Source organism: Paenibacillus silagei (assembly GCF_017874735.1).
Taxonomy (GTDB): Bacteria; Bacillota; Bacilli; order Paenibacillales; family Paenibacillaceae; genus Paenibacillus_AQ; species Paenibacillus_AQ silagei.
The window spans coordinates 1-230,686 of the sequence record NZ_JAGGLV010000007.1; the positions used below are offsets into that span (position 1 = coordinate 1).

Below are 230,686 nucleotides of genomic sequence, written 5' to 3' on the forward strand. Positions count from 1 at the left end.
GAGGACGGAACGATTGTGAAAAAGCGGCAGCGGTCGCCTTGGTCTCCGGATTTTCACCGCTAAGGGGAATGAAAAAAATCTGGAGACCACAGCGACCCAAACAACGGTCCGTTCGCGCAGCGTCCACCCAAGTGCTCACGTTGATCCTACTCCAAAATAAAGAGCTGTCCCAAGCAGCCATTTCATGGCTTTTGGGACAGCCCTTTCTACAAATATAAGAATTTATCTGTTTCACACGATAACTTATCCTTCTATTTCTCGCTGAAACGGTACCGTCCTTTACAAGGACGGCAAAGCCGTTTCCACTTGTTGGCTCAACCCTCTTTTGTATGTAGGTAGCCTCTTAGCGTGCGCGGGTGCCAGCATTTCTGTTGTTGCGTACCTGTCTGACCGTAGTCACAGACTTCACCACTTCCTCCTTGGCCGGACGATTGGTCTCCCGTGAGATGCTGAGCATGATCCCCATGCAGAGCATGGTGACAAGCAGCGAGGAGCCGCCGTAGCTGATAAAGGGCAGTGTAACCCCTGTAAGCGGAATGGTATTGGTCACACCGCCGATATTGATGAAGGCCTGAATGGCGATGAGCCCCATGATTCCGATGCCGACCAGGGTGCCGAAGGGATCGGTACACCGCAGTGAAATCAGAATCCCTCTCCAGATAAAATACAGATAGAGCAGCAGGAACAAGGCTGTTCCCACGAAGCCGAGCTCCTCACCGATGACGGAAAATATAAAGTCAGTGTAAGGATAAGGAAGGTAGTGAAGCTTTTGGATGCTCTTACCAAACCCGGAGCCTTGTGTTCCGCCTTCGCCTAGGGCGATAAGGGATTGCATGATATGATAGCCGGTGCCCGAGGCATCTTTCGCCGGATCAAGGAAGGCTTCAATACGGCCCTGACGGTAATCCTGCTTAATCTCAGCCTTCTCGGTGTGCGGCGACAGGGAGTCAATGGCGGTCTTGGCTCCCCAGACGAGAGCCACGCCCAGAATCAGTAGGCCAATCGAGCCCATAATGTGCTTCATACTGGCGCCGCCTGCATAGATGATCAGTCCGCTGGTTGCGACAAGAATCATACAGGAGCCTAGATCCGGCTGGAGCATAATCAGTCCGGCTACGATGCCTACGATGATCATGACCGGGATGTACCCTGTCCGTAAATCGCGCAGCCGCTCACCTTTTTTGGTAATCAGGGCGGCCAGATACAGGATGATGGAGAGCTTGGCCAGCTCGGTAGGCTGAATCCCAAGGGTTCCGATGCTCATCCAGCTCTTGGCGCCGTTAATCCCCTCGGTGGTGGCTACGAACAGCAGTAGTACAAGTGTAATCACGAAGATCGGGGCATACCATTTCTTGAATTTGCTGTAGTGGATATTCATGACGACGAACATGATGAAGCTGCCCAGCACAGCCCAGATCAGTTGTTTTTTGACGAAGAAAAATGCATTGTTGCTGTATTTCTCACTGGCAAGGGTTAAGCTGGAACTGGAGCTGAACACCATCAGCAGGCCGAAGCCCACGAACAGCAGGGTGAGAATAAGCAGCTGGAAATCGGGCGTTCCTCTTTTGGGCGGGCGGGCTTTGGAGGCCGTCTTTCCCTTCGCGGCACTCAAACTTCCAGCAGCGCTTTCAATTCATTGATATGCTTCCGGGCTACCTCAAGCACCGGCTGAGGCACCGGGGATTCATATTCCAGCCCGTGGGGGAATGTGGCCTTGCCCAGATAGACGGCTTCAATCGCCAGCACCGCATCTGACTTCTCCAGCTTCCCCTCCACAGCACGGGTATTAATGCGCAGGAAGTATTCGCCGCCGTCCTTGCGGTCTTCTATCTTGCAGTCATAAGTCGCGCGGTAGTATTCCCATTGCCATCTGATGAATCCTGCCCTTGCTGCACTCTCGTCGAGATAAAGAAGGTCGCTCTTCAGTCCTTCGAGGCCCGTGTTCTCAAATATCATAGCGCACAACTCCCCTTAATGAAGTATAATGATTCATTTGTAATTAAAATTTGTTATTGTTCTTCCTCATGATAGTCTGTTTCCCGGGGTTGTGCAAGGTAGAACAGGCTGATTAATACCCACTTTTTTGCGTTTCTGCTACAATAAAAGAAAGTTGGCAGGCTGCGGAGCGGACAGAGCTTAAGGGCTTGCCCCGAAGGCTTATCCGCAGGATGCTGTCAGAGAAGGGAATGGAGAGTTATGGAGAGGTTAGAGATCGGGGAACTGCTCCCGGAAATGATCAAATGGCGCCGCCATCTGCACCGTCATCCGGAGCTGTCCTATCAGGAGAAGGAGACCTCCGCTTATGTCGGGGCAAGGCTCACGGAGCTCGGGATTGAGGTCCGGCGGAGTGCAGCAGGCTACGGATTGACAGGCATACTTAAGGGCCGAGAGACTGGCAGAACGGTAGTCCTGCGTGCAGATATGGACGCGCTGAGTATTACGGAGGAGAGCGGCCGGGAATATGCTTCCCAGCATCCCGGGGTTATGCATGCCTGCGGGCATGACGGGCATACCGCCATGCTGCTGGCTGCGGCGGCGTATTACAGCTCCCGCCGGGAGGAACTGAGGGGGGAGATCCGCTTTCTGTTCCAGCCGGCGGAAGAGGTCTGTCCCGGCGGTGCAGTGGACATGATTGCGGAAGGCGTGCTTGCGGGTGCGGATGCTGTCTACGGGCTGCATCTGTGGACGCCGTTCCCGCTCGGGACGGTAGGCAGTGCGCCGGGGCCGCTGATGGCTTCGGCCGATGAGTTCTTCATTGATCTGACCGGCCGGGGCGGACACGGCGGCATGCCCCACCGCACAGCAGACAGCATTGTGGCCGGTGCGGCACTGGTTACCGGGCTGCAGACGATTGTCAGCCGCAACGTTGATCCGCTGCGTCCTGCTGTGGTCAGCGTGGGAACGATGCAAGGCGGTTCCGCCCAGAATATCATTGCCGAGCGCTGCCGGATTACCGGGACAGTGCGGGCATTTGATGAAGAGACACGTCATCTGATCCGCCGCCGCATTGAAGAGTTGGCGGCGTCCATAGCCGCAGCCTATGGGACGGAGGCGAAGGTGGACTATCTAATGGGGTACCCGCCGCTGGTGAATGACATTGCTGAGTATGAACGCTTCGCCCGTGTTGCCCCTGAGGCGCTGGGTACAGATGCCCAAGTGATGCTGATGGAGAAGATTATGCCGGCGGAGGACTTTTCCTATTATGTTCAGGAGATTCCCGGCTGCTTCATCTTCGTCGGTGCGGGCAATGCGGCCAAGGATGCTGTCTATCCGCACCATCACAGCAAATTTGATTTCGATGAGGATGCTATGCTCTATGGCGTGAAGCTGCTGGTCGCTATGGCCGATTCCTGTCTGAATGAGTCCTTATCCGTATAAATGTTACCGCTCCAGGAAAAACTACTCTCAAATGCCATGGTAACGTGGACAGGAGGGTTCATTCTTGAAGACAGTCAAAGAAGTGATGACCGCGCAGCCGGTGCCGGTGACTCTGCTGGACAATATCTATGAGGCTGCGAAGCCGCTCCATGAAATCTCACAGCGGCAGCAGCTGCATTAATAGAATGACGAGTGGCTCATATCCGTTTGGCGGAGGTGGGCTTTTTCGTTGTAGGGACAAATGTGAACCACTATAGCACACAAGGAGGGAATAGGATGAGCGGAGCAGAGGCGGGGCCATGCATCACACGGAATGACCGGACAATTCTGCTGGAATGCGGACATCCGGGATTTGAGGAGGCGCGGACGATTCTAAGCGGATTTGCCGAGCTTGTCAAAAGTCCTCCAGCCTACCACACTTACCGGATCACACCGTTGTCCCTATGGAACGCCGCAGCCGGGGGACAAACAGCGGCAGAGGTCATTGAAGGACTGCGCAGGCTGTCCAGGTGGGGCATTCCTTCCGAGGTCGAAGGGGAGATGGTGCTGTTGATGTCCCGTTACGGAAGCTTGCATCTGCACGCGGATGAGAGTGATCCGCAGCTTGTTACGTTAACCGCTGACCGGGCGAGCCGGCTGGATGAACTGGATGACTCTCAGAAGCTGAAGGAGCTGGGCCTGCGCCGGACCGGGGAGCTGCATAGCCATTGTCCGAAGATGAACCGGGGTCTGCTGAAGCAGGAGTTAACCAGACTTGGTTATCCGGTTCTTGACTATGCCGGGTACCGGGACGGGCAGATGCTGAAGATGGCCTGGCGGGAAACTCTAAGGGAAACGGGTGAAGAGAGCAGCGCCGAATTCAGGCTCCGGGATTATCAACTGGAGGCTGTCCGAAAGTTCCAGGGAACCGGCGGACATGGCGGCAGCGGTGTGGTCGTGCTGCCCTGCGGGGCAGGCAAAACAGTTGTCGGCCTTGCGGTGCTGGAGCAGCTGCAGTGCGAGACACTGATCCTTACTTCAAGCACGACTTCAGTAGAACAGTGGCGCGGGGAGCTGCTGCTGCGGACCACGCTGAGTGCAGATGAGGTCGGGGAATACACGGGAGAGCACCGGGAGGTGCGGCCGGTAACTGTTACAACCTATCAAATGCTGACCCACAGGCGCTCCAAGGGAGGAGCGTTTGTCCACATGAATCTGTTCCATGAGCGAAACTGGGGGTTGATTATCTATGACGAGGTCCATCTGCTTCCGGCACCTGTCTTCCGGGCGACCGCAGATATTCAGGCTACGCGGCGGCTGGGGCTGACAGCAACGCTGGTCCGGGAGGACGGGCGGGAGGGGGATGTGTTCTCCCTGATCGGCCCGAGATGCTACGACCTGCCCTGGAAGGTGCTGGAGCGGCAGGGATGGATTGCAGCTGTCGATTGCATCGAGGTCATCGTTCCGATGAACCAGAAGCTGCGGCAGCAATATATGTATGCCGGTGCGAAGGAGCAGTTCCGGCTGGCGGCAGGTAATAAGGCTAAGGCGCAGGCCGCAGCGCAGATTGCTGCGGCGCATCCCGCAGCGTCGATTCTGGTGATCGGGCAGTACCTCGACCAGCTCGAGCAGCTGGAGCTGGAGCTGGCGGCCCCTCTGATCACGGGCAAGACTCCGCAGAAGGAGCGGAATGCGCTCTACGCTGCGTTTAATGATGGCAAGCTGCCGGTGCTGATTGTCTCCAAGGTTGCGAACTTTGCTGTGAATCTGCCGGATGCCTCGGTAGCAATTGAGGTATCCGGCGCCTTCGGCTCCCGGCAGGAGGAGGCTCAGCGGCTGGGCCGCATCCTTCGTCCGAAGCCGGGGGATAACCGGGCGTATTTCTACACGCTGGTCACGGGAGACAGCCGGGAGCAGGACTTCGCCCTGCGCCGCCGGATGTTCCTGACAGAGCAAGGCTACGAATACGGGGTCCGGATGCTGGACCCGGCGGAAGGAGCTGTTCTCTGATGGAACTGGAACCGGCAGATGATATCGGCAAGCTGTCTGCGGATGCTTGTGAAGTGCTGCTGCGGATAGCGGCAGAGCATGCGGCTTCGCCATGTACAGCGGATTCTGCAGAGCGGCTGCGGCCTGAATTCCTGTGTAGAGCCGAGCAGTTGCTGGCCCTGGAGGAACTGCTTCACACCGGGATGCTGGAGCTGCGTCAGAAGGTGTGGGGGGAGCGGCTGTATCAGATTCCGCAGCAGCAGTATCCCTTGATCCTGCGGAGCTTCTGGACGGGCTGCCCGCAGGTGCAGGTGGAGGGGGCAGTCCGGGTGGAGCATGCAGCGTGTTCAGAACTGGCAGGGGAGCTATTTCAGGGACTGCTGTTCATAGCCCAGGAAGGCCTGCCTCTGACATCTAAGGGAGTGATACATAAGAAGCAGCTTGGCCGGTTAGCCGGAAGGTTGTCCATACCGGAGGAGTCTCTGGCCCTCCTTGAGTCCTCGGCCGGTCACCAGAGCTATGCGCTGCCGGTTACATTAATCATTGATCTGCTGAGCGTATTGGGGCTGATTACCCGCGATAACAGCGGGTATGGAGTAGACAGACCGATGCTGCAACGCTGGCTGGCTCTTACCGCACAAGAGATGACGGATACGCTCTACACCTTGGTAATCAGCCGCTACGGTGCTCCGCTGCCTGAAGAGCAGCATTTCAGACATTTGCTCTCGGCAGCAGAGTTTAAGACGGACGAGTGGTTTGCGGTAGAGCCTGTTCTAAGCTGGATGAGACAGAATGGTCTAGCCGGGGAGCAGTCTGTGCCAGGGGCAGCAGGGACAGGCTCAGACTCAGGGCTTAAGCAGGCGTCACTTGCCTGGATTCGCCTTCTGGCCGCCTTCGGCTGGTGTGAGCTGGGGTCTTCAGCAGAAGGAGCGGAGTGCTTCCGCTGGAAGGCAAGGAAGCCGCAGCTGACCAGACATAGTCTAGGAATAACCCCGCAGCATCAAGAGGGTGCAGAAGAAGCGGACACTAACCCGGAAACAGCCAGCAGCAGTCCAAGCATAGCCTCACACAGCCAAGCAATCCTGGACAGCGCCGCCGAAGCTCAAGATACCGTCCTCAGCCCGCAGAGACCCGTAGCAGCTGAAGCCGCATGTAGCCCGCTGCCGCAGGCATCGGCTTCCGCGTCCCCCGGCTTCATTGTTCAGCCGGATTTCGAGGTGCTGGTACCACCGGAGGTCGCTTATACGGTCCGCTGGACCTTGGCCGGGTGTGCGGAGCTGCTGCATCACGAGGATCTCTGGAGCTTCCGGCTGACCCGTGAGCGGCTGGAAGCCGCGGCGGACCAAGGGTTCGCCCCGGGTGAAGTGATCTCCTGGCTGAACGCCCATGCCGCCGGAGGATTGCCGGAGCAGGTCATACTGGCGCTACGGCAGTGGGCCAGAGCGATCGGGCGGACCGAACTGGCGGAGGTTCTTCTGCTGTCCTGCGCCGGAGAGCAGGAGGGCGAGATAATCGCCGCCCATCCCCGGCTGCAGGACATCGTTACCCGCATCGGCCCGCTCCACTTCATTGTCCGGCCGGAGGCTGCCGGGCAGCTGCGCAAAGAGCTTGCAGCCGCCGGTCTGGCGCCGTCCGTAAGGGCCGGGGACCTGAACGGGGCTGCGGGCCAGCAGCAGCTGTTCGAGCTGTCTGGGCCGGACGATCCAGCGCTGCGCTACGAGCTCCCTGCCGCAGCCGGGGAACGGGGCCTGCTGGGAACGGGACCGTCCCCGAAGCTCCTGCCGCTGGACAGGGGAGGCCGCCTGATGCTGGAGCTGCCGGGTGAGGAGGCCGTGCCGCAGATGTGGTTCAATCAGTGGAGGCAGTATCATGTCACTACAGCGCAAAAGGTAATGGAGCAGGCCCTAAGCTGGGGAATCAAGGTCCGGCTCTCCTACGGGGGCAAGGCGGCGGATTTCATTCCTGAACGGATCAGCGGACGCCCATGGAAGGTACGGGGCATTCTGCTGCTCCCGGGAACGGAGACGGCAGAGGAGACGGAGCTTGCAGCGGAGGACTGGCAGGAAATTCAGCTGCTGCATCCGCTTAAGCACAGAAATTCTTCTTCTGCTGAGGCGGGCGGATATGTTATGATAAGGTAGTCTATCGCTGCGGTAGAACATTAAATGCAGAAAAGAGTTGAAGTTCATGAGCGTAGCGGAATTAAATACGGTCGATATGGCTGAAGTGCTGACATACGCCTATGAATTAGGCGATATGATTAATCAATCCGCAGAAGTGTCGGATTACCTATACTGGAAGGGACAGGTAGATAACCATCCCCAAATCCAGGCCATGATCAAGCGGCTGCAAGGCAAGAAGGAGCTGTTTGACGAGACACAGCGGTTTGGTCATTTTCACCCGAACTATCACTCGGCCAAGGATGAGGTTGAGGCTGTAGAGCGGGAGCTGGAGCAGTTCGAAGCGGTGATCCGCTTCAAGAATGCGGAGAAGACGCTGGATGATATTCTTCATTCCATGTCTGAGGCGATCGCATTCTCGGTCTCGGACAGTATTAAGGTTCCCAGCAATGATCCGTCCCCCAAAGGCGGATGCGGCAGCGGCGGCAAATGCTCCTGCGGATAAGCTGACCCGTGAGGAGATAGAGAAAGAGAGGCGGATGAGCTTATGTTTGCGGAACGGACAGGTTATATTGTATGGGTTAGCGACGTCAAGGCGGCGCGCAACCTGGAGAAGTACGGCACATTGCACTACGTTTCCCGTAAAATGCACTATGCGGTAATGTACGTCAATGCGGAGCGCGCCGAGGAAGTTATGAAGAATGTCCGCAGACTTTCTTATGTGCGCAAGATTGAGCGTTCGTACCGCAATGAACTGAAGACGGAATATACCAGCAACGGACCGGACAAGTCCAAGTACTACGGTCTGTAGTTCAGGGATAAGGGTTATTTAGACAGACGCCGCTGGCGTCTGTTTTTTTAGAGGGGGACCACCAATGAACAAAGAGGAACAGGTCTTAACCGCTTTCCGGGAATTATTCAATAAGATGAGCTGGCTGAACAAGTCGAAGATGGAGATCAGTCTTAAGGGTAATAAACCCTCTGAGGTGCACTGTATTGAATACATCGGACGACATGCAGACGTCAACGTGACCAAGCTTGCAGAGGCCTTGTACATGACCAGAGGGGCGATCAGCAAGATTACACGGAAGCTCCTACACAAGGGGCTTATCGAGAGCTACCAGAAGCCGGACAATCAGAAGGAAATCTATTTCAGGCTAACCGGTCAAGGGGAGGCTGTGTATCAGATCCATGACGAATTGCACCGTGAGTTCCGGGAGCGGGACAGACCCGTGTTTGAGCAGGTGACCGATAGCCAGTATGCCGGTATGCTCAGCTTCATGGAGAGGTACAATAGGCATTTGGATGAAGAGATTAAGAAGCAGGAGCTGGAGCTGGAGAACAGCATGGAAGAAGATTAATTTCCCCTCTATACTTCAGCAGAATATTACAGGCAGAGTTACTTTCACCCGGCAGGGTGTTTTTTTATGCTCAATAATTTGTTTCCTTGGAATCAAAAATGTGCTAGGATGATATTGTTTCTTAGGAAACAAATCATGAACTCTAAGGAGAGAAGATACATGTCCACATCCAAACCAGCTGACAATCAAGATCAACCTTCAGAACCAAAAGTAGATAAGCACGCGCTTATATTCGGTCTAATTTCAGTATTTTTATGCGGAATAGGCTTCAGTATCATAGCTCCGGTGGTTCCATTCCTCGTCCAGCCTTACATTAGCGATCCCGGAAAACAAGCGGTGATGATTACCCTGCTGACCTCAGTGTATGCGGCCTGCCTGTTCTGTTCGGCGCCTGTGCTGGGTGCGCTGAGTGATAAATACGGACGACGTCTGCTGCTTCTGCTATGCTTGCTGGGTTCTGCTGCCGGTTACTTCATATTTGGCCTTGGAGGGGCTTTATGGGTGCTGTTCGCCGGGCGGATCATTGAAGGGATTACAGGCGGGAGCATCGGTACAATCTTCGCTTATTTTGCAGACATTCTTCCGCCGGAGCAACGGACCAAGTACTTTGGCTGGGTGAGCGCGGTGGTAGGGGCCGGTACTATTATTGGTCCGTCGATGGGCGGGCTGCTGGCCAAGTTCGGGTATTCGGTGCCCATGTATGCTGGAGCAGCGGTAACATTACTGAATGTGGGTTATGGCTTCCTGTTCATGCCCGAGAGTCTGGAGAAAAGTAAGAGATTGAAGGTAATCCCCTTAGTCAGGCTGAATCCCTTCTCGCAGCTTGCGAACCTGCTGACCATGAAGAACCTCAATAGACTGTTTGTCTCCGCCTTCCTGCTGTGGATACCGAATGGCTCATTCCAGGCTATTTTTTCACAGTTCACGTTGGATAATTTCAGCTGGAAGCCGGTGATCATCGGATTGATGTTCTCTATCATGGGCTTGCAGGATATTCTGTCCCAAGGATTCATTATGCCGAAGCTCCTGAAAAGATACAGTGACCGGCAAATCGCCCTCCTCGGAATGGTCTCGGAAATTGTTGGATATGTCCTGTTTGCGTTGTCGGCCTTGTTCGCCTTTTATCCCCTTTTTATCGCAGGGATGTTTATCTTCGGCTTCGGCGATTCGGTCTTCGGGCCCTCGTTCAACGGAATGCTGTCCAAATCTGCCGCAGCGGGCGAGCAGGGACGGGTTCAAGGGGGCAGCCAATCGATTCAGGCGCTGGCGAGAATGATCGGGCCGCTGGTTGGCGGACAGCTCTATGTATCGCTTGGACCGGCTGCACCGGCATTCATGGGGGTGATCCTCATTGGAGCGGCGATCCCTGTGCTGTATACGATTAACCGGGCAGGAGCATTGTCGAAATAGGTCGTTAGTGTGAAAAAAGGTGCGCAGAAGGCAATGCCTGGGCCCGAAGTTTATCCCTGCTTAATAATTCCAATCTATGCTGAAGAGAAGTTATTGAATTCACGAAGACAAGCATACGGGGGATTAGATGAATAAGACAGGGACCCTTGGCTATGCGCTCGGGAGACCGGCTCATCGGCCTGAGCGTGGAGCGCTTCCGTCTCCGGTGCTCCAGTATCCAGTCAAGGGAGGGTGTAAGCATGTTTCTGCAGATCGGTGAAATCGCTGAACAAATCCCGGACATTTCGATTCATCACAAATGCGGGTTTGTGGACCAGATTTTCAAAAGCAATCCCCAGCTCCAAGGCGTAGCCGTCACGGAAAACGGGCGCACCGCCGGATTGATTATGAGGATCAGCTTTTATCAGAAAATAGGTACGCTGTATGGGTATACGCTCTATATGGGCAGACCTGTGGAACTGGTGATGGACAAAAATCCGCTGGTGGTGGACTATAACACGCCCATTATCGAGGTAAGCAGGCAGGCGATGTCGAGGCAGGATGAGAATCTGTACGACTATGTGATCGTGACTCATGAGAAGGCCCTGTTCGGAGCGGTTAGCGTACGGGATCTGCTGCTTAACTTCGCGGAGATTCAGGCGGTGGCCGCCAGCTTCCTGAATCCGTTAACAGGGCTCCCGGGGAATATCAGCATTACTGAGTGGATGGTGAAGACGCTGCTGCAGGATGAATTCAGTGTGCTCTACATCGATCTTGACCATTTCAAGGCGTACAACGACACCTACGGTTTCAAGGAAGGCGACCGTATGATTCAGGCCACTGCAGAGCTGCTAAAGCATGAGGCACTGCGGATGAACGGATTCCTGGGGCATATCGGCGGGGATGATTTTATTATTTTTATCAGCGATTATCACTACGAGGAATGCTGCAGAAGCATCATCGCGGCGTTCGATACGGCAGTTAAGGATTTCTATCATGCCGGACATCTGGCCCAGAAATACGTGCTGACCGAGAGCCGTTCGGGACAACTGGAGGAGATCCCGCTGGTCGCGATCTCGATTGCCGTGGTTACGAACCGCAGCCGCCGGTTTGCTTCCATTGAGGAGCTGTCGGTAGAGGCGGCCCGCTTCAAAAAAAGCTGCAAAATGATCAGAGGCAGCAGCTATGTCGATGACAGCGATATCAGTATGCACCGGACGGGCAGCTGAGGTTTCGCCATGTAACTCTCCCGGGATGGCGGTATGCTTGAACAACGGCCGTCAATGCGGTAAGATTGACAACAATAAGAGCATGCCAAGACCCTTTTTACGTGGAGTGTGATGACTATGCAGGGCAAGGGGATGGACTGGTGGGGGGTGCACGAACCCTTCCATATCATGCTGAATAACTACGGGATTGCCGACATCGTGCTGACCCGGCATGCCAAGAGCCGTTATGCGGACCGGGTAGCTGCTGAGGACAGCGGAAATGTGGAGGTGACCGCCTGGATCTGGCAGGCCCTGAAGCAGAACCGGCTGAGGCCTTACTCGAACAGTGATTATAATGCCTATCTGATCGATAATGATACGGTGATCGTGGTTGATTTCAGGCAGCTTGAGGGCGTCACGGCCCTCTCCGGAGAGCCGCTGTATGTCATGGTAATCGTATCTTTTCTGGGCAAAATATCGGTTACTCCGCAGCTCCGGGATCTCAAGCGATACTATTCCTGGCTGCGACATTCCCGGCGCATGAAGCTGTCCAAGAAACGCCGCAGGCGCAAGTAGGATACTTGAAACGAGGGAGGCATGCGGCTTAGGGCTGCGTGCCTTTTTGCTTGAAGACTGAAATTAGCGAAGGAGTCAGTAACGTATGAATTTTCATCAGCTTCATATTTTCTATACCGTGTCCGAACGGGGCAGCTTCTCGGCGGCGGCGCAGACTCTGCATATGACCCAGCCTGCGGTGACGATGCAGATTCAGGCGCTTGAGGATTATTTCGGAACCAAGCTGTTCGACCGTTCCACCAAAAAAATCATACTCACCGAGGCCGGCCTGACGCTGATGCCGTTCGCGGTGCGCAGCATGCAACTGATGCGTGAGACGGATCAGGCGATGTCGGCCTTCACCCACATGCTGGAGGGCCGCCTGATGCTCGGAGCCAGCCTGACCATCGGTGAATATGTGCTTCCCCGCCTGCTGGGGCCTTTCGGCAAGGAATATCCGAATATCTCGATTATGATGAAGGTGATGAACACTTCACAGATTATGGATGAGATTCACAAGCATCAGCTGAATTTCGGGCTGATTGAAGCGCCGGTCTCCCACCCGGACATGGTGATTGAGCCGGTAATGGGCGATGAGCTGAAGCTGATCGTGCCCCATGAGCATCCGCTGGCCGGTCAGGCGGAAGTGACGCTGGCGCAGGCGCTCGCCTATCCATTCGTGCTGCGCGAACGCGGCTCGGGCACACGGCGGGTGATGGAGGAGCAGCTTGAGGCTAACGGGCTTGACCCTGCAGCGATGCAGATTGTGATGGAGCTGGGCAGTACCGGGGCGGTGAAGTCGGCGGTAGAGGCAGGGCTGGGGATTACAATTATCTCGACCTCCTCGGTCAAGCATGAAGTAGCGCTCGGCCTGCTGAAGATTGTCAATCTGACGGATGCCTCCTTCAAACGGCAATTCTACGCTATTCATCTGAAATCGACCTTGCTGCCGATCTCGGCGGTAACCTTCCTAAGCTTCCTGCGCCAGCATACCGGCGGACAGTAACGGATATGCATAGCTAGCTGCGTGTAGCTGCATGAAAGCATGTAAACTTACTTGAAAGAACGGAGGAATTCCATGACAGACCCTACAAGTCATAGCGGACATTCAGAGGCGGAGTTAGCTACAGCGGGTCTTGCTGATACAGCCGGCAGATGCGACCTGCACACCCATACCCAGGCCTCGGACGGCATGCAGCCGCCGGCAGAGAATGTGCGGCTTGGTTACGAGGCTGGATTGGCAGCGCTAGCCATTACCGATCATGATACGGTCAGCGGAGTAGCGGAAGCACTGGAAGCAGGCAAGCGGTACGGGATTACTGTAGTTCCCGGTGTAGAGATCAGCACACGGCAGAGCGGCAAGGAGATCCATGTCCTCGGTTACTATATCGACATAGAACAGGAACTGCTGTTGTCCCGCCTGGAGGAGCAGCGGGGTATCCGGCTCGGGCGTAATGAGGCAATTCTTGAGAAGCTACGCGGACTGGGCATTGCGATCACCCTGGAGCAGGTAGTGTCAGGGCTTGGCCGGGAGCTGAAGCCTGATGAGAGCATAGGCCGCCCGCACATCGCGGATGAGCTGGTGCGGCTGGGCGCAGCCGTGGATATGCGGGATGCTTTTGACAAGTATCTGGGTGAAGGGGCGGCGGCCTATGTCTCGCCTCCGCGCATTACCCCGGAGACGGCCTGCCAGTGGATTCGTGAAGCAGGAGGTGCAGCGGTGTTGGCCCATCCGGGAATCTACGGGGATGACGCACTGGTGCGCAGAATCGTGGAGGAATGTGATTTGGACGGCATCGAGGTGTATCATTCCGATCATGGCCCGGCAGAGCATGAGCGCTACCTTGCACTGGCTGAGGAATTCGGCCTGCGGGTAACCGGCGGCTCGGATTTCCATGGTGCGCGGCAGGGCGTTGTTTTCCACGGGGATCTCGGCAGTGTGAGTGTACCTGCCGCTGTGCTGGAGCAGCTTAAGGCTGCCAGAGGCTGACTGTAGGACACAGCAAAGAGCGCAGGATACAAAAACACAAAACGCCAGACACAAGACACAAGACACAAGACACAAGATACTAAAAACCTCCGACCCTTAGCGCAGGCGCTACAGGACGGAGGTTTTTTGGTAGGAGCAATCCTTACTGTTAGTAAAGCGCATGATTAGTAAGAGGAAACCACCTACTATTGTGTTTGGTTTTCCGCATACATTGGGCCCGTGCGCCTTGAGCGAACCCAATGTATGCTGTTTTCCGCATACATTTGGCCCCGTGCGCCTTGAGCGAACCCAATGTATGCTGTTTTCCACATACATTGGGCCCCGTGCGCCTTTAGTGAGCCGAATGTATGCTGTTTTCCACATACATTGGGCCCCGTGCGCCTTTCGCGAACCCATTGTATGCTGTTTTCCACATACATTGGGCCCGAGCGCCTTTCGCGAACCCATTGTATGCTGTTTTCCGCATACATTTGGCCCGTGCGCCTTGAGCGAGGCTGATGTATGCTGTTTTCCACATACATTGGGCCCGTGCGCCTTGAGCGAACTCAATGTATGCTGTTTTCCGCATACATTTGGCCCGTGCGCCTTTCGCGAACCCAATGTATGCTGTTTTCCACATACATTTGGCCCACGCGCCTTTCGCGAGCCGATTGTATGCTGTTTTCCACATACATATGGCCCACGCGCCTTTCGCGAGCCAGATGTATGCTGTTTTCCACATACATTTGGCCCCGCGCGCCTTGAGTGAGCCAGATGTATGCTGTTTTCCACATACATTTGGCCCGCGCGCCTTGAGCGAACTCAATGTATGCTGTTTTCCACATACATATGGCCCCGTGCGCCTTGAGCGAACCCAATGTATGCTGTTTTCCACATACATTTGGCCCCGTGCGCCTTTAGTGAGCCGAATGTATGCTGTTTTCCACATACATTGGGCCCCGTGCGCCTTTCGCGAACCCATTGTATGCTGTTTTCCACATACATTGGGCCCGAGCGCCTTTCGCGAACCCATTGTATGCTGTTTTCCGCATACATTTGGCCCGTGCGCCTTTCGCGAGCCAGATGTATGCTGTTTTCCACATACATTTGGCCCGTGCGCCTTGAGCGAGGCTGATGTATGCTGATTTCCACATACATTTGGCCCGCGCGCCTTGAGCGAACTCAATGTATGCTGTTTTCCGCATACATTGGGCCCCGTGCGCCTTTCGCGAGCCAGATGTATGCTGTTTTCCACAAACATTGGGCCCGTGCGCCTTTCGCGAGCCAGATGTATGCTGTTTTCCACATACATTGGGCCCCGCGCGCCTTTCGCGAGCCTGATGTATGCTGTTTTCCGCATACATTGGGCCCACGCGCCTTGAACGAACCAAATGTATGCTGTTTTCCGCATACATTTGGCCCGAGCGCCTTTCGCGAACCCATTGTATGCTGTTTTCCACATACATTTGGCCCACGCGCCTTGAGCGAGCCAGATGTATGCTGTTTTCCGCATACATTGGGCCCACGCGCCTTGAGCGAACTCATTGCTGTTCGGTTTTTCGCTTAACTCCGCAGCACATTCGGGAGCTGCTTGATCCGCTCTTCATCGGGCGTGACGAAGAGTGTCCGCTGATGATCGTAGATGACGAAGCCCGGCTTGGCTCCGCTCGGCTTGCGCACGTAACGGATGAGCGTACAGTCCACCGGCACACTGCTGGATTGCTTGGCCTGGCTGTAATAGGCGGCGAGCTGAGCAGCTTCCTCCAGGGTGGCATCGCCGAATTCCTCACTGCGGATCACCACATGCGAGCCGGGAATATCCTTGGTATGCAGCCAGGTATCGTTCGGAGCAGCGAGGCGGTTGGTGACATACTCGTTTTGCAGATTGTTTTTGCCGACATAGATGTCAACCCCTTCAGAGGAAGTGAATACCTGCAGCGTAGGTCTGGCAGCCTTCTTTTTCTTCTTGCCTTTTTTGCTGCGGTCGCGGAGATAGCCTTGGCTGACCAGCTCCTCGCGGATCTCCTCAATGTCATTCAGTGAGGCATGGGCTAATTGCTGGAGCAGCAGTTCCATATAGGCAATCTCTTCGTGTGTCTTCTTGACCTGCTCGCCGATCACCCGCAGGCTGTTCTTGTACTTGTTATATTTTTTGAAATACCGCTGTGCATTGTCTGTAGGGCTTAGCAGCGGGTCGAGCGGAACGGTAATCTCCGCCTGATTCTCATCATAGTAGTTTACTAGCTTTGCTTCTTTGTCGCCTTTGTTCACGGTGTGCAGGGAAGCGAACAGCAGCTCGCCCCAGATCCGGAACTGGTCTGCATCCTCGGCTTCGTTCAGATCCTTTTGCAGGTTGGCCAGCTTCTTGATGTTCTTACTGCGCTCGTTGCTGAGGAAGCGGATCAGGTCGCTAACCCGCTGCTTAACCGTGTCCTTCTCCGCCTTGTCCCCGTAATAATCCTCCAGGCACAAGCTTATGGAGCTGTAATGCTTCACATTCCCGCTCATGAGCTTCAGCGGAATGGCCGAGAATACCGGCTTGCCCTTGGCATTCCAACCGGTGACTGGAGCGAATTCCAGCTTGCTGACCGGCTCCATGACGGAATGGAAGGCTTCCCAGAGCTGTTCGGGCTTATCCATCCCGCTGCTGAAATCCTCAGCTTCTCCGCCTATCTCCTTGTACCGGTGGAGGATCTCTCCGGCGATCAGCGGACTCAGGCCGCTGAAGGCGTGGACCAGCCAGCCGGCCGGATCGGCTGAAGGGGCCGGGCCGCCGGAGCCGTCAGCCTGCGGTGCCTCAAGTGAGGCCAGCAGTCCGGCGATCTCGCCCTCGATCATATCCTCCTCCGGCTCCTGAGGATGCTCGGCGGCGTAGCGGGCCGCTTCCTCTGCCGAGGCTATCAGGGTAAGGAAGTCCGGCTGGCTGATCTGCAGCGGATTCAGCTTATGCTGCTGCGGCGGCTGGGTATAAGCCGCTCCCGGCATAACGACCCGGTAGCTGCTGATTGACGGGGTGACATGATGAATGCCGTCGATAATCGTCCCCGTGGCCAGCTCGGTCAGAATGATGTTGCTGTGGCGTCCCATCAGCTCGATGATGATTTTTTTGGCGGAGACATCCCCCAGCTCATCCCGTGTTCTGATGGTGATATGAATAATTCGTTCAAGCCCCACCTGGGTAATGCTCTCGATGGTGCCGCCTTCACAATGCTTGCGCATCAGCATGCAGAACATCGGCGCTTCCGCCGGGTTGATGCTGCTTCTCTCGGTCAGGTGCAGCCGGGGGTAGGTCGGGTTCGCCGACAGCAGCAGCTTGCCGCCGCCGCCCGCACCGCGCAGGGTGAAGATGAGGTCATGTGTGCTGGGTTGATATATTTTGCCGACGCGTGCACCGATGAAGGGCTGAAGCTCATGCACGATCGCTTGGGTAACAATGCCGTCTAATGCCATGATAAGGTTCTCCTGTCGCCTGATAATAAAGTACTCCCTCTATGATGCCATACTTTTACCGGTTCGCGCAAAAGGAGAAACCTAGATGCGGTGATATTTTGGGACGACCATGAATACACTTGGACATGAACAGGTGGAAAAGCTGTGCGCCGCCGGAAGTCAAGAAACGACCGGGAGGGGAAAGATTAGTTATGGAACAAAAAAGCTGGCACCGGCTCGGTGCAGAGGAGCTGCAGGAGATGTTCGGCGTTCAGCCGGGAACGGGGCTAAGCGCCGAGGACGCCGCCGCAAGACGCAAAGAGAGCGGGTACAATGAGCTGTCTGAGGGCAAAAGGGTATCACCTTTTACGCTGCTGCTCAATCAGTTCAAGGATTTCATGGTACTGGTGCTGATGGGGGCGACTCTGGTATCCGGCCTGCTCGGCGAATACTTAGACGCCATTACGATTATCGCGATTATTCTGCTTAACGGGGTACTCGGATTCGTGCAGGAGTTCCGCGCCGAGCGTTCGTTAAGAGCACTGAAGCAGCTCTCCGCGCCTACGGCCAAAGTGATGCGCGGCGGGAAGCAGGAGGTGCTTCCCGCCAGAATGCTGGTCCCCGGAGATATCGTCCTGCTGGAGAGCGGGGACCGGATACCGGCAGATGTCCGCTGGCTGCAGTGCAGCAGCATCTATGCCGAAGAGTCGGCGCTGACAGGGGAGTCGCTGCCGGTCTCCAAGCATGCCTCGGCGATCTATGCTGAAGACATCCCGCTGGGCGATCAGAAGAATATCGGCTTCACGGGTACGATGGTGACCCGGGGAACCGGCCGGGCTATGGTCATCCGCACCGGTATGGCTACCGAGATGGGCAAGATTGCCGATCTGATCCAGAACACCGAATCCCAGGAGACCCCGCTGCAGCACCGTCTGGAGCAGCTCGGCAAGATTCTGATCTACGTCTCACTGGGGCTGACCATTGTTGTGGTCCTGGCAGGAATTATGCATGGTCAGCCGGCAACGGCGATGTTCCTGGCCGGGGTGAGTCTGGCGGTGGCAGCTATTCCCGAAGGACTTCCGGCCATTGTGACGATTGCGCTTGCGCTGGGTGTCCAGCGGATGATCAAGCGCAAAGCGATTGTCCGCAAGCTGCCTTCGGTAGAGACGCTGGGCTGCGCCTCCGTCATCTGCTCGGATAAGACAGGAACCCTGACGCAGAACAAAATGACAGTCACCCAGCTCTGGAACGCCGGACGGACCCTTGAGGTATCAGGGGAAGGTTATGCTCCGGTAGGCAGTGTGCTCCAGAAAGGCCGGCCCGTTGATCTTAAGAATGACCAGAGTCTCCGGCGCATGCTTCAGGTGGGTGCATTATGCAGCAACGCAGAGATTTATGAGAGCTTCCCCGACACGCGCAGCAAAAAGAAAGGCAAAGGTGCAGAGGCCGATAAAGGGGCAAACGCTCAGCCGGTCTGGGAACTGAAGGGCGATCCTACTGAAGGTGCGCTGGTCGCTTTGTCTGCCAAGATGGGACTAACTGCCCAAACGCTTGCTGTAACCTATACCCGGGAGACGGAGTTTCCGTTCGATTCTGAACGCAAGCTGATGTCGGTGGTTGTAAATCACCCCGGCGGCCGGATGATCTGCACCAAAGGCGCACCCGATGTGCTCCTGAATTGCTGCACGTATATGCTGTGGGAGGGCGGAGTCGTGCCCTGCACGCCGACCTTGCGCCAGAAGGTGCTGGATGCCAATGAACAGATGGCTTCCGGCGCACTGCGTGTGCTGGGGATGGCTTACCGCGATCTGCGGAGCGGAGAAACGGCCGGCAGCGAGAAGGAAGCGGAGAGCCAGCTTGTCTTCGTGGGTCTGGCCGGGATGATCGATCCGCCGCGCAAGGAAGTGCGCGATGCGATCAGTGTGACCCGCCGGGCAGGCATCAAGACAGTCATGATTACCGGCGACCATGGGACGACCGCAGAGGCGATTGCCCATCAGCTCGGCATTCTGCAGCGCGGCGGCAGGGTTCTGACTGGTAGCGAGCTTACCCGGATGGACGATGATGCGCTTGATAAGGTATCGGACAATGTCTTCGTCTACGCCCGGGTATCTCCGGAGCATAAGCTGCGGATCGTCAAGTCGCTGCAGCGCCACGGCCATGTCGTAGCGATGACTGGCGATGGAGTAAACGATGCGCCTGCAATTAAGGCCGCCGATATTGGGATCTCAATGGGAATCACCGGTACGGATGTGACGAAGGAGGCTTCGGCCCTGGTCCTCGGGGACGATAACTTCTCAACCATCGTGGCCGCCATTGAAGAGGGACGGAATATCTATGAGAATATCCGCAAGTTCATCCGGTATCTGCTGGCCTCGAATGTCGGCGAGATTCTAACCATGTTCTTCGCCATGATGCTCGGGCTGCCGCTGCCGCTGGTTCCGATCCAGATTCTATGGGTCAATCTGGTTACAGACGGCTTACCTGCAATGGCGCTGGGCGTAGACCAGCCGGAGAAGGATCTGATGGAGCACAAGCCACGCGGTGCAAAAGAAAACATCTTTGCCCGGCGGCTGGGCTGGAAGATTGTCAGCCGCGGGCTGCTGATCGGACTCTGTACCCTGGCCGCCTTCTGGCTGACGCTGCGGATTGATCCAGGCAGCGCGCAGCAATTGATCCGCGCGCAGTCGGTTGCTTTTGCCACCCTTGTGATGGCACAGCTCATTCATGTGTTCGACTGCCGCAGCTCGCGCTCGGTCTTCTACCGGAATCCGTTCCAGAACAAATATCTGGTCCTGGCTGTCCTGTCCTCTGTCCTCTTAATGCTGGCTGTAATGTACCTCCCTGTGCTTCAGCCGGTGTTCAAGACCGTTCCGCTCAGCTTCCGTGAATGGTGCCTGGTGCTGGTGATGTCCGGAATCCCGACCTTCCTGATGGGAGCGGGCAGCGTCTGGGGCGGCAAGAAGAACCGCAGCCGCAGCGGTGGACGCCAGATGATAAAAAGTACAAAGTTTTCAGCATAAAATCAATAGCCTCACTCCACTCCTATAAGGTATGCTGGTTTCACTGAGAAGCTTGGTTTATGATGAACCAGGAATGTGGAAACAGCTGATCTTACTTATAGGAGTGGACCTGACAATGGAATTTACTAAAATGCACGGTTTGGGCAATGATTTTATTATCGTATTCGGCGAGGATGAGCTGCCGGGCAATGCCCCGGAGCTGGCAGTTAAGCTGTGCAACCGGTTCTTCGGCATCGGCGCAGACGGACTGGTGTACATTCTCCCTTCGCAGCGCGGCGACTACATGATGCGTATCATGAACTCCGATGGCTCTGAGGCTGAGCAATGCGGTAATGCGATCCGCTGTGTATCCAAATATGTATATGAGCATGGTCTGGTGGAATCGGAGCAGATTGTCATTGAGACGATTGGCGCCGGAGAACAGAAGGTCTCTCTGAAGGTGAAGGACGGGATCGTGGAGAGCGTAACGGTGGATATGGGTGAGCCGATCCTGTCCGGACCGCAGATTCCTGTAGCGATCGACGCGGAGCCTGTGCTGGACCAGCCGGTTGAAGTAGACGGCACAGCGTTCAGATTCACCGCAGTCTCCATGGGGAATCCGCATGCAGTCATTTATGTGGATGATGCAGTATCGTTCGATCTCGCTACCTGGGGACCGAAGCTGGAGGTTCACCCGCTCTTCCCGCGTAAGGTCAACGTGGAGTTCGCCACCGTAGTGAACCGCGGCCACGTGGACATGCGCGTCTGGGAGCGTGGTGCAGGTCCCACTCTGGCCTGCGGAACAGGCGCCTGTGCGACGCTGGTCTCCTCCGTGCTGAACGGAGTGACGGACCGCTCGGCGGTCATCAGCCTGAAGGGCGGTGACTTGTTCATCGAATGGAACGAGGAAGACAATCATGTCTATATGACCGGCCCTGCCCAGGTGGTATATACCGGTTCAGTGGATATCTGATATTTGATTCCCATATAACCACTTGCAATCCCCTGCATGTCAGATGCAGGGGTTTTTTTATGTAATTCTGAGCCGGTATGGAACTGGAGTATGAACTGGAGTATGAAATGAAAGCCGAATAATGGCAGGCATATCCGCGAATAATAGAACTCTGCATAGAATCAGGGAGGAGGAGCGGAGATGAAGTCAGGGTCCAACCGAAAAGCACAGAATGCGGGAGCAGATTCTGCACCGCGACCGGGACAGCCGCAGGGCAGCGTTCCCTTGGGCCTCGCGGATACAGTCGCCCAAAGTCTGCTCCACATTCAGACGGAGCTTGGCGGCAGTCCAGATCTCCAGATCCGCAGAATCCAGATCGGGGGAGAACGCCGCCTGGAAGCGGCCGCTGTTCATCTGAGCGGACTGGCGGACCCTGCGGCAGTGAATGAATTCGTACTCGGTTCACTGCTGAATCATACGGAGGAGCTGTTCCTTGACAGAACGGATGGCGGTGCTGATAGCCGCGGGGAAGAAGCTTCACTTCCGCAGCAGATACTTAGCCGTGCAATGGAGACAGGTGAGGCGCTGCTCCAGGAGGAATGGAAGGAGATCATGCTTGCTATTCTCTCCGGGGACACTGCGATTCTGCTGGAGGGCTGCCGGGCAGCGATTCTGTGCGGGACCAGGGGCGGGGAGCAGCGGGCGGTCAGTGAGCCAACCTCCCAGCTCGTGGTACGGGGGCCGAAGGACGGGTTCGTCGAGTCAGTGGCCACGAACATCGCCCTGATCCGCCGCAGAATCAAATCGGCCAAGCTGCACCTGGAGGTCTTGAAGCTCGGCTCGGAGACCCATACCCATGTGGCGATGATGTACATGAAGGGGATTGCGGGGGAGGATCTGATCCGTGAAGCCAGAGACCGTCTGAATAAGATTGCCTTAAATGAGATTCTGGAATCCGGTTACATTGAGGAATTAATTCAGGACAAGTCGTTCACACCGTTTCCGACCATCTACAACACGGAACGGCCGGATGTGGCTGCGGGCAATCTGCTCGAAGGCCGGGTGGTTATTATTGTGGACGGTACGCCGTTTGTGCTGATTCTTCCGGCGGTGTTTACGCAGTTTTTTCAATCTGCCGAGGATTATTCCCAGCGGTTCGACATTGCCATTTTGATGCGGCTGGTACGTTATTTGAGCTTCCTCGTTCTGATTCTGGGTCCTTCTGTCTACCTTGCGCTGACCACCTATCATTATGAGATGATTCCGACGACGCTGCTGATCAATCTGCTCTCCCAGCGGGAGAATGTACCCTTCCCGGCCTTTGTGGAGCTGCTCTTGATGGAGACGGCATTTGAGATTCTGCGTGAAGCCGGGGTGCGCATGCCGCGTGCCATCGGGCAGACGGTCTCTGTGGTCGGTGCGCTTATCCTGGGCACGGCAGTGGTAGAGGCCGGAATTATTACGCCCATCATGGTGATCGTAGTGGCGCTAACCGGGATCGCCAGCTTTGCCCTACCGGCTTACAACATGGCCATTGCCGGGAGAATTATCCGGTTTGCTTTTCTGATCATGGCCAGTATATTCGGCTTCTATGGAATTACTCTGGGCCTGATCCTGCTGGTGGCACATATGAGCAGCCTAAGATCCTTCGGTGTTCCTTATCTCTTCCCCTTCGTGCCGCTCTCCATTAAAGGGCATAAGGACACACTGTTCAGAATGCCGCTCTGGCTGAACGGCGCGGACAAGCCGCCGGCACAAATGCGCGAGGAAATGCCGGACTACATGCTGCTAACGACTGGTCATGAAGAGCAGCTCCCCCCGTTAATCCGCAAGAATTGCAGGACTGAGGAGGAGAACCGTGAGGAATAGAATCTTCGGCGGCATAGGTGTACTGTTTGTCCTTCCAATGCTGCTGCTTACCGGCTGCTGGGACAGTGTTGAACTCAACCGTCGGGCAATTGTCTCAGGGGTAGCGATCGACAGGGGTGACTCTGAGGCTGAGCGGTACAAGCTGTCCTTTCAGGTCATTGTGGCTGAAGAAATCTCCGGGGAGAAGAGCAGAGGCATATCGCCGGTTGCGCTGTATACAGGAACCGGCCGCACCATGTTTGAAGCGCTTGCGGATGCTTCCCGCCAGACGGCACGCTTTCTCTCGCTGGGACATGTACGGGTTCTGGTGATCTCTGAGAAGTTCGCCCGCGCAGGCATCAAGGACCTTCTGGATGTGCTGGAGCGGGAGAGCGATACCCGGCTGAACAGCCTGATCTTCATCTCCAAGGGACAGCCTGCGCGTGAGATCATGTCCACGATGACCGTGTTCAGCAAAATCCCGGCCAATGATCTGGTAGAGAAGCTGGAGACCACCTCCAAGCAGTTCGGCTATAACTTCCGGATGGCCGTGGATGATGTGATCCGGGGCATTCAGATCAGAGGAGGCGGCCCGGTCATCAACGGCGTATTCACCAGAGGAGAGTGGACTCCAGCCTCAGGCAGCAATGACAGCCTGAAGAGTATCGAACCCCGGTCGATCCTGAGAGTCTCCTCGCTTGCGGCGTTCAAGGATGACAAGCTGAAGGGCTGGCTAACGGGTGACGCTGCACTAGGTACCGTTCTTTTGCATAATCGGATCAAAGAGTTCCCGGTTCTGCTCAAGCAGCAGGAGGGCGGTTATTTCTCCTTCAACATCTATCAGTCCCAGGTATCGCTTGCGGTCGAGTCGTCTGACCCGGAGCATCCTGTCTTTACGGTCAAAATCACGCAGCAGGCTGCGCTCAAGGAAGCTCCGCATCCTCTCGATCTTACCTCGCCTAAAGTGCTGGAAGAGCTGTCAGACCGGCTTATAAAAGAAAGCGTGAAGCATATCCAAGCAGCTGTAAGCACCGCCAAAGAATTGGGCAGCGATTATCTCGGCTTTGGACGGGCATTGCAGCGGAAGGACCCGCGCGGCTGGAAGAAGGTCAGGGACCATTGGGAGGACGTATTCGCAGACTGTGAGATCCGGTTCGATGCGGATGTGGTCATCCGGCATACGGATATGCGCAGCAACTCTTTTCAGATTCATTAAGTCTGCCGGTAAGGTAACCGGGTGGGGAGGACCACAGAATATGGGTAAGGTCAAAATCGGACTCGTCGAATTCTTCAGCCTGACGGTGCTGTTCGAGCTGGGCACGGCGCTGGTGGTTAATCTGGGAATGGGGGCAGGCCGGGATGCCTGGCTCTCGATCCTGCTCGGCTGCGCGGCGGGGCTGATGATGTTCACGGGATACGCCTATCTGTACCGCAAGCATCCGAACCAGCCTTTTACAGCCTATACACGGCAAATTCTCGGAAAATATATCGGGGCACCGGTAGGGCTGGTGTACATTATTCTCTACATCAACCTGGCCGCCCGGGATCTGCGCGACGGCAGCACCATGCTCGCTATGGCCACCATGCACAACACGCCGCTGTTCATCCTAAGTGCGCTGATGCTGCTCTCGGGAGCTTATGTGCTGCATAAGGGGGTGGAGGTGCTGAGCAGAACGTCCATGGTATTTGCGTTTGTCGTTCTGGGGATCGGCCTGTTCGGGACAGTGATGCTGATTCTCTCCGGTACGATCAATCTGCACAGACTGTTGCCTGTACTGGAGAATGGGTTCCAGCCCGTGCTTCGCTCGGTGATTCATCAGAATTATATGTTTCCGTTCGGGGAGATGGTGTGCTTCACGATGCTGATGCCGTATTTGTCCAGTGTCAAAAAAGGACCGTGGATCATCGCCGCCGCCATGGTGTTCTCCGCGCTGCTGCTCAGCTTCACAATGGCGTTGAATGTTTCGGTTCTGGGTGCTGACATTGTAGAGCGTTCGCCGCTCCCGCTGATGCCGACGATCAGCAAGATCTCCATTTCGGATATCATCCAGCGGGTGGATATTTTTGTGGTTATGGTGCTAATCATCGGGGTGTTTTTCAAAATGGCTGTCTTCTTCGCTGCCGCGCTTATCGGAATTTCGGACCTCTTCAAGATACCGTACCGGAAAATGCTCTATCCCTGTGCGCTGATTATCCTCTTCACCTCGATGCTGGATGCGCGAAGCTTCATTGAACATCTGGATGAGGGCGGGACCCTGCTGTACAGGGTGTATCCCTATTTAATGATAGTCGTTCCGGCGCTGCTGGTAATAGTAACGGCGGTCCGCGATCATTTCTCCGCCCCCCGGCCGGGTTGACGGCCGCTAACCCAATAGATGACATCAGGTACGATAAGGAGCAGCACCAGTACAGCCGCAGTTAGCTTCTCCGAGGTAGTATAGAGCAGATAATTCAGTATATAGCGGATATTCTCCGTCCCGTAGCCGAACATCCAGTCCAGCAGGTACAGGTACAGCAGCGAGAGCGCCGACAGCAGGAGGATTACGGCATATTTGCGCAGCAGCAGCCTTCTTATTTGCTTCTTCATTCCTACATTCTCCTTCTGCCAAGATTATGCGTAGTATGAATCAATTGCCGGACCGGCATACAAGAATTATGGACACCCGTCTCTTTTGTCTGCTAAAGCTTATCATCCATCCCGATTTATGTTACATTAGTATGAAACTAATGTTGTCAGTAAGGGGAGGTTCTTGCGGTGAAGCCGGATTTGCGCTCTGCATGGGAGAATAACGTGTTGGTCGGAGACGGAGCGATGGGAACCTTTTTGTATCAAAAGGGTTTCCCTGTCGGCATCTCCTACGAGGAATTGAATCTGACCTCACCGGAGGTCATTGAGGATGTGCACCGGAGCTACATCAATGCAGGTGCTGTTCTGCTGGAGAGTAATACCTACTCCGCGAACTACGACAAGCTGTCCAAGTTCGGACTGGAGGCCAAGGTGGCGGACATCAACCGTGCGGGGGTCCGCATTGCCCGCCGGGCTGCCGGCGAGAACGGTTATGTAGTCGGAGCCATCGGCTCGATCCGCGCCGGTAAACGGGCGAATCTGTCCTCCTCCGAGCTGAAGAAGTTCTTCTCGCAGCAGATTGCCGCGCTTCTGGAGGAAGCGCCGGACGGGATCATGCTGGAGACCTTCTATGATGTCGAGGAGCTTCATCTGGCGCTGAAGGCTGTGCGCAAGCTCAGCACGCTGCCGGTGATCTGTCAGCTGGCTGTGGACGATTCGGCGCGGACGCTGGACGGTTTAACCCTGCCGGAAGCGTTCCATATTCTGCAGCAGGACGGAGCCGATGTGATCGGCTTCAATTGCAACACCGGACCGAACGGGATCAAGCGTGCGCTGGGTACGCTGCAGGGCAAGCTGGCGCTGCCGGTGTCGATCTATCCGAATGCGGGCGTAGCCGATTATGTAGACGGCCAGTACCGCTACGGGGCCTCGCCGGAGTATTTCGGCCAGATGGCTCCGGTGTTCGCGGATATGGGCAGCCGGATTATCGGGGGCTGCTGCGGGACCACCCCTAAGCATATCGCGGAAATCTCCGCTGCGCTGAAGGGCTATGTGGTGGAGCCGCTGCCTGAGCCCGCTGCCTTCAGTGCGCCTGAGAGAATTGCGGTGCAGGAGCATCTGGCGGATGACGGGGGACAGGGAGGCGGCGAACCGACGCTTGTCGATCTGGTCAAGGAACGCCACACCGTTATCGTAGAGCTTGACCCTCCGCGCGATCTGGACATCGCGAAGTTCATGAAGGGCGCAGAGGCGCTGCGCCGGGCCGGAGCCGATGCGCTGACGCTGGCCGATAATTCGCTTGCTGTCACCCGGATGAGCAATATGGCGCTGGGGCATCTGGTGCAGGCCCGCACAGGCCTGCGGCCGCTGGTGCATATTGCCTGCCGTGACCGCAATCTGATTGGCACCCAGTCGCATCTGATGGGCTTCGACGCGCTGGGGATTGACCATGTGCTGGCCGTGACCGGAGATCCTGCCCGGTTCGGGGATCTGCCCGGCTCAAGCTCGATCTATGACCTGACTTCATTTGAAATTATACGTATGATTAAGCAGCTCAATGACGGCGTGGCCTTCTCCGGCAAGCCGCTCAAGCAGAACGCGAAGTTCGTCATCGGCGCAGCGTTCAATCCCAATGTCAAGCATCTGGACAAAGCGGTCGAGCGCCTGGAGAAGAAGATTGCCTCGGGTGCGGATTATATTATGACTCAGCCTGTGTATGATCCTGAATTGATTGCCCGGATTGCCAAGGCTACTGAGCACCTGGATATTCCGATCTTCATCGGCATTATGCCGCTGGCCAGCGGACGCAATGCAGAGTATCTGCATAATGAGGTTCCCGGCATTCAGCTCTCCGCCGAGGTCCGCAGCCGGATGGCCGGACTCGAAGGCGAAGCGGGACGGGCCGAAGGGGTTCTGATCGCCAAGGAGCTGCTCGATGCGGCTATTGCACATTTTAACGGAATCTATTTGATTACGCCGTTTATGTTCTATGATATGAGCGTGCAGCTGCTGGAGTATATTTGGGAGAAGCAGGGACGTAAGTTATCCCCCTTGTTTCGCTAGTAATAATCAATTACAATAGTGTAATGGATGTGATTCCGTTGTCATATAGTATGACCGGATACGGTCAGTCAGCCCTGGAATACGGCGGACACAAGATAACGTTCGAGGTCAAATCGGTGAATAACCGGTACTGCGAAGTTGTGCTGCGGTTGCCCAGGGAATGGACGGGGTATGAGGATAGGCTGCGCAGAATGGTTCAGGCTCATATCAGACGGGGACGGGTAGATGTTATTATTAATAGAGAACTCACCGACGGGGCGGCTGACACGCATGTGCTGGACCGCCGCAGGGTGAGCTCCTATCTTGATGCAGCGGAGGTACTGGTCCGGGAGTATGGCTTCAAGGGAGAGTTGTCCCTGCGGGATATCCTTGCTATGCCCGGTGTAATGGAACCGAAGGAAGAGACGGCTGTTGCTGACTCCTCCGGAGAACTTGCAGATCTTCTGGAGCAGGGTCTCCAGCTTGGTCTGGAGGCCCTGCTGGAGATGCGCGGACGGGAAGGCTCCTATTTGGCGGCCGATCTGACGCACAGACTTGACCGTCTGGAAGAGCTGCATGCCGGAATCAGCAGATATGCGCCTCTGGTTGTGGAGGAGCAGCGCGAGAAGCTGCGGCAACGGCTTAACCTGCTGAATGACGGGAGCTTCCCCTGGGATGAGCATAAATTCGGCATGGAGATGGCTATTTTCGCCGACCGCTGCAATATAGATGAGGAGCTGACCCGGCTTCACAGCCATTTCGGCCAGTGCCGGGCCTTGCTGCTGGGCAGCGAGCCTGCCGGACGTAAGCTTGATTTTCTCATCCAGGAGATGAACAGGGAGACCAACACAATAGGGTCGAAATGCAGTCATCTGGCGGTTGTAAATCTGACGCTTGATATGAAGGCGGAGCTCGAGAAGATTCGGGAGCAGGCGGCGAACCTGGAATGACAGGAACCAGGGAGCAAGCTATGATGTTACTTATGGGGGGAACAACCGGAACATGGCAATCAAATTAATTAACATCGGCTTTGGGAATATCGTGTCAGCGAACCGCATTATTTCCATTGTCAGCCCGGAATCGGCACCGATTAAGAGAATTATCCAGGAGGCCAGAGACAGGCATATGCTGATCGATGCCACCTACGGGAGGCGGACGCGGGCTGTCATTATTACCGACAGCGACCATGTGATTCTCTCGGCTGTACAGCCTGAGACGGTAGCTCACCGCCTATCCAGCAAAGACGACGATAACGACGAATAACAACAATTGGAGTGTACTATGTCAAAAGGATTGCTGATTATACTATCCGGCCCTTCCGGTGTCGGCAAAGGTACGGTATGCACAGCGCTGCGGCCGAAGATGCCTGAACTCGTCTATTCCGTTTCTGCCACCACACGCTCTCCGCGTGCAGGTGAAGAGAACGGAGTCAATTATTTTTTCAAATCCAGAGAGCAGTTCGCCGATATGATTGAAGGCGACAAGCTGCTGGAATATGCGGAGTACGTAGGCAATTATTACGGTACTCCGCGTGACTTTGTAGAGAGAACACTTGAGAGCGGAAGAGATATTATTCTGGAGATCGAGGTTCAGGGAGCTCTCAAGGTCAAAGAGAAATTTCCCGAAGGGATCTTTGTATTCCTTCTTCCCCCGTCCATGGACGAGTTGAAGGACCGTATTCGCGGACGCGGAACAGAGCATCCTGATGTAATCAGCCACCGCATGTCTGTGGCTGAAGACGAGATCGGTTTGATCCGGCATTATGATTATGCCGTGGTGAATGATGAGATTGATCTGGCCTGCAAGCGAATAGAAAGCATTATTATCGCCGAACATTGTAAGGTGCGATGAACAAGTTCTACAGGATTGGTCCATATTTACAGTAAAAGATGAAGAGGTGCCTTACATGCTATATCCATCCATTGACGAACTGGTGACTAAGGTCGACAGCAAGTATTCCCTGGTAGTCGCTTCAGCCCGCCGGGCCAGAGCACTCCGTGAAGGCGGCAAGACCGATATCGTTGCGCCTAAATCGCATAAGTATGTCGGTGTTGCACTTGAAGAAATCTATGAAGACCGCATTATAGTAACGCGCGGCGAGGAATAGTCCACTGAAATGGTGCCGTCCCTTGAATAAGGGCGGCGCAGCCGTTTCTGAACGCTTAAGCTGCACAATGAAGTGATAATGGCCCGTACCGGGCTGTTCCTGACAACCGGAAGGTTGTTATTTTTTTCTCTATATATAAAGAAAATTTGAAGCGCAGGCTTCTTTTAGCGTAAATATGACATAACGAAGCCGTAAATATGAAGATTTTCATTTCTTCTTTTCATAGCTGGATATAGAATGGGTGCAGATTGAGGAACGGAGGGAGATCAGATTGAAGAGCTTACAAGGGAAGTCGATTATACTCGGAATTACCGGCGGAATTGCTGCGTATAAGGCCGCGGCGCTGACCAGCAAGCTTACCCAGAAGGGCGCCGAGGTGCATGTCATTATGACAGCATCGGCCAAGCAGTTCATTACGGAGCTGACGCTCCAGTCATTGTCGAAGCAGCGGGTGTACAGTGATACGTTCCAGGAGCGGGACCCGTCTTCTATTTCACATATTGATCTGGCTGACGCTGCCGACCTGGTCCTGATTGCGCCGGCTACGGCCAACATTATCGCCAAAATGGCCCATGGGCTGGCAGACGACATGCTGTCCACCACGCTGCTTGCTACAACAGCGCCTATTATGGTAGCTCCGGCGATGAATGTCCATATGTATCAGCATCCGGCGGTCCTCAGCAATATGGATACCCTCTATAACCGGGGTGTTCAGTTTATTGAGCCCGGTGAAGGGCTGCTGGCCTGCGGGTATGTGGGCAAGGGACGGCTGGAGGAGCCGGAAGAGATCGTGAAGGTGGTTGAGAACTTTTTTGTACTGCAGAAGGAGAAGACCTCCGGACCGCTTGCCGGCAAAAAAGTGGTAATTACCGCAGGAGGCACGGTAGAACGTATTGATCTTGTCCGTTATATCTCCAATGATTCCTCGGGTAAAATGGGCTTCGCGCTCGCGCGCGCCGCGCGCGCCATGGGTGCTGCGGTGACGCTGATTGCCGCGCGTACCGATGAGGCGCCGCCCCGTGATGCCGGTATCGATCTGATCCGCGTCCAGTCAGCACAGGAGATGCACGATGCAGTCATGGCCCGCTGGAGTCATTGCGATATTCTTGTGAAAGCAGCGGCGGTTGCGGATTACCGTCCACGCGAGAGCAGTGACTCGAAGATTAAGAAGAGCGGCAGCACCATGACGCTTGAGCTGGTGAAGACGACTGATATTCTGGAGAGCCTGGGCAGAATCAAGGACAAGCAGTTCCTGATCGGCTTTGCCGCCGAGACCGGAAATGCCGAGGTCTATGCCAAGGACAAGCTGGTCCGCAAGAACCTCGATCTGATTGTAGCCAATGATGTGGCCATGGAGGGCGCGGGATTCGGTACGGATACCAACATCGTCAAAGTGTATGATGCCGAAGGCCTGGTGCTTGATCTTCCGCTGGCTTCCAAGGATGAGGTGGCGCGCCGGATTCTGCGGCTGGCGGCTGAGCGTGTTGCCGGAGCCTTAATATAATGGATATTGCCAAGGTCATTGTCGATGTTCCTGTACGCAGCACCGACCGGCCGTTTGACTATATTATCCCGGATGCTCTGAAGCTGTGGATTGAAGTGGGCAGCAGAGTCGCTGTTCCGTTCGGCCCCCGTACGGTCCAGGGGTTCGTAGTGTCCCTGGAATCAGGGGAGACCGGCAGTGTCTCCCGGATGAAGCCGATTGTAGAAGTACTGGATCTGCTTCCTCCCCTATCGCCGGAGCTGGTTGAGCTGGCCGACTGGATGAGCCAAAGATACGCCTGCAGACGGATCTCCGCACTGCAGGCGATGCTTCCGACTGCCCTGAAGGGCAAAGCGGAGCGTTTGATCTCGCTTGGAGATACAGAGGAAACGTCCAGCGCCCCCGCAGATGAGTTGTTTCCGCTCTTTCTTGAGGCGGACAACGAAGAACAGCAGATCATTGACTTCGTTAGGCGTCACAGCGAAGTATCCATGAAGCTGCTGACCCGTACCTTCCCCGAGGCTGCGGAGACGATTAAGTTCATGGTGCGGCGCGGAGTCCTGGCAGAGAGCCAGTCGATCAAGGATAAGATGGGCAAAAAGAAGCTCAAGGCCGTTGACCTGGCTATTGGCTTGTCAGCAGCCCGGGAGTCGCTCTCCAGCTTCCCCGCGCGTTCAGCGCGCCAGAAGGAAGTGCTTTCCTACCTGATTGATATGGAAGCCATGCTGCCGATGCCGCTCAAGGATATTCTGGCGATCCTTCAGGTCACTGCGGGCACGCTCAAGACGCTTGCGGACAAAGGCTATATAGAGATCAGCGAAATCGAAGTCTACCGTGATCCCTACCGGGGACGGGACTTCAAGCCAAGCACACCGCTTCCGCTGACAGCGGAGCAGGAGAGGGTCTATGAGCGGATTGTGGGTACTGTCGAGCAGCAGACGCATGAAGTCTTCCTGCTGCACGGGGTGACCGGCAGCGGGAAGACGGAAATCTATCTCCAGACGATCCAGCGCTGTATCGAGCAGGGTCGGCAGGCAGTGGTGCTGGTGCCTGAGATTGCGCTGACACCGCAGATGGTGGAACGGTTCAAGGGCCGGTTCGGCAGCGGGGTGGCGGTGATGCACAGCCGCCTGTCTGTCGGCGAACGTTATGACGAGTGGCGCAAGATCCGCGAAGGTAAGGCGATGGTTGCGGTCGGAGCACGCTCAGCCGTGTTCGCCCCGTTCGCCAATCTGGGCCTGATTATCATGGATGAAGAGCATGAAGGCTCTTATAAGCAGGAGGAGAATCCGAAATATCATGCCCGTGATGTGGCTGTCCGCAGGGCAGAGCAGGGCGGGGCCGTGGTAATTCTGGGCTCTGCAACACCTTCACTGGAGAGCTATCATGCCGCCAGATCGCAGAGTGACATCCACTTCTCGCCGATTCTGCTGGAGATGCCGAGCCGCGCACTGGGCAACGAGCTGCCGAAGGTGGCTGTCGTTGACATGCGTGAGGAGCTGAAGGAAGGTAACCGCTCCATGTTCAGCCGCAGTCTGCATGCCGCTCTGGTGAGCAGGCTGGAGCGTGGCGAACAGACAGTGCTGCTGCTCAACCGCAGAGGCTTCTCGACCTTCGTCATGTGCCGGAGCTGCGGCTACGTTGCCGGCTGCCCGGAATGCGATATCTCGCTGACCTATCACAGCCGAAGCGATAATCTGCGCTGCCATTACTGCGGGCATGCAGAACCTGCACCCAAGGTATGCCCGGAATGTGGCAGTGAGCATATCCGCTTCTTCGGGACAGGGACGCAACGGGTAGAAGAAGAGCTGGGCAAGCTGTTCCCCGGTATCCGGGTTATACGTATGGATGTGGACACGACCACGGAGAAAGGCTCGCATGAGAAGCTCCTGAACCAGTTCAGGGACAAGAAGGCCGATGTGCTGCTGGGCACACAGATGGTCGCCAAAGGACTTGACTTCCCCGATGTAACGCTGGTTGGGGTCATTACTGCGGATTCTGCACTCAATCTGCCTGATTTCCGGGCGGCGGAGAAGACCTTTCAGCTCTTGACGCAGGTTGCCGGCCGCGCGGGCCGGCATCAGCTCCCCGGCGAGGTGGTGGTCCAGTCGTATACACCGGAGCATTATTCGATTATCCATGCCAGCGGGCATGATTACCGTTCATTCGTCCGGGATGAGCTGAAGCACCGCAAAGAGCTGCATTACCCGCCCTATTGCCGTCTGATTCTGGTCACCCTGTCGCATGAGCAGCTTCCGCTGCTGCTGAAGCTTGCGGAGAATTATGCGCTCAGCATTCAGGGCAAAGCCAGACAGCTGCGCTGGTACGGCAGTCTGGACAAGCTCTCCTCGGATGCGCTGGATCTGCTGGGACCGGTGGCCTCGCCGCTGCCCCGGCTGAAGGGGCGTTACCGGTTCCAGTGTATTATCAAATGGCGCGGTGCGATTGACGCCATTGCGCTGGCCCGACAGGTGGCGGAGGAGCTGGAGGATTCTGTCCGCGATAAGGGGCTGCAGATCAGCATCGATGTCGATCCGCAGATGTTGATGTAATTCTCGGGCGTGTTACAATGGTAAGGCGGTTTTGCCCTGCCGTTTCGGCGAGAAATAGAAGGATAATGTATAGCGTGAAAAATATACATTCTTATATTTGAACAAGGATGGTGTTAGTGTAAATGGCAATCAGGCTGATTGTGAAAGAACCGGATGAAGTATTGCACAAAAAAGCGAAGACGGTAACCACCGTTACCCCCAATGTACAAAAATTGCTCGATGATATGGCAGATACGATGTATGACGCGGAAGGCGTAGGTCTCGCAGCCCCGCAGGTAGGAATTCTGAAACGGCTGATTGTAATCGATGCCGATGAGGAGCATGGATTGATCAAGCTGATCAATCCCGAGATTCTCAGTATGGACGGGGAGCAATTCGGACCCGAAGGCTGCCTGAGTATTCCCGGCCTGAACGGGGATGTCCGCCGTGCAGAGACAGTAACTGTACGCGGCCTGAACCGCGAGGGCGAGGAAGTGACCATTACCGGAAGCGGCCTGCTAGCCCGGGCTTTTCAGCATGAGATCGACCACCTGAATGGCGTGCTGTTCACAGACATTGCTGAGAAGGTCTATGAATACACAGCAGAACGCAGTGAAACTGAGGAGTGAATGAAATGAGAATAGTGTTCATGGGAACACCGGCCTTTGCAGTCCCCTCCCTGCGGATGCTGCTGGAAGAAGGCTATGAGGTAGTGGCTGTGGTGACTCAGCCGGACCGGCCGCAAGGCCGCAAGAAGACGCTGGCCCCTTCCCCGGTGAAGGCGGCTGCTCTGGAGCTGGGACTGCCTGTTCTTCAGCCCGAACGGCTGCGCCGCCCTGAATCGGTGGCTGAGCTGGCTGCCTATGAGCCGGATCTGATTGTTACCGCCGCTTATGGACAGATTCTTCCGAAGAGCGTTCTGGAGCTGCCGGCGAACGGATGTGTGAATGTTCATGGCTCGCTGCTGCCCAAGTACCGGGGCGGTGCTCCGATACAGCGCTGTATCATGAACGGCGAGAAGGTGACCGGTGTGACACTGATGTATATGGCGGAAGGATTGGACACCGGAGATATGATCTCGCGGGTGGAGGTAGAGATAGAGGATGAGGATACTTCAGGCACGCTGTTCGAGAAGCTAAGCGTGGCCGGACGGGAGCTCCTCAAGGCAGAGATGCCGCGACTGGCAGCCGGCCGTGTAGAAGCTGCCGTGCAGGATGACAGTGAAGCAACCTATGCGCCGAATCTAAACCGGGAAGATGAACGGATCGACTGGAGCCGGGGCTCGCTGGAGCTATACAACCAGATTCGCGGCCTGGTGCCGTTCTCGGGTGCGTTCACCCTGTGGAACGGCGAGACCTTCAAGGCATGGGCAGCGGTGAAGCCGCAGGCGGAGGAACAGCCGGGCGGTAGCGCGGCTCCGGGCACTGTGCTGTCCGTGAGCGAACGCGGCGTTGAGGTGAAGACGGGTGACGGGACGCTTCGGCTTACAAGCGTCCAGCCTGCCGGCAAAAAAGCCATGAGCGCAGCCGACTTCAGCCGTGGTGCAACCCTCGCACCCGGCACGGTGCTCGGTTGAGCGCGGGCGGTAAGGGAGGCGGCGGACAACGTCTGCATACTTCCGGCAATCAGCCTACGGCCTCCGGCACAAAGCCTGCCTCGGGCAGAACCGGCGGAGCGGGCCGGAATCGGCCGGGCGGCAAGCCTGCTGCGCCAGCTTCTGCGCGTGAGGTTGCTCTTGATATTCTGGTGCGCGTAGAGCAACAGGGTGCTTACAGCAACCTGCTGCTGGGAAGCACCCTCCAGAAAGCGGACCTCAGCCGGGAGGATACGGGACTTGCTACAGAGCTGGTGTACGGAACCCTATCACGGATGATTACCCTCGATTATGTCCTCAGCAGCTTCGTCAGCAAAGGGATGGCCAAGCTGCAGCCCTGGGTACGGAGCCTGCTGCGGTTAAGTCTGTACCAGATCATGTATCTGGACCGTGTGCCTTCGCATGCAGCCGTTAACGAGGCTGTGAATATCTCCAAGAGACGCGGCCATCAGGGCATCTCGGGAATGGTCAATGGCGTGCTGCGCAGTGTGCTGCGGGCCGGAGATCTGCCGGTCTTGCCTGAGGGGCTGAGCCGGGAAGAGCGGATCTCCATCCTGCACTCCCATCCTCTGTGGATGGTGCAGCGCTGGTCGGCGGAATACGGCCCGGATACGGCAGAAGCCATGTGTGCGGCGAATAATGAGCCGCCTGCAGTCAGTGTCCGTGTCAATACAACAATGATTAGCCGGGAGGCCATGCTGGCAGAACTGCTTGAAGCTGGTCTGGATGCCGCAGAATCGAAGGTGAGTCCTGCCGGGCTGGTTATCAGAGGCGGCGGCAATCTGGCCTTGACCTCCTGGTACCGGGACGGTTATCTGTCCGTTCAGGATGAGAGCTCGATGCTGGTAGCCGAGGTTGTCGCTCCCGAAGCCGGAATGAAGGTGCTGGACTGCTGCGCAGCCCCCGGCGGCAAAAGTGCCCACATGGGCGAGCTGATGAAGGACGAAGGCTCCATATTGGCTAATGACCTGCATGAGCATAAAGCGGGGCTGATTGCCGAGCAGGCAGCACGCCTCGGCCTGGAATGCATTACCACCGCAAGCGGGGATGCCCTGGAGCTGGGTGCAGCCCTCCAGCCGGAATCCTATGACCGGATTCTGCTGGACGCTCCTTGCTCAGGGCTTGGGGTCATCCGCCGCAAGCCTGACTTGAAATGGCGCAAGCAGCCGGAGGATATTGCAAGCGTAGCTGCGTTGCAGCTTGAGCTGCTGCAATCGGTCTCCGGGCTGCTGAAGCCGGGAGGCGTGCTGGTCTACAGCACTTGTACTACCGAGCAGGCGGAGAACAGCCGGGTTGTCGCTGCTTTCCTGGAGCGCAATCCCGGCTTCGCGCAGGTCAGCTTCAAGTCAGCCGTCTGGGAGCGGCTGGAGGGAACCGCGCTTGCTGCTGGTGACGGCATGCAGCTGCTCCCGCATCATTATGGCAGCGACGGCTTCTATATTGCCCGGCTGGAGCGACTCTTGTAATATAGTGATTGTGCTTCAGGACTACAGCTTCCCGCCCGCAGATTCCTCCGCGCGGCGGGCTTTTCTTTTACCGGTTCTGAGTTTTGTGTTAAAATAGGAAGAATGAGAAACAATACGCATATAATTTATGAAAGCACAGGTGCAAAAATACAATGAAACCTTTAATATATGATTTTTCTTTAGAAGAGTTGCAGCAATGGGCCAAGGACAATGGAGAGCCTGCTTTTCGCGGCGGGCAGATCTTTGACTGGCTGTATGTGAAGCGGGTCAATGACTTCGAATCCATGAGCAACCTCTCCAAGGCACTCAGAGCCAAGCTGGTTGATCAGTTCAGTATTTCGGCACTCACCGAGATTACGAAGCTGGAGTCCAAGGATGGCACCGTGAAATTCCTGTTCGGTCTGCATGATGATCATGCGATTGAGACAGTTATTATGAAGCATAATTACGGCAACAGCGTGTGTGTGACCACCCAGGTAGGCTGCCGGATCGGCTGTACCTTCTGTGCATCTACCCTTGGCGGTCTCAAGCGGGATCTGACTGCAGGGGAGATCGTTGCCCAGGTTGTCCGTTCCCAGCAGATTCTTGATGCGCGCGGCGAACGTGTAAGCAGCATTGTCATTATGGGGACAGGCGAACCCTTCGAGAACTATGATGCAACCATGAGATTCCTGCGTCTGATGATCCATGAGAAGGGCCTGAATATTGGCCAGCGCCATATCACCGTATCCACCAGCGGAATTGTGCCGAACATCTACAAATTCGCCGATGAAGATACACAGATTAATCTGGCGATCTCGATTCACGCTCCTAATGATACGCTCCGTTCCAAGCTGATGCCGGTGAACCGCCGTTATCCGTTCGACGATGTAATCGAGTCCCTGCGCTACTATCAGGCTAAGACAGGCCGCCGGATCAGCTTCGAGTATGCCTTGATCGGCGGCGTGAATGATCAGAAGGAGCATGCAGAGGAGCTGGCGGGTGTGCTCAAGACTATGCTCTGCCATGTGAATCTGATTCCGGTCAATCATGTGCCTGAGCGCAAGTATGTCCGGACTTCCCGCAATGATATCTTTGAATTTCAGCGTATACTGGCCGATCATGGCGTGAATGTTACCATCCGCCGTGAGCAAGGCCATGATATTGCGGCCGCATGCGGACAGCTGCGCGCCAAACATATGGAGTTGGGGTGAGGATATTTGATCAGGACAGTTCAAGCCAGCGACATTGGCCGGGTACGTACCGTCAATGAGGATTCAGTCTGGATCGGCGCTACGCGCCACGGTTATACCCTCGGCATTATTGCCGACGGGATGGGGGGGCATCTGGCTGGCGATACCGCGAGCAGGCTTGCACTTGAGACGGTCAGGGGTATTCTGGACCAGCTGGAGCCTGATCTCCCGGAGGCAGAGCTGAAGGAAGCGCTGACTACCGCCATCATGGAAGCCAATAACACAGTTCACAGAGAAGCTCAGAGCGATGAGAAGCTCCATAATATGGGGACCACCATCGTTGCTGCACTGCTGAAAGGGTCGGCAGGCTATATCGGCCATATCGGAGACAGCAGGGCTTATCTGATCCGGGACGGTGAAGCCAGGCAGCTAACCGAGGACCATACGCTGGTGAATGAGCTGTTCAGGAACGGCCAGATCAGTCTGGAGGAGCTGGATAATCATCCGCGCCGCAATGTGCTTACCAGGGCGCTGGGGACGGATACAGTGGTATCCGCGGATCTGGCATATGTTACGCTTGCAATTGGTGAGCTCCTGCTGCTGTGCAGTGATGGACTCAGCAATTATGTCAGTCTGGAGCATCTGGGCAAGGTAGCCGGAATTAATGAAATATCTCTGGAAGAAAGAGCAGAGCGATTACTTCAACTGGCATTGCTTGCGGGCGGCAGCGATAATATAAGCGTTGCTATGCTGGAACACCAAGGAGAGGCCGCAGTGCCCGAGACAAAGGAGTGGGAAAGATGATCGGTCACGAATTGGGCGGCCGTTACCAAGTCATCGAACGGATCGGCGGAGGAGGCATGGCGCTTGTCTATAGAGCCCATGATATTCTGCTTAACCGGAATGTTGCTATCAAAGTACTGCGCAATCAATTTGTGCATGATGAGGAATTCATCCGCCGGTTTCGGCGGGAGGCGCAATCAGCTGCATCATTATCTCATCCCAACGTAGTCAGCATATACGATGTCGGCCAGGAAGATGAAGTCCATTATATCGTTATGGAATATATTGAAGGCAAGAACCTGAATGAGATTATCAAAGAGCGGGCACCGATGCAAGTGGATGAATCCGTGCGGATTGCCTCGCAGATTTGTGATGCGCTGGATCATGCGCATATGAACCAGATTATTCACCGCGATATTAAGCCTCATAATATTCTGATTGGACGTAACGGGCGGGTTAAGGTTACCGACTTCGGGATCGCCCGGGCGGTTACGTCCACTACGATTACCCAGACGGGGTCTGTGGTCGGTTCCGTGCATTATTTCTCGCCGGAGCATGCCAAGGGCGTAACTACAGGCGAGAAGTCGGACCTCTACTCCCTGGGCATCGTACTGTATCAGATGCTTACGGGTGTATTGCCTTTCTTAGGGGAGAGTCCGATCAGCGTGGCGCTGAAGCATCTGCAGGAGGAATTCGAGGAGCCGCGACTGCTGAATCCGCTGATTCCGCAAAGCGTGGAGAATGTAATCCTGAAGTCGATGCGCAAGAACCCGGAGGAGCGCTACCAGTCGGCCAAGCAAATGCTGCAGGATCTGGAGACCTGTCTGCTGCCTGAACGGCGCAGCGAAGCCAAGATGCTGTTCCAGGACGATGATGATGAGGACAGAACACGCATCATTCCGGCGATCAAGCCGCTGCAGCGCGGGCTTAGCAGCCGTGGCGGCGGAGAGGAGCGAATCCGCAGTATGGAGGAAGCTCCGCCGCCTGCTGCTGTGAAGCGCAAGAGCCGTGCAGCGCTGTGGATCAGCCTTACGCTGGTCGTGTTAATCGCCATGACCGGAATTGTATGGTATGTCAATTCCAAGCTGTCGGTCGATGAAGTCTCGGTGCCTGCGGTGACGGGGAAGACCTTCCAGGAGGCCAAGGCTGAGCTTGAGGCTGTCGGGCTGTTTGCCGAGGAGCCTGCGCTGGTTGAGTATAATCCTAATTTCGAAGAGAATATTGTCTGGAAGCAGAACAAGACCAATACGATGGTCAAAGAAGGAACTCATATTATTCTGACGGTAAGTTCCGCCAAGGTTCTTCCCAAGCTTAAGGATGTCTCTAGCCTGAGTTATGACGATGCCGTCAAGGAGTTGATTGCCCTTGGTATTGCCCAGGATAGAATTGCAACACCAGATGAACGCTATAGTGAAGAGTTTGCCAAAGGTAAGGTCATTAGCTCTGAGCCTGCTGCAGGCTCAGAGTATGATCCTGAGACGGTAACTATCAAGCTAATCGTGAGCAAAGGTAAAGAAAGCACCCAAATGCCGGATCTCATCGGGAAGACGGAGAAGGAAGCCAAGGCTGCGCTGGAGAGTGTAGGTCTAGTGCTGGACGCGGTCAAGGAAGAGCCAAGCTTCATCCACGAGAAGGGCAAGGTAACGAAGCAATGGGCCTATGAGCCGGGGGATCTGGTTCCTCCAGGTGAGAAGATCACGATCTATATCAGCACAGGATATCCTCCGGAAGCTCTGGAATTTACGTTCAATGTGCCGGTAGCACCGGCTGCGGAAGGCAAGAAGAGCAAGATCCGTATCGTGTTTGCCGATGCGCGTAACGGAGGCGAGAACCAGGAGTGGGGCACGCGCACGATTGGCAAAAGCCAGACCCTATCCGTGAACATGCTGCTTGCCCCTAATAAAGACGGCATGGTATCTGTATACCGGGACGGGGAGTTCCTGGAGACTTATCCGATCACTTATGTCGATGTCAAAAATAACACGGTGCAGCAGCCTGAACCGCCTCCGGTGGAGACACAGACGCCTGCACCGACAGTTGCTCCTACCGAGCCTGTTCAGCCTACTGAGACTCCGGCTCCCGAGCCGACAGCAGAGCCGGCGATTATTCCGCCGGACACTGGAGAAGGAGAGGTGACGGGCGAGACGGACCAGACGGGTTATGTTCCGGGTAACGGACAGAATAACAATGAGCTGGCTTCCGCCCTCAGCAAGGGCAACAGTAAGGGAAAAGCTAACGGTAAGGGCTCTGACAACAAGCCAGGCAAAGATAAAGGCAATAAATAATAGAACAGAGATAAGCTTCAGCCGGGCTGCCGGGAATACGGGCAGGGCTGAAGCAGCGAAATGACCCGGGGTTCTACACACTTGGGTCATTTGCGTAAATATCAGGAGAGGAAGGCTCAGCATGTATGCCTGAAGGAATCATAATCAAAGCGTTAAGCGGATATTACTATGTTAAGCCGCTCAAGGATGAACAGATTGTAACTGAGGAAGAGGCGGTACAGTGCCGGGGGCGCGGCATTCTGAAGAAGAAAGGAATTGCGCCGCTGGTCGGTGACCGGGTAATCTATGTGCTGACCGAGAACGGGGAGGGCATGGTAGATGAGCTGCTTCCCCGTGAATCGGAGCTGATCCGCCCGCAGGTGGCTAACGTGAAGCTCGCGGTGCTGCTGTTCTCCGTGCGGGAGCCGGATATGAATCTTAATCTGCTGGACAAGTTCCTGGTTCATATCGAGCATTCCGGCCTGGAGACGCTGATTGTGCTCACGAAGCAGGATCTGGCCGATGATGAAGGGCAGGCTACGGAAGCTGTCAAAGCGCTATATGAGCAGATTGGTTACGAGGTCATGGTCACAAGCTCGCTGAACGGATCAGGTGCGGATGAGCTGCGTCAGCGTCTGGCCGGTATCATCAGCGTCTTCTCGGGACAGTCGGGCGTAGGGAAGTCCACACTGCTCAACCGCCTTGTACCGGGCCTGGCGCTGGAGACAGGAGAGATCAGCCTCCGTCTCGGGCGCGGACGGCACACCACACGCCATGTAGAGCTGATGGATATAGGTAATGGAGGATTTGTGGCCGACACTCCGGGCTTCAGCCAGCTGGATTTCCTGGAGCTGGGAGTGGATGAGCTGTCCGTGTGCTTCCGGGAGTTCGCCTCTTATGCGGAGAACTGCAAATTCCGCGGCTGCAGCCATCTGCACGAACCGGGCTGCAAGGTGATAGAAGCCTGGAAGTCCGGGGATATTGCAGACAGCCGTTACGAGCATTACAAGCTGTTCTTTAATGAAATGAAAGATAAAAAGCGGAGGTACTAAACTTATGGTAAAAATTGCTCCTTCCATATTGTCAGCAGATTTCGCAGCGCTGGGCGCAGAGGTGGCCGAAGCGGAAGCCAGCGGTGCGGACTGGATTCATGTAGATGTGATGGACGGACATTTTGTGCCGAATATTACGCTGGGTCCCACGATTGTGTCCGCGGTGAGATCCCATACTTCTTTACCTCTGGATGTACATTTAATGATTGAGAACCCGGAACGCTATATCGCTGATTTTGCGGCAGCGGGCGCTTCTGTGATTACGGTACACGCCGAAGCCTGCGTGCATCTGCATCGTGTAATCCATCAGATCAAGGAGCTCGGCCTGATGGCAGGGGTGGCCATTAATCCGGCTACGCCGGCTGCTGCGGTGCGTGAGGTCCTGGAGGATGTGGATATGGTGCTTGTAATGACCGTCAATCCGGGCTTCGGCGGGCAGGCCTTCATTCCGCGCACACTGCATAAGATTACGCAGCTCCGGGAGTGGGCTGAAGAGATCCATCACAAGGGTCTGCTTATCGAGGTAGACGGCGGAGTAGCCGAAGCTACGGCACCACTTGTTGCTGAAGCGGGGGCGGATGTGCTTGTGGCAGGTAATGCAGTGTTCGGCCGCAGCGACCGCGCAGGAGCGATCAAGGCCATTCGAGAGGCGGCGGACAGCGCTGTCCGGCAATAGGTGATGACGCCCATTTACTATTGAACGAATTGACCCTCAATCTGCTGCATTCGCATACGGAAGGTATAGGCCAAGTTGTGGTCGCATAAATATGGTTACATGAGCAGAAATCTCATGTAGCCTTTTTTGCGGAGGTCTGCAATCGATGGTATATTTTTCATCTAGACAGGATAGTCTCCTACTGCACGGCATGAATTGATGGGAGGGTTAATTATGAAATTTTATACGTTCAAGCTGCCAAGATTTTTGGGAGGTTTTGTTAAAGCGATTTTGAACACGTTTCAGAAGAGTTAGGTTAAAGAAGACAAGTAAATATGAAAAAAAGCACCTTACGAATGTAAAGGGTGCTTTTTGCTACAAATATAATATCTCTTCTATTCTCGCTGAAACGGATACCGTCTGTGTAAGAACGGCATGTCCGTTTCTACTTGGTATGAGATATCGCCAGGCCCGGTAATGATCGGAAACTAGACGCGTTCAACTTTACCGGATTTCAAAGCACGGGTGCTGACGTACACGCGTTTCGGTTTGCCGTTCACCAAGATACGAACCTTCTGAACGTTAACTCCCCAAGAGCGACGGTTGCGGTTGTTAGCGTGAGACACGTGGTTACCGCTGCCCGGTTTCTTGCCTGTTACTGTACATGTGCGGGACATAGATTACACCTCCTTGTTACTTACACCTGCGTAAAACAATACTTGAATATCATATCACAGCAAAAATTGCTTCGTCAACCGATTCAAAAACATTTATTTCTGCAGACTCTTATAGTACAATATAAATTAGTGCATTATGTCCAGTTGATCATCGAATTGATTAGGCATGAAGTTAGGAAGGGGAATTCTCATTGAGTAAGCGTTCTATAAACGGGACAGATTTTACCGCAATGGTACTAGCCGGTGCGGAAATGCTGCAGCAGCATGCCGAGCATGTCAATTCATTGAATGTGTTTCCGGTGCCGGATGGCGATACGGGCACGAACATGAATCTGACTATGACCGCAGGCGCGAACGAATTGAAGAGAAACAACACAGCCTCTGTCGGTCAATGTGCGGGAGTGCTGTCGAAGGGACTATTGATGGGCGCGCGGGGGAACTCCGGCGTTATTTTGTCACAGCTGTTCAGAGGTCTTGGACGTTATGCGGCCCAATATGATGAGCTTAACACACAGCAGTTCGCTGCAGCACTGCAGACCGGGGTAGATACCGCCTATAAGGCAGTGGTGAAGCCGGTTGAAGGCACCATTCTTACGGTTGCCAAGGAAGCTGCAAGACATGCAGTGTATTATGCACGCCGCACAACGGATATTATCGAGCTGATGACCGAAGTTCTGGCCAAAGCCAAGGAAGCCTTGGCGCATACACCTGAGCTGCTGCCTGTGCTGAAGCAAGTGGGCGTGGTGGATTCGGGTGGCCAGGGTCTGGTCTACATCTATGAAGGCTTCCACCAGCATCTGACCAGCGGAGCAGTCTCAGCACCTGTACAGACTCCTGTGCAAGGACAAGCTGCGGCCCCTGTAGCTGTGCCGGCGCCTGTGCTATCCAAACGTGAGCATGCGTTGTCCTCCGTACAATCTTCCGCGCAATCACAGCTCCATACGGAAGACATTGAATTTTTATATGATATGGAATTTTTCATTAACCGTCAGCTTGGCGCATCCGTGAAAGCGGATTTTGATGAGGAAGCTTTTCGGAAAGCGTTATCAGTTAACGGGGATTCAATCATCGTCATCTCGGATGATGAGACAATCAAGGTGCATGTGCATTCCAAGACTCCCGGAGAGGTGCTTAACCTGGCGCTCGTCCACGGGGAGATTACCCAGATTCACATCCTTAACATGCGTGAGCAGCACCGCGATCTGTTGACTGCCGGCATGGACATCGCACCGATGCCGGATGTCTTCGCCGATATCCCGGAAGAGAAGGCCAGCGTGCCGGCGCCGGCGGTTCCTCCTGCAGATGATCTGGCGCCGTACGGCTTCATTGCGGTCTCCTCAGGAGACGGAATCTCGGATATCTTCCGCAGTCTGGGTGTGGATGCGATCCTGGCCGGCGGCCAGACGATGAATCCCAGCACAGAGGATTTCGTGAATGCGATCTCTTCCATTTCGGCCAAGCATATCTACATTCTGCCGAATAACTCCAATATCGTCCTGGCTGCGCAGCAGGCCAAGGAGCTGCTGGAGGGCGAACGTGAGATTACAGTGATTCCAAGCAAGAGTATCCCCCAGGGGATCTCGGCTGCCTTTGCCTTCCAGGAAGAGGATGCGGTTGATACCAACACCAGCAATATGCTGGAGGCGATTGCCCAGGTCAAATCCGGACAGATTACCAATGCTGTACGGGATACCGTTATGGAGAATCTGGAGATCAAATCCGGTCAGTATATCGGCATCGAGAGCTCCAAGATTGTTGCAGCTGCCGATGATTTGCTTACGGTCAGCAAGCAGCTGCTGTCAAGCATGCTGGTGAATGGTGACGAGATCGTTACTGTGCTGACCGGTGCAGACACTGAGGCGGATATTACGGTTGCCCTCGGCAGCTGGCTGGAAGAGACGTACCCGCAGGTTGAGGTAGAGATTCATGAAGGCGGACAGCCGCTGTACTATTATCTTTTCTCAGTTGAGCCGTAGAATCTCTTAAATGAGTGGCGCAGCCAAATCATAGCATGGGGAGGAACATTATGAATCGTACCGTAATCGTTACCGACAGCACCTCCGATATCCCGCCTGCTCTGGCGGAGCAGTACGGCATTGAAGTCGTTCCGCTGACGCTGATGTTCGGCGAAGAGGCATTCCGGGATAATGTGGATATGACTCCGGAACAGTTCTACGAGCGTCTTCCCCGCTCGCCGCAATTGCCGACCACTTCGCAGCCGTCTCCTGTAGAATATATGAATGTGTACCGCCGTATACAGGAGCAGCATCCGGGCAGCTCAATCCTGTCCTTCCACATCTCCTCCGGCTTAAGCGGCACCTACCAGTCTGCTGTCATGGCCAAATCCATGCTGGAAGAGGAGGGAGAAGCTATCACCGTGGTAGATAGCCTCTCCGCCTCATACGGCTTCGGGTTCATGGTCGTGGAAGCCGCCCGGCTGGCGGAGCAGGGGCATGCTCCTGCGGAGATTCTGGCGAAGGTGGAGAGTCTGCGCCAATCCCGCAAGCTGTATTTTCTCGTGGATACCCTGGAATATCTGCAAAAGGGCGGCAGAATCGGCAAGGCATCGGCCATCCTGGGTACGCTGCTCAATATCAAGCCGATCCTGTCCATTGATGCGGAAGGCATTATCTATGCGGTAGAGAAGGTCAGGGGACGCAAGAAGGCAGTTGCCCGCATGATCGAGCTGTTCAAGGCAGATCTGCCGGGTGTGAATACAATACATGTGGCCGTGGGTCATACAGCTGAACCGGCTTCCGGCGAAGAGTTCCTGCGGGAATTAGCCGGACATTTCACCTTGAAAGAGAAGGTTCTGACCAATGTCGGCCCTGTCGTGGGCAGCCATGTCGGGAACGGAACCTTAGCCGTATTCATCTGGCCCGCCTAAGTATAGGGGATGAACATGGTGCTTACTTTGGATTCAATTCAAGTGAAACAAATAACTGGCGTGAGCGCTCAAAAGCAAAGTGAGCTTCACGCCTTTGGCGTCTTTACAGTGAAGGACTTGCTGGAGTATTACCCTTTCCGGTATGAGGATTTCCGTCCGAAATCTCTCAGTGAGGTCAAACACGGCGATAAGGCAACCGTGGTAGCCAAGGTCATCGGTATTCCGGTACTCCAGCGCTTCGGAGGCAAGTCCCGCATGAGCTGCAAGATGGTGGCGGAGCCGTGGATGTTCACTGCTACGTGGTTCAACCAGCATTATGCGCGTGAACAACTGACGGTCGGCCGTGAAGTGGTGCTGACGGGGAAGTGGGACCAGAAGCGCAATCAGATTACGGTGACCAACTATGAATTCCCGGACCGCGGGGAAGGCAAGACAGGGACGCTGCAGCCGGTATACTCCGTCGGGGGCAAAATTACACAGTCCTGGATTCGCAGAATTATCGGCCAGGCTCTACAGCAGTACGGGGACCTGATCCCGGAGATTCTGCCGCACAGCATTATGCGCAAATATGACTTCATGTCACGCAAGCGGGCCATTGCCACGATCCATCAGCCGGAGGATACGCGCGAGGGCCAGCAGGGAAGGCGCCGGATGGTGTATGAGGAGCTGTTTCTGTTCCAGCTCAAGGTACAAGCCTTCCGCGTGCTGAACCGTGGCCGGATGGATGGTGTAGTTCATACGGTGGACAATGCAACAGTAAGGCAATTCGTGCGCAGCCTGCCGTTTGAGCTGACCGATGCCCAGAAGCATGTAGAGCTGGAGATTCTGCAGGATATGCGTTCAGGGCATTGCATGAACCGGCTGCTTCAAGGCGATGTGGGCTCCGGCAAAACTGTACTCGCGGCCATAGCGCTCTACGCGACTGTAAGATCCGGATTTCAGGGTGCGCTGATGGTCCCGACTGAAATCCTGGCAGAGCAGCATATGCGCTCGCTCACGAGGATGTTCGAACCGTTCGGCATCACCGTGGGCTTGCTGACCGGGAGCGTATCCGGCCGCAAACGGAAGGACCTGCTGGCCTCTCTACAGATGGGTATGCTGGATGTGGTTGTCGGAACCCATGCGCTGATTCAGGAGGATGTCTTTTTCCGCAGCCTGGGGCTTGTGGTTACGGATGAGCAGCACCGCTTCGGGGTGAACCAGCGCAGTGTTCTGCGGCGCAAGGGGTACAACCCGGATGTGCTGACGATGACCGCTACTCCGATTCCGCGGACGCTGGCGATCACCGTCTTTGGCGATATGGATGTGTCTACGCTGTCCGAACGGCCGAAGGGGCGTGTGCCGATCACCACCTACTGGGTGAAGCCGGATCTGATGGAGCGGGTGATGAACCTGATCAGCCGCGAGATCGGGCAGGGGCGGCAAGCTTACCTGATCTGTCCGCTGATTGAGGAGTCGGAGAAGCTGGATGTGCAAAATGCGATTGATCTGCATGTGCAGATGTCGCAGGCTTTTCCGGACTATAAGGTGGGCTTGCTTCACGGGAGAATGACGCCGTCTGAGAAGGATGAAGTAATGCGGAGCTTCTACAGTAACGAACTGCAGCTTCTGGTGTCTACAACGGTCGTAGAGGTCGGTGTCGATGTCCCGAATGCTACGCTGATGATCATCATGGATGCTGACCGCTTCGGGCTATCTCAGCTGCATCAGCTGCGCGGCCGGGTCGGCAGAGGGGAGCATGCTTCCTACTGTGTGCTGATGGCTGATCCGAAGTCGGAGATCGGGCGTGAACGGATGACCGCGATGACAGATACGGATGACGGATTCGAGGTATCACGACGGGATCTGGAGCTGCGGGGACCGGGGGATTTCTTCGGGACGAAGCAGAGCGGCCTGCCGGAATTCCGGCTGGCGGATATGACCGCTGACTTCGAGACGCTGGAGCTGGCGCGCGATGATGCCGCTGAGCTGCTGCGGGAGGCTTCATTCTGGACCTCTGCGGATGTTGCGCCGCTGCGCGGGTATTTGCAGCAGGAACAAATTTTCCAGGGGGATTTAATTGACTGAACAGGCACATCCGGGCACCTGCCTTCATATACTGTGAATGATTGGATATGACAGGAGGTGCTGTACTTGGGTTATCAGCAATATGGAATCAGTCCGCAGCTGGTGGATCGCATCAAGCTGAAAATGAAGAATCCGGCGGTCAAGGAGCGCGTCAAGAATATGATTACCGGCATCTCCAAACAGGAGCTGCAGGATACAGCAGTCGTGCGCAAGCTGGTGCGTAATGCCTCGTCGGTGATGCATGAGAAGCTGACGAACGCACAGGAAGAGCAAATTGTGAAATTCGTCATTGCCCAAAAGATTGATCCGAACAATACGTTTCACTTAATCCGCTTATGGGGGATGTTCCGCTGACAAATAGCGGGCTTCAGGAAGCTCCGATAGGCTTGTAATCCAAAAAGCGTTCCCGTAAGTAACATACGGGAACGCTTTTTACTTGTTCTTCGCCATCCTTGAAGGCTATTCGGCTTAGCCCGGCGGCTTATTGCGGAAAAGCGCTGAGATGCGGTTGTTCCGCGCGGCATTGATCACAATCTTACTATCCTGATCACAGTCATGCACGATAGAGGCGAGCTGTTCTTCCTCCAGCCTGCTTGCCAGGCAGAAGACCGTACCAGGCTCGCCCTCCGGTCCTGTGGATCTTACGAGCTTCACCTCGCGGTCCAGCGACTGCTGGAGCTTGCGGCGGATCTCCTCGCATTTGCTGCTGGTAATAAAGACCGCCTGCGTGAGCGAGAGGTCCCTTAAGGAGAACCGCAGCGCTTCAAAGGCAAGCAGATACGCAATGATACTGTACATCGCCTGATCCCAGCCGAATAATGATCCGCCGTAGAGCAGGATGAGCATATTGAACAGCATAATCGGCATTTCAGCCGATTTGGGCGGCCCTCCGTTCAGCAGCCGGACGCTCTGCTTCTCGCTTCCGGCGGTCAGCCCTCCGAAGCGTACAGAGATGCCCAGGCCGAACCCGAGACATAGTCCCCCGGCAATAGCCGCGGGCAGCGGCTCGCTGATTGCCGCCGGGAAATGGTGCAAGGCCAGAGACCCTGCCGTCAGACAGATCAGGCCGAGCATCGTATACAAGGCAAAGCGGAGATTAATCTGCCTGCGCGACATCAGAATAAACGGAAGGTTAAACAGGAAAAGGAATAATCCAAGCCGCATTTCTGTCACATGGGACAGCAGGGCGGATAATCCGGCAATGCCGCCCGGAAGCAGCTTATGCGGCATCAGGAATAGCTCCAGACCCACGGCTGCAAGTAATCCTCCGCCAACAGTGGACAGCAGACGCAAGGTCTTGGAATAACGTAAGGGTGCAGCGTTTCTATATCTGACTTTCATAAGATTTCCTCCTTTCAGCAGGAAACCGGAATTTGTGTTGCGGATAACGGTGCTTGCAGCTTCATTCAGCGTACAGCCGTACTCCTACGAAATGTGAATTATATTTCAGCGGAAACAGCAGCAGCCGCTTCAGCAGAATGTAAATGAAGGGGAGCAGAGATACACAGAGCAGCAGCCCGGGAGGTCCGGACTCCAGCGTCAGCGGGTTCTCACGGGGAGCAAGCCGGACGGCCTGGGTGTCATAAATCTGCGTATGATGCACGCGCACTGGCTGGGCCAGCTTATGCTCATAGCGGTCCGGCCTTACAGAATGCATCTCAGGCTCTTGTTCATGCAGCATCTGGAGGGCCATGATCAGAAAAATCAGCAGCAGCACCGGAAGGAACACAGCCTTCAGCAGATCCAGCAGCGTCAGACGCGTCCAATCTCTCCTCATGAGAACACCCCCTTTTTTGTACATCGTACTTAAAGCATATCATAGGATCTTAGCAGGACCAAATATAATACGCTATTATTTCAAGGCCTGCGACTGCGGAATAACGAAGCCGGAGCTGCTACGCTGCGTATTCTCTAGTAAATTGAACTTTTTGTGAAAAAATTATCAGAAGGAGCGGTTAATTTGCATAATGCAGGCGTATTTAACGGTTTGTACCCGGCAGTTGCCAGCAGCCAGAGCGGATTTTTCACGGAGGGGCCATTCTTGTTAAAGCTTATTCTGCTGCTGATCGCGGGCTTTGTTACTTACACGATTTGGAGAGGGCTCAAGACCTGGATGACGAACCAGACCAGCCCTCTGCAATCAAGGGTAGTTACGGCTGTTGCCAAACGGACAGAGGTCTGGGGCGGAAGAGGGTATATGGGGACGCATACGAGTTATTATGTGACCTTTGAATTCCATAATGGCAGCCGCAGAGAGCTTGAAGTGAAGCCGAGGGCATATGCCATGATTGTAGAGGGGGACCGGGGGGAACTGTCATACCAGGGCAGCCGGTTCAAAGGGTTCGTGCGGGCAGGGATGCAGAGGGACAGCGGGTGATTGTTGAAGCGAACGGAGAATGCCTCCATGAAGAGCCGGGAGTAACCTTTGGAATAGCATTTATTTGCAGCAAAAAAAATGCAAGGAAGCGGACCGGTCGCTAAGTGAGCGAGCCCGGGCAAGCTGCCTTGCATTTATTGTGTCCTGTTCTAGAGCACGCGCTGCATGTGCAGAATTACGTTGCTCCAGTATCCGCTGTCCAGCTCACTGATCTGCACGCCGGGGTCACCCCAGGTGTGAATGAAATTCCCGCCGCCGATGTAGATACCGACATGACCGGGAACCGCGTCGCTCTCGAAACGTCCGGGTACGGTGAAGAAGATCAGATCGCCGGGCTCCAGCGAGCTGCGCGATACCCGTCTGCCGATATTGTCCTGATCTTTGGCCAGCCGGGGCAGATCCACCCCGAATTTCTGAAAGACATGGCGTGTAAAGGACGAGCAGTCGAAGCGCTTGGTCTCTTCATACGGTCCGGCACCGAAATCATAAGGTACACCGAGAAATTTTTTGGCATAAGAGACCAGCTCGCCCGTGTCCACATTCGATACACTCTGAATCCGCAGCGGCTTCGCAGCCTCCACCTTGGCGGAGTCCTCTGTATTCTCCCTGTCGGAAGGAGTCGCGATATTGATCTCGCCAGTAACGGGATTCCAGCCGACCTCAGTCTGCAGCAGCTTGGACAAGGCGGTGGGGGTGATATAGATTTGACCTTCGCGGCGGACGGGGACATCGGGAAGGGTGATTTTCTGGCCCAATGAGAACACCTGGCTGGAATCCGGCCGTAGCATATACATGACATCACTATAGCCAAGCTTGGTGTATCCGCCGCTTGCCGTGTCATCCTTCATCCGGAAGCCGATAGAGGCGACAGCCGGTTTGAGCGGAATCCAATACTTGCCTTCCTTGTCGGTAAAAGAATTCTTCTCATAATAGCTGCCTGCGAACGTTCCGGTTGGCGTCAGCGAGTTAACCTTGGGAGTGCTGTCCTTGCTGGTGTAGCTGCAGGCGGTTGTTCCGGCAATGGCGGTAACTAGGATGGCGGAGGATAGTATAATTTTGCTTGTACGCAGATTGATTATTGGCATGGGGCACGCTCCATCTTCAAACTTTAAGGTAAGTTTGTGCAGGACCGCTTTTTTTATGTGCTACGGGCCTTAGCAAACAATGTCAAGAGAAACCGCAGATTGTTGAAGCTAGGGGATACTCATTGTGCGTATTTTGTAAAATATGGACCTCACTTAAATGATTGACGGGAAATCAACCTACATATAATATATGTTTAATAGATTCGGGGAGCAGATGGGGACAGGGTGCGGGCCTTCGCTTTAATGCTTTTAAAGATGAAAGCGATAATGCTGGACCGCTAGCCCAGGTTCTCGCGCTGAACCCGTACAAGAAGAGGGGTAATCTGATGAAGACGAAGAAGATTTGGATGGGGCTAAGTATGGCCTTGATGCTCGTAGCTGCCGGTTGCGGCAACAATAATGCAGCAGTGAAGAATGACCCGGGCACCGGGAATGCCCCGGCCGCAGCGACGGAAGCTCCTGCCTCGGGTGCAGGCTCCGGCGATGCCAAGTCCTACAAGATTGCCATCTCGCAATATGTGGAGCATCCGTCACTGGACGCTACCCGTGAGGGATTCCTGGCTGCGCTGAAGGATGGCGGGATTGTCGAAGGGGAGAACCTGAAGGTAGATCTTCAGAACGCCCAGGCGGATCAAGCCAACAACCTGTCCATTGCCCAGAAGATTGCCGGCGACAAGAACGATCTGGTGCTGGGGATTGCAACGCCTTCGGCTCAGGCTGTCGTGCAGAATGTGAAGGACACTCCGATTCTGTTCGCTGCGGTAACCGACCCTCTTGATGCCAAGATTGTAAGTGATCTTGAGCATCCCGGAGGCAATGTGTCCGGCGTATCGGATACCAATCCGGAGTCCATTACCCGCCTGATGAACTTCATTGCGACGCAGTTCCCCAAGGTGAAGAAGCTGGGCCTGGTCATTAATGAAGGGGAGCCGAACGCTGTAGTGATGGCGGATATCGCCAAGGGCGAGCTGGACAAGCACGGGATTGAGCTGGTCAAGGCGGCGACTACCAACACTTCGGAAGTGAAGCAGGCTGCGGAATCGCTTGTAGGGCGTGTAGACGCACTGTACATTACTCTCGATAACTCCGTTGTCAGCGGCGTAGACTCGATTATTCAGACGGCTAACGCCAACAAGCTTCCGTTCTTCTCGGCAGACCGTGATACGGTGGAGAAGGGTGCTTTTGCTACGGTAGGCTTCAAATACTTTGATCATGGCTACCAGGTCGGCCAAATGGCGGTAGAAGTGCTTAAGAACGGGAAAAGTCCCGGCGATATGAAGGTAATCATGCAGGAGAAGCTGGACTTGGTCCTTAATCTCAAGGCAGCGGCAGCACAGGGAATTGAAGTGACTGATGCCATGAAGGCTGAAGTGGCTGACCCGGGCAATAATATTATTCAATAACCTACAGAGTTCATAAACAGGGTGCGTCCGAGCTGGGCGCCCTTTGCCGCTTGAGGGAGGAAGTCAGCAATGTATAATTCATTAATCGGGGCTCTGGAAATGGGCCTGCTCTACGCATTCATGGCACTTGGGGTGTATATAACCTTCCGTATTCTGGATTTCCCCGATCTGACGGTGGATGGAAGCTTCACAACCGGCGGCGCGATTGCCGCAGTGATGATCAGCAGCGGTTATTCTCCGCTATTGGCGACCTTGTGCGCAATGCTCGGCGGAATGGCGGCAGGAATGTGTACCGGTCTGCTCCATACCAAAGGTAAAATCAACGGGCTGTTGTCCGGGATTCTGATGATGATTGCCTTGTATTCGATCAATCTGCGGATTCTGGATAAGCCGAATGTCTCCCTGATGGGGGAGGATACGTTATTCAGCTCCATGAATCCGCTGCTGGTCATGCCTTTTATCGTCGTGCTGGTCAAAATCCTGATGGATCTGTTCCTGCGCACTGATCTGGGACTAGCCCTACGGGCTACCGGCGACAACTCGCGGATGATCCGCAGCTTCGGGGTGAACACGGATACAACAACCATTCTGGGGATCAGCCTGTCGAACGGGCTGGTGGCGCTCTCGGGTGCATTGATCGCCCAGTATTCTACCTTCGCCGATGCGTCGATGGGGATCGGGATGATTGTCATCGGCCTTGCGTCTGTGATTATCGGGGAAGCGATCTTCGGTGCGAAGAACGTCTTCCGGGCGACACTGGCTGTGCTGCTCGGCTCCATCGTGTACCGGATCGTTGTCGCTCTGGCACTCCGGGTATCTTGGCTTAAGGCTTCCGACCTCAAGCTGATCACCGCAATTATCGTCATTATTGCCCTCGTCTTCCCGTCGGTTCAGCGGTACGTGAAGCAGAAGAGCACGGCCCGCAGACGGACGGCAGAGCTTGCTGAACTGGCTCAGCGCAGCAAGCAGAGAGGAGGGGCCGCCAATGTTGAAGCTTGACAATGTATGTAAGCTGTTCAACCCCGGCTCGCCGGATGAGAAGGTCGCGCTGCTGGGGATCGATCTTGAACTGAACGCGGGCGATTTCGTAACGATTATCGGCAGTAACGGTGCCGGCAAATCTACACTGATGAATATTATCTCAGGCGTGATGAAGCCCGATCTGGGGGAAGCGCGTATTGAAGGCAGCTCGATCAGCCATCTGGCGGAATACCAGCGCGCACGCTGGATCGGCCGGGTCTTCCAGGACCCGATGGCCGGGACTGCGCCGCATATGACGATTGAGGAGAACCTGGCTATGGCCTACAAGCGGGGCAAGCCCCGCGGGCTGTCCTTGGGTGTTAATACGCACAGACGTACGCTGTTCCGCGAACAGCTCAGCCGCCTGGGCATCGGCCTAGAGGACCGGCTGCGGGCCAAGGTGGGGCTGCTCTCAGGAGGCGAGCGGCAGGCGCTGAGCCTGCTGATGGCGACCTTCACCCAGCCTCAGATTCTGCTGCTGGATGAGCATACGGCTGCGCTGGACCCTTCGCGTGCCGAGCTGATCACTACCCTAACGGAATCTATTGTCCGTGAGATGAAGCTGACTACACTGATGGTTACCCATAACATGGATCAGGCGATCCGGCTGGGCAACCGGCTCATCATGATGGATAAAGGCTCGATCATCCTCGATTTCGATGAGACGCGCAAAAAGGATCTTACGGTAGAGCGTCTGCTTGGCGAATTCGAAGCGATCAGCGGACATAAGCTGGCTGACGACCGGATGATGCTGGGCTGATTCAGAATCATCATTCCTGAGCTTCATGGCTTGATCTGCCGCCGGTTTATCCGGCAGCGGGTCAAGCTTTTTGCCATTTCAGGTGCGCTGGTCCGATTCATATCCGGGTATGAGAGGTAAAGTTAAGGGAAAGAACTTGACTTGAACATCAAACACCAATGGAGGCGACTGCACATATGACTGCGAACAAACTGGAAGGCAAGGTAGCGATTGTTACAGGAGGCGGCTCGGGCATCGGCCGGGCATCTGTGCTGGAGTTCGCCAGAAGCGGGGCCAAGGTGGCCCTTCTGGACCGGACGGTAGAGAATGCGGAGAAGGTGGCCGCTCAGATCAAGCAGGAGGGCGGCGTGGCCGCTGTATTCGAATGTGATATTGCCGAGCCGCAGCAGGTGGAGCATGCCGTGAAGGAGGTTGTCAAGAAGTATGGACAACTGGATATCGTGTTCGCCAATGCCGGAATCAACGGGGCCATGACACCGATTGAGACGATGGACATCGAGTCCTGGGATCAGACGATTCAGATTAATCTGCGGGGCACCTTCGCCACCGTCAAGTATGCGATTCCCCATCTCAAAGAGAAGGGCGGCAGTATTCTGATCAACAGCTCGATCAACGGTAACCGGGTATTCTCCAATGTCGGGTTCTCTGCCTATAGTACGACCAAGGCGGGGCAGGTGGCCTTTATGAAGATGGCTGCGCTTGAGCTGGCCCAGTACAAGATTCGTGTAAACGCTATCTGTCCGGGAGCAATTACCACGAATATCGATGATAATACCTATCCTTCGGATGATCTCAAGGAAGTGCAGATTGAAGTAGAATTCCCGGATGGCGGGCAGCCGCTGGAGAAGGGGCCGGGGCGTCCGGATCAGGTGGCCAAGCTGGCGCTGTTCCTCGCTTCTGAGGATTCGGATCACATTACGGGCACGGAAATCTACTGTGACGGAGCGGAATCTCTCCTCCACGGCTAATCCTTCTATAAGTCACTCATCGCTCATAGGATGGGATAAGTGAAGTCTTCTCTGAAGCGGACGATGTTCCTTGCCGGAGCCTTAGGCAGTACTGCCTGAAGCTCCCGGTTAGCGGGGATAGGCGTCCGTTTCTTGTTTTGACCGGGCAGCAGAAAATTTCAGTAAAAGTTGCAGCGCATTTCAGGTATACTGATTCTATGTGCCATGACGGGCGAGGAAGGAGGAAAATAAATTATGAATATGGACCTGCTGCATATGGAATCAATCATCAAGCTGCTTGTGGCCATGCTGTTCGGGCTGTTCATCGGCATTGACCGCCAATTGAAACAGAAACCGCTGGGAATCCGGACCAGTATGGTCATCAGTATCGCCAGCTGTCTGGTAACTCTGGTATCTATTCATGCGTATGACAAATTCGGCGGACCGGATCATCCCAATATGGACCCGATGCGTCTGGCGGCGCAGATTGTCAGCGGTATCGGTTTTTTGGGAGCGGGTGTTATTCTGCGCAGAGGCGGAGATGCGATCTCCGGCTTAACCTCGGCCGCGCTGATCTGGACGGCATCCGGTATCGGAATTGCAGTTGGCGCAGGCTTTTATGTAGAGGCGGGTTATGCGGTTATACTGCTTATGTTCGCGGTTAACGCTGTGCCTCTGCTTATCAAAGCCATCGGACCTGAAGTGCTGAACAAGCACGAGATCTCCATCAAAATCATTATGGAACCGAACTATATCCTGACGGATGTGATTCAGAAGATTGAGCAGCGGCATGTCATGACCGACCAGCGCAAAACGCGCAAAACCGGCCGGACCATCCGGCGAATGAAGATCAAGGATCTTGAGGATGGCAGGCAGATGATCGACATGGTCGTTTCTGCGCCAGACAAGGATTATGCTACGGAAATCTATTATGATGTGAAAAAAATCGAGCATGTCATGAGTGTCGAAGTCGAGCAGCTGTAAAAATGGCATGTTGCCATTCCGGCAGATGTGGTACTCTATCTATGAGAGAGTCATTTTGATCATATGGAAGGGGATTATTGTAATGACACCGATTACAGCATTTGAAGGACACTATGAGGGAGAAGCCGCTGTCTGGCTGAAGGCCGGCCGTTATGAAGCGGCTATTCTGCCGGGCATCGGCGGGAATCTGATCTGCTTCCGGGATACTGAGAGCGGTTACCGTTTCTTGCATGAGCCTGGCGCGGAAGAGATGGAAGCGTTCAAGGCGAACCCGGGTATTCACGGTATTCCTGTACTGTTTCCGCCGAACCGCTATGAGGATGGAGAGTTCCCGTGGAATGGACAGACCTATCATTTGCCTGTCAATGAAGCCAAAACCGGCAATCATCTGCATGGCTTCCTACATACAGCAGCATGGGAGGTAGAGGAATTCGGCACCGGCACAAGCGAAAGCTTCGTCACTGTAGCGATCAAGGTGGATGAGAACCATCCGTCCTATCAATATCTGCCGTTCAAATATACGATCAAGCTGCGCTACACGCTCGGTGAAGGCGGCCTGTCCCAGCAGCTGCTGGTCCACAATGACGGTGATGTGCTGATGCCTTGCCTGCTGGCGTTCCATACCGCTATTAATGCTCCGTTCGCCCCAGGCAGCAGCGCGCAGGATTACCGCGTCAAGGTGACTATCGGCGAGCGCTGGGAGCTGAGCAGCGACCGGATGCTGCCGACCGGCAAATTCCAGGAGCTGACTGCTGATGAGGTGGCTCTGCGCGGCGAAGGCGTGTATCCGTTCTATGCATCGATGGACAACCACTATACCGCAGCCGCCCAGAATGGACGGAACCGGATGGAGCTGACCGACCGCAAAGCCGGAGTTACGCTGGTGTATGATGTGGGTACCTCGTATAAGCAATGGATGATCTGGAACAACGGAGCAACCGAAGGCTTCTTCTGTCCTGAGCCGCAGATCAACCTGGTGAATGCGCCAAAGGTGGATCTGCCTGCTGATGACATCGGCTTGTTCGGGCTGGAGCCTGGGGAATATTGGGAGGAGAGCAGCCGGATATACGTGAAGTAGGGGGTCTTGAAGCGATAAAACCCTCTCAGGGGTTATCCGTGGCTGCAAAGAAGGTTTGACTTCCGGCCGCTGTTAGGTTTGTATTTCCTGATTTAAACTGCTGTTCGCAGTAGAAATACAAACCTAAAGGCGAACGCTATCGCTCCTCCAGTTCAAACTTCTCTTCCGCCACTTCACCCTGAGTGTATATTACAAATTCAGTCTATCCCGCTGGGATGAGAATAGAAAAGAAAAGAGAAGAGCAGCGTCTGATGTATGGATGCTGCTCTTTTTTGTAGCGTTGTACTCATTTGGGAAATGAATTTTAAGGCGGTTTTAAGCTTAAAGGCGTATACTACTCCTTTAATAGTTAGGAGTGAATGAACTTGTCTCGGATATTGCCATCGAAGCGTTTGTTGTATTTGTTGATCATTTTACTGGCTATAGGATTTGGGCTGAATTTGTTTTTGCAGGCTGCTTCTTTTCGGATGGATGTGCTTCATGCGCTAAAGTGGGTTGGCGCTTATCCTTGGCTGTATTGTACCGGAAGTCTGTTTATTTTCTTCATCCTGCTCTTAAGCTCAGTGATTGTACCGAATGCGTATGCGGGGCCGGCGGTGGTCTCGGCGCTGTTCGTGCTGCTGGGAATTGCCAGTGATCAGAAGCTGGCTACGAGAGGTGAACCGCTGTTTCCGTGGGATCTGATGCTGCTGAAGAATGCCGAAGGAATGAGCAAGATTACCAGCGGGATGATCTCTCCGTTTGCTATAGGGACCGCTGTTCTGCTGGTTGCCGGTCTGGTCCTTGTGATTGTAAAGCTGCCGAAGAACCGGATCAGACTGTCCTTGCGCGTGACGCTGGCGGGGATCTCTGTGGGGCTAAGCACATGGTTTCTTGTGCTGGTCACCGGTCAATCTCCTGTGGTTGCAGCAATGAGCTATCAGAACATCTTCTGGAATCAGAAGGTGAATTATACGCAGAACGGGTTCGTCTATGCGTTCGCCGGGAATCTGCGGCAGAGCCTGATGGACAAGCCGGAGGGCTACACCCGCGAAGCGGTTGAGGCGGTAGCTGCCAAGTATTCGGCATTGCCGGAGGCGCCGGCACAGGCCGCGCCAGGGGAACAGCCGAACATTCTGTTTATGATGAATGAGGCGTTCTTCGACCCTACGCGCCTGCCCGGATATACGCTTAGCGAAGATCCGCTGAAGTTCATCCATGGGGTGGCGGGGCAGACGCCGTCCGGTTATTTGCTGTCCCCGGAATTCGGCGGCAATACGGCTAATGTGGAGTTCGAGGCCCTGACCGGGCTGTCGATGTATTTTCTGGGGGATGGAACGATTCCTTATCAGCAGCGCATCGTCAAAATGTCCTCCCTGCCGTCGATCGTCAGTATTCTGAAGGACAGAGGGTATGAGGCACTGGCGTTGCATCCGTTCGATGAGACCTTCTATAACCGGAACCGTGTCTATCCGGTGCTGGGGTTCGACCGCTTCACAAGTGAGAAGGATCTGCCGGACGCTGACCGCCTGACTCCAGAGGGGTATGTCTCGGATAAAGCAGCGGTACAGGAGGCGGTCCGGCAGCTTCAAGAGGCATCGGGCCCGGCATTCCTGCATCTGGTGACGATGCAGAATCATTTTCCATTCGTCAAAGGCGTGAACGGACCGAACACGATCACCGCCCAAGGCGGACTGCCGGAGCAGAAGGATGAGCTGGAGACTTATGTGCAGGATACCAAGCTGACAGACGAGGCCATGGCTTATCTCCAGCAGGAGCTGCTGAAGATCAAGCGGCCCACTATCGCGGTGTTCTGGGGAGATCATCTGCCTGCGCTCAGCGCCGGGATCTATACCGCAGCAGGCTGGGATCAGGAGCCAAGGCTGAAGCATGAGACGAAGCTGTTGGTACTCGCTAACTTTGAGATCGGGCAGGAGCCGCTCGGGACGCTTAGCCCGGCCTTTCTCGGCCCTGCGGTCTTCCGGTTATCCGGGCAGACGCTGCCGGCCTTTTATAAGCTGCTGGAGCAGGTACGGGCTGAAATTCCGGGACTTAGCAAGAAGGTGCTAATCGGGCCGGGCGATACCGGAACTCTGAAGGAGCTGACCCCTGAGCAGCAGGCGCTGCTGGCTGACTACCGTCTAGTCGAATATGATCTGCTCGAAGGGGAGAAATACGCGGAGTCTCTGATGTTCTGAGCACTCCGCCGTGGCCTTAGCGCAGCCCCACATCATGGAAGCGGTTCTCGATCGGCTCACGGAGCAGTATGCGGATGGACTGGATCGCTGCGGTCTCGATACGCTGTGCTTCCCGGAGGAGTGGAAGCAGAGAGTGGGCATCCAGCGAACATGGACCCTCTGGAGCTTGTACAGTCTGCTTGCATAGAGTGTGCGTTATTTGATTATAGACAGCAGCTAGAGCTGCATAATGCTCTGCAACGCCTTCTACTTCGGGCCAATACTGGCTGGCTTCCCTTGCGTAGGCCGCAGCGTCCTGCTTCATTCCTGCATAGAAGAGCAGCGTCTCATAGGCTCCGGCAGCATCATAGGTGTTGTCCGCCAAGGCTTCCAGCATAGCATCATAGGCCCGCAGGCCGCAGGCATATTGCGATTCCGGCAGCATCAGATCATGAACCTCTGCCTTGTACACCGCCTGGATGAAGGACTCTCTGAGCACCTGAACGATATCCTTGCGGATCTGGCCTTCATAGATTTGGCCATACCAATATGGCGATTCATTCCTTCCGAATTGCTCGTAAGGCAGCTCCAGTTCTGCGGCAGAAGCATTCTCTGTGTAATAGAAAAGCTGCCGTTCATCATCACAGCGGGTAATCACTATGAAACGGTCCTTCCAGCAGACCACACCGGTGCCTTGCTCAAGTGATCTGCGGATTTCTGAAATAGCCTGCTTCTGATAGAGAGGGAAGGTAGGGCTGAAGTTAAAGCCTGCACCCTGCATGGCGATAATACCAATCAGATCTGCTGCTACGCAATGTTCAGCCGCCCAGTTATATGCCGTAGCAGAATCCGGGTGAAGCTGCCTGTGTACCGACAGACGGAAACATAAGGCCGTCATTCCGGCCAGCATGGGCTTGGAGAGTGTGAACCAGCCTTTGGCCGACAGGACCTGGTGCATCGCATCTGCAAAAGAAGAAGCGAGCGGCACACGCGGCTGATCCGCAGCGGCTGAAGCGTGCTTATTATGATGTTCATTCATCGTGCGGTGTGTGCCCCCCATCTGGGCAGTGTGGACCGCTTCCGGTCCGGGTACTGCCCAGAAATTTTTGTAACCTGCTGCATCGCCCGTTCCTCCAGCTCTAAGGCCTTCTTCAAAGCAGAGCAGAGGGAGGGAAGCTGAACTTGCATTAGCAGCTTGCCGCTGTTCTTCTCAGAGATTGCAGCCGCGAACGGTCCCCTCAGACCCTCCACCAGCTTAGCATACAAGTGCTGAACCTCCTCCAGCCCCGGCAATACGGACTGAACCTCCTGCAGATAAGCGGAGATCTCGATCCGTGAAGTCATGTACGATTCAAGGATGTAAATAGCGCCATAGCTGTCGAATCCGCCCTGCTGAAGCGCCCGGATCAGGAAGCTGTAGGCCAGGCGGCCTGAACCGAGGCTTAAGTCAGGAAGTGTTTTGTGAGGAGTCTCCCAATCCTCCAGCGCAAGCCGAAGTGATTCAAGTACAGTATCCTGCAACGGAATCATCACCCGCTCTCCGACATACATACAGTCCCAGAAGGGCGTGAAGTTAAGGCCGAAGTTATCATACAGCACATATTGTGTCTCACCGGACCAGCCATCCTGTACATAGAACACCCGGTCATCCTCATCATAACCATGAATCACTCCGAATTCCGGTATCCAGTAGAGGCAGGCCAGACCGCGGTCCAGACTCTGCTTGACACAGTCAATAGCGATCCGTTGATACGCTCCGAAGGAATCATGTCTGGTTCTCCCGCCGTCATCCACCAAGAAGATCCCGAGGTTGTCGACAGCCCGGCGATGCTCTGTGCCCCACTGTCCGTAAGCCGTAACAGACATGGGGAGGAGCTTCTCATGTACGGTGAATTTGAAGGCCATGCCGCTTAGCCCGGAGAGCATGAATTTTGGACCCTCGAATAACCCGGCGGCAGTCAGTACGGCATAGAGCGCATCGGTAAAGGATTTCGATTCACGCTGCATCCGGACGTCAAGGATTACACCTGTTCGTTTGCTCAATGTTCATTCTCCTGTTCATCCAGGCGGCTCACTACTGTCTCACAGATGCTGCGGAGCTTCTCCTTCAGCCATTTGGGGGCCAGGAGGGCACTCCACTCCGAGTGGAGCAGATGTGCAATGAACGCGCTGGTATCATAAAAATCAACTTCGTAGATATCCTTGTCAGCGGCGCGAAGCTGGTAACCTCCCCAAGACGGCTCCCGGGGTATTCCGGGTAACCGGATTCTTGCCGTGAACGGCTTCAAGGGTCTGGCCTGCCCGGCTGGAGCTGCAGGGCCGTTCTCCCCGGCTATAAAAACCCTGCTGGTCAGTGTTAGCTCACGGATGCCCGACAGGTTGTAATACTCACTCCGCCCGTCTCCTTCCACAGCGGCCACAAGATAATCATCATCAATCCGCCGGCTTAGCTGTAGGGGACAAAGATACAGCTCCTGCGGGGGCTCCTGCCCGTTCCGGTAGAGAACATGGACCACCCTGCGTGTCTGGATAGCCTGCTCCAGCATCTCCATGACCTGCAGCCGGTGGGGATTCACTTCAAATACAGGCAGCTTAATCTCCCTGTCCGCAAGCGGCTGCGCCGTGAACCGCTCCAGCAGACCGCCCACCTTGCGGATAGTCTGGGCGTTCTCATAATCATAGTGACTATACCGGTAAGCCAGATATTTCAGCACCCGCTGCTCCTCGTCCGTAATGTACAGATGTGGGAGCACGAAGCTGTTGTCCTCATAGATATATCCGCGCTGCTTCGCTACATAGCGGAGCGGGGCCCGCAGCGATTCCGCCATGTATTCAATATCCCGCTGGGCCTGGCGCCTGGAAATCTCGAACTGCTCCGCCAGCTTGCTGCTGTTCGGATAATTAAGCTGGCGGACCTGCTGGTCAAACCACTGAATCCGGTGAATATGGCTCATGCTGCTCCCGCTCCTTTCTGTCAGCCTCCAGTATAGCTGGAGACGGTGCTTTAGACCAGCGTGAGCGTTCCTCTCAAAGAAACAAGGATGCTCCGGCATCCATGCACGAAGCATGAAGCTTGGAGCATCCTTGCGTCAATTTACTTGGTTGCTGCGTCCACTCTAACCTGCGTCGCTTTGTCGCAGCGCTTGCAGACCTTCAGGGCGCTGCCGTCGGATTTTATTTTGGTGTAGAGCAGCTTGATCCGGGTGGTCCCGCAGACCGGGCAGGTGCCGCGTCCACGGGAAGGAAGGGTCCAGAGTACCCGTCCGCGTTTGGTTTTTGACATTCTTGTAATCCTCGTTTCATTGAATTGATGGTACCTGTCCAGTATAGAACAAGCGGTACGACATAAAATGTCGTAGCAGATAACGAGTTTTTAACATTGGCCCAGTAACATAATTGACGGAACGGCTGCCAAGCCAGTAGACTAGATTGGACATAGATGGAAGAACCTGGGGCCCTAGGGCCTTCAGCATTCATTGTTATGAAAGGGGTTACATATGTGAAAAAGCTTGGGCTTGTCTACGTGCTGCTAATCGGCATCTTCGTACTCTACGTGCTGAATTACAAGCAGCAGGGGAATGCGGCAGACCCGTGGGAGACTGCGGGACTGCGCGGCAATATTGAGGACAAATACGTGATGGTTACGTTCCAGATCGGCATAGATTACTGGAAAAGCGTGCTGAAGGGCTTCGAGGACGCCGCAGAGGAGCTTAATGTATCCGTCGAGTATCACGGCTCCACCCAGCATAATGCGAGTGAACAGATGACGGTGCTGGAGCAGACCATCGCCAAGAAGCCGGCGGGAATTGCCATCTCGGCCGTGAATTCCAAGCTGCTTACAGCGACGATTAACAAGGCTGTGGAGAGCGGTATTCCGGTGGTGCTGTTTGATTCGGGAGCGGAGGGCAGCAAGGCGTATTCCTTCCTGGGAACGGACAATTATAATGCCGGAACGAAGGCGGCGCATAAGATGGCCGAGCTGACCGGGGGCAAGGGCGAGGTAGCTATTATCACCACACCGGATCAGCATAATCACCAGGAGCGGACGGACGGCTTCACGGACACAATTCGCAGCAAATACCCGCAGATGAAGCTGGTGGCGGTTAAGGATGGGCGGGGAGATCAGGTGGCGTCCAGGGAGGCTGCCGAGCAGCTGCTGGTGCGTTATCCGCAGCTGGCGGGAATTTTTGCCACGGAAAGTAATGGAGGCATCGGGGTCGCGGAAGCTGTGGATGCCACCCCTGGGAGCGGACCGGTCCCGCAGATTATCAGCTTCGATACGGATAAAGGCACACTCGATCTGGTGAAGGAAGGCAAGATTGCCGCAACCATGGCCCAGGGCACCTGGAATATGGGTTATTGGTCGCTGACCGAGCTGTTTCATCTGCACCGTGATCTGGAGGCTGATCCTGAGGCCTATGCCAATAACAAGCCCCTGCCTGTCCCCGATTCTGTAGATACCGGAATTGATGTGGTCACGCGGCAGAATGTGGACAATTATTATGCCAAATAGGCGGCAGAGGGGGAGCCTGGGATGCACAAGACCGGCGTGAGCATGGAGAAGCTGAAGCTGAATAATATGCCGATCCGCTATAAGCTGATTATTCACTTTTTGCTGATTAGCATTCTGCCTTCCATTGGACTGGGGTTGTTGATTGGCTGGACGGTGGACAGGATCGTGGAGGAGCAGAGTACCGAGAACACGATGCAGCTCATCCGCAAGGTAAATACCGCCATAGAGAGTGATGTGGAGAATCTGCAGAAAATTACGTACCTGATCTCGTTCGATCCGGGCGTCCAGAAGTTCCTGAAGGGGGCTTCACCGGCTCCGGCACAGCCGGACCCCGCAGCGGGCAATGGGGAATCGGCGGAGTACAATATCCGCAAATTTCTGCAGGGCTTCACCACACTCAGCTCCGAGATAGCAGGCATCATGCTGGTCAATCGTGAAGGCGATTTCATCAGCAACGAGATGTATACCCGTTCCGGTACCCGGCTGACGGAGGAGAGCTGGTACAAGCAGGCGGCAGAGAATAAGGGGATCTTCCTGATCGTCGGGCATCCGTATGGCCGTGCGGTCAGGTCCCATGTGGACTATAAGGAAAGCGAGGTGGTCTCTGCTGTACGGGCCATTGTGAATCCTGAGACGCAGGTGGTCCAGGGCGTGGTGCTGGTGGATCTGAAGCTGCGGGTGATCGCGGAGACGGCTAGAGATGTCACGCTCGGCAAAACCGGATATCTGACGGTGGTGGACAATCGCGGAGAGATGATTTACGCGCCGCAGCACCCTTTAATGCGTAACATCCCGGCAGGTCTGTTCACTGAGTCCTCGGGCATTACCTCGGAGACGGTAGACGGCCGCAAGCTTCAGCTGATCTACCGGACCTCGCCGTTTACCGGCTGGACCACGATGGGCGTGTTCCCGATGGATGAGTCGGCTTATGGAATCCGCGAGATTACGTTCAATGTTGTCACGTTTGTATTTGTGGTCTGTATGCTGGGCATGACCGCCTCATTCTATCTGGCCTATTCGATCTCCCGTCCTATCGGCCAGCTGGCCTCCTTCATGAGCAAGGCACAGTCCGGTGATCTGACGATCCGCTACTGGGGCAGCCGTTCCGATGAGATCGGGCTGCTCGGCCGCAGCTTCAATACGATGCTGGCCCAGATTAGCCGGCTGCTATCCCTGACCGAGCTTCAGGCGCGGCAAAAGCGTGAGGCGGAGCTGCGCAGTCTCCAGGCGCATATCAAGCCGCATTTTCTGTACAATACGCTGGATACGATTCACTGGATGGCCCGCAGCAAGGGAGCGGAGGATATCGCCGAGGTCGTCCAGTCCCTCTCCAGGCTGTTCCGGCTGGGCTTAAGCAAAGGGAGCGATATCATACCGCTCTCCGATGAGCTGGAGCATATCGTCAGCTATCTGAAAATTCAGCATGTCCGTTATAGCACCAAGCTGACCTATTCCATTGAAGTGGAGCCGCACTTACAGGAGCTGTATGTGCTTAAGCTGCTGCTGCAGCCGATGGTGGAGAACGCGATCTATCACGGCATCAAGGAACGGCGCGGCCCCGGCCACCTCTCCATTGCAGTTGTAGAACGGGACAACGACTTGTATCTTACCGTACGCGATGATGGTGCAGGGATGTCTGCGGATAAGCTGAAGGAGCTCAGACAGCGGCTCGAAGCGGTTGGCACAGAAGAACTGGAGCGTACGGAGACGGACGTGGCTGTAACGGGCAGCGCAGGAAGCGGCTATGGCATATTGAATGTGCAGGCGCGGATCAGGCTGACCTATGGAGCGCCGTACGGTATCCAGATTGAGAGCGGACCGGGGCAGGGAACTCTTGTAACCGTATGTCATCCGGTTGTTCGTGAGCATTACCCTGAGAAGGATTAGGACAGAGGAGGATGATCCGCAGATGATAGAGAAATGGAAAGTAATCATTGCCGATGATGAGCGCATTATCCGGGAGGGCATCCGGCAATGCGTGGACTGGGATAGCCTGGGTATGGAGGTGACGGCAGAGGCAGAAGACGGGGAAGAGGCGCTGGAGCTGGCCGTGGAGAATGCCATTCATATCGCCCTGGTGGATCTGAACATGCCGATTATGCATGGCATGGAGCTGATGAAGCGGCTGCGGGAGGCACTGCCCGGCTGCAAGATTATTGTGATCACCGGCCACGATGAATTCACCTATGCGCAGGAGTCGATCCGGCTGCAGGTGAATGATTATATTCTCAAGCCTGCGGAGCCGAAGCAATTGATGCAGGTGCTGCGGGGCGTCCGCGATGAGCTGGAGTCCGAGCGGCAGCAGAGCCAGCATCTGGAGCAGGCTTCCCGGCAGCTGATGAAGAACTTCCCGCTGCTGCGCGAGCGCTTCTGCCAGGAATGGCTGGATGGTAATCTGAGCCAGGCGGAGATCCGGGAGCAACTGCAATTCCTCAAGCTTCCGCCGCAGCGGCCGGAGCTGATCGGCATCATCCGCTGGAGGTGGGAGGGCCAGCATCCGGCGATGAAGGAGAAGGAGCGCCAGCTCTTCTTGTTCGCCATAGAGAATATCGCTGCCGAGCTGTTGGACCCGTATCCCAAGGTGATGTTCCGGGACGCCGCCGGATTGATCGTTATCCTGCTGTGGGATGCCGCCGGTGAGCGCATCCTGGCCGGAGTGGAGGCCGCAGTGCGCAGCCATCTCAAAATCGCTGTTGAAGTCGGCACGCGGCTGATCCAGGGAGAGATTACAGAGCTTGCTGCCGCTTACCGGAGCTGCCGGGTGGCGCTGGTCAAGGAGCAGCCGCTGTCCCCGCTCGTCCGCCGGGCGAAGCAGCATATCCAGGAGCATTACAGTGAATGCGAGCTTACCCTGGAGGCCACAGCAGGCCTGCTTCAAGCCTCCCCGGTCTATCTGAGCCGCCTGTTCAAGCAGGAGCTGGGCCAATCCTTCGGCACGTATCTGACCCAGACCCGTATCCGCCGGGCCGCCCAGCTTCTGCATTCAACCGACCTCAGTATTAACGAGGTGGCGGAGCAGTCGGGCTATGAGACCCAGCATTATTTCAGCACGGCCTTCAAGAAGCAGACCGGTGTGGCGCCGCTGCAGTTCCGTAAAGGAGTGCAGGCTGAGGTACGCAAGTAACTGAAGATACTGGATGAATAGTGGGGAATGCTTCAGTAGCCATCTATAGGCGAGAGGGCATTCCTTTTTGCATATAAAAAGTTATATTTTCACAAAAACAGTAGCCTCAGTGTAAATACGGCACCTGCCCCCGGTTGCTATACTCGATTTGTCACACGGGAACACCTGTGGAAGACATCAGAATAGTTCAGGGGGTAGTGCAGGAATGAAAAAATATTCAATGATCACGCTTCTGCTAACACTGGTACTCATCTTATCTGCATGCGGCAACAGCGGTAATTCATCCAGCAGCGCTGGCAGCTCTTCCGGCGGCGGGGACACGTCCAAGGGCAAGGTGGGCATCGCGATGCCGACCAAATCTTCGGAGCGCTGGGTGAATGACGGCAACAACATGGTCAAGGAGTTCGAGAAGCTGGGCTACGGCACAGATCTGCAATATGCGGAGGATGTGGTGGAGAATCAGGTCTCGCAGATTGAGAACATGATCACCAAAGGTGTGAACGCAATTGTAATCGCTTCAATTGACGGTGAGGCGCTGACGGACGTGCTGCAGAAGGCGCATGACGCCAACGTTAAGGTGATCGCTTATGACCGTCTGATCAAAAAAAGTGAATTCGTAGACTATTATGCAACCTTCGATAATTTCAAGGTGGGTGTGCTGCAAGGCTCTTACATTGAAGAGAAGCTTGGCCTGAAGGACGGCAAAGGCCCGTTCAACATCGAGCTGTTCGGCGGATCGCCGGATGACAACAATGCCTACTTCTTCTTCGACGGCGCCATGTCGATTCTGAAGCCATATATCGATTCCGGTAAACTGGTGGTCCGCAGCAAGCAGCTTACGATGGATAAGGTAGCTACGTTGCGCTGGGACGGCGCTGCCGCCCAGTCACGGATGGATAACCTGCTGAGTGCGAACTATGCGAGCGATAATCTGGACGCAGTCTTGTCTCCATACGATGGCATCAGCATCGGTATCCTGTCTTCGCTCAAGGGTGTAGGCTACGGCTCCGGTGACAAGAAGCTTCCGGTGGTGACCGGACAGGACGCCGAGCTGGCTTCCGTGAAGTCCATTCTGGCCGGAGAGCAGACCCAGACAGTATTCAAGGATACCCGCGAGCTGGCCAAGAAGGCAGTGGAGATGACGGAGAGTGTGCTGAAGGGGACCGAAGCTGAAGTCAACGATACCACCACCTACGATAATGGGGTCAAAATCGTCCCGTCCTACCTGCTGGAGCCGGTCTCTGTGGATGCGGGCAATGTGGATAAAGTGCTGGTGGACGGCGGGTACTATACCAAAGAGCAGCTCGGACAATAATAATCAGCAGCAATTCTCGCGGTTTCCCGGCGGCATCTAACAACGATAATATCCGCCGGAGAACCGCTGCACAGTCACAAGGAAAGCTGGGTGAGAGGCACATGAGTGAAATTATTTTGGAGATGAAAGGCATTACCAAGACATTCCCCGGCGTCAAAGCGCTCTCGTCAGTCAATCTGCAGGTGAAGGCAGGCGAGATCCACGCCCTCTGCGGAGAGAACGGGGCAGGCAAGTCCACGCTGATGAAGGTGCTTAGCGGAGTGTATCCGCACGGGACGTATGAAGGGGATATCTATTACCAGGGGCAGGTATGCCAGTTCAAGGATATCAAGGACAGCGAGGGCCTGGGGATCGTCATTATCCATCAGGAGCTGGCGCTGATTCCGTATTTGTCGATTTCGGAGAACATCTTCCTCGGCAATGAACAGGCCAGACGCGGGGTGATCAACTGGAACGAAACGACGGTCAAGACCAAGGCACTGCTAACCACCGTCGGCCTCAAGGAATCGCCGTTTACAGGAGTTTCTACGATAGGTGTCGGTAAGCAGCAGCTTGTAGAGATCGCGAAGGCGCTCTCCAAGGAAGTGAAGCTGCTCATTCTCGACGAACCGACAGCGGCGCTGAATGAGGATGATAGCGAGAACCTGCTGCTGCTCATTCTGGAGCTGAAGAAGCAGGGGATATCCTCGATTATCATTTCCCACAAATTGAACGAAATCGAGAAAATAGCGGATTCCGTCACGATTCTGCGGGATGGACAGACCATCAAGACCCTGGATATGAAGCAGGATGCCGTTACAGAGGATGTCATTATCAAAGGCATGGTCGGGCGCGACCTGACGAACCGTTACCCTGAGCGCACACCGGATCCGGGAGAGACGATCTTCGAGATCCGTGACTGGAATGTCTATCATGAGACACAGGCGGACCGCAAAATGCTGGATCAAATTAATCTCCACATCCGGCGGGGTGAGGTGGTCGGCATTGCCGGGCTGATGGGCGCAGGGCGCACGGAGCTGGCGATGAGTGTGTTCGGCAAGTCATATGGCAAGCGGATCAGCGGCCAGACTTTTATGCACGGGAAGGAAGTACACCTGAATAACATCAGCCAGGCGATAGAGCATGGGTTAGCCTACGTGACCGAGGACCGCAAGCATTATGGCCTGATCCTGATCGACGATATCAAGCGGAACATCTCGCTCAGCAGCCTGAAGAAGCTCTCCCGCCATGGCGTCATTAATGAGAACGAGGAAGTGCTGGTCGCAGAGGAATACCGCAAGAAGCTGAATATCAAGACTCCCAGCATCCTGCAAAAAACCGTGAATCTCAGCGGCGGCAACCAGCAGAAGGTGGTACTCAGCAAATGGATCTACGCCCAGCCGGATGTTTTGATCCTCGATGAGCCTACGCGGGGCATCGATGTCGGGGCCAAATACGAAATCTATTCCATCATCAACAGCCTTGCCGCAGAGGGGAAGGGCGTGCTGGTCATCTCTTCCGAGCTGCCGGAAATCATCGGGATGTGCGACCGGATCTACACCATGTGTGAAGGGCGGATCAGCGGGGAAGTGGAGCGGAAGGATGCGTCGCAGGAGCTTTTGATGAAATTTATGACACGAAGCAGGGGGTAACACCGCATGGGAGCCATTAGTGAACTGTTCAAAAAAAATATCCGCCAATACGGCATGATCATTGCCTTGATTTTTATTTCGGTGTTCTTTCAAATTCTGACCGACGGCATTCTGCTGAAGCCGCTGAACGTGACCAATCTCATTCTGCAGAACAGCTACATACTGGTGCTGGCTATCGGGATGGTGCTGGTAATCATCACTGGGCATATCGACCTCTCGGTCGGCTCGGTAGCTGCCTTCATCGGCGCCCTGTCGGCCATTATGATGGTGGATATGGAGCTGAATCCGGTGCTGGCCGTAGTCATCTCGCTGCTGATGGGCGCGCTGGTCGGGGCCTGGCAGGGCTTCTGGGTCGCTTATGTCAAAATCCCGGCGTTCATTGTTACCCTGGCGGGCATGCTGCTGTTCCGGGGCCTGACGATGATCGTGCTGAACGGGCAGTCGATTGCACCTTTCCCGAAGACTTTTCAGAAGATCAGCTCCGGGTTCATTCCTGATGTCGCAAGCGTGGGCTCGCTGAATGTGCTGACCCTGATCATCGGTGTTCTGCTGTCGCTGCTGGTGATCTATCAGGAAATCCGCAGCCGCAGGATCACGGTGAAGTACGGTTTTGAGCGGTCTGCGGTCTGGATGTCCGTTGCCAAGGCTGCTGCGCTGGTGATTGTCATCAACCTGTTCACCTATGTTCTGGCGCAATATAACGGGATTCCCAACATTCTAGTGATCCTGATGGTGCTGATCGTGATTTACTCCTTCGTCATGAACCACATGACCATGGGGCGGCATATCTATGCCCTGGGCGGCAATGAGAAGGCAGCAAGCCTCTCCGGCGTCAAAACCAAACGGGTGACCTTCTGGGTATTCGTCAACATGGGTGTACTCGCTGCCCTTTCCGGTCTGGTCTTCGCGGCACGCCTGAACTCAGCCACCCCTAAGGCCGGTACGAACTTCGAGCTGGATGCTATCGCTGCCTGCTTCATCGGCGGAGCCTCCGCGTCCGGGGGAATCGGAACCGTGGTCGGTGCCATCATCGGCGGTCTGGTCATGGGCGTCATGAACAACGGCATGTCGCTCGTCGGCCTCGGCGTAGACTGGCAGCAGGGGATCAAGGGACTGGTGCTGCTGCTGGCGGTAGGCTTTGATATCTATAACAAGTCGAAGACAGCCTGATAGTAAGATAGAACCCGGCCGGAACTGCTCCAGAGGGAGCGGCTCCGGCTTGCCTGTCGTACAAGTTCTCCTTCACAGCTTGCAGCATACGGCTCTGGCATGGATAATAGCACCTAAGGTGCTTTATATTTCATGTTATATAGATTGAACTAAAATTTAAGTTAAAGGAAAAGTGGCGGAGGGGAATTTTGGAACTGGAGGAGCGGAAGCGACCGCCTTTGTGTTTGAATTTCTACCGCATAATGCGGTTTAATTTAGGAAATTCAAACACAACAGCGGCCGGAAGTCCAAAACTTCTCTGGAGTCACGGCTAATCCCAAAACATAAAAACCATTAGTTCAATTTATATAGTACAGGAGGCTACAGATGCAGATTATTGCCATGCTGACCATGCTGATTGACCATGTTGGGCTGATCTTTTTCCCGGGTGAGCTTGCCTGGAGATATGTGGGGAGAATTGCCTTCCCGATCTACTGCTACGCGCTGGCGCAAGGCTATATCCATACCTCCTCCAGACCCCGTTATCTGCGGCGGCTGCTTGTCATTGCGGTGTTGGCACAGATTCCGTACAATCTGGCGATTCATCCGGGAGGCTGGAACGTCGTCTTCACCCTGCTGATCTCAGCGCTGGTCCTTGCCCTGCTCGATAAGCTGCCGAATCTGTGGGCGGGTATTCCGGTAGTGGTAATCGCTGTGCTGCTGATGGATGCACTGCCGCTCGACTACAACGCTTACGGCTTGCTGCTGGTGCTGATCTTCCGGTATACCCGTTCGTATGTGCTCGTGCTGGCGCATTTGGCGCTGAATGTATTCTATCTGTTCTATTATAATTGGCTGGTGCAGATGGCCAGCATAATTCCGACCCTTCTGATTGCGCTGACCCCGGGTTTTTGGGTGCTGCTGGAGAAGAGACGTCTGCCGCGCTGGGTCTGGTGGTGCTTTTATCCGGCCCATTTAGCAATCCTTGCGTTGGTAAAGTTTCTCTTTTTCAAAGAATGGGTATTTATAGAATGGCGGAGTTTATTTAGCGTATGAGGGTTCATCATTTCCAGGTGCTGTATTTACAAATTGATGCTCCTCTGAGATGATGGGTACGTTGCCAAATTATGAGCTAGAGGAGACATGCTATGAAGAAAATGAAAGCAAGAACCAAATGGCTGGTGCCGATTCTCGCCCTGCTGCTGATTCTGTCAGGCTGCCAGGCGGTTGGCGGCTTCGATGTCAATAAGGCACTGCTGGGGGATCTGGATGTCAAATCCTCTGAATCCAGCACTACGATGACCCTGAGCGCTGTTCCTGCTGCAGGCATCACCGCAGAGGACCGTGAAGTTGTTGATCTTATTAATTCCTTATCGCTTACGCTCGGTCATGTGAAGGTTCAGGATAACGGCAATGTCTCGGCCACGGGAGTTGTGGGTTACAAGGAGTTCAAGATTCCTTTCTCCCTCTTCACCGACCAGAAGAACCTGGTCTTCACCGCAGAAGGCGCGAAGCAGCCGTTCTACATGCCGCTTCAGAGCAATGAAATGTTGCTCAGCCTGGAAGCAACCGATCCTGCCAAGACCTTGGAATTCACTAAGCTGGCCTCCCAGTTTGTGATCAAGAATCTTCCGAATCCGGGTGCGATCACAGTGACATCAGTAAATGAATCCGTATACGGCCAGCCAACCAGCTTGACGAAGCTACATACGGAAATTACAGGGGAAGAGCTTCCGGTATTGCTTAAGAGCTTCCTGAGATCTGTGTCTAAGGATACCGAAGGCTTCACTGCCCTGATCAACGGACTCTATGATTACATGTATCCGCTGATCAAAGACAGAGCTGAAGATCTGAACAGCATCGGTCTGGGCGATATTCCATTGGAAGACAAAGAAGGGGTAGTCACCGTAGTGCATGATGCAGCCAAGCTGGCGGTGGATGCTCTCCTGCTCGTCTATGACAAGCAACTGGAGAATCTCTATGAATCGACCCCTGAACTCAAGACTGTTCTCGGCAAGGATACGAAGCTGACTGCGGATATCTTCGTGGATAGCGGCTTCCATGTCCGCAAACAGAACATTGACTTGAGTGTTGCTCTTCCGGCCGATGAATATCTGCCGCTGCAGAGCATCAACATGAAGCTGGTGTCCGAGACTTGGAATGTAAATGGTCCGGTAACAGCTGATCCGATCAGCACGACAGGCGCAATTGATTACTCCAAGGGAGACCTTACGCCGGGTGAGACGCTGAGAAGCTTCGATGCCAATTCATCCGTCTATAAGCTGCTCAAAGAGGAGATGGCAATTACCTCGAAGAGCCTGATGATCGCACCGGACGACGATTACTATTATCCGGTCGTGAAGAATGGCACTACCTATGTACCGCTGCGCTATGTGGCAGAGGATCTGGACGCTAAGGTTGAGTGGGATGGGCCTAACAAGTCGATTAAGGTTACCGACGATGTATACGGCGATCAGCTCGTATTCAAAATTGGTTCCGCGCAGGCACAAATTGCCGGCAAGACCGTGAAGCTTCCGTTAGCCGTATTCGTAGATGAGTACGGAGATGCTAATGTGCCGCTGCGTGTATTGGCTGAAGGCCTGCACGCCACGGTTGAAGTGGATGATGACGGCTATATCTGGATTGAACGTCCGTAAGAAGTAACGTTCTAGTCAAAAAACCGGGACCCCTGAGTAATCAGGCGGTTCCGGTTTTGTTTTTGCGGGATTACCTGGCGCCGCCTTGACAATATAGGTTTATTGCAATAGACTTAACGTCATTAGGTCTACTGCAATAAACTTATAAGGAGTGAACAGGATGGAGCCCTACAAATTATATGATGCTGAATATAAATTCGCTTGCCTGATCTGGGATCATGAGCCGATTAATTCTACAGAGCTGGTGAAGCTGAGCCTCTCGGCGCTGGGCTGGAAGAAGTCCACGACCTATACCGTATTGAGAAAGCTATGTGAGCGGGGAATTCTCAGAAACGAGGGGGCCATGGTCACAGCTGTCATCCCGAAGTCGGAGGCGCAGCGGCATGAGAGCCAGACGGTAGTGGACAAAGCCTTTGGCGGGTCGTTGCCGCAGTTTTTGACTGCTTTTCTCGGGGATAAGAAATTGTCCGCGAAGGAAGCGGCAGAGCTGAAGGGGATTATCGAGGAGGCCTCCCAATGACAGATCTGTGGATCAGCATTCTGAACATGAGCATTACTGCCAGCTATGTAGCCGTCGCCGTAATGCTGGCGAGAGTTCTGCTGCGGCGCGCCCCCAAGATCTTCTCCTATATGCTGTGGTCCGCAGTAATGATCAGGCTGATCCTGCCTGTCAGCTTCACTTCAAGCTTCAGTATCCTGAGGCTGGCAGGGCCTGCAGGCTCGTCCGGCACAGGGCAGCTGCAATTCGTTCCGAAGAATATAGGGAGGCAAGCGCAACCTGCATTGGACACCGGAACAGGTTCAGCAGGAAGCCTGTGGAACAGTCTGCTTCCGCCCGTAGCACCGTCAGCAAGCGTGAATCCGGTGCAAGTCATCCTGTGGGCCGGCAGTATGATCTGGCTGACAGGTGTCATAGTACTGCTCCTGTACAGCGTGTTCTCTTATATGAGAGTCATGCGCAGTGTCCGTACAGCAACAATTCTGAAGGGGCATGTCTTTGAGACGGACCAGATCATGACTCCGTTCGTATTCGGCTTCTTGAAGCCAAGGATCTACATCCCGGCTGGGATGAGTGAACAGGAGCTGTCCCATATCATGCTGCACGAGCAGACTCACATTAACCGGCGGGATTACCTGATCAAGCCGCTGATGTTCCTGCTGGTCATTCTCCATTGGTTCAATCCGCTGATGTGGCTGTCTTTTGCGCTCATGAGCAAGGATATGGAGATGTCCTGCGATGAGGCGGTAATCCGGAAGCTGGGTCCGCAGGTTAAAAGCAGCTACTCAGGCTCCCTGCTTGGATTTTCAACCCGCCGGAGCGGTCTTATGACCGGCAGTCCGCTGGCTTTTGGAGAGAGCAGTGTAAAGGCACGGATTAAGCATATTCTTGCTTACCGCCAGCCGACCTCGGGGAGTGTGGCCGCTTTTACCCTCGTCCTTGTGATCCTGCTGATTGGATGTACCGCTAATCCCAAGCCTGTGCAGCGTCCGTCGCAGCAGCTATATTCCGGTTATACGGTGGATCAGCTGCTGGAGAATAAGACAAAGTATATTGGCGACGCCAGCAAGGTCACAGCGCTGCTTGGTGCAATGCCGCTGCCCCAGGGACTGGAGAGGGCGGGCCTTGAGCTGACAACCGGCTCCCGCCCTTATGAGTTAACCATCAATTATACAGTGAACGATATTAAGGGAATGTGGAACGATGAGCTTCAGGCTTTAAGCCGGGAGCCTCTCCTGCATAATTCGATCCTGCTGTTCAGCCTGATTGATAACGCGGATATTATTAATTACTCACTTGCTGATGAAGGTATAACGTACAGCTTCACGTTCGCCAGAGAAGAGATGGATAAGCTGCTTGGAGAGGATGTCCGCCCTTATGGAGCGGATGAAGCTGGCCTTCGTAAGCTGATTGACCGGCTGGAGAGTGTCAAGCCGACTCCTTAAATGCCGATTTTCACAGAATATTTACGAAACACTGCTGCACCTTTTATCCAATGCTTGAACGCGGATGATAATCTGGAATGAGGTATACATTCTGGAGGCAAGGGAGCAACAGGTATGCAAGCAGAGAAACAGATGGTACCGGGAGAACATCGGAAGGGGAAGGCTGGAGCTTTACTTGAGATCCTGTTTGTATCGGCCCAATTGGGTCTTACCTCCTTCGGCGGACCGGTCGCCCATCTGGGTTATTTCCACAATGAATATATCCGCCGCCGGAGATGGATGGATGAACGGAGCTATGCGGATCTGGTAGCGCTCTGCCAGTTCCTGCCGGGTCCCGCGAGCAGTCAGGTGGGGATTGGCATTGGAATGGTGCGGGCAGGCTGGCTGGGTGGTATAGTGGCTTGGCTGGGCTTCACTTTGCCTTCCGTCCTTGCGCTGGTCGCGTTTGCCTTCCTGCTGCAGGGCTATGATATTGCCGATGCAGGCTGGATTCACGGTCTGAAGATCGTAGCTGTAGCAATTGTTGCCCAGGCCATCCTTGGCATGGGGCAGAAGCTGACCCCGGACCGGGAAAGAGTAGGCATCGCGGTTATAGCGGCAGGTGTTACATTATCATGGCAGACGGGCTACAGCCAGATTCTCACGATTGCTGTAGCGGGCATAGCCGGGGTATGGCTGTACCGCCACAGTTCTACGGAGAACGTGACAAATCTTCCGATCCCCATCCGCCGGTCGTCTGGCATCGTTTGTTTAGCATTGTTCGGCGTACTCCTGATAGTGCTCCCGTTCCTTAGAGGGACGGCTGAGGCGGGACCGTTAGCGATATTTGACAGCTTTTATCGTTCCGGTGCTTTGGTGTTCGGCGGTGGACATGTCGTGCTTCCGCTACTGGAACAAGAAGTTGTTCCTGCCGGCTGGGTGAGCCAAGCCGAATTCCTGGCGGGATACGGGGCCACACAGGCTGTACCGGGTCCGTTGTTCACTTTTGCCGCCTATCTTGGGGCAATGACCGCCGGTGTGCCCGGGGCAATCTTGGCCACGCTCGCGATTTTCCTGCCAGCCTTTCTGCTGGTTGCGGGCGCATTGCCTTTTTGGAACAGCTTAAGAAGGAGCCCCCGGATGCAAGGAGCCTTAACCGGAATCAATGCCGCTGTGGTCGGAATCCTGCTTGCCGCCTGGTACGACCCCCTGTGGACGACAGCCATCCTCGCGCCACTGGACTTTGCCCTCGTTGTCATTCTGTTCGTAATGCTGGTCTTCTGGAAGCTGCCGCCTTGGTTGGTTGTGGTGGCCGGTGCGGCGGGAGGAATGGTGATCGGGTGGTGACTTAACCGTATAACTCATGGAATGCTCCATGTTGAACTGGCCTTTGCTTAATTGCGAGGTCAGTTTTTTGGTATACAGCCAGGTTATCATTCATTCGTAACATTGTAAGCCCAAAAGTCATGTGGTAAAATAATAATAGAAATATTGAAATAGGTAACCTAAATCAAAAAAATGAGAGGACTAATTAAATTGACTCAAAATGATCTAAAAATAGGTCTTTCTAATAAAGAAGGTCAATTAGGGTTCATGTCTGCAAGAGGAGGTCCCCGGGAGGGAGCAGGCCGCAAGAACATAGGTGTAACGAAAAAAGTCTCGGTAACCTTAACTAGTGAGCTTTGGGAGAAGGTCGAACAACATTGCGCAGAGCATAAATTGTCCCGATCGGAGCTTATCCGATCTCTGATTGAGTCTACCGATTTGTAATGTAGCTTATGGAAGCGGGTGAAGCCAGTGCGGATCAACGTAAGCAAGGATATTCTTCTCAAAGCTCTTCAGCAAGTGCTTAAGGCTGTACCTGCAAACCAACGGATTCCCATACTGGCAGGGGTTCATATACAAGCTCTAACCAATGAACTAGTAGTTACGACAAGCAATAGCAGTATGACTATCCAGTACCGGATTCCCGGGGAAGATAACTCTTTGACGGTTCAGAGAATTGGAGAAGTGGTTGTACCGGCAAGGTATTTCTGCGAAATAATACGTAAGTCTGATTCTGGGATGATTACTTTGGAAGTCGACAGATCCTTACGGCTCACTATCTCCTCAGAACATACACAAATTCGGTTATGCGGAATGGATGCTGTAGATTATCCGGCGATACATCCTGCTGAGAATCATGCTGTACTTAAATTAGCAGTTAATAATCAACTATTGAAGGCTTCTATCCTACAAGTAGCAGGAGCGGCTTCTTTATCAGAACATAGGCCTGTGTTGACCGGGGTATCTTTTCAGTATAGAAATCATCGGTTACAGTTAACGGCTACTAACGGTATTCGTCTGGCTTCCCGGACTATAGATGTGGAACATGATGCTGAGATAGAGAGGCATATTATTGTACCTGGCAGAAATTTAGTTGAAGCGGTTAAAATCATGGACGGCGAGGACAGAACAACAGAAGTTGAAGTAACCAACCGTCATGTTAGATTCACTGCTAACCATATTATGGTTCAATCTGCTTTAATTGAGGGGGAGTACCCGTCCCTGCACCATGTGATTCCGCACACTTTTATATCAGAGATTACAATTGGAACAGCACCTCTGTTAAAAGCCGTCGAACGGACGACGGTATTGGCGAGTGAAAGTATTATAAGGTTAGAGACCGCTGCCGACAGACTACGTTTGTTATCCCAAACCGCAGAAATCGGAGATATTGAGGACGAGGTATCTATACTCGAGAAGAACGGGGAGGATTTCACGATCTCGCTAAATGGAAAGTATGTGGCAGACATCCTACATGGTACGAGTAGTGAGTTCGTACGCTTGCGATTCACCGGCAAAATGAGCCCGATGGTCATACACCCGAGGAATGATCTTTCTTCAACTTTTTTTCTAATTACTCCAGTGCGAACCGCAAAGTAAGCGTAAGGCATAGCCCTGTTATCCGTAAATTAAAAGCAAAGAGAAGCGGAGGGGAAATTTGGAACTGAAGGAGCGATAGCGACCGCCTTTGTCACCGGATTTCTACCACGAAGAGTGGTTTAAATCAAGAAATCTGGGGGCGGGCAGCGGCCGTAAGTCCAAATGTTCACCGCAGCGCCGACACTGCTTGGATTTCAAAAAATATGTATGCCGATTTTTTTCAAGACCTAATTCAACATAATAACAGAACGCAAAGAAACAGTCTATATTTTTTTCCGGGAATGGAATAGAGTGGAGTAGCCGGCAATACAAGAAGAAGTGGAGTGTGGTTCCTTGAAATTTCATTGTCATCTGGAGGCTGCTGCGTTGCAGGAGTATGTGGAGAAGGTCTTTGGTATGCGTTATACCGTCGTTAAGGTCAGTAAGATGGAGGGCGGTGCCCAGAAGGTGGTCTATAAGCTTGATTGCAGCAATGGCTTCTCCTGTATTCTGTATGTGTGGGATCTTACCATGAATTATTTTCAAGAAGAAATCGTTAATCATAATATACATGCCGAGTCCTACGGGAGTGAATTATTTGAGAGCAATAACAGGTTCCTGAGAGAGCATGCGATCCGCACACCAATACTCTATGATCTGAACAGGGACAGAGACCGGTACGATTTCGATTATGCGCTGGTTGAATATGTAGCCGGACAAGAGGCCGGTGGATATTTCAAGTATCCCGATCGCAAGGTTCAGGATAAGGTCTTCCAGCAGGTGGGAGAGATGACTCACGCCATGCATAGGATTCAGAGCAGAACCTACGGTAAGCCGAATAAAACTACGCCTAACAGCACACAATGTCATCTGCATCAACTATACAATGGGATAAAACAGCTATCTTATGCCGCAGAGCATGTGGAAGCTATCCGCAAGAATCAAGGAAAACTGCTCGACAAACTATATAGTCTGGAGTCCAAAATAGTACCCCGCAACAGCTACGGATTCATTCACGGGGAGCTTGGCCCCAACCATGTGATCGTTACGGATCAGCTGGAGCCTTGCCTGATTGATATTGAAGGCGCCGAATTCTATGATATTGAACACGAGCACAGCTTCCTGGAAATGCGTTTTGGGGAGCATTACCGCCGTTATCTGAATCTTGCTCCGCTTGATGAGAACCGGAAGCTGTTCTATAAGTTCCATCACCATCTCTCATTAATCTCAGGCGGGTTAAAATTACTTCACAGAGGGTTCCCTGACCAGCAGCTTGCCAGAGGAATTGCCGATCATCATACTCATTGTGCGCTCCAGTTTATAGAAGCATAAGCCTGGAACAAGCCTCTCTTTCGTATACCGTAAGGGAGGCTTTGCTGTCTGCTATTGTGTAGTCAGAACCATCTCCAGCGAGGTATTACTCACTTCTGCGTGCTCCGCCATACTGCGGATATATCCGGACATGAAGCCGCCCTCCATACTCTCCCACAGCTTGAATCCCGGCATCGCCCGGATCTCCTCCAGCGAATCAGCAGCGTTCCCGGCAAAATACTTCACGTTCAGCTTCGACATCACCTCAGCCATCGACTGCTTCTGCGCCTCCGTAAAGCTGCTCTCCTTAAGCCGTTTCATCGCTTTGTCATATGAGTTCTCTGCGAAAATCTGCTCCGCATACGCTTTGAAGTTCAACAGGTTAGGATCAGTCTTGTGGTTGGCCTTGGCCCAGCCGTCAACATCTACTTGAGCGGTGTGGTAGGTCACGGCCCGTGAAGCGGGATCGAAGGTCATTCTGCCGTACTGGTGCGGGTTCACCGCGAAGGCACTTGTAGCAATATCATAGACAGGCAAGGCCGGATCTATCGAGGCTTCTGGAGGATCGCGGCGGATATCCTGCATATGAATATGCCCGGATAATACCAGGTTTAGCCCATTCCTGCGAAAAGCCTTCATCGTCTCCTGGCTGTTGTTGAGCTTGAACCCGGAGACGGCCATGGAGGTATGGCTCAGCAGATTATGATGCATCACGGTAATCACAGACGCATGCTCCTGAGCGGCCCGCTTCACATTGTCGTCGATCCAGGCAAGGGTGGAGGGCAGCAGGCGCCCGTCGGTCTGCGGAAAATTATATTCTTCGTTATGTGCATACTGGGCACTATCAAGCATCAGCAGCCACAGGCCGGGTGCTGCCTTCACCGCATAGCTTAAGCTGTCCGCATCCCGCGAGACCGCCTCGTTATATCCGAAATCATCATAGATGCGCAGGAAATCCTCTACATTAATATGCTTGGCAACGACCTGCTTGTCACCGTCGAACGATCTGGCCCAGGGGTTGTTGATATCATGGTTGCCTGGAGTCACGTAGACGCGGGTTCCGGCAGCCTCCATTCGGTGCAGCTTCGCGGCCAGCTCTTTATGACTGCCCGCTTCACCGTTATTCGTGAGGTCGCCGCTCAGAATGAGGAAGGCCGGCTTATTCTGTTCCACATCCCGGACCAGAGCTTCGGTCAGCTCATCGCTGTAAGGAAGCATTTTGCCATCGCCGCCTGTGACATAGGTCTGGAAGGCCTGACCGCCGTCCTCCAGGGCTTTGTCCAGATAATGCGTATCGGTGGCGACCCAGAAGGATATAGGTTCTCCGGGTTCTGCAGCAGGGGTCACGGCCTCAGCAACTGCTGGAACAGCGTTCAAGGCAGAAGAAGCGGAGTCTTCACACCCGCTGAGGATGAGGATGGAGGAGAGGAACATCATTAAGGTGAGCTTCACCGCATGGATTGTGCGGTTATGAAGCGAGACGCGCATAGCTTAACCTTCTTTCTGTATTTTAGCTGAATCATTGTAGCTTATTTATGGCCGGGTTGTATATACGATATGTTAGCCGTTGTTTCTAAACCTCCACAATAGCTTATAGAAAATAGTGGAAGGTGCATAAATGAACGCAATTCAGCGACACTAAGAGCGGTTATACAAATAAAGAGCTGGTACAGGAAAAAGTTGTGAATGATGTGTTGTATTCAGGTCGGAAAAGTGTTATGATTAAAAAAGTAAGTTACTTAATTAAATGGAGGTAGTTATTTTATGTCTAAGACTTTTTTTGAAGCGGTAAAAGGCAGACGTTCCATATACGCCATCAGTAAAGAATCCCCAATCTCTGATGAACAAATTCAGAAGATTGTAGAAGAGGCTGTTCTACATAGCCCAACTTCCTTCAACTCGCAAAGCTCCAGAGCTGTAGTATTGCTGGGCGAACAACATGATAAGCTGTGGGATATTACAGCAGAAACCCTGCGTAAGATCGTTCCTACTGAACAATTCGAAGGCACGGCTCAGAAGCTGTCCTCTTTCAAAGCCGGCTACGGCACTGTGCTCTTCTATGAAGATCAGGCAGTGGTGAAGCACCTGCAGGAGAACTTTGCACTGTATGCTGAGAACTTCCCGATCTGGTCCAACCAGTCCTCCGGGATTCTGCAATATGTAGTATGGACTGCCTTCGCCGAAGAAGGTCTGGGAGCCTCCCTTCAGCACTATAACCCGTTGATCGATGATGAAGTGAAGGAGACCTTTGGTATTGCTGCGGACTGGAAGCTGATTGCCCAGATGCCATTCGGTAACATCCTGACTCCTCCAGGCGAGAAGGAATTCCAGCCGATTGAAGAGCGCGTGAAGGTAATTAAATAAGCAAACCCTGCGGTAAGCAGTTTAGAACCTCCCTGATCCGGCTAAGTATGAGTATAGCCCGATCAAGGAGGTTTTTGTCATGCCATGGAACAAGGAGAACTACCCGGATTCACTGAAGAATTTCACGGCGCCTGTACGCAATAAAGCGGTAGAGATCGCCAATGCGCTGCTGGAGGACGGATATGAGGAGGGGCGGGCCATCGCCATTGCCACTGCACAAGCCAAGGAGTGGGGCGAGAATCACGATAAGCAGATCCGCAAAAAGGATCACTGACCGCTCTGCCTGGACTCCGTGGGTGAGGCGTCCATCTGGACATAAGCAAAGAGGACAAGCGGTTATCCGCCTGTCCTCTTTGTAAGTATAGCTTGTACACCAATGCGCTATTCGTTATTTCGTTGCAGGAGCTTCCGTTGCAGGAGCTTCTGTTGCAGCAGCAGGTGCTTCACTGGCTGCCGGAGTAGCAGATGCATCCGGTTTATCGGTCAAAGTATTCGTGATTTTGGCATTCTTGTTCAGATCAGCGAGCCAGGTAGCAGACATCTCGGATACTTTTTGGGACATCAGCGTCTTTTTGATCTCGTCTTTCTTCTCGGCCAGTGTATATTCCTTGGCTTCCTTGCGGTCGGTAACCTTGATAATGTGGTAGCCGTAATCGGATTTCACTGCACCGCTGGTTTCGCCAACCTTCAGCTTGAAGGCAGCATCGGAGAACTCAGCAACCATGTCTCCGCGTTTGAAGAAGTCAAGATCGCCGCCTTTGTCCTTCGAGCCGGTGTCAGCGGATTTTTCCTTAGCCAGTGCAGCGAAGTCTCCGCCTTCTTTGAGCTGCTTAACGATGGCATCAGCTTCTTCCTTGGTCTTCACCAGGATGTGGGAAGCGCGAACTTCTTCCTCCTGATTGTATTTCGCTTTGTTTTCTTCGAAGTATTTGGAGATTTCATCATCGGTAACCGTTACCTTCGGTTCTACCAGCTTGCGGATTTCAACCTGGAGCGGCATTTGCTTCTTCAGGTCTTCAATGGTCATCGAGCTCTGCTGCAGAGCGTTATTCAGAGCTTCCTCGCCGCCGAACTGGGTTTTGAGGTTCTCGATCTCTTCATTGATGTCTGCATCGGTAACCTTAATGTTGGCTTTCTTGGCTTCCTGGCCCACCAGTGTAGTGGTGATCAGGTTTTGCAGGGTGGATTCCCCGCCGGCTTCAACCAATTTATCATACAGCTGCGCTTTGGTGATGTCTGTTCCATTCACGGAAGCAACTGCAATTTTGCTGTCATCTTTCTTGAAAGGTTGTACAATCAGCACTACGATTAGCGCTGCTGCCAGTACGAGCGATGCAATCATCCAGCCTTTGCCGCCGCCGGATGGAGCAGGTGAGGAAGGAGGAGTACCGCCGCCGCCGACTTTGTTCATCACGGGAACGCTTTCTTCAACTCTTGGAGCTGTTCGTACAGGTTCCTGCGGTACAGGGGCTGTTCCGGCAGGTTCAATAACTTCTTCCGGAGTACTCACAGAAGCGTCGTTCTCTTCCGGCGTAATGCCGTTTTCTAGCTTGTCATTTTCATTGAAATCTTTTTTGTCCATTATAATTAATGACTCCCTTCAATATAGGTGGTGCCTGTCTTTCTACAACTTTACCAGAAAACAGAATTCCAAACCTTAAGAAAGTATAAAAAAGCACAATTACTTTTTAAGATTCCATTAAGAAACAGGTAAAACACAGGAAAAACCGGAGCAGCACGGGTGTCCCCATATGCGCTCCGGCCTGATGAGAGAGACTGTAATGATTCGAATAGAATAATACCAAGGTGCAAGAGGTGTGCGGATAACGCTCCGGCTTAAGAGCTCAGTCCCCTAAGCAGATGACGGATGTTCTCCTGCTTGCGTCTTGGAACCCGTACAGACTTGGCATAGAGGCCCATTTCACCGAAGTAGATGCAGTCGTCCTCGATGGAACTGATCTTGTTCAGGTTCACGTAGCAGCCGCCGTACACATGATAATAGCTGTTGCTCGACAATAAGCGGTTCAGTTGCTCGGCAGTCATTCTCTTTTTAATATTGTAGTTTCTGCCGTGAAAAATGACCAGGTCATGGTCCCCGACCTTAAAGAACAGAATGTCTGTCTCCACCTCGAAGTCCTCATATACATTTCTGGCTTCCAGCAGGCTGCTCATTCGTGTTCCCCCTTTATCTTGATTAATAACATTAATGTTAGCGCTTTCATTATATCATACTCTGTTTGTTTTGAGAAGTCTTATTTTTGAAATGTTTTTTGTCATTTTTTCCGTTGCATTTGTCATCTCTCACGAAAAAATGTAAATTATATAGATGGCTATTTAACTTGAGGAGGAATTCTAGATGAACGAGAAGACGAAGCTGCTGTTATTTACCGGTTCATATGCCACCGCAGAAGAGAGCGGAGTCCAGGTGTTTGCCTTTGACGGTGAAGCCGGAGGCACGCTGGAGCGGCTGGATACCGCAGAAGGCCTAACGAATCCTACGTTTGTCAATGTGGACCCTTCCGGCCGGAAGCTGTATGCCATAGGGGAGAAGCCGAACGGTACGGGCGGCAAAGAAGGGGAGGTTATAACCTTCGCTATTGATCCTGAGACAGGCAAGCTGACCGAATTGCAGCGGATTCAGACTATGCCTTCGGAAGGCACAGGCCAGAGCACGACCTGTAACATTAACCGGGACGCGAGGAATGAACATCTGGTCGTGTGCAGCTATCACGGGGGATCGGTCGGATTGCTGAAGCTGGATCAGGACGGACTGCCTGTAGCATTGACGGATATCGCTCAGCATACAGGACATGGGGCGACTCCGGGCCAGGACCGTCCCCACCCCCATTCTGCCATCTTCAGCCCTGATGGACGTTACCTGTTCGTATCGGATCTGGGACTGGATCTGATCCGCAGCTACCGGATAGATGCTGAAGCGGGAACTTTTGAAGCGATTGGAGATACCCCGCTGCATGCCGGGGCAGGCCCGCGGCATTTCGTGTTTCATCCAGACGGGAAGTCCGCGTATGTCATTAATGAGCTGGACAGCACGGTGACCTCATTCCTGTATGATGCTGCGGCAGGAACCCTTAAGACGGCTGCTACCGTATCCACACTGCCTGATGGATATGGGGCCGGCCAGAACAGTTGTGCAGAGATCACTTTCTCCAAGGATGGCAAATATCTGTACGGCTCCAACCGCGGACATGACAGCATCGTTCAGTACGCTGTGAATCCGCAGACGGCCGGGCTGACCCTGGTAGAGCATGTATCCACCAGAGGCGGACATCCCCGCCATTTCACGGTTACACCGGATGGTGCATATCTGATTGTTGCCAACCGGGACGGCAATAATCTGGTTGTCTTCTCCCTGGACGAAGGCAGCGGCCGCCTGAGCTTCACCGGCAATACAGCTGAGCTGTCGAAGCCGGTGTGCGTGATGCCGGCGGTCTTCCCTGCGTAGGACAGGCAGCCTGGCCCTAAGGAGACAACGGCAAAAGGAACACCGGGATGCTGCTCCGGTGTTCCTTTTGAGTTCCTGAACGGTTCATTTGTAGTAGCTTAGGTTAGAATGTGCGCCGTACAGACAGCTTATTTGAGTGAGACGGGCTTCAGCGGCACCACGGTAGAGACTGCCGATTTGAAGAGTACATTCTGTCTCCCGTCACCCTGACCCTGCAAGGTGATCGTATAAGCGTCATAAGAGGTTACCAGTCCCTGCATTTTGACTCCGTTAGTTGTAAAGATCGTCACAGGCATCTTTGTTGAGATGCACTGGTTCAACAAACGTTCCTGCAATTTTAGACTTTCCACTTGGCAGCACTCCATCTTTAATTAAAATAATTTCTCCAGGCCATTATAACACGGGACAGACCTTCCCAGGAAATGTGTTCATAAGGCCTCACAAATAGACAAGGGGGTAGTTATGCTATATTATCATTACTGGTCCCGCGGATTCCGGCGTTTTATATGGTTTTTGCTGGCTTTTATCCTGATCGCATTGCTGGTTAAGCTGGGTGGGGCCGAAGGCTTCGACCATGCGGTGATCCGGTTCGTGCAATCGATGGAATCTCCGCCGCTGACGGCGCTGGCCAAAGGCTTATCCCTGGTCGGCTCCTCGAAGCTGGCGGTCGGGATCTCTCTGCTGACTATGCTCATCTTGTTCTTCGCGCTGAAGCACCGCCTGGAGCTTGCCCTGTTCCTGTGGGTGGGCCTCGGCTCCCAGCTGCTGAACACGCTCTTGAAGCTGTGGTTCCACCGGGAGCGTCCCACCATTCACAGGCTGATTGAGCAGACAGGCTACAGCTTCCCCAGCGGACATTCAATGGCGGCCTTCTCGTTATACGGGGTCATTGCCTACCTGCTGTGGCGGCATATGCATAACCGGAGCGAGCGGTTACTGCTGATTCTGTTCACTGTGCTGATGACCGGGGGGATCGGCTGGAGCCGGATTTATCTGGGGGTGCATTATCCGAGTGATGTAATCGGCGGCTATGCCGCGAGCGGAGCCTGGCTGATGCTGTCGGCAGCCTGCTTCGAGGCTTACCGGAATTACAAGGCGAATCCGCGTAACACAAAGAATGCCCGGAAGTAGTTACTCCGGGCATTCGGTGCCTGTTCTGTTGCATACTGCTTCTATCATTAGGAGGACGGTCTGGCTTGTCTTCCTTGGTGACGATGCCTTATAGTTCAGGGGGCCTTCGTTGCAGCCGGCGGCGGTGACGGCTTGCCCTGGTGAAGCTGGGCTACGCGGCTGAGGCTGCGCTTAATCAGCGTTGGCAGGCCCGGCTTCAGCTTCGCCGCGTCTTCCTGCGTCAGCTTCCCATCCTTGACGAATCCATCCAGCTTCAGGCTGGCGGCATCGCTCAGCTTCTGGACATACTGGTCTTCGCTCCAGCCTTTCTTCTCCTGGGCCAGACCCGCCAGGGTCTTACCCGATTTCAGGCTGGCAATCAGCTCCTCACGGCCCATTCCGAGCAGCTCAGCCGTTTCGCTGATAATGAAATGGCCTCCGGCCCTGAGATTCCGGTCCCCGCTGCGGGGAGGGGTATGCTCTCTGCCGGTATGCGGTGAGGCCGGGGGAGGGGTGGCCCTGCCTTTGGGAAGCTGCTCACCGAAGGCGGCGGCTGGAGACAGGGCAAGCATCATGGCTGCTGACCATGCGGTTAGGGTTCGGGTCGTTTTTTTCATGGATACACCTCTTCTGTTGGTTGTAGTTACTACCCGGTATAACAGTATTCCCTGAAAGCTGAAAGAATCCTGAAGCCCGGCTTAAGACATACTAAAATTCGCCAGCGCAGTTCATGGGTAATAACAAGATATACATAAAGGATGAACATCCGCAGTAATTATGATAAGCTTCAAGCTCTTGGGAGGGATGGACTTGGCTTTCGGTGCCCGCATACTCAAAACAGGAATGGCCGTAACGCTTGCCCTTTATCTGTCCGTTCTATTCAACTTCGCCTCCCCTGTCGGTGCGGCTATTGCGGCGATCTTTGCTATGCAGCCCTCTATATACAGATCATGGCGGTATTTCCTCGATCAGATCCAGACCAGCACGATGGGGGCGGTGATCGCGCTGCTTGGCGGAATGCTGCTCTCCAATGAACCGATTGCGGTTGGACTGGTATGTATCCTGGTGATTATGATCAGCATGAAAATGAACCGCGCCGACACCATCGGCCTGACGCTGGTCACCGTCATCTCCGTCATGGAGGCTTCAGGCCAGTGGCAGTTCGCGTTAACCCGGTTCCTGCTGACCCTGACCGGGATTTTGTCGGCTTTTATTATCAATATTTCTGTATTTCCACCCCAGCCTCGCAAGCAGTACATTCAACAGATCGAGAATGTGTTCACCAGCCTGTCGCTGCTGCTGCGGACGGCGGTGTCGCATGAGATGAAGGAAAGTGTATTCCGGGATGAGAAGAACGGCCTGGAGGGCGCGATTAAAGCGCTGGCTGACAAATACGCGTTGTTCGAGGAGGAGCAGAAGCAGCTCCGCAGGGCTAAATACAGTCAGACGAGGCAGATGGTAGTCTACAAAAACCTGCTGAATTCCCTGCAAAAGGGCTATCAGGTGCTTGAGGCGATTGACCGGCATTATTTCCAGGCCGACCGGACGGAGCAAACGGATGAGCTGTTCGACCGCCATCTGGAGCAGCTGATTAAGTATCATGAGTACATTCTGCTGAAATTCGAGGATAAGCTGAAGCCGGGAGCCAATGACTCCGAGCCGCTGGGGGAGGACAATGACCGCTTCCTGAAGTCCGCCATTAACGGGTATGATCCGCAGAAATCCGGGCAGCTTCGGCTGTCGGTGGTGGCTGCGGCCATCTATGACTACGGCTATCAGCTGGAGCGTCTGGATAAGGTGGCTGACCAGATCCACCGGATGAACGCAGACGACAAGGAAAGTGCAGTGCTGAGCGAGAAAATATAGAGCACAAGCTGAATATAGCAAAAACTTGTAAAACGACTACAGAGTTGGTAACATTGTTAGTCAACCTTCCGAAGGGGATGAAATGAATTGGATAAACATGATCACGAGTGGCAAAAGGAGCAGGAGCGGGTAAACGGTATCACGAGGCTGCTGTCTACCCATATCCGGCTGCTGTCAGAGGAGCTGGGACTCCACCGCACGGATGTCGTGGATATGCGCAAAGACTTCTGGGAAGAGGTCACAGTGAACTTCAGCAGCCCCGACGACCTGGGGGAGACTTCAACCAGTCTGCGGCAGCAGGCACAGATTCTGAACGAACGCGAACGCCATCATCTGCAATCCAGCAAGGCGCTCAAAAAATATAAAAAGCTTGTGGTATCGCCCTATTTTGGCCGGATTGATTTCTCGGAGGCGGGGGATGCTGCGGCTGATACCATCTATCTGGGCATCGGCTCGCTGATGGAGGATAACGGAACCTTCCTGATCTACGATTGGCGTGCGCCTATCTCCAGCCTGTATTATGACGGGGCGCCGGGACCTGCATCCTATGAGACGCCGGGCGGACAGATTACAGGCACCATGGAGCTTAAGCGGCAATTCGTGATTGATAACGGTGAGATTGAAGTCATGTTCGATACGGGCGTCACTATCGGCGATGAATTGCTTCAGCAGGTACTGAGCCACAGCGCCGATGACCGGATGAAATCGATCGTAGCCACCATCCAAAAGGAGCAGAATGCAGTCATCCGCAATGACCGGAGCCGGATGCTGGTTGTGCAGGGAGCCGCCGGGAGCGGCAAGACGTCAGCGGCGCTCCAGCGGGTAGCCTATCTGCTCTACAAGTACCGTGAGGTGCTTCAGGCGGATCAGATGCTGCTCTTCTCGCCGAATCCCTTGTTCAATAGCTATGTATCTACTGTGCTGCCTGAGCTGGGGGAGGAGAACATGCAGCAGACCACCTTCCAGATGTACCTGGAGCACCGGCTGGGCCAGGAATTTCAGCTGGAGGATGTGTTCAGCCAGACGGAGAGTCTGCTGAATGCCCCGGACGGGGAGGAAGCCTACATCCGCCGGGAAGGTATTGCATATAAATCGTCGGTAGCCTTCCTTAGCGCCATCCGGCAATACGTGAATCTGCTGGAGCATGAAGGCATGCTGTTCAAGCCGCTGATGTTCCAGGGGAAGGCTGTTGCCACTAAGGAAGAGATGGAGCGCCAATTCTACAGCTATGACCCGGGCATCAAGCTGGCGAACCGGATTGAGCTGATGACGGGCTGGCTGCTCAAAAAAATTGCGGCCTTCGGCGCAGAAGAGCGGAGTGCGGCATGGGTAGATGAGCAGATTGAGCTGATGGACAACAGCGATTATCAGCGGGCCTATAACCAGATGCGCCGTAAGGGCGGAGGGCATAACGACAGCTTCGATGATTATGATGCGGAGCGAATCCTGCTTGCCCGCTACGTGGTCAGCCAGCGCCTCAAGCCGCTGCGCGGCTGGACCAAACGCGGACGCTTCGTGGATGTGAAGGCGCTGTACAGCCGCTTATTCGAGGGTCGTGAGCTGATAGAGAGCCTGGATACCCGCCAGCCGCTGCCTGAAGCATGGGATGAGATCTGCGCGCAGACGCTGGCTGCGATTAGGGGCAACGAGCTGGCCTATGAAGATGCGACACCGTTCCTGTATTTGAAGGAGCTAAGCCAGGGCTTCCGGACGAACACGCTGATCCGTCATGTTATTGTGGATGAGGTGCAGGATTACTCGCCGTTCCAGCTCGAATTCATGCGCCGCCTGTTTCCCCGGGCCAAAATGACCGTGCTGGGCGACCTGAATCAGGCCATCTATGCCCAAGGCGAGGTGCTGGGAGATCTGGCCGGACTGGTGAGCATCTACGGCGAAGAGAACACCGAGGTGATCTCGTTGACCCGCAGCTACCGGTCTACGTATGAGATTGTTGAATTCACGCGGGCGATGATTCCCGGCGGCGAGAAGATCGTACCCTTTAACCGCCGGGGGGAGGAGCCGCTCCTGACGCTGGTGGACAGTGAAGACGATCTGCTCTCCTCAGTGGAGCAGGATGTGCTTAAGCTTCATGCGGAGGGTTATCATTATGTGGCCGTAATCTGCAAGACAGCAGAAGAGAGCGCACAGGTATACCGTGAACTGGAGAAGCGGCTGCCGGTGCGGCTGGTCACGAAGGAAACGCCTAATTTTCAAAAAGGGACGCTGGTGCTTCCGGCCTACCTTGCCAAGGGCGTCGAGTTCGATGCCGTAATTATCTATGACGGTTCCGCTGAGAAATACGGGCGTGAACATGAACGTAAGCTGTTCTATACCGCCTGTACCCGTGCGATGCATCTGCTTCATATCTACAGTCTGGGACAGCCAAGCCCGTTCCTGCCTGCTGCTGTGCGTGAAACGGTTTCGGCTGGTATGCAGGAGAAGTGAGTAACCGTTGTACAGACAAAATAAACCGCCTGCGCGTGTGACGCGAGGCGGTTTTGTCTATTCCACGGAAGTGTAGCTTCCAGCTATCCCTGTAGGGCAGCTTTGCGCTTACTGTTCTGCCGGGTCACGAGTACCAGAAGATAGACAGCGAGCAGCAGGAGAGGCGCCAATATCGAATACCGGTACATTACGGCGTAGCTGGTGAACATGGCGACAGCGCCAAGCAGCATGGAGCCGATGGCGACACCGAGATCCAGCGAGTTCAGGAACATTCCGTTGGCTAACCCGCGCTGGCGCGGCTCGACAGACTGGATCATCCAGGTCTGGAGCGCAGGCTGCATGGAGCCGAAGCCGAAGCCGTAGCATAGAGCGGCCGGGAACAAGCCCGCCGTTGTGGAGGCGAAGGAGAGCAGCAGCAGACCGGCGACAATGAACAGGCTTCCCGGGATGAGTAAGGCAGCCGCGCCATAGCGGTCGAAGATTCTGCCGGAGAGCGGCCGGATCACGACAATGGCTATGGCATTGAACAGGAAGAAGTAAGCGATATGCTGGAGGTGCTTCTCTTGCCCGTAGAGCGCCAGGAAGCCCAGCAGCCCGCCGTAAGAGATAGATAAGAGGAAGTTAAGCAGGCAGGGAAGCAGCAGCCTGCGATATGGATTGCTTCCCGCAGCTGCAGCCGGAACTGCGGCCGGCTCCAGATGTCCGCCAGGCAGTGTTTTCGCCAGGCGGAAGCCCATCGGCAGGATCAGAGCAAACGCGACAGCCGTCACCAGCAGCAGGGACCCGAAGCCTGGTCCTTGCAGGAGGCTGAGTCCGATTAGCGGGCCAGCCGACATGGCGAGGCTGGTGGATAATCCGAAATAACCCATGCCCTCGCCCATCCGGCGGATGGGGATGACATCGGAGGCCATGGTCGGGAAGGCCGTGCTGGCCATGCCGAAGCCTATACCGAACAGGATGCGGAACAGCAGCAGAGTGAAGATGCTGCCTGCGAAATAATAGCCCGCCACCGCAGAGAGGGCAATGGCAAGGCCCAGGAAGATCAGCAGGTTGCGCCCGCCCTTTTCCATGGCCTTGGCCGCGAAGAGGCGGGAGGCAATGGCGCTGAAGGCGAACAGGCTGGTGACAAGGCTAACCTGCACGGGTGAAGCATGCAAGGCACTTTCCGCATAAGCGGGAAGGGTAGATAAGGTCATCTGCAGTCCTATGAACAGCAGAAGGTTGCAAAGGGTCAGTGTGATGAAGGATGTGGTCCATAGACGTTCAGAGGATTGATTCAAGTGGGTAGACTCCTATTCCTGATGTATATTTCCGGTGTTGTGATAGATTTGCTCCAGCATACTGCGGAGATCTTCAAGCTGCTGCGGCTCGAGCCCGGCTACAGCCATATCTATAGTCTGCTGTTCCAGTGCTATAGTGTTCTCAATTAACGCCCGCCCCTCTCCGGTGGCATAGAGCTGGAACGCCCGGCGGTCCTCGGGGTTGGCCGTTTTGGTAATGAAGCCTTTCTTGAGCAGGAGTTCCACGATCCGGGCGGTAGTCGGCTGGTCTTTGGCAGAGGCAACGGCAACCTCCTTCTGGTTGACTCCGCTGCGGTCACAGATCATCAGCAGGGTGGACCATTGCTCGGGTGTGATGTCATACGGCTTCAGCGCCCGGGCGAAGCTCACTGAGATTCTCCGGTGGGTCGAGCCCAGCAGGAAGCCGAGGAATTGCTGTGGAGAGGAAAGAGTCATAAATGAACTGCTCCTTTGTATTTACTTGTTACAATAATAATAAGCATAACAAGTAAAATAGTCAAGGATGAATGGGGTTCTTCCTATCTGACAACACCAAAAAAGCCCCGCTCCGCATGATGCGGAAGGGGGCTTGAATGATTTGCTTTGTTTTAAACCTGTGGAACCTTCTCCCAGTCCTTCAGGAAGCGTTCGATACCATTGTCGGTCAGCGGGTGCTTCCAGAGTGATGGCAGGAGTGAGCCCGGGATGGTAGCGATGTGAGCGCCGGCAATGGCAGCTTGCTCCACATGGGCGATGTTGCGGATACTGGCGGCGATGATCTCGGATTTCAGGTCGTAGTTGGTCAGAATCGTCTTCAGATCCTTGATCAGCTTCATACCGTCTACACCGATATCATCCAGACGTCCGACGAACGGACTGATATAAGTAGCTCCTGCCTTGGCGGCCATAAGGCCTTGAGCAGCGGAGAATACGAGGGTTACGTTGGTTTTGATGCCTTTTTTGGTCAGTTCATAACAAGCTTCCAGACCATCTTCGGTCATAGGCAGCTTGATGACCACGTTCGGAGCCCATTCTGCGATCTCGTAAGCTTCCTTAAGCATCTCTTCAGCCGTAAGACCGATAACCTCAGCGCTTACAGGACCAGGAACAATTGCTACGATCTCCTTGATTACGTCCTTAAACAATCTGCCTTCCTTGGCGATCAGCGACGGGTTCGTCGTTACGCCATCCACTAATCCGAGGCGGGTAATACGTTTGATTTCCTCAATATTTCCGGTATCCAAGAAAAATTTCATTTCCAGGTATCCTCCCTTGATTTCGTATGGATTTGACAAAACAGCAGGCTCCACTTCATTATGAGACATGCCACGTGAAGTTTCAACTGTTAATTTGAATATCTCAAAATAACTTTATGGAATCGGCGCAAAAAATGTTTTTTACACAGGCAAGGACCATTCACGGGTACTTCTGTCCATGATACTATAGAAGCGGTATTGTTCATTACAGGCGATGGGCTGGTGACAGGGATGTATACTTTAATTGCGGGAGTGGTGCTGTTTCTGCTGGTCACAGCCGGAATTATTGCATATCAGAACAGCAGAATTCTTGCGGAGCAAGAGACGGATGCTTCCAGAGCACATACCGGCAATCTGATGTATTCGGTATATAATCAGAGGTTCTCTGCGGGAGAGGAGCTGCCGGAGGCGGTGCCGTTGTTCCAATTCACGGTGGTTGAGCCCGGGGAAGAGGACTTGCCGGAGGCAGAGGCGGGGACAACCCGTGCCCTGTGCAGGGTTGCCGCTGGTACGGGTGAGCTGGTGTTATCTGATGCGCAGAATTATATGCTGGGCATTCTCCGTCAGGCCGCAGTGCAGGGGGGCCGGCTTACGTATGATTCTTTTTCGGGGAAGGCTGCCCGCAGGGGCGAGAAGGAACTGATTCAGGCGCTGGAGACTGCGGCGAAGGAGGAGACCAGCTATGCAGATCAACATTAATGATGTAGTCCTGTCGGTGCATGAAGGCGACATTACCTCATGGCAGGGCGAGATGATCGTCAATGCCTCGAACTCCGGTCTGTATGGAGGCGGGGGAGTGGACGGGGCTATACACCGGGCCGGGGGCCCGGAAATTGCGGAGGAATGTGCGGTAATCCGCCAGAAGCAGGGCGGTATTCTTCCCGGCGAAGCAGCGCTCACCAGTGCGGGACGGCTTGCTTTTCGCGGGGTGATACATACGGTGGGGCCGATCTGGAAGGGCGGTACGGCTGGTGAAGCGGCTGTGTTGGCGAGATGCTATAAGAGCAGCCTTGATCTGGCTTGCGCCCATGGGGTGAAGAGCCTCGCTTTTCCGAATATCAGCACGGGCATTTACAACTTCCCGAAGGAGCTGGCCTGCAAGACGGCGCTGGAGGCCGTAGCTCTATATGTCCGCGCGAAGAACCCGGCAGAGCTCCCGCTGCGGCAGATCGATTTCGTCTGCTTCGAGCATGAGAATGCCGGGCTATATGGGGCCATGCTTGGGAATTATAGCTGAACAGGTGATCCGGATAGTATGTGTTACGGCAAAAGCCTGTCGGGGCAGAAGCCCGGAAGTCAGGCGTGATACTTGCCTACGGGTGCGTTCAATACCCATTCCAGCATTAGAATCAGATCTTCTAGCCTGGTCAGCTGGGCGTCTAGCGCGGCCCTCTGCGGGTCACCGGGGGGCAGGGGAGCCAGCCGGGACTCCAGGGATCTGCGCTGGAGCGTCATTTCGTTGATTTTGGATTGGATTTGGTTCTCGGTTCTCATGCGGATGCCTCCTGATGGATTATTAGTGTCAGGCTGATTAGTAAGGCTAAGAATTCCTTGTGGACGGGCACAGCCCATTCCACTTCGTTCATTATAACGGATAACATGGAGGGAATAAAATGAGTATCAATGTGAAACAGCTGGCAGCGGAGAAGGCAGTCGAATATGTGAAGGACGGTATGAGGGTGGGGCTGGGAACAGGCTCCACTGCTTACTGGGCCATCCGCAAGCTGGGGGAACGGGTAAGCGAGGGCTTGCAGATTACAGCCGTTGCTACTTCACAGGCGTCTGAGGATCAGGCCCGTGAGCTGGGCATCCCGCTGGTAGCGTTCAGTGATGTGGACAGCCTCGACCTGACGATTGACGGGGCGGATGAGCTGGACGGGGCGCTGCAGCTGATTAAGGGCGGGGGCGGTGCGCTTTTGCGGGAAAAGATTGTCGCTATGGGCAGCGCCCGCATGATCGTTGTGGCCGATGAGAGCAAGGCGGTGACCACGCTCGGGAAGTTCCCGTTACCGGTGGAGATTGTGCCGTTCGCCTGGGAGTGGACGGTTGCCGCTCTCGCTAAGCTGGGCTGTAAGACGGAGCTGCGGCGCAGCGGAGAAGACCTGTACAAGACGGATAACGGCAATTATATTGCGGACTGCCGTTTTGAAGCGATTGAATCGGCGGCAGAGCTGGCGCTTGCCCTCCAGCGTATTCCGGGAGTTGTCGAGCACGGCCTCTTCATCGGAATTGCAGATCTGGCGATTATCGGCAAGAAAGACGGCACGATTGAGATTATTGAAGGTGGCCAGGATCGCTAAGCCGCAGGCCAGCCGCCGGAAGGGGAAGGCCTCCACAGCCAAGCAGGCGCTGCCGCCCGGACGGCGGTTCCTGGCCTGGCTGCTGCTGATTGGATATAGCGGAATGCTGCTATACTGGATGTTCATCGGGTTCGGACGGACGGTTCAGCTGGACGGGCCGCTCCGTTACAATCTTGAACCGCTGCGGACAGTGCGTTTATACTTTGACATGACTAACGGATTATCGTATGCTAACAGGCTGGTGAATCTTCTGGGGAATGTGGCGGTATTCGCGCCTTTTGGCATTCTGCTTCCGCTGGTGGTGACCGGTTACCGTTCTTTTATCCGCCTGACGCTTCTGTCTGCGCTTGGCATCATTATACTGGAGCTGCTGCAGATGCTGCTGCATGTCGGGAGTCTGGATATCGATGATCTGCTGCTTAACCTGGTGGGTGTGTGGACGGGGTATGCGCTGCTGCGGCTGGTGCGGGGATAGCGGTAGTCTGGGGCCAGGTATACTTTTAGGAGGATGAGATATATGCTGATTGATTTGAAGCCGCTTGTCGGCACACCGCAGGTGAATGAGCTGCTGGCTTATGCGGTTATAGATGACCCGGATGCGCTGATCCGCACTTCGGAGGAATACAGTAAGCTTGCGGCCATGCAGCTGTGCGGCTGGGAAGAGGACGGGCTGCTGGTCGGACTGACCGGCTACGAAGAGACCGAAGACGGCTCGCTCGACATCCGCCATATCTCAGTGCTCCCGGAGAACCGGGGCAAAGGATATGCGCGCGGCATGATCCTTGAGCTGGTCACCTCCCGTCAGCCGCGTTACCTGATAGCGGAGACCGAGGACGAGATTGCCGCTGACTTTTACCGCAGTCTGGGCTTCATGGTCTACAGCCTGGGCGAGAACGCTGCCGGCATCGAAATGTTCCGCTGTGTCTATGAGGTGGAAGAGACGGAGGACGAGGAGTAAGCGGGCCGAACGGTGTCGGGAGATGCAATAGGTGAAAATCACAATATTAGCCACTCTGCACTTTGCGTGCAGGGTGTTTTTTTGCGTCCATGAGGCTTATTTAATCCCCCTGATGAATATCAATGTAAAATTCATGAAACCAGTTGACTTTTAACGCAAAGGACAATATAGTTTTACTGTAAAACAGTTCGACACGTGAACTAATATGGAAAGGTGGAAGCAGCATTGAAGAAAGACGCAGAAGAATGGATCAACCGCTACGTAGATGCCTATATGGTTGTCACCAGGCAGATCAATGCGCGGCTCCGGGAGATTTTTGGAGAAGGTCTGACGACGGATCAATTCCTTATTCTCAGGCTGATCAGCGGACAGGAGAGGTGTACCTCCACGTATCTGGCTGAAGCAGTCGCCGTAGGCAAAAGCTCGATTACTGCCATCATCAACCGGCTGGATGAAGCCGGGATGATTCAGCGGACCCGGGACGAGAATGACCGCAGGCAGGTGTATCTGACCATGACGGAGTACGGAGCGAGTGTCTACAAGACCTCTGAGAAGCAGATGCAGCAGGTGATCTCCCCATACTTGTTCCACTTCGAGGATCACAATATTGAGCAGTTTATTACGATGTTTGAGAAGCTGGCATTTCTGATGCAGGACGCAGGGGGGAGAAGCAATTGAGAACGATTTTGAAGGCAAGGTGGGCCATTATCGCGGTATGGCTGGCTGTGGCAGTAGTGTTATTCTTGACAGCACCCGGGATGTCGGATCTGGTCCGGGAGAAGGGGCAAATCTCAGTACCGGCTGGCTACACTTCATCAAGGGCGGCCGAGATTATGAAGGAAGTGGCATCTGCCAAAGACGGGGAAACGGTGCATCAGGTTGCACTGGTGTTCCATAAACCGGAGGTGCTTGAAGCCGCAGACACCGAGAGTATTAAGCAGGGTGTGGAGCGGCTGGCGGAGAATAAGGATTCCCTGAAGCTCAGCACGATCACAGATCCGTTCTCACAGCCTGAGCTTAAGGATACGCTGATTGCGGGGGACGGCAAGACGATTATGGTCGCTTTGTCGGTGCAAGGCGGAGAGGATGCGGTCAAGGAGCTCCCGGCAAAGTCTGCTGAGCTGCTGGGTAACGTCACTGCGGACCATTACATGACCAGTGAAGGACTGATTACAGAGGATACGATTGCCAGCTCGGAAGCCGGGCTGAAGAAGTCGGAATATATCACTGTCGTGTTTATTCTGCTGATCCTGTTCGTGGTGTTCCGCTCGGTCGTGGCGCCGTTTGTACCGCTGTTAACGGTGGGGCTGAGTTATATCGTGTCCCAGTCGATTGTGGCTTTTCTGGTGGACCGGTTTGATTTCCCGCTGTCGACCTTCACACAGATCTTCATGGTGGCCGTTATGTTCGGGATCGGGACCGATTACTGCATTCTGCTGATCAGCCGGTTCAAGGAGGAGCTTGTCCAGTCTGAGGATACTACCAGTGCCATTATCGCTACTTACCGGAAAGCCGGAGGAACAGTCTTCTATTCAGGACTGGCGGTCTTCGTCGGCTTCCTGGCCATCGGCCTGTCCCAGTTCATGCTCTACCGTTCGGCGGTGGCGGTGGCTGTCGGCATAGCTGTTATGCTGCTGGCGCTCGTGACTGTGGTTCCGTTTTTCATGGCGGTACTGGGTCAAAAGCTGTTCTGGCCGTCACGCGGCAAGCTGGAACATAGTGAGAGCCGGATCTGGGGAGCGGCCGGTTCGTTCTCCCTGAAGAGACCATGGGCTGCGCTGCTGATTGTAGCTGCCATTGTTGCGCCGTTCCTGCTTACCTACAGCGGGAAGCTGTCGTTCAACAACATGGATGAGATCGGGCCGAATTACGCTTCGGTCAAAGGCTTCAATATTATTTCCGAGAGCTTCGGTCCGGGCGAATCCATGCCTGGCAAGATAGTGATCAAGAACGATGACCGGATGGATACCGCTGAATATATGGGGCTTGCGGAGAAGATCAGCCGTGAGCTGGAAAAGGTAGAGGGTGTCAAAGCTGTACGCAGCATGTCACGGCCAACCGGGGAGCAAATTAATGACTTCCTGATTCCTACTCAGGTGGCAACTCTGTCAGACGGTCTTGATCAAAGTAATGAAGGCTTAACCAAAATCCAGAGCGGGCTGAGCGAAGCGAGTAAGCAGCTGAAGGAGAATGAGCCTAAGCTTACAGAAGCGGCTTCTGGCAGCGCCAAGCTGACAGAGGGCACAGCCGAGCTTAAAAAAGGGATTGATGCGCTGGGCGATGGCTTGTCGAGGATCGAGAGCGGCATCCGCAGCGGCTCGGCCGGAGCCGGCGAGATCAAAGCGGGTCTCACGCAGGCGGCGGCCAGCGCGAAGCAGCTGGCCGATGCAAACGCTGCGCTGCTCGAAGGCTATAAGAAGATCGGCGGCGGCCTGACCGCGCTGAACGGGGGCCTCGCCGGTCTGCAGACACAGCTTCAAGGCGTGGCAGATGCGCTTAACGGTCTGGGAGCTTCCTTCACTGGACTGGAAGCCGCCTACCCTGAGCTGCTCCAGGATGTGAATTACCAGACGATTAAAGGCACGGTAACGCAGAGCGGTACCGGAGCTGCGGGACTGGCTGGAGGACTGGGTGAGATTTCGGCCCAGCTAAGCGGTGCAGCGGCCGGATTGAACGAGGCCAATGCCGGTTACTCCAAAGCGGCAGCAGGCCAGGCGGCGCTGGCGAAAGGGCTGGATCAGCTGGTAGCTGGTATCGGCCAGCTGCAAACCGGCCTGAAGCAGGCGGCAGACGGCCAGGGGCAGATTGTCGGCAAGCTTCCGGCGATCACCACCGGGCTTACACAGCTGCAAGGCGGGCAGAAACAGCTTGCTGACGGGTTCGGTGAGCTTACGGGCCAGCTTGGCCAGCTGACGGACGGACTGACGCAAAGTGCGGATGGTCTGGGACAAATCACCAGCGGCCTAAGCTCTGCGCAGGATTACCTTAAGCAGATTCAGGACGCCAAGGATGATGAGCTGAGCGGGTTCCTGGTTCCGGCAGAGGCGCTTAAGGCTAAGGGCATGCAGCAGGTATTCGATAACTATCTGTCCGGGGACCGCAAGGTCATGACGATTGATGTTGTATTCGCGGGTAATCCATACAGCGCGGAGGCTATTGACAGCGTCGGACAGATTCAGGAAGCGTTGGACCGTGCCGTGGCCGGCACCAAGTTGGAGAATGCGGAGACAGCCATGAGTGGTGTGACCAGCACCTACAGCGATTTGCAGACAATCTCCAATGAGGATTACGCACGTACGGTGATTCTGATGCTGGGCGGTATTTTCATCATCCTGGTGGTACTGTTCCGTTCGATTGTTATGCCAGTGTATCTGATTGTCTCGCTGCTGATCACTTACTTCACTGCACTTGGGGTAACGGAAGCAATCTTCGTTCATCTGTTGAACTATTCAGGGATCACCTGGACGACTCCGTTCTTCAGCTTCGTCATGCTGATTGCTCTCGGGGTGGACTACAGTATCTTCCTGATGGCACGCTTCAACGAGAATAAAACCTGGGATGTGCGTGAAGCCATTCTGCATGCTATGCGCAATATGGGAACTGTGATTCTCTCGGCCGTAGTGATTCTGGGCGGTACCTTCGCCTCGATGTATCCTTCCGGGGTCCTGTCGATGATGCAGATTGCGACGGTTGTATTGTCCGGTCTGGCGCTGTATGCACTGGTATTCCTGCCGTTCTTCGTGCCGGTGATGGTGCGGATGTTCGGCCGGGCTAACTGGTGGCCATTCCGTCCGGCGGCCGGGGAGGATCAGCCGAAATCACTGGATATGTAACGTTCAGTATTATATCATGGGACACAATGATGGAACGCAGTGCAAGAGCAGGCTTTCGCTACTAAGCGGAGCCTGTTCTTTGCTGTTTACGTAAGAAGAAGTGAAAATAATTGTTAATGCCGAGTAACCTTATGCGCCTGTGCTCCATCTAAACAGATATATACAACTAACAAGCGGGAAGCAGTAGCATCCCGAAGGAAGGGAGGAGATCTACCCTGGATACCGTACAAGAGGAACTGGTCCAGCGTGCACAGGCAGGCGACAGTGAGGTCTTCATCCAACTGGTGAAGAGTCTGGATAGGCGGATGTACAGTATGGCGAAGTCCATGGTCAGGAATGACGAGGATTGTGCGGACGCCATGCAGGAGACGGTGCTTAAGGCATTTAAAGCAATCTCTGGATTGAAAGAGGCGGCCTATTTCAAGACATGGCTGTTCCGTATTCTGATCAATGAATGCAACATGATTCTGCGCAGACGGGATAGGGTTATAGTCATGTCCGATCCGCCGGAGAGCATACAATCCCCTTCTTCGACTGCAGAAGATATGGATCTGCGTCAGGCCATCAGTGGGCTGGAAGAGGTATCGCGGACGATTGTTAAGCTGCATTATTATCAAGGATTGAGGCTTCAGGAGATTGCAGAACTGCTTGAGCTGTCAGAGAGCGCAGTCAAGACCAGGCTGCACCGGGCCAGAAAAACCTTATATCACACACTCTCTCAACCCGTAGAAAGGAAGGTGCACGAATGACTCAGCATGAGTTGGAGAAGCGGCTGGCAGGCCTGAAGGAAGAGAGTCTTCCTGAACTGCCGGAAGTTGTGCATACACGTATGGAGGAAACTTACCGGATGATCGTAGAGCGGGATGAGGCAAGCCTGGAGGAGACTCCACCAAAGGACATTTCCAAACACAGAAGAAAACATAGCTGGCTGTACCGGGTGATAATCAGTGCAGCGTCAGTGGCTGCCGGGCTGGTGATCATCATTAGCCTGGGGTTCATCTCTCCGGCCATGGCAGAGACCTTGAAGCAGCTGCCCTTCCTGGAAAGTGTGTTCAATCTTGTAGGAGATGCCGGACTTCAAAAAGCAAATAAAGCAGGTCTGACCACAAATGTTCAGCAGAGCGTCACTCAGGACGGGACGACGATCAGTGTGTCGGAACAAATGTATGACGGAAGCCGCTTGTCAGTGGTACTTACCCGTGCTCAGACAGACGGCAGTGACAAGGGGAAATGGCTAGATTTGACCCGCATGAGTGAGGAAGCCGGAGGAATCAATAATATTGAATTTAGGGTGAACGGAAAATCAGTGAATACGGGAAACAGCATGGCGTCGGGAGGGACAGGTGCACCAGACGCTGTCATCGTTACAGCGCTGAATGAAGCTAATCTGCAAGTGCCTGAGTCATTTGATCTCACAATGTTGGTCTCTATTAATGGAATTAAAAAGCCATTCCGCTTTGAGTTTCCGGTGAGCAAGAATACTTTGGGCGATCTTGTGCTGGTTCCGGGAGAGATCAAGGTACATGACTCTATTCATTTGCAGCACACGCGGCTGGAATTAAGCCAAACCTCAACCCGGCTGCTAACTGAAGTTACGGGAGACCCCGGAGCGAATATTAAGGCGATTGAGGAAGCCATTCCGGATAAATACAAACAACAGGGGAGCTTCAATTTAGGGTTCGAGCTGTGGGATGGGCAAGGGCAAGAGGCCGTTATGGTAGATGGCAGCAATAGAGGTAACGTGGATAAGCTAACTTACAGCAGTGTCTTTGAACCTTTTGAGAAGAGGCCTGAACAGATCATTATTAAGGCTTTTGTCACTAAGGATGGAAAGAAGCTCTATATCCCAGAACTTGAGATGACGGTTCCCATACAATAACACAAACAACCTCCGGGGTCTGCAATGTGCAGCAGCCGGAGGTTGTTTTGCGGTCAAGAGATTATATGCTTATAGTCTGCCGCTCACCGCGGCTTCGCAAAATAACTGCGCAGCGCCCAGCCGCGTTCCTGGCGTTTCTTGTATTTGGGCAAGGAACGGTAGACGGCAAGCGATTCCTCAAAAGCGCGCTTGGCATCGTCTGTCCGGCCCAGTGTCTTGTACATGGAGCCGGCCAGATAATAGGCTTCGCTGGAGGAGGTCTGGATCTCCTGGAATTGGCTCACATAATGGAGTGCCTTGTCCTGGTCGATATGCCGGAACGTCTCGGCCAGACGAAGGTAAGGCTGCCCGTATTGGGCTCTGCGGTTGATCTCAAGGCCTTGAAGCATCTGGGCTTCGCCTTCGGCAAGCTGGCCCAGCTTGAGGTTGGCGTATCCGAGCTCCACCCAGTATTCAGCCGAGGTCTCATAACGGTCGGCGATGGCCGTCAGCAGCTCCTTGGCCTCGCTGTAGCGCTTGCGCTCAATCAGCAGCCGGGCCAGATCGAATTTGGCGGTGACATCGTTCGGGTTCTGGGCAATGGCCGTCCGCAGCCTGGACATCTGGCGGCTGCGGCGGAAAGGCTTGGAGAAGCTGGGTAGAATGCCGACATAACGGCGGTCTACGAAATATAGAACGACGAGCAGAATGATCAGGGCCAGAAAGGGATTGCCGAGCAGACGGTACAGCAGCAGGAAACCTAGAATTTTAATCATGAATATGAATTCCCTCCATTACTTTTGTGGTTCATTTGTGCTTCCTGCAAATTGGATACGAATAGGCAGGGTAATTATACCATATCAACCTTTTTAGAGGCCACGATAAAAGAGACTGGGGGCCGGTTATCCAGTTCCAGGTGATCCATAAGCCCCCAGCGCCTGCCTGCATTGCTGTCATTGACAGGCTGCTGCCGAAGTCATAAGCTTTGTGTACAGTCAGATTGTCTCATCGCTAGATTAGCTCTTATATAACAGTGTATTCAACTAACACTTGGAAAGAAGGATGAACCGTGGAGACATTGGCAAGCAAGGTCCAGCTGCGTCCTCTGGGACGCTCTGAGCTATCGGTATCGCCGCTTGGCCTGGGCTGCTGGCAGTTCAGCCGGGGAAGCGGAATCGTAGGCCGCTACTGGAGTAATATCACAGACGCGGATATTCTGGATATCGTACGGGTCAGCCTGGAAGGCGGCATGAACTGGGTGGATACCGCAGAAATCTATGGTGGAGGCAAATCGGAGGAAGCATTGGCTCATGTGCTGGATCAGCTTCAGCAGGAAGGTAGCCCGCATGCGGCTCCGCTGATTGCCACCAAATGGTGGCCGATGCTGCGGACAGCGCGCTCGATTACCTCCACGATTGATCAGCGGATTGCTTGCCTGGGCGGCAGAGGCATTGATCTGTACCAGATCCACCAGCCGTTCTCCTTATCCTCGATTGCCAGTGAGATGAAAGCAATGGCGGGACTGGTACAGGCCGGCAAAATCAGGTATGTCGGGGTAAGCAATTACTCAGCTAAGCAGATGGTGGAAGCGCACCGTATCTTGCAGACCTACGGACTTACCCTGGTCTCCAATCAGGTCAAATACAATCTGCTGCACCGCAGCATCGATCAGAACGGCATCATGGCTGCGGCCAAGGAGCTGGGTATCTCGATCATCGCCTATTCCCCGCTCCAGCAGGGTATCCTGACCGGCCGGTTCCACGCAGATCCGTCGCAGATTAAGGCAGTCTCGCGTTCCCGGCGGATGATGTCCGGCCTGGACGACAAGAGCCTGGCCCGTAGCAAGCCGCTGATCACCTCCCTGACCGCACTGGCTGACAAATATGGGTGTACACCGGGACAGATTGCGCTTAATTGGCTGATTCATTATCATGGCGACACCGTAGTTGCGATTCCCGGCGCTTCCAAGGTCCGTCATGCCCGGGAGAATGTCGGCACCATGACCTTCCGGCTGGAGCCGGAGGAGCTGGAGCTGCTGAATGAGGCCTCCTGGGCTGCCTTGAAGAAGTAACGCGTAAGCAATCCATAAGTCTGGTGGTGAACGCATATGAATGAGAAGGTTTGGCTGGTGGTACAGTATCCCTTGAAGAGCGCAAAGGGAAGTAAGCGTGATGAATGGCTTAGAGAGAAGGTGACCGAATACCTGAATCTCTTCCTGGCGGATGCCGGACTTGGTTATGTGGATGGCTTTGATATGGGGAAAAATATGGCTGACCCGGCCAAATATGTGCTTAACCTGTTCTGCGTAGTGACGGATGAAGCACGCGGAATTCCCCTGGTCAAAAGAGTCTTAAAAGATCACAGGCTGGACTATACTCGCATCACCATCGCCACGATGCCTTTTGATGGCGGAGAAACGTATACACTGAAGTATGCCGCTAAGAAAGGCGTGACTGATTTTTCGTTATAAGTTTTTCTTAATATCAATCAGGGGTTGTGTATTACGTAACGTGATACAGTACGATTGGTGTAAGAGGTGATTCAAATGAATAATATTATAAGAATGCTGTCCGTGAACCAAGATTTCAGAATGGCTGTTGCGGATACCCGTCAGATCGCTGCAAAAGCATTAAATACGTTTACCGGGACAGCCAGCATGCGGAGCCTTTTGCAGGAGATCATAACGAATTGTGCATTATTTTCTTCCATTAATGATGCTCCTTCCAAAATAAGCTTTTCTTTTCGTCTTTCCCAAGGAGTCTCTATTTTTTGTCAGATCACTGATGCGAAGTTTACTATGGAGTATAGTGCTGAAATTATTAAATTTGACGGGACAGCCGCTGATCTATTTGACTTTAGATCTGTAGTGTCGATAACTACAGGGAATTGGGAGACGGGGATACACACTAGTACAGTTGAGGCGCATATGGATAGCGTTGTTATGCTGTTTTCTCACTTTACAGTACAGAGTGAGCAGCTTCCAAGTCATATTATACTTGGTGAGGACAACGCTTCCCGAGGGATTTTGATGCAGCCCTTACCCTTTGCAGATAACAAATTGATGGGAAAGGCTGCTTATGAAGTGGTACATCAAGTTAAGGAATTGGGACAACTGCCTTGGGTGCAGATTCCCGGGAAGTTGTCCTATTTAGCAAAGGTAATCTCAGAAAATACTATAGAGTAGAGTGTATGACTATGGAAAAATATATTAAAACTAAGGATTTTGCTGAGCTGACTGGTGTTAGTGTCCGTACCTTGCAATACTATGATGAAGTAAAAGTTCTTACTCCAGCCTATATCAATGAGCAGGGGCACCGGTTTTATGACTCGGATTCCTTCTCCAGTATGTTTGTCATTCTTTCACTTAAAGATATGGGGATGACGCTCAGCGATATTCAGCAATATCTCCACAAAGACAGCTTTGACATCAGGCTCTTCATCCGTGAGGAAAAAGGCAGGATCGAGACAGCGCTATCGGATCTGCAGCTTCGATTCATGCGTCTGTCCGTTCTCGAGGAGAAGGTTAGTGAGGAGCAGGACGTAACCCCTTATATTCTTCCGCTTTTTTCACAGCTGCCGGATACAGGCGATCTTCCCAAAGGCAAACCGGCCTCCTTTAACCTCAAGCTTTGGAATACCTTCATCAAGGAATTGAATTTCTGTGCTGAACACCGCTTGTCTGCAAAAGACGATAGAGCGGGAAAATGTGTTCAATATTGGAAAAAGAATATTCTTGAGGCAAATCAGGTACCGGAGGATACGGTAAAGAAATCAGAGGAATATTATCAGCAGAATCCGGCGAACACTTTTGGAATCACGCAGGCAAATTACCGTTATTTAGTCCAATTGATTGATGAGTATGATACTGACTTGTAAGCCATAACAAAGAGCAACGATTCTCCATGACGGGAGAACCGCTTGCTCTTTTTATTTGGATGAATTTATAGCATCATTACCTATAATTCGTATAAAACTGTTTAGGACTGGAAAGAGCGGTTTATATAAGGGATAAGATGCTTCGCACTCACGCAAATAAGGTGAAGATTATGGAAGGAGGTTGAACTTCAATGAGTATGAGCGTACATAACCTTATGGCTTTTAATCATCAGTTTTTTAGACCTCAGCCCGTTGTCCATCCCAAAGCGCAGAGACAGGAAGACAAAGTCCAGAGCTTTCAGGAGGTCCTTAACGAGAAGCTGAGCAGCTATGGCGACATGAAGAAATAAGCAAGCAATAAAGCCGCAGAACTATTTTATGCAGAAGACATCGCAGCAAATCATAGAGCCTTCAGCAAAAGTTGCAAAAAGGTGCCTCCCGGAACTCGGAAGGCACCTTTTTGCTGCGCGCTGGACAGGGTAGCACCTGCTTCATTCTGCTGACCGGCAGATTAACGTTTGCTTCGAACGCGCTTTGATTTACGCAGCTTGGGTTCGGAGCCCGGCGCCTGCCGCATGATCCATTTCAGATAAGCGGCAATCTGCGGGTCGCTGCGCAGTCTCTCCAGTGTCGTAAGGCCAAGAACAACGAGATCGCTGTTGGTATACAAGGCATGAATCTGCCGGTGGCAAGCCTTGCACAGAAGGGCAGTCGGGAGCAGGCTGCCGCCTTTCTCGCGGGGGATCAAATGATGAACGGTAGTTGCAAGAGGAGAACGGCCGCACAGCTCACACGTGTCCAAGGCCCGGGCAGTCATATCTTAAGGCCGGACTTCGAAGAATTCACAGCGGCTGCGCGAGTAATAAGTCAGATCACTGACCCGCGACTGGATCACAACATCCGAATCCGTGAACCGCACTATAGTAGCGCCGGAATTCACCAGATGGTCATCCTGGAAGACGCGGACGGGCAGCTTGCGGTCAATCGCTTCCTGCAGATCCTGGTCAGTGAGTAGTGGTCGGTTGATGGGCATGGATATAAATCTCCTTTATATAGGGATAACTGTTGTACAGCAAATACAATTAGTATACCTGGGTCCAGGCTTCAAATCCACTTCGGCAGCTTCCGCTTTGAAGTTAAATCAGAATAATTTCCACCATAAATCGGCAATATGCCTCCTCAAAAAAAATCGTGGCCTACGGTACACTAAATCTTGTAAAAGAAACCTTTGAGAGGGGTACAGAGGAATGAAAAAAACAAAGAACCTGGCGCTGGCGCTGGTCTCCATCATGCTCATGAGCTCACTTGCGGCGTGCGGAGGAAGTAACAACGGCGGCAACAAGTCTGGCGAAGGAAATTCAGGTAACAAGGGAGAAAGTACAGCAGCACCCGCAGCTGAAGGAGACAAGACAGAGCCAGCAGAGAAGGTCGAACTGTCGTTCTGGACGCTGGGCAACGTGAACTATGAAGAGCTGGCGGCTGCCTACACTAAGGAACACCCTAACGTAACCATTAAAATTCAGAATACCGGTGACCAGACGGCTCACCACAACAATCTGACCACAGCACTCTCGGCGGGTTCAGGCGCACCTGACATTTTCCAGCTTGAGATCGGTTTCATGGAACGCTTCCTGGGAGCCCAGGACAAATTCTACAACCTGAATGACCTCGGAGCCAAAGACATCCAGGCCAACTATCTCGACTGGAAATGGAAGCAGGCTTCCTCCATCGACGGCAGCTTCCAGCTTGGACTTCCGACGGATATCGGCCCGACAGTAGTCTACTACCGTACGGACCTGGCTGAAGCAGCCGGTCTGCCAAGCGATCCTGAAGGCTTCGGCGCAGCCATCGATACATGGGACAAATTCGCTACGGTAGCGAAAGCGTTCAAAGACAAGACAGGCAAGTATTTCTCAGACTTGACCGATCTGACGTACAATGCGCTTCGTGACCAGTCGGCGGACGAGATCTATTTCAGCAAAGCAGACGGCAGCTTCATCGGCGATACCAATCCGCAAGTGAAGAAAGCGTATGACTTTACCGTTAAGGGCATTCAAGAGGGCTGGATCAGCAATGTCATGCTCTGGTCGCCTGAATGGGGCCAAGGCATGAACGATGGATCGTTCGCTGTCGTGATGGGTCCGGCCTGGATGGCCGGCAATATCAAGAGCAACGCACCGGACTCCTCCGGCAAATGGAGAATTGCCCAGCTTCCTGAGGGCGCCGGTAACTGGGGCGGTTCGTTCATCACGCTGCCGAAGGAAGGCAAGCACTCCAAGGAAGCCTATGATTTCATCCAGTGGCTCGTGAACAAGGATAACCAGCTGGAATCCTTCAAGACCAAAGGCCTGATGCCTTCTATCCCTGCCCTGTACGAAGATCCTGCGTTCGTGGATTTCAAGGATGACTTCTTCGGCGGACAGCAGACGGCGGTGGAATTCGGCAAAGCGGCTAACCGCGTGAAGCCGGTATACTACGGACCGCTGCATGACCAGACCGATACCTTCTTCAAAAATGCACTAAAGAACGTGCTGGAGAAGAAAGCCGATCCTGCCAAAGAGTGGGACGATGCTGTCAAGCAGTCAAAAACGCTTGCAGAACGCGGCTAACCTGTAATATGCGGGGAACAGACTTCCCCAAATGTCCGGATTCACGGAGTAATCTCTCTGTGAATCCGGATTTAGATATGAATTCTCTGGAGGTGTGACATGGCTGAGCCCGTAATTACGAGTCCGCATGCCGAGAGCAAACGACCTTTCTTCACTGAACAAAGACGGAGCCGCATCACTGCGTATACTTTCATTTCACCGTTCTTTATTCTGTTCTCGATATTCGGACTATATCCAATTTTCTTCACATTCTATTTATCGTTCTTCAAGTGGGATGCCTTAGGTCCAATGAAATACGTCGGCTTCAAAAACTTCGAGCTGATTACCACGGACCCGACCTTCTGGATCTCCTTCAGCAACACGCTGATTATGGGGCTGATGGGTACTGTGCCGCAGGTTATGCTGGCGCTGCTTCTGGCGGTGCTGCTGCATTCGGGGATGACCCGGTTCAAGAAGACCTTCCGCATCCTCTATTTTATGCCGAATATCACTTCGATCGTGGCGGTTACACTGGTATTCAGTACGCTGTTCGGCAATAACGGGATGATCAACTGGCTGCTTAACGGAATCGGGTTAGAGAGCATGGCCTTCAATTCCGGCTGGTGGGGGGTCAAAATTGCCATCTCCACGATGGTCATGTGGCGCTGGACGGGCTACAATGCGATCCTGTTCCTCTCGGGCCTGCAGAGTATTCCGATGGATCTGTACGAATCGGCCAAAATCGACGGGGCCAACCGCAGACAGCAGTTGTTCTTCATCACACTGCCCCTGCTTAAGCCGTTCATTATCTTCGTATCCCTGCAATCCACCATTGGTGCGCTGCAGCTCTTCACAGAGCCTTATGTCTTCCTCGGCCAATCCGGCACCGGATCTACCCGGCAGGAAGGGATTACGATGGTTACTTATTTGTACAGTGAGGCCTTCCGGAACGGCTTCTTCGGTACAGCGGCGGCTACAGCGGTTCTGCTGTTCCTCGTTACGATTCTGTTCTCTGTCCTCAATATGCTGATCTCCAGAGGCGGCGGCAGACAGACTGGAGGGAAAAAAGCGTGAGCACACTGCGTATGTTTAGAAAAAAACCGGATGATCTCGGCTTCTTCGGCAAGCTGGGCTTCTATCTTCTGCTGATTCTCGGAGCACTGGTCTCCATCTTCCCGTTCTATTGGATGTTTGTGGTCGGGACCAATGACAAGGGGGCCGTGTTCCACGTACCGCCGCTGCTCACCATCGGAGACCAGTTCTTCGAGAACTTCAAGCGGGTGCTGGACAAATCGGACTTCTTCCAGGCGCTTGGCAACTCGCTGTTCGTCTCGTCCATGGTGACGGTCTCGGTCGTGTTCTTCTGTACGCTGGCCGGGTATGCTTTTGCCAAATATGAATTCCCCGGTAAAAACGTGCTGTTCGTATTCGTTATTGCCACCCTGATCGTTCCCCAGCAGCTTGGCGTACTGCCAACCTATGTCATTATGGCCAAGCTTCACTGGATCGACAGCTTCAAGGCGCTGATTGTTCCGGCTATGGTCAATGCTTTCGGCATCTTCTGGATGCGGCAGTACATCTCCTCGGCCGTGCCTACCGAGCTGATTGAAGCCGGACGTATTGACGGAGGAGGCCACTTCCGGATTTTCTGGAGGATTGCCGTTCCGGTCATTACACCCGCGATGGCTACCCTGGGTATTCTGAATTTCATGACGGTATGGAATGACTTCTTCTGGCCGCTGGTGGTCTTGAAGAACAAGGAGCATTTCACGATTCAGATTGCATTGCAGCAGCTGTTCACTACACGTGACGGTCTTGATTACGGGATGATTATGTCCGCTACCTTCACGGCCACGCTGCCGCTGCTGGTTGTCTTCCTGCTGTTCAGCCGCTGGGTCATTGCCGGACTGACTTCAGGTGCCATCAAGAGTTAACTGTCTGTCTATTCAATAAGTAAGAGGATTTACAGAATGCTGTGAAGAATAATAATCAAGTGGAAACGGTTTTGCCGTCCTTTACAAGGACGGCATTCGTTTCAGCGAGAAATAGAAGGATAAGTTATCGTGTGAAACCTATGAATTCTTCTATTTGGACAGAGACCGCAGGAGGAAGGGACCCGTCATGAAGCTCCGCCGCAAAATCTTGTTCGCTATTATTCTTCTTGTATTCATTCCCGTGATTGTCATGGGGATTGTGACGTATGTGAATTATTCGAATGCTATGGAGAAGAAATCAAGTAATTTCTACTGGATCTCCCTGCTGGAGACGGACCGCAAGCTGAAGTTCGCCCTCAGTGAGATTTCATCGATCACCAATTCAGCTATAACGCAGCCTGCGATCCAGCAGTCGCTGAAGCAGCAGAATTTCGTCCTCACCTATGACCGCAAGCAGGAAATCAACAACCTGCTGATTAACCATCCGATGATCACCTCGTTCAGCTTGTACGGGAAAGACCGGCTGCTGTACCAATACAATGCGCCGATGTCTTTTGCGGATATGCACAAGCAGGTCTGGTTCGGAGCCATGGAGGCTGCCGAAGGGCGTCCTGTCTGGTCCGGTCCCGGAGAGAACGGCTCGGCCAGCGGCGATAAGCCGGTGCTGGTCCATGCCAGAGTAATTAAGGACTATTATTCGCTGGAGGATATCGGCTATCTGGTTGTATATGTGAAGCCGGATCTGCTTGATCAGATTTTCTGGGAGGCTGCGACCCTGAAGAAAGGGGATATCCTGCTGGTCAACAAGCAGGGCAATATCGTCTTTAACAAGTCCGGGGAGCATATCGGGGAACGGACGGATTTTCCTTTTTTGCAGGAGAATTATAACCAGGAGCAGGACTATTACATTGACAATTATCAAGGGGAGCGGTCACTGATCACTTTCCTGCCTTCACATAACGCGGACTGGTATCTGGCGGCCATTACGCCGATGAACCTGATCTCCTCTGAATCGGTCTCCATCCGCAATATTGCGATTATTCTCGGCATGGTGTCGCTGCTGTCGGCCTTCCTGTTCGACCGTTATTTCATCCGCAGGCTTGTCCGCAGCATTAACAGCGCCGTGAATGGCATGAAGCGGGTCAAGCAGGGGATCTTCACCCCGATTCCGGTACCGCTGCGGGCCAATGATGAGAGCGATTCCCTGATTGACGGCTTCAACCGGATGAGCTCGCAGATCAATGAGCTGATTGACCAGGTCCAGACCGAGCAGGGACGCAAAAAGGAAGCGGAGATGCAGGCGCTGATGGCCCAGATCAACCCGCATTTCATCTATAATTCACTGGAATCGATCAACTCCATGGCAGTGTTGGCAGGCAACCGGGATATCAGCAAAATGGTCATCTCGCTCGGCCGGCTGCTGCGGATCAGCATCAGCCAGAATCAGGAGCTGATCCCGCTGCAGATGGAGTTCGAGCATGTCCGCCATTACCTGGATATCCAGAAGTTCCGGTTCGAGGACAAATTCTCCTATGAGCTGGACTTGCCGGAGCCGCTGAAATACGTGATGACCCAAAAGCTGATTGTTCAGCCGATTGTGGAGAACGCTTTGTATCATGCCATTGAGCAGATGGAGGAGCACGGGACCATTACAGTCACCGCCCAGGAGAACGGCAAGGATATTATCATTATTGTGAAGGATAACGGGCCGGGCTTCGATCTTGAGGTGCTGATGAGCCAGTGGAACAAGGAGCGGAGCAATCCCAAGAAATACAGCGACAGCGGGGTTGGGCTGAAAAATGTGCATGAGCGCTTGAACATCCGGTTCGGCAATCCCTATGGCATTCTGGTCTGCTCCTCACCGGGCTTCGGATCAGCCATCTGCATCCGGATTCCGAGGATACAGCCGTCATGAGAGGGAGAAGCCAAATGAAAGATCAGCGACATGTGCTCCGATGGTTGACCAACTGGGGATGGATTCTCCTCTATATTGTGCTGATGTCCGGCGCCGTATGGTTCATTATGCAGGAGGACCGGGAGCAGATTGAGGATACTTCGCCCGAGAAGATCACACTGACCTTCCGGCATTTCTGGATCAAGGAGCATGACCGGCCGCTGCTGGCGATCTTCGAGGAGGTTGTGCGCAGCTACCAGGAGAGCCATCCGAATGTGAAGGTGAACTTCGAGGGGCTGGACCAGAATATCCACCGGGAGCAGAAGCTGAAGAGTGAGATGGTAACCGGCACACCGCCCGATATGTTCGTCCTGTTCGGCGGAGCGGAGATCGAGCCCTACGTGCGTTCAGCCCGGCTGATGGATCTGACCGATTTCACTGCCCAGAACGGTCTCAGCAACCAGTTCAAGGATCTGCATCTCTGGACGTTCAACAATCATATCTACGGACTGCCTATCGAGGGCAATGCGGAACCGCTCTATTACAATAAAAAAATCTTCACCAAGCTAGGCATTAATACTCCGGCTACGTTGGCCGAGCTGGATACGGTGATGGCGAAGCTGAAGGCAGCGGGGTATATCCCGTTTGCGCTGGGGAACGAAGACCGCTGGCCTGCGGGGATATTCGCTCATTATCTGATGGACCGCTACGCCGGACCGGAGTTGATTCAGAAGCTGGTTACTGGCGAGGATATGTCGAGCTTCCAGAACAGCGGCTACCTGGAAGCGTTCCGGCATCTGAACAGATGGGTGAAGGCAGGCTATTTCAGTGAGAACTCTAATGATACCTCCACCGAGGGTGCGGTCCGTCTGTTCACTGAAGGCAGGGCAGCCATGTATCTGAACGGCAACTGGGATATCAATTTATTCTCGGGGGACAATGCCCCGGACGATTTTCAGAGCCGGGTTGGAGTCATTCCCTTCCCCGCGCGGGAGGCCGGCACAGAGCCGTCTATCGCCGGAGGGTATACGATTGGCATCGGGCTGTCTTCGAGCCTCACCGGAGCGAAGCGGACAGCGGCACTTGAATTGATGAAGGGCTTCTATACGAAAGAGATTCAGACGCGGATTGTCTATGAGGGTCTCCGAATTCCGTCGATGCGGATTGCATTTGACCCGGAGAAGACCGGACCGGTCTTTGCCCAGGTGATGGATATGATGGAGGAGAATGAGCAGAGCTTCGTCCCGTATGACAATCTGTTATCGCCTGAAGTGAAGAAGACCTTCCTCAGTGTCATCGAGGAGATGATTGACGGAGGGCTGCAGGCGGAGCAGGCCTTGCAGCAGCTGCAGGATGCGTCCAAGCAGTATTGGAATCTGATCCGGAGTTCTTCGGGTCAATAAGCCTGGGGGTGTAAGTGATGAAGGAGCAGCAGGAGAAATATAAGGTACTGCTCGTAGATGATGAGCCGATTATACTGCGCAGCCTGAAGGTTGCGATTCCATGGGATGAGCTGGGCCTGAGCATTGTGGGGGAAGCGAAGAACGGGGAGGCCGCCTTGCAGCAGATTCAGCAGACCGCACCACACATCATTATCAGCGACATCCGCATGCCGGTGATTGACGGGATCACGCTCATGAAGGAGGTTCTGCCGCGCAGCGCCAAGCTGATCTTCATTTTCATCAGCGGCTACGGGGAATTCGAATATGCCAGGGAGGCCCTGCGGCTGGGGGCCTTTGATTATTTGCTGAAGCCGATTGACCATGACGAGCTGGTGGAGATGCTTAAGCGGGCCAGGGAGCGCCTGGACCGCCAGAAGGAGAACGAGCAGCTAATGCTCTCGGTGCAGACCCTGTCGCTGCTGGCCCGCGAGCGCATGCTGGCCGAATTCACGCTGGGCAATCCGCGGCCGCTGCAGCACCTTGCGTGGCTGGAGAACAGCGAGCTGGAGGGAGAATACTTCATGGCCGTGGTCCGTCTGGACGACTACGCGGCCTTGACGGCGCAATGGAGCGCCGAGGAGAAGCGTCTGTGGCTGTTTGCCGTGCGCAATATCCTGGAGGAGTGGTCGCTTACGAACGGGGCATTGTCTATCTTCCCGTTCTATAACGGAGAATGGATTCTGCTCTTCCCGGCCAGCCTGAATGATGGTAAGCGGGAGCTCGGGGAGCAGCTTATAGCCGGAATCAAGCGTTACTCCAAGCTGAACTGCTCTGTCGGCATCAGCAGAAGCACCAGCGGGATTGATCAGCTTAGCACGGTATACCCGTTAGCCTCCCAGGCGCTGTACCAGCGCTTCTATTCCGGTCAGGCCGGTGTCTTCCTGGAAGAGGAGACAGCAGCGGCAGGCAACCGCGAGGTGCAGTATCCGAAGGAGCTGGAGTTGTCGCTGATTGAGAGCATCCGTACTCTGAATATGGAGCGGATGCTGACTCTTTTTGACGAGATGTCCGTATTCATTGAAGCCCAGAGCTTGCCCCAGCCGCTGGCGGAGCGCCTGATGATTGAGATGAGTGTGGTGCTATACCGGCAATTCGAACATCTGAATACGCATAATGACTGGTCCATTGAAGGGCTGTTCAGCAAGCTGAACGGTCTGGGTACGTTGCCGGACATGATGAATGTCCTGAAGACCACCTTCCGCGACTGGCTGGAGCAGAGTCATAAGACCGCAGCCCGGGAGGACGGACGGAGTATCATTGAGAAGGTCCAGCGGTACATTGAATCCAATTACCATAAGGATCTCAGCATCGAGGAGGTATCCGAGGTGGCCGATCTCAGCATCAGCCATTTCTGCACCCTGTTCAAGCAAATCTCCGGCTACACGTTCCTCGAATTCGTCACCCACTGCCGGATGGAGAACGCCAAATACATTCTGCGCAGCAGCAATGTGAAAGTGTATCAGGTCGCACCGCTGGTCGGCTATCAGGACCCGAGATACTTCACCCAGGTATTCAAAAAAGCGACCGGCAAGACGCCCACAGAGTACCGTGAGGAGCATGTGAAGCAGGCTTAGCCCGGGCGAGTAATATGCAATTGAATAGGACGGAACCTTGAAAAAGAAACAAAAAAAATCGCTCGTTTTGGTAAATGGAGGTACCACCCAACCATCGCCAAAGGAGCGATTTCTTTGTACATTCAATATACCACGGATTAAATTTGTCTTCCAAATGGATCTTGAGGAGGATATTCCAGCCCCCCTGAGAGTCACCCACCTGAACGCCATCCTGCCTGACTACCAACCGCCTACCAAAATATCGACCATCCGCCAGTTCTCCGACTCGCTATGCACCTAGTTATTTTTACGCCATCAATCCAGCCTTAACGGACCTGAAAGACGTTATTTCCAGGAAAACGCCACCTTGTGCGGTTTGACGGACTGAGGAGACCTTATCGTCTCTTTACGAGAGGTTTAAAAGCGGCAATTCCAAGAATAAGCTCCATGAGGTCCGTTACTTTACTCAAGGGGTGACTTTCATCATGCATAAGCGCACCTCAGTCCGTTACACCGGGCCAAACGCCTCTTATGAACCATCCCGTCATAACCATCAATCCTCATTTGTTTTTTATAGATAAAATAAAACTTATCTATTTATAACTAGACAAAATAAATAAAAGTCTATATATTAATATACAGATTAGATGTTTATCTATTTAGAATATATTCAAATGATGGAGGATGTTAACGTGTTAAGTAACAAGTATGTACGGACGATTATGCTGTCAAATGTGCTATTGCAGCTCGGAGTGTGGGTGCGGAATTTTGCGATTCTGCTGTATGTGACGGAGATTACGCACAATGATCCTTATTATGTCTCGCTTATTTCAGTGGCTGAATACGGCCCGCTGTTTCTGTTCGCCATCATCGGGGGAACCTTCGCAGACCGCTGGCGGCCCAAACGGACCATGATCGTAAGTGATCTGCTGTCCGCTTGCTCAGTCTTTGCTGTGTTGCTGGTGGTGCTGTCGGGCTCATGGAGGGCCTTACTGTTCGCAACGCTGGTATCTGCCATCCTGTCCCAGTTCTCACAGCCTTCGGCGATGAAGCTGCTTAAGCAGCATGTGCCTGAAGAGCAGCTGCAGAGTGTAATGGCCATGTTTCAGTCGCTTACAGCCTTCTTCATGGTCATTGGTCCGGTGATCGGCACATTCATCTATAGTCATTACGGCATTGAGGCCTCACTTGCTGTGATGGGCGGGATGTTCATCGGCTCGGCGCTCATTCTGGTCAAGCTGCCCGCTGACCGGATGGAGGAGACCGGACAGGCCCGCAGTGGGTTCCTGGCAGAGATGATATCCGGACTGAATTATGTGCGTGCAAGCCGGGTACTGAAGAACCTTGGAGTAACCTTTGCCTTCGCCGGGCTTGCCGCCGGACTGGTTCAGCCGCTGGGTGTCTTCATCATTATGGAGAATCTGGGCAGAGACAAAGGCTTCCTGCAGTGGGTGATGATGGCGAATGGAGCGGCGATGCTGCTGGGTGGAATGTTTATTATGAGTAAAGGCAAAACTATGAAGCCGCAGACAATGTTATCCCTAGGCCTGCTGATCAGTGCGGCAGGAACGGTAGGGGTAGGCTGGTCGCATCACACAGCGCTCACGCTGGTGCTCCAGACGGTTAGCGGATTCTTTTACCCTTGTATTCATATCGGTATCAATACCCTGCTGCTCCGTCACACAGAGACTGCTTATATGGGCAGGGTGGGCGGCATTATGGGGCCGATGTTCATGGGCTTTATGGTGATCGGAATGTCTGTAGCCGGCTATGCAAAAGGCACGCTCTCCCTATCCGCAGTCTTCACTGGGAGCGGCATACTGTTCCTGATTGCGGTGCTGATTCTGCTGCCGCTGCTCAGAACGAAGGAGGCAGGCAGACAAGCACTCCAGAGCCGACTATGACATTTGTCATACATCAGAGTTGATATTTATGACTTACGGGCATGACACTTCTTTCTTTATACTGGAAATATAAGAAGTATCCTTCAATGGATGCATCCGAGGAGGAACCGATCCCGATGACCAACAACCAGATACCCCAGCTCTCTACATTGAAGAAAAGCGTAGCCCCTTACGAGAAAACAGACCTCAACACGAGCATAAAACAGCTCATTAATACGCTTGGGCCCCTGGTGCTATTATGGACCGCCGCTTACTTAAGCTTATCCGTGTCCTACTGGCTGACGCTGCTGTTCGCTATTCCGGCTGCCGGCTTTGTCATCCGCACCTTTATTATTTTTCATGACTGCTGTCATGGGTCGTTCTTCAAGAACCGCAAGGCCAATGATATTGTCGGCACCATCACCGGTGTGCTTACCCTGGTCCCTTACCGCCAGTGGAAGCACAGTCATTCGATTCATCACGCCGGAAGCAGCAATCTCGACAAAAGAGGCATCGGGGATATCTGGATCATGACGGTGGATGAATATGTGGCTGCCAAGCCGCTCCAGCGGCTCTATTACCGGATCTACCGTAACCCGCTGGTAATGTTCGTCATCGGACCGATTGCCGTATTCCTCATCCAGTACCGGTTCAATGCCAAAGGGGCAAGACGCAAGGAACGGATGAATACGTACCTGACCAATGTATCTATTGTGGGTCTATATACTGGAATCATTCTGCTCATAGGCTGGCAGGCGTTCCTGCTGGTACAGCTGCCGATTGTGTTCGTATCCGGCTTCCTCGGCATCTGGCTGTTCTATGTACAGCACCAGTTCGAACATACTTACTTCGAGCATGATGAAGAGTGGAGTTACGTGAACGCCGCTGTAGAAGGAAGCTCTTACTATAAGCTGCCGAAGCTGCTACAATGGATTACCGGCAATATCGGATTTCACCATGTGCATCACTTGAGTCCGAAGGTGCCGAATTATAATCTGGAATTGGCTCACAATGCCAGCCCGCCTTTGCAAAAGGCAACCACCATTACACTCAGCACCAGTCTCGAAGCGCTGAAATACCGTCTTTGGGATGAAGAGCATAAGGTCTTCCTCAGCTTCAAGCAGTTGAAGCAGCGGTTGCGGAAGAGTGAGCCTGCCGTGAAAGAGGGGCTGAAGGTAATCAAACCGGGGTTCCAGAGCGAATAATAGCGATAACATGATAACATGCAGAAAGACAGATCCGGGGAGCAGGATGCCGGGTCTGGTCTTTCTTTTTAGAATACACACAGGTTGTTTGGAAGGAAGTTGCCGGTCGGAGGCTGGTTTATGTTAAAATGGGGGTATAAACTTGCTGGCAAAAAGGATGGCTAACATGCAGAAGTGGCATCATATTTTTCATAAAAGTACGGGACTAAGCCCTTATGTATGGGTTGTTTTTTACATTCTTCCGTTCTATTTCATCTTCCGATCCTCCTCGGCGGACCGCTGGGTGTATGGCATCCTGATGATTATGGTCTTCTTCGCGTGCTACGTGCTGTCGTTTAAGTCCAGGGGCTGGGTGGTCTATTTCTGGACCAGTGTGCAGATGATAGTTTCTGTTACGATGACGCTGCTGTTCGGGTACATGTACTTTGCGCTGTTTCTGGCTTTTTTTATCGGGAATATTCAGAAAAGAGCGGCCTTCTTCACCCTCTATCCGATCCATCTGCTGACGACGATTGTAGCCATTAACTATGAGCTGATTATGCGCAATCCCGTATTCCTCTCGCAGCTGCCGTTCGTGCTGGTCAGTATCATTGCCGTGGTGCTGCTTCCGGTCACAACCTATAACCGCAACAGGCAGGATAAGCTGGAGGAACAGCTGGAGGATGCCAACAAACGGATCTCCGAGCTGGGCATTATGGAAGAGCGTCAGCGGATCTCCCGGGATCTGCATGATACGCTGGGACAACGCCTGTCACTGATCGGACTCAAGAGTGACCTGGCCGGCAAGCTGATCACCAAGAATCCGGAACAGGCCATGATCGAAATTAACGATGTCCGTGTAACCGCCCGCAGCGCGCTTAAGGAAGTCCGGGAGATGATCACACAGATGCGGGGCATCCGGGTTGAAGATGAGCTGGTGCGCATCCGGCAATTCCTCCAGGCGGCGGAGATCGGTTATATACTGGAGGGTGATCCCGTTCTGACCAATACCTCGCTGATTACCGAGAATGTGCTGAGCATGTGCATGAAGGAGGCGGTAACCAACGTGGTGAAGCATAGCGGCGCCTCGCTGTGCCGGATACAGATTGAATCTTCACGGACCGATCTGGTTATCAAGGTGAAGGACAACGGCGGAGGGATTGAGGGGACCAAGCTGTATCATAAGGGGCATGGCCTGCAGGGAATGCGGGAGCGGCTTGAGTTCGTGAACGGTTCGATGGAAGTGATCCAGGATGAAGGAACTACACTAGTGATTAAGGTGCCGAATGCATCGCAGCAGCCGGACATGGAGGTGAACGCGCAATGATATCAATCGTGATAGCCGAAGACCAGCGGATGCTGCTGGGAGCGCTGTCGGCGCTGCTGGATCTGGAGGAAGACATGCAGGTGGTCGGCAAGGCGGGCAACGGGGAAGAGGCTGTGAAGCTGGTGAAGCAGCTACAGCCGGATATCTGTATTATGGATATTGAAATGCCGGCTATGACGGGCCTGGAAGCGGCAGAAGCCCTGAAGGGGGCAGGCTGCAAAATCATGATTCTGACCACGTTTGCCCGGGCAGGGTACTTCGAGCGTGCGGTCAAGGCCGGAGTGGATGCCTATCTGCTTAAGGACAGTCCCAGCGAGGAGCTGGCGCTGTCGATCCGCAGTGTCATGGACGGCAAACGGATGTACGCGCCGGAGCTGATGGATGAAGCCTACAGCAAGGAAGCGAATCCGCTGACCGAGCGGGAGAAGGAAGTGCTGGGGCTGATCGCCGACGGCAAGAATACGAAGGAGATCGCCAGCCAGCTCTATATCACCACGGGTACGGTCCGTAACTATATCTCGGTCATTCTGGACAAGCTGGATGTGGGCAACCGGATTGAGGCGATTACGCGGTTTAAGGAGAAAGGCTGGTTCAAATAAAATATCCCTGCGGGGAAGCAGGAACGGCAGCTGTCTTTTAGGGGGGCTGGCCGTTTTTTTTGTTAGACCATAGAGTGTACATAAACCGCTTAGAACGGAGCTTGACCAGAAGCGAATCTAGGACCTATCACCCATTTTTCATCTGAAAGCGGTTACTCTATTGGATCGGACGCCAAGATTTGCTAAAATAAATGCAAACATATGATCCTATTTGTAGTCGTTTCATGTGAAGCTGGGTAATAAATACTTGTGCCCCGTATGCACGTTCATTCATTCTGCTTACATTCTAATTCAGCCGGGAGGAATCTAATTTGCCAGAGCTAACATCCACGTACGTCGATTCACTTGCACCCAATGCTGCTGCGATCAAGAACGGCCAGGGGCTGGTCCGCAAAAAGAGCTTTGTGGAGCTCCATCAGTCGGAGAACGGAGAGCTATTATTCGGAAAATGTGCCGGAAGCGGCAAAACGCCCTATGAGTGCTCAGTGGACTTCATCGCACCAGACAGCCCGGTCTTCCGCTGTAGCTGCCCCAGCCGCCAATTCCCCTGCAAGCACGCATTAGGTCTGCTGTATGCCTATACCGAAGGCCAGACGTTCACACCTGCCCCGGTTCCCGAGGACATCGCATCGAAGCGCGAGAAGGCGGAGAAGCGGGAAGAGAATAAGGTGAAGCAGGCGGCTGAAGGAGTAGAGCCCAAGCCGAAGAAGGTTAACAAATCCGCCCTGAAGAAAAAAATCAACGCGCAGCTCGAAGGGCTTGACCTGCTGGAGAAGCTGGTACTCTCCTTCGTACGCAGCGGCCTGTCCACAATTGACAAGTCTGCAGCCAAGACGCTTCAGGGGCATGTGAAGCAGCTCGGGAACTATTATTTGTCCGGGGCGCAGATTGAGCTGCGCCGCTTCGCGAATCTGATGTTCAGCGGCAACGATCAGGAGCAGAACTATACATATGCGGTGGAGCAGCTGACCCGGCTACACGCATTTATCAAGAAGGGCCGGGCGTATCTGCTGGCCCGGAGCGAGGACCCGGAGCTGGCGCTCGATCACGAATCCACGATTGATGAATGGCTGGGCCATGCCTGGCAGCTTAGCGAGCTGAAGGAATACGGGCTGGTGAAGGAGGGGGCAGAGCTGCTGCAGTTATCCTTCTACAGCTACAACGATGCGGCCCGCCAGGAGTTCGTAGACCTTGGCTTTTGGCTGGATCTCTCTGCGGAAGGCGGAGAGATCCGCCGGACCTTTAACTACCGTCCTTACAAGGCGGCGAAGCTGATGCGTGAGGAAGACAGCTTCTTCGACATTGCCGTAGTTCCTCAGTTATACACCTATCCCGGTGAGATGAACGCCCGGATCAGGTACGAGTCCATGTCTCCGAGACCCGTGCAGGGTGCTGATCTTGAGCAGGCTGCCGCGAAGGCTCACCGCTCTTATTCGGAGGTCTTCAAGAAGGTGAAGAACCAGATTAAGAACCCGCTGAGCGACAAGCAGCCTGTCATGCTGCTGCATGCCGCAGCTCTGGGCGTTACAGAGAACGGTCAGTATGTTATGACCGACGGGGAAGGAACACGGCTGCTGCTGGAGGATCTTCCGACCATTCAGCAGGGCACGGTGGGCTTATTGCCATTCCTTCCGGCCGGAGCCCGCGAGGACTGCACGGTTCTGGTCATGTTCGAGCATGACCTGGACCAGGGACGTCTGCGTGCACAGCCGCTGAGTGTCATCAAGGACGAAGAGATCATTCGTCTGCTGTACTAGTGTAATTCAACATTATCCACATACCTTTATTCATATGGGAGGACAATCCATGAGCACAGCGTTATTGCAGGAGCTGCATCAGGAATACAGAAGACTGTATATTGCCGGAAGTGAGCTGGCGGCCGGAGATTTCCGCCTGAAGCGGCTGCTTCCGCAATTTCAGCAGCTAGGTGAGCGGTCACCGGTCTTTAAGAAGCTAGGCGAGGGAATCAATGCACTGCTTGAACCGGGTAGCCCGGACGGTCCTGCCCCGGGCATTCAATTACAGGAGAATACTCTGCTGCTGGAGTCCGTTCTGTACACTCAAGGGACGACAACCGTGGACGGAACTCCCGGACCCTTGCCGGTCCGGAAGTTCACCCTTCAGACGAATCAGACTTACCGGAAGCTTGCGCCTGTGATTGAAGCGCTCACCACTACCGGAAGCGGCAGATATGAGATTGTGCTGGATGCCTTTAAGGAAGGAGTCTTTCAGGATCTGCGTCTGCTGCCGCTGGCTGTCTCAGCGCTGAACGACCCGTATTCGGAGCTGGCGGAATATGCGAAGAACCATATTCTCCCTGCCTATGGGCCGGAGATCGCCGGATACCTGCTGGAGAGCTTCAACCCGGCAGGGGGGCGGAGCGAGGTCCGCAAGCTGGAGGTTATTGCTCAAGCAGGTGCTTCCAGTCACCTGGACGTTATTGTTCAAGCAGCCGAGAACGGCAGCGATGAGATCCGGGCAGCGGCCATGAAGTGTCTGGGAGGGTATGAGGAATATACAGACGCGCTCCTGGAATGGTCTGCCGACAAAAAGAAGGTCATCCGCGAAGCTGCCTATACGGCGCTGGCGGCAGGCGGCTCGGTCCGGGGAGCAGAGCGGCTCATTGAGGCGTTCATCCAGAAGAAGGACCGTGAGATGTTGGCTTCAATACTGGCAAATGGCGCTCCTTCTGAGGTGTATGCCAAGGTGACCGCATTGTTCCAGGAGGAGCTGCAGGCCGCACCGCCTAATAATGCCGGCAAGAAGATTACCGAGAAGGCCTGGGAAGAGCTGGTTCCCTTCCTGATTACGCTCAGCCACGTAAAAACTCCTGAACTGGATGCAATTTATAGCTATGTCCTTAAAGAGTATGATCGTTATATTTCACTGGGTTGGGTTCCTCTGTTTGACCATGCGGCCCGTTACAAGCAGGAATCAGCGGATAACGCCGCGCTGGAAGAGCTCGCGGAGCTGGCGCAGCGCAGCATGCGGCATCTGCCGAATTATTTCCATGCTGCCAAGAGGAGGGTCAGCCCGCAGGAGATGTTCGACCGGTTCGCCGGACTCACGGAGACCAAGCTGATAGGCCAAGCAGCCAAGCAGGCAGCTCAGCGTTCGCAATTGCTGGTCCATACAATCGAGGAGCAGGCCGTGGACCTGTATTGGGACTATGAGGTCCGGTGGGATGCCTCGGGTGTCAGGCAGTATAACAAGAAGATGATGACGGCCGAGGAGGTAGCGGCGGAATGGGACCCGCGCTGGCTGGAATGGTCCATTAAGCAGGATGCCATGAATCTGGCGTGTGTCTTCGCCCGGCCCGGACATCAGGGAGTGCAGGATTACCTGCGGGGCAAGCTGGAAGGGACGCTCAAGCGGTACACGTATGACCGTCTCGCCAATATTTTCAAAGGACTGGAGAGGGCAGAACTGCCTGAGCTGGAGCGGCTGGAGCTGCTGATGTCCGTGCTTGAAGAGAACAACGTCCGCAATTTGTATACATTTGACCACTACTTGTTCGAGATGATGGAGCGCTTCCCCGCCAGCTATGTGGACCGGGTGAAGGAGATCGCCCCCCGGTTCAAATATGAATCCAAGCGCCAGCTGGAGTATATCCTGGACCAACTAGTGAGTAAGCAGTAAAGTCTCCAAATATACTTAGTGTCATCGGCACGGAAGAAATTGTCCCGGATGGACAGGGATATATAAAGGAGAGGTGTACATGTCAACAGAACAAGATCAGCTTCAGGATTACATGCGTCTGCCTGCCGAAATCCTGTACCAGGATGAGCTGGAGGCTCTGCGCAAGGAGGACACCGGGCGTATTCCGGCCGGATGGCAGATGTCCCCGCGTTCAGTTCTCACGTTCATTACTGGCGGCAAGGCGGGCAAGACCGTGATTACGCCGAAATACATCGGCAACACCCGGCTGATCGAGATGGCGGTTGCCACACTGGTAACCGACCGGGCACTGCTGCTGATCGGAGAGCCGGGCACGGCAAAATCCTGGCTGTCCGAGAATCTGGCGGCGGCAATCTATGGCAACTCGGGCATGGTTGTACAAGGGACGGCGGGAACAAGCGAAGAGCATGTGCGCTATTCCTGGAACTATGCCATGCTCCTGGCGAACGGACCGACGCCGGAGGCGCTGGTTAAGAGCCCGATTATGCGGGCGATGGAAGACGGCGGTATTGCCCGGTTCGAGGAAATTTCCCGCTGTGCTTCCGAGGTACAGGACGCGCTGATCTCGATTCTGTCGGAGAAGACGATCTCTGTGCCGGAGCTGGGCAAGGAGACCAGTGCCCGCAAGGGCTTCTCGATTATTGCCACGGCAAATACCCGGGACCGCGGAGTCAATGAGATGTCCGCTGCCCTGAAGCGGCGCTTCAATATCATTGTGCTGCCTGCGCCATCGGACCTTGAGACGGAGCTGTCCATTGTGAAGAAGCGTGTCGGCGAGATTGCCTCCTCCTATGAGCTGCAGGCTGCTGTTCCGGCGGATGAAGCGCTGCTTAAGGTGGTCACCATCTTCCGCGAGCTGCGCAGCGGCATGACGCTCGACAAGAAGGAGAAGGTGAAGACTCCAGCCGGTGTAATCTCCACAGCAGAAGCCATCTCGCTGCTGACGAACAGCATGGCACTGGCAGCAAGCTTCGGGAGCGGAGAACTGACCGACGAGGATCTGGCAGCGGGACTGCAAGGGGCGATCGTCAAGGATGACGATAAGGATAAGCTGGTGTGGAAGGAATATCTGGATAATGTAATGAAGAAAAAAGGAGCGGACTGGCGCGGACTCTATCAAGCCTGTAAGGAGATGAACGAGTGAGCAGGGCAGCGGTTGCCGGCGTTCATGTTTTCGGAGTCCGGCATCTGTCTCCGGGCGGTGCCAGGCATGTCCTGGAATACTTGAACGAGCTGCAGCCGACCGCCGTGCTGATTGAGGGGCCGAGTGATGCAAGCGGAGAGATCCGTCATTTAACCCATGCGGTAACGAAGCCGCCGGTGGCTATTCTGGCCTTCACCGAGGATCTACCCGTACGGACGGTGCTCTGGCCGTTCGCTGTGTATTCCCCGGAATTTCAGGCGATGAAATGGGCGCAGGAGCATGGGGCGGTGGCAGAGTTCATCGATCTGCCTTCCTCTATAACCCTAGGCTTACAGGATGCGTTACGGCAGGATACCGGCGCCCGTCCGGAGCTGAAGCCTGCGGCTGAGGAGCAGGGGGAGCCGGCGGAAGAGGAAGTCGGTGAGCCGGAGTCGGTATACAGCCGGATTGCCCGGCTTGCCGGTGAGCATGACTATGATATGTACTGGGAGCGAAATTACGAGCATAACGCCAGCAGCGGCGCTTACCGCGCCGCGATTCTGGCCTTCTCTGCCCAGATGCGGGAGCTGTCGGAGTCCACGGAACGCGCGGAGCAGCCGCGGGAATATGCTTATAACGCGTTGCGCGAATCTTATATGAGGCGGAGAATTAAGCTCAAGATTGAAGAAGGGCATCTGCCGGAGAAGATTGTTGTGATCTGCGGTGCATACCACGCCGCCGTACTGGCTGATCTCTCGGAGGGAATGAGCGATACGGAGCTTGCGTCATTACCTACACGCTCTACCAAGCTGACGCTGATGCCGTATTCCTACTATAAGCTCTCCACTATGTCGGGTTACGGTGCGGGCAACGCGGCTCCGCACTACTTCCAGATGATGTGGGAGCTGATGGCCTCAGGCCGCGCTGAGGAGCTGCCCCATCTCTATCTCTCCTCTGTGGCCCGGATGGTGCGCAGAGCAGGGACACACCGCTCCACGGCCGAAGTGATTGAAGCGGTGCGGCTGGCAGAGTCGCTGGCGGCGCTGCACGGCGGAAGCGCACCTACGCTGCGCGATCTGCGCGATGCCGCACAGACCTTGCTCGGCCACGGTGATCTGGCCGTTATCGCCGATTCGCTGGCCCGGGTGGATGTCGGTACGAATATCGGCAGGCTGGCCGACGGCGTCAGCCAGACGCCGATTCAGGATGACCTGAACCGGCTGCTGAAGCGATACAAGCTGGAGAAGTACAGATCGACTGTAGCCAGCGACCTGACGCTGGATCTGCGCGAGAACCGCCGGGTGTCAAGCAGTGAAGCGGCTTATCTCGATCTGCACCGCTCGGTGCTGTTCCACCGGCTGGAGCTGCTCGGCATCCACTTCGCCCGGAATGTGCCGAGCGGCCAGTCCGGGGCGACCTGGGCAGAGCACTGGGTCCTCCAGTGGGCGCCGGAGGTAGAGATTGAGATCGTGGAGTCTACACTGCTGGGCGAGACCATTGAGGTGGCGGCAGCCTACGTGCTGCGCGAGAAGCTGCTGGAATGCAGCTCTATCGCTGAGGCCTCTGCGCTGATTGTCACCGCCTGCGAATGTGCCATGACCACGCAGATGGAGGAGAGCAGCCGCGTGCTGCAGCGCCTTGCGGTGGATAGCCGCGATGTCGTCTCGATTGCCACAGCGGCCAGAGAGCTGGCCAAGATCATCGGTTATGGCGACATCCGCAAGGTGGATACGGCCCCGTTCGTACCGCTGCTGGAGGAGCTGTTCCGCCGGGGCTGCCTGTTCCTGCTGGATGCCAGCGGCTGCAATGATGAAGCGGCGGCGCTGATGATCAGTGCAATGAATGACCTGAATAACATCTCGCAGGAGCATAGCGAGATTGCGGATACAGCTCTGTGGCTGCAGGAGCTGCTGCAGCTGGCGCAGCGGGATGACCGCAACCCGCGGCTGTCGGGCTTCGCCTGCGCGATCCTGATGGAGCGTGGAGCCATCCCTGCCGGAGAAGTTGCGGCGGAGGTGTCGCGCCGCTTGTCTCCGGGGATACCGGCGGACCTCGGGGCAGGCTGGTTCGAGGGGTTGTCCATGCGTAACCGCTATGGTCTGTTGTCGCGAATGAGCCTGTGGGAGCAGCTAAATGACTATATCAACGCCTTGGAGGATGAGGAGTTCAAGCGTGCGCTGGTCTTCCTGCGCCGGGCGTTCAGTACCTTCTCCCCGCGTGAGAAGACGATGATCGCTGAGCTGCTGGGTGAGCTGTGGGGCGTGAACACAGAGCAGGCCGCCGAGATTCTGACAGGAGAACTGAAGGAGGAGGAAGCCAAAATGCTGGATGATCTGAATGATTTTGACTTCGGGGATCTATAGATGGGTGAAGAAGAGCTGAAGGAGGATAATCAGAACGGCGCCCTTACACGCTGGCGGCTGATTCTGGGGCAGGAAGCGGAAGAGGCCTTGCCTGGCTATGGCCAAGGCACCGGCCGGACGCTAAGTGAGGAAGAGCTGATTATGGATGCGGCACTGGCGGCTATCTATAATGAGACAGGCGCAGGCAAGGCAGAAGGGAGTGCCGCTGCCGCATCGAAGGGCAGAGGTGCAGGCTCGGGACATGCTGCGATTAACCTGTCTAAGTGGCTCGGAGATGTGCGGAATTTCTTCCCGGAGGATGTGGTCTCGGTCATTCAGACGGATGCGATGGAGCGTAAGGGCTGGAAGCAGCTGCTCTTTGAGCCGGAGCTGCTGGCGGCAGTGAAGCCGGATATCCAGCTGGTGGGTACGCTGCTGGCACTCAAGGGCAAAATCCCGGAGAAAACCAAAGAAACCGCAAGGATGCTGGTCCAGGCGCTTGTGGATGAGCTGGTCAAGCTGCTGGAGACCGATATCCGCCGTGCGGTTACCGGAGCGCTTAATAAGCGGCAGCATTCCCCGCTGCCTTCACTAAGCGGACTGGACTGGAAACGGACGATCGAGCGCAATCTGAAGCACTACGATGCGGAGCGGCGGATGATTATCCCCGAGCGCTTCTTCTATTTCGACCGGGCCCGCCGCAGCAAGGAATGGACGGTCATTGTGGATATTGACCAGAGCGGCTCGATGGCCAGCTCTGTGATCTGGGCGTCGGTGATCGGCTCGATCTTCGCCAGTATTCCGGCGCTGAACACGCGTGTCGTTGCTTTTGACACCGAGGTGGTAGACTTGACGGAGCAATGTGCGAATGATCCTGTTGACATGCTCTTCGGCATCCAGCTCGGGGGCGGCACGGATATTCATAAGTCGGTGAAGTATTGCGAGCAGTTCATCGAGGAGCCGAAGAAGACGCTGTTCATTATCGTATCGGATCTGTACGAGAACGGCAATCAGGCCGGTCTGGTCCGGCGGATGCGCGAGCTGCGGGAATCCGGGGTGCGGACGATGACGCTGCTGGCCCTCTCCGATGAGGGGAAGCCTTCCTATGATGAACGGCTGGCCGCTCAGCTCGCCCGTGACGGAACCCCTTGCTTCGCCTGTACTCCGGCACTGCTGCCTGTCCTGGTGGAAGGGGCACTGAAGGGCCAGGAGCTGGGTGAATTGGCGAAGCGGCTGGGGATGACGCGGTAATTTTATTAGAAGAGGAAACACTTACTTTGTAATCACATATTGTGTAACATGCCGCTATCATTTATAATCGGTTATTAAAAAGCACCTTTCGCTAGGCGCTGCTTGAAAGGAAATGAATTTCTTATGTCGAGGAAGCTCAGAGCGGGTATTGTTGGCGGTACCGGTATGGTCGGCCAGCGTTTCATTGCACTTTTGGAGAATCATCCATGGTTTCAGGTAACGGCGATTGCGGCGAGCGCGAATTCAGCCGGCAAGTCCTATGAGGAGTCTGTTCAAGGCAGATGGAAGCTCTCCACCCCTATGCCAGAAGCAGTCAAAGGCATCATGGTTCAAGACGCCTCCAAGGTAGAGGAAGTGGCTGCGGATGTGGATCTGATCTTCTGCGCCGTAGATATGAAGAAGGAAGAGATCAAGGCGCTGGAAGAAGCTTATGCGCGTACCGGAACTCCGGTGATCTCCAACAATTCGGCACACCGCTGGACACCTGATGTTCCGATGGTGATTCCCGAGATTAACCCGGAGCATCTGGAGGTTATCGCCCAGCAGCGCAAACGTCTGGGGACGGAGACCGGCTTCATCGCTGTGAAACCGAACTGTTCCATTCAGAGCTATATGCCTACTCTGAATGCACTTCATGAGTTCAAGCCTTCCAAGGTGGTTGTAACCACTTATCAGGCGATTTCAGGTGCAGGCAAGACCTTCGCGGACTGGCCGGATATGGTGGATAACGTGATTCCTTTCATCGGCGGGGAAGAAGAGAAGAGCGAGCAGGAGCCGCTGCGGATCTGGGGTAAGGTAACCAGTGAAGGGATCGTCCCAAGCGAGCAGCCGGTAATCACCACACAGTGTATTCGTGTACCTGTGGCTGACGGCCATATGGCGGCTGTCTTTGCCTCCTTTGAGCAGAAGCCTTCCCGCGAGGAGATTCTGGAACGCTGGAACAGCTTCCAGGGGCGTCCGCAGGAGCTCGGTCTGCCGAGTGCTCCTAAGCAGTTCATCACGTATTTTGAGGAAGAGAATCGTCCGCAGACCCGTCTGGACCGCGATATTGAGAACGGCATGGGCATCTCCGCAGGACGCCTGCGCGAGGATTCACTGTACGATTACAAATTCGTCAGCCTGTCCCACAATACGGTGAGAGGCGCTGCCGGCGGTGCGGTATTGATCGCCGAATTGCTTAAGGCCGAAGGATATATTCAGCCTAAATAAGCCACTCTATGCTCTTGGATAGATACCTGTTATGCAGCCTGCCGGAGGCTCTCCGCGCAGGCTGTTTGCAGTTGGACCTGACAATCCGCCCGAAATAATGGTAAGATAGAGTAATGTACGACGAAAACTGAATATTGACGGAGTGATATTGTGGCAAAAAGTAAAGGCGGCGGCACAGGCAGAGGAACAGGCAGCAAGGGCTGGACCCGCTGGAATAAGACGGCAAAACCCGTGAAGCCGGCCCGAAGCGGCCCTCCCGGAAGCCCAGGTGCCAAAGGAGCCAAACCGGCTAAGAGCAGCAGCGGCAGCAACAAAACCGGAGGCGCTAAATAAGCGGACATCTGCCCATTGATAATTACCAAATATAAGGGTTATAGGTTGGAGGCAACATCTGATGGCTATGTGAATCAGGTGTTCTTTCATATGTAGGACCTGAAAGCGGGTACTTCATGAGAATTAACAAATACATCAGTGAGACCGGTATCTATCCGCGCAGAGAGACGAACCGGCTGATTGCCGCCGGAAGGATCACGATTAACGGGAAGGTCTGTACGCCTGGAGCAGGCGTGGAGCCTGGAGATACTGTAGCTGTAGACGGGATTACTGTGACTCCAGACCGGGAGGAGCGGGTCTACCTGGCGCTGAACAAGCCGGTAGGCATTACCTGTACAGCCGCCCGGCATGTGGAAGGGAATATCGTAGATTATATCAACTATCCCTCCCGGATTTTTGCCGTCGGCAGATTGGACAAGCACTCGGAAGGGCTGATTCTGCTGACCAATGACGGGTCGATTGTCAACCGGATGATGCGTTCCGAGCATAGTCATGAGAAGGAGTACCGGGTGAGCGTGGATAAGCCGGTCACGGAAGACTTTTTGGCGGAGATGTCAGCGGGTGTAGATATTCTGGAGACCCGGACCAAGCCATGCCTCACCCGGCGGATCTCGGATCAGGAGTTCATGATTATTCTGACCCAAGGGCTGAATCTGCAGATCCGCCGGATGTGCAAGGCGCTAGGCTACCGTGTGCTCCGCCTGGAGCGGATACGGATTATGCATATCACGCTCAGTGGTCTTCCGCAAGGGCAGTGGAGACGGCTGACGGAGGAAGAGCTCGCAGAGCTTCATGCCAGACTGGAAGATTAGAGGCAACTCACATACCAGTACGGCTTCCGAAGCGGGCTCCCGGACGGGTATACAGGAAGTCATGCTACCACGACACGACATTTAGGAGGATTACATGCGGATTATTAGCTTATTGATAGCCTTAGCGATCATAGCGGGTTGCTCAAGAACAGGGGATGGCGGATCAGCAGATCCGTCTGCAGCGCCAGCCGCTTCCCCGGCAGCGGATCTCTCAGCAGCACCTGGAGGGCATCATCAGGAGGAAGACGCGGCTGCCGCAGCGCTCGCGGAAGTGTCCCCTGAGATTGCAGATGAATATTCGGGATTCGTACATATGGATGCGGTTCAGTTGAACGGGCAGATTTTTCAGGTGTATTACTGGAATAAGGGAGAGTTCAGCTATACACAGTTCGCCATCGTTAAGGAGGGCAAAATGGTCTTTGACAGCAAGAAGGCCGGGCTTACCCTGGAAGGCGGCGGCATTTGGAATGAGGAGGAGCAGCTCTGGGCTGAAGCCGTGGTGCAGAACAACCGGAATACCTTCTTGTTCAGTCTGATGGACAACCGTCCCGCCTACGCGTCAATTGTGGTCGAAGAGATCGACGGAACGATGCAGGTAACGGTTAACGATCTGTTCAGCGTGAATTATGAGGATGTGGATCAGGACGGGAGCGAGGATCTGCTGGCCAGCCCTTATCCGGGTCAATCCCCCCTGGGTCCGGCGCTGATGGGCATCTACCAGCTGGAAGGGACGAATTATGTGCCGGATAAGCTGCTAACCAAGCAATATGCGGTAGATCAGCTTCAGCTCAGTGAGCAGGAGTATAAAAACAATCCGTCCGAGCAGACGTTAGAGCAGCTGCTGAATGCCTACCTGATTCTCGGGCAGCGCAGTATCGCATTGGAACGGTTCGAAGAGTTCCATGAGTGGGCCGGACAGCTTGCCGGTGACGGCGGTTATGTGGACGAATATCAACGGCTGCTGCGCAGCACGGAGACGGCTGAACAAATCAGCGGCTGGATGGACAAGCTGAAGCCGCTGCGTACTACGCGATAAGCCGGACTGATCGCGGACAGGAAGAGAAGGGATTCCCAGAGCAGGTGATGCTGCTCCGTGAATCCCTTTTTCATTAAGGCTTCGCACCTATTGGCTTATGAATCTTCCCGCTGAAACTGCTTGTTGTACAAATCCCGGTATACCCCATTCTCTGCCAGCAGGGAAGCGTGCTGCCCCGACTCCACAATCCTGCCGTCCTGAACAACCAGAATATTGTCGGCAGCCATGATGGTAGAGAGACGGTGAGCGATGACCATGCTGGTCTTGCCGCGCAGCAATTCATGCATGGCTTGCTGGATGTAATATTCCGATACCGTGTCCAGCGACGAGGTGGCCTCGTCCATAATGATGATGGGCGGATTCTTGAGCAGCACGCGCGCGATGGACATCCGCTGCTTTTCACCGCAGGACAGCTTGATTCCCCGGTTGCCGACAACCGTGTTGTAGCCTTCAGGCAGCTTCAGAATGAAATCATGAATAAAAGCAGCTTCGCAGGCGGCCGTCAGCTCGGCTTCCGTGGCTTCAGCGTTGGCATATAGCAGATTCTCGCGGATCGTCCCGTTGAATAGGTACGTGTCCTGGGTGACTAGGCCAATCTGTGAGCGAAGCGAATGCAGCGTGAACTCACGGATGTCCTTGCCGCCGATACGGATCACGCCTGAATCCAGCTCATAGAGCCGGGGAATCAGGTTGGTAATGGTGGTTTTGCCTGCTCCGCTGGGTCCGACCAGGGCAGTCAGTGATCCGGCGGCTGCCGTGAAGGAGATCCCGCTCAGAGCGGGCTTGTCCGGGGCGTAGGCGAAATTCACCTGCTCGAAGACGATGTCTTGTCCCTCAACCCGGCTTGGAAGAGCCAGCTTAGCATCCACAATTAGCGGGTCCATATCAAAATAGTCAAAAATCCGTTCAAACAGCGCCACCGAACGGTTCACATCCACATAGAGATTGGTCATCTGCATAACCGGAATATACAATCTGCTCAGCAGTGCCACGAAGGTGATAATTGCTCCAATGCTCAGCTCTCCCTGGATGAATAAATAACCCCCGTACAGATAAATCAGCATCGGCCCGATACTGGTGAAGGTGGTAAGGACCAGCATAAACCAGCGGCCGGCCATCGATTCGCGGATTTGCAGCCGTGTCGCCTGGGCGTTTACGGTCTGAAAGCTTGCCAGCGCGGTGTCCTCTCTGGTGAACAGCTTCATAAGCATGTACCCGCTGAGGCTGAGCGTCTCTTCAATGATCTGATTCTGCTCCGAGATCTTCTCCTGCGTCTCTTTGGCCAGCTTCCAGCGGACATTGCCCATTTTGCGGGTCGGCACGATGAATAAGGGAATGACCAGGATGCCTAGCAGCGCAAGCTTCCAGTTCATGATGAACAGGGTTACCGCCGTGGAGATCAGAATGAACAGATTGCTGGCACAATTGACGATGGTGCTGTTGAAGACGCCCTGAATTCCGGCAATGTCACTGGTCATCCGGGTGATGACCTCGCCTTGCTTGACGCCTGAGTAGAACTGCAGCGGCATGCTCTGCAGATGGCGGTACATCTGGTTTTTCATATCATGGACAATATTCTGGGAGATAAAAGAGTTCAAATAATTCTGCAGCACACCGAGCAGTCCTGACACAACCGTTGTAGCCAGCGAGGCGGCAACGAGCAGGAAGAGCAGCTGCAGATTCTTGTCCGGGAGCGCCCGGTCAATGATCTGCTGAATCAGGATAGGAGGGAGCAGCCCCAGCACTGCGGAGATACACAGCACGGTCATCACCAGCAGCGTCTGCTTCCAGTACGGAGCGAAATATTTGACGATGCGTAATAGCAGCGCTTTGGATATATCCGGCTTCGCCTCCTCCTCATCGAACTTTAATTTGCCATGCCCGAAGCCTCCTCCGGGTCCCATGGCTCTGAAGCCTCTCGACAATAGGGTCACCAGCTTTGCTTGAATTTTAGGGATACTATATATGTAAAAATAATCCTGCAACATGTCTGTCATGGGCATTATACGCCTGGATTTTCCGGAAGTAAATGCTAAACTGGATTAGCCGGAATGAAGTGGAGAACGAGATTGCAGCCTTAAGCTTGGGAGGAGAGAAACAGAATGATTATTGTTGCACAGGGATATGAAAATAAAGGGCTCCGCTACACGGTGAGATCCGCCTCACCGCAAGATGCCCTCCAGTTGTCCGCGCTAAGGCTGAAGATCGACGGGGAGACGGAGAATTTAGACCGGGTTCAGGGGGAAGCATTCATCGGCCCGGATGGCTTCCGGTCGCTTATAGCGGCGGATACGGCCAGCGGCACGAACCTGTTCCTGGTTGCCGAGGTTCAGGACAGGCTGGCGGGCTTCGCCAGATGTGAAGGAAGTCCGCTCCGCAGGCTGGCCCATCAGGCCGAGTTCGGAGTCGGGGTGCTGCAGGAATTCTGGGGATACGGAATCGGCAGGAGCCTGCTGGAGCAGTCTATCGGCTGGGCGGATACCATCAGTCTGGATAAGCTGAGCTTGAAGGTTCTGGAGAGGAATGACAAGGCGATCCGGCTCTATGAGAGCCTTGGCTTCGAGGTCGAGGGTGTCCTGCGCAGAGATAAGCGGCTGGCAGACGGACAATTCTATTCTACTATTGTTATGGGCAGATTACGCGGGGATAGAGGGGGAGCGTAAGCCAAATGTAATCGAAAAACCGATCATAATTGGATTGGGCGCGCCACGTAGGCCGAATGTAATCGGAAAACCGATCATAATTGGACAGGGCGCGCCACGTAAGCCGAATGTAATCGAAAAACCGATCATAATTGGACAGGGAGCGCCACGTAAGCCGAATGTAGTCGAAAAACCGATCATAATTGGATTGGGAGCGCCGCGTAGGCCGAATGTAATCGGAAAACCGATCATATTTGGATTGGGCGCGCCACGTAAGCCGAATGTAATCGGAAAACCGATCATAATTGGATTGGGCGCGCCACGTAAGCCGAATGTAATCGAAAAACCGATCATAATTGGACAGGATGCGCCGCGTAGGCCGAATGTAATCGAAAAACCGATCATAATTGGATTGGGCGCACCGCGCAGGCCGAATGTAATCGAAAAACCGATCACAATTGGACTGGGCGCCCTGGTTAACGTTATATGTCGCCACAAAGAGACGGGTGGAAAAGTGAGGTACACCCTATGCGTGGCATGAGGCACCCGCATTGTTCCACCAACATCGCTCCACCCGCCGCGTGCCTGGTTTGAAATTATGAAGAAGGAGCAGTGACGAGCTGCGCGAATCTACGCGTAGTCTCGTGTATATCCTCAGCTCCGGCAATGGCCGAGATGATGGAGAGACCATCCGCACCCGCCCGGATTACCGGTGGGGCATTCTCCAGGGTGATGCCGCCGATTCCCACCACAGGAATGCTCAGGCCGCTTCGTCTTAGCTCTTCAATGACAGTAGTTCCCCGGACGGCCTGGGCATCATTCTTGGACGAGGTAGGATAGACAGGACCGACTCCGAGATAATCGGCGCCGTCCGCGATAGCCTGCCGGGCTTCCGTCAGATTATGTGCGGAGACTCCGATGATCTTATGCTCACCGAGCTGCTCCCGGATCAGCCTGGCAGGCAGATCATCCTGGCCGACATGAATGCCATCGGCATCCAGCGCAGCGGCAAGCTCCAGATCATCGTTCACGATGAACGGGATGTTATAGGCCCGGCAGATCTGCCGGAGCTGTTGCCCTAGACGGAGCAGTGCGGCACCCTTGAGCGCAGCGGGCCCCTTTTCCCGGAACTGGAATAGAGTGATGCCTCCAGCGGCAGCAGCGGTTAAAGTGTCCTCGGGTGATTGGCGGCAGTTCACACTGCCCATAATGAAGTACAGCTTCAGCAGTCTGCGCATATCCTCGATGTCTATCCGTGTCATAGCGGTATCCCCCTTGATCTCATCCGGTTCCCATAAGCAAAATGATTCGTCGGCCCCTGCCCGGCCCCGATATTCAGACTATCCTCAATCGCCGCTTGAATGAAGGCCTTGGCGGTATGGACGGCTTCAGGCATGGAGCGGCCCAGCGCAAGACAAGCCGTCACCGCAGCCGAGAAGGTACAGCCGGTTCCGTGAGTATGCTTCGTCGCAATCCGCGGGCTGGACATATACTGGAATTCCCGTCCGTCATAGAGCAGATCCACTGCCTCATCTCCTGAGGAGTCATGTCCGCCTTTCAAGATAATGTACTCGGGTCCCATCTGATGAAGCAGTCTTGCCGCCTGTTCCCGGTCTTCCCGGCTCTCAATCGTCATACCTGTCAACATCTCTGCTTCAGGAAGATTGGGGGTGATGGCAAGCGAGAGAGGAAGCAGGCTTGTAATCAGCGCCTGTACTGCCTCCTGGAGCAGCAGCTGTGAGCCGCCCTTGGCGACCATGACCGGATCGATCACCAGCTTCTGCTGCCAGCCGTACTGCTGCACTTTACCGGCAACCACGCGGATAATGTCACTGCTGAACAGCATCCCGGTCTTGATGGCATCCGGCGGCAGATCACTGCCGATCGAATCCAGCTGGGCTGCAACGGTCTCCGGCTCCATCGGATAGACGCCCTGGACTCCTAAAGTATTTTGGGCGGTGAGTGCAGTAAGTGCAGACATGCCGTACACTCCCAGCTCCTGAAACGTCTTCAAATCCGCCTGAATCCCGGCCCCGCCGCCGCTGTCAGAGCCGGCAATGGTCAACGCTTTGCGTATGCTAGTCATCTTTTCCCCTCCTTTGCGGCGTTTTAGGCTTCGAGCAGCTTCAGCCGTGAGCGGCTGCTGTATTGCTCCGGGGTCACTAGTGACAATTGATTCAGGAACCCAATCTGGAAGCTGCCCGGACCTTGGGCTTCAGCCGCCTCAGCGGCAAGCTCTGCTGCCACGCCGTAGAAGGAGAGGGCCTCAGCCGCCGCCTCAAGCACCTCCCCGCCGCTTACGGCAAGAAATGCACCCACCACCGCACTGAGCAGACAGCCGGTTCCGGTCACCCGGGTCAGGATGGCGTGCCCGTTGCTGGCGATATAAGTGCGCTTGCCGTCTGTGATGATGTCTTCCTTGCCTGTGATAATTACGACACAGTTCAGCTTCTGCGCTGCTTTAATGGCTAGAGCTACTACATCGCCCTCGCCTGCTCCGGCATCCACGCCTTTGCTAGCCCAGCTCTCCCCAGCCACATTGGCAACCTCGGCCACATTGCCGCGCAGCGCAGTAAGCTGTAGCTCACTGAGCAGCTTAGCTGTAACATCCGTGCGGTAGGCGGTAGCACCGGCTCCAACGGGATCAAGCACGAGCGGTACATGGTGGCGGTTCGCAGCCTTTCCGGCTTCGATCATGGAAGCGATGGCAGCTTCATTCAGTGTACCGATGTTCAGCACAACCGCGCCGGACATGGCGGCGACATCCGCTACTTCTTCAATGGCATCGGCCATGAACGGCGAAGCTCCCAGGGCCAGAAGCCCATTAGCTGTGAAGTTAGCGACTACGATATTCGTGATATTATGCACCAGCGGATTCGCCTGGCGTACTTTGGACAGATAAGACATATGAATTCCTCCTGAATGATGAATTAAAAATTAATAAAAGCATTCTTAACATCCACTTCGGCAGCCAGCAGACCGTTCTCGCTCAGCCACTGGTTCACCTTCTCCCATGATGCGCTGTCCTGATAGCCGAAGGGCTGGGAACCGGCATCCATCAGCGGCAGCAGGATCTCCAGACTACGCTGTTCAATGGCTTCATCCAGTGGTGCGGTATCCTCCTGATGGGTAAGCAGCAGCTTCAGCGCTTCATCCGGGTGATCGGCTACATACTGCTGGCCTTTTCTGATCGCATCCACGAATTTGTGATAAAAGCCCTGTGAATCCTGCAGTCCCTGCTCACTGGCGACCAGCACCAGCTCATAATAATCCGGGACCCCGTAATCCACAGGATTGAAAGAGCGGACCGGATGGCCTTCCTGCTCCAGAATCAGCTGCTCATGGTTGATGAACCCGCCCATAATGCCATCCACCCGTCCGGTGGAGAGAGCAGGGATCAGCTCATAGCCGACATCCACCAGCTTGAGGGAGGAAGGGTCCCCGCCGTCGCTTTTGACCATCGTGCTCAGCATGGCTTCATACAACGGGACGGAGGAATATCCGGCTTGCTTGCCGGACAGCTCTCCCGGGCGGGTAATGCCGCTGTCTGCAGCTACCATGAGATGATTCAACGGGTGGCGCACCAGCGCAGCAATCGACTTGACCGGAATCTGCTCCCCCCGTGCCATCAATACCTGCGGCTGGTAACTGAGTGCCAGGTCCACCTTTCCCGCAGCAACAAGCTTCAGCGCATCATTGGTATCGGCCGGCATCTGAATATCAACCTCGAGACCTTCCTCAGCGAAATAGCCTTCAGCCTCTGCCGCATACAAAAAAGAGTGGACAGCATTGGGATACCAGTCGAGCATAATCGTCAGCTTATGGACTGCGCCATCGGCTCCAGTCCCAGCTTCAGAAGTGGCTGTAGTCCCCGCCGAAGAGCCGGAGGCCGCCGGACTGTTCGTATTGGTGCAGCCTGCCAGGACGGGCAGCATACAGAGCAGCAGAGCAGACAGTAGAATGGTTGGCCTTGAAATCGCATGGTGCAGATAACGGAAATAGCGGATAGTAGTCATGAATAACGTCCTCTTTTCTTCAGAATAATCTTCTCCAGTGCGGCGACAGCCAGAAACAGCAGGATACCGAGCACGGATAACAAGACAACAGCGGCGAACATCTTGGCACTCTGGAGATTCCCTGCCATTCTGCGGCTGAAATAGCCCAGCCCCTGGCTGCCTCCAAGCCATTCCCCAATGGTTGCACCGATCACACAGTACACAGCCGACAGCTTCAGTCCGGAGAAAAAAGAGGGCAGGGCCAGCGGAACGCCCACCTTCCCGAGAATCTGCCAGCGGTTCGCGCCATATGTCAGCAGCAGCTCCCGGTAGGCGTCCGTGTTCTTGGACAAGCCGTCATAGGTGCCGATGACCACCGGGAAGAAAGCAGTCAGGAAGACAACGGCGACCTTACTCCATAGGGTGTAGCCGAACCACATGATGAATAGGGGAGAGAGAGCGATCAGCGGAACCGTCTGGCTGATGATCAGCAGCGGGTACAGCGCCTTGGCCAGCGGACTGAACAGGTGCATGGCGATTCCCAACAGGCAGCCGCAGACCACAGACAGTGCGAAGCCCGTGAGTACCTCAAGCAGTGTAGCCGGCAGATGCACCCCGAATAACAGGCGGCGTTCCTCCAGCAAGGCCTTGCAGACCGCAGACGGAGCCGGAAGAATGAAGGGAGGAACCAGGCCCAGCCGGGCTACAGTCTCCCAGACTGCAAGCGTCAGCAGGGCGAGCAGGGAAGCCGGACCGTAATGCTGGAGCAAGCTTCTAGGAGCGGCGGTTCTCATATAGCTTCAGCTCCAATTCCTGGCGCAGGGCGGCGAACTGCGGTTGATAGTTCAGACTGTGATGGCGCGGACGGGGGAGACCGGCTGGGAATTCCTGCATCCCGCCGCCGCTGCCCGTCATTAGATAGATTCTGTCACTGAGCAGCAAAGCCTCCTCCAGATCATGGGTGATGAACAGCACCGTCTTGTCCAGCTCCGCCCATAACTCGAGCAGCCAGCGCTGCAGTGAGCGCTTGGTAATGGCATCGAGCGCCCCGAACGGCTCATCGAGCAGCAGCAGGTCATTCCCCGCCGCCACGGTGCGGAGGACTGCCACGCGCTGGCGCATCCCGCCGGACAGCTCCTGGGGATAAGCCCCTTCGGTTCCCTCTAGGCCGAAGCGTTGCAGCAGGGTACGAATCTCGGCCACGGCGGCCGCTTTGGGACGGCTGCGCTTGAGTTCCCAGGGCAGCAGACAATTGTCCATTACGGTCCGCCAAGGCAGGAGAAGATCCTGCTGCGGCATGTAGGCCACACTGCCCAGCCTCTTCGCTGCTGTAGCGGACTCGGCTCCGTTTAGCGTAATCCTGCCGTTGTCCGGCTCCAGCAGGCCGGCGATGATTTTGAACAAGGTGCTTTTGCCGCATCCGCTTCCGCCTACGACAGAAATGAATTCGCCGCGCTGCACATTCATGGATAGCCCTGAGAAGACGGGTGTCCGGGACGAACCGGTCCCGAAAGCATAGGATAGATTGCTAATGTTGATCATAAGACTATGTACAAGCCTCCCCGGATTGAAATAGAACCTGAGCGGAGCACAAAAAAGCCCCATTCATTCCCGGAGGCAATGAATGGGGCGGAAGGTACAGTCGGCTGTGGCCCTGTGACGGGAACCACTGATACATTCTGCTCCACTTCCCTCCGCTGGTATGATCCAGATCAGGTTCAAAGGGTCCGGAGCTTAAGCTCCGTCTCAGTCGGCCGACTCCCCTAGTGAATTAACAGGTGTTATTGAATTCGTAATTGCTACTTAATATACCACAAATTCCCCTCTTGTAAAGAGCAGGCGGTCAGCGCTTCGCCAGACCGGTCACGAACAAGGTGACGATGCCCCGGGAGATGTCCAGCTTGGAGGAGTGGTGCCGCTTCTGCTCATACAGGTACAGATCAGGGCTGAGAACAGAGATTAAGGCCGTGGCCGCAAAGACAGGATCAATGTCAATAATCTCATCGCCCTCCGCAGCACGCTGCAGCAGCTCTGTCATCATCACCCCCAGCCGCTGAAAAAAAGGATGCTCAAACTGGGTCAGCTGCTTCTTACCGGTGAACTCGGCTTTGATCATATTCAGCAGCTCGGCATACTGCTCAATGAAATCGGCAATCTGCTCAATGCTGCTCTGCAGCTGAGCGAGAGCCGGAGCTTCACCGGCACTGGCAGCCACCTGCTGCTCCAGCCCGGACAGGAATTGATCTGCGCTGCCCTTCAGCAGTGCAGAACAGATCTCACCCTTGTCCGTGAAGCGGCGGTACAGGGAGCCTTGTCCTATGCCTGCCCGCTTGGCAATGCTGTACATGCTGACTGCCTCAAGTCCGCTCTCGGTGAACAACTGGCGTGCAGCTTCAAGAATCCGCTGTACATAAGGATCGGCGGACTCGGGCGGAGCGGATTCTTTGGCTTGCGGAGCTGAGCGCGGGAGCTGTGCAGCATCGGTGTCTGGCTTTTTCATGAGAACCCCTTTCAGAAATAAATCAGCGATTTACAGAAAAATAAATAAAAGAATTGACACAACGGACAATTGTCCGTAGACTATGAATTGAACTTACGGACAGTTGTCCGTTCACTCATTATATAGAACAATCTGCCCGCAGGTCAATGTAGAACGCGGACAGCTCAGGAGGAGAAGAGACATGGATCAGACCTTGAAGCAGGAAGCCGATTTCCGGCTGTCCAGCATTCTGGTTCCGCTGCTGGCCATTATTGCCGGAGTATTTATGGTTGTGCTGGACAGTACGGCGATGAATGTAGCCTTGTCCAGGCTGGTGGTGGATTTCAAGACGGACCTGCATACGCTGCAGTGGGTAGTTACCGGATATATGCTGGCTCAGGCTTCAGTTATTCCGCTGTCAGGCTGGCTGTCTGACCGGTTCGGGGCCAAGACGGTCTTCCTGACGGCGGTAATTGTGTTTACGATAGGTTCGATTCTGTGCGCTACACCAAGCAGCGCCGAATGGCTGATTGTTTTCCGGGTCATTCAGGGACTTGGCGGCGGCTGTGTGCTCCCTGTCGGGATGGCCTATGTGTACAGACTGGCTCCCAAAAGTAAGGTTGGCGTTGTCATGGGGATTATGGGCATTCCCGTCCTGTTCGCACCCGCTATTGGTCCGGTATTGTCGGGCTGGCTGGTTGAATACCATTCCTGGCGCTGGATCTTCCTCATTAATATTCCGATTGGCATCATTGCTGTGCTGATCGGACTGCGCAAGCTGCCGAATGCGGCGAAGAACAGCGTGCCCGGCATGGATAAGCTCGGTATGGTTCTTGGCCCGCTGGCGTTTGCTTCGCTCACTTACGGGGTCAGCCAGGGCGCGCAGAGCTGGACCTCTGAGAAGACGCTGATCGGGCTGCTGCTGGGCGCTGTGGCGCTGATCGCTTTTGTCATTGCTGAACTGCGCTCCAAGACACCGCTGCTGGAGCTGCGGATTCTGAAATCCGTTGATTTCACGACAGGGATCATCGTGCAGTGGATTGCCCAGTTCGGCTTATATGGCGCGTTATTCCTGCTCCCGCAATTTCTGCAGCAGGCCCGCGGCTTCGGCGCATTTGATACCGGCCTGACGCTGCTGCCGCAAGCGATCGCTTCCGGGCTGATGATGCCGATTGCCGGAATCCTGTTCGACCGGATCGGTGTGCGCTGGCTCGTGGTCTGCGGTCTCAGTCTGGTCTCCGGTGCGTTATTCCAGTATTCCCATGTGGATCTTACCACGCAGAGCCGCGACCTGATCCTTCCGCTGATCATGTGCGGGGCCGGAATGGGTATGATGATGATGCCGATGAATACGCATCTGCTCAACAAGGCGCCAAGCCATCTGGTGAACCGGGTAACCTCGCTGACGAACTCGATGCAGCAGGTGATTACCTCGCTGGCCGTCTCGACGCTGGTTACGATTCTGACGGCAAGAACAACGGCGCGCGGTACCGAGATGCAGGAGGCCGCAGCCGCTGCCGGAAAGAGTACCGCAGGCGCTTCGCAGGATGCGCTTCTGCTGGCTAAGCAGACGGTATTGTCGCAGGGCTTCGCGGACACGTTCCACATTATGATGTTTGTCGCGCTTGGCGGTGCGGTCCTTGGACTGCTGCTGCGCCGGGGCCGCCATTCCGGAGCTGAGCGTTCCAAGGAAAAGGCGGCACCGGAAATCATGCACGTATAGCTATGCCCACACAGAAGCAGAGCTTGTAACATCCATAGAGCAGCGATTCTCCTTTTGCCGGAGGGTCGCTTTTTTTGTTGATTTCTGTTCTGAATATCCTGATGCAGGAGCAGAATTTGGGGCAAGCTAAGCTATGGAAAATCAATACAATAGAAGATACGAGAGGGGATTCATCGAATGAAAAAACTAAGTCTAACTATTATGCTGCTCCTGACCATGGTCACGGCTGCGGCTTGCGGAAGCAACAATACGGACAAGACAGCAACGGGCGGCAACACTCCGGCTGAACCTACGGCTGCGGCTACAGAGGGTGCAGCTTCCGGGGAGCAGAACAGCCTGGAAGCCGTCAAAGCCAGCGGCAAGCTGCGCATCGGAACCGAAGGGACCTACGCACCGTTCACCTTCCATGATGCAGACGGCAAGCTGACGGGCTTCGATGTCGAGATCGCCGAAGAAGTCACCAAGCGCCTGGGTGTGAAGCCGGAGTTCATTGAGACGCAATGGGATGGGATTTTTGCCGGGATGGATGCGAAGCGCTTCGATGTGATCTTCAATGAAGTCTCTATCACCGATGAGCGCAAAGTGAAATATGATTTCTCCGATCCGTATATTGTCTCCAAGGCTGTGCTGATCGTGCCGGAGGATAATCAGGATATTAAGACATTTGCTGATCTCAAGGGTAAAAAAGCCGGCCAGTCGCTCACCAGCAACCTCGGCAAAATCGCCACAGACAACGGTGCCGAGATCGTATCTACCGAAGGCTTCAACCAGGCGATCGATCTGCTGCTCTCCGGACGGATTGACGCCACTGTCAATGACGGCTTGTCTTTCCTAGATCTGAAGAAGCAGAAGCCGGATGTCAAGATCAAGCAGGTGGATGAGATTGCCGAAGGCTCGCATAGTGCCGCAGTCTTCCTGAAAGGGAATGACGAGCTGGTGCAGGCTGTGAACGAAGCACTGACCGCTATGAAAAGCGACGGAACCTACCTTAAGATCTCCGAGAAGTACTTCGGCACTGACGTATCGAAATGATGGATGACCGCCAAATACAAATATTTCTCGATTCATTGCTGCCTCTGTTCAAAGCAGGGGTGGCTTTTACCCTTCCGTTAGCACTGGTATCATTCATCCTGGGCCTGCTGCTGGCTGTAATTACGGCACTTGCCCGGCTGTCCTCCTGGAGGCTTCCGAGGCTGATCGCCCGCTTCTACGTCTGGGTGATTCGGGGAACGCCGCTGCTGGTGCAGCTGTTTATTATTTTCTATGGACTGCCCGCCGCCGGGATTGTGCTTGATCCATTCATCGCCGCTGTCATCGGGTTCACGCTCAGTGTTGGGGCCTACTCTTCCGAGATTGTCCGGGCTGCCATCCTGTCTATCCACAAAGGCCAGTGGGAGGCCGCGTTCTCGGTGGGAATGAGCCGGAAGCAGGCTCTGCGCCGGGTGATATTGCCTCAAGCGGCCCGTGTGTCGGTTCCGCCGTTATCGAATTCTTTTATTAGCCTGGTCAAGGATACTTCGCTTGCGGCCAGTATTACTTATGTTGAGATTTTCCGAAAAGCCCAGCAGATTGTGGCGACCTCCTATGAACCCCTGCTGCTGTATTGCGAAGCGGCGTTGTTCTATCTGCTGTTCTGTTCCGTGTTATCGGCGCTGCAGAATTACTTGGAGAAGCGGCTGGACCGGTATTCGGCCAGTTAAGGTTAAGGAGGCATACGCATGATTGAAATACGCGATTTACATAAGTCCTTCGGGCCGCTTGCGGTGCTGAAAGGTGTGGATCTCGCCGTTGAACACGGCCAGGTCATGGTCATCATCGGACCTTCCGGCTCCGGCAAAACCACGCTGCTGCGCTGCTTCAACCTGCTGGAGACCCCTGACAAGGGCAGTCTTACGCTGAACACGATTAAGCTGGATTTCACCCCGGGCGCCAAAATTCCACAGCGTACCGTACTGTCCCTGCGCCAGCAGACAGGCATGGTGTTCCAGTCCTATAATCTGTTCCCGCATATGACGGCGATCGGCAATGTCATGGAGGGACAGATCACGGTGCAAAAGCGTTCCAAGGACGAAGCGCGCAGCAAGGCACTGGCACTCTTGGACAAGGTGGGTCTGGCAGACAAGGCAGATGCGTATCCGCATCAGCTGTCCGGCGGCCAGCAGCAGCGTGTAGCGATAGCCCGCGCCATGGCGGTCTCGCCGGAGGTGCTGCTGTTCGATGAGCCGACCTCGGCGCTTGACCCTGAGCTGGTCGGCGAGGTGCTGAAGGTCATCAAGCAGCTGGCCCGGGAGGGGATGACGATGGTTATCGTCACCCATGAGATGAAATTCGCGGCCGATGTGGCCGACCGGATCATCCTGATGGATAACGGAGTCATTCTGGAGCAGGGAACCCCCCGGGAGGTACTGGAGCAGACGAAGAACCCGCGCGCACTTCAATTCCTGAACCGGCTCAGCGGGGAAGAGTGATTGCGGGACGGAGTATATTAAGGCAGACCGGGAGGGGAGTCCTGGTCTGTCTTTTTATTGCTGCCCAGTTTGTGATTGTCACAGAATACTCACAATAAGCCTACGTATTTCCTGTCAAAAAAACAAGACTGCCCCTAGCCGTAACGGCTTCCGGGGCAGCCTATTATGTCTCATACGCGGGGGAGCGGTATGAATGAATCCAACTTTCCTTTACTTCTGTGTGCCGCCATCGCTAACGGACTTCAAGTAGTCCAGCGTGTTATACAGCATTACTGCTGCTTCAGCGCGGGTAATGGTGCTCTTCGGATTGAACTTGCCGCTGGCATCGAGGGCAGTGATCTTGTATTTCAGCGCCCGCTGAATGCTGCCCTGATAGGAAGGGTCCAGCGCGTCTGCATCTGTAAGTTCAACTGGGACAAGATTGATCATCGGCAGGTTACCGGCCTTTTCCACAGCTTGAACCAGCATACTGGTATACAGCTCTTTGGTAATCGGCTTGGCCGGATCGATATTGGCCGGGATATTCACACCATTATAATGGGCATTGATGAAGGCTTCGGCGTACCAGGCATTGTCTTTTACTTTGGAGAACAGCGCACTTGCCTGTGGTGCCTTATTGAAATCAATCGCTGCCAGGCTAAGCTGGAGACCGCCGGAGATAAACTGTATCCCTTGCGCTGTAGTTACTGTGGATGCCGGAAGAAATTGGGTGTCGGAGATGCCTTTGATCAGGCCCTGCTCCTTCAGAGAGTTGATCTTATCCTTACCGGTCACCTGGCCGATATCCTTGAAGCTGCTGCCAGCTGCGAAAATTTGTCCGCCAAGAGAGAAGGAAAGGAGGGTTACTGCTGTAATAGCTGCGATCGTGTTTTTTTTCATACTCATCTGAATTCCACCTCTATTATAGGGTTGGGCCGTTTGGCCTGTATCAACTCCTCTAACGTAATGAGATCAGAAAAGGTTGCAAGCGAATGAATCCCGTTCTACAGGTTCGGCCAGCTACATCATTTCCTGAAACAGCAGATTGCGGTAGGGGTACCGGCTGAATCGGGTCTTGAACAGCAGGGCTATTCCGCTTTCTTCAATCGTTACGGATTTCAGTGACGTTGTTCTCACATGGCTGCGGACCATCGCCCTTACCGCCCGGTTGTCCTTACGCCGGATGGCGGCAGCCATCGCTTCCGCGAAGCTCCGGTTAACCGCAAGCTCGCGGTACAACGGAATGATGGAACGCGCTATGCAGCGGTGGGCGTCTGTATTGAAGGTGAACTGGGCGGTTCCCGGCGGAATCGTCGTTCCGTTAGTATAGAAGGCAACAGGCAGCGGGAAAGGGAAAGAGATGAAATAACCGATCCCGTTCGTTCCGTAATTCTCCGCATCCGCAAGTGCGGGGATACTGTGGAGCAAGCTGCCCATCAGGTCCAGGTCGGCAGTGACAATCGCGGTTGTCCATTGCCTGGCATAACTGTGGTTTCCGGCAATTTTCCGGTAGAACGGCAGCATGGCCGCAGCTACGCTGCGCAGTACACGGGCTGTTACAAGCCGCTGTGTCTGCTTAGGTTGTACTTTCGCCATCCGGATCATCCTCACTTTTTTACAGATTCGTTTCTATATAAGCACCTATAGGTTTTATGTGATCTTGATATAGAGTATGGGGATAGCGGGCACTTCGGAATGGGCGGACCCGGTTTCGGCAGAAATATTATCTATGCGTGGAGCGGCAGAGGGGGGGCTATTACGGGCAAGTGGTGTTATACTGGTGTCAGGACTTTTCTTTGACGGGCAAGTTTGTTATGCTTATATCGTAACGATTACTAATTATTCTGCGGGAATTGTTCTGCTTCCGGAAAGGTGGGAACCCGGGTGAACCGAGTGGCAAATATCAGCCAGCAGTTTGCGGCTCATAATTATAAGCTTACACCACAGCGTGAGGCGATAGTGAGGGTGCTGCTGGATAATGAGAAGGATCATCTAAGCGTGGAAGAGGTATATATGCTGGTCAAGCGCAGTTACCCGCATTTGGGGCTGGCGACCGTCTACCGTACCTTGGAGCTGCTGTGTGAACTTCATATTGTGCAAAAAATGAATTTCGGCGACGGCGTCGCCCGTTATGATCTGCGCGACGACGATCATGTGCATATGCATCATCACCTGATCTGCAATGTATGCGGTAAGCTGGAAGAGATCAAGGATGATTGGCTGGTGGAGCTGGAGGCGCGGGTAGCCCGTGAATATGGCTTCAGTGTGACTGATCACCGTCTCGATTTCAAAGGCACCTATAATAGCTGTCAAAAGAACGGCTGCAAGGGCGACAAGGACTGCCGCGCCGTCTCATAAGCACAACTGCAACGCACAGAAGGCGCAGGGCTGAAGTTCAGCCTGCGCCTTCTTGCTAATATAAGAAGTTATAGGTTTTACTCTATAACTTATCCTTCTATTTCTTGCTGAAACGGTGCCGTCCCTAAAAGGACGGCAAAGCCGTTTCCACTGGTGTATATGGAATCTGCGAATTGCCGCTGCTAGGAACGGTTCGGAACGAAGGACTTGATCCAGGTTCCGAAGCTGCCGGGATTGCGGGTCTGAACCAGGATCACCCCTTCGCCGCGGAACCGGCAGACCAGGGCCTCGCCGCTGGTTAAGCTGTTAAGCCAGCCGGAGGCTGCTTTTTCCACCTTGTAATCCATATAGTCCGGCCAAGCTACAAGGTGTCCGTTATCGATGATCATCTCTTCGCCCGGTCCGAGGTTAATGGCGTGAATCGCTCCGAAGGAGGAGAGGAAGACGGTGCCCCTGCCGCTGATTTCCAGAATGAAGAAGCCTTCGCCGGAGAACAGGCCGCGGGTCAGATTCTGCATCTTGGTATTGACCTGAATGCCTTGGGTTCCCGCCAGGAAGCCGTCCTTCTGTACGATCAGCTTGTACGACCCGTCCAGCTCAATGGCCTGTACATCCCCGATAGAACCGGGTGAGAGCAGCACCTCACTCTGTCCGCGCGTGGCGGTCAGCTCCTGGAAGAAGAATTTCTCCCCGCTCAGCATGCGGCCCAGGCCGCGCATAATTCCGCCGTCCACGGTGCCCCGCAGCTCCACATTCGGTGACATGGCGACCATCGCACCCATCTCCGCCTTAACGCTCTCGCCCGGCTCCAGCAGGACCTTAAGCATGGCGAAGGCGCCGTCATACAGCACATCATATTTCATAATAGTGTTCCTCCTCATTCTTCCGGTTGTATTCCTATGATCACAGGTATGTAGCTTGCTCCTCAAGGATACTGTAACAGGCTGTTCTACTGCAAGCCGCGCTTTAGGCAACAAGGAGCTAACATGCGGTAAGAGATGATTATAGTGAAGAGTACCGGGCAGCGATTAAGATATTGTGTTAAAATTGAACAGACAGTGCAGCCGCACTGAATATACGATTGACAAGGAGTGTCGCCGCTTATGGCACGGACAAGAACGCAGAAGGCGCTGCTTAAGGCAGAGCGCTCAGGCACATGGTGTGCAGAAAGAAACCGCAGACTCAATCAGGATTACGGGGCCATCTCCCAGCATGTCAGAGTTACACCCGGCAAACGCCAGCAACTGAATAAGGTCAAACACAAGGAGCGGATCTTCCATGATGGCGCTCCTTTTGCATGCCTGGGAGCAGCGGGGTAATACTTATACCTGTGCCCTGCTGTGAATACGGTACTCCTTGGGCGACATGCCGAACCGGCTGCGGAAAATCCGGTGGAAATAGGTATAGTTCGCAAAACCGCAGGTCTCGGAGACATGCTCCAGCGGCATGGGGCTGAACGTAATCTTTTCCCGGGCCATATCCAGCCGTACATCATTTACATATTTGACAATCGTGGTGCCGAAGGCTTCCTTGAACAGATGAACCGCCCGGGAGACCGAGATATCTACATGTGCGGCCACATCCTCCAGCCGGAAGCTGTAAGAGGCATGTTCTTCCACGTACTGCTTCATCCGGTAAGCCAGATAAGCCTTCGGTGAGATCGCGGGCTGATCAATCATCAGCCGGTCAATCTCCATACATAGAATCTGCAGATAACAAGCAGAGATATCCGGAGAGGAGTCCGACAAGCGGCGCTGTTCCAGCACAAGCTGGCGGAAGAGGCCGAGAATATGATCACTCATCGGCAGGCGGAGTACCGCCGGACGCTGCTTGCGTCCCCACCATTCTTCAATCCACGGGCCGCTGCAAAAGATATGATAGTCACCGCTCTCGATCCTCGGCTTGCCGACGGGATAGACTTCCTTGTCGATACTCAAGTAGTAGGGGTCATTCGGTGCGAACAGCATGAGATCACCGCTCTCAACGGTCGTAATGGCTCCGTTCTCCCTGGTGCGGCTGCGCCCTTCAGTCTGGAGCCGCAGCAGATAATACTGTACACCCTCGCTGCGTGACATATGAAATGGTTTGCGGTGGAAGGAGAATCCGGCGGATAGAATGTGGCAAGCGGCAGATGTTGTCATGTGTCCCTCCTAGTCTAATAAATGATAAGCAGATTGTTCATGTTTTAATCATATTATTCATTTTATTATATACGCTTTCATATTACCATGTAGCTAAGCAAAAAACATATAAATGATGTGGAGAAGGCCGTATTGCGGCGCTAATCGCTACATTTACAAACTCTGGAAGCAGTGGATGAAACCATGAGAACGCTGCGTTCTCCAATGTTTACAGCCCGTTTGTTCAGGTGATGCGCTTCAGGGAAGGTAACCGGGAGTGCGGCGGCAGCAAGAACAGGATAACTCCGGATCATATAAGGAGTGGGAATAACAATGCTTAAGGTTGGACTGCAGCTGTACACGCTGAGAGAAGAACTGGAACAGGATTTCGAGGGAACTATACGTAAGGTAGCCGAGCTGGGCTACAGCGGTGTGGAGTTCTTCCACTATTTCGGCCGTACGGCCGGGCAGGTGAAGGCGTTGCTTGAAGAGACAGGGCTTGTTGCTGTCGGAGCACACCGTCCGTACGATGCGATGCTGAATGATACGGAGCAGGAGATCACCTTCAATCTGGAGATCGGCAACCGCAATCTGATCGTGCCTTATCTGACAGAAGAACAACGGAACTGGCCGGAGGTAGCCGCGGGTCTGCGGACCATCGGCGAGAAATGCAAGGCTGCCGGTGCTGTTCTGTCTTATCATAATCATGATTTTGAATTCACGGAGAAGGTTGACGGCCAGCCGGCCTTTGATTATCTGTTCGAAGCGGTGCCTGCTGAGCAGCTTCAAGTGGAGATGGATACATGCTGGGTGTATTACGGCGGATATGATCCGGCAGAATATATCCGTAAGTATGCAGGCCGCCTGCCGATCATCCACCTCAAGGATCTGAAGAAGAAAGAAGACGGCTCACCGGAGACTGTAGTACTCGGCGAAGGTGAAGTGGATCTGGCTGCGATCATTGAAGCAGCAGCTAAGGCTGGTGTGGAATGGGCAGTGGTCGAGCAGGACTTCTGCAGCCGCTCGCCGCTTGGTAGTGTCGCTGACAGCTTGAACTGGATCAAAACATATGAGAATCAAGGAGGAAGTATTCATGTCTAACAAACTCAAAATTGCTATTATCGGTTGCGGTGGTATCGCAAACGGCAAACATATGCCAAGCCTTGCCCGTCAGGAGGATGCCGAAATGGTCGCATTCTGTGATATCGTGGAAGAACGTGCCCAGGAGGCTGCCAAGACTTACGGCTCGGAAGGCGCTGCCGTATTTACCGATTTCCGTGAGCTGCTGGCAACGGGCGGATTCGATATCGTGCATGTCTGCACGCCGAATGACAGCCATTCCGAGATTACGGTTGCTGCGCTGGAAGCCGGCAATCATGTATTGTGTGAGAAGCCGATGGCCAAGACCACTGCACAGGCTAAGGAAATGCTGGATGCTGCCAAGCGTACTGGCAAGAAATTGTCCATCGCCTATCAGAACCGTTTCCGCGCAGACAGCGAATATCTGAAGGGGCTGTGTGAAGAAGGGGAACTCGGCGATATCTATTACGGTAAGGCAATTGCGCTTCGCCGCCGCGCGGTTCCAACCTGGGGCGTGTTCCTGGATGAAGAGAAGCAGGGCGGAGGACCGCTGATTGATATCGGTACCCATGCGCTGGATCTGACACTCTGGCTGATGAATAACTATAAGCCGCGTATGGTAGTAGGCTCCACTTTCCATAAGCTGGGCCAGAAGAAGAACGCGGCGAATGCCTTCGGTCCGTGGGACCCTGAGCAATTCAAGGTTGAAGATTCCGCCTTCGGCTTCATTACAATGGAGAACGGTGCTACAATTGTACTTGAATCCAGCTGGGCGCTGAACGTATCTGAATTCGGTGAAGCCAAGACCATGCTTGCCGGAACGGAAGGCGGTGCGGATATGAAGGACGGGCTGCGTCTGAATGGCGAACGTGCCGGCCGCCTGTATGAGACCAAGGTGGACCTGTCCTCCGGTGGTGTCGCCTTCTACAGCGGAGCTGCAGAGAATGAAGCAGACCGTGAAGCCCGTCTATGGCTGGAAGCCGTAAGAGAAGACAAGGACCCGGTGGTTCTGCCGGAGCAGGCCTTCGTAGTTACCCAGATTCTTGAAGCAGTGTATGAATCAGCACGTACCGGACGCGCCGTATATTTCGACGGAAGTTCTGACAACTAAGAGCCTCTTCCGGTTCACGCGACTATTAGACAAACAGGAGTGGAATCCATGAGTTCAATCAAACATACTGTAGCCATCGTTGGTTACGGCGGAATGGGAAGCTACCATACCCAATTAATCAAAGAGAGTGACCGGGTGGTAGTGACCGGAGCCTTCGATCTGCTGGCAGAGCGGCGCACCTTGGCTGAGGAAGCAGGCTACACCGCGTATTCCAGCTATGAAGAATTGCTGGCAGATCCGGCTGTGGACATTGTTCTGATTGCTACACCGAATGATGTACACAAGGACATTGCCCTTCAGGCTTTTCAGGCGGGCAAGCATGTAGTCTGTGAGAAGCCGGTGGCCATGTCCTCGGCTGAATTCATCGAGATGCAGGCTGCTGCGGAGGCGGCCGGACGGGTGCTGATGGTGCACCAGAACAGACGCTGGGATGAGGACTTCCGCGTAATCAGGGAGATGTATGAGCGGGGGACGATTGGATCACTCTTTCAGATTGAATCCCGGGTGCATGGTGCCAACGGAATTCCCGGCGACTGGCGTCATGTGAAGGAGCAAGGCGGCGGGATGCTGCTGGACTGGGGCGTGCATCTGCTGGATCAGCTGTTGTTCATGATTGACAGCAAGGTGAGCAGTGTCAGCAGCAGTCTGAGCTTTATCCTCGGCAATAACGTGGATGACGGATTCGATGCGGTGCTGCAGTTCGAGAACGGCATCAGAGCCATCGTCGAGGTAGGGACGACCAATTTCATCACGATGCCAAGATGGTATGTGAAGGGCACCGGGGGAACCGCTATTATTGAAGACTGGTCGCTGAGAGGCAGAATTGTAGCCCCTAACCACGAATCGGAAAAGATTGAACCCACACCTATCCGCGCAGGTGTCGGTTTGACCAAGACGATGGCCCCGCCTTCAGAAGGCTCGACCGTCCTTGAAGATCTGCCTGCGGCATTAGAGATGACCTCCAGCTTCTATGATAATCTGGCCGCTGTCATCGAAGGCACGGCGGAGCCGATTGTCAAGAATGCTGAGGTGCTTCGTGTGCTAAGACTGATTGAGGCGATCTTTGAAGCAGCAGAGCGTAACGAGACGGTTAAGAATTTCGATATCTACGGAGCTTAAGCAGGCTTCAATACAACCTTAGGAGAGGTGGAATCTGCAAATGAAACTTGGAGTATTTATGGTGTTGTTCGGCGGCCGCAAGCTGGAGGATGCACTGGATTATGTGGTCTCCAAAGGACTAAAGGCTGTTGAGATCGGTACCGGAGGGTACCCTGGAAACAGCCACTGCAATCCCAAAGAGCTGCTGGAGAATGAAGCGGCCCTTCAGGAATTCAAGCACGCGATTGAATCCCGTGGCTTGATCATCAGCGCGCTAAGCTGCCACGGCAACCCGCTGCACCCGCAGAAGGAGCTGGCAGACAAGGATCACGAAGTATTTGTAGACACCGTGAAGCTTGCACAGAAGCTGGGCGTCAAGGTTGTGAATACCTTCTCCGGCTGTCCGGGCGATCATGAAGGCGCGAAATATCCGAACTGGCCGGTTGCCCCATGGCCGAATGATTACCAGGAGATTCTGGCCTGGCAGTGGGAGAACAAGGTCATTCCTTATTGGACAGAGCAGGCGGCCTTCGCCACTGCACATGATGTGAAGATTGGTCTTGAGCTGCACGGAGGCTTCTCGGTACACACTCCGGCTACCCTGCTGAGATTAAGAGAAGCTGCCGGGGATGCCATAGGGGCGAACCTTGACCCGAGCCATATGTGGTGGCAGGGAATTGATCCGGTACAGGCCATTCATATTCTCGGCCGTGAAGGTGCAATTCATCACTTCCACGCGAAGGATACCGTTATTGATCCGGTGAACGTCAACAAGCATGGCCTGACGGACATGCAGTCCTATACGAATATGCTGGACCGCGCCTGGCAGTTCCGTTCCGTAGGCTACGGACACGATGTCAAGGTCTGGGCAGATATGATGAGCGCACTGCGTCTGGTAGGCTACGACTTTGTAGTCAGCATTGAGCATGAAGACGGCCTGATGTCCATTGAAGAGGGCTTCTCCAAAGCGGTTGACAATCTCAAGCAGGTGCTGATCGAAGAGCCGCTGTCTGAGATGTGGTGGGTCTAACCGGTGGAGAGCTTCACTAAAGTCCAATTGAACGACTGGCAGCTTAGTCTCTTGACTGCCGCAGCCTTTGGGACAGATGTGCAGATCGCCAGCAGCAGGGAGTTGACTGCCGGATTCTTCAATACGGCTTATGACCTGGAGCTTAGCGACGGCCGCTCCGTCATTCTTAAGGTGGCTCCGGACCCGGAGACAGAGACTCTTAGCTACGAGAAGGATATCATGCGTGCTGAGGTGGAGGCTCTCCGGCTGGTACGTGCTGCTGGCGGTGTGCCTGTGCCGGAAGTGTACAGCTATGACGACAGTCTGCAGCTGGTTCCGTGTCCGTATTTTTTCATGGAGAAGATTGAAGGGCAGCCGTATAACGAGGTGAAGGAGAGTCTCACCGAGGAACAGCGGTATTCCATTGAATACGAGCTGGGTCAGTATCAGCGGAGAATCAATGCGATTGAAGGGCCAGCCTTTGGGCTGTTCGGCAAAGAGTCTGACGGGAGCGGGCTCACCTGGAGGGAGACCTTCCGGTCTATGCTGCTGAACCTGCTTCAGGATGCGGTCAGACTGGGTGCACGATTACCCGCAGAACAGCAGGAAATAGAACAGGTGCTGGAGCTGTATCTGCCTGCTCTGGATGAAGTGACGCAGCCGCGCCTGGTGCACTGGGATCTGTGGAACGGCAACATCTTTGTAAGGGATGGGGTAATCGTATCCATCATTGACTGGGAGCGGGCGATGTGGGGCGATGTGCTGCTGGAGTATTATTTCCGGCATTTCGAGAGCTCGGCAGCGTTCTATGAAGGGTATGGGTCGGCTTTTGCCAGCCGGAATGAAGGGCTGCGTAAGCAGCTATATGACCTGTATCTGGACCTTATCATGCTTATAGAATGTTATTCGCGCCAGTACAAGGATGAGAATCATGTGAACTGGGCGCATGACAATCTCGCTGAGTCCTGGAAGCGGTTCTCGGCTCTGGTACTATAGGATACACAAGAGGCCGGATCTCTTCTGAGATTCCGGCCTCTTGAGATTGTGTACAACAGACCAGATGAATGTCAGTCAGCAATCAGTAGCTGCTGTTCCAGATGGCAACAACCGGGCTGATGTCAGCTTCATAGTCAACGCCGCCGGATTCGAAGCCGAACAGCTGGAAGAACTCGCGTCTGTAACCGGCCAGATCGGAATATTCGTAGACGTTCTCCGTGCTTAGCATGGGCCAGATCCGGTCCACTTCCGTCTGCACAGCGTGGCTCATCTCATGGTCATCTATCCGGATACGCCCTTGTGCATCTACCGGAGTCCCTTCAGGGTTGTACAGGAAACCGGTATACAGCCGGTAGGCTTGCTCAATACAGCCTTCGTGCACTCCCTGTTCCTTCATGACCTTGTAGAGGACTGAAATGTATAGCGGGACTACAGGAAGCGCCGAGCTGGATTGGGTCACCAGACCCTTACTGACTGCCACATAGGCGCGGCCGCCAGTTCGTGATAATTCTGCATTCAGCTGTAAGGCCGTAGCTTCCAGATGGTCTTTAGCCCGGCCGATGGTCCCGTCGCGGTAGACAGCCTGTGTAAGCTCTGGACCTACATAGGAAAAGGCGAGAGTGACCGCATCTGCTGCCAGAACCCCGGAATCCCGGAGCGCTTCAATCCATAGCTGCCAGTCTTCTCCGCCCATCACATGAACGGTAGCATCGATTTCAGCTTCGGTGGCCGGTTCAATCTGTACGGTGCTTAGTTCTCCGGTATGGAAATTAACGGTTGTATTGGTATAAGGGCTGCCGATCGGCTTCAACACAGATTGATAAACTTCTCCGGTCTGCGGGTCTGTTCTGCGCGCCGAGGCTACACTGTAGATGACCAGATCAACCTGTCCAAGCTCACTGCGGATCAATTTGATGGTCCGTTCTTTTGTCTCAGCGGTAAAAGCGTCCCCGCACACGCTATAAGAGCGCAGGCCCGCCGTGTGGGCCATCTCCTCAAACGCTGCGGAATTATACCAGCCTGCGGAAGCGGTCCGTGTCTCGCTGGCTGTACTCGGTCTATAGACACCTACAGTGGCTGCTCCAGCACCGAAGGCTGCTGCAATTCTAGCGCCAAGCCCATAACCAGTTGAAGCGCCGATAACGAGCACATTGCGGGGACCTGTAAACCTTTTTTGATTCAGTACATAGGTCACTTGCTCCTGTACCTGCTGCGCACAGCCTGCCGGATGGGCAGTCGTGCAGATGAACCCGCGGGTTCTTGGTTTTATGATCATTTTAGTGTTACCTCGCTTTCCTTGGTGGTCCTAGGATATAATTTACTTTATCGAGTGTTATCCCCGCAAGCAGGACAGTGACAGCAGAGAACATACCGGATGACAACCTTCACGGCAAAGGGACGGATGTTATGATGTTGAACTGGCTTCAAATACATATGGACGTAATAAGCTTGCTGTGGCTGCTGCCTGTAGTCTTTATGTTTCATGATTTTGAAGAGATTCTTACAGTGGAGTCTTGGGGGAACAAACATGGACCGGCTGTTACCGCATCGCTTTCCCCCTCATTGCGGAAGCGTATGGCACCTATGATGGGCATGACTACGAGGAATTTTGCCATGGATGTGCTCTTCGTGTATATTCTGATAGTAGGGGTAACCTTTGTTGCGGTATTTTTAGAGTTCTACTGGCTCTACTTAGCTGTTCTCGCTGCGCTGCTGCTGCATGTCTTCACACATTTGGCACAAAGTATGGTTCTGAAGCTGTATACCCCAGGTGTTGTGACAGCATTGCTTGTGATATTTCCGTATTCCTTGTATGCTTTTTACCGTCTGCTTCATGAGGGTGTTGTCAGTGAAGCTGACATAGGCTGGTCGCTGCTGCTCATGTTGATTCTAACACCGCCGCTCGTATGGGGATTGATGAAGAAGCGGACAAGGCATAAGCATAGCGAAGAATGATGATTTTTGACGGTGACGTTTTCAGAAAAATCTTGACGTAAGCCCCTAAAGGTAGATAAAATAATAGTATTGCGTGTTTTTTGGAATCACTATCATAACTTGAAAAGAAACAGAGAGGGTGACAGGATGGAGCGCCTTTTAGAGGTAAAAGACCTGGCTATATCATTCAGAACACGCGGAGGAGAAGTTCAAGCAATCCGTGGTGTCAGCTTTCATGTAAATAAAGGGGAGACACTGGCGATTGTTGGCGAATCCGGTTCCGGTAAGAGCGTAACCTCGCAAGCCGTCATGAAGCTGGTTCCTCAGCCTGCGGGCGAATATAAGCGTGGACAGATTCTGTTCGATGGACAAGATCTGATCGGCAAGAGTGAGAAGCAGATGCAAAAAATCCGCGGCAAAGAAATCGGAATGATCTTCCAAGATCCGATGACTTCACTCAACCCGATGATGAAGGTTGGCCGGCAGATTACGGAAGTGCTGTTCAAGCACGAGAATATCACAAAGGAAGCTGCCTACAAACGTGGCGTTGAATTGCTTAATCTGGTAGGTATTCCGTCACCGGAACGCCGTTTCCAGCAGTATCCGCATGAATTCAGCGGCGGGATGCGCCAACGTGTTGTAATCGCTATGGCACTGGCGGCTAACCCTAAGCTCCTGATTGCCGATGAGCCGACAACCGCGCTTGACGTAACGATTCAGGCACAGATCCTTGATCTGATGAAGGACCTGCAAAAGAAGATTGATACAGCGATCATTTTCATCACCCATGACCTTGGGGTTGTGGCAAGAATGGCTGACCGTGTAGCTGTAATGTATGCCGGACAGATCGTTGAAATGGGAACCGCAGAAGAGATCTTCTACGATCCAAGACATCCGTACACTTGGGGCCTGCTGGCTTCCATGCCAAGTCTGGAGAGCAAAGGCTCGATGCTTACAGCGATCCCGGGCACACCTCCCGACTTGATCAAGCCGCCTAAGGGGGATGCTTTCGCCTTGCGCAGCACGTATGCAATGGCGATTGACATGGAGAAGGAACCGCCAATGTACAAGGTATCGGACTCCCATCTTGTGAAGACCTGGCTGATGCATCCGATGGCACCAGCGGTGGAGCCGCCGGATGTCGTGAAGAAGCAGCGCCGCGTGTTGAGTAATGCCTATCCAGAGCCGGTACTTGTCGGCAACAGCAGCGAATACTAAGTTTGATTAGATCAGCGTCAGGCCGTAATAGGCCTGGCGTTTTGTTGTTATATGGGGGATTATATTTCACATAAACATGAAATAAAACTAACTAATATAAACAAAAGTATTGACTAAATCTCATTTGCGCAGCAAAATGTAAGGGTATACATAGGGAGGTTATGATGAGATGAGAAAAAGATCCTTAACGGCGTTGATATCCTTATCCCTACTGTCAGCATGCAGTGGAGGGAATCCGGAGGGGCCGCCGGAGTTCGGGAATGTATCTGTACACGATCCCTCTGTGATTAAGGTGGAGGATACGTATTACGTGTTCGGTTCGCATCTGGCCTCGGCCAAATCCAAGGACCTGATGTCGTGGACGCAGATTTCTTCCGGCGTGACGGACGATAATGTGCTGATACCGAATGTAACGGAGGAGCTTAGCGAGACGCTTAGCTGGGCCCAGTCGGATACGCTGTGGGCACCGGATGTCATTCAGTTGGCAGACGGCAAGTTCTACATGTATTACGATGCCTGCAAGGGAGATTCCCCGCTGTCGGCGCTGGGTATTGCCGTAGCCGATGAGATTGAAGGTCCTTACAAGAATAAAGGCATTATTCTGAAGTCGGGAATGTCCGGCATCGGGGATGATGGAGAGGTGTACGATGCCACGGAGAAGCCGAATGTGGTGGACCCTGATGTGTTTTTTGATAAAGACGGCAAGCTGTGGATGGTCTACGGCTCCTACTCGGGCGGCATCTTCATCCTGGAGCTGGACCCGGCTACGGGCTTCCCGCTGGAGGGCCAGGGCTACGGCAAGAAGCTGCTCGGAGGGAATCATGCGCGGATTGAAGGGCCGTATATGCTATACAGCCCGGAGACCGATTATTACTATCTGTTCCTCTCCTACGGAGGGCTTGATGCGAATGGCGGCTATAATATCCGTGTAGCGCGTTCCAAGCATCCGGCTGGCCCGTTCGAGGACTCGGAAGGTAAGGCTATGCTGGATGCGCAGGGGACGCCTGGAGTGCTGTTCGATGATCCGGCCTACGCACCTTACGGCGTGAAGCTGATGGGGAATTATCAATTTGTGAATACAGCTGAAGAAGCCGCCGGATCAGGTACAGGCTATGTCTCCCCTGGACATAATTCGGCGTACTATGATGAGACAAGCGGGCAGTATTATCTGATCTTCCACACCCGGTTCCCGGGTCTTGGGGAGCAGCATGAGGTTCGGGTTCACCAGATGTTCATGAATGAAGCAGGCTGGCCTGTTGTCGCACCCCATCGTTACGGAGGCGAGAAGATAGGCAAGTACACTGCCAAGGATGTGACGGGTGCTTACATGCTGGTGAACCACGGCAAGGAGATTACGGCTGAGCTGGCGGAGTCGCAGTTGGTAGAGCTGAACTCAGACGGTACGATAAGCGGGGCAGTAACAGGCACATGGTCCTTGAGCAAGGATCATATGGCGAAGCTGACGATAGAGGGTTCGGAGTACAGCGGGGTGTTCCTGCGGGAGTGGAATGAAGCGGCCTCAAGCGAGGTAATGACCTTCACGGCACTTTCCGCGGAAGGCGTTGCAGTCTGGGGAAGCCATATGTCACCGGAGAAAAAGTAAGCTGATCCCGTGAACAGTCAAGTCACAGCCGGCATCATACCCTTAACCATGACAAAGAGCGGATCTCCCTTAGAATGGGCGATCCGCTCTTTGCTGTACATAGGAATTAGCTCCGATTACGCTTCATACTTGCGCAGAACGATTACAGCGTTGTGGCCGCCGAAGCCAAAGGAATTGGAGATCCCGATCTTCAGCTCCGCTTGGCGGGCTACGTTAGGGACATAATCCAGGTCGCAGTACTCATCCGGCTGCTCCAGATTAATCGTCGGCGGGATGAGCCCTTCTTGCAGGCTTTTGAGCAGGGCAATAGCTTCCAGACCGCCGGCTGCGCCGAGGGCATGTCCGGTCATCGATTTGTTCGCCGTGACGGGAATCCGGTAGGCCTGCTCTCCGAACAGCTTCTTGATCGCCAGGGTCTCCGAACGGTCTCCGACGATTGTGCTGGTCGCGTGCGCGCTGATGACATCTACTTCCCCAGGTGTAATTCCGGCCTCGCTGAGTGCCAGCTTCATTGCCTGATAGGCTCCTATCCCCTCAGGATGGGTGGCTACCATATGATAAGCGTCCGAGCTGGCGCCATATCCGGTAACCTCGCCATAGATGACGGCATTTCTGCGCAGGGCATGGGAAAGGGATTCGAGGATCACAATAGCTCCGCCCTCCGCAATAACAAATCCGTCCCTGTTCCGGTCAAAAGGCCGGCTGGCCCCCTGCGGCACCCCGTTCCGGGTAGACAAAGCAGTCGCATTCCCGAAGCTGGCCAGGGCAATCTCGGTCACCGCCGCTTCCGCCCCTCCGGCGATGATTACATCGGCCCCGCCGTAACGGATCAGGCGGAAGGCTTCGCCAATGGCCGTATTCCCGATGGAACAGGCAGTCACCGGCGAGAGTGTAGGCCCCTGCGCCCCCAGCTTGATGCTGATCATGGCTGCCGCCATATTGGAGATCAGCATCGGGATCAGGGTAGGGCTTACCCGCTCCGGTCCCCGGGAACGCAGCAGTTCGCCCTGGTCCATCAATGTCTGGATACCGCCTACGCCGGAGCCTACATAGACGCCCAGCCGTTCCCGGTCCAGCTCCTCCAGCCGGAGACCGGAATGCGTCCAGGCTTCCTCTGCGGCAGCAAGCGCGAACTGGCTGAACCGGTCCATCCGCCGGGCCTCCTTGCGGCCGAATCTGGCATCCGGGTCGAAGGCCTGTACCGAGCCGGCAATCTTGGTTTTGAAGTGAGTGGTATCAAAAGAATCAATCGGCGTAATCCCCGATTCTCCTGCCGTAAGGCGGCTCCAGAACTGGTCCACGGTATTGCCAAGCGGGGAGATGACACCCATTCCTGTAATCACGACACGTTCCATCTGCTATTCCTCCTGTTAATCTGAATAAGCTTATTTTTTCATGTTGCTTATCCTATTACAAGTTGTAGATTATACTAGTATAATTACTACTACACTAACAGACAGACGAACTGTAAGGCAGGAGGAAGCATGATGTCCAATCAGAATAGGCTTCAAGCATTATCAGAATTCCTGAAAGCAAGACGCGCGGCCATCACCCCGGCAGCGGCGGGCCTCCCGGAGGGCACCCGCAGGCGGACGCCCGGGCTCCGGCGCGAGGAAGTGGCGCAGCTCTCGGGAGTAAGCAGCACCTGGTATACCTGGCTGGAGCAAGGGCGGGATATTAAAGTATCTCCATCCGTTCTTGATTGTATTGCCGCAGCATTGCAGCTGACGAAGGATGAGCGGAGTTACTTGTTCGCTCTGGCGCTGGAGAACGGGCCGGGAGTCGCAGACTATACCCAAGAGGAGCCTTCGGTGATTCATCCGTCCCTGCAGAAGATTTTGCAGGAGCTGAAGACCTGCCCGACAATCATCTCGGACCGGCACTGCGGTATTGTCGGCTGGAATGAGGCGGCGGCGCATGTGTTTCTTGATTTCGCCAAGCTGGCTCCGCAGCAGCGTAATATGATCTCACTGCTGTTCGAGCGCAAGGAGTTCAGGCGGCTGGCGGTGAATTGGGAGCAGTTCGTCCGGGGATACTTATCGATCTTCCGCGCCTACTACGGGCAATACCTGGAGGACCGCTGGTACGATGAATTCATTGCGGAGATGAAGGAGCGGCATCCGGACTTCAATCATTTATGGGAAGAGAGCCGGGTCAGCTCCGCGCCGGATGTTGTACTGGAATTCCGGCATGCCAAAGCCGGCAAAATGCTGTTCCATCTAACCTCCCTACAAGTACAAGGTGCAGCGGATCTGCGCTGTAGCATTTACACGCCAGCCGATGACTCTGGTACAGAAGCCAAGCTGAAGCAGCTCATGGAACCTAAGTAATACAGGTGATAGAATTTTCTTATTGATTCATAAAAAACTATAAATATGCAATATAGATTTTGCAGTTTATACTCCTAATATGATGAATTTCTTCCTGCGGGACCGGAAAAGGGGTAAAGATATAATGGCTAAAGTAACGGGATTAGAAGGCGTAGTTGCCGGAGAGACAGCAATTGGATTGGTAGATGGGGAGAAAGGGTATCTGGTGTACCGCGGGTATTGGGCGAAGGAGCTTGCGGTGAGCAAAAGCTATGAGGAAGTTGCTTATTTGCTCTGGAACGGACATCTGCCTGATGCGGAGGAGCTGGCGCAGCTCAAGGTGCAGATGGCAGCGGAGAGAGCGATTCCTGAATATCTCTGCAAGATGCTTGATCTGTATCCGGCGTCTGTACCGCTGATGCTGGTATTACAAAGTGCAGTGGCTGCGCTTGGGGATGAGGAGAACGCTACCTGGCCGCCCACACTGAAGCAAGCCGTGCGGCTGACGGCAATGCTTCCGGTGATCATTGCTTACAGGTACCGTAGTCTTCAAGGCTTGGCACCGCTGAAATCGCTTCCTGAGCTTGGTCATGCCGCGAATTATCTCTATCTGCTCACAGGCAAGCTGCCTGAAGAGGCTCATGTAAAGGCGCTTAGCGCCTATATGATCCTGTGCATCGAGCATGGCATGAATGCCTCTACCTTCGCCGGGCGGGTGGTGCTGTCCACGGAATCGGATATGTGCGCGGCCGTAGCCGGATCGATCGGGGCCATGAAGGGTCCGCTGCATGGCGGCGCGCCGTATGAAGTGATATCGATGCTGGAGGAGATCGGGACTAAGGAACGCGCGGAGCCTTGGCTGAGAGAGAAGCTTGAGGCCGGGGAGAAGCTGATGGGCTTCGGGCACCGGATCTACAAGACCAAGGACCCGCGGGCGGAAGCCCTGCAGATTGCGACCCTTACGATGGTCGGCAAGGATGCTTCCTTTGATCTTGCGCTTCATGTGGAGGCTACAGCGATAGCGCTTCTGGAGGAATATAAGCCGGGCCGCCGCCTGTTCACCAATGTTGAGTTCTATGCTGCGGCTATTCTGAAGGCGCTGGAGCTGGCGCCTGAGATCTTCACGCCTACATTCACAGCGGGAAGAATTGTCGGCTGGACGGCCCATTTGCTGGAGCAGTCAGCCCATAACCGGATTTTCCGGCCACAATCTACTTATATCGGACCTATGCCTGAATCAGAGACAGTCTGATAGCAGCTGCTTCTCTATTGAACATGCAAAAGCACCCCCGGCCGTCTACCAGCCGGAGATGCTTAACAAGGGAATGTTAATGAGAGAGTATGAGGGGGATACTCTTACATTAGATTAGAAATCAGAGGTTGCCACTTCGATGGTGCCGAAGACTGCACCGGCAGCTGTGCTGAGAAGTCCAGCGACAAGCAGGGCATGAACAGATAGAGTGAGACTGTTAAATGCAGGGATCAGATAAGTGACCACTGGAGCGTTGACGCGGTAAATAACGAGATCCACGGGGAACCCGGAATTGTTGTTTACCGTCACAGCCGCGTTGATGCCACCTGCCAGATTTTCATAGTAAGATTTACCTACGGAAGCCGGCAGATTGAAGAATTGTTGCGGTAATAGGATAGCCATTGTAATGTCCTCCTTTTCCTTGTGATAGGATAGTATATTCGGCAAAACTATGATTGCTGTAACGTATGCCATGGGAGATTCACACATTTCAATAGGATGCCAGCAGATTCATAGACAAATAGACAACCCGGATCTATGGTACACTGGATGTAATCTAGTGACAGGTAAGGGGAAATGACAACGATGAAGCTGGTATCCTGGAATGTGAACGGTCTGAGAGCTTGTGTGAATAAAGGGTTTAGCGAGTATTTCCGGGAGGTTGACGCAGATATCTTCTGTGTGCAGGAGACGAAGCTCCAGGAGGGACAGATTGTTCTGGACCACGGGGAAGAATATGCCGGGTACTGGAATTATGCGCTCAAAAAAGGATATTCGGGTACGGCTGTATTCACTAGAATCAAGCCGCTATCCGTACGATATGGACTGGAGCAGGAGACGGAGGATGAGGGGCGGATTATCACCCTGGAATTCCCTGATTTCTATCTGGTGAATGTGTATACGCCGAATGCCAAGCGCGATCTGTCGAGGCTGGACTACCGGATGGAGTGGGAGGACCGGTTCCGCGCCTACTTGCTGAAGCTGGATGAGCATAAGCCGGTTGTCGTATGCGGGGATCTGAATGTGGCGCATCAGGAGATTGACCTGAAGAATGCGAGATCGAACCGGGGGAATTCAGGCTTCACCGACGAAGAACGCGGCAAAATGACCACGCTGCTCGCAGCCGGCTTCGTGGATACCTTCAGATGGTTCTATCCTGAGCTGGAGGGTGCCTACAGCTGGTGGTCCTACATGCCTAAGGTCAGAGAGAAGAATGTGGGCTGGCGGATCGATTATTTTCTCGCTTCAGAGCGCTTGACCCCGCGTCTGCTGGACGCCGGAATTGAATGTAATGTCCTAGGCAGCGATCATTGCCCGGTGGTCCTCCATCTGGCGGATACGGCGGAAGCATAGACAGAGTGTATAGATATGATATACAAAAGGCGGTATCCCGGAGTTCGGGATACCGCCTTTTGTGATTGTGTCAGCGGCTGAGCGGAGGCTAACCAGTTAATCTGACGAGCTGCCTGGCTCCAGCACCGGGGACCGCCGGTGCTTCGTAGCCTGCTCGTAACTATAAGCAATCCCTAGCAGCGTAGCTTCACTATGTGCTGAAGCACAGAAGGTGATACCCTGCGGTCCCTTGGTAAGATAGCCGCCTGGCGCAACAATACCCGAGTAGGTATAGCCGGCAGGAACTGTAATCAGCGGATAACCCGCTCTTGCCGCTACTTCACATCCGTGATCTCCGGGGAACAGGAGCGCATCCAGACCGTAATGCTCCAGGGCATAATCGATTCCCTGCTTACCGGCCAGTGAACGGGAATAATGCAGCTGCTTCAGGTATTCCTGCTTTGTAATATCATCCCCGGAGGTGTTCAGCCATTCCAGTGTTCCTTGGCCATATTTCAGCGCCTGTTCGCCATGCTGCTGGTTGAAATCTATCAGCTCCTGCAGAGAATGCACAGCAGCGGAGTCCGGCAGGCTTCCCAGATAGCGGTTCAATCCAGGCTTGAATTCATATTGCAGAATCGTAGCCTTCCATTCCGCCTCCTGATAGGGGAGCTCCACGGGGTCAATGATTACTGCCCCCAGCTCTCTCAGGTCCGCTATGGCAGATTCCATCTTATCTAATGCTTCATTATCCAGATCCTTATAATAGAATCGCGGGATTCCGATCCGCTTGCCTGCCAGTGCATGAAGCTCCAGACCTGCCGAATAATCCAGCACAGTTGAGGAAGAAGAGTCGGCGCTCCCGGCTAATACATTAAGCAGAAGTGCAGCGTCCTTGACCGTTCTGGCCATCGGACCGGCGCTGTCCTGGCTGCCGATTCCCGGTATAATGCCTTTGTTACTCACTAATCCCCAGGTAGGCTTAAGGCCGACCAGGGAGTTATGGGCCGCCGGACTGATGATGGAGCCGGAGGTCTCCGTGCCTACGGCGACCGTGACAAGGTTAGCGGCAACCGCCGCCGCACTTCCCGAGCTGGAGCCGCCAATGAACAGCTCCCCCGGGCCGTAAGGATTAAGTACAAGGCCACCGCGCGAGCTGTATCCGGACCACATCGACGGCGACATGAAGTTGGCCCATTCGGTCATATTGGCTTTGCCCAGAATGACTGCTCCGGCTGTCCTCAGCCGTGTGATAAGCTCAGCGTCTTCTGCTGCTATGCACTCTGCAAGCGCCAAGGCTCCTGCACTGGTGTGCAGCTGATCTGCTGTGCCGATGTTATCTTTGACCAAGACCGGAATACCGTGCAGCGGTCCCCGGCTGCCCTGATCCCTTCGTTCCTGGTCGAGCCTCGCGGCAATCGCAAGAGCCTCTGGATTCACCTCCAGTACGGAGCGGAGCAGACCGTCCAACCGGTTGATTCTTTTCAAATACCAGCCTACCAGCACTTCGGAGGTTAGGTTACCTTGTGCCATTTGCTCCTGAATACTGGTGATGTCTGCTTCTATTAACCACTCTTGCTCATTTGGAGCAGGGGATATACGGGTGAAGTCGTTATTATTCATAAGGATGTTGTACCTCTATTCATTGTTTGTTGTGCTGCCCCCGGTCACGCTGGCCGCTGCCTGATGCCGCTCCGGCCAGCTGATTACATTGCGGGTTCTGCTAAGCTCTTCATAGATGAGTGGACGGTCACGCTTAATCAGCCGCAGCACCAGATGGATGAAGAAGGCCAAATCTGCCAAGAGGATGACTATTTTCACAAGAGCAGCCAGCGCTGTGCCGATAGAGACGAAGAAGGAGGAGTCAGGCATCAGGGAATTCATTCCGCCTAAGACGCCATAGAGTAATCCATATCGTGCCCATACCCCCCAGGGTCTGGCCGGGCCGCCGTCTTCACTCCTAAGCCGGATACGCACGACCCATTTGCCGAAGGTGCGCCCGCCTGTGAGCAGAGGAATGCTCAGGAAATAGACCATACTAACTGCCCACAACGAAATACTCAACGAGAGCAGATTGAGGAGAATGGTCACCGCGAGCAGCAGGATGGAATCCAGCAGGAAAGCAAGGGCGCGGCGGGTGTAGGTCACTCTTTTGGCGGAAAGGTCCTCTTGGCTGTCAAGCTTCTCAATCCTCGGCAGCAGGCCGGAGATCCATAGGGAGAGCTTGAATCCGATCATGCCGCCCAGCGTATTCGTGATCATGTCATCGACATCGAAGATCCGGTAGGGGTGGTCGAAGAACCCGTAAATGCCTGTAATTTGCGTAATTTCGAACAACAGCGACAGCGCAAAGGACAGAATAATGCAGACCACCCAGCGCGTGCGGAAGTAGTAGCCCAGGAACATACCGAAGGGTACGGTCAGCAGTACATTGAAGGCCGCCAGCAGAAAATCCGCTCCGGTCAGCACATTAAGGTAGCTGGAAGGGTCGCTGCGCGTAATTGGCGTATTGTGCAGAATATCCTGGATGAACTGCAGCGGCACGAACTGGAGCATGCTCCCGGCGGGGGCTGCATTATGCCTGGAATCAGGCAAGGGAAGCAGGACCAGGAAGAATGCGTTAAGCAGGTACAGCAGTAGCAAATACAGCACCAAGGCCCGGATTTTATTGATATAGCCGTGCCGGCGGTATTGCACGATCAGCAGCGGCAAGGTGAAGAACAGCGCCGCAACCGGAAAAGCCATGAATGCATAGGAAATCGGAAATAGATAAGTCTGGAACATGGGTTCACCTGCTGTCAGTATTTTGTCACAACGACTTCATTATAGAATTAAACATAAACCGTCTCAACAGAATTAATCATTCTAACCGTTCTTTCCTGCATAGACATGTTAGGAGAGGAGCGTGAGGACAATATGGAAAAGAAGGTTCAACAGTATTACAAGCTCAAGGCGAAGCAGAAGGAGCTGGAAAAGGAGCTGGCCGGACTCCGGCAGGAGATTCTTGCCCATATCAATGAAGCGGGGCAGACTGAGGCAGTGTTCGGCAGCTACAAGGTCAAGCTGGTCACTCAAAACCGCAAGGAATATGATGACGACAAGCTCTATCAGACCCTGTCCGACCCCGAACTGTGGCGGCTGCTCTCCCGGGCAGATCCGGCCAAGGTTGCCAGCCTGACGAAGCTGAAAGTGATCGCGGAAGAGAAAATCGCCCATACGTATGATGTGAAGACCATTCAATTACTTCAGGTGGATAAGCAGTAGCGGAAGCGCTGCCGGAAGCGGAGGGATTACATTATGCTCAGCTTCCGGTTGTATATAGAGCATAGATAGGTGCCATCTTCCCGGTCTTCCGCTATAATTATACAGAGACAGTGAAGATATGGAGGAAGAGAAGAAATGAAGGATTTTGAGCAGATGCTGGAGAAATACGCAGAGCTGGTAGTCAAGGTCGGTGTGAATGTGCAGCCGGGACAAGTGCTGATGGTTCACGCCCCGCTGGAGACCGCGGAGCTTACCCGGCTGATTGTAGGCAAGGCCTATGACGCCGGAGCGAAATACGTGCTTGTAGACTGGGACGATGAAGCGGTCACACGCATCCGTTACGAGAAGGCTCCTGAGGAATCGTTCGGGTATTATCCGCAGTGGCATGCCGATATGCTGGAGGGATTCGCTGAAGAAGGCGGGGCTATATTACATATAAAGGTGCCGGACCCGGAATTATTCCGCGGGATCGATTCGGCCAAGGTCTCCACTGCCGTTAAGGCGGCTGCGGTTGCGCGCAAGAAGTACCAGGCCTACACCCGCAACAGCAGAATCAGCTGGTCGCTGATCAAGGCGCCGACACGTGCCTGGGCGGACAAGGTGTTCGCCGATCTGCCGGAGGAAGAACGGATCGATGCGATGTGGGAAGCGGTGTTCCAGATGAACCGTGTGAATAGCGAGGACCCGGTTGCGGCGTGGCGCAGCCATATCGGAGAGCTGAAGCAGAGCCAGGACCGTATGAACGCCAAACGCTACAAAAGCCTGCATTACCGCGCTCCGGGCACAGATCTGCGTGTCGAGCTGCCGGAAGGCCATTTATGGCGCGGCGGCGGTGGGGAGAATGCGCGCGGCGTCTATTTTGTAGCGAATATGCCTACAGAAGAGATCTATACGATGCCCCATCGCACCGGCGTAAATGGCACGGTCAAGAGTACGCTTCCGCTGAACCTGAACGGGCGGCTCGTCGACGGAATTACTGTTACCTTCACAAACGGCAAGGTTACAGCGTATGACGCTGAATCCGGCCGCGAGCACCTGACTTCCTTGCTGGATACGGATGAGGGAGCCTCATACCTCGGAGAAGTGGCGCTGGTGCCGCATGACTCGCCGATCTCCCGGCTGAACAGAGTATTCTATAACACCGGAATTGACGAGAATGCCTCCTGTCATTTCGCACTGGGCAGCGCCTATCCGGTTAATATAGAAGGGGGTACCTCCATGACAAGCGAAGAGCTGCTGTCCAGAGGTGCCAATGTCAGCCTCACGCATGTCGATTTCATGGTCGGCTCCGATGCGCTTGATATTGACGGGGAACTGGCCGATGGTACGATCGAGCCGGTGTTCCGTAAGGGGAATTGGGTGCTCTAGGTGTGTCCTATCGAGAAGTGAAGTAATCTACAGAACTAAGTCATCCTAACGGATGAATAGGATTACCTTCGCACCAGTGCAATGTATACTGTTTTCCGCATACATTCAGGCCGAGTGCCTGCTTGGGAGCACAACGTATGCTGTTTTTCACATACATTTGGTCCATATGCCTGCTTGCGAACACAATGTATGCTGTTTTTCACATACATTCAGGCCGAGTGCCTACTTGGGAGCACAACGTATGCTGTTTTCCACATACATTTGGTCCAACACACCTTCTCCACAGCAGCATGAAACTATAGTTTCCTATATAACAAGAAAGGCCGCAATATTCCCGGCAACGGGGATTGCGGCTTTTCTGTTGAAATATAAGAATTTATAGGTTTTACGCTATAAATTATTCTTCTATTTCTCGCTGAAACGGTACCGTCCTTTAAAAGGACGGCAAAGCCGTTTCCACTTGTTCATGAGGATTATAAAATAATTGCCGCAGACTAAAACTGTTTGCACAACCTCTCCGTCTAATTCATGTAAAAAAAGATGGAGAGGAGAGGGAGAGATGACGATGTCAGGCGCAGAGATGAAGCGGGTCACTGCCGCTGTGCCGTTTGAAGAGACAGATTTCGTCAAAGCGGTGATGGAGCACAGCGACCAGTTATATTCTATTGCCTACAGTTATCTGGGCAACCGCAATGACGCGCTGGAAGCGTTGCAGGAGACGACTTGCCGGGCGTGGATGAAGCGAAGGACCCTTAAGGACTCAGGCGCGTTCAAATCCTGGCTGATCAGGATTCTAATCTATGTCTGCATTGACGAACAACGCAGAAGGAAGAAGGCGGTTCCCACAGCGGCAGAGCATATGCAGGAGGCCGTCATTCATAACAGTACCGAATCTATGGAAATGCAGTGGGCGCTCTCGCAGGTGAAGGTGAAATACCGCCATGTGCTGCTGCTCAAATATTATAACGACATGACCTTGGCCGAGATCGCGGTGCTGCTTAAGAAGCCGGAGGGGACCGTCAAAACCTGGCAGCACAAAGGGCTGAAGCAGCTTAGGACCATTATGAAGAACCGGGGTGAGTGGGATGGACAGTAGTAGGGAAGAGCAGGCGATGCTGACGGATGCGGCACGTATACACAAGGAAGCCGGAGCGGACGCCGGAGGCAATGAGATTAGACAAGCTGTTATAGCCGGAATCGAGCTCGGACGCAGGAGAAGCTGGCAGGGCAGACTCACCAAAGGCTCCTTCCTCGGATTAGCCGCTGCCGCGGTTGCCGCAATCATTCTGTTCCTCATTCCGGTCATTCATGATGCGGCACCTCGTGCTGCCGGACCTGCCGGAGAAGTGAACTGGGGCGGGCTGGAAATGTTCAAGCGGCTCTATTCTTCTGATTCAGAGGCACCTACACTGGATACGGCCATCCGGCACGGCTATATCCAGGAAATTAATCAAAGCGTAGCCAGCGGGGATTACCGGATTACCCTGAATGCAGTAACGGCGGATGAGAATAAAATCATCTTTTTGTATACAGCAAATGTCGCGGAAGGACAGGAGATCTATAGTGTTAACAGTGCGAGAATCAAGAATCCGGCAACCGGCTATGATCTTGAGAACGGGGGTGGGATCGGCGCCCATGCTAAAAACAATGGACACGATGATAAGCGTATTTTTTACGGGCGCGGTGCCATCCTTCTGGACCGGAGCAAGCCGTTCCCGGAACAGCTGGAAGCGGATTTCCAGATTTCCTCAATGGATAAAGGGAAAATGAAAGATCTGGCGAAGGGTGTCAATGTAGCCGATGTGCATTATTCCCCGAGACTCAAGATCAGCTTCAAGCTTGACCCGAAATTCAAAAAGCAGCAGACAGTCATTGTCCGGCCGGGGGAGGATTTCATGCTGGAGGGGATTCAAGTGACGCTCGAGCAGGTTGAGCTCTCTCCCTTGATGATCCGCACTGTAGTCAAAATTAAAAACGAGTCTGAGATTACATGGGAGAACAGGCAAAAGATATCTGGCTCTGTACACAGGAATGAAATTATGTCGACTGCCAAGTACGGAACCACCGAGATATGGTCACCGACAGGTACTGGAACCGATGAGGGATTTGAACATTATTTCGGCAGCAATCTGCTGGATAAGCCGGAATCGATGAACATGATTATGAAGACCGGAGAAGGCAAGAATACCAAGGAGATTAACTTGCCAATCCTGCCGTGAATCCTTGCATGTGGAAGAGGCTGACTGCCGGTATGCTCGGCAGGTCAGCCTTTTTGGCGGTTGGGTTAGAGCGGTTGTAATCCCCGGTTATCAAACCTGAAGGCAAGCTTATTGCCGTCAAAAGTCTCTCCGGTCCGCTCGGAATAGAGGCCCTGTGTATAGCGGGAGACGGTCTTCCGCCAAAATTTCTGTCCGGTTATATTCTTCGCCGCCGGATTCGTGAACAGCTCCCATTCACCCCGGAATTGTTCAAACACCAGCACCGCCGCCTGTTCCGCGATTCCTGTCCCTCTGAAGGGCTGCAGCAGAAAATAGTCGCTCACGAAATAATCAACGCCCTGTGCACAGTAGGGAGGGGTGGCGATGCGGGCGAAGCCTGCCGGCATCGCATTAGCTTGAATTAGGAAAGAGTACAGAGTGCCCGGCTTGTCCCACCAAATATTCTGGACCTCGTACTGGTCTGCCAGCGTGCGGTATTCGTCCGTATCCTCAAAGATACCATGCCGGTTAGGAAGATGCCCCTCCACAAGTCCGTAATGTCCCGACAGATCATGCAGATAGAGCGGTAACATATTTTTGATGATATAGGCTTCATCCGGTCCGGTTAGCTTGATAGATATATTCATTGCCAGCCTGCTTTCTGTAATTATCTATAACGCCTACTCCCAATGTATACCGGAAATGAAGTCTTTTCATAGGCAAGTCTCTGTTATAAACTGAACTTTATCTATTCGCATCCAAGTGGAAACGGCATTACCGTCCTTTTATAAGGAAGGTACCGTTTCAGCGAGAAATAGAAGGATAATTTATCGTGTGCAACATATAAATTCTTATATTTTTAAAAAAGCCGAAACTTCCGATATCGAAAATTCCGGCTTATTCTATATATATATTACTTCGCGGAGACCAGTGCTAAGTAGCTAACCGGACCAGTGGACAGTTTGATTTTGGTTTTGCCGTCATTGCTGTACCGGTAGAGGCAGTCATTGTCAAGACCATTGATATAATACAAGCCGGGAATATTGTCTGTAATTACAGAGTAATCGGACTCAACGCCCGTCATTTTGGTCAAGGATGAATCGGCATTCAGGACGTAAGCATCGGCTGCGGTGAACAATACGGTGGTGAGCGCCGTTCCGTTCTTAACCGTTCTGATATCTTGAACATTCGTCAGCGGCAGCGCCTTGGAGGCGATGATTTTGCCGTTGGCCAGCGTGCTGATGTAGGCTTTGCCTTTGGAATCTGCATATACCAGCTTATTCACAGCAATCTCGCTGATGCTGGTCACACTGTTCTGGCTGAGCTGCAGGATCTTTCCGTTCTTATCCATCAGGAAGCCCTTGCCGGTGTTATAGTCCAGCTCATCGCCGGTGGCATCCACTTTAATGCCTTTGTTGAACAGAAAATAATGATCGGACCAGCTACCGGCAGTGGCGGCATTGGATTCAAGCGGGTTTTTGGCATTGGCTGCTTTGGGAGCTCCACCGCTTAGAGGGAGGGTGTAGAGCACCATTGAGTTCAGAGAATACTCGGTTTCGGCAGGTTTGTTGTCAATCATAAGGTTAATACTTGTAGCATAAGGATGATAAAATTTGCTCTTCTGAATCGCTCCGCTGGCAATCCACTGAATGGCTCCACTCCCGTCGCGGGACCTCGAAGCAACCCAGGTAGTGTTGTTCTTCAGCGCATTATAGTAGATCCGCCCGCCTGATACGTCGAAGGCCCGGAAATTCACATCGGCATTGTCTGCGATAAGAGTAAGCTGTGAATCATCGTCAGCGTCGGCCAAGGTGCGGTAGATGTGTCCTGTATCATCCAGGAAGTACAGATAGGGACCCTCGAACAGGTAAAAGAGGATATTCCGGTCCCCGAGGAAGCTCGTAATTAAAGCATCGGGATCACTTAGGGACAGCCGCTGAATTCCCATACCGTCATTATAGTAAAAATACAGATATTTGCCGGTTGAATCTAATCCGTTGCCGTCATAATTCTCAACGATCTTCTGTGTCTCACTTCCATCTGTGGTCACACGGTATAGAACATCGTCAGAGACATAGTACACATATGATTTCGCAGAAGCTGCCGCTGCTGCCGTATGTGACTGTCTGCCGCCCCCAACTGTACCGAGTGTCGCCAGTAGCAGCACGAGCAGAAAGACACCTGTTTTTCTGGATAGTAATTGTAAAGCCTTCATAGTCATTCTCCCCTTCAGCCAATGTGGTAAACATACGAACAAATCCTGTTCTAATAAGATATCGGATGAATCGGCAGTTTCAAATATACAGCTTAAGCCCTAAAGGGCTTGCATGAAAGAGAAAATGAACCGGCAGGCTGGGACTCATGGTCCGGCAGCATCAATGGGATAAGCAATAGATGAGGATGGCCTGCTGAAGATAGATCAGGCTTTTCTTGAACCCGAATCCGGCAAAATAAGGCGAAGCAATTACCTCTTCACTGACCTCCTCGTTGCGGAAGAAGGGAGGACAGGGGTTCAGCAGCGCCCCGGGTCTTGTCTGCTTCATCCGGTCCAGTGTAATCTGATAGGTACTGATATACTCCGGGGTCAGGAAATCCTTAGGCAATGAATCGGTTAGAATCACATCGCTCTCCGGTAACACGCTATCCAGGCTTGTATGAAAGGTATAGCCCGGGTGATTGCCGCTGGCCATCTCATGACCTGGCGTGCATACATGATGGAAGGATAGATTCAGGGCTTGCGCCGCCTCCAGCCAGGTTCTTGATATATTGCCGGGCGGTCCCACGAAGGTGTAGGTCAGCTCCCGGTAGTTGTCCCGGAGGGTGCGCAGAGCATACAGGTCAGCCATAATCTCGCAGGGATGATTATGTGCGGTCATTGCATTAATAACGGGAACAGAGGCGTGTGCAGACAGCTCCTCCAGTTTGCAGAGATCCGGGATTCTGGCAATGATGCCATCCCCCCAGTTCTCCAGGTAGCGGACGATATCACCCGGCGCTTCTTTCTTGTTGAGCGTCTCCGGCGGAAAGGTAATGCAGGCCCCGCCCAGATCGCTGATGCCTTTCTCGAAGCTGACCCGTGTCCGCAGACTGGTCTCCGGGAAGAAGAGAATCATGGTCTTGCCTTTGAGTAATGGTTCAGATTTTCGGAGACGAAGCCGGTCGGTTAATTCAAAGATATCCAGAATCTGCTCTGAAGTAAGCTGGTTGATATTCAAAAAATGCATAGATGTATCCCCCGGTAAATGAGAAATCAGCAATAATTGCCGGTTGAATAAATATACAATAATAAGGAATAGTATACAACCCATTTAATGTTAAAAAGCACATTCTACCGGCAGTTGAATAAAAGGGATGCAGCCGTTCAACCAGCGATTGATAGGATTGTGCATGCTGAAATGCTATGCTGTTTTCGACAGTGTGCACTGTACATTTTATAATCTCGGAGGGATATCATGCTCGACTTACGTAGAATTGGGGCTTATATTTCGCGGCTTCGCAAAGACCAGGACTGGACCCAGCTGGAGCTTGCCGATCAACTGAATGTAAGTCATCAGGCGGTCTCGAAATGGGAGCGTGGCGACTCGCTGCCGGATATTGGAACACTTCCGCAGGTTGCGGGGTTATTCGGCCTAACCGTAGACGACATTTTGAATGCAGGAGATCACGCAGAACATCGGGAGCACCTGCATCTGGGTCGGATCGTAGAGGAGATTGCAGAGAACAGGCCGGGCCAGGTTACAGAGCTGGTCAATGCCGGTAAGCTGGAGATGGAAGAGCTTGTAGAGGTAGCGCCTTTTGTAAAAGCTAGTGCCCTGAATAAGGTTACAGAGGGCATAGACAGCAGCGTCCTTACGCTAGAGGTAATTATGCGGCTGGCCCCGTTCCTGGGAAGAGATACATTGGATGAACTGGTTCGTCAGGCTGAACAGAAAGAAATAGCTTGGAATGTCATTTCTGGACTTGCCCCGTTCGTCAGCAGCACCACCTTAAGCCGGCTGGTCGATCAATCAGTAGACGGTTCCAGAGAGGTGAACAATCTTGTCGGCATCGCCCCGTTTCTGGAACGGGAACAGCTGGACCTGTTGGTGCAACAAGCCAGAGGGGAGAGCCCCAGCTGGCATTCCATTCAAGGGCTGGCCCCCTTTATTAGCAGAGAGACGTTAGGCAATCTAGTTGACCGGGTGGCAGACGGTACTGTCGATGGAAATCGGCTCACAGGCCTCGCTCCTTTTCTGGACAGAAGGAAGCTTGAGAAGTTGCTTGGTGAAGTCGAAGCGGATCAGCTCAGCCCGGATTTGTTGGCTAGCCTAGCTCCTTTCCTGGATCAAGGGACGTTAAGCAGAATGGTGACAGGCTTACTGAATTCAGGAAGGTAGACAGCAAAAGGAAAATAGACAGGCAAAAAAACAGAGCACCGGCGTAACCGCCGCCATGCTCTGTTTTGCGTTAAATATGGGCAGTGATACTACAGCCCGAGCGTATTGCCCTTTTCTAGCCGCTGAATCTGCTGTTCCCCGTTATCTGCCAGCTCCCGGAACTGGGTAATGGTCTCCTGCATCTTGGGGAGCGCCTCCTGCTTGTAGGTGCTGATTGAATCCAGGGCAGAGAGAACGTCTGTGAAGGCCTGCTTCAGCGTATCGACCGAAATACTGGTTTCAAGCGATTGCTTATGAATGGCAGCACCCTGCTCCTTAAGCATTCTGGAGGTGCCGCTGATCAGATTGTCGGTGGTCTGGTTCAGCAGCTCGATTTTTTGGAGCACGATCTTCTGGTTGTACAAAGCGCTGGCTACTGTAACCGAAATTTTGAGCGCAGATACCGTGACATTCCGTGCTCTGTCGACTCCACGGATCAGTTCCTTGTTGTTGCGGATAACAACCTCAATGGCCATAATTCCCTGTTGATTAACCACGAGCATCTGCTGCAGATCCATGACCCGCTGGCGCAGCGGGAACAGCACTTCCTCCGTGATGAACCGCACCTTATCCTCATCTTCACCGCGCTGCTTGGCCGCTTCAATCTGCTTCTCGATCTCCTCGTCCATCAGGATGCCGAGCTGAATCTCCTTCTTAAGGCGCTTGGTCAGCTCCCGCAGGGTCTGCTGTTCAATCTCCAGTGTCGTATTGTCATTCTTCAGCACGGCTTTGCCTTTATCCAGAGATAGGATAATATCTGAGATGACAGCATCGGCCTTTTGATATTTGGCGAAATAATTACGCAGGGGGTGAAAAAACTTGCCGAGGAACCCGCTTTTGGCAAAATCGACCGCGCTGGGGTCCAGATCCTTGAGCTGCTGGTGCAGCTCGGTTAATCCCTTGGCGACCTGGCCGCCTTCATCCCCGGTCTTGGACAGATTGCCCACCGATACCTGAAGCAGGGAGTTCTTCTCCGACGAGGAGCGCATGGTGCCCATCCCGAAGCTGTCAATCGACTGCAGCACGGCCTTGCGTTTCTCCAGAGACTCGAAGTCCAGCTCCAGAATGCTGGAGACATTATTGATCGCCTGCTCCTTAAGCTGGGTGACTTCCTCCGGCTCCGGCTGGACCTGCTCCTCGATGACCGATTTCAGCTTCTCGGGGCTGGGAATTTCCATGGTGAATGACATATGAACCCTCCTTCAGAATATAAAGTCTACATTTGCACGTTGAGCAGGTTTCCGATTTTGTATACTACATCCTCTGTGTCAGCGTTGATATTGGCCGCCTCGTTGATGCTGGAGATGCTCTCCAGTGCCTTGATATTGGCGTTATATCCAATGGTGTATACCGGAATCTTGTAAGTCTCGATCAGGCCCCGGATATCATCCAGGGAATGGCCTTCGTTGGTCTCCCCGTCGCTAAGCACGAAGATCAGGGGCTTCATATCCGGGTTCACCGCCAGCTCATCCTTCAGCATCTTCATCGCAACCACCAACCCGTCGAAGGTAGCCGTGCCGCCCACAGGCTGAAGGCTGTTAATCGCTCCTACGAACATGGACTGCTGATTGGTGTCATATTTGCCGATGGGCAGATTGATGGTCACATCACTGGAATAGGAGACGAAGCCGATGCTGTTGTCCTTGCCGAGGAATTTCTGGCCCTTCAGCAGGGACTCCTTGAGACGGTTCAGCGGCTCGCCGGCCATGCTGCCTGAGACATCGGCTACGAATACTGCCGCAATCGGCTTGCTGCCGTTCTTTTTCTCCTTCCAGAGCTTCTGGGCCGAGGAGAGAATGGAGCCGTCAACCGGTGCCAGCTCGGAGACATAGTCCGTCAGGCCGTTGAAGCCCTTGTCCGCAGCCGTCTTCTGGTACTTATCCTGCTGGACGAATTCGCCGAACTTCTTGATGATCGCCAGCTTCTCCGGCGGCAGCTGCCCGAGTGCATACAGCGGGCTGTCATGTCTTACCCCGAACGGGGTGAACACATAACCGCTGGTCAAATCCTTCGCATTGACGAAGGTCTGATACTCAAGGACGAAGGCATCCAGCATGCCGGATTTGGCGGCTTCCCGCATTTGGAGGGTGGTGGAGGCGATGAAGGGCACGTTGGCCTGGAACTTCTCGAAGCCTTGAACGGCCTTGTCTCCCAGCAGATCCGTACTGTCGAAGGTACTCAGTGCGGTGACCAGGAAGTTCAGCCCCGTTGAGCTGGCAAAAGGATCGGTGTACCCCATCGCCAGCTCATTAGCCGCAATGGCATCGGTAATTGTCTTGACGTTGATCGAGCCGTATTTGTCGACCAGCTGATCGTATTTCTGCTTGCTCATTACCACTCCGGCCACGTTGCCGGTCAGACGCTTCGTAACCAGCTCGGCCTGCACGCCGCCGGCCTTGACCATCTCGCCCCATAGCTCATTAGAGGGAGTGAAGGCGTCAGGCACATATTTGCCGGACCGGATATAATCAGCGGCTGTGCCGGAAGCGATGTTGCGGATTTTGACTGAGGCGGGTTTGCCGTCTATTGTAATACCGGCAGCGTTGAAGTCTGCGGCGACCTCATTCAGCCAGCCGTCATTGCCTGTTCCTGACTTCTCCGTGGAGGAGAAAATCTCGACGAAGCTATCCGTGGTGCTCTCAATGGAGATGGGGAACTTGGAGATATCGGGCAACGAATCGCCGATGGATGCCGGATCAAGATCGATCTGCCCTTTTACAGGCTCAGCACTGGTCACGTTGATATCCTTATAGATGCGGTTGAGTCTTTTGTCGGCGTCTTCGGCAGAGATTTCTGTCTTGGATTTGCCCAGATTGGACGTTAAGGTAATGCCGAAATAGACAAGTGCGAAGACGGATGCGGCGATAATGCCGAGTATGAACAGTGTTTTGCCTTTCCTCATAGGTTCATCTCCCTTTCCTTACTGATAGAGTTTCGTCTGCCCGATCAGGGCGGTCAATTCCTGCATGCATGGCATTTCTTCCACATTGCTATAATCTGCGCTGCCCAGCTCGGTAATCTCCAGCAGCAGCTGATCCAGCTTCAACAGAATTTCCTCATTGGCCCCGAGGCAGCCTTTGACATAGGAGAGATATTCGTTGTATAGGGCGGTTTTCTTCTGAATCAGGGAACTGGAGAACCGGCTTGACGCGTTATCGGCGCTGAATTTGGCGAACTCCGCGGCATCGAATACACTAAGCTTGTTCAGAAGCCCCCGGATATTCAGGTAGAAGAGCTTCTCAACCTCCATAATGACGGAATGAAACTTGCGGAAGCTGAGCTCAGCCGGATCGAACCTGCGGCCCAGCACCTGGAGCAGTGCGGTCTTCTTCTTCTCAATCCGCTCCATCTGGTCCAGGGCGAGGGAGATATCATCCTTCAGCACCTTCACATTCCGGTGACGGCCGAGGCCTGCAATGTAATCCTCCCGCGTCTCTAATTGCACGCTGACGGGCTTGGCAGCCGGGGGTTTGAAGAGCAAGGTGTAACTGCCGTATAGGACGACCAGTAGACTGATGATTAGCAGGGTTACTGCCGATGCCGTTTCCAGCGGGCTTCCGCCGATCTCGACACCTAGCAGGCCGGGAGATAGAACAATGACATTTAAGATGACAACTCCGGCAATCATGCCGAATAGCTTAACGGGCCCGGATCTGTTCAGGATCTACACCTCCTCCGTAGTAGTATATTTGGGGATAGCAGCTTGAATCACATGAAATGGGTTGGAATGAAGGCTATTACAGACTGCTACGTATCGAAACTTGTCAATGTTTCAAATTTTTACGATCGCGCCGGATTGAGGACGGGTCTTCACCATATGTAAGGCTCCTTTCGAATGAACTGCTGAATTGAGTTATATTTTATCATAATTTGGGAGAGGGGGGGCTGTGTTTGTTATTGTTCATTGGCTGGAGAATTGATTAAAAAGAGGTCTACGTACGGTGAATTTCAAATTTAAAAGAAATATAGGTTGACGTCAGCTCACTTGGCGTGTAACATACAAAGAGTCGTCAACCAGGCAATAATTTCATAACTCTATATTGTTCTCGTATAACCTCGCAGCCATTCAGATATCACAGGGCGAGGGTTTCTACAGGAAGCCTACTCTTCCTAACTACGATGATAAGGACCATGAACCAGCGGTCCCTGTCCCGGAGTTAGGATTTTTTGCGTCTCTGCGGTCCTTGACCTTGACGCAGCAACATTCAGATCAGAAGATTCAGGAGGCATAACAGACATGAAAGATATGAAATATTTAATCTCCGTACTTGTAGGCGCTATGAGCTACGGCATTTTATCAACGATTGTTGTATTGGCTTACGGGCAAGGTTACAAGCTGGGAGAGGTGGTCGGCACTCAGCTCTTAACCGGCTGTATTCTCGCCTGGCTGCTTGCGTTATATACCAAGCTCAGAGCGAACCGCAAGCCGCGCAGCACAGCGAACGTTACAGCACCCGCCAAGGCGCTTCCCGCCCGGCTGACCTGGAAGCATAGACTGTTCTTGATGATGGCCGGTGCGCCAACCGTGGTTACGGGTCTGCTGTACTACCAGTCGCTCCGGTATATTCCGGCTTCGCTGGCGATTATCCTGCTGTTCCAGTTCACCTGGATCAGTGTACTGATTCAGGCGGTAAGCAAACGTCAGCGCCCAGACAAAATCACGGTGCTGACGCTGATCCTGCTGTTCGGCGGAACCCTGCTGGCCGCAGGTATTCTGAATCAGGGAGCTGCCGAGTTTAACCTGCTGGGGCTGCTGCTGGGATTATTATCGGCAGTCAGCTATTCGATGTTCATTATCTTCAGCGGCAAAGCCGTTCCTTCGGCCCATCCGGCCTACCGGAGCGCCTGGATGGTCACTGGCGGCCTAGTCCTGCTGTGTATCCTGTTCCCGCCGACCTTCCTGTTTAACGGTATGCTATGGGGACCGCTGCTGCTGTTCGGCTTCCTGCTGGGCTTGTTCGGCGCCTTTATCCCGCCGCTGCTGTTCGCCATCGGGGTTCCGCATATCGGCGGAGGGATGGCCGGTATTCTGGGCGCCGTCGAACTGCCTGTGGCTGTCTTAATGTCCTCGTTCGTATTGCAAGAGCATGTAAGTCTTCTGCAATGGACCGGAGTGGTGCTGGTGTTGCTGGGTGTGGTATTGCCGGAGCTGTATAAGCTGCGGTGGGGAAATGCTCAGAGCGTGAGTTCATCATCGGTCTGAGCTCAGGAGGATAGAAGAAGAGGAGTGTTCCCAGTGAATAGGGGAGCACTCCTTTTACAGTTAGCATTGTTGTCTTTGTCTGTGGAACTATATGGATGTTGACTTGTAACTTTCTTGTAAAATTTGTTTTGCGATATAAATGATCTGCCCCGTATGCTCCGAGTAATGTGCGGCACATTGATGCAACATATCCAGATTTGTTCTTTCACGACTCCTGACCCATTGTGTTTGCTCTAACTCTTCATCGGTAATGTTTTTTACCGTGGCAATGATCAATTCAAACTTAGCTTGGATGATCTGTTCCAGTTCGGACCTGGTAATATACGTTGGTTTGAGCTCCTCATCACGATTTCTATGAACGTCTTGATGTAAAATTCCCTTTAAAATTCTTTCATGAATGTTACCTTCAACATGTTTTATTAATGTCGAGATGCTGTTACTTGTGTTATCAGGTCTCCAATTTACTTGTTCATCATTGAGTTGTTGCAGGGCTTTAATTAGACGTGTACTTATCTCATCAAACTTTTTTGAAAGCCAATCCTTGTTAAAATCATATTTCATTGATATTACCTCCTAAGAATATGACTGCCATATTTTACTTGTTCGACTTAATGTTCTTGTAATCCTTCTTACTAACTAAGGGAAATGGTAATGTTTTCTCGTTTGGTGCTTTTCACTATGTCATTTGTAAGCGCAAACATTTTTGTTGCCAAAAGTGAAATTCAGTGCTATTCTGAATTTGGGATTGTTACTGCAAAGGCAAAACCCAAAACATGGTCACGTGTTTTGGGTTTTGCCTTTCTTTATGTTAAGGACCCTGCGGGACGCTGCAAGGAACCTTGACCCGTCTAACATCCTGTAAGCAATGCCAAATGAAATTCGGGGTAAAGGAGGGCAGCTTGGTTGATTATCGAGAAGATTTTCAATAACAATGCCATTATTGCCAAGGATTCAGGTAAGGATGAATTGGTTGTTATGGGACGCGGCATCGGCTTCAAGAAGAGCCCGGGCGATCCGGTGGATGTCTCTCTGATCGAGAAGACATTTGTACTGAAGCGAAATGACGCGTCCGAGAAATTCAAGGCCTTAATGGCGGATGCCCCCGCCGAATATGTAGCCTTAAGCTATGACATTATCGAGTATGCGAAGCAGACGCTGAAGGCCCGGCTGAGCGATTATATCTATGTGACCTTGACGGATCATTTGACTCATGCGCTGAGGCTTCATGAGCAGGGCATCCATAATGACAATCCGCTTCTCTGGGAGATTCAGCGCTGTTATCCGAGGGAGTATGCCATCGGACATCATGCTATGGGGATGATTGAGCAGGATACGCGTATCCGCCTGCCGGAGGATGAAGCTGGGAACATTGCACTCCACCTGATCAACGCGCAAATGAACAGCTCGGGCAACAAGATTGCAGATCTTACCAGGCAGACCCAGCAGATTGATGACATCCTCAATATTGTAAAGTATTCCTATAACAACGAAATTGATGAGCATACCGTCAGCTACGAACGGTTCATCACCCATTTGCGTTATTTCTTCCAGCGCTCGCGCAAGCAGGAGTCTGAGGAGTCCGTGGACGATTTTCTGCTCAAGCAGGTGAGGATGAAATACAGGAAGGCGCATCACTGTGTGCTCAAAATTGAGAAGTATCTGGACCTGAAGCTCCTGGATGAAGAAATCCTGTATCTGACGATTCACATTCAGCGGGTAACGCAAAGACAAACTGAATAAAACCACTTGGATTGTTACTGGTCATGCAGGCGAAACCAAATCAGGCAGGAAGCTGCCGGGATGGTTTCGCCTTTTGCTTATCATTCATCAGGAAACGGGAGGATTTACTATGAAATATGAGGCACTAGCCAAGGATATTATCAAGCATGTCGGCGGCAAGGAGAATATCAACGGACTCAGCCATTGCGTGACCCGTCTGCGCTTCAAGCTGAAGAATGAGGCGGTGGCCAATACAGATGTGCTGAAGAACATGGACGGAATTGTAACGGTAATTCAGAGCGGCGGCCAGTATCAGGTCGTGATCGGCAATCATGTGTCTGAGGTCTATGCCCAGGTGATGACAGCGGGAGGATTGCAGGAAGGCGGATCAGAGACAGCCTCCGGCGAGAAAATGGGTCTGTTCAACAGCTTCATCGACATGATCTCCGGCGTATTCTCGCCGACCCTTGGTGTACTGGCAGCGACCGGGATGATCAAGGGCTTCACCGCCCTGTTTCTAACTGTTGGACTCCTCACCAAGGAGTCGGGGACCTACCAGATTCTGAATGCGCTTGGGGATTGCCTGTTCTATTTCTTCCCGATCTTCCTGGGGTATACCTCGGCTAAGAAATTCGGAGCCAACATCTTTATCGGGATGGCGATAGGCGCTACGCTGGTGTACCCGTCCTTCGGCACGATCACGGCGGCGGGCGAACCGCTGTACACGCTTTTTAGCGGAACGATCTTTGAATCGCCTGTGTACATTACCTTCCTGGGGATTCCGGTCATCCTGATGTCCTATACCTCCAGCGTTATTCCGATCATCATCTCGACTTATATTGGCTCCAAGCTGGAAGCCTTCTTCCGAAAAGTGACGCCGAGCGTGGTGCGTACCTTCCTCGTCCCGTTCTTCACCCTGCTGGTCACCGTTCCGCTGGCGCTGATTGCAATCGGACCGATCTCCACCTGGGCCGGACAGCTGCTGGGGCAGGGAACCTTGTTCCTCTACAACCTTAGTCCGGTTATTGAGGGGCTGCTGGTAGGCGCGTTCTGGCAGGTCTTTGTGATCTTCGGGCTTCACTGGGGTCTGGTGCCGATTGCCCTCAATAACATGGCTGTACTGAAATCCGATCCGATTCTGGCGGCTTCCTTCGGCGCTTCGTTTGCCCAGACCGGTGCTGTGCTGGCGATTATGCTGCGCACCAAGAATGCCAAGCTGAAGTCATTGTCGATTCCGGCTATTATCTCAGGGATCTTCGGAGTTACGGAGCCTGCCATTTACGGGATTACGCTGCCGCGCAAGAAGCCGTTCATCTTAAGCTGTGTCGCGGCGGCGGTCGGCGGCGGTATTGTTGGTCTGATGGGCACCAAAGGCTATATTCTCGGCGGTCTGGGGATCTTCGGTATCCCAAGCTACATCAGTCCGGAAGGGATGGATAAAGGCTTCTACGGCGCGATTGCCGCCATTGTGATCAGCTTCATTCTCGGGTTCATTCTTGTCTTCTTCTCCGGGTTCAAGGATGAGGAAGCAGTGGACAGCAAGAGCGGCGGGACTGCCCGGAGCGTTTTGGTGAAGCAGGAGACGGTGGGAAGTCCGCTGAAGGGCCAGATTAGAGCCTTGTCGGAGCTTACGGACGAAGCCTTCTCTACAGGCGCAATGGGCAAAGGTATAGCGATTGAACCGCTGGAAGGCAAGGTGTACTCTCCCGTTGACGGGGTACTGACCACCTTATTCGCCTCCGGCCATGCGATTGGCATTACCAGTGATAACGGGGTCGATATTCTGATTCATGTCGGGAAGGACACGGTCAAATTGAAAGGCAAACACTTCACCCCCCGGGCCAAGCAAGGAGATACCGTCACCAAAGGCCAGCTGCTCATGGAGTTCGACGTTGCCGCGATCAGAGAGGCGGGCTATACGCTGACCACGCCTGTGATCATCTCCAATTCCGGTGAGTATCTCGATGTTATTGAGACGGACCAGAAGAGCATCGATTACCGGGAGAATCTGCTGACTGTCATGATCTAAACGGTATCCTAATTCAATCTCAGGAGGAACGAATATGAATAAGAACGTGAATGTAAGTGTGAACAACAGAAGTTTTCCGGCAAATTTCCTGTGGGGCGGGGCAACGGCTGCGAATCAGCTCGAAGGCGGGTTCGATGCCGGAGGCAAGGGGTTAAGCACAGCAGATGTCATGACCGCAGGAACGCATACGGTCTCCCGGAGAATTACTCCGGTGCTGGAAGCCGGGGCTAATTATCCGAGTCATGAAGCGGTTGATTTCTATCACCGGTACGAAGAGGATATCGCGCTGTTCGCCGAGATGGGCTTCAAGGTGTTCCGCATGTCCATCGCCTGGTCGAGGATTTTCCCGAACGGGGATGATGCCATGCCAAGTGAAGAAGGGCTGCAGTTCTATGACCGGGTGTTTGCCGAGCTTGCCAAGCACGGGATCGAACCGCTGGTGACGATCTCGCACTATGAAGCGCCTTACCATCTGGCTGAAGCTTATAACGGATGGGCGGACCGCAGAACGATCGATTTCTATGTCCGTTACTGTGAGGTGATCTTTAACCGCTACAAGCACAGCGTGAAGTATTGGCTGACCTTCAATGAGATCAACATTCTCACGATGCCGTTCGGGACATTCATGGCCGGGGCGATGAAACCGGAGGGAAATGCTGAGTTGACTGCGTCTGTGCAAACCGACAATGAGCAGCTAAGATACCAAGCGCTCCATCACCAGTTCATCGCCAGTGCCAGAGCCGTGAAGCTGGGACATGAGATTCATAAGGATTTTCAGATCGGCTGTATGATTGCCTACATGTGCTCTTACCCGCTGACCTGTAATCCCGAGGATGTGCTGCTGGCCCAGCAAAAGGATAATCTGAGTAATTTCCTCTGCTCCGATGTTCAGGTGAGAGGCGCTTATCCGGGCTTCGCGCTGCGATACTTCCAGGAGAAGCAAATTGAGCTGCAGATGGAGGAAGGCGACGGGCAGATTCTTAAAGAGGGCTGTGTGGACTTCTACACCTTCAGCTACTATTCATCCACCTGCGTAAGCGCAGCTCCGGATCAGGAGTCGATTGGCGGCAATATGTCGCTGGGTCTGAAGAACCCGTATCTGCAGGCAAGCGCGTGGGAATGGCAGATTGACCCGCAAGGCCTGCGGTGGTCCCTGAATAATATCTACAACCGTTACGGACTGCCGATGATGGTGGTGGAGAATGGGCTTGGCGCAGTGGATACCGTAGAAGCAGACGGTTCAATCAAGGATAATTACCGGATCGACTATCTGCGGGAGCATGTCCGGGCGATGGGTGAGGCGCTGGCTGATGGCGTGGATTTGATCGGATACACCTCCTGGGGCTGCATCGATCTGGTCAGTGCAGGCACCGGAGAGATGAAGAAGCGATACGGCTTCATCTATGTGGATAAGGATAACGAAGGCAAGGGTACTCTGGACCGGTCCCGCAAAGACAGCTTTTTCTGGTATCAACGGGTAATCGCCAGTAACGGAGCTGAGCTGGAGTAATCCGCGTCTGCCGTCAGCTCACTTTTACAAATATCTGTCTGCTGTTTCAGTCCGCCATCCCTACGGTATATGATTATTAACAACCATTAAAGGGGATTTCCTATGATCATAAAAGGGATCGAGAACATGGACGGCGGCAATATAATGAGCCAGATTCAGCAAGGCGGCAAATTCGTGATCTACACGTATTGCTTCTCTGTTGTCCTGATGACGTTCAGACGCAGCTCGGGCATCTACTTCATCAAGGCGGGCGAGGGCTCCGTCAAAAAAGGATTGAAGTACACCCTGCTGACGTTCCTAGTGGGCTGGTGGGGGATTCCCTGGGGGCCGATCTATTCCATCGGCGCATTCGTCACCAACTTCAAGGGCGGCAAGGATGTCACGAATGAAGTGTTAGCCGCCCTGTCGAACCAGAACGCTTCATAATAGAAGTACACATATGAGAAGCTGTCCCGCAAGCCGTGAAATATGGCTGATTGGGGCAGCTTTTTATTTCCCGCTGAAACGCTGCCGTACTATAAAAGGACGGCAAAGCCGTTTCCACTTGGCTGAAGTGGTGATCTGTAGTCTGCTCACCGGAATAACCACTAAATTATCTATAGCACCTTATAATATGTTATAATCAATTTCTGATTTCATACTACTAAGCAGAATAGAGGTCGCCAAAGGATGAAAGTAAAAATTAACCGCAATGCAGCTAAAGTTCTAAAAGATATGCTGAACAGCCCGGAAGCGGAAGGCAAGAAAATCCGCGTGGTCATCACCCAGAATCACGGAGATCACGGACACTATGATGTAGCGCTGGATACACCTACTGAGCACGATGAAGTGGTCGCTACAGATAAGGATATCGAGATTCTGCTGGATACCCGCGAACCGCTGCTCGACGGCGTCTGGATTCAGTATTTCTATGTACCGCAGGAAGGCTTCTTCATCACCAATCCGTCTACCGGATTCCTGGAGAAATAAGCAGCAGATTACTATCATCTGTGTTGCCTTAGAGGCGGCACTCTCTGATTCAGCCTCACCCGGCTGATCAGATGGTGCCGTCTTTTTGTTGTATTAGGGAGAGGTTGGAGAATGAAAGCATGACGATTAGCACATCTCGATGCGAATGTATGTTCCTTTTATTATATACAATCACTGAATTATGGAATATAATTACATGCGAGAAGTCCGACACTTGACCCGGGAGGCGATAGAGATTTCTATACCGCATGATGAGGCTTTTAAAAAGCTGCTGGAAACTTTTTATCAGGAATTCATTGATTTGTTCTTTCCTGAGCTGGGCGCTATGCTCGACTATAGTGAGACCCGGTTTCTGATGCAGGAATTGCTGGTGGATATTGTCGGCGAGGAGGCGCGGGAGCTGGATCTGCTGCTGGAGACCCGCTACAAAGGGCTGGACGGTTACATTCTGATTCACCTGGAGCCGCAATCGTACAAGGATCATGAATTTCGCGAAAGAATGTTTATCTACTTCAGCCGTCTTTTTGAGCGCTACCGCAAAGATCATAAGCTGATCATCCCTATTGCGATCTTTACGTCAGATGAGGTTAGGGAGGAGCAGGACACGCTGGAAATGTCCATCCCCGAGCATTCCATTCTACGCTTCCAGTTTCTTAAGGTGGAGCTGCGCAAGCAGAATTGGCGGCGGTTCATCGATTCAGATAATGCGGTGGCTGCTGCGTTATTGGCGAAGATGGGGTATACTACAAGAGAAGCGAGAGAAGTGCGCCGGGAATTCCTGAGGATGTTCATGAAGCTGAGAGCGCGGCTGGATCAGGGCCGATTGGCGCTGATCATGTCAGTAGCGGATCTGTACTTCAAGCCGGACCGGGCACAGGATGAGGAAATTCTAAGAGAATTAATCGATGACTACTCGGAGGAGGGAGAAGTAATTATGGAACTCATGCCAGCTTGGAAGCGTTGGGGTTACGAAGAGGGGATTGCGGAAGGTATGGAAAAAGGTATTGAGAAAGGCAAAGCGGAAGGCAAAGAAGAAGGCCAGGCAGAGACGATTCGTAAGCTGCTGCTCCACGGATTTTCTCCCGAGGTAGTATCCAAGGCGGTTGAATTGCCGCTAGATGAGATTAAGAAGCTGATGTGAATACAGACCCGGGCGGATGTTGCCCGGGGTCTTTTTTTACTCTAGGCTCCTTACAGGAATATTATGTTATACCGCTCTAAAAGTCGTTGCAAAAGTATGCAATATCGTTGAATGCCTATATTAGCGGGGCGAGGATTTTTTATTATACTGTTCTTGTAAGCGATTACACACATATAGCTGGGGGGAAATTCTAGTGAATAAGAAAAAAGCAATGACACTGATGTCCAGTATCCTGATGATCTCTCTGCTAAGCGCGTGCGGAGGCGGCAACGGCAATGCCGGAGGGAACGCAGCGGAGCCGAAAGCCTCAGCTGCAGCAACGGAAGCTGCCGGAACCAATCAGCCCGCCGCAGATTCCGGCACTGCGGATACATCCCAGCCTGTTACCTTGAAGATGATCTTCGTAGGTCCGAAGCCGGTTGATTACGATCAGGTATTTGGGGAGATCAATAAGAAGCTCAAGGAGAAAATAAACGCTACACTAGAAGCCGAATTCCTGGACTGGTCCGACTGGGCGCAGAAATATCCGCTTAAGCTGGCGGCTAACGAGGACTTCGATCTGATCTACGCCGCCAACTGGGCAGGCTATAACGACCAGGCACTCAAAGGCGGGTTCCTGGAGCTGACGAACGAGATGCTGGAGAAATATGCACCGATGACCTGGAAGGCGATGCCTGAGGTAGCTTGGGGCCAGGCGAAGGTGAACGGCAAGCTGTATATGGTGCCTCAGAACCGTGGCGAAACCGTGGAGAAGCTGATTCTGTACCGCGAAGACCTGCGCAAAAAATATAATCTGCCGGAGATCAACAGCCCGGAGGCGTACGCCAACTATCTCAAGACAATATCCGGTAAAGAGAAGGGGGTTACCCCATTCGTACCGGAGACCGGAGACTGGAAGCTGCATAATCTGGACCGGATCCTGCTCAAGCAGCAGAACGAATGGAATCTGTTCGACCTCGATCTGCCGATGGGCTTTAAGCTGGATGATCCGGCCGGCAAGGTATTCAACTTATATGAGACTCCTGAATTCAAGGAGCTTGTCTACTATTATAAAGATCTGGCCGAGAATAATGCCTGGTCGAAGAGCGCACTGAACAGCAAGCTGGATCATCAGCAGGAATTCAAGGCCGGCAAGGCAGCCTCCATCACCCACAATCTGGGTACGCTTGGCGCCTTGATGACCGATATGCGGGAGAAGAACTCCCCGTATGAGCTGGCTCTGGCCGATATTAACCCGGATAAGAAAAAATCCGTTGCCGTCTCTACGCAGAACGGCGTAGCGATTCACTCCACCTCCAAGCAGCCGGAACGTGCACTGATGATGATTGATCTGCTCCAGAACGATAAGGAACTGCATGATCTGATCATGAACGGCATCACGGCGGTTCATTATAATCCGGTCGGCGAAGATAAATTCACGAACGCCGAGAAGAATGCCAACTACACCGGCTTCTCCAACTGGGGCTTCAACTCCCCGCTGAACCGGGATAATGCTTCCTTCCCGGATGAAGCGAACGCCCTGACTGACAAATGGGAAGGTGAAGTGTATCACTATCCGCTGGAGACCTTCGTCTTCGACAACAGCAAGGTGAAGACCGAAGTGGCCAATGTCGGCAATGTCATGCTGCAATACGGCATTCCGCTGGAATACGGTACGGTGAAGGATGTAAACGCGGGTCTGGCCAAGCTCCAGCAGCAGGTTAAGGCAGCCGGTATCGACACCATCATCGCAGAGGTTCAGCGTCAGATTGATGAATTCCTGGCGAACTCAGGCCAGTAAGCCAAGCATAGCATAGCTTCAACAAAACGAGCAGGGTCGGCAAACGCCTCCTGCTCGTTTTTATTCGAACTCAGCTCTTGATGCGGGCTGGCGGGATACTCTGCGGATTGTTGAACACATTCCCGGGATCATATTTCGCCTTGACTCTGCGTAATCTGGCATAGTTCGTTCCATAATAGACCGGGCCGGAATGCTTGATGCCCTGGTCAGGCACGTTGATGTAGCTTCCCACGATGAACGGCTGCAGCTTGCGGCGGGTGTTGCGGACGTAGAATATATTTTTGGCGGCATCCGATTTCTTGATCCATGAGCTGTTCCACTCCACGTAGAATTTGGCCTTTCGCCAGTAGAAGGCAGTAGATTTAGGAGATTTACGGCTTACAGCCCCACCCCAGTTGAGGAAAAAGAACCCGGCGTCTTTCCCCTCCACCTTCTCCAGGAACTCACGCATCGGCTTGAATGCCTGATCCGGGAACGGTTTCCTTGCGAAGGCGCTGGAGAACTGGTTGCTGAAGCGCTGAGTCTGTACCGGATCGGGAGCTAACAAGAAGCTGACCACTTGCGGATAAGGCAGGGAACGGATCGTTTGGATCGTAGGGGTTCCTACACTTGTAATAGGCTTCAAGAGGCGGACAGCCTCAGCCTTAGATCCGAGGAATAGTCCCAGCATGCTGACATTTCCGCCTTTTTTGGGACCGATGGATAATTCGCTGCCCAGTCTGGTATTCACGGCGGGAGCCCAGCGCTGCCAGGTGTTCAGGACCTTCTCGAACTGGCCCCAGGGCCAGGTGATGCGGAATACCGTTGCTGTGGCAGGAGCCGGTCGTACTTTGAATTTGTAACGGGTGCACACGCCGAAATTGCCTCCGCCGCCGCCACGGGAAGCCCAGAGCAGATCGGCATTATTTTTCTTATTCGCAATAACAATTCTGCCCTTGGCATCGACCATTTCAAGCTCCACCAGATTATCGCTGACGAGCCCAAGGGTACGCTGAAGCGGGCCGATGCCGCCGCCCAGTGTAATGCCGCCGATTCCCACGGTAGGACTGTCCCCGAAAGGCGCCATATACCCCTTCCGGGCAAGCGTATGGGCGATTCTCCCCACTGTATTTCCGGCTCCGACGACGGCTGTCCCCGTTTTTTTGTTTAGCTTGATGCTGTTCATTTCACTGACATCAATGACGATTCCGCCGTTCACCTGGGACAGATTGACCTCCAGCGCATGTCTGCCGCCTCTGGGCCGGATGGGAATCCGGTGCTCGTTGGCCCATTTAATAGCATGGGCTACATCCTGCGTCTTCTGGGCGAACACGAATACTTTGGGGAATCGGTCGGTATGCGGGTCCCAATTTTTGCGTGCGGCCTCATAACCCGGATCACCTTTGTAGATGACGCGTCCGGTAAGCTTCGTTGCTGAGTTCACTGGTTTCCAGCTCCTTTTGAGCTAATATTGGCATACATGGAAATGACTTTGACTAGGTTAATGTATGCGGGGATTTAGTCTATGGAGTGGGCTATAATGCGGGCTATTAATGAGAATGGTTATCAATTATAATAGGGGTAACCGGCAAAGGATGCAGCGGAATAACAGATAAACGGGGAATAAAGATGAAGCTGAACGAACATATACAGTGGTGGAATCATGCATCGGTCAGAATTATGGATATCCGCAGAGGGAGACTTCCGGCAGGCTCGACGCTTCCATATTACCAGCTGCCTTCGAGTGCTTTCCTGTATGCTACGCAGGGGCAGGCGCAAGTGCAGCTGGATGAGCTACAGACTACCTTGAGACGTAATCAGCTCGTGCATGGCGGGCGGGGAGCCGCTCTTGCGGTGCATGCGGATGAGGCCTTCGAATACTTCCTGGTGCTGTACAAGGCAGTACTGATGCTGTCCCAGTCCAGTAGAGTGATAAGGCTGCTGGAGCAGGAGAATCCGGCCAGGCTTCAATACAGCTTCAGTCCCGCTTACACGCATCCCTTGCTGGACCGGCTTGAGCAGATGTATACAGAGTGGCTAACCGCAGATCCGCTGCAGCATCTCTATGTGAGATCGCTGTTTCTTCAATTTGTCCATGAAGTGCTGCTTCAGATGAAGCGGCAAGGCCTTGTTCCGGTTCAGCCGGACCTGCTGGTCCAGGCTCTGCGGTTCATGCGGGAGCATTACAGGGAGCAGATCACACTGGATACTCTGGCTGATCAATTTGATTGCAGCGTAAGCTACCTGAGCAAGCTGTTCAAAAGCCGGATGCAGGCAGGGCCCATCCGTATACTGACACAGATCCGCATGCAGAGAGCTGCGCATGATCTGCTGTATAGCGGATATACCGTACAGGAGATCGCGGAACGGACAGGCTATCCCGATGCCCATACCTTCAGCCGGAATTTTAAGAAGCAGTATGGTTGCCCGCCGGTACAATTCAGAAAGAACATGGACGCCCATCTGCTTGTACAAGAATCGCCTGTTGCCCATCCGATAACTGCCCTTGTAGCTCATAATTCCAAGTGCTATAGTATCCAAAGTAGTGAGAACTATTATCATTTACAGCGAAAAGGGGGATTACCGGTGATACGGGGAACGAAGACAGCATCTATGGCTACAGCGGTTTTATTGTTGTGTGTAACCTTGCTGCTAAGCGCATGTTCGGGGGCTGGTGCAGGGACATCGGCGAATAACGCTGCGGCAGGCACTAATGCGGAACAATCCGTGAGTACAGCCATTCCGGGGGGAGAAACGGTGGCTCCGGGCTCCAATGCAGGCAATACGGCTGCAGCAACGAAAATATATACTGACGGTAAGGGGGAGGTTACCATTCCGGTAAATCCGCAGCGGATTATTGATCTGACAGGCAGTGCAATCGGCAATCTGCTGGTGCTCGGTGTGAAGCCGGTCGCAGCTTCGGATGACTCCTTGAAGAATCCGTTCCATGCAGGTCAGTTGGATGATATCGTGAATATCGGGGCGGATCCGAATGCTGAGGCTATTCTCAAGCTGGACCCGGATCTGATTCTGACTTTTGACTATATCGAAGAAGCCCAGTATGAGCAGCTTGTCCAGATCGCTCCGGTGGTCCGGCTGAAATACGGCGGGGGCACTCCGCAGGATCTGCTTCTGGAATTCGGCAAGATTACCGGCAAAGAGGCGGAGGCACAGCAGTGGATTGACGGGTGGAACGATAGAATTGCTGAAGTGAAGCCGAAGATTACTGAAGTTGTCGGTGACCAGACAGTATCGATTCTCCAGCCTTATGCGAAGGGCATCTATGCCTGGGGCAACAAGGGAGGAAGAGGCGGTGAGATTCTGTACGGGGACCTCGGCCTTAAGGCACCGGAGATTATCCGGACCACTTTGATTGACGGGGAAGGCTTCGGCGGGAACTTGTCGCTTGAGCTGCTGCCGGAGTATGCGGGAGACTATATTTTCACCAGCAACTGGGGCTGGGATGACGGGGATGCGAATGTTGTGTACGGCAGCAAGGTCTGGAAGTCACTCCCGGCTGTGAAGAATAATCGTGTCTACTTCATTGATGAGAAGGGCTCGTATTATAATGACCCGATCTCTCTGGAAGCACAGCTGAAATTCATTGTGGAGAGCTTTCTGGGAACGGGACAATAAGCCGGGCTATTCGCATGAATGCTCAACTAAGGCGGAATGATAAAGGGATCAATAGGCTCTTTGGAGCATGTTGATCTTTTTTTCGGAGACATAGCGGCTGTACAACTTAATATTTACATTTCGTGTAATGTATATATACTTAACTTTTGAAGGATTCATATCTCCGGGTTAACCGGCAAGGGAGGATATTACAGACATGACATCAACCATTAGAGTAGGCATCGTCGGATACGGAAATTTGGGTAAAGGGGTACAGCAGGCCATTGAACAGAACTCCGATATGGAGCTGGTAGCCATATTCACCCGCAGAGATCCGCAGCAGCTGGCAGACATCACAGGAACGCGCACCGAGCACATCTCAGCCGCCGAGCAGTACATAGGCAAGATTGATGTAATGATTCTGTGCGGCGGTTCCGCAACAGATCTGCCGGAGCAGACTCCGCAGCTGGCCCGGTTATTCAATACGGTGGACAGCTTTGACACTCATGCCAAAATCCCTGATTTCTTCGCTGCGGTGGACAAGTCTGCCCGCGAAGGCGGCAGCGTAAGTGTGATCTCCACCGGCTGGGACCCGGGCATGTTCTCTATGAACCGGCTGCTGATGCAGTCCATCCTGCCGGTAGGCGAAGATTATACGTTCTGGGGTACAGGAGTCAGCCAGGGGCATTCGGATGCGATCCGCCGGGTTCCAGGTGTCAAGGCAGGCGTGCAATATACCGTGCCAGTCCAGGAGGTTATTGACAGCATTCGCGGAGGCGAGACCCCGCAGCTGTCCACCCGCGAGAAGCACCGCCGGGAATGCTACGTAGTGGCTGAAGCAGGAGCTGACCGCGATGCCATTACCCGGACGATTGTGGAGATGCCGAACTATTTCGCCGATTACGACACAACGGTTCAATTCATTACGGACGAGGAGCTTGCTGCTGGACATTCAGGGATGCCGCATGGCGGCTTCGTCATCCGCAGCGGAGTGACCGGAGGCGGAAGCAAGCAGATCGCCGAATTCGGGCTGAAGCTGGACAGCAACCCGGAATTCACCGCCAGCGTCCTGGCTGCCTATGCCCGTGCTGCTGTGCGTCTGAAGCAGGAAGGCCAGACAGGAGCCAAGACGGTATTCGACATTCCGCTCGGCCACCTGTCCCCAAGATCGGCAGAAGAACTGCGGCGCGAGCTGCTGTAGGCTACAATGAGCGGGATAAATCCCGTTGGTGAGGCCGAGTACGGCTGAGCGAGAATAATGAGGAGCATTAGTGCCCCTGAATTTGCCTGAAGTCAGCTATAGGAGCGAATGAGGAGCATTAGTGCCCCTGAATTAGCCGGAAGTCAGCTATATGAGCAAATGAAGAGCATTAGTGCCCCTGAATTCGCCGGAAGTCAGCCGTATGAGCAAATGAGGAGCATTAGTGCCCCTGAATTCGCCGGAAGTCAGCTATAGGAGCGAATGAAGAGCACAAGTGCACCTGAATCCGCCGGGTGCGAGCTTAAATGATCAGTTACCTATGCCTTAACCTAAAGAAGAGGTGTCCCCAGCCGAATGGCTCAGGGACACCTCTTCTTGTATCAATTAGTCTATAACAGGTTACACGATACCCTGCGCCAGCATGGTATCGGCAACCTTCAGGAACCCGGCGATGTTGGCGCCGGCAACCAGGTTACCGGCGACGCCGTAATCCTCTGCTGCCTGAACGGTGCTGCTGTAGATATTTTTCATAATGACTTGCAGCTTCTCGTCCACCTCTTCGAAGGTCCAGGACAGACGCATGCTGTTCTGGCTCATCTCCAGGCCCGAGACCGCTACGCCGCCGGCATTGGCGGCCTTGGCAGGAGCAAACAGCACCTGGTTCTCCAGGAACAGCTCCACCGCTTGGAGAGTGGTCGGCATATTGGCACCTTCACCGATGGCCTTAACTCCGTTCAGAATCAGCGTCCGGGCGGATTCCAAATCCAGCTCGTTCTGCGTGGCACACGGCAGAGCGATGTCGCAAGGCAGGCTCCAGATTCCGCTACAGCCCTCAACATACTCGGCATGCGGGTGCTCCTTCACATATTCGCTGATGCGCAGGCGCTCTGTTTCCTTCAGTCTTTTGACGGTAGCCAGATTGATGCCCTGAGGATCATGAATGTAACCGTTCGAATCACTGCAGGCAATCACGTGGGCTCCCAGCTGTTGAGCTTTCTCGATAGCATAGATGGAGACGTTCCCGGAACCGGAGATGACCACCTTGCTGTCCTTGAAGCTTGCTCCGTTCGATGACAGCATCTCTTGTACGAAGTATACACAGCCATAGCCGGTAGCTTCCTTGCGCGCCAGACTGCCGCCATAGAGCAGGCCTTTTCCGGTAAGAACACCGGCAGCATGCCCGCCGTGAATCCGTTTGTATTGGCCGAACATATAGCCGATCTCGCGCGCGCCTACACCGATATCCCCCGCAGGAACATCTGTATCCTGTCCAATGTGGCGGTACAATTCCGTCATGAAGCTCTGGGTGAAGCGCATTACCTCCTGATCCGATTTATCCTTGGGATCGAAGTCGCTGCCGCCCTTGCCGCCGCCCATGGGCAGGCCGGTCAGCGAGTTTTTGAAAATCTGCTCGAAGCCCAGAAACTTGATAATTCCGAGATAGACGGAAGGATGGAAGCGCAGGCCGCCTTTGTAGGGACCGATGGCACTGTTGAATTGAATGCGGAAGGCACGGTTAACCTGGGTATTACCTGCATCGTCCACCCAAGGGACACGGAAGGAGATGCTGCGCTCAGGCTCAACCAGCCGCTCGAGAATCCCGTGCTTCATATACTGCGGGTGGCGGGTCAGAACGGGGGTGATGCTCTCCAGGAATTCCTGGACAGCCTGGTGAAATTCCGGCTCATGCGGGTCGCGCTTCTGGACCTCTGCATAGATCCGCTGCACGTACTGCACAGCCTCATTGGATACTTCTGACGTTAGTGTAGGAACGATGGACACTTTGGCAAGCACTCCCTGTCTGATTGTAATTCGGGCTATCCCGTATTAATTAGAATTTAAAAGAATTCTATAAAACCTGACATCAATTTGCCAATCAATTATTTTTGGCATAGTCATTAAGAAATTCTATGAACCTCACATATTATGCGAGCTATATGCGGTGGAATGTTAATAAACCTCTGGTCAATTCAGGATTGCAGTTCCCCCTGAACAGGGTATATATAAATATTGGAAACAGCATAAAGCATTGAGAGAGAGGCGTAAGCATATGCACTTATTATCTGTAGCAGATTTAGTAGATGTGGAGAACCATGCCTGGGAAGAGATCAGGGAGCTGCTGAGCCAAGGGCCGCATACCTACCGGCTGGAGGCCGCAGAACCGGATGCAGCCGCGCAGACACTGGTCCGTCTGCAAGTGAGCACGAGATCCTATCTTGGAGCGATAGCCTACGAGACAGGGGGAATCGTGTTCGAGCATGGTTGGATTACGCTGCTTGGCGCGGGAGCCGAAGGCATCTTCGGAAGCCTGACCTCATGGAATGGCCTGTCTACAGCGGACAATATTCCTTCCCTGCCGGGAATACTAATTGTGGCCTATGATGCGGCCGGCGGCTTCTTCGGCCTGGATACGGGTCGGTTCGGGCAGACGGGTCATATCTATTATTATGCTCCCGATGCTCAGGAATGGGAGACGACAGAATTAACCTATTCGGGCTTCATCGGCTGGCTGGCAGAAGGGGACCTGGATCTGTTCTACGAAACATTCCGCTGGGTGGGCTGGGAAGAGGAGATCCAGCAGCTTGAACCGGGCCAAGTGATGGGCTATTACCCGCCGCTGTGGACGAAGGAAGGCAGCGGTTCTGCCAGCAGCAAAGCGCCGGTCTCTATTCTGGAGGCCTGGCATTCAGCGAGAAGTGCGGGCACGGAATGAAGAAGAGTAAGGCGGGCAGAGAAAGGCTTAAGATCACTCCCTGGTGGGTGAGAAGCTTCCGGAGACGCTGGAGCATCTGCTTCAGCTCCATCTGCCGGACGTCGATCAGGCTAAGGTGCTGATATGTTTATGCGGGGATTTATACGGAGATACTGCCGTAAGAGGTTCAAGCGGCGACCCGCTCCCTGTATGGAGGGCCTTCCGCAGCAGGCAACGGCACCCAGGGGCTTAACACGGACGGAAGGGTACTGATATTCACCTCCGCCATCCTTAATTGAAGCGGCAGCCACCCGGAACAAATGCTTCTGTTTTGTCCAAGTCTTGTCCGTAAACTTTACAAACAGCATCGGAATAGATATAATTTAGGTATAACTTTCAGGGTTTGAAACAACAGAAAGGGGCCTAACGCCATTAGGCTCCTTTTGTATTTCCGGCCCATGTTAACAGGAGGGCGAAAGTCATTCACAAGGAAAAGATTATGGTATGTGTTCATTACGGCCCGCATGGCGAGCGTTTGATCCGGCGTGGAGTCCAGTTATCCGAGTTGATCGGGGCACCGCTGTATGTGCTCAATGTGGATAGTTCAGACAGTGATGAATATAATCAAAGCAAAGAAATGTATATGGCGGTCTGGAAGCGTCTGGCTGAAGAAGCCGGTGCTGAATTCATGGTGCGCAAGCGCCGCGGCCGCAAGACAACGGATGTGATCGTTGAAGCGGCAGAAGAACATGAAGTCACTCAGGTTATCATCGGGCAATCGGCCCAGACCTTATGGCAGGAGCTGACTAAACGCAACTTCGTCAATGAACTGATCAGCAAGATGAAGATGATGGATCTGCATGTAGTTGCAGTTCAGCGTATGCGCGCTGGTCTTGAAGAGACCCATGAAGAAGGGGTAACCGCTTATTTGGTGAAGAACGAGGGAATGTATCAGCTCAGCGATGAGCCGGAAGGTACAGACTTCATTAAAGGGAAATACTTCCACGAATTGCACACCGAGTTTGAGAATGGCTTGTTCAAAATTGAGCAAGATGGTAAAGCAAGATATTTGCATATCTGTGAAGGGAACTTGGCCGATCCGCTATAACCGGTCTTGTTGTCAGGAAGTAAGTACCAGTGTTCACAACCTATACCACTGAAGGGAAAAGGAGGCTTGCCTTTGCTGCATATAACCGTTCTTGTTCCGTTTCTTATGGCCCTGATGATAGCGCTTCTACGCGGGAGGGTACGCAAGCTCCATAGAGGATGGCTTGTACTGGCCGCACCGCTGATGTTATTTATCTACTTCTTTACCCGTATTCCGGTCATCAAGGGAGGGGATCTCGGATATGAGACATTGTCATGGATTCCTTCCCTTGGGATTGATCTGGTCTTCCATCTGGATGGATTAAGCCTGCTGTTCGCCTTGTTAATCACGGGAATGGGCACCCTGGTCTTTATCTATTCCATCTTTTATCTGGACAAACGCAAGGAAGAGCTGACTCCATTCTATGTGTATCTGCTGCTGTTCATGGGAGCTATGCTGGGAGTCGTCCTATCTGATAACCTGATGGTGTTATACGGATTCTGGGAGCTTACGAGTGTCTCATCCTTCCTTCTGATTGCCTACTGGCACCGGAGACAGAAATCACGCTACGGCGCGCAAAAGTCGATGCTGATCACTGTCTTCGGCGGTCTGGCGATGTTCGCAGGCTTCCTGATGCTGTATGTGATGACAGGTACCTTCAGCATCCGCGAGATCTGGAGCCAGGTGGGCGACATCAGCGGACAAACGCTGTTCATCCCCGCAATGCTGCTTATTCTGCTGGGTGCCTTCACCAAATCGGCCCAGTTTCCGTTCCACATCTGGCTGCCTGATGCAATGGAAGCGCCGACTCCGGTCAGTGCGTATCTGCATTCAGCAACCATGGTCAAAGCCGGTTTATATCTGGTAGCACGGTTCAGCCCGGTGTTTGCGGGGCAACATGAGTGGTTTTGGATAGTGTCGGGCGTCGGCCTGATCACCTTGATCTATGGATCGATCCAGGCGATGAAGCAGACGGACCTGAAGGCTCTGTTAGCTTATTCTACAATCAGCCAGCTCGGTCTGATTATGGGATTACTCGGCATGGGATCGGCAGCTTCCTTTTATACAGGGGAACAGGCTGTATTCTATACCGCCGCAACAACGGCAGCACTCTTTCATTTAATTAATCATGCCATATTCAAAGGTTCGCTCTTCATGGTGGTCGGAATTGTCGACCATGAGACGAATACCCGTGATCTGCGCAAGCTGGGGGGGCTGGTGTCTCTGATGCCGGTAACCTTCACATTAGCGCTGATCGGCAGCTTCTCAATGGCGGGTCTTCCGCCGTTTGCCGGATTCCTGAGCAAGGAAATGTTCTTCACGGCTGTGCTGAATATCAGACAGCTGGATATCTTCAGCCCCGGGGCCTTCTTTACCATATTCCCGGTGCTGGCGTGGATTGCAAGCATATTTACCTTTGCATACAGCATGATTATGGTCTTCCATACCTTCTTCGGTAAATATCAGCCGGAGAAGCTGGACAAAAAACCGCATGAAGCGCCTTTCGGCCTTCTGCTTCCGCCGGTAATCCTGGCACTGCTGGCCGTTATCACCGGCTTCTTCCCGAACATACTGTCGGGGACACTGATCGTTCCGGGGATGAATGCCATTCATCCGGAGCTTGCAGCCAGCTCGCCTTTTTACGTCAACATCTATTTCTGGCACGGGTTCACCGCCGAGGTCTGGATGACGCTGGGCGTGATCCTTCTCGGGATTATCGTATACCGCGTATATGGCCGGTTCAGCCTTGTGGATAAGGAATGGCGCAGCGGCCTCACGCTGACACAGGTATATGACGGGAGTATCCGGCTCGTGGAAGGACTGTCCCGTGCGGTGACAGGGCTATACATGACCGGTTCGATGCGTCATTATCTGATGTATATTTTCACCCTGATTATCGCCGTAGTAGGCGGTACTATGCTGTATTCGGAGGGCATTACGTTTGGCCAGGGGAGCTACGCTCCGGTCACCTTCTTTGAAGTTGTTGCCGTACTGGTCCTGCTGACCGGTGCGCTCGCCATACCATTCGCGAAGTCCAGAGTCTCGGCGATTCTGCTTACCGGAATGGTCGGTTACATGGTGACGCTATTGTTCATCCTGTTCCGCGCACCCGATCTGGCCCTCACCCAGATGATTGTTGAGGTGGTCTCGGTCACGCTGTTCCTGCTCTGCTTCCGGCATCTGCCGAAGCTGAAGCGGGAGAAGGTCAAGCTGCGGGTCAAGGTGCCGAGGCTGATCATCGCCTTAGGCTTCGGGATCACGATGACGCTGGTGGCGCTGGCCGCGCTAGGCAGCAGTCCGTTCGAGTCTATCTCAACCTACTATGTGGAGAATAGTTACAAGCTTGGCGGCGGCAAGAACATTGTCAATGTGCTGCTGGTGGACTTCCGCGGCTTCGATACCATGTTCGAAATTACGGTGCTGGGTCTGGCGTCGCTGGCCATCTACTCGATGATCAAGCTGCAGCTGGATCAGGATCATACGCCTGTTCTGACCAGAAACAAACCGGAGGAGAGCACGCGCCGCTATACCCGCAGCAATGATGTATTGCTGCAATCTGTGGCAAAGGTAGCCTTCGTGATCATCATCACTTTCTCCCTGTATTTGTTCTTCGCGGGTCATAATCAGCCGGGCGGCGGCTTTATCGGAGCCTTGATGGCTGCTGCGGCGCTGGTGCTGATCGCGATTGCCTTCGGTACGGAGTTTGTGGAGAAGGTGCTGCCGGTCGATTACCGCAAGTTAATCGCAGTCGGGATTATGATCGCTTTTCTCACCGGAATCGGTTCCTTTGTCTTCGATGCTCCGTTCCTGACCCAGGCCTTCGGTTACTTTGAACTGCCGGTCATGGGCAAGACGGAGCTAACCACGGCGATGCTGTTCGATCTGGGAGTCTACCTCTCGGTGATTGGTGTCACGATGAATATTATCTTTACGATCGGGAGGGATAACTAATGGAGATCCTTATTGCCCTGGCGATCGGTGTCTTGTTTACCGTAGGTGTCTATCTGGTCCTGTCCAAAAGTCTGCTCCGCATCCTGCTCGGGACGACGCTGCTGACTCACGGCGTTCATCTGCTGCTGCTGACGATGGCGGGCCTGAAGACGGGCGCTTCACCTCTGCTTGGCGAGAAGGCGGACAGTTATGTCGATCCGCTGCCGCAGGCGCTTATCCTGACTTCCATTGTAATCAGCTTTGGGGTATCCGCGTTCTTCATCGTTCTGGCCTACCGGGCTTACCGCTCGGCGGGAACGGATGATGTGGAAGGAAGCAAGGGGGAGAGACCATGAACAACCTGCTGGTACTGCCTTTGCTGATCCCGGCCTTTACGGCGGTCATCCTGATTTTTCTCAAGGAACAAATTAAGCTGCAGCGTATCCTCAGTGCCATCAGTGTGCTGGTGAACATCGCAGTAGCGCTTATCATTATATACCAGGTCCATACGGATGGGATTCAGACGCTGTATATGGGAGGCTGGATTCCGCCTTACGGCATCGTTTTCGTAGCTGATATGTTCGCAGCGCTGCTTGTCTTGACGGCTGCGGTGGTAGGGGCAGCTTGCCTGTTCTTCTCTTTTGCAAGCATCGGTGAGGAGCGGGAGCGGTTCTACTACTATACATTCTTCCATTTCCTGCTCACCGGTGTGTTCGGCTCGTTCCTGACGGGTGACCTGTTCAACCTGTTTGTCTGCTTCGAGGTGCTGCTGGTTGCTTCCTACGCCATGATTGTTCTGGGTGGAACCCGGATACAGCTGCGCGAGACGCTCAAGTATATCCTTGTCAACGTAATTTCCTCCACCTTGTTCGTAGCGGCGATTGCTTATCTGTACGCGGCGACAGGCACGCTTAATATGGCTCATCTGGCCATCCGTGTGGGAGAGGCCGGGCAGGGCGGAGTCATGAATGTGATTGCCGTACTCCTGCTGCTGGTGTTCTCGCTCAAAGCAGGCCTGTTGCTGTTCTTCTGGCTGCCGGATTCGTACAGTGCTCCTCCGCAGGCGGTAAGGGCATTGTTCGGCGCACTGCTTACCAAGGTGGGGCTGTATGCCATCACCAGAACGTTCTCACTGATTTTTGTCCATGATATGGGCCTGACCCATTCGCTGATCGGCTGGATGGCAGGGGCCACTATGATTCTTGGAGCCATAGGGGCACTCGCCTATAATGATCTAAGCCGGATCTTTAATTATAATATTGTCATCAGTGTCGGCTTCATCGCTTTCGGTATCTCTGTGGCTACCCAGGATTCGCTGAGCGGGGTCGTATTCTATCTGATGCATGATATGGTTGCCAAGGCACTGCTGTTCTTCCTGGGCGGGCTGATTGTCGCAGCTTCGGGGACGGAGCAGCTGAGGCTGATGGGCGGTCTGATCCGCCGGTATCCGTGGACGGGCTGGATGTTCTTCGTCCTGACGCTGGCGCTGGTCGGCGTCCCTCCGCTTAGCGGTTTTGCCGGGAAGGTCATGATGGTCCGCAGCGGCTTCGGAGAGCAGCATACCGCACTTGCGCTTATCGCTCTGGCTTCCAGCTTCGTCGTCTTGTATTCGCTGATCAAAGTCTTCCAGCAGGTATTCTGGGGAGGCGAGAAGAGCGATGAAGAAATCCGTCCTCTGCGCTACAAAGCTATGATGGTACCGGCTGCGGCGCTGTTTGTGCTCGTCATCCTGATGGGCATCGGCGCCGAGTGGGTGAACGGCTATGTGGGGCAGGCCGGCGCAGTCCTCGCTGATCCGGCAGCGTACATTAATGCTGTCATAAGGAGTAGATGAAGATGGCCTTTCAAATATTATTGAATCTCATGATCGCCTTCCTGTGGATGTTCCTGAATAATGACTGGACGGCCTCCGGCTTCATCATCGGCTATGTGCTAGGGGTGGCCGTGCTGGTGGTTATGCGGCGCTTCTTCGACGGACGGCTGTACCTGGGTAAAATATGGGCAATTCTGAAGCTGGTGGCCTTGCTGCTGCGGGAGCTGGTGGCATCCAGTTATGTAGTGGTGAAGGCGGTTCTTCGCCCGAATCTCAATATTCGCCCGGCTATCCTGATGTACCATACGGAGCTGGAATCGGACTGGGAGGTGGCGGTGCTGATTACTATGCTCTGCCTTACGCCGGGTTCCGTCGTGCTGGAGGTGTCCAAAGACAACCGGACCTTATACATTCATGCCATGGACATACAGGATGTGAAGCAGTTCGATGCGAATATCCGTAATACCTTTGAACGCGCGATTCTGGAGGTGACCCGTTCATGATTCAATCGATTCTTATGGTGGCGCTGTCGATCATGGTCATCTCCATTGCTATCTGTGCCTGGAGGCTGGTCAAGGGGCCGTCACTGCCTGACCGGGTAGCCGCACTCGATACCATCGGTATCAATCTGCTGGCGATGGTCGCCGTTCTCTCGGTCCTGTTCAAGACGCAAGCCTATATAGAATATATTCTGCTGATTGGAATCCTCTCTTTTATCGGGACGATGGCCTTGGCCAGATATATCGAAAGGGGGGTGGTGTTTGAACATGGACCTGATCAAGACGGTCATTGAGTATGTGTTTGTCTTGCTGATTCTGACCGGAGCCTTGCTTAGCGCAGTCAGCTCTGTAGGTCTGATCCGCTTGCCCGATGTCTACTTAAGATCACATGCCGCCGCCAAAAGTGCTACGCTCGGTGTGCTCTGTGTACTCAGCGGCGCATTCCTCTATTTCGCCTTCTTCCTCGATTTCATCAGTGCGAAGCTGCTGCTTGGAATCGTGTTCGTATTCATGACTTCTCCGCTCTCTGCTCATCTGACCGGCCGGGCGGCCTACCGCTCCGGTGTTCCGCTCTGGAGCCGCCGCGTCCAGGATGATCTCAAGGAGGCGCTGGAGAAGGAGCAGGAACAGGTGAAGGCTGATTCATCCTCATCATAGATTAGTATAAAAGCACAAACAGGGATGCCCAACGGCCGTAATTGGTCCGAGGAGCATCCCTGTTTGCTTACTGCTGAGCTTGCTGCGGAACAGTGTCTTTGTATGCCGTCTGTCTGCGGTACAGGTGCAGAAGCACATACGAGGCAACGAACGCTGCGGTTACCAGCCACAGCGGAATTCTCGGGTCGAGCTTGTATGCCCAGCCTCCGATAATCCCCGCAGGTGCGGTGAATACCAGGATCAGGACCGACAGCATGGAGAACACCTTGGCCCGCTTCTCATCATCAATGGCGTTCTGCACGGCTGCCTCCAGATAAGGAGAGCTGATCATCAGGCCTACGGCTGCCAGAATGGTGCTCAGCCCGATCCAGACGAAGCTCGCTGATGGGTATAGAACCAGCATGGCATTCGACAGAGCAGATAAACCGAAGCCTGCCATCATGGCTCGGCTTTCGCTCTGATCCGGGATTCTGGGCATCAAGAGCCACAGGGTCAGCAGCATAATGACAGAGGACACCGCCGGGAACATAGACAGGATGCCGCTGTCCAGCTGGATGTAATCTGCCAGATAGAGGTACAGGTAGGTACTTTTCAGCGTAGCCTGGAAGTTGAACAGAATGTATACGCCGAAGATCAGCAGCAGATTGCGCTCAGCCCCCAAATCACGGAAGGCGCCGCCGTATTCAATCATACTCTCTCTAAGGCCGAGCTCCCGGGTCTCCTGCCTTTTGCGGATGCCTGCCTCGGTCTCCCGGGTAGTCAGATGACGGCCCACGAACTGGAAGGTCATGAAGAGGAAGGCCAGCACGTACATGATTCTCATGCCCGTGACCATTCCATACTGGTGGACAAGCAGACCGCCCAGCGGTGCGAACAGGCCTCCGATCACCCCGATGATCTGCAGTAATGTGAATACATAGGTCCGGTCAGAGGGTCGGGTATCTTCAACAATCAGGCAGTAAAAGGCGATATGAGGCACTCGCTGGAAGCCGTTAATCACTGCAGCTGCGGCGAAAAACCACAGATTCTGTGAGAAGGCCCATAACAAGGTGGCGAGGCTCCAGCTAAGCAGGTCAAAGTACAGAATAGCTCTTTTGCGTCCTAGCCGGTCTGTTAAGTATCCGCTGAGCAAAGAGGAGAATACCTGTACTAAGAGTCCGATGGTTGTTATCCAGCCGATGTTCAGCTCGGTCAATCCAAGCTCATACATGTACAGGGTGGCATAGGTAGAGAACATGCTGTAGGGAATCAGGAAAAAAGGCTCAAAGGTCAAGCAGCCCCGGCTGTTTCCCTCCAGCCGCGGAAAGAAAGGTTTTGCCATGATGAAATCCTCCAGGGAACCGTTTCAGGTCAGGTTATTTTCCATAATGGAATAGATGCTTTCTATATTGGAATTGTTTGTATGGCGACGGCGCGTTTAGAATGTAATCATGCCTTGGCGCCTAAGGTACATTTTATTTCCGAAGGAGAATGTGAAATTTGTTACAATCCAAGTTCAGGATGATGATTGAATTACATAGTCCATAAATGCCGTGACGCTCTCCGTATTCTGTTTATTCTTGGGATTCACCATGGCAAACGAGCTAAGAACCGGATGGGCCAGCGGCACGATGCTAAGCTTGGGATGATCCACATAACGGGCAACTTGATTCATCAGCAGGGTTACGCCGAGATTCTCGGCGACGAGCTCCATAATGGTCTCAATCCGGCTGTTGGTGAAGAGTACCTCAGGCGTGAAGCCGGCCTTGCGGCACTCTTCCACACAGGTAGTATAAATACCCGAAACCGAGTTCAGCAGAATGAATTTGTCGGTCTGCACCCGGGCCAGCTCCACGGAGGCTTGATCTGCCAGGGGGTGATCCTTGGAGACTACCAGCACTAAGAAGTCATCCACCAGCGGATGAACCTCGGCGATGCCCTCCGGAATATAGTTAGTGCGCATGAATGCTACATCCACCTCGTCATTGCGGAGCATGGATACAATGATATCATTTTCTTTTTCAATCAGATGCAATTTGATATGCGGATACATTCCTGTAAACCCGGCTATGATTGAAGTCATGCCATATTGTGACATCACGGGAATGGTTGCAATGGATATATGGCCTGTTTCGAGCAGCTCATGCTTCTTCATGTTCGACATCATCTCATTGTAATTGGCCAGAATCTTCTCGGCATATACTACGAACTCTTCTCCGGCAGGCGTCAGGCTGATCGTCCGTGTCCTTCGGTCGAACAGCAGGGTGTTCAGCTCGCCTTCCAGGGATTTGATCTGTTTGGATATCGCGGATTGGGTGATGCACAGCTCATCCGCTGCGCTGGAGAAGCTCAGGTATTTACGAATTGTCAAAAAATATTGAAGCTGTGCAATAGTCATGGGTGATCATCCTATCTGAAGGTATAGTGGGTTCTGAAGTAGAGTGGCGTATCGCGACCTTTATATATTAACAAAAATGGTTCCAAGAAGGAGTACTAATGAGGAAAAAGAATGTAAAGAAGATGCTGTCGGTTATGCTGTTGGTGTCATTGGTGATCTTATCTGTGGCAGGATGTTCAGGTACAAAAAATGAAGATAGTTCTAAAGGTGCCGGGGGCATCACCTATAAGGCCGGAACCTATACAGGATCTGCGGACGGGAAAAACGGTGCGGTGCAGGTGGAAGTTACCTTCTCGGAGCATGCCATCGATGCTGTGAAGGTAGTAAATTTCAAGGAAACCGAAGGGGTCAGTGACGCATCCGTTACCAAGATTCCGAAGGCTATTGTCGATAACCAGTCCTTGAAGATTGATGCCGTCTCCGGGGCAACCGTCACGAGTGATGCGATCCTGGCCGCCGTCGCCGATTGCGTAACCCAAGCCGGTGTAGATCCGCTGGTTCTGAACAATGATGTGAAGAAAGTGGAATCGACCGAGGTAGAGGACTTAACGACAGATGTAGTCGTCATCGGCGGCGGCGCGGCAGGCATGTCCGCTTCCCTGCGTACAGATGAGCTTGGACTGAAGACCATCCTGCTGGAGAAAATGACTTACATCGGCGGGGCCATCTCGATCAGCGGCGGCAATCAGGTGGTTGGACTCTCCAAGCTTCAGCAAGATGCTGGAGTTACCGACGACAGTGCCGACAGCATCGTGACGGATTTCCTTGCCAACGGGGGCAATAAGAACGTTGCCGAGTTATTGAAGCTGTTCGCAGCCAACGTCGGGCAGACTACAGACTGGCTGAATCAATATGTGGGGATTAAATACGATATGGCAGGCGGACTGCATAAGCTGGCAGAGTACAGTCATGACCGGGAGCTTGCCTACGATCAAGGCGGACCCGGATTCGCCAAGCAGGCCCGCCAGAAGGTCGAAGAGTCGGGTGTGGAACTGTACCTGGAGACCAGAGCAGAGAAGCTGGTTACAGATGATAGCGGAGCTGTTACAGGTGTCGTTGCCAAAGACGGCACCGGGAAGACCTACAATATTACAGCTAAGGCAGTGATTATGGCTACCGGAGGTTATGGTAATAATAAAGACCTGCTCTCCGATCAGTTAAAGACCGCTCTATACTATGGTCCGACCTCCTCGACGGGAGACGGAATTGTAATGGCCAAGGGTGAAGGCATCGATGCCGCAACCCGCCTGATGGAGTACGGGAAACGTTACCCCAATGGAGTTGAGGTATCCGAGGGAATTGCGAAATCTACCATTGTCGGCAATATCGCTGCATTCAAAAAGAGCGGAATTCTGGTGAATAGTGCCGGAGATAGAGTAGTGAATGAGAAATCCAGTAATCGCAGCATTCTGGAAGTGGAACTTACGCAACAGAAACAGATGCTATACTTGCTGATGGATCAGGCAACCTTCGATGTGTTCAAGACCAGTCTGGGCGAAGCAGGAATCTCACAGGGTGATATTGAGACATGGCTGAAGAACAATGGTTCAACTAAGCCGTATTTCTTCCATGCCGAGACGGCTGAAGCGCTGGCAACGGCTGCCGGAATGGATGCTGGTGCGCTGCAGAACACCATTAACCGCTATAACAGCTTCGTTAAGGCCCGCAAGGATGAGGACTTCGGGCGTTCAGCGGATTACATGAAGGAATCCATTGGATCAGGCCCTTACTATCTGGTAGAGCAGAAACCGCGTTTCGCTACAACCATGGGGGGACTGGTTGTGAACGCGGACTTTGAAGTCCTGAACACGAGCAGCCAGATTATCTCCGGACTCTATGCTGCAGGCGAGGTTGTTGGCGGTGTCATGGGAGATGACTCCCCCTCTGGCGCCAATAATGCCTGGGCATTGACCTCCGGGAAGCTGTCAGCAGAGGCAGTGGTTGATAAGCTTAAATAAGCCCGGCTGTCCCTATAGTGGAAAAGACCAAGGTGCCATGAGATAATATGTTATCCGAAAATTAGATAAGGTGGTTAACATGTTTATCATCATTGGGCTAGTATTCATTGCTTTATACGCGTTAATTGTCTTCTATATCGGCTGGAGCGGCTGGGGCTGGATCAAGCCGGTCGTCTCCGGACGGTTCAGGCTGTTCTACATCATTGCGCTGATCTTCCTGGCCAGCTCGCTGATTCTCTCCAGAGTGGTGGCGGGGTCAGCGGTCTTAAGTGTCATTGGCAGTTACTGGCTGGCCGTATTCAGCCTGCTGCTCATGCTGCTGCCGCTAGTGCATCTTATGGTCTGGCTCACGAAGCTAGTCAGGCTGCCACGCCGGGCCGTTCAGAAGTGGTCCGGTATTCTAACGCTGGTGGCGCTGGTGAGCCTGCTCGGGTATGGAAGCTATAATGCATACAGCCCGGTTGTGCGTTCCTACGAGGTACAGATTGACAAGCCGGGTCCGGCCAGTGGTAAGCTTCATATCGTGATGGCTTCGGATATGCATTTCGGTTATTTATCCGGCAAACGCCATGCGGAGCGGATGGTACAGGAGATTAACGCCTTGCACCCCGATCTAATACTGCTCCCGGGCGATATCGTGGATGATGATGTCAGGCCGTATAAGGAGAAGGGACTCGGCGCTGTGCTGGCGAAGCTTGAAGCTCCGCTCGGAGTGTATGCTTCCCTGGGGAATCATGACCGGTTCAAGGGCGGGACGGAGGAGATCATCAGCCTGCTGAAGGAGAGCGGGATGCAGGTGCTCTATGATGAAGACGTCGAGGTGGGCGGCTGGCTGACGCTGATTGGACGGAAGGACTACAGCGATAAGGAGCGGGCCAAGCTGGCTGATCTGACCAAGGACATAGATCATTCCAAGCCGGTGTTCATGCTGGAGCATCAGCCGGTGGAGTTCGGGATTGCGCAGGAGCAGGGCGTGGATTTGATGGTCTCCGGCCATACCCACCGCGGGCAGATCGCGCCAGCCAACCTGATCACTTCCCGGGTGTTCGAGAATGATTGGGGGTACCTGAAGAAGGGGCAGCTTCATACCATCGTGTCTTCAGGCTATGGCTTCTGGGGTCCGCCGATCCGCATCGGGTCGCGCTCAGAGGTAGTGTCCATTCAAGTTCATTTCTCGAATGCACAATAAGTAATGTGGAAGGGCTGACCTTAAGCTGGGGTTGGCCCTTTTTTGTATGTCTTAAGTGTGGTTATTTAGCAGGTTTACAAAAAATAAGAAATCAGTTATATTGTACTGGTACAATAAGTACACTGTTCGCGCAAGGAGGTAGCGTGTGGAGATCATCATCAGTAGTAACAGGAACAAGCCCATTTATGAGCAGATCACCTCGCAGATCAAAGGCAAGATTATGAGCGGAGAGCTTCAGGCAGGAGATCCCATTCCTTCGATGCGCGCCTTAGCCAAATCCATTCAAGTCAGTGTCATCACCGTACAGAAGGCGTATGAGGATTTACAGCGCGATGGATTCATCGAGACGACGGTCGGGCGCGGAAGCTTCGTCTCGGCCGTGAACCAGGATGTTTTTCAGGAAGAGCAGCAGAAGAAGGTGGATGAGCACCTAATGAAGGCAGCCGAAATCGCCCGTGCAAGCGGAATCACACTAGAACAGATGGTAGATATGCTCACTATCTTGTATACGGAGGGAAACCATGAATCTTAGTTTGGAAATCACCGGACTGACCAAGTCCTATGCCGACTCCGGCTTTATGCTGGACAATGTATCATTAGCAATTCCCAGCGGAACCATTATGGGGTTCGTGGGGGAGAATGGAGCAGGGAAGACGACAACAATCAAATCTATTCTGAACACGGTTCAGATCGACAGCGGTACAATCCGGCTGCTGGGCAAGGAGATGACGGATAGGGATACTGCATTACGCGAAGACATCGGGGTTGTGCTTGATTCAGCTAATTTCTCGGCGATATTGACCCCCGGCAAGCTTGCTAAGGTAATGCGCGGAATCTACCGGCAATGGGATCAGGAGCTCTATGTGAGGCTTACGGACAAGTTCGCCCTGCCCATGAATAGGAAGATCAAGGAATTCTCCCGGGGCATGACGATGAAGCTTGCCATAGCCGCCGCCATGTCGCATCATCCCAAGCTGCTGATCCTCGATGAAGCGACCTCGGGACTCGACCCCATTACCAGAGAGGAGATTCTGGAGGTATTCCTGGAGTTCGTTGAGGACGAGCATCACGCCATACTGATGTCTTCTCATATCACAAGCGATCTGGAGAAGATCGCCGATTATATCACCTTTATTCATCAAGGGAAGATCATTCTGACTGCGATGAAGGATGAACTGATCTATGACTACGGCGTGGCCCGCTGTACCAGCGACCAGTTCCGGCGTATTGCTGAAGGTGACAGGCTGGCTTACCGGGTGAAGGAGCATCAGACCGATGTGCTGGTGAAGGACAGAAGAGGCTTCGGGCAACAATACAGCGGGATTATGGTGGATCAGGTATCCATTGATGAAATTCTGCTGCTTCTGGTAAAGGGGGAGAACTAATATGCGAGGGCTGCTGTTAAATAATTATTACTCACTGCAAAATAACATCAAATCCTCCCTCGGCATTGCGCTGCTTCTGTCGCTGGTTTCCTTTGCCGGGGTGGATCATAGCGTACTGAATGCAGTCATCGCGGCGCAGATTTGGATTTTTGTGTTGAGCATCGGGGCCTCCCTCCAGATGGATGAGGCTTCTAAATGGAACCGGTTTGAACTCACCATGCCGATCAGAAGGAGAACGGTCATCCATGCGAAGTACCTGTCCTTCCTGATGTTAATGCTCATGGGCACCGCTGTAAGTTTGGTTACTCTGGCATTAACCTATGTAAGCAAGGGAGACATAGCACATTTGAACCTGTCCACCGGGTATACCTTCGGTTTATCTTTATCTATCTCCACCCTGGCGATCTATTATCCGGTCATTCTTAAATTCGGTGTAGAAAAAAGCGAGCAGATGTTCATGGTATCGGTAGGGCTATCGATGGGCCTCCGGTTTCTGGTATGGATGCTGCTGAACCTGTATATGGACGATGTGAACTTTAATGGACCAGAGACCGGGTACGGCGCTCTATTGTTGGCGGTTCTTTTGTTCGCTGCGTCTTATGTGGCGGCCGTGCGGATTCACCGGAACAAAGAATTCTGATCCTGCTGTAAGCCGGTGGCTTCCTCGGCTTCCTCAGCTTTGCCGGCTCTGCATGATCTCCTTGTAGACTTCGATGGCGTATGCCCGGGACCGCTTCAGATCCACAATGGCATCTTCATCGGGCAGGTGGATGTCCTTATCAGACCAGTCTGCGCGTTCCGGCAGCCAGGTACGGATATAGCTGCCGCTCGGATCATGGGTCTGGGATTGGGTGACCGGATTCATCACCCGGAAATAGGGAGAGGCATCGAAGCCGAGCGAAGAGCTCCACAGCCAGCCGCCACGGTTCTGGGCGTTGTCGTAATCGCTTAGCTTCAGCCGGAAATAACGCTCGCCATAGATGAAGGGACAGCCTAGATTCTTCGTCAGGAACATGGCCGTTATCATCCGCAGCCGGTTAGGCATCCAGCCGGTTGCGTTCAACTGGCGCATAGCTGCATCGATGACCGGAATGCCGGTCCTTCCCTGAGCCCAGGCCTCGAAGTGCTGTGTCCCCAGCGCAGAGAGATCATATACATTCTCATAATTGAAGAAATCCCGGTCCAGCCGTGCTTGACCCAGATAGAAATCCCTCCAGGCTAACTGTCTCAGCCAATCTTCGCCAATATCCTCTTCTTCAGTAAGTCTGCTATATAGTGTCCGTGCCGAGATCGCTCCCGTATTCAAATGCCTGCTGATCCGGCTGGTCCGTTCCTGCGCATAATGATCCCGGTTGACCTTGTAATCATTCAGATCCGCATGCAGGAAATTCTCAAACACATGATCCGGGTTCATCTGCTCTGCGGCGGGAGCCAGCGCTGTAAGCTCCCGGGCAATCGCTTCGGGAAGCTGGAAGGCGTCTGCGAGCTGCGGGTGAAGAGCAACGGTTCGCAGACTACTTAGCCCGGCAGCGTACGGCGGCCGAAACCGCTGAGCGAGAAAAGCACGCCAGCGGCGGTAGAAGGGAGTAAACACCTTGAACGGCTCACTCCGGCCGCACCAGTCCATGAATGCTTCCAGATCACAGAGCATGCTGTCATGCCGGGCATGGAACCGGAGGTTCAGCGCATAGGCGGTATCCTGCAGGAGCCGGTCTCTGGTGAGCGCATAAGGGGTATAATCCGCATGGATGCTGACTTCCTGGATAGGATGTACCCCGGCCAGACGCTGTAAGATCGCCTCCGGCTCTCCATATAGGAGATGTAGCAGCTTACCTTGTTTCGCATATTCCTGCTGAAGACGGGCAACATGCTGAAGGAAATTCTGTCCGCTATGCTCCAGATAACGCTTATTCCGGAGCAGGAACGGCTCCAGTATTAATACATGCAGCGAGTCTTCCTGCGCTGAAGCTATGGCATCGAAGGCCGGCAGATCAGAAGTCCGCAGGTCCTTGCGGTGTATGAATAGAATCATAGATGTAGTTCCTTTCCGATGCAGGTGTGATCTGTTAAATTCTAAACGGTATGGCTGGCAGATACAACTGGGTTAACCCCTGCATATGGTGAAGGTTCATGGGATCAACTATTCCAAAATAAGGGAGCTGCCACTTCTGTGTTGCTAAAGCCTGCTTATTGGTTACGGTATCCCAGGCTGGATATACCCGTATCGCCATTTTTCCCGGTGTATGATCGGTTGCCAGCACGCCATGCATTTTCAGTAGGTCCTTCGGAAAGACAAACTGTCCAAGCTCCCCGCTGACAGGATGGAAGGTGTTAATGACCAGCAAATCAGGGGCATCGGCATAGGTGAAGGCCTGGTTTTTACGCCCGGCATTTTTTTCCCACATCGCGACAAATTGACCGGTCTTCGTGGGGGTGATTTTGGCAACCCGAAACCGGACAGAAAGATCACCCAGTTGAAATAGACCGGCTCCATATTCGGCGTTCTGTGTTTCTTCACGTATGGAAGCGACAGTTAAGCGGGCCGGTGCGTACAATGCTTCATTTATATAAGCTAACGTGGTATGAAATTTATTCATAGTCTGTCCCTTCTTCCATAGAGAGGCTGATGCTGTTTCTACTATAGATACTATCAGGGAAATCGGCCTGAAGGAAATTTTCCGGTAGTCGGTCAGGTTTTTTGTTAGAATTAGGAAGGCAACAGCAACAGGATTTTACTTGACTAAAGGAGAGGTCTTATTTGTTGAAAAGAACGTTCACAATCATACTCTCGGCACTATTGCTGCTATCGGGCGGTATTACAGCATTTGCCGCAGAGCAAGGCAGCACTGGAGCAGGTGGAGCTACCCCATCCGGCATACCGTTGACCGGTTTGGAAGCTTTTGTAGATGAATATGTAAAAGAGTACATAGGAAAGCAGACCGTAGGTGCGTCCGTTGTCATGGTGAAGGATGGGCAGGTCGTGCTGTCCAAGGGGTACGGCTACGCCGACGTGGAACAACAGAGCCCCGTCTCTCCGGATACGGTCATGGAATGGGGCTCTATCAGCAAGCTCGCCGTATGGACATCCGTAATGCAACTGGCTGAGCAGGGCAAACTGGATCTGAATGAAGATATCCGTAAGCTTTTGCCGGAGCATTTCCTGACCAAGCTGGAGTATGACGAGCCGATCACCATGCTGCAGCTGATGAACCACAATGCCGGATTTGAAGAGTATATGTTCGATATGGCTTACCAGTCGCCTGAGGAAGTGCGGTCACTGGAAGAAGGTCTGAAGCTGGCTCAGCCGGCACAGATCTACAGACCGGGAGAGGTAGTCGCTTATTCGAACTACGGCAACTCACTTGCTGCCTATATTGTGGAGAGAATCAGCGGGCAGCCTTATCATGAATACGTCCAGCAGCATATTTTTGAGCCGCTGGGCATGAAGCATTCCATTGCGTATTCCGTGGTGGAAGACCGCCCGGAACTGCTGAAGCTCAAGGGCAAAGGGTATTTCTTCGCCGGACAAGGCTCCTTCAAACAAGGCTCATGGAATTATATGTCCATGTACCCGAACGGCGGAAATAACGGGACTGCGGAGGATCTGGCCAAGTTCGCCATGGCCTTCATGCCCGCAGCCGGAGAGCAATCCCCGCTGTTTCAGAAGTCCGGTACGCTTGGTACGATGCTGACCCGGAGTCATTCTGCTGCAGAAGGCATGCCGGGCATCGCCCACGGGTTCTGGGAGTATCCCGGGGCACACCGGACGCTGGGACATGGCGGGAACACGATTGCTTTTGCCACCAACCTTATGCTTGTGCCTGAAGACCGGTTTGCAGTTGTGATTATGACGAACCAGGCGGGCGAATCCCACATTGTACATGGTCTGACCAAAGAGGTAGTGGGGCAGAGAGCACAGACGGAGGCAGCGGTTCTGCCGGACGTGTCAGAGGTGGAAGGCCGATTCGTCGCGGCGCGCCGTCCCGGCCATGGCTTCATGAAGCTGTTCCCATATCTGACGATGATGAAGCTTGAGCCTCAGGGAGCAGATCAGCTTCAGGTGTCACTTGCCGGGATGAGCGGAAGCTATAAGCAGGTTGAGCCTTACCTCTATGAGAAGACGGGCGGAGATTCAGGGCTGGATGCCTGGCCGATGCTGTATGCCACAATGAAGGACGGGAAGGTAGAGGCTGTCTCGGTGTACACCTCCGATTATCTGCCGCTGTCTCCGGGCCGGTCCATGCCGTTACTAATTCTAAGTGCAGCACTTGCGGGACTGGCGATAATCTATTTCGTAATTGCTCCGTTTGTGTGGCTGGTACAGATGCTTCTGGGCAAAAGGAGAGCACAGCGTAACCGTCCTGCACCCCGATCCGCCAACCGGAAGCTGACGGCCGGACTGACCTTAACCGGTACCGGTCTGGTGGTGAACAATCTGGTGCTGGCCTTACGGATGCTTAGCAACAATGAACGTGCCTATGCGGAGGTGTATCCGCAGATAATAGTGAATATTGGGCTAACCGGACTGGCTGCACTGCTTATCGCTGCGCTGTTTCTAACCAGGAAGAGGCACCTGACTCCGTCGCCTGCTTCAACGGCCCGTTATCCTTGGTCTGTCATCGTGCCCATGGTGATGATGGCAATTCTGCTGGCCCAGCTTGTATTCTGGGAGTTCTACAGTTAAGTAGCAGGGGAAGGGCGGAACCGCATTAGTAAACGAGGAGTAACTTTTCCATTTCAATTTATATAGTCCTTAATCAAACGGCTAGGCCATCCTCCTAAGGACGGCCTAGCCGTTTCCACTTCTGCAATATGAGCCCTATTAGTATTTCGGTTGCTTAATGAAGGGGGATAGTACCTTCTGTGCAAAGGGACGAAGCCAAAAAGCTACAACGGTCGTTCCCGTCCATGAGCTGCGCTTATTCTGTAGATATTGATCATTAATGATATAAGTCCGGGTCGAAGCAGGGCTCCTAAGGCCCAGCCGTTCCCATTCAGCCGGATCATTGGACCCTCCAAGCCTGACCAGCATCGCCTCTTCCGCACGGTTGATCTTGCCCGGGATCTGATCGAACGCTCCGGTAATCTGTGTATGAAATTCATCGATCGGGCTGCGGCTGGCGATGCTCTCCAGGTGAATGCCTTCGCGGAGATAGGAGACGAAGGCCAGATGGTCAGCCCAGCATTCATCGATATAGAATAGCCGTACCCGCTGCTCCGCAGGGCTCATCGGCTGCTCGCCCAGCAGAATGCTGAGCCGCTCTGCGTAGAGAATCCGCCGCTGGTCCTCGATCATATCCGAATAACGGTTCAGCTCGTTATGGATATCGAAGTTCTGACTCATTACAATTTGCTGAATACTTGCGATTTTACGGCCAAGCAAAGGCTCTTCAATAGCTTCCTGCTGTCTGACCGCATGGGCTGGGGTAGGGGAGCTGAAGCGGCGCATCAGATCGTCTTCCAGACTGACATAGAAGACAGAAGCCCCCGGGTCGCCCTGGCGGCCGGAACGCCCGCGAAGCTGGTTGTCAATCCGTACGCTTTCGTTCACATGGGTGCCAATGACATATAAGCCGCCGAGCCGGGCGACAGCGTCTGCCTGTACCGGATCACCGCCGCCGAGCCGGATATCGACACCGCGTCCCGCCATATTCGTTGAGACCGTTACGGCGCCCAGTTCTCCGGCTCTGGCGATAATATCAGCTTCCTCAGCATCATTCTTCGCATTCAGCACCTGAGCGGGAACCCCGGCAGCCGCAAGCTCCGCAGCCAGCATGTCCGACTCCTCAACACTTGCGGTCCCGATCAGAATGGGACGGCCCTCCCTGTGAATAGAGGAGATGTCCTGCACGAGCGCCTGATATTTGGCTTCCTTGTGCGTGTAGATCCGGTGCGGGTAATCGGTCCGGATGTTCAGCCGGTTCGGCGGAATCTGTACCACCTGCAGAGCATAGATATCCTTGAATTCCATAGCGGAGGCACAGGCTGTAGCCGTCATTCCGCAGATTTCAGGATATAGGCTAATGAAGTGTTGAATAGTGATCGTACCGAGTATTTTCCCGCCTGCGGTCCATTTCAGTCCTTCCTTCGCTGTCAAAGCCGCTTGTAGCCCGTCCGGCAAATAACGGTTCTCTGCCACGCGTCCTGTATACTCTTCGATCAGCTCGATAGCACCGCCACGGACGATATAATCAATATCCTTCGTTAATAAGGTCTCCACATGCAGTGCACAATTCAGTGAGGTTAGCAGCTGACTATTCCGGCTATCATAGAGATTACCGCATCCCAGCAACTCTTCTACTTTGGCAGCACCCGCATCGTTCAGGTATACGTTCCGCTGGAATTCGTCATAATCGTAATGCTCTCCAGCCAGCAGCTGCCGGGCCAGATCCGCGTATCGCATGCCGTCGCTATGGCTGACCTCAGATTCTCCGCTGATTACAAGCGGTACCCGCGCTTCATCAAGCAGCAAGGAATCGGCTTCGTCCACGATGACGTAGTGGAAAGGGCGGTGTACCGTAGCGGCTTCCGTGAGCGCAATGGTATCTCGCAAGTAATCGAACCCTGCTTCTTTTGCCGTAACATAGGTGATATCGCTCCTGTAGGCAGCCCGTTTCTCAGTCAGACTCATGCCCGCTTGAACCGAATCCACCGATAGTCCCAGGAAGCGGTAAATGGGACCCATCCACTGCGCATCCCGCCGGGCCAGATAATCATTGAAGGTCAGCACATGAACGCCTTTGCCGGTCAGCGCATTCAGATAGGCCGGCATTACGGCTGAGAGGGTTTTGCCCTCACCGGTGTACTGCTCGATCAGCATTCGTTCATGCAGGGCGATCCCGGCCATGATCTGGACATCATAAGGCTGTAAGCCGAGTGTTCTTGAGGCAGCCTCACAGACTAATGAATAGGCATTGACAAGCAGCTCGTCCAGAGCTATGCCGGATTGGGCAGCTTGCTGGAGCCGGAAGGACTCCTCCTGAAGCTTGGTGTCATCCCATGCCTGCAAATTCCGTGTGCGGATTTGCTCCGTTTTGTCACGATAGGCTTTAAGCATATTTCGGTTATCGTATTCTCTGAAACGCTGCACGAATTTAGCGGCTATATTCATAGACAGTTCACTCCCCGTTCTCCCAACTACTAATATGAACGTCATCGGGCTACTTTACCTGTATATTATAGTCCATTACTGTTTCGGTTTACCAATGTATGGATTATAAGCTCCTGAGACAAGTATTAGCCGGATAGAATAGGGGAGGGTAAGCGGCCTTTAGGCACTCAGCCCGCCGTCTACCGGCAGGATGACCCCTGTTACGAAGGAGGCTTGATCACTAAGTAACCAGGCCGCAGCCTGTGCGATTTCTATGGGTTCAGCCGGACGCCGGAGGGGCGTTTTGGCACTGATTTGCTCGATAATCTCAGGATTGATGGAGACCCATTGTTGAATCATATCTGTCATAGTTGTGCCGGGGGCGATGGCATTGACCCGAATGCCCGCTGGTCCGTATTCGATGGCAGCTGTTTGCGTGAGGCTGTTAACTCCGCGTTTGGAGGCGCCGTAGGCACCCAAGCCGGGATTACCCTTTAAGCTGCCGACACTGCTGGTATTCACAATTGCCCCTGATCCGGAGGTCTGCAACATTGCCGTAATCTGGGCCTTCATGCACAGCCAGACTCCTTTATAGTTTACAGACTGAATCAGGTCGAAATCCTCTTCTTTCTCATCGACCAAAGAGGATATGGTGACTCCGATACCAGCGTTGTTGAAAGCGGCGTTAAGCCGGCCATACCGCCTTACTGTGGCGTTGACCGCTTCCCCAGCGCCACCCGCTTCGGCCAGATCGGCTGTGAAATATTCCGCCTGTCCTCCGGCTGCCGTAATCTCATCTTTGAGTGAACGCAGCTCAGATTCTGTCCGTGAGACGAGCATCACCGAGGCGCCCTGCATGGCAAAACACTTTGCTGCCGCAGCCCCGATCCCCCGTCCGGCACCCGTAATCATTACCACCTTGTCCTTCAATAATTGTCCCGAATCATTTGTCATGTTGATTCTCCTTTTCCCTATATATATTGATATCCTTGATCACTTTGAGTATACTTTGGCTATTGTTTTGGGAGGAGAGCCTTCTTAATGGTAGGCTTACGAGTGACAGGATAAGGGGGCTGCTTAGTTGAATGATAGTGAACGCCGTTTAGCCTTAGGGAATTTTCTGCGAAAAGCAAGATCCTCAATCTCTCCGCATGATGTCGGACTGTCTGCCGGGGGCCGCCGCCGGACACAAGGTTTACGCCGCGAAGAAGTTGCTCAACTCGCCAGTATAGGTCTTTCATGGTATACGCGGCTTGAGCAGGGACGTGATATCAGTCCTTCAGTGGGTGTGCTGGAGAGTCTGGCTTCGGCCCTTAAGCTAACCCCCAATGAGCGTCGGCATCTTTTTCTACTGTCAGGAGAGTCACTACCGCCTCAAATGACTGCTGCTGAAGAGAAGATCAGCCCGTCTGTCCAGATGATGCTGGACGAATTCAATCCGAATCCTGCTTATGTAATCGGGAGGAGGTATGATTTTCTAGCCTGGAATGCTGCAGCAGAAGCCGTATTTACGATTAGCCGGCCGTCACCTCCGCATGATCACAATCTGATGTGGCGCCAGTTCACCGACCCTGTCTGGAGGGAGGGTTCAGAGGATTGGCATGATGTCTCCCAGAGAATTGTAGCCGAGTTCCAGACATCGCGAGCCCGTTATCTGGAGGATGTTTCATTTAACCAATTAATTGCTGATCTTAAGAATGTAAGCTCAGATTTCGCAAGGATGTGGCAGGGGCACGAGGCGCCGAGCAGCCTTGACGGCTACAAGAAGCTGTATCACCCTGAGCTTGGAGTATTGGAGTTTGAACATATTACCCTCCAGTTCCCTAATGATCCAGATCAGCGGATTATGCTCTATTTGCCGGATACGGCTACGAAATCCCGTTTGGAGCGGGAGTTGATGGCAAGCAAAAGTAATTAAAAAAACAAGCGGTCTTCAGACAAGGCGGATGGCCTTCCGAAGATCGCTTGTTTATGTGCAGAGCTTTTTACAATTAGCCTTTTACCCCGCCGACAACCATCCCTTTAACGAAATACTTCTGCAGGAACGGATAGACGATGATAATCGGTACACTCGCTACAATGGTCATCGTTGCACGGATAGAGGTCGGTGTAACAGTCGCTTTATTGCCCTGCGCGTTCGCAAAGGCATCGGCTGCCGAGGAGCTGGACATCGCGGTGTTGGATGTTGACAGCATCTTCATCAGCTCGTATTGCAGCGTACTCAGGCTTGGCGTGGAGGAGTTGTACAGGAAGACGTCAAACCATGAATTCCACTGATAGACCGCTACGAACAGGGAGACGGTAGCCAGCGCCGGAACGGTCAGCGGAAGCACAATGCGCGAGAAGGTGATGAAGTCGCCTGCGCCGTCGATTTTGGCCGATTCCATCAGTCCCTCAGGCAGTGCCTCAATGAAGGAGCGGATGACGATCATATTAAATACGCCGATGATGCCCGGAATGATATAGACCCAGAAGCTGTTCAGCATGTTCAGCTCTTTGATCAGCAGGTAGCCTGGAATCAGACCGCCGCTGAAGTACATGGTGAAAATAAACGTGACGGACACAAACTTCTTCAGCTTATATTCCGGACGGCTTACCGTATAGGCCAGCATCGCTGTACAGAATACGGAGACCACAGTGCCGATTACCGTCCGTGCTGCAGAGACAAACGTTGAAAAGAAGATGTTGGATTCACTGAATACATACTCGAAGTTGCGCAGCGTCCATTCACGAGGCCAGATATAAATATCCCCGCGGACAGAGTCATTCGCTTCATTGAACGATAGAGCAAACATATTCAGGAACGGATAGAGGGTAACAATGACCAAGAGAATCATGAAGATCGTATTGCATATATCGAAGATTCGGTCACCCAACGAAGAATTCCGGTATGAATTGGTTTTGGATTTAGCCATTACTTGTGTCCTCCTTTCTAGTACAATCTGCTTTCGCCCATACGCTTGGCGATATTATTGGCTGCGATCAAGAAGATGAAGCTGACCAGCGTTTTGAACATACCTGCTGCGGTGGCTAGCCCGAAGTTATTCATCTGCATCCCGTACTTCAGTACGAAGATATCCAGATTCTCCGAATAGTCGAGGTTCATCCCGTTACCTAACAGGTACTGCGCCTCGAAGCCGGACTCCAGAATATGGCCCAGATTCATAATCAGAATCAGTACGATAACCGGCTTAATACCCGGCAGGGTAATATAGAACATTCTTTGCAGACGGGATGCCCCGTCAATCTCAGCCGCTTCATATTGAGAAGGGTCGATGGAGGTGATGGCTGCCAGATAGATGATGGTATTCCAGCCGACATTCTTCCAGACCTCCGTAACCCCGAGTATTCCCCAGAAGTACTTGCCTTCGCCCAGCCACAGAATTGGATGATCAATAAGCTGCGCTTTGACCAGCAGCACATTGATGATCCCTTCCGGTGCCAGTGCCATTTGTACAATATTGGCCGCTACGACCCAGGAAATGAAGTAAGGCAGGTAACTGATCGTCTGCACGGTGCGTTTGAAGAATACATTGCGCAGTTCATTCAGCAGCAGGGCCAGCACGATGGCTGTTACAAATCCGAGCACCAGGTTAATGGAGCTCATAACCAGAGTATTACGAAGGACGCGATAGAACTGCTGTTCCTGGAACAGGAATTTGAAATTGTCCCAGCCGACCCACTTCTGATCGAACAGATCCTTGGCTGGCTTGAATTTCTGAAAAGCAATCGTCCATCCCCATAGCGGGAGGTATTTGAATACAATCACCCATAACAGAAAGGGCAATGACATCAGCATCAGCATTTTCTGTTTAGATAGCTCTTTAAAAAAGGTTTTGAAGCGCGAAGTACCGGTATTATTCGATTTTGCCAACTGCACAGCGGTTTTTCCCACCTGTACCGTCCCCTTTCCAAGCTCCATATTCTCTCTTTGCTAACAAGTGTAGAAGGGAAAAGTGAAGGCAGGCTTCACTTTTCCCGGTTCATCATGCTGCAGCTGGGAAGCGGAGGCTTACCATTTGCCGTCGATGCGGTCCTTGATCTTGTTAGTCATGAATTCTTCGTAGCCCTTAGCATCGAGCTTGTTGTATTCGGCCAGGTATTCACTCCAGACCTTTTCAAATTGGCCAGGGGCAGCAAGCACCATACGAGGATAGTATTTCTGCTGCAAATCGCCGGCTCTCTGGCTGAAGAGCTGTTCTGGGGAGCCAGGCTCTTTCTCAATACTCCAGGCAGGGTACCAAGGACGTTCTACTGGCTCAGCATAGAAGTCGGAGAAGGTCTTCAGGTTGTATTTCTCCAGCAGTGTTTTGTCGCCCTCTGTGTAGTTGATAGCGGCAACTTCAGGCTGGTTGAACGGAACATGGGCGTTGCCGTCATCATATACGGAATTGTCGCCATAACGCGGCCATTCATAATCGAAATAAGCGAAGCCGAATTTACGTTTGAAATCATTGTCGTTGCGGTTGGTCAGCTGTTCTTCGCTCATCACCATACGGCCTTCAGCGTTCTTAGTGTAAGTTTCACCTTCAATGCCCCACTCGACAAGCTTTTGGTTCTCATCGGTCAGCAGGTTGTCAAAATATTTGATGATGCGGACCGGATCTTTTGCGCTGACAGAGATACCCAGCCCGCGGTTGTTCACGAAGGACGGAGGATCAACATAAGCATCTTTAATGCCTTCGTCAAAGACGATAGGAAGGGCAACGTAACGCAGATCGTCATTACCGGCGGATCTTAGATTGTTCGTGGCGTCGTTGATCTGCCAGGAATAGTTGACATATCCGAGTACACGGCCGGAGGTCAGCTTCGCCAGATACTGGTCTTTGTTCGCTGTGAATGTCTCAGGGTCAACGAGACCCTTGCCGTTCATTTCGTTCAATTTGGCCAGCCAGCGCTTCTCATCTTCGGTTCCCTGATACAGCTTGGCTTCATGAGACTCCATGTCCACCAGGACGCCGCCTTCATTCGGATAACCGGCCAGATGCATTGGCTGGTTGGTGATGGTGAAGAATTCACCGGCTGTACCGGCGAAGGTAGCGAAGCCGATGGTGTCTTTACCATCCACCTTAGGGTACTTAGCCTGGTATTTCTCAATCAGGTCAAAGTACTGGTCAAGCGTTTTCACTTCCGGGTAACCGAATTCCTTAAGGACGCGTCTCTGCATCCAGAAGGTGCTGCTAGGGTCCGGCGGCGATAAGTATCCGTTTACATTTGCAGTGAAGGGAAGGATATAGATATTGCCGTCTTCATTAGTGATTTTGTTCATGTAGTCGCCGTAGACACGCTTGATATTAGGGCCATACTTCTCAATCAGATCATTAAGCGGAATGTATGCACCGGCATCGAGCAGCTTGGCCAGCTCGCCGACTGGAGAGATGACATCCGGATAGTCGCCTCCGGCAATCATAACACCGGACTTGGTGCTTCCGTCGCCAACCACGTATTCCATTTTCCAGTCTACACCTGTCTGTTCCTGAAGCTTCTTACCGATGGTGGTATCACTGGCCATGGTATCCTTGTTGGCCCCGAAGCCGAAGTAAGTGAACGTTACCGGCTCAGTGCTTACCTCGCCGTCGTTGCCGCTGGCACTGTTCTTGTTCCCGTTGTTACCGCCCGAGCAGCCGGCAATGAGGAGGGCCGAAGCCATAACAGCAGCCAGTCCGGTTTGCAACCATTTCTTTGTACGCATTTCATATCCCCTTTCTTTTCTTTGTGCTTTAGAACAACCTAAGTATAAAAGAAAGCGTTTAACTTTGTTACAGGTCAAACCTTAGATCAGTCTTTGAATAATTAAGGTATACCCTATATTTATTTATTCTCCAGGGGCAGACGCAGCAAAATGCGGGTTCCCGCTCCGGGCTCGCTCGTAATGGAGAAGGTGAACGATTCCCCGTAGGTGATCCTCAGCCGGGTGATTACATTCTTCATCCCGATTGAATCCCCCATGGCGGACTCATCGTCCAGATAATGCGTAAGCTCACTGATTTTCGCCTGGTCCATGCCCACGCCGTTATCTGCAATGACGAAGACAATCTGCCCGTTCTCCTGGGCAATCTGGATATTGATATACCCGATGCCGGCTATATTCTCAATTCCGTGGATACTGGCGTTCTCCACATAGGGAAGGAAGGCCATCTTCGGAATTTCAATGTTCAGCAGCGACTGGTCCACCTCGATGTGATATTCAAGCTTGTTATCGAAGCGGTATTTCTGAATCTCCAGGAAGCTCTCGATTAATTCAAGCTCCTCGCGGATCGTAACGAAGCTGCTCTTCCACATGATTGATTTGCGGAAAATCTTCGCCATGTTCTGAATTGTCCGCGCCGTCTGGGTCTCACCCTTCATCATACTGCGCATCCGGATCGTCTCCAGCGCATTGAACAGGAAGTGAGGATTGATCTGGCTGTGCAGCGCATGCAGTTGCGCCTGCCGCTGCCGGAGTTCAAGCTCCTTCTTCTGTATCTCGGCAACATATACATCATTGATCAGGTTCTCGATCCGTTTACTCATCCGGTTGAACTCGACGGTAAGCTCACCGATCTCATCCCGCTCCAGGTGGTAGGGGATCAGTCCGAAGTTTTTGTCTTTTACAGACTTCATATGCTTCAGGATATTCTTGATCCGCGTGTGGATCGAACGGGACATGATCATAATTACAATGGTGGGAACCAGGAAGTTAATGCCGGCAAACCACAGGATAAATTGCCCGGATTGTCTGACATCTGACAAAATAAGGGTCTCATCCAGGACGCCGTAAATCGACCAGCCGCTTAGGTAACGGTTATTCTGGTAAGTCTTGTCGATCACAATCGCCTGCTTTGGCTTGGGAATCTCAGTTGGGGTCAGGGTGTGCGCCGCAGTAATCAGCCCGCTGGGCTGACCGCTGGAGAGACGGCCGAAGCGGGCCTGGCCCGACGGGTCGAGAATATAGAAATCACCGCTGAAGCTGGAAAGATCCAGAATCTGCCGGATATAGTTCATGTTCAGGTCAATTTTCAGGACATGCTCATACGTCTCCAGCCTGCGGTCAGTGAGCCGCTGGATCACGCTGATGCTGTCGGGCGTCACATAGAGATGGGGGTGTGTGTTGCTGAATTGGCTGATCTCTTTATACCAGTCCTGCTGGCGCATACTGTCCTCCAGCTTAATGATATGGGCTGAGGCCAGAACGGTTGGATTGTCGGTCATAATCACCGAGGAGCTCAGCACCTTGTTCTCTTTGTCAGTCCGGTTGAACAGATTCGATATGGCGTTCAGCGACTCCACATAGCGGTCCGTTGAAGCATAGGTGGTATTCAGATGCTGGATCAGCTGCCGGTCAATGGAGTAGAGGTAGGATATGCCTGCTGCATCTTCAATTACGGTCCTCAGCTCAGCCTGCAGCAGATTCATCGCCTGCTCGGCATCTGCGGTCTTCTGATTCTTGATATTGGCGGTGGTCACCTGATAGAACATTACATTGGTCAGGATGATCGGAATGAACACGCATACAATGTAGATGACAATCAGCTTGCTTCTAAGCTTCATATGATTCAGACGGAAGTTGAACACGGCAGGGAGCCTCCTTATTTACTGCCCAATCATCATATTGCGATAATCAGTCGGCGTCATATTCTCAAGCTTTTCAAACTGGGTGGCAAAATAATCCGCATTCTGGAAGCCGACCAGCTCCGCGATTTCGTACATCCGTTTCTTGGTCTGCCGCAGCAGGCGCTTGGCCTCCTCAATCCGCAGGGTCAGCAGGTATTCATTGAAATACACACCGTAGGTTTTGCGGAATAACTGTCCAAGATAGACCGGATTCATATCGAAATCGGCGGCAATGCCCTTGAGGTAGATATTTTCACGGTAATGCCCGTCGATGTATTTTTTGATTTTTTCAATATTGCCTTCGCTCTTGCCGCCGCGCTTCTCTGCGATATATTCTGCGGCTTCGGCGATAAACTGCTGGAATACCTGCTTCAGCTGCTTCAAATTACGGTATTTCAGCGGCCAGTTGAGCAGCTCGGTCATCCATTGCAGTTCGTTCTCGTCACCTTCAAGCTGCCGGATAATGTTGATGATGGCAATCATGCTGCGCCGGATCGTGTTCGTCACCGCCCCGGGGGCGAAGTGGCGCTCCTGGAACATGGTGAAAATAGCATCCACAGTTGAGCTGTAACCCTTGTTGTCATTGGCTTCGACCTCGTAAATCAGCTTGCTGTGCAATCCTTCATCGATATCGAAATAGTATAAGGGCAGCTCCAGCAGCTCGTCCGCCATATAAATGCCCTCGAAGCCGGCGGCAAAACGGTACTGGAGGCATTGCTCCGCACTGGCCCCGGAGGCTACAATCTGATTGAGATGGCTTACCTTCCGGCCAACGAACAAAGCGATGCTTGTTCCAAGCTCCCGCTCCAGTGTATCCAGCATCGTACGGTAGCCTCCCCACGGGGAAGGATGGGGTTCATCCACCCACTGGCCGGGCAAGATCATCCCGTATTGATTGTTCGTGCGTACATGAAGAAGCAGAGTCTGAGCCTCTTGGCGGAAATAACGCAGCAGAGAGTTCTTCAGGGCAGGCAGATAATCGACTTCTCCGGCAGGAAGCTGATCCTGCATTTCTGCGATGAGGTACGTATAGGAAGAGGTGAGAGGCAGCTCCAGCGCATAGGCGATCCGTCCCATGACCTGATCATCGGGCTGCGTCTGCAGCAGGCTTTCGATGACCGTCTCGACCAAGGGCTTCTCCCGGGTGATGGAGAGGAGCTGCTTTTTGTTCAGCATATGGGCGATTTTGCCAAGCGCAACCGTAAGCTCCTGTTCGTCAACCGGCTTGAGGATATAATCCGACACATTGTACCGGAAGGCTTGCTGGGCATAGGAGAAGTCGGCATATCCGCTCAAAATAATAAAAATCGGCTCCTGCACAAGCTCCGTCTTCACTTTCTTGATCAGTCCCAGACCGTCAAGCACGGGCATACGGATATCGGCAATTACCAGCTCCGGGTTCAATTGTTCAATCAGGGTAAGCGCTTGCTCCCCATTCTCGGCTTCACCGCAAATCTCGAATTGCGGCGAGCATTCGCTCAGAATCCGGATCAAGCCCTTCCGCACAAAAACTTCATCATCTACAATCAGCACCTTATACAATGGACTTCCTCCTTGGGGTTATTCTGGATTGCTTGGTCTTGTTCCATCCTCGGTCAAGTCGCAGTGTGATCATTATAAGCTAATTCCCTGACAGAATTCGAGTGGAAACGACTTTTTATTCTAGCACCTGCTGGAAAATCCTTTCAACACGAAGAGCCTGCATCGTTAGACACAGGCTCTCCGGTATTGTATTTTCCGCTTAATCTCCGGACTTATTTGTCATTCAGCCGGAGATGCGGGGGCTGGGGATGCACATGCTGTACCAGATCAGCAGCCCGGGTCTGTACATTCGCCAGTTCAGCTGAATATTCATCCGCCCACAATTCTCCTCTGGCCAGGCGTTCCTTCAAATCCTGGGTGAGGGCAACGGCGACCAGATCCATCAGCTTCTGCGTACTGGTTGCGCTTGTGCCTGCCAGTTCGGCAAGGGATTGTCCGCTGCCGAGACCGGAGGCAAGCTGACTGGTGCTGGTGCCCAGCAGTCCGGCGAGTTCCGAGCGGTCAAGACTTTCCAGCCCAGGCCCGAGCGGCGGCAATTCAGCCGTATCTGCCGGTGCTGAACCGGGCATCGGCGGCTTCGGCCGGGTCTGGTTCAGCAGGGACGCCGCACGCTTGGAGACTTCACTGAGGCGGCTCTTATACACGCTCTCGGTGATACGTCCATCCTTATATTCCTGACTGAGTCTGGCCTCTATTGCATTTGCGGCGAGCTGGAGCAGCTTCTGAGAGTCCACGTTCTGCTGCTTGGCAATTGCGCTAAGCGAGCTTCCCGATTCAAGCGCTGTGCGCAGCCCGCTGGCCGACAGGCCAAGCGCGGCCAGCAGGTCGCTGGTCTCGATGCCGCCGAGACCAGGACCGCCTAAGCCGGGGCCATCGGGTGGTCCGGCTGGCGGGCTAAGCTGCTCTGTACCGGCAGGCGGAAGGCCAGCTTCAGGAGCCGGAAGCAGCGGGGCTGGACTCGAAACGCTAGTAGCCGATGGGGAAGAGGCGGCGAAGGCGCTCAGCCCGCCAGTACTTAGGAGGAGTGCTGCCGTCAAGGTGCCTGCAAGCAGCTTGCTTGCTTTTGGAGTGAATAGATTACGTGGTGAAGTCATCGTAGAATCATCCTTTCCCG

Annotated in this window: 209 protein-coding genes and 1 riboswitch; of the genes, 146 read left to right on the plus strand and 63 right to left on the minus strand. The window is 53.6% G+C overall.

Annotation, left to right across the window (positions count from 1 at the left end):
• Positions 1–343: 343 nt before the first annotated feature.
• Positions 344–1,612, minus strand: coding sequence for a putative lipid II flippase FtsW (ftsW, locus tag J2Z70_RS11995; RefSeq protein WP_209873052.1), 1,269 nt, complete (start codon positions 1,610–1,612; stop codon positions 344–346).
• A complete protein-coding gene (locus tag J2Z70_RS12000) occupies positions 1,609–1,956 on the minus strand; it encodes a YugN family protein (RefSeq protein WP_036729451.1) in 348 nt (115 codons plus the stop codon). Before J2Z70_RS12000 ends, ftsW begins: the two co-directional genes overlap by 4 nt.
• Positions 1,957–2,196: 240 nt before the next feature.
• On the opposite strand from J2Z70_RS12000, the gene J2Z70_RS12005 reads away from it, so the two are divergent.
• From J2Z70_RS12005 to J2Z70_RS12055, 11 genes are all read left to right on the plus strand, one after another.
• A complete protein-coding gene (locus J2Z70_RS12005) occupies positions 2,197–3,378 on the plus strand; it encodes an amidohydrolase (RefSeq protein WP_076074347.1) in 1,182 nt (393 codons plus the stop codon).
• 276 nt (positions 3,379–3,654) lie between these two features.
• Positions 3,655–5,367 carry a DNA repair helicase XPB gene (locus J2Z70_RS12010; protein ID WP_209873054.1) on the plus strand — a complete coding sequence of 571 codons (1,713 nt, stop codon included), beginning with the start codon at positions 3,655–3,657 and terminating at the stop codon, positions 5,365–5,367.
• Positions 5,367–7,487: a helicase-associated domain-containing protein gene (locus J2Z70_RS12015; RefSeq protein ID WP_209873057.1), complete on the plus strand. Its 2,121-nt coding sequence runs from the start codon at positions 5,367–5,369 to the stop codon at positions 7,485–7,487. Before J2Z70_RS12010 ends, J2Z70_RS12015 begins: the two co-directional genes overlap by 1 nt.
• A 46-nt stretch (positions 7,488–7,533) precedes the next feature.
• The gene (locus J2Z70_RS12020; RefSeq protein ID WP_209873060.1) at positions 7,534–7,971 is read left to right on the plus strand and encodes a YlbF/YmcA family competence regulator; all 438 of its coding nucleotides are present in this window, start codon (positions 7,534–7,536) and stop codon (positions 7,969–7,971) included.
• 42 nt (positions 7,972–8,013) lie between these two features.
• Complete coding sequence (locus J2Z70_RS12025; RefSeq protein ID WP_036694997.1) at positions 8,014–8,277, plus strand: YlbG family protein; 264 nt, start codon at positions 8,014–8,016, stop codon at positions 8,275–8,277.
• Positions 8,278–8,341: 64 nt separating this feature from the next.
• Positions 8,342–8,827 (plus strand): MarR family transcriptional regulator, encoded by a 486-nt coding sequence (locus tag J2Z70_RS12030; RefSeq protein ID WP_209873063.1) that lies wholly within the window; start codon positions 8,342–8,344, stop codon positions 8,825–8,827.
• Between the two features lie 159 nt (positions 8,828–8,986).
• Positions 8,987–10,237: an MFS transporter gene (locus J2Z70_RS12035; RefSeq protein WP_209873066.1), complete on the plus strand. Its 1,251-nt coding sequence runs from the start codon at positions 8,987–8,989 to the stop codon at positions 10,235–10,237.
• A gap of 239 nt (positions 10,238–10,476) precedes the next feature.
• Positions 10,477–11,445 carry a GGDEF domain-containing protein gene (locus J2Z70_RS12040; protein WP_209873069.1) on the plus strand — a complete coding sequence of 323 codons (969 nt, stop codon included), beginning with the start codon at positions 10,477–10,479 and terminating at the stop codon, positions 11,443–11,445.
• Between the two features lie 117 nt (positions 11,446–11,562).
• Positions 11,563–12,000 (plus strand): hypothetical protein, encoded by a 438-nt coding sequence (locus J2Z70_RS12045; RefSeq protein ID WP_076074360.1) that lies wholly within the window; start codon positions 11,563–11,565, stop codon positions 11,998–12,000.
• A gap of 85 nt (positions 12,001–12,085) precedes the next feature.
• The gene (locus J2Z70_RS12050) at positions 12,086–12,985 is read left to right on the plus strand and encodes a selenium metabolism-associated LysR family transcriptional regulator (protein ID WP_209873072.1); all 900 of its coding nucleotides are present in this window, start codon (positions 12,086–12,088) and stop codon (positions 12,983–12,985) included.
• 72 nt (positions 12,986–13,057) lie between these two features.
• Positions 13,058–13,969, plus strand: coding sequence for a PHP domain-containing protein (locus tag J2Z70_RS12055; protein ID WP_209873075.1), 912 nt, complete (start codon positions 13,058–13,060; stop codon positions 13,967–13,969).
• 1,542 nt (positions 13,970–15,511) lie between these two features.
• Here J2Z70_RS12055 and J2Z70_RS12060 read toward each other — a convergent pair.
• Positions 15,512–17,398 carry an Rqc2 family fibronectin-binding protein gene (locus J2Z70_RS12060; RefSeq protein WP_209873078.1) on the minus strand — a complete coding sequence of 629 codons (1,887 nt, stop codon included), beginning with the start codon at positions 17,396–17,398 and terminating at the stop codon, positions 15,512–15,514.
• Between the two features lie 191 nt (positions 17,399–17,589).
• Between J2Z70_RS12060 and J2Z70_RS12065 the strand changes: the two genes are divergently transcribed.
• From J2Z70_RS12065 to J2Z70_RS12085, 5 genes are all read left to right on the plus strand, one after another.
• Positions 17,590–20,400, plus strand: coding sequence for a calcium-translocating P-type ATPase, SERCA-type (locus J2Z70_RS12065; protein ID WP_209873082.1), 2,811 nt, complete (start codon positions 17,590–17,592; stop codon positions 20,398–20,400).
• Between the two features lie 115 nt (positions 20,401–20,515).
• On the plus strand, positions 20,516–21,352 hold the full coding sequence (gene dapF / locus J2Z70_RS12070) for a diaminopimelate epimerase (protein ID WP_209873085.1): 837 nt from the start codon (positions 20,516–20,518) through the stop codon (positions 21,350–21,352).
• A 180-nt stretch (positions 21,353–21,532) separates the two neighbouring features.
• Complete coding sequence (locus tag J2Z70_RS12075) at positions 21,533–23,200, plus strand: spore germination protein (RefSeq protein WP_209873088.1); 1,668 nt, start codon at positions 21,533–21,535, stop codon at positions 23,198–23,200.
• Entirely contained in the window at positions 23,190–24,395 is a 1,206-nt protein-coding gene (locus J2Z70_RS12080) for a Ger(x)C family spore germination protein (RefSeq protein WP_209873091.1), read from the plus strand. Before J2Z70_RS12075 ends, J2Z70_RS12080 begins: the two co-directional genes overlap by 11 nt.
• 40 nt (positions 24,396–24,435) lie before the next feature.
• Complete coding sequence (locus J2Z70_RS12085; RefSeq protein WP_209873094.1) at positions 24,436–25,536, plus strand: GerAB/ArcD/ProY family transporter; 1,101 nt, start codon at positions 24,436–24,438, stop codon at positions 25,534–25,536.
• Here J2Z70_RS12085 and J2Z70_RS12090 read toward each other — a convergent pair.
• The gene (locus J2Z70_RS12090) at positions 25,509–25,766 is read right to left on the minus strand and encodes a hypothetical protein (protein WP_209873096.1); all 258 of its coding nucleotides are present in this window, start codon (positions 25,764–25,766) and stop codon (positions 25,509–25,511) included. The two genes, J2Z70_RS12085 and J2Z70_RS12090, sit on opposite strands and share 28 nt — an antisense overlap.
• A gap of 168 nt (positions 25,767–25,934) precedes the next feature.
• Here J2Z70_RS12090 and J2Z70_RS12095 point away from each other — a divergent pair, with 168 nt between their 5' ends.
• From J2Z70_RS12095 to spoVM, 16 genes are all read left to right on the plus strand, one after another.
• On the plus strand, positions 25,935–27,809 hold the full coding sequence (locus tag J2Z70_RS12095; protein ID WP_036729413.1) for a bifunctional homocysteine S-methyltransferase/methylenetetrahydrofolate reductase: 1,875 nt from the start codon (positions 25,935–25,937) through the stop codon (positions 27,807–27,809).
• A 38-nt stretch (positions 27,810–27,847) separates the two neighbouring features.
• On the plus strand, positions 27,848–28,738 hold the full coding sequence (locus J2Z70_RS12100) for a YicC/YloC family endoribonuclease (protein ID WP_209873099.1): 891 nt from the start codon (positions 27,848–27,850) through the stop codon (positions 28,736–28,738).
• A gap of 52 nt (positions 28,739–28,790) precedes the next feature.
• Positions 28,791–29,051 (plus strand): extracellular matrix/biofilm regulator RemA, encoded by a 261-nt coding sequence (remA, locus tag J2Z70_RS12105; RefSeq protein ID WP_006209218.1) that lies wholly within the window; start codon positions 28,791–28,793, stop codon positions 29,049–29,051.
• An 18-nt stretch (positions 29,052–29,069) separates the two neighbouring features.
• Positions 29,070–29,639, plus strand: a complete 570-nt coding sequence (gmk, locus tag J2Z70_RS12110; protein ID WP_036694520.1) for a guanylate kinase — start codon at positions 29,070–29,072, stop codon at positions 29,637–29,639.
• Positions 29,640–29,694: 55 nt separating this feature from the next.
• Positions 29,695–29,895, plus strand: a complete 201-nt coding sequence (rpoZ, locus tag J2Z70_RS12115) for a DNA-directed RNA polymerase subunit omega (RefSeq protein ID WP_036694519.1) — start codon at positions 29,695–29,697, stop codon at positions 29,893–29,895.
• Positions 29,896–30,166: 271 nt separating this feature from the next.
• Positions 30,167–31,399, plus strand: coding sequence for a bifunctional phosphopantothenoylcysteine decarboxylase/phosphopantothenate--cysteine ligase CoaBC (coaBC, locus tag J2Z70_RS12120; RefSeq protein ID WP_209873102.1), 1,233 nt, complete (start codon positions 30,167–30,169; stop codon positions 31,397–31,399).
• Complete coding sequence (priA, locus tag J2Z70_RS12125; RefSeq protein WP_209873104.1) at positions 31,399–33,930, plus strand: primosomal protein N'; 2,532 nt, start codon at positions 31,399–31,401, stop codon at positions 33,928–33,930. Before coaBC ends, priA begins: the two co-directional genes overlap by 1 nt.
• A gap of 122 nt (positions 33,931–34,052) precedes the next feature.
• On the plus strand, positions 34,053–34,538 hold the full coding sequence (gene def / locus J2Z70_RS12130) for a peptide deformylase (protein WP_036694508.1): 486 nt from the start codon (positions 34,053–34,055) through the stop codon (positions 34,536–34,538).
• 5 nt (positions 34,539–34,543) lie between these two features.
• Complete coding sequence (fmt, locus tag J2Z70_RS12135) at positions 34,544–35,485, plus strand: methionyl-tRNA formyltransferase (RefSeq protein ID WP_209873107.1); 942 nt, start codon at positions 34,544–34,546, stop codon at positions 35,483–35,485.
• Positions 35,482–36,969 (plus strand): 16S rRNA (cytosine(967)-C(5))-methyltransferase RsmB, encoded by a 1,488-nt coding sequence (gene rsmB, locus J2Z70_RS12140; protein ID WP_281068148.1) that lies wholly within the window; start codon positions 35,482–35,484, stop codon positions 36,967–36,969. Before fmt ends, rsmB begins: the two co-directional genes overlap by 4 nt.
• A 152-nt stretch (positions 36,970–37,121) precedes the next feature.
• Positions 37,122–38,162, plus strand: a complete 1,041-nt coding sequence (rlmN, locus tag J2Z70_RS12145) for a dual-specificity RNA methyltransferase RlmN (protein WP_036729399.1) — start codon at positions 37,122–37,124, stop codon at positions 38,160–38,162.
• A 6-nt stretch (positions 38,163–38,168) separates the two neighbouring features.
• On the plus strand, positions 38,169–38,945 hold the full coding sequence (locus tag J2Z70_RS12150; RefSeq protein ID WP_036729396.1) for a Stp1/IreP family PP2C-type Ser/Thr phosphatase: 777 nt from the start codon (positions 38,169–38,171) through the stop codon (positions 38,943–38,945).
• Positions 38,942–41,209 carry a Stk1 family PASTA domain-containing Ser/Thr kinase gene (pknB, locus tag J2Z70_RS12155; protein WP_209873110.1) on the plus strand — a complete coding sequence of 756 codons (2,268 nt, stop codon included), beginning with the start codon at positions 38,942–38,944 and terminating at the stop codon, positions 41,207–41,209. The genes J2Z70_RS12150 and pknB overlap by 4 nt, the downstream gene beginning before the upstream one ends.
• A gap of 125 nt (positions 41,210–41,334) precedes the next feature.
• Positions 41,335–42,240 carry a ribosome small subunit-dependent GTPase A gene (gene rsgA, locus J2Z70_RS12160; protein ID WP_036729391.1) on the plus strand — a complete coding sequence of 302 codons (906 nt, stop codon included), beginning with the start codon at positions 41,335–41,337 and terminating at the stop codon, positions 42,238–42,240.
• Positions 42,241–42,244: 4 nt separating this feature from the next.
• Positions 42,245–42,916 carry a ribulose-phosphate 3-epimerase gene (gene rpe / locus J2Z70_RS12165; protein WP_209873113.1) on the plus strand — a complete coding sequence of 224 codons (672 nt, stop codon included), beginning with the start codon at positions 42,245–42,247 and terminating at the stop codon, positions 42,914–42,916.
• A 213-nt stretch (positions 42,917–43,129) separates the two neighbouring features.
• A complete protein-coding gene (spoVM, locus tag J2Z70_RS12170) occupies positions 43,130–43,210 on the plus strand; it encodes a stage V sporulation protein SpoVM (protein WP_020431362.1) in 81 nt (26 codons plus the stop codon).
• A 173-nt stretch (positions 43,211–43,383) separates the two neighbouring features.
• On the opposite strand, the gene rpmB is transcribed toward spoVM, so the two are convergent.
• Complete coding sequence (gene rpmB, locus J2Z70_RS12175) at positions 43,384–43,572, minus strand: 50S ribosomal protein L28 (protein ID WP_076074411.1); 189 nt, start codon at positions 43,570–43,572, stop codon at positions 43,384–43,386.
• 191 nt (positions 43,573–43,763) lie between these two features.
• Between rpmB and J2Z70_RS12180 the strand changes: the two genes are divergently transcribed.
• From J2Z70_RS12180 to J2Z70_RS12195, 4 genes are all read left to right on the plus strand, one after another.
• The gene (locus tag J2Z70_RS12180; protein ID WP_209873115.1) at positions 43,764–45,548 is read left to right on the plus strand and encodes a DAK2 domain-containing protein; all 1,785 of its coding nucleotides are present in this window, start codon (positions 43,764–43,766) and stop codon (positions 45,546–45,548) included.
• Positions 45,549–45,598: 50 nt separating this feature from the next.
• Entirely contained in the window at positions 45,599–46,459 is an 861-nt protein-coding gene (locus J2Z70_RS12185) for a DegV family protein (RefSeq protein WP_036729383.1), read from the plus strand.
• Between the two features lie 15 nt (positions 46,460–46,474).
• On the plus strand, positions 46,475–48,526 hold the full coding sequence (recG, locus tag J2Z70_RS12190; RefSeq protein WP_209873118.1) for an ATP-dependent DNA helicase RecG: 2,052 nt from the start codon (positions 46,475–46,477) through the stop codon (positions 48,524–48,526).
• Between the two features lie 66 nt (positions 48,527–48,592).
• A complete protein-coding gene (locus J2Z70_RS12195; protein WP_036729378.1) occupies positions 48,593–48,880 on the plus strand; it encodes a stage VI sporulation protein F in 288 nt (95 codons plus the stop codon).
• A gap of 114 nt (positions 48,881–48,994) precedes the next feature.
• Here the strand turns inward: J2Z70_RS12195 and J2Z70_RS12200 are convergent, their stop codons facing one another.
• Both J2Z70_RS12200 and J2Z70_RS12205 read right to left on the minus strand, forming a co-directional pair.
• A complete protein-coding gene (locus J2Z70_RS12200; RefSeq protein ID WP_209873121.1) occupies positions 48,995–49,867 on the minus strand; it encodes a YitT family protein in 873 nt (290 codons plus the stop codon).
• A 61-nt stretch (positions 49,868–49,928) separates the two neighbouring features.
• Positions 49,929–50,303 (minus strand): hypothetical protein, encoded by a 375-nt coding sequence (locus tag J2Z70_RS12205; protein WP_209873123.1) that lies wholly within the window; start codon positions 50,301–50,303, stop codon positions 49,929–49,931.
• 264 nt (positions 50,304–50,567) lie between these two features.
• Here J2Z70_RS12205 and J2Z70_RS12210 point away from each other — a divergent pair, with 264 nt between their 5' ends.
• Positions 50,568–50,903, plus strand: a complete 336-nt coding sequence (locus J2Z70_RS12210; RefSeq protein WP_209873126.1) for a DUF2500 domain-containing protein — start codon at positions 50,568–50,570, stop codon at positions 50,901–50,903.
• Between the two features lie 149 nt (positions 50,904–51,052).
• On the opposite strand, the gene J2Z70_RS12215 is transcribed toward J2Z70_RS12210, so the two are convergent.
• A complete protein-coding gene (locus J2Z70_RS12215; protein WP_245368185.1) occupies positions 51,053–51,988 on the minus strand; it encodes a C40 family peptidase in 936 nt (311 codons plus the stop codon).
• 326 nt (positions 51,989–52,314) lie between these two features.
• On the opposite strand from J2Z70_RS12215, the gene J2Z70_RS12220 reads away from it, so the two are divergent.
• The 7 genes from J2Z70_RS12220 (at position 52,315) to J2Z70_RS12250 (ending at position 60,357) form a co-directional block, all read left to right on the plus strand.
• A complete protein-coding gene (locus J2Z70_RS12220) occupies positions 52,315–53,391 on the plus strand; it encodes an ABC transporter substrate-binding protein (protein ID WP_209873128.1) in 1,077 nt (358 codons plus the stop codon).
• Positions 53,392–53,460: 69 nt separating this feature from the next.
• Complete coding sequence (locus tag J2Z70_RS12225) at positions 53,461–54,390, plus strand: ABC transporter permease (RefSeq protein ID WP_209873131.1); 930 nt, start codon at positions 53,461–53,463, stop codon at positions 54,388–54,390.
• Positions 54,377–55,171 carry an ABC transporter ATP-binding protein gene (locus J2Z70_RS12230; protein ID WP_036729366.1) on the plus strand — a complete coding sequence of 265 codons (795 nt, stop codon included), beginning with the start codon at positions 54,377–54,379 and terminating at the stop codon, positions 55,169–55,171. Before J2Z70_RS12225 ends, J2Z70_RS12230 begins: the two co-directional genes overlap by 14 nt.
• 176 nt (positions 55,172–55,347) lie before the next feature.
• Positions 55,348–56,139 carry an SDR family oxidoreductase gene (locus J2Z70_RS12235; protein WP_209873133.1) on the plus strand — a complete coding sequence of 264 codons (792 nt, stop codon included), beginning with the start codon at positions 55,348–55,350 and terminating at the stop codon, positions 56,137–56,139.
• A gap of 240 nt (positions 56,140–56,379) precedes the next feature.
• A complete protein-coding gene (locus tag J2Z70_RS12240) occupies positions 56,380–57,102 on the plus strand; it encodes an MgtC/SapB family protein (RefSeq protein WP_036730147.1) in 723 nt (240 codons plus the stop codon).
• Between the two features lie 82 nt (positions 57,103–57,184).
• A complete protein-coding gene (locus J2Z70_RS12245) occupies positions 57,185–58,180 on the plus strand; it encodes an aldose 1-epimerase (RefSeq protein WP_036729359.1) in 996 nt (331 codons plus the stop codon).
• 467 nt (positions 58,181–58,647) lie between these two features.
• A complete protein-coding gene (locus J2Z70_RS12250; protein ID WP_209873134.1) occupies positions 58,648–60,357 on the plus strand; it encodes an LTA synthase family protein in 1,710 nt (569 codons plus the stop codon).
• A gap of 16 nt (positions 60,358–60,373) precedes the next feature.
• Here J2Z70_RS12250 and J2Z70_RS12255 read toward each other — a convergent pair whose 3' ends face one another.
• The 4 genes from J2Z70_RS12255 to J2Z70_RS12270 form a co-directional block, all read right to left on the minus strand.
• Positions 60,374–61,375, minus strand: coding sequence for a hypothetical protein (locus J2Z70_RS12255; protein WP_209873136.1), 1,002 nt, complete (start codon positions 61,373–61,375; stop codon positions 60,374–60,376).
• Positions 61,372–62,379 (minus strand): hypothetical protein, encoded by a 1,008-nt coding sequence (locus tag J2Z70_RS12260; protein ID WP_245368186.1) that lies wholly within the window; start codon positions 62,377–62,379, stop codon positions 61,372–61,374. The genes J2Z70_RS12255 and J2Z70_RS12260 overlap by 4 nt, the downstream gene beginning before the upstream one ends.
• The gene (locus tag J2Z70_RS12265) at positions 62,376–63,290 is read right to left on the minus strand and encodes a helix-turn-helix transcriptional regulator (protein WP_209873138.1); all 915 of its coding nucleotides are present in this window, start codon (positions 63,288–63,290) and stop codon (positions 62,376–62,378) included. Before J2Z70_RS12265 ends, J2Z70_RS12260 begins: the two co-directional genes overlap by 4 nt.
• A 140-nt stretch (positions 63,291–63,430) precedes the next feature.
• A complete protein-coding gene (locus J2Z70_RS12270; protein ID WP_036729349.1) occupies positions 63,431–63,619 on the minus strand; it encodes a hypothetical protein in 189 nt (62 codons plus the stop codon).
• Between the two features lie 216 nt (positions 63,620–63,835).
• Between J2Z70_RS12270 and J2Z70_RS12275 the strand changes: the two genes are divergently transcribed.
• From J2Z70_RS12275 to J2Z70_RS12340, 14 genes are all read left to right on the plus strand, one after another.
• Complete coding sequence (locus J2Z70_RS12275) at positions 63,836–64,849, plus strand: substrate-binding domain-containing protein (protein WP_209873140.1); 1,014 nt, start codon at positions 63,836–63,838, stop codon at positions 64,847–64,849.
• A gap of 21 nt (positions 64,850–64,870) precedes the next feature.
• Complete coding sequence (locus J2Z70_RS12280) at positions 64,871–66,736, plus strand: cache domain-containing sensor histidine kinase (protein WP_245368188.1); 1,866 nt, start codon at positions 64,871–64,873, stop codon at positions 66,734–66,736.
• A 22-nt stretch (positions 66,737–66,758) separates the two neighbouring features.
• Entirely contained in the window at positions 66,759–67,973 is a 1,215-nt protein-coding gene (locus J2Z70_RS12285; RefSeq protein ID WP_209873143.1) for a response regulator transcription factor, read from the plus strand.
• A 205-nt stretch (positions 67,974–68,178) separates the two neighbouring features.
• On the plus strand, positions 68,179–69,288 hold the full coding sequence (chvE, locus tag J2Z70_RS12290; RefSeq protein ID WP_036729338.1) for a multiple monosaccharide ABC transporter substrate-binding protein: 1,110 nt from the start codon (positions 68,179–68,181) through the stop codon (positions 69,286–69,288).
• Positions 69,289–69,389: 101 nt separating this feature from the next.
• Positions 69,390–70,919, plus strand: a complete 1,530-nt coding sequence (gene mmsA, locus J2Z70_RS12295) for a multiple monosaccharide ABC transporter ATP-binding protein (RefSeq protein ID WP_076074462.1) — start codon at positions 69,390–69,392, stop codon at positions 70,917–70,919.
• Between the two features lie 6 nt (positions 70,920–70,925).
• Positions 70,926–72,089: a multiple monosaccharide ABC transporter permease gene (mmsB, locus tag J2Z70_RS12300; RefSeq protein WP_209873146.1), complete on the plus strand. Its 1,164-nt coding sequence runs from the start codon at positions 70,926–70,928 to the stop codon at positions 72,087–72,089.
• 366 nt (positions 72,090–72,455) lie between these two features.
• Positions 72,456–73,124, plus strand: coding sequence for a TraX family protein (locus tag J2Z70_RS12305; protein WP_209873149.1), 669 nt, complete (start codon positions 72,456–72,458; stop codon positions 73,122–73,124).
• A gap of 92 nt (positions 73,125–73,216) precedes the next feature.
• A complete protein-coding gene (locus tag J2Z70_RS12310; RefSeq protein WP_209873152.1) occupies positions 73,217–74,725 on the plus strand; it encodes a copper amine oxidase N-terminal domain-containing protein in 1,509 nt (502 codons plus the stop codon).
• Positions 74,726–74,885: 160 nt separating this feature from the next.
• The gene (locus J2Z70_RS12315; RefSeq protein WP_209873155.1) at positions 74,886–75,245 is read left to right on the plus strand and encodes a BlaI/MecI/CopY family transcriptional regulator; all 360 of its coding nucleotides are present in this window, start codon (positions 74,886–74,888) and stop codon (positions 75,243–75,245) included.
• Positions 75,242–76,669, plus strand: a complete 1,428-nt coding sequence (locus J2Z70_RS12320; protein ID WP_209873158.1) for a M56 family metallopeptidase — start codon at positions 75,242–75,244, stop codon at positions 76,667–76,669. Before J2Z70_RS12315 ends, J2Z70_RS12320 begins: the two co-directional genes overlap by 4 nt.
• A gap of 114 nt (positions 76,670–76,783) precedes the next feature.
• Complete coding sequence (locus J2Z70_RS12325; protein ID WP_245368189.1) at positions 76,784–77,995, plus strand: chromate transporter; 1,212 nt, start codon at positions 76,784–76,786, stop codon at positions 77,993–77,995.
• 246 nt (positions 77,996–78,241) lie between these two features.
• On the plus strand, positions 78,242–78,418 hold the full coding sequence (locus J2Z70_RS12330) for a ribbon-helix-helix protein, CopG family (protein ID WP_200869585.1): 177 nt from the start codon (positions 78,242–78,244) through the stop codon (positions 78,416–78,418).
• Between the two features lie 27 nt (positions 78,419–78,445).
• Positions 78,446–79,573 (plus strand): DNA polymerase III subunit beta, encoded by a 1,128-nt coding sequence (gene dnaN, locus J2Z70_RS12335; protein ID WP_209873161.1) that lies wholly within the window; start codon positions 78,446–78,448, stop codon positions 79,571–79,573.
• A gap of 378 nt (positions 79,574–79,951) precedes the next feature.
• Positions 79,952–80,884, plus strand: a complete 933-nt coding sequence (locus tag J2Z70_RS12340; protein WP_209873582.1) for a phosphotransferase — start codon at positions 79,952–79,954, stop codon at positions 80,882–80,884.
• 51 nt (positions 80,885–80,935) lie between these two features.
• Here J2Z70_RS12340 and J2Z70_RS12345 read toward each other — a convergent pair whose 3' ends face one another.
• Positions 80,936–82,351 carry a metallophosphoesterase gene (locus tag J2Z70_RS12345; protein ID WP_209873164.1) on the minus strand — a complete coding sequence of 472 codons (1,416 nt, stop codon included), beginning with the start codon at positions 82,349–82,351 and terminating at the stop codon, positions 80,936–80,938.
• Positions 82,352–82,627: 276 nt separating this feature from the next.
• Here J2Z70_RS12345 and J2Z70_RS12350 point away from each other — a divergent pair, with 276 nt between their 5' ends.
• Positions 82,628–83,227: a nitroreductase family protein gene (locus J2Z70_RS12350; protein ID WP_036729316.1), complete on the plus strand. Its 600-nt coding sequence runs from the start codon at positions 82,628–82,630 to the stop codon at positions 83,225–83,227.
• 79 nt (positions 83,228–83,306) lie between these two features.
• Complete coding sequence (locus J2Z70_RS12355) at positions 83,307–83,501, plus strand: DUF2188 domain-containing protein (protein ID WP_036729313.1); 195 nt, start codon at positions 83,307–83,309, stop codon at positions 83,499–83,501.
• A gap of 114 nt (positions 83,502–83,615) precedes the next feature.
• On the opposite strand, the gene J2Z70_RS12360 is transcribed toward J2Z70_RS12355, so the two are convergent.
• Positions 83,616–84,809, minus strand: a complete 1,194-nt coding sequence (locus J2Z70_RS12360; protein ID WP_036729311.1) for a peptidylprolyl isomerase — start codon at positions 84,807–84,809, stop codon at positions 83,616–83,618.
• Between the two features lie 254 nt (positions 84,810–85,063).
• A complete protein-coding gene (locus J2Z70_RS12365) occupies positions 85,064–85,399 on the minus strand; it encodes a LytTR family transcriptional regulator DNA-binding domain-containing protein (RefSeq protein WP_036729308.1) in 336 nt (111 codons plus the stop codon).
• Positions 85,400–85,583: 184 nt separating this feature from the next.
• Here J2Z70_RS12365 and J2Z70_RS12370 point away from each other — a divergent pair, with 184 nt between their 5' ends.
• Entirely contained in the window at positions 85,584–86,690 is a 1,107-nt protein-coding gene (locus J2Z70_RS12370; protein WP_209873167.1) for a lactonase family protein, read from the plus strand.
• Between the two features lie 128 nt (positions 86,691–86,818).
• Here the strand turns inward: J2Z70_RS12370 and hfq are convergent, their stop codons facing one another.
• Positions 86,819–87,040 (minus strand): RNA chaperone Hfq, encoded by a 222-nt coding sequence (gene hfq / locus J2Z70_RS12375; protein ID WP_051478328.1) that lies wholly within the window; start codon positions 87,038–87,040, stop codon positions 86,819–86,821.
• Between the two features lie 112 nt (positions 87,041–87,152).
• On the opposite strand from hfq, the gene J2Z70_RS12380 reads away from it, so the two are divergent.
• Positions 87,153–87,821 (plus strand): phosphatase PAP2 family protein, encoded by a 669-nt coding sequence (locus tag J2Z70_RS12380; protein ID WP_051478326.1) that lies wholly within the window; start codon positions 87,153–87,155, stop codon positions 87,819–87,821.
• A gap of 95 nt (positions 87,822–87,916) precedes the next feature.
• Here the strand turns inward: J2Z70_RS12380 and J2Z70_RS12385 are convergent, their stop codons facing one another.
• On the minus strand, positions 87,917–88,417 hold the full coding sequence (locus J2Z70_RS12385; RefSeq protein ID WP_209873170.1) for a hypothetical protein: 501 nt from the start codon (positions 88,415–88,417) through the stop codon (positions 87,917–87,919).
• Between the two features lie 193 nt (positions 88,418–88,610).
• Between J2Z70_RS12385 and J2Z70_RS12390 the strand changes: the two genes are divergently transcribed.
• Complete coding sequence (locus tag J2Z70_RS12390; RefSeq protein ID WP_036729291.1) at positions 88,611–89,666, plus strand: FUSC family protein; 1,056 nt, start codon at positions 88,611–88,613, stop codon at positions 89,664–89,666.
• Positions 89,667–89,753: 87 nt separating this feature from the next.
• The gene (helD, locus tag J2Z70_RS12395; protein WP_209873173.1) at positions 89,754–92,111 is read left to right on the plus strand and encodes an RNA polymerase recycling motor HelD; all 2,358 of its coding nucleotides are present in this window, start codon (positions 89,754–89,756) and stop codon (positions 92,109–92,111) included.
• Positions 92,112–92,194: 83 nt separating this feature from the next.
• Here helD and J2Z70_RS12400 read toward each other — a convergent pair whose 3' ends face one another.
• The 3 genes from J2Z70_RS12400 to fsa all read right to left on the minus strand — a co-directional run bounded on the left by J2Z70_RS12400 (position 92,195) and on the right by fsa (position 94,647).
• Positions 92,195–93,391 (minus strand): MFS transporter, encoded by a 1,197-nt coding sequence (locus J2Z70_RS12400; protein ID WP_209873176.1) that lies wholly within the window; start codon positions 93,389–93,391, stop codon positions 92,195–92,197.
• Positions 93,392–93,403: 12 nt separating this feature from the next.
• Complete coding sequence (locus J2Z70_RS12405) at positions 93,404–93,847, minus strand: MarR family winged helix-turn-helix transcriptional regulator (RefSeq protein WP_209873179.1); 444 nt, start codon at positions 93,845–93,847, stop codon at positions 93,404–93,406.
• Positions 93,848–93,999: 152 nt separating this feature from the next.
• Positions 94,000–94,647 carry a fructose-6-phosphate aldolase gene (fsa, locus tag J2Z70_RS12410; RefSeq protein WP_036694437.1) on the minus strand — a complete coding sequence of 216 codons (648 nt, stop codon included), beginning with the start codon at positions 94,645–94,647 and terminating at the stop codon, positions 94,000–94,002.
• A gap of 231 nt (positions 94,648–94,878) precedes the next feature.
• On the opposite strand from fsa, the gene J2Z70_RS12415 reads away from it, so the two are divergent.
• Both J2Z70_RS12415 and J2Z70_RS12420 read left to right on the plus strand, forming a co-directional pair.
• Positions 94,879–95,346, plus strand: coding sequence for a hypothetical protein (locus tag J2Z70_RS12415; protein WP_155991622.1), 468 nt, complete (start codon positions 94,879–94,881; stop codon positions 95,344–95,346).
• Positions 95,330–95,884 (plus strand): macro domain-containing protein, encoded by a 555-nt coding sequence (locus J2Z70_RS12420; RefSeq protein ID WP_209873182.1) that lies wholly within the window; start codon positions 95,330–95,332, stop codon positions 95,882–95,884. Before J2Z70_RS12415 ends, J2Z70_RS12420 begins: the two co-directional genes overlap by 17 nt.
• Before the next feature lie 59 nt (positions 95,885–95,943).
• Here J2Z70_RS12420 and J2Z70_RS12425 read toward each other — a convergent pair whose 3' ends face one another.
• Positions 95,944–96,141: a hypothetical protein gene (locus tag J2Z70_RS12425; protein WP_036729275.1), complete on the minus strand. Its 198-nt coding sequence runs from the start codon at positions 96,139–96,141 to the stop codon at positions 95,944–95,946.
• A gap of 119 nt (positions 96,142–96,260) precedes the next feature.
• On the opposite strand from J2Z70_RS12425, the gene rpiA reads away from it, so the two are divergent.
• The 7 genes from rpiA (at position 96,261) to J2Z70_RS12460 (ending at position 103,617) form a co-directional block, all read left to right on the plus strand.
• Positions 96,261–96,947 carry a ribose-5-phosphate isomerase RpiA gene (gene rpiA, locus J2Z70_RS12430; protein WP_036729273.1) on the plus strand — a complete coding sequence of 229 codons (687 nt, stop codon included), beginning with the start codon at positions 96,261–96,263 and terminating at the stop codon, positions 96,945–96,947.
• Positions 96,931–97,422, plus strand: coding sequence for a VanZ family protein (locus J2Z70_RS12435; RefSeq protein ID WP_209873185.1), 492 nt, complete (start codon positions 96,931–96,933; stop codon positions 97,420–97,422). Before rpiA ends, J2Z70_RS12435 begins: the two co-directional genes overlap by 17 nt.
• Positions 97,423–97,464: 42 nt before the next feature.
• Complete coding sequence (locus tag J2Z70_RS12440) at positions 97,465–97,905, plus strand: GNAT family N-acetyltransferase (protein ID WP_209873188.1); 441 nt, start codon at positions 97,465–97,467, stop codon at positions 97,903–97,905.
• Between the two features lie 225 nt (positions 97,906–98,130).
• The gene (locus J2Z70_RS12445; protein WP_209873191.1) at positions 98,131–98,583 is read left to right on the plus strand and encodes a MarR family winged helix-turn-helix transcriptional regulator; all 453 of its coding nucleotides are present in this window, start codon (positions 98,131–98,133) and stop codon (positions 98,581–98,583) included.
• Entirely contained in the window at positions 98,580–101,738 is a 3,159-nt protein-coding gene (locus J2Z70_RS12450; RefSeq protein WP_209873193.1) for an MMPL family transporter, read from the plus strand. The genes J2Z70_RS12445 and J2Z70_RS12450 overlap by 4 nt, the downstream gene beginning before the upstream one ends.
• A 236-nt stretch (positions 101,739–101,974) precedes the next feature.
• Entirely contained in the window at positions 101,975–102,487 is a 513-nt protein-coding gene (locus J2Z70_RS12455; RefSeq protein WP_281068152.1) for an RNA polymerase sigma factor, read from the plus strand.
• Entirely contained in the window at positions 102,484–103,617 is a 1,134-nt protein-coding gene (locus J2Z70_RS12460) for a DUF4179 domain-containing protein (RefSeq protein ID WP_209873196.1), read from the plus strand. The genes J2Z70_RS12455 and J2Z70_RS12460 overlap by 4 nt, the downstream gene beginning before the upstream one ends.
• Before the next feature lie 83 nt (positions 103,618–103,700).
• Here the strand turns inward: J2Z70_RS12460 and J2Z70_RS12465 are convergent, their stop codons facing one another.
• Positions 103,701–104,372, minus strand: a complete 672-nt coding sequence (locus J2Z70_RS12465) for a tetratricopeptide repeat protein (RefSeq protein ID WP_209873199.1) — start codon at positions 104,370–104,372, stop codon at positions 103,701–103,703.
• Between the two features lie 293 nt (positions 104,373–104,665).
• Between J2Z70_RS12465 and J2Z70_RS12470 the strand changes: the two genes are divergently transcribed.
• The 5 genes from J2Z70_RS12470 (at position 104,666) to J2Z70_RS12490 (ending at position 107,822) form a co-directional block, all read left to right on the plus strand.
• Positions 104,666–105,667, plus strand: coding sequence for an aldo/keto reductase (locus J2Z70_RS12470; RefSeq protein ID WP_209873202.1), 1,002 nt, complete (start codon positions 104,666–104,668; stop codon positions 105,665–105,667).
• Between the two features lie 36 nt (positions 105,668–105,703).
• A complete protein-coding gene (locus J2Z70_RS12475; protein WP_209873205.1) occupies positions 105,704–106,066 on the plus strand; it encodes a hypothetical protein in 363 nt (120 codons plus the stop codon).
• A 75-nt stretch (positions 106,067–106,141) separates the two neighbouring features.
• Entirely contained in the window at positions 106,142–106,780 is a 639-nt protein-coding gene (locus tag J2Z70_RS12480) for an Hsp33 family molecular chaperone HslO (protein WP_209873208.1), read from the plus strand.
• Positions 106,781–106,785: 5 nt separating this feature from the next.
• Positions 106,786–107,472, plus strand: coding sequence for a MerR family transcriptional regulator (locus J2Z70_RS12485; protein WP_209873211.1), 687 nt, complete (start codon positions 106,786–106,788; stop codon positions 107,470–107,472).
• Positions 107,473–107,663: 191 nt separating this feature from the next.
• A complete protein-coding gene (locus J2Z70_RS12490; protein WP_209873214.1) occupies positions 107,664–107,822 on the plus strand; it encodes a hypothetical protein in 159 nt (52 codons plus the stop codon).
• 161 nt (positions 107,823–107,983) lie between these two features.
• On the opposite strand, the gene J2Z70_RS12495 is transcribed toward J2Z70_RS12490, so the two are convergent.
• The gene (locus tag J2Z70_RS12495; RefSeq protein ID WP_425355114.1) at positions 107,984–108,274 is read right to left on the minus strand and encodes an HNH endonuclease; all 291 of its coding nucleotides are present in this window, start codon (positions 108,272–108,274) and stop codon (positions 107,984–107,986) included.
• A gap of 18 nt (positions 108,275–108,292) precedes the next feature.
• The gene (locus tag J2Z70_RS12500) at positions 108,293–108,505 is read right to left on the minus strand and encodes a hypothetical protein (protein ID WP_209873220.1); all 213 of its coding nucleotides are present in this window, start codon (positions 108,503–108,505) and stop codon (positions 108,293–108,295) included.
• Positions 108,506–108,719: 214 nt separating this feature from the next.
• Between J2Z70_RS12500 and J2Z70_RS12505 the strand changes: the two genes are divergently transcribed.
• The 19 genes from J2Z70_RS12505 (at position 108,720) to J2Z70_RS12595 (ending at position 133,660) form a co-directional block, all read left to right on the plus strand.
• Positions 108,720–110,081 carry an ABC transporter substrate-binding protein gene (locus tag J2Z70_RS12505; RefSeq protein WP_209873223.1) on the plus strand — a complete coding sequence of 454 codons (1,362 nt, stop codon included), beginning with the start codon at positions 108,720–108,722 and terminating at the stop codon, positions 110,079–110,081.
• A 99-nt stretch (positions 110,082–110,180) separates the two neighbouring features.
• Positions 110,181–111,134, plus strand: a complete 954-nt coding sequence (locus J2Z70_RS12510) for a carbohydrate ABC transporter permease (RefSeq protein ID WP_036729218.1) — start codon at positions 110,181–110,183, stop codon at positions 111,132–111,134.
• Positions 111,131–111,994, plus strand: coding sequence for a carbohydrate ABC transporter permease (locus J2Z70_RS12515; RefSeq protein WP_036729216.1), 864 nt, complete (start codon positions 111,131–111,133; stop codon positions 111,992–111,994). Before J2Z70_RS12510 ends, J2Z70_RS12515 begins: the two co-directional genes overlap by 4 nt.
• A gap of 187 nt (positions 111,995–112,181) precedes the next feature.
• On the plus strand, positions 112,182–113,909 hold the full coding sequence (locus J2Z70_RS12520; protein ID WP_036729213.1) for a cache domain-containing sensor histidine kinase: 1,728 nt from the start codon (positions 112,182–112,184) through the stop codon (positions 113,907–113,909).
• Positions 113,910–113,923: 14 nt separating this feature from the next.
• Positions 113,924–115,291: an ABC transporter substrate-binding protein gene (locus J2Z70_RS12525; RefSeq protein WP_209873226.1), complete on the plus strand. Its 1,368-nt coding sequence runs from the start codon at positions 113,924–113,926 to the stop codon at positions 115,289–115,291.
• Between the two features lie 17 nt (positions 115,292–115,308).
• Entirely contained in the window at positions 115,309–116,904 is a 1,596-nt protein-coding gene (locus tag J2Z70_RS12530) for a response regulator (RefSeq protein ID WP_209873230.1), read from the plus strand.
• Positions 116,905–117,575: 671 nt separating this feature from the next.
• Positions 117,576–118,787, plus strand: a complete 1,212-nt coding sequence (locus J2Z70_RS12535; RefSeq protein ID WP_209873233.1) for an MFS transporter — start codon at positions 117,576–117,578, stop codon at positions 118,785–118,787.
• Positions 118,788–118,903: 116 nt separating this feature from the next.
• Positions 118,904–119,971, plus strand: coding sequence for a Delta(5) desaturase DesA (desA, locus tag J2Z70_RS12540; RefSeq protein ID WP_036730133.1), 1,068 nt, complete (start codon positions 118,904–118,906; stop codon positions 119,969–119,971).
• A 166-nt stretch (positions 119,972–120,137) separates the two neighbouring features.
• A complete protein-coding gene (locus tag J2Z70_RS12545) occupies positions 120,138–121,277 on the plus strand; it encodes a sensor histidine kinase (RefSeq protein ID WP_036729207.1) in 1,140 nt (379 codons plus the stop codon).
• Positions 121,274–121,876, plus strand: a complete 603-nt coding sequence (locus tag J2Z70_RS12550; protein ID WP_036729204.1) for a response regulator transcription factor — start codon at positions 121,274–121,276, stop codon at positions 121,874–121,876. The genes J2Z70_RS12545 and J2Z70_RS12550 overlap by 4 nt, the downstream gene beginning before the upstream one ends.
• A gap of 311 nt (positions 121,877–122,187) precedes the next feature.
• Positions 122,188–123,633, plus strand: a complete 1,446-nt coding sequence (locus J2Z70_RS12555; protein ID WP_209873236.1) for an SWIM zinc finger family protein — start codon at positions 122,188–122,190, stop codon at positions 123,631–123,633.
• A gap of 49 nt (positions 123,634–123,682) precedes the next feature.
• Positions 123,683–125,515, plus strand: coding sequence for a HEAT repeat domain-containing protein (locus J2Z70_RS12560; RefSeq protein WP_209873239.1), 1,833 nt, complete (start codon positions 123,683–123,685; stop codon positions 125,513–125,515).
• A gap of 79 nt (positions 125,516–125,594) precedes the next feature.
• The gene (locus tag J2Z70_RS12565) at positions 125,595–126,698 is read left to right on the plus strand and encodes an AAA family ATPase (protein WP_076074576.1); all 1,104 of its coding nucleotides are present in this window, start codon (positions 125,595–125,597) and stop codon (positions 126,696–126,698) included.
• Positions 126,695–129,040, plus strand: coding sequence for a DUF5682 family protein (locus tag J2Z70_RS12570; protein ID WP_209873242.1), 2,346 nt, complete (start codon positions 126,695–126,697; stop codon positions 129,038–129,040). Before J2Z70_RS12565 ends, J2Z70_RS12570 begins: the two co-directional genes overlap by 4 nt.
• Positions 129,041–130,270: a VWA domain-containing protein gene (locus J2Z70_RS12575; RefSeq protein WP_209873245.1), complete on the plus strand. Its 1,230-nt coding sequence runs from the start codon at positions 129,041–129,043 to the stop codon at positions 130,268–130,270.
• A gap of 123 nt (positions 130,271–130,393) precedes the next feature.
• Positions 130,394–131,479, plus strand: coding sequence for an aspartate-semialdehyde dehydrogenase (gene asd, locus J2Z70_RS12580; protein WP_209873247.1), 1,086 nt, complete (start codon positions 130,394–130,396; stop codon positions 131,477–131,479).
• A 147-nt stretch (positions 131,480–131,626) separates the two neighbouring features.
• Entirely contained in the window at positions 131,627–131,812 is a 186-nt protein-coding gene (locus J2Z70_RS12585; protein ID WP_036729188.1) for a DUF3934 family protein, read from the plus strand.
• Positions 131,813–131,928: 116 nt separating this feature from the next.
• Positions 131,929–132,624 carry a pseudouridine synthase gene (locus tag J2Z70_RS12590; protein WP_209873250.1) on the plus strand — a complete coding sequence of 232 codons (696 nt, stop codon included), beginning with the start codon at positions 131,929–131,931 and terminating at the stop codon, positions 132,622–132,624.
• Positions 132,625–132,718: 94 nt separating this feature from the next.
• Positions 132,719–133,660 carry a hypothetical protein gene (locus J2Z70_RS12595; protein ID WP_209873253.1) on the plus strand — a complete coding sequence of 314 codons (942 nt, stop codon included), beginning with the start codon at positions 132,719–132,721 and terminating at the stop codon, positions 133,658–133,660.
• A 95-nt stretch (positions 133,661–133,755) separates the two neighbouring features.
• Here J2Z70_RS12595 and J2Z70_RS12600 read toward each other — a convergent pair whose 3' ends face one another.
• Entirely contained in the window at positions 133,756–135,564 is a 1,809-nt protein-coding gene (locus tag J2Z70_RS12600) for an ABC transporter ATP-binding protein (RefSeq protein WP_209873256.1), read from the minus strand.
• A gap of 198 nt (positions 135,565–135,762) precedes the next feature.
• On the opposite strand from J2Z70_RS12600, the gene J2Z70_RS12605 reads away from it, so the two are divergent.
• Entirely contained in the window at positions 135,763–136,323 is a 561-nt protein-coding gene (locus tag J2Z70_RS12605) for a GNAT family N-acetyltransferase (RefSeq protein ID WP_209873259.1), read from the plus strand.
• Here the strand turns inward: J2Z70_RS12605 and J2Z70_RS12610 are convergent.
• The 8 genes from J2Z70_RS12610 to J2Z70_RS12645 form a co-directional block, all read right to left on the minus strand.
• On the minus strand, positions 136,297–136,758 hold the full coding sequence (locus J2Z70_RS12610; protein WP_209873262.1) for a hypothetical protein: 462 nt from the start codon (positions 136,756–136,758) through the stop codon (positions 136,297–136,299). The genes J2Z70_RS12605 and J2Z70_RS12610 overlap by 27 nt on opposite strands.
• A 140-nt stretch (positions 136,759–136,898) precedes the next feature.
• The gene (gene thiE / locus J2Z70_RS12615) at positions 136,899–137,564 is read right to left on the minus strand and encodes a thiamine phosphate synthase (protein ID WP_209873265.1); all 666 of its coding nucleotides are present in this window, start codon (positions 137,562–137,564) and stop codon (positions 136,899–136,901) included.
• The gene (thiD, locus tag J2Z70_RS12620) at positions 137,561–138,388 is read right to left on the minus strand and encodes a bifunctional hydroxymethylpyrimidine kinase/phosphomethylpyrimidine kinase (RefSeq protein WP_209873268.1); all 828 of its coding nucleotides are present in this window, start codon (positions 138,386–138,388) and stop codon (positions 137,561–137,563) included. The genes thiE and thiD overlap by 4 nt, the downstream gene beginning before the upstream one ends.
• A 23-nt stretch (positions 138,389–138,411) precedes the next feature.
• The gene (gene thiM / locus J2Z70_RS12625) at positions 138,412–139,215 is read right to left on the minus strand and encodes a hydroxyethylthiazole kinase (protein ID WP_209873588.1); all 804 of its coding nucleotides are present in this window, start codon (positions 139,213–139,215) and stop codon (positions 138,412–138,414) included.
• 17 nt (positions 139,216–139,232) lie between these two features.
• Positions 139,233–140,318, minus strand: coding sequence for an ABC transporter substrate-binding protein (locus tag J2Z70_RS12630; protein WP_245368193.1), 1,086 nt, complete (start codon positions 140,316–140,318; stop codon positions 139,233–139,235).
• Entirely contained in the window at positions 140,315–141,091 is a 777-nt protein-coding gene (locus tag J2Z70_RS12635; RefSeq protein ID WP_209873270.1) for an ABC transporter permease, read from the minus strand. Before J2Z70_RS12635 ends, J2Z70_RS12630 begins: the two co-directional genes overlap by 4 nt.
• Entirely contained in the window at positions 141,072–141,839 is a 768-nt protein-coding gene (locus tag J2Z70_RS12640; protein WP_209873273.1) for an ABC transporter ATP-binding protein, read from the minus strand. The genes J2Z70_RS12635 and J2Z70_RS12640 overlap by 20 nt, the downstream gene beginning before the upstream one ends.
• A 130-nt stretch (positions 141,840–141,969) precedes the next feature.
• Positions 141,970–142,072, minus strand: a riboswitch (TPP riboswitch).
• 68 nt (positions 142,073–142,140) lie between these two features.
• Positions 142,141–142,797, minus strand: a complete 657-nt coding sequence (locus J2Z70_RS12645; RefSeq protein ID WP_209873276.1) for a TetR/AcrR family transcriptional regulator — start codon at positions 142,795–142,797, stop codon at positions 142,141–142,143.
• A 181-nt stretch (positions 142,798–142,978) separates the two neighbouring features.
• On the opposite strand from J2Z70_RS12645, the gene J2Z70_RS12650 reads away from it, so the two are divergent.
• From J2Z70_RS12650 to J2Z70_RS12665, 4 genes are all read left to right on the plus strand, one after another.
• Positions 142,979–144,499, plus strand: a complete 1,521-nt coding sequence (locus J2Z70_RS12650) for a DHA2 family efflux MFS transporter permease subunit (protein WP_051478322.1) — start codon at positions 142,979–142,981, stop codon at positions 144,497–144,499.
• A 177-nt stretch (positions 144,500–144,676) separates the two neighbouring features.
• Entirely contained in the window at positions 144,677–145,531 is an 855-nt protein-coding gene (locus J2Z70_RS12655) for an amino acid ABC transporter substrate-binding protein (RefSeq protein WP_036729159.1), read from the plus strand.
• On the plus strand, positions 145,531–146,199 hold the full coding sequence (locus tag J2Z70_RS12660) for an amino acid ABC transporter permease (protein WP_036729156.1): 669 nt from the start codon (positions 145,531–145,533) through the stop codon (positions 146,197–146,199). The genes J2Z70_RS12655 and J2Z70_RS12660 overlap by 1 nt, the downstream gene beginning before the upstream one ends.
• Positions 146,200–146,217: 18 nt before the next feature.
• Positions 146,218–146,967 (plus strand): amino acid ABC transporter ATP-binding protein, encoded by a 750-nt coding sequence (locus J2Z70_RS12665; protein WP_209873279.1) that lies wholly within the window; start codon positions 146,218–146,220, stop codon positions 146,965–146,967.
• A 210-nt stretch (positions 146,968–147,177) separates the two neighbouring features.
• On the opposite strand, the gene J2Z70_RS12670 is transcribed toward J2Z70_RS12665, so the two are convergent.
• Together J2Z70_RS12670 and J2Z70_RS12675 are read right to left on the minus strand one after the other, a co-directional pair.
• Positions 147,178–147,852 (minus strand): S-layer homology domain-containing protein, encoded by a 675-nt coding sequence (locus J2Z70_RS12670; protein WP_209873282.1) that lies wholly within the window; start codon positions 147,850–147,852, stop codon positions 147,178–147,180.
• Positions 147,853–147,966: 114 nt separating this feature from the next.
• Positions 147,967–148,542: a hypothetical protein gene (locus J2Z70_RS12675; RefSeq protein WP_209873284.1), complete on the minus strand. Its 576-nt coding sequence runs from the start codon at positions 148,540–148,542 to the stop codon at positions 147,967–147,969.
• Between the two features lie 288 nt (positions 148,543–148,830).
• Between J2Z70_RS12675 and fur the strand changes: the two genes are divergently transcribed.
• On the plus strand, positions 148,831–149,304 hold the full coding sequence (fur, locus tag J2Z70_RS12680; RefSeq protein WP_036729146.1) for a ferric iron uptake transcriptional regulator: 474 nt from the start codon (positions 148,831–148,833) through the stop codon (positions 149,302–149,304).
• A 182-nt stretch (positions 149,305–149,486) separates the two neighbouring features.
• Here the strand turns inward: fur and J2Z70_RS12685 are convergent, their stop codons facing one another.
• Positions 149,487–150,167: a TIGR00266 family protein gene (locus J2Z70_RS12685; protein WP_036729143.1), complete on the minus strand. Its 681-nt coding sequence runs from the start codon at positions 150,165–150,167 to the stop codon at positions 149,487–149,489.
• Positions 150,168–150,407: 240 nt separating this feature from the next.
• Between J2Z70_RS12685 and J2Z70_RS12690 the strand changes: the two genes are divergently transcribed.
• A complete protein-coding gene (locus J2Z70_RS12690; RefSeq protein ID WP_036729140.1) occupies positions 150,408–150,623 on the plus strand; it encodes a hypothetical protein in 216 nt (71 codons plus the stop codon).
• Between the two features lie 3 nt (positions 150,624–150,626).
• On the opposite strand, the gene J2Z70_RS12695 is transcribed toward J2Z70_RS12690, so the two are convergent.
• A complete protein-coding gene (locus J2Z70_RS12695; RefSeq protein WP_209873287.1) occupies positions 150,627–151,445 on the minus strand; it encodes a helix-turn-helix domain-containing protein in 819 nt (272 codons plus the stop codon).
• A gap of 312 nt (positions 151,446–151,757) precedes the next feature.
• On the opposite strand from J2Z70_RS12695, the gene J2Z70_RS12700 reads away from it, so the two are divergent.
• From J2Z70_RS12700 to J2Z70_RS12720, 5 genes are read left to right on the plus strand one after another with little or no spacing between them, the layout of a single operon-like run.
• Positions 151,758–152,525: a sugar phosphate isomerase/epimerase family protein gene (locus tag J2Z70_RS12700; protein ID WP_209873290.1), complete on the plus strand. Its 768-nt coding sequence runs from the start codon at positions 151,758–151,760 to the stop codon at positions 152,523–152,525.
• Positions 152,518–153,615 (plus strand): Gfo/Idh/MocA family protein, encoded by a 1,098-nt coding sequence (locus J2Z70_RS12705; RefSeq protein WP_036729132.1) that lies wholly within the window; start codon positions 152,518–152,520, stop codon positions 153,613–153,615. The genes J2Z70_RS12700 and J2Z70_RS12705 overlap by 8 nt, the downstream gene beginning before the upstream one ends.
• A gap of 48 nt (positions 153,616–153,663) precedes the next feature.
• On the plus strand, positions 153,664–154,734 hold the full coding sequence (locus tag J2Z70_RS12710; protein ID WP_209873293.1) for a Gfo/Idh/MocA family protein: 1,071 nt from the start codon (positions 153,664–153,666) through the stop codon (positions 154,732–154,734).
• Positions 154,735–154,774: 40 nt separating this feature from the next.
• Entirely contained in the window at positions 154,775–155,743 is a 969-nt protein-coding gene (locus J2Z70_RS12715) for a sugar phosphate isomerase/epimerase family protein (protein WP_036729128.1), read from the plus strand.
• 3 nt (positions 155,744–155,746) lie between these two features.
• Complete coding sequence (locus J2Z70_RS12720; protein WP_209873295.1) at positions 155,747–156,718, plus strand: phosphotransferase family protein; 972 nt, start codon at positions 155,747–155,749, stop codon at positions 156,716–156,718.
• A gap of 82 nt (positions 156,719–156,800) precedes the next feature.
• On the opposite strand, the gene fabV is transcribed toward J2Z70_RS12720, so the two are convergent.
• On the minus strand, positions 156,801–157,994 hold the full coding sequence (fabV, locus tag J2Z70_RS12725; protein ID WP_209873299.1) for an enoyl-ACP reductase FabV: 1,194 nt from the start codon (positions 157,992–157,994) through the stop codon (positions 156,801–156,803).
• A 158-nt stretch (positions 157,995–158,152) separates the two neighbouring features.
• Between fabV and J2Z70_RS12730 the strand changes: the two genes are divergently transcribed.
• From J2Z70_RS12730 to abnB, 3 genes are all read left to right on the plus strand, one after another.
• Entirely contained in the window at positions 158,153–158,674 is a 522-nt protein-coding gene (locus J2Z70_RS12730; RefSeq protein WP_209873302.1) for an HXXEE domain-containing protein, read from the plus strand.
• A gap of 126 nt (positions 158,675–158,800) precedes the next feature.
• Positions 158,801–159,871, plus strand: coding sequence for an ABC transporter ATP-binding protein (locus tag J2Z70_RS12735; RefSeq protein ID WP_209873305.1), 1,071 nt, complete (start codon positions 158,801–158,803; stop codon positions 159,869–159,871).
• 169 nt (positions 159,872–160,040) lie between these two features.
• The gene (abnB, locus tag J2Z70_RS12740; protein ID WP_209873308.1) at positions 160,041–161,474 is read left to right on the plus strand and encodes an arabinan endo-1,5-alpha-L-arabinosidase AbnB; all 1,434 of its coding nucleotides are present in this window, start codon (positions 160,041–160,043) and stop codon (positions 161,472–161,474) included.
• Positions 161,475–161,590: 116 nt separating this feature from the next.
• Here the strand turns inward: abnB and fabF are convergent, their stop codons facing one another.
• The gene (fabF, locus tag J2Z70_RS12745) at positions 161,591–162,829 is read right to left on the minus strand and encodes a beta-ketoacyl-ACP synthase II (RefSeq protein WP_209873312.1); all 1,239 of its coding nucleotides are present in this window, start codon (positions 162,827–162,829) and stop codon (positions 161,591–161,593) included.
• Positions 162,830–162,961: 132 nt separating this feature from the next.
• On the opposite strand from fabF, the gene J2Z70_RS12750 reads away from it, so the two are divergent.
• Entirely contained in the window at positions 162,962–163,804 is an 843-nt protein-coding gene (locus J2Z70_RS12750; RefSeq protein WP_209873315.1) for a helix-turn-helix transcriptional regulator, read from the plus strand.
• Between the two features lie 124 nt (positions 163,805–163,928).
• Positions 163,929–165,035: a citrate synthase/methylcitrate synthase gene (locus J2Z70_RS12755; protein ID WP_209873318.1), complete on the plus strand. Its 1,107-nt coding sequence runs from the start codon at positions 163,929–163,931 to the stop codon at positions 165,033–165,035.
• A gap of 114 nt (positions 165,036–165,149) precedes the next feature.
• On the opposite strand, the gene J2Z70_RS12760 is transcribed toward J2Z70_RS12755, so the two are convergent.
• On the minus strand, positions 165,150–165,437 hold the full coding sequence (locus tag J2Z70_RS12760; protein ID WP_036694360.1) for a hypothetical protein: 288 nt from the start codon (positions 165,435–165,437) through the stop codon (positions 165,150–165,152).
• Positions 165,438–165,620: 183 nt separating this feature from the next.
• On the opposite strand from J2Z70_RS12760, the gene J2Z70_RS12765 reads away from it, so the two are divergent.
• Positions 165,621–166,388 (plus strand): exodeoxyribonuclease III, encoded by a 768-nt coding sequence (locus J2Z70_RS12765; RefSeq protein ID WP_209873321.1) that lies wholly within the window; start codon positions 165,621–165,623, stop codon positions 166,386–166,388.
• Positions 166,389–166,484: 96 nt separating this feature from the next.
• Here J2Z70_RS12765 and J2Z70_RS12770 read toward each other — a convergent pair whose 3' ends face one another.
• On the minus strand, positions 166,485–167,990 hold the full coding sequence (locus J2Z70_RS12770; RefSeq protein ID WP_209873324.1) for an amidase family protein: 1,506 nt from the start codon (positions 167,988–167,990) through the stop codon (positions 166,485–166,487).
• 15 nt (positions 167,991–168,005) lie between these two features.
• Complete coding sequence (locus J2Z70_RS12775) at positions 168,006–169,151, minus strand: VanZ family protein (RefSeq protein ID WP_209873326.1); 1,146 nt, start codon at positions 169,149–169,151, stop codon at positions 168,006–168,008.
• Between the two features lie 132 nt (positions 169,152–169,283).
• On the opposite strand from J2Z70_RS12775, the gene J2Z70_RS12780 reads away from it, so the two are divergent.
• The 4 genes from J2Z70_RS12780 (at position 169,284) to J2Z70_RS12795 (ending at position 173,218) form a co-directional block, all read left to right on the plus strand.
• Positions 169,284–169,631, plus strand: a complete 348-nt coding sequence (locus J2Z70_RS12780) for a hypothetical protein (protein ID WP_209873329.1) — start codon at positions 169,284–169,286, stop codon at positions 169,629–169,631.
• Between the two features lie 135 nt (positions 169,632–169,766).
• Positions 169,767–170,999: an aminopeptidase gene (locus tag J2Z70_RS12785; RefSeq protein WP_036729096.1), complete on the plus strand. Its 1,233-nt coding sequence runs from the start codon at positions 169,767–169,769 to the stop codon at positions 170,997–170,999.
• Positions 171,000–171,558: 559 nt separating this feature from the next.
• The gene (locus J2Z70_RS12790) at positions 171,559–172,095 is read left to right on the plus strand and encodes a sigma-70 family RNA polymerase sigma factor (RefSeq protein ID WP_209873332.1); all 537 of its coding nucleotides are present in this window, start codon (positions 171,559–171,561) and stop codon (positions 172,093–172,095) included.
• Positions 172,085–173,218 carry a DUF4179 domain-containing protein gene (locus tag J2Z70_RS12795; protein WP_209873335.1) on the plus strand — a complete coding sequence of 378 codons (1,134 nt, stop codon included), beginning with the start codon at positions 172,085–172,087 and terminating at the stop codon, positions 173,216–173,218. The genes J2Z70_RS12790 and J2Z70_RS12795 overlap by 11 nt, the downstream gene beginning before the upstream one ends.
• A gap of 65 nt (positions 173,219–173,283) precedes the next feature.
• On the opposite strand, the gene J2Z70_RS12800 is transcribed toward J2Z70_RS12795, so the two are convergent.
• The 3 genes from J2Z70_RS12800 to J2Z70_RS12810 all read right to left on the minus strand — a co-directional run bounded on the left by J2Z70_RS12800 (position 173,284) and on the right by J2Z70_RS12810 (position 176,421).
• Positions 173,284–173,844, minus strand: a complete 561-nt coding sequence (locus tag J2Z70_RS12800; RefSeq protein ID WP_209873338.1) for a hypothetical protein — start codon at positions 173,842–173,844, stop codon at positions 173,284–173,286.
• A 266-nt stretch (positions 173,845–174,110) separates the two neighbouring features.
• Positions 174,111–175,412, minus strand: a complete 1,302-nt coding sequence (locus J2Z70_RS12805; RefSeq protein WP_209873341.1) for a DUF5050 domain-containing protein — start codon at positions 175,410–175,412, stop codon at positions 174,111–174,113.
• Positions 175,413–175,572: 160 nt separating this feature from the next.
• Entirely contained in the window at positions 175,573–176,421 is an 849-nt protein-coding gene (locus J2Z70_RS12810) for an ornithine carbamoyltransferase (protein ID WP_209873344.1), read from the minus strand.
• A gap of 228 nt (positions 176,422–176,649) precedes the next feature.
• On the opposite strand from J2Z70_RS12810, the gene J2Z70_RS12815 reads away from it, so the two are divergent.
• A complete protein-coding gene (locus tag J2Z70_RS12815; RefSeq protein WP_209873346.1) occupies positions 176,650–177,573 on the plus strand; it encodes a helix-turn-helix domain-containing protein in 924 nt (307 codons plus the stop codon).
• A gap of 89 nt (positions 177,574–177,662) precedes the next feature.
• On the opposite strand, the gene J2Z70_RS12820 is transcribed toward J2Z70_RS12815, so the two are convergent.
• From J2Z70_RS12820 to J2Z70_RS12830, 3 genes are read right to left on the minus strand one after another with little or no spacing between them, the layout of a single operon-like run.
• Positions 177,663–178,802, minus strand: a complete 1,140-nt coding sequence (locus J2Z70_RS12820) for a toxic anion resistance protein (RefSeq protein ID WP_209873349.1) — start codon at positions 178,800–178,802, stop codon at positions 177,663–177,665.
• A 26-nt stretch (positions 178,803–178,828) separates the two neighbouring features.
• Positions 178,829–180,514 (minus strand): vWA domain-containing protein, encoded by a 1,686-nt coding sequence (locus J2Z70_RS12825; RefSeq protein ID WP_209873351.1) that lies wholly within the window; start codon positions 180,512–180,514, stop codon positions 178,829–178,831.
• 18 nt (positions 180,515–180,532) lie between these two features.
• Entirely contained in the window at positions 180,533–181,240 is a 708-nt protein-coding gene (locus J2Z70_RS12830; protein ID WP_209873353.1) for a hypothetical protein, read from the minus strand.
• A gap of 618 nt (positions 181,241–181,858) precedes the next feature.
• Between J2Z70_RS12830 and J2Z70_RS12835 the strand changes: the two genes are divergently transcribed.
• Complete coding sequence (locus tag J2Z70_RS12835) at positions 181,859–182,815, plus strand: EamA family transporter (RefSeq protein WP_209873595.1); 957 nt, start codon at positions 181,859–181,861, stop codon at positions 182,813–182,815.
• A gap of 87 nt (positions 182,816–182,902) precedes the next feature.
• On the opposite strand, the gene J2Z70_RS12840 is transcribed toward J2Z70_RS12835, so the two are convergent.
• Entirely contained in the window at positions 182,903–183,376 is a 474-nt protein-coding gene (locus J2Z70_RS12840; protein ID WP_209873355.1) for a DUF1572 family protein, read from the minus strand.
• A gap of 342 nt (positions 183,377–183,718) precedes the next feature.
• Here J2Z70_RS12840 and licT point away from each other — a divergent pair, with 342 nt between their 5' ends.
• The 7 genes from licT (at position 183,719) to J2Z70_RS12875 (ending at position 191,963) form a co-directional block, all read left to right on the plus strand.
• Positions 183,719–184,555, plus strand: coding sequence for a BglG family transcription antiterminator LicT (gene licT, locus J2Z70_RS12845; protein ID WP_209873358.1), 837 nt, complete (start codon positions 183,719–183,721; stop codon positions 184,553–184,555).
• A gap of 109 nt (positions 184,556–184,664) precedes the next feature.
• On the plus strand, positions 184,665–186,563 hold the full coding sequence (locus tag J2Z70_RS12850; protein ID WP_209873360.1) for a beta-glucoside-specific PTS transporter subunit IIABC: 1,899 nt from the start codon (positions 184,665–184,667) through the stop codon (positions 186,561–186,563).
• A gap of 34 nt (positions 186,564–186,597) precedes the next feature.
• Positions 186,598–188,073, plus strand: coding sequence for a 6-phospho-beta-glucosidase (locus tag J2Z70_RS12855; protein WP_209873363.1), 1,476 nt, complete (start codon positions 186,598–186,600; stop codon positions 188,071–188,073).
• Positions 188,074–188,175: 102 nt separating this feature from the next.
• Positions 188,176–188,499 (plus strand): hypothetical protein, encoded by a 324-nt coding sequence (locus J2Z70_RS12860; protein WP_209873364.1) that lies wholly within the window; start codon positions 188,176–188,178, stop codon positions 188,497–188,499.
• Between the two features lie 243 nt (positions 188,500–188,742).
• A complete protein-coding gene (locus tag J2Z70_RS12865; RefSeq protein ID WP_036729071.1) occupies positions 188,743–189,042 on the plus strand; it encodes a heme biosynthesis protein HemY in 300 nt (99 codons plus the stop codon).
• A 196-nt stretch (positions 189,043–189,238) separates the two neighbouring features.
• Positions 189,239–190,183 carry an Rpn family recombination-promoting nuclease/putative transposase gene (locus tag J2Z70_RS12870; protein ID WP_209873367.1) on the plus strand — a complete coding sequence of 315 codons (945 nt, stop codon included), beginning with the start codon at positions 189,239–189,241 and terminating at the stop codon, positions 190,181–190,183.
• 193 nt (positions 190,184–190,376) lie between these two features.
• Positions 190,377–191,963, plus strand: coding sequence for an ABC transporter substrate-binding protein (locus tag J2Z70_RS12875; protein ID WP_342593010.1), 1,587 nt, complete (start codon positions 190,377–190,379; stop codon positions 191,961–191,963).
• 70 nt (positions 191,964–192,033) lie between these two features.
• Here the strand turns inward: J2Z70_RS12875 and J2Z70_RS12880 are convergent, their stop codons facing one another.
• Entirely contained in the window at positions 192,034–193,386 is a 1,353-nt protein-coding gene (locus J2Z70_RS12880; protein ID WP_209873369.1) for an FAD-binding oxidoreductase, read from the minus strand.
• A gap of 185 nt (positions 193,387–193,571) precedes the next feature.
• On the opposite strand from J2Z70_RS12880, the gene J2Z70_RS12885 reads away from it, so the two are divergent.
• Positions 193,572–195,578 carry an AraC family transcriptional regulator gene (locus J2Z70_RS12885; protein ID WP_209873372.1) on the plus strand — a complete coding sequence of 669 codons (2,007 nt, stop codon included), beginning with the start codon at positions 193,572–193,574 and terminating at the stop codon, positions 195,576–195,578.
• A 196-nt stretch (positions 195,579–195,774) separates the two neighbouring features.
• On the plus strand, positions 195,775–196,758 hold the full coding sequence (locus tag J2Z70_RS12890; RefSeq protein WP_209873375.1) for a diaminopimelate dehydrogenase: 984 nt from the start codon (positions 195,775–195,777) through the stop codon (positions 196,756–196,758).
• Between the two features lie 399 nt (positions 196,759–197,157).
• Here the strand turns inward: J2Z70_RS12890 and gdhA are convergent, their stop codons facing one another.
• Complete coding sequence (gdhA, locus tag J2Z70_RS12895) at positions 197,158–198,534, minus strand: NADP-specific glutamate dehydrogenase (protein WP_209873599.1); 1,377 nt, start codon at positions 198,532–198,534, stop codon at positions 197,158–197,160.
• 274 nt (positions 198,535–198,808) lie between these two features.
• Here gdhA and J2Z70_RS12900 point away from each other — a divergent pair, with 274 nt between their 5' ends.
• The 9 genes from J2Z70_RS12900 (at position 198,809) to mnhG (ending at position 206,438) form a co-directional block, all read left to right on the plus strand.
• A complete protein-coding gene (locus tag J2Z70_RS12900; RefSeq protein WP_209873378.1) occupies positions 198,809–199,471 on the plus strand; it encodes a DUF2625 family protein in 663 nt (220 codons plus the stop codon).
• 43 nt (positions 199,472–199,514) lie between these two features.
• Positions 199,515–199,703, plus strand: coding sequence for a hypothetical protein (locus tag J2Z70_RS12905; protein ID WP_209873381.1), 189 nt, complete (start codon positions 199,515–199,517; stop codon positions 199,701–199,703).
• A 246-nt stretch (positions 199,704–199,949) separates the two neighbouring features.
• Positions 199,950–200,558: an adenine nucleotide alpha hydrolase family protein gene (locus J2Z70_RS12910; RefSeq protein ID WP_076077653.1), complete on the plus strand. Its 609-nt coding sequence runs from the start codon at positions 199,950–199,952 to the stop codon at positions 200,556–200,558.
• Positions 200,559–200,624: 66 nt separating this feature from the next.
• On the plus strand, positions 200,625–203,489 hold the full coding sequence (locus J2Z70_RS12915) for a Na+/H+ antiporter subunit A (protein WP_209873383.1): 2,865 nt from the start codon (positions 200,625–200,627) through the stop codon (positions 203,487–203,489).
• The gene (locus J2Z70_RS12920; RefSeq protein WP_036729053.1) at positions 203,489–203,824 is read left to right on the plus strand and encodes a Na(+)/H(+) antiporter subunit C; all 336 of its coding nucleotides are present in this window, start codon (positions 203,489–203,491) and stop codon (positions 203,822–203,824) included. The genes J2Z70_RS12915 and J2Z70_RS12920 overlap by 1 nt, the downstream gene beginning before the upstream one ends.
• Positions 203,821–205,302 carry a Na+/H+ antiporter subunit D gene (locus tag J2Z70_RS12925; protein WP_209873386.1) on the plus strand — a complete coding sequence of 494 codons (1,482 nt, stop codon included), beginning with the start codon at positions 203,821–203,823 and terminating at the stop codon, positions 205,300–205,302. Before J2Z70_RS12920 ends, J2Z70_RS12925 begins: the two co-directional genes overlap by 4 nt.
• Positions 205,303–205,304: 2 nt before the next feature.
• Complete coding sequence (locus J2Z70_RS12930; RefSeq protein ID WP_209873388.1) at positions 205,305–205,784, plus strand: Na+/H+ antiporter subunit E; 480 nt, start codon at positions 205,305–205,307, stop codon at positions 205,782–205,784.
• Positions 205,781–206,074, plus strand: coding sequence for a Na(+)/H(+) antiporter subunit F1 (locus tag J2Z70_RS12935; RefSeq protein WP_209873390.1), 294 nt, complete (start codon positions 205,781–205,783; stop codon positions 206,072–206,074). Before J2Z70_RS12930 ends, J2Z70_RS12935 begins: the two co-directional genes overlap by 4 nt.
• The gene (gene mnhG, locus J2Z70_RS12940; RefSeq protein ID WP_209873600.1) at positions 206,049–206,438 is read left to right on the plus strand and encodes a monovalent cation/H(+) antiporter subunit G; all 390 of its coding nucleotides are present in this window, start codon (positions 206,049–206,051) and stop codon (positions 206,436–206,438) included. The genes J2Z70_RS12935 and mnhG overlap by 26 nt, the downstream gene beginning before the upstream one ends.
• A gap of 67 nt (positions 206,439–206,505) precedes the next feature.
• On the opposite strand, the gene J2Z70_RS12945 is transcribed toward mnhG, so the two are convergent.
• Together J2Z70_RS12945 and J2Z70_RS12950 are read right to left on the minus strand one after the other, a co-directional pair.
• Positions 206,506–207,759, minus strand: a complete 1,254-nt coding sequence (locus J2Z70_RS12945; RefSeq protein ID WP_209873392.1) for an MFS transporter — start codon at positions 207,757–207,759, stop codon at positions 206,506–206,508.
• A 174-nt stretch (positions 207,760–207,933) separates the two neighbouring features.
• Positions 207,934–208,815: a LysR family transcriptional regulator gene (locus tag J2Z70_RS12950; protein ID WP_209873393.1), complete on the minus strand. Its 882-nt coding sequence runs from the start codon at positions 208,813–208,815 to the stop codon at positions 207,934–207,936.
• Between the two features lie 98 nt (positions 208,816–208,913).
• Here J2Z70_RS12950 and J2Z70_RS12955 point away from each other — a divergent pair, with 98 nt between their 5' ends.
• From J2Z70_RS12955 to J2Z70_RS12975, 5 genes are all read left to right on the plus strand, one after another.
• Positions 208,914–210,773, plus strand: coding sequence for an FAD-dependent oxidoreductase (locus tag J2Z70_RS12955; RefSeq protein ID WP_209873396.1), 1,860 nt, complete (start codon positions 208,914–208,916; stop codon positions 210,771–210,773).
• Between the two features lie 79 nt (positions 210,774–210,852).
• Positions 210,853–211,962 carry a metallophosphoesterase gene (locus J2Z70_RS12960; RefSeq protein ID WP_209873398.1) on the plus strand — a complete coding sequence of 370 codons (1,110 nt, stop codon included), beginning with the start codon at positions 210,853–210,855 and terminating at the stop codon, positions 211,960–211,962.
• A 145-nt stretch (positions 211,963–212,107) separates the two neighbouring features.
• A complete protein-coding gene (locus J2Z70_RS12965) occupies positions 212,108–212,494 on the plus strand; it encodes a GntR family transcriptional regulator (RefSeq protein ID WP_209873401.1) in 387 nt (128 codons plus the stop codon).
• On the plus strand, positions 212,484–213,347 hold the full coding sequence (locus J2Z70_RS12970; RefSeq protein WP_209873404.1) for an ABC transporter ATP-binding protein: 864 nt from the start codon (positions 212,484–212,486) through the stop codon (positions 213,345–213,347). Before J2Z70_RS12965 ends, J2Z70_RS12970 begins: the two co-directional genes overlap by 11 nt.
• A gap of 1 nt (position 213,348) precedes the next feature.
• The gene (locus tag J2Z70_RS12975) at positions 213,349–213,987 is read left to right on the plus strand and encodes an ABC-2 transporter permease (protein ID WP_209873406.1); all 639 of its coding nucleotides are present in this window, start codon (positions 213,349–213,351) and stop codon (positions 213,985–213,987) included.
• A gap of 33 nt (positions 213,988–214,020) precedes the next feature.
• Here J2Z70_RS12975 and J2Z70_RS12980 read toward each other — a convergent pair whose 3' ends face one another.
• Positions 214,021–215,379: a cryptochrome/photolyase family protein gene (locus J2Z70_RS12980; RefSeq protein WP_209873409.1), complete on the minus strand. Its 1,359-nt coding sequence runs from the start codon at positions 215,377–215,379 to the stop codon at positions 214,021–214,023.
• A gap of 34 nt (positions 215,380–215,413) precedes the next feature.
• A complete protein-coding gene (locus J2Z70_RS12985; protein ID WP_209873412.1) occupies positions 215,414–215,944 on the minus strand; it encodes a MepB family protein in 531 nt (176 codons plus the stop codon).
• Positions 215,945–216,105: 161 nt separating this feature from the next.
• On the opposite strand from J2Z70_RS12985, the gene J2Z70_RS12990 reads away from it, so the two are divergent.
• Positions 216,106–218,031 carry a serine hydrolase domain-containing protein gene (locus J2Z70_RS12990; protein WP_209873415.1) on the plus strand — a complete coding sequence of 642 codons (1,926 nt, stop codon included), beginning with the start codon at positions 216,106–216,108 and terminating at the stop codon, positions 218,029–218,031.
• A 138-nt stretch (positions 218,032–218,169) separates the two neighbouring features.
• Here the strand turns inward: J2Z70_RS12990 and J2Z70_RS12995 are convergent, their stop codons facing one another.
• Both J2Z70_RS12995 and J2Z70_RS13000 read right to left on the minus strand, forming a co-directional pair.
• Positions 218,170–220,458, minus strand: a complete 2,289-nt coding sequence (locus J2Z70_RS12995; protein WP_209873417.1) for a preprotein translocase subunit SecA — start codon at positions 220,456–220,458, stop codon at positions 218,170–218,172.
• A 159-nt stretch (positions 220,459–220,617) separates the two neighbouring features.
• Entirely contained in the window at positions 220,618–221,391 is a 774-nt protein-coding gene (locus tag J2Z70_RS13000) for an SDR family NAD(P)-dependent oxidoreductase (RefSeq protein ID WP_209873420.1), read from the minus strand.
• A 127-nt stretch (positions 221,392–221,518) separates the two neighbouring features.
• On the opposite strand from J2Z70_RS13000, the gene J2Z70_RS13005 reads away from it, so the two are divergent.
• Positions 221,519–222,355 carry a helix-turn-helix transcriptional regulator gene (locus tag J2Z70_RS13005; protein WP_209873423.1) on the plus strand — a complete coding sequence of 279 codons (837 nt, stop codon included), beginning with the start codon at positions 221,519–221,521 and terminating at the stop codon, positions 222,353–222,355.
• 73 nt (positions 222,356–222,428) lie between these two features.
• Here J2Z70_RS13005 and J2Z70_RS13010 read toward each other — a convergent pair whose 3' ends face one another.
• The 6 genes from J2Z70_RS13010 to J2Z70_RS13035 form a co-directional block, all read right to left on the minus strand.
• Positions 222,429–223,352, minus strand: coding sequence for a carbohydrate ABC transporter permease (locus J2Z70_RS13010; protein WP_036729010.1), 924 nt, complete (start codon positions 223,350–223,352; stop codon positions 222,429–222,431).
• A gap of 17 nt (positions 223,353–223,369) precedes the next feature.
• Positions 223,370–224,332 carry an ABC transporter permease gene (locus J2Z70_RS13015; protein ID WP_342549508.1) on the minus strand — a complete coding sequence of 321 codons (963 nt, stop codon included), beginning with the start codon at positions 224,330–224,332 and terminating at the stop codon, positions 223,370–223,372.
• Positions 224,333–224,449: 117 nt separating this feature from the next.
• Positions 224,450–226,129: an ABC transporter substrate-binding protein gene (locus J2Z70_RS13020; RefSeq protein WP_209873429.1), complete on the minus strand. Its 1,680-nt coding sequence runs from the start codon at positions 226,127–226,129 to the stop codon at positions 224,450–224,452.
• A gap of 119 nt (positions 226,130–226,248) precedes the next feature.
• Positions 226,249–227,991 (minus strand): sensor histidine kinase, encoded by a 1,743-nt coding sequence (locus tag J2Z70_RS13025; protein WP_209873432.1) that lies wholly within the window; start codon positions 227,989–227,991, stop codon positions 226,249–226,251.
• Between the two features lie 18 nt (positions 227,992–228,009).
• Positions 228,010–229,563 carry a response regulator transcription factor gene (locus J2Z70_RS13030; protein ID WP_342593014.1) on the minus strand — a complete coding sequence of 518 codons (1,554 nt, stop codon included), beginning with the start codon at positions 229,561–229,563 and terminating at the stop codon, positions 228,010–228,012.
• Positions 229,564–229,784: 221 nt separating this feature from the next.
• Complete coding sequence (locus J2Z70_RS13035; protein WP_209873438.1) at positions 229,785–230,666, minus strand: hypothetical protein; 882 nt, start codon at positions 230,664–230,666, stop codon at positions 229,785–229,787.
• Positions 230,667–230,686: the final 20 nt, after the last annotated feature.

Excerpts from the sequence above, each read along its gene's own strand:
- J2Z70_RS12770 (WP_209873324.1), bottom strand. The coding sequence starts at position 167,990 with ATGAATAATAACGACTTCACCCGTATATCCCCTGCTCCAAATGAGCAA.
- J2Z70_RS12325 (WP_245368189.1), top strand. The coding sequence starts at position 76,784 with ATGCAAGCAGAGAAACAGATGGTACCGGGAGAACATCGGAAGGGGAAG.
- recG (WP_209873118.1), top strand. The coding sequence starts at position 46,475 with ATGGTGCTTACTTTGGATTCAATTCAAGTGAAACAAATAACTGGCGTG.
- desA (WP_036730133.1), top strand. The coding sequence starts at position 118,904 with ATGACCAACAACCAGATACCCCAGCTCTCTACATTGAAGAAAAGCGTA.
- J2Z70_RS12830 (WP_209873353.1), bottom strand. The coding sequence starts at position 181,240 with ATGATTGCCGGAGTTGTCATCTTAAATGTCATTGTTCTATCTCCCGGC.
- J2Z70_RS12075 (WP_209873088.1), top strand. The coding sequence starts at position 21,533 with ATGAAGTCAGGGTCCAACCGAAAAGCACAGAATGCGGGAGCAGATTCT.
- J2Z70_RS12795 (WP_209873335.1), top strand. The coding sequence starts at position 172,085 with ATGGACAGTAGTAGGGAAGAGCAGGCGATGCTGACGGATGCGGCACGT.
- J2Z70_RS12050 (WP_209873072.1), top strand. The coding sequence starts at position 12,086 with ATGAATTTTCATCAGCTTCATATTTTCTATACCGTGTCCGAACGGGGC.
- J2Z70_RS12995 (WP_209873417.1), bottom strand. The coding sequence starts at position 220,458 with ATGAATATAGCCGCTAAATTCGTGCAGCGTTTCAGAGAATACGATAAC.
- J2Z70_RS13020 (WP_209873429.1), bottom strand. The coding sequence starts at position 226,129 with ATGCGTACAAAGAAATGGTTGCAAACCGGACTGGCTGCTGTTATGGCT.
- fsa (WP_036694437.1), bottom strand. The coding sequence starts at position 94,647 with ATGAAATTTTTCTTGGATACCGGAAATATTGAGGAAATCAAACGTATT.
- J2Z70_RS12480 (WP_209873208.1), top strand. The coding sequence starts at position 106,142 with ATGAATAATATTATAAGAATGCTGTCCGTGAACCAAGATTTCAGAATG.
- J2Z70_RS12635 (WP_209873270.1), bottom strand. The coding sequence starts at position 141,091 with ATGAGAACCGCCGCTCCTAGAAGCTTGCTCCAGCATTACGGTCCGGCT.
- J2Z70_RS12950 (WP_209873393.1), bottom strand. The coding sequence starts at position 208,815 with ATGACTATTGCACAGCTTCAATATTTTTTGACAATTCGTAAATACCTG.
- J2Z70_RS12970 (WP_209873404.1), top strand. The coding sequence starts at position 212,484 with ATGAATCTTAGTTTGGAAATCACCGGACTGACCAAGTCCTATGCCGAC.
- J2Z70_RS12925 (WP_209873386.1), top strand. The coding sequence starts at position 203,821 with ATGAACAACCTGCTGGTACTGCCTTTGCTGATCCCGGCCTTTACGGCG.
- priA (WP_209873104.1), top strand. The coding sequence starts at position 31,399 with ATGGATATTGCCAAGGTCATTGTCGATGTTCCTGTACGCAGCACCGAC.
- J2Z70_RS12085 (WP_209873094.1), top strand. The coding sequence starts at position 24,436 with ATGGGTAAGGTCAAAATCGGACTCGTCGAATTCTTCAGCCTGACGGTG.
- J2Z70_RS12320 (WP_209873158.1), top strand. The coding sequence starts at position 75,242 with ATGACAGATCTGTGGATCAGCATTCTGAACATGAGCATTACTGCCAGC.
- J2Z70_RS12265 (WP_209873138.1), bottom strand. The coding sequence starts at position 63,290 with ATGAGCCATATTCACCGGATTCAGTGGTTTGACCAGCAGGTCCGCCAG.
- J2Z70_RS12930 (WP_209873388.1), top strand. The coding sequence starts at position 205,305 with ATGGCCTTTCAAATATTATTGAATCTCATGATCGCCTTCCTGTGGATG.
- rpiA (WP_036729273.1), top strand. The coding sequence starts at position 96,261 with ATGAGTATCAATGTGAAACAGCTGGCAGCGGAGAAGGCAGTCGAATAT.
- J2Z70_RS12020 (WP_209873060.1), top strand. The coding sequence starts at position 7,534 with ATGAGCGTAGCGGAATTAAATACGGTCGATATGGCTGAAGTGCTGACA.
- J2Z70_RS12945 (WP_209873392.1), bottom strand. The coding sequence starts at position 207,759 with ATGGCAAAACCTTTCTTTCCGCGGCTGGAGGGAAACAGCCGGGGCTGC.
- J2Z70_RS12855 (WP_209873363.1), top strand. The coding sequence starts at position 186,598 with ATGAATAAGAACGTGAATGTAAGTGTGAACAACAGAAGTTTTCCGGCA.
- rpoZ (WP_036694519.1), top strand. The coding sequence starts at position 29,695 with ATGCTATATCCATCCATTGACGAACTGGTGACTAAGGTCGACAGCAAG.
- J2Z70_RS12820 (WP_209873349.1), bottom strand. The coding sequence starts at position 178,802 with ATGTCATTCACCATGGAAATTCCCAGCCCCGAGAAGCTGAAATCGGTC.
- J2Z70_RS12005 (WP_076074347.1), top strand. The coding sequence starts at position 2,197 with ATGGAGAGGTTAGAGATCGGGGAACTGCTCCCGGAAATGATCAAATGG.
- J2Z70_RS12655 (WP_036729159.1), top strand. The coding sequence starts at position 144,677 with ATGAAAAAACTAAGTCTAACTATTATGCTGCTCCTGACCATGGTCACG.
- J2Z70_RS12385 (WP_209873170.1), bottom strand. The coding sequence starts at position 88,417 with ATGAAAAAAACGACCCGAACCCTAACCGCATGGTCAGCAGCCATGATG.
- J2Z70_RS12345 (WP_209873164.1), bottom strand. The coding sequence starts at position 82,351 with ATGCGCGTCTCGCTTCATAACCGCACAATCCATGCGGTGAAGCTCACC.
- J2Z70_RS12305 (WP_209873149.1), top strand. The coding sequence starts at position 72,456 with ATGCAGATTATTGCCATGCTGACCATGCTGATTGACCATGTTGGGCTG.
- J2Z70_RS12760 (WP_036694360.1), bottom strand. The coding sequence starts at position 165,437 with ATGGCTATCCTATTACCGCAACAATTCTTCAATCTGCCGGCTTCCGTA.
- rpmB (WP_076074411.1), bottom strand. The coding sequence starts at position 43,572 with ATGTCCCGCACATGTACAGTAACAGGCAAGAAACCGGGCAGCGGTAAC.
- J2Z70_RS12675 (WP_209873284.1), bottom strand. The coding sequence starts at position 148,542 with ATGGCGAAAGTACAACCTAAGCAGACACAGCGGCTTGTAACAGCCCGT.
- J2Z70_RS12255 (WP_209873136.1), bottom strand. The coding sequence starts at position 61,375 with ATGAATGAACATCATAATAAGCACGCTTCAGCCGCTGCGGATCAGCCG.
- J2Z70_RS12220 (WP_209873128.1), top strand. The coding sequence starts at position 52,315 with ATGAAGACGAAGAAGATTTGGATGGGGCTAAGTATGGCCTTGATGCTC.
- J2Z70_RS12380 (WP_051478326.1), top strand. The coding sequence starts at position 87,153 with ATGCTATATTATCATTACTGGTCCCGCGGATTCCGGCGTTTTATATGG.
- J2Z70_RS12525 (WP_209873226.1), top strand. The coding sequence starts at position 113,924 with ATGAAAGATCAGCGACATGTGCTCCGATGGTTGACCAACTGGGGATGG.
- J2Z70_RS12240 (WP_036730147.1), top strand. The coding sequence starts at position 56,380 with ATGGACCTGCTGCATATGGAATCAATCATCAAGCTGCTTGTGGCCATG.
- J2Z70_RS12640 (WP_209873273.1), bottom strand. The coding sequence starts at position 141,839 with ATGATCAACATTAGCAATCTATCCTATGCTTTCGGGACCGGTTCGTCC.
- J2Z70_RS12560 (WP_209873239.1), top strand. The coding sequence starts at position 123,683 with ATGAGCACAGCGTTATTGCAGGAGCTGCATCAGGAATACAGAAGACTG.
- J2Z70_RS12270 (WP_036729349.1), bottom strand. The coding sequence starts at position 63,619 with ATGTCAAAAACCAAACGCGGACGGGTACTCTGGACCCTTCCTTCCCGT.
- def (WP_036694508.1), top strand. The coding sequence starts at position 34,053 with ATGGCAATCAGGCTGATTGTGAAAGAACCGGATGAAGTATTGCACAAA.
- J2Z70_RS12805 (WP_209873341.1), bottom strand. The coding sequence starts at position 175,412 with ATGAAGGCTTTACAATTACTATCCAGAAAAACAGGTGTCTTTCTGCTC.
- J2Z70_RS12835 (WP_209873595.1), top strand. The coding sequence starts at position 181,859 with ATGAAATATTTAATCTCCGTACTTGTAGGCGCTATGAGCTACGGCATT.
- J2Z70_RS12890 (WP_209873375.1), top strand. The coding sequence starts at position 195,775 with ATGACATCAACCATTAGAGTAGGCATCGTCGGATACGGAAATTTGGGT.
- rpe (WP_209873113.1), top strand. The coding sequence starts at position 42,245 with ATGGTAAAAATTGCTCCTTCCATATTGTCAGCAGATTTCGCAGCGCTG.
- J2Z70_RS12810 (WP_209873344.1), bottom strand. The coding sequence starts at position 176,421 with ATGCATTTTTTGAATATCAACCAGCTTACTTCAGAGCAGATTCTGGAT.
- J2Z70_RS12440 (WP_209873188.1), top strand. The coding sequence starts at position 97,465 with ATGCTGATTGATTTGAAGCCGCTTGTCGGCACACCGCAGGTGAATGAG.
- J2Z70_RS12225 (WP_209873131.1), top strand. The coding sequence starts at position 53,461 with ATGTATAATTCATTAATCGGGGCTCTGGAAATGGGCCTGCTCTACGCA.
- J2Z70_RS12645 (WP_209873276.1), bottom strand. The coding sequence starts at position 142,797 with ATGAAAAAGCCAGACACCGATGCTGCACAGCTCCCGCGCTCAGCTCCG.
- spoVM (WP_020431362.1), top strand. The coding sequence starts at position 43,130 with ATGAAATTTTATACGTTCAAGCTGCCAAGATTTTTGGGAGGTTTTGTT.
- J2Z70_RS12045 (WP_076074360.1), top strand. The coding sequence starts at position 11,563 with ATGCAGGGCAAGGGGATGGACTGGTGGGGGGTGCACGAACCCTTCCAT.
- J2Z70_RS13035 (WP_209873438.1), bottom strand. The coding sequence starts at position 230,666 with ATGACTTCACCACGTAATCTATTCACTCCAAAAGCAAGCAAGCTGCTT.
- J2Z70_RS12505 (WP_209873223.1), top strand. The coding sequence starts at position 108,720 with ATGAAAAAAACAAAGAACCTGGCGCTGGCGCTGGTCTCCATCATGCTC.
- J2Z70_RS12910 (WP_076077653.1), top strand. The coding sequence starts at position 199,950 with ATGGTATGTGTTCATTACGGCCCGCATGGCGAGCGTTTGATCCGGCGT.
- J2Z70_RS12885 (WP_209873372.1), top strand. The coding sequence starts at position 193,572 with ATGAAGCTGAACGAACATATACAGTGGTGGAATCATGCATCGGTCAGA.
- J2Z70_RS12530 (WP_209873230.1), top strand. The coding sequence starts at position 115,309 with ATGAAGGAGCAGCAGGAGAAATATAAGGTACTGCTCGTAGATGATGAG.
- J2Z70_RS12670 (WP_209873282.1), bottom strand. The coding sequence starts at position 147,852 with ATGAGTATGAAAAAAAACACGATCGCAGCTATTACAGCAGTAACCCTC.
- J2Z70_RS12870 (WP_209873367.1), top strand. The coding sequence starts at position 189,239 with ATGCGAGAAGTCCGACACTTGACCCGGGAGGCGATAGAGATTTCTATA.
- J2Z70_RS12060 (WP_209873078.1), bottom strand. The coding sequence starts at position 17,398 with ATGGCATTAGACGGCATTGTTACCCAAGCGATCGTGCATGAGCTTCAG.
- J2Z70_RS12660 (WP_036729156.1), top strand. The coding sequence starts at position 145,531 with ATGGATGACCGCCAAATACAAATATTTCTCGATTCATTGCTGCCTCTG.
- pknB (WP_209873110.1), top strand. The coding sequence starts at position 38,942 with ATGATCGGTCACGAATTGGGCGGCCGTTACCAAGTCATCGAACGGATC.
- J2Z70_RS12765 (WP_209873321.1), top strand. The coding sequence starts at position 165,621 with ATGAAGCTGGTATCCTGGAATGTGAACGGTCTGAGAGCTTGTGTGAAT.
- J2Z70_RS12775 (WP_209873326.1), bottom strand. The coding sequence starts at position 169,151 with ATGTTCCAGACTTATCTATTTCCGATTTCCTATGCATTCATGGCTTTT.
- J2Z70_RS12985 (WP_209873412.1), bottom strand. The coding sequence starts at position 215,944 with ATGAATAAATTTCATACCACGTTAGCTTATATAAATGAAGCATTGTAC.
- J2Z70_RS12975 (WP_209873406.1), top strand. The coding sequence starts at position 213,349 with ATGCGAGGGCTGCTGTTAAATAATTATTACTCACTGCAAAATAACATC.
- J2Z70_RS12475 (WP_209873205.1), top strand. The coding sequence starts at position 105,704 with ATGAATGAGAAGGTTTGGCTGGTGGTACAGTATCCCTTGAAGAGCGCA.
- rsgA (WP_036729391.1), top strand. The coding sequence starts at position 41,335 with ATGCCTGAAGGAATCATAATCAAAGCGTTAAGCGGATATTACTATGTT.
- remA (WP_006209218.1), top strand. The coding sequence starts at position 28,791 with ATGGCAATCAAATTAATTAACATCGGCTTTGGGAATATCGTGTCAGCG.
- J2Z70_RS12415 (WP_155991622.1), top strand. The coding sequence starts at position 94,879 with ATGTATACTTTAATTGCGGGAGTGGTGCTGTTTCTGCTGGTCACAGCC.
- J2Z70_RS12090 (WP_209873096.1), bottom strand. The coding sequence starts at position 25,766 with ATGAAGAAGCAAATAAGAAGGCTGCTGCTGCGCAAATATGCCGTAATC.
- J2Z70_RS12550 (WP_036729204.1), top strand. The coding sequence starts at position 121,274 with ATGATATCAATCGTGATAGCCGAAGACCAGCGGATGCTGCTGGGAGCG.
- J2Z70_RS12245 (WP_036729359.1), top strand. The coding sequence starts at position 57,185 with ATGACACCGATTACAGCATTTGAAGGACACTATGAGGGAGAAGCCGCT.
- J2Z70_RS12185 (WP_036729383.1), top strand. The coding sequence starts at position 45,599 with ATGAATCGTACCGTAATCGTTACCGACAGCACCTCCGATATCCCGCCT.
- J2Z70_RS12575 (WP_209873245.1), top strand. The coding sequence starts at position 129,041 with ATGGGTGAAGAAGAGCTGAAGGAGGATAATCAGAACGGCGCCCTTACA.
- J2Z70_RS12405 (WP_209873179.1), bottom strand. The coding sequence starts at position 93,847 with ATGACTCTTTCCTCTCCACAGCAATTCCTCGGCTTCCTGCTGGGCTCG.
- J2Z70_RS12350 (WP_036729316.1), top strand. The coding sequence starts at position 82,628 with ATGTCTAAGACTTTTTTTGAAGCGGTAAAAGGCAGACGTTCCATATAC.
- J2Z70_RS12730 (WP_209873302.1), top strand. The coding sequence starts at position 158,153 with ATGGACGTAATAAGCTTGCTGTGGCTGCTGCCTGTAGTCTTTATGTTT.
- J2Z70_RS12685 (WP_036729143.1), bottom strand. The coding sequence starts at position 150,167 with ATGAAATATGATGTGCTGTATGACGGCGCCTTCGCCATGCTTAAGGTC.
- fmt (WP_209873107.1), top strand. The coding sequence starts at position 34,544 with ATGAGAATAGTGTTCATGGGAACACCGGCCTTTGCAGTCCCCTCCCTG.
- J2Z70_RS12935 (WP_209873390.1), top strand. The coding sequence starts at position 205,781 with ATGATTCAATCGATTCTTATGGTGGCGCTGTCGATCATGGTCATCTCC.
- J2Z70_RS12250 (WP_209873134.1), top strand. The coding sequence starts at position 58,648 with ATGGATGTGCTTCATGCGCTAAAGTGGGTTGGCGCTTATCCTTGGCTG.
- J2Z70_RS12000 (WP_036729451.1), bottom strand. The coding sequence starts at position 1,956 with ATGATATTTGAGAACACGGGCCTCGAAGGACTGAAGAGCGACCTTCTT.
- J2Z70_RS12695 (WP_209873287.1), bottom strand. The coding sequence starts at position 151,445 with ATGACAACATCTGCCGCTTGCCACATTCTATCCGCCGGATTCTCCTTC.
- J2Z70_RS12015 (WP_209873057.1), top strand. The coding sequence starts at position 5,367 with ATGGAACTGGAACCGGCAGATGATATCGGCAAGCTGTCTGCGGATGCT.
- J2Z70_RS12825 (WP_209873351.1), bottom strand. The coding sequence starts at position 180,514 with ATGAGGAAAGGCAAAACACTGTTCATACTCGGCATTATCGCCGCATCC.
- abnB (WP_209873308.1), top strand. The coding sequence starts at position 160,041 with ATGAGAAAAAGATCCTTAACGGCGTTGATATCCTTATCCCTACTGTCA.
- J2Z70_RS12700 (WP_209873290.1), top strand. The coding sequence starts at position 151,758 with ATGCTTAAGGTTGGACTGCAGCTGTACACGCTGAGAGAAGAACTGGAA.
- J2Z70_RS12510 (WP_036729218.1), top strand. The coding sequence starts at position 110,181 with ATGGCTGAGCCCGTAATTACGAGTCCGCATGCCGAGAGCAAACGACCT.
- J2Z70_RS12665 (WP_209873279.1), top strand. The coding sequence starts at position 146,218 with ATGATTGAAATACGCGATTTACATAAGTCCTTCGGGCCGCTTGCGGTG.
- J2Z70_RS12780 (WP_209873329.1), top strand. The coding sequence starts at position 169,284 with ATGGAAAAGAAGGTTCAACAGTATTACAAGCTCAAGGCGAAGCAGAAG.
- J2Z70_RS12425 (WP_036729275.1), bottom strand. The coding sequence starts at position 96,141 with ATGAGAACCGAGAACCAAATCCAATCCAAAATCAACGAAATGACGCTC.
- J2Z70_RS12285 (WP_209873143.1), top strand. The coding sequence starts at position 66,759 with ATGATAGAGAAATGGAAAGTAATCATTGCCGATGATGAGCGCATTATC.
- gmk (WP_036694520.1), top strand. The coding sequence starts at position 29,070 with ATGTCAAAAGGATTGCTGATTATACTATCCGGCCCTTCCGGTGTCGGC.
- J2Z70_RS12360 (WP_036729311.1), bottom strand. The coding sequence starts at position 84,809 with ATGGACAAAAAAGATTTCAATGAAAATGACAAGCTAGAAAACGGCATT.
- J2Z70_RS12600 (WP_209873256.1), bottom strand. The coding sequence starts at position 135,564 with ATGGGACCCGGAGGAGGCTTCGGGCATGGCAAATTAAAGTTCGATGAG.
- J2Z70_RS12545 (WP_036729207.1), top strand. The coding sequence starts at position 120,138 with ATGCAGAAGTGGCATCATATTTTTCATAAAAGTACGGGACTAAGCCCT.
- J2Z70_RS12850 (WP_209873360.1), top strand. The coding sequence starts at position 184,665 with ATGAAATATGAGGCACTAGCCAAGGATATTATCAAGCATGTCGGCGGC.
- J2Z70_RS12465 (WP_209873199.1), bottom strand. The coding sequence starts at position 104,372 with ATGATTAAAATTCTAGGTTTCCTGCTGCTGTACCGTCTGCTCGGCAAT.
- J2Z70_RS12710 (WP_209873293.1), top strand. The coding sequence starts at position 153,664 with ATGAGTTCAATCAAACATACTGTAGCCATCGTTGGTTACGGCGGAATG.
- J2Z70_RS12040 (WP_209873069.1), top strand. The coding sequence starts at position 10,477 with ATGTTTCTGCAGATCGGTGAAATCGCTGAACAAATCCCGGACATTTCG.
- fabV (WP_209873299.1), bottom strand. The coding sequence starts at position 157,994 with ATGATCATAAAACCAAGAACCCGCGGGTTCATCTGCACGACTGCCCAT.
- J2Z70_RS12200 (WP_209873121.1), bottom strand. The coding sequence starts at position 49,867 with ATGAAAGTCAGATATAGAAACGCTGCACCCTTACGTTATTCCAAGACC.
- J2Z70_RS12705 (WP_036729132.1), top strand. The coding sequence starts at position 152,518 with ATGTCTAACAAACTCAAAATTGCTATTATCGGTTGCGGTGGTATCGCA.
- J2Z70_RS12750 (WP_209873315.1), top strand. The coding sequence starts at position 162,962 with ATGTCCAATCAGAATAGGCTTCAAGCATTATCAGAATTCCTGAAAGCA.
- J2Z70_RS12315 (WP_209873155.1), top strand. The coding sequence starts at position 74,886 with ATGGAGCCCTACAAATTATATGATGCTGAATATAAATTCGCTTGCCTG.
- J2Z70_RS12755 (WP_209873318.1), top strand. The coding sequence starts at position 163,929 with ATGGCTAAAGTAACGGGATTAGAAGGCGTAGTTGCCGGAGAGACAGCA.
- J2Z70_RS12420 (WP_209873182.1), top strand. The coding sequence starts at position 95,330 with ATGCAGATCAACATTAATGATGTAGTCCTGTCGGTGCATGAAGGCGAC.
- J2Z70_RS12035 (WP_209873066.1), top strand. The coding sequence starts at position 8,987 with ATGTCCACATCCAAACCAGCTGACAATCAAGATCAACCTTCAGAACCA.
- J2Z70_RS12370 (WP_209873167.1), top strand. The coding sequence starts at position 85,584 with ATGAACGAGAAGACGAAGCTGCTGTTATTTACCGGTTCATATGCCACC.
- J2Z70_RS12955 (WP_209873396.1), top strand. The coding sequence starts at position 208,914 with ATGAGGAAAAAGAATGTAAAGAAGATGCTGTCGGTTATGCTGTTGGTG.
- J2Z70_RS12235 (WP_209873133.1), top strand. The coding sequence starts at position 55,348 with ATGACTGCGAACAAACTGGAAGGCAAGGTAGCGATTGTTACAGGAGGC.
- J2Z70_RS12010 (WP_209873054.1), top strand. The coding sequence starts at position 3,655 with ATGAGCGGAGCAGAGGCGGGGCCATGCATCACACGGAATGACCGGACA.
- mmsB (WP_209873146.1), top strand. The coding sequence starts at position 70,926 with ATGGGAGCCATTAGTGAACTGTTCAAAAAAAATATCCGCCAATACGGC.
- J2Z70_RS12485 (WP_209873211.1), top strand. The coding sequence starts at position 106,786 with ATGACTATGGAAAAATATATTAAAACTAAGGATTTTGCTGAGCTGACT.
- J2Z70_RS12815 (WP_209873346.1), top strand. The coding sequence starts at position 176,650 with ATGCTCGACTTACGTAGAATTGGGGCTTATATTTCGCGGCTTCGCAAA.
- J2Z70_RS12355 (WP_036729313.1), top strand. The coding sequence starts at position 83,307 with ATGCCATGGAACAAGGAGAACTACCCGGATTCACTGAAGAATTTCACG.
- fabF (WP_209873312.1), bottom strand. The coding sequence starts at position 162,829 with ATGGAACGTGTCGTGATTACAGGAATGGGTGTCATCTCCCCGCTTGGC.
- thiE (WP_209873265.1), bottom strand. The coding sequence starts at position 137,564 with ATGACACGGATAGACATCGAGGATATGCGCAGACTGCTGAAGCTGTAC.
- asd (WP_209873247.1), top strand. The coding sequence starts at position 130,394 with ATGTCGAGGAAGCTCAGAGCGGGTATTGTTGGCGGTACCGGTATGGTC.
- J2Z70_RS12565 (WP_076074576.1), top strand. The coding sequence starts at position 125,595 with ATGTCAACAGAACAAGATCAGCTTCAGGATTACATGCGTCTGCCTGCC.
- J2Z70_RS12065 (WP_209873082.1), top strand. The coding sequence starts at position 17,590 with ATGGAACAAAAAAGCTGGCACCGGCTCGGTGCAGAGGAGCTGCAGGAG.
- J2Z70_RS12030 (WP_209873063.1), top strand. The coding sequence starts at position 8,342 with ATGAACAAAGAGGAACAGGTCTTAACCGCTTTCCGGGAATTATTCAAT.
- J2Z70_RS12840 (WP_209873355.1), bottom strand. The coding sequence starts at position 183,376 with ATGAAATATGATTTTAACAAGGATTGGCTTTCAAAAAAGTTTGATGAG.
- J2Z70_RS12650 (WP_051478322.1), top strand. The coding sequence starts at position 142,979 with ATGGATCAGACCTTGAAGCAGGAAGCCGATTTCCGGCTGTCCAGCATT.
- J2Z70_RS13000 (WP_209873420.1), bottom strand. The coding sequence starts at position 221,391 with ATGACAAATGATTCGGGACAATTATTGAAGGACAAGGTGGTAATGATT.
- J2Z70_RS12025 (WP_036694997.1), top strand. The coding sequence starts at position 8,014 with ATGTTTGCGGAACGGACAGGTTATATTGTATGGGTTAGCGACGTCAAG.
- J2Z70_RS12310 (WP_209873152.1), top strand. The coding sequence starts at position 73,217 with ATGAAGAAAATGAAAGCAAGAACCAAATGGCTGGTGCCGATTCTCGCC.
- mmsA (WP_076074462.1), top strand. The coding sequence starts at position 69,390 with ATGAGTGAAATTATTTTGGAGATGAAAGGCATTACCAAGACATTCCCC.
- J2Z70_RS12715 (WP_036729128.1), top strand. The coding sequence starts at position 154,775 with ATGAAACTTGGAGTATTTATGGTGTTGTTCGGCGGCCGCAAGCTGGAG.
- J2Z70_RS12460 (WP_209873196.1), top strand. The coding sequence starts at position 102,484 with ATGACTCAGCATGAGTTGGAGAAGCGGCTGGCAGGCCTGAAGGAAGAG.
- J2Z70_RS13010 (WP_036729010.1), bottom strand. The coding sequence starts at position 223,352 with ATGGCTAAATCCAAAACCAATTCATACCGGAATTCTTCGTTGGGTGAC.
- J2Z70_RS12690 (WP_036729140.1), top strand. The coding sequence starts at position 150,408 with ATGGCACGGACAAGAACGCAGAAGGCGCTGCTTAAGGCAGAGCGCTCA.
- J2Z70_RS12800 (WP_209873338.1), bottom strand. The coding sequence starts at position 173,844 with ATGAATATATCTATCAAGCTAACCGGACCGGATGAAGCCTATATCATC.
- J2Z70_RS12790 (WP_209873332.1), top strand. The coding sequence starts at position 171,559 with ATGACGATGTCAGGCGCAGAGATGAAGCGGGTCACTGCCGCTGTGCCG.
- J2Z70_RS12490 (WP_209873214.1), top strand. The coding sequence starts at position 107,664 with ATGAGTATGAGCGTACATAACCTTATGGCTTTTAATCATCAGTTTTTT.
- J2Z70_RS12605 (WP_209873259.1), top strand. The coding sequence starts at position 135,763 with ATGATTATTGTTGCACAGGGATATGAAAATAAAGGGCTCCGCTACACG.
- J2Z70_RS12960 (WP_209873398.1), top strand. The coding sequence starts at position 210,853 with ATGTTTATCATCATTGGGCTAGTATTCATTGCTTTATACGCGTTAATT.
- J2Z70_RS12230 (WP_036729366.1), top strand. The coding sequence starts at position 54,377 with ATGTTGAAGCTTGACAATGTATGTAAGCTGTTCAACCCCGGCTCGCCG.
- J2Z70_RS12980 (WP_209873409.1), bottom strand. The coding sequence starts at position 215,379 with ATGATTCTATTCATACACCGCAAGGACCTGCGGACTTCTGATCTGCCG.
- mnhG (WP_209873600.1), top strand. The coding sequence starts at position 206,049 with ATGGACCTGATCAAGACGGTCATTGAGTATGTGTTTGTCTTGCTGATT.
- J2Z70_RS12055 (WP_209873075.1), top strand. The coding sequence starts at position 13,058 with ATGACAGACCCTACAAGTCATAGCGGACATTCAGAGGCGGAGTTAGCT.
- chvE (WP_036729338.1), top strand. The coding sequence starts at position 68,179 with ATGAAAAAATATTCAATGATCACGCTTCTGCTAACACTGGTACTCATC.
- J2Z70_RS12330 (WP_200869585.1), top strand. The coding sequence starts at position 78,242 with ATGTCTGCAAGAGGAGGTCCCCGGGAGGGAGCAGGCCGCAAGAACATA.
- J2Z70_RS12590 (WP_209873250.1), top strand. The coding sequence starts at position 131,929 with ATGAGAATTAACAAATACATCAGTGAGACCGGTATCTATCCGCGCAGA.
- J2Z70_RS12865 (WP_036729071.1), top strand. The coding sequence starts at position 188,743 with ATGAAAGTAAAAATTAACCGCAATGCAGCTAAAGTTCTAAAAGATATG.
- J2Z70_RS12920 (WP_036729053.1), top strand. The coding sequence starts at position 203,489 with ATGGAGATCCTTATTGCCCTGGCGATCGGTGTCTTGTTTACCGTAGGT.
- dapF (WP_209873085.1), top strand. The coding sequence starts at position 20,516 with ATGGAATTTACTAAAATGCACGGTTTGGGCAATGATTTTATTATCGTA.
- J2Z70_RS12215 (WP_245368185.1), bottom strand. The coding sequence starts at position 51,988 with ATGCCAATAATCAATCTGCGTACAAGCAAAATTATACTATCCTCCGCC.
- J2Z70_RS12900 (WP_209873378.1), top strand. The coding sequence starts at position 198,809 with ATGCACTTATTATCTGTAGCAGATTTAGTAGATGTGGAGAACCATGCC.
- J2Z70_RS12205 (WP_209873123.1), bottom strand. The coding sequence starts at position 50,303 with ATGAGGAGAGATTGGACGCGTCTGACGCTGCTGGATCTGCTGAAGGCT.
- thiD (WP_209873268.1), bottom strand. The coding sequence starts at position 138,388 with ATGACTAGCATACGCAAAGCGTTGACCATTGCCGGCTCTGACAGCGGC.
- J2Z70_RS12365 (WP_036729308.1), bottom strand. The coding sequence starts at position 85,399 with ATGAGCAGCCTGCTGGAAGCCAGAAATGTATATGAGGACTTCGAGGTG.
- J2Z70_RS12595 (WP_209873253.1), top strand. The coding sequence starts at position 132,719 with ATGCGGATTATTAGCTTATTGATAGCCTTAGCGATCATAGCGGGTTGC.
- J2Z70_RS12280 (WP_245368188.1), top strand. The coding sequence starts at position 64,871 with ATGCACAAGACCGGCGTGAGCATGGAGAAGCTGAAGCTGAATAATATG.
- J2Z70_RS12860 (WP_209873364.1), top strand. The coding sequence starts at position 188,176 with ATGATCATAAAAGGGATCGAGAACATGGACGGCGGCAATATAATGAGC.
- rlmN (WP_036729399.1), top strand. The coding sequence starts at position 37,122 with ATGAAACCTTTAATATATGATTTTTCTTTAGAAGAGTTGCAGCAATGG.
- J2Z70_RS12630 (WP_245368193.1), bottom strand. The coding sequence starts at position 140,318 with ATGACTACTATCCGCTATTTCCGTTATCTGCACCATGCGATTTCAAGG.
- J2Z70_RS12520 (WP_036729213.1), top strand. The coding sequence starts at position 112,182 with ATGAAGCTCCGCCGCAAAATCTTGTTCGCTATTATTCTTCTTGTATTC.
- J2Z70_RS12735 (WP_209873305.1), top strand. The coding sequence starts at position 158,801 with ATGGAGCGCCTTTTAGAGGTAAAAGACCTGGCTATATCATTCAGAACA.
- J2Z70_RS12500 (WP_209873220.1), bottom strand. The coding sequence starts at position 108,505 with ATGCCCATCAACCGACCACTACTCACTGACCAGGATCTGCAGGAAGCG.
- J2Z70_RS12785 (WP_036729096.1), top strand. The coding sequence starts at position 169,767 with ATGAAGGATTTTGAGCAGATGCTGGAGAAATACGCAGAGCTGGTAGTC.